Origin of the sequence: Gluconacetobacter liquefaciens (genome assembly GCF_003350405.1) — a bacterium.
In the GTDB taxonomy this organism is placed as follows: domain Bacteria; phylum Pseudomonadota; class Alphaproteobacteria; order Acetobacterales; family Acetobacteraceae; genus Gluconacetobacter; species Gluconacetobacter liquefaciens.
Map to the genome: position 1 here is coordinate 170,747 of NZ_QQAW01000003.1, position 230,686 is coordinate 401,432.

202 protein-coding genes, 1 tRNA gene and 5 pseudogenes (2 of these 208 cut by a window edge) are annotated in these 230,686 nt (G+C 64.9%); 127 read left to right on the plus strand and 81 right to left on the minus strand.

Annotated elements, in window-relative coordinates; genetic code table 11:
- Positions 1-1,038: the 3' portion of a GGDEF domain-containing protein gene (locus C7453_RS07030; protein ID WP_220791189.1), read on the plus strand. 687 nt of this gene lie to the left of the window's left edge; only the last 1,038 of its 1,725 coding nucleotides appear in the window; its start codon lies off the left edge, out of view; the stop codon is at positions 1,036-1,038.
- Positions 1,039-1,069: 31 nt separating this feature from the next.
- Here C7453_RS07030 and purN read toward each other — a convergent pair whose 3' ends face one another.
- Both purN and purM read right to left on the minus strand, forming a co-directional pair.
- On the minus strand, positions 1,070-1,708 hold the full coding sequence (purN, locus tag C7453_RS07035; protein WP_255318172.1) for a phosphoribosylglycinamide formyltransferase: 639 nt from the start codon (positions 1,706-1,708) through the stop codon (positions 1,070-1,072).
- Between the two features lie 6 nt (positions 1,709-1,714).
- Positions 1,715-2,803, minus strand: a complete 1,089-nt coding sequence (purM, locus tag C7453_RS07040; RefSeq protein ID WP_114726837.1) for a phosphoribosylformylglycinamidine cyclo-ligase — start codon at positions 2,801-2,803, stop codon at positions 1,715-1,717.
- Between the two features lie 98 nt (positions 2,804-2,901).
- Here purM and C7453_RS07045 point away from each other — a divergent pair, with 98 nt between their 5' ends.
- From C7453_RS07045 to C7453_RS07060, 4 genes are all read left to right on the plus strand, one after another.
- Positions 2,902-3,675, plus strand: a complete 774-nt coding sequence (locus C7453_RS07045; RefSeq protein WP_114726838.1) for a DnaA/Hda family protein — start codon at positions 2,902-2,904, stop codon at positions 3,673-3,675.
- Positions 3,676-3,761: 86 nt separating this feature from the next.
- Positions 3,762-6,038 carry an RNA degradosome polyphosphate kinase gene (locus tag C7453_RS07050; protein ID WP_114727056.1) on the plus strand — a complete coding sequence of 759 codons (2,277 nt, stop codon included), beginning with the start codon at positions 3,762-3,764 and terminating at the stop codon, positions 6,036-6,038.
- 66 nt (positions 6,039-6,104) lie between these two features.
- Positions 6,105-7,595, plus strand: coding sequence for a Ppx/GppA family phosphatase (locus C7453_RS07055; RefSeq protein ID WP_114727057.1), 1,491 nt, complete (start codon positions 6,105-6,107; stop codon positions 7,593-7,595).
- On the plus strand, positions 7,592-8,407 hold the full coding sequence (locus tag C7453_RS07060) for a CDP-diacylglycerol diphosphatase (protein ID WP_114726839.1): 816 nt from the start codon (positions 7,592-7,594) through the stop codon (positions 8,405-8,407). Before C7453_RS07055 ends, C7453_RS07060 begins: the two co-directional genes overlap by 4 nt.
- A 25-nt stretch (positions 8,408-8,432) precedes the next feature.
- On the opposite strand, the gene C7453_RS07065 is transcribed toward C7453_RS07060, so the two are convergent.
- From C7453_RS07065 to C7453_RS07080, 4 genes are all read right to left on the minus strand, one after another.
- Complete coding sequence (locus tag C7453_RS07065; RefSeq protein WP_114726840.1) at positions 8,433-9,881, minus strand: NCS1 family nucleobase:cation symporter-1; 1,449 nt, start codon at positions 9,879-9,881, stop codon at positions 8,433-8,435.
- Positions 9,882-9,895: 14 nt separating this feature from the next.
- Positions 9,896-11,209 (minus strand): aspartate aminotransferase family protein, encoded by a 1,314-nt coding sequence (locus C7453_RS07070; protein ID WP_114726841.1) that lies wholly within the window; start codon positions 11,207-11,209, stop codon positions 9,896-9,898.
- 139 nt (positions 11,210-11,348) lie between these two features.
- A complete protein-coding gene (locus C7453_RS07075) occupies positions 11,349-12,617 on the minus strand; it encodes a M20 family metallo-hydrolase (RefSeq protein ID WP_114726842.1) in 1,269 nt (422 codons plus the stop codon).
- A gap of 136 nt (positions 12,618-12,753) precedes the next feature.
- Positions 12,754-13,422, minus strand: coding sequence for a TetR family transcriptional regulator C-terminal domain-containing protein (locus tag C7453_RS07080; protein WP_114726843.1), 669 nt, complete (start codon positions 13,420-13,422; stop codon positions 12,754-12,756).
- A 138-nt stretch (positions 13,423-13,560) separates the two neighbouring features.
- Here C7453_RS07080 and hydA point away from each other — a divergent pair, with 138 nt between their 5' ends.
- From hydA to uraH, 14 genes are all read left to right on the plus strand, one after another.
- On the plus strand, positions 13,561-15,009 hold the full coding sequence (gene hydA / locus C7453_RS07085) for a dihydropyrimidinase (protein ID WP_114726844.1): 1,449 nt from the start codon (positions 13,561-13,563) through the stop codon (positions 15,007-15,009).
- A gap of 165 nt (positions 15,010-15,174) precedes the next feature.
- Positions 15,175-16,653 carry a xanthine dehydrogenase small subunit gene (gene xdhA / locus C7453_RS07090; protein ID WP_114727058.1) on the plus strand — a complete coding sequence of 493 codons (1,479 nt, stop codon included), beginning with the start codon at positions 15,175-15,177 and terminating at the stop codon, positions 16,651-16,653.
- Positions 16,646-19,024 (plus strand): xanthine dehydrogenase molybdopterin binding subunit, encoded by a 2,379-nt coding sequence (xdhB, locus tag C7453_RS07095; protein ID WP_114726845.1) that lies wholly within the window; start codon positions 16,646-16,648, stop codon positions 19,022-19,024. Before xdhA ends, xdhB begins: the two co-directional genes overlap by 8 nt.
- 14 nt (positions 19,025-19,038) lie before the next feature.
- Positions 19,039-19,866, plus strand: coding sequence for a xanthine dehydrogenase accessory protein XdhC (gene xdhC / locus C7453_RS07100; RefSeq protein WP_114726846.1), 828 nt, complete (start codon positions 19,039-19,041; stop codon positions 19,864-19,866).
- A gap of 16 nt (positions 19,867-19,882) precedes the next feature.
- A complete protein-coding gene (locus tag C7453_RS07105; protein ID WP_114726847.1) occupies positions 19,883-20,854 on the plus strand; it encodes a LysR family transcriptional regulator in 972 nt (323 codons plus the stop codon).
- Between the two features lie 236 nt (positions 20,855-21,090).
- The gene (locus tag C7453_RS07110; RefSeq protein ID WP_114726848.1) at positions 21,091-22,557 is read left to right on the plus strand and encodes a SidA/IucD/PvdA family monooxygenase; all 1,467 of its coding nucleotides are present in this window, start codon (positions 21,091-21,093) and stop codon (positions 22,555-22,557) included.
- 56 nt (positions 22,558-22,613) lie between these two features.
- Positions 22,614-22,814, plus strand: coding sequence for a DUF4089 domain-containing protein (locus tag C7453_RS07115; RefSeq protein WP_114727059.1), 201 nt, complete (start codon positions 22,614-22,616; stop codon positions 22,812-22,814).
- Entirely contained in the window at positions 22,811-24,181 is a 1,371-nt protein-coding gene (locus tag C7453_RS07120) for an AtzE family amidohydrolase (protein ID WP_114726849.1), read from the plus strand. The genes C7453_RS07115 and C7453_RS07120 overlap by 4 nt, the downstream gene beginning before the upstream one ends.
- A 3-nt stretch (positions 24,182-24,184) precedes the next feature.
- Positions 24,185-25,777: a gamma-glutamyltransferase family protein gene (locus C7453_RS07125; RefSeq protein WP_114726850.1), complete on the plus strand. Its 1,593-nt coding sequence runs from the start codon at positions 24,185-24,187 to the stop codon at positions 25,775-25,777.
- Positions 25,771-27,069, plus strand: coding sequence for an allantoate amidohydrolase (locus tag C7453_RS07130; protein WP_114726851.1), 1,299 nt, complete (start codon positions 25,771-25,773; stop codon positions 27,067-27,069). The genes C7453_RS07125 and C7453_RS07130 overlap by 7 nt, the downstream gene beginning before the upstream one ends.
- 37 nt (positions 27,070-27,106) lie before the next feature.
- A complete protein-coding gene (locus tag C7453_RS07135) occupies positions 27,107-28,294 on the plus strand; it encodes a pyridoxal-phosphate-dependent aminotransferase family protein (RefSeq protein WP_170143163.1) in 1,188 nt (395 codons plus the stop codon).
- The gene (gene puuE / locus C7453_RS07140; protein WP_114726853.1) at positions 28,291-29,196 is read left to right on the plus strand and encodes an allantoinase PuuE; all 906 of its coding nucleotides are present in this window, start codon (positions 28,291-28,293) and stop codon (positions 29,194-29,196) included. The genes C7453_RS07135 and puuE overlap by 4 nt, the downstream gene beginning before the upstream one ends.
- Positions 29,193-29,720 carry a 2-oxo-4-hydroxy-4-carboxy-5-ureidoimidazoline decarboxylase gene (gene uraD, locus C7453_RS07145; RefSeq protein ID WP_245948900.1) on the plus strand — a complete coding sequence of 176 codons (528 nt, stop codon included), beginning with the start codon at positions 29,193-29,195 and terminating at the stop codon, positions 29,718-29,720. The genes puuE and uraD overlap by 4 nt, the downstream gene beginning before the upstream one ends.
- Positions 29,717-30,070: a hydroxyisourate hydrolase gene (gene uraH / locus C7453_RS07150; protein WP_114726854.1), complete on the plus strand. Its 354-nt coding sequence runs from the start codon at positions 29,717-29,719 to the stop codon at positions 30,068-30,070. Before uraD ends, uraH begins: the two co-directional genes overlap by 4 nt.
- A 92-nt stretch (positions 30,071-30,162) precedes the next feature.
- Here the strand turns inward: uraH and C7453_RS07155 are convergent, their stop codons facing one another.
- The 5 genes from C7453_RS07155 to C7453_RS07175 all read right to left on the minus strand — a co-directional run bounded on the left by C7453_RS07155 (position 30,163) and on the right by C7453_RS07175 (position 37,129).
- Positions 30,163-30,744 (minus strand): hypothetical protein, encoded by a 582-nt coding sequence (locus C7453_RS07155; RefSeq protein ID WP_114726855.1) that lies wholly within the window; start codon positions 30,742-30,744, stop codon positions 30,163-30,165.
- Positions 30,745-30,896: 152 nt separating this feature from the next.
- Positions 30,897-31,925, minus strand: coding sequence for an isocitrate/isopropylmalate dehydrogenase family protein (locus C7453_RS07160; protein ID WP_114726856.1), 1,029 nt, complete (start codon positions 31,923-31,925; stop codon positions 30,897-30,899).
- Between the two features lie 184 nt (positions 31,926-32,109).
- Positions 32,110-33,885: an aminopeptidase P family protein gene (locus C7453_RS07165; protein WP_114726857.1), complete on the minus strand. Its 1,776-nt coding sequence runs from the start codon at positions 33,883-33,885 to the stop codon at positions 32,110-32,112.
- Between the two features lie 65 nt (positions 33,886-33,950).
- The gene (locus C7453_RS07170) at positions 33,951-34,865 is read right to left on the minus strand and encodes a 50S ribosomal protein L11 methyltransferase (protein ID WP_114726858.1); all 915 of its coding nucleotides are present in this window, start codon (positions 34,863-34,865) and stop codon (positions 33,951-33,953) included.
- The gene (locus tag C7453_RS07175) at positions 34,862-37,129 is read right to left on the minus strand and encodes an ATP-dependent helicase (RefSeq protein WP_114726859.1); all 2,268 of its coding nucleotides are present in this window, start codon (positions 37,127-37,129) and stop codon (positions 34,862-34,864) included. Before C7453_RS07175 ends, C7453_RS07170 begins: the two co-directional genes overlap by 4 nt.
- Positions 37,130-37,189: 60 nt before the next feature.
- On the opposite strand from C7453_RS07175, the gene C7453_RS07180 reads away from it, so the two are divergent.
- Positions 37,190-37,921 carry a JAB domain-containing protein gene (locus tag C7453_RS07180; protein ID WP_114726860.1) on the plus strand — a complete coding sequence of 244 codons (732 nt, stop codon included), beginning with the start codon at positions 37,190-37,192 and terminating at the stop codon, positions 37,919-37,921.
- Between the two features lie 62 nt (positions 37,922-37,983).
- Here C7453_RS07180 and C7453_RS07185 read toward each other — a convergent pair whose 3' ends face one another.
- A complete protein-coding gene (locus C7453_RS07185) occupies positions 37,984-38,691 on the minus strand; it encodes an HAD hydrolase-like protein (RefSeq protein WP_114726861.1) in 708 nt (235 codons plus the stop codon).
- A 104-nt stretch (positions 38,692-38,795) separates the two neighbouring features.
- Between C7453_RS07185 and C7453_RS07190 the strand changes: the two genes are divergently transcribed.
- Positions 38,796-39,431, plus strand: coding sequence for a JAB domain-containing protein (locus tag C7453_RS07190; protein ID WP_114726862.1), 636 nt, complete (start codon positions 38,796-38,798; stop codon positions 39,429-39,431).
- A gap of 28 nt (positions 39,432-39,459) precedes the next feature.
- On the opposite strand, the gene C7453_RS07195 is transcribed toward C7453_RS07190, so the two are convergent.
- The 7 genes from C7453_RS07195 to C7453_RS07225 all read right to left on the minus strand — a co-directional run bounded on the left by C7453_RS07195 (position 39,460) and on the right by C7453_RS07225 (position 47,208).
- Positions 39,460-41,268, minus strand: coding sequence for a sensor domain-containing diguanylate cyclase (locus C7453_RS07195; protein ID WP_114726863.1), 1,809 nt, complete (start codon positions 41,266-41,268; stop codon positions 39,460-39,462).
- 210 nt (positions 41,269-41,478) lie between these two features.
- Complete coding sequence (locus C7453_RS07200) at positions 41,479-42,027, minus strand: helix-turn-helix domain-containing protein (protein WP_245948902.1); 549 nt, start codon at positions 42,025-42,027, stop codon at positions 41,479-41,481.
- 117 nt (positions 42,028-42,144) lie between these two features.
- Complete coding sequence (locus tag C7453_RS07205) at positions 42,145-44,028, minus strand: Hint domain-containing protein (RefSeq protein WP_114726864.1); 1,884 nt, start codon at positions 44,026-44,028, stop codon at positions 42,145-42,147.
- A 203-nt stretch (positions 44,029-44,231) separates the two neighbouring features.
- Positions 44,232-44,306: transfer RNA gene (locus tag C7453_RS07210), tRNA-Thr, on the minus strand.
- A gap of 145 nt (positions 44,307-44,451) precedes the next feature.
- Positions 44,452-45,717 carry a phosphoglycerate dehydrogenase gene (gene serA, locus C7453_RS07215; protein WP_114726865.1) on the minus strand — a complete coding sequence of 422 codons (1,266 nt, stop codon included), beginning with the start codon at positions 45,715-45,717 and terminating at the stop codon, positions 44,452-44,454.
- A gap of 112 nt (positions 45,718-45,829) precedes the next feature.
- Positions 45,830-46,663 carry an inositol monophosphatase family protein gene (locus C7453_RS07220; RefSeq protein WP_114726866.1) on the minus strand — a complete coding sequence of 278 codons (834 nt, stop codon included), beginning with the start codon at positions 46,661-46,663 and terminating at the stop codon, positions 45,830-45,832.
- Positions 46,660-47,208, minus strand: coding sequence for a c-type cytochrome (locus tag C7453_RS07225; protein ID WP_245948904.1), 549 nt, complete (start codon positions 47,206-47,208; stop codon positions 46,660-46,662). The genes C7453_RS07220 and C7453_RS07225 overlap by 4 nt, the downstream gene beginning before the upstream one ends.
- Before the next feature lie 147 nt (positions 47,209-47,355).
- Between C7453_RS07225 and C7453_RS07230 the strand changes: the two genes are divergently transcribed.
- The 4 genes from C7453_RS07230 to smpB all read left to right on the plus strand — a co-directional run bounded on the left by C7453_RS07230 (position 47,356) and on the right by smpB (position 50,471).
- Positions 47,356-48,099, plus strand: coding sequence for a 3-deoxy-manno-octulosonate cytidylyltransferase (locus C7453_RS07230; RefSeq protein WP_114727062.1), 744 nt, complete (start codon positions 47,356-47,358; stop codon positions 48,097-48,099).
- On the plus strand, positions 48,096-48,971 hold the full coding sequence (locus C7453_RS07235; RefSeq protein WP_245948906.1) for a prephenate dehydratase: 876 nt from the start codon (positions 48,096-48,098) through the stop codon (positions 48,969-48,971). Before C7453_RS07230 ends, C7453_RS07235 begins: the two co-directional genes overlap by 4 nt.
- Positions 48,972-49,098: 127 nt before the next feature.
- The gene (dapA, locus tag C7453_RS07240) at positions 49,099-49,980 is read left to right on the plus strand and encodes a 4-hydroxy-tetrahydrodipicolinate synthase (RefSeq protein WP_114726868.1); all 882 of its coding nucleotides are present in this window, start codon (positions 49,099-49,101) and stop codon (positions 49,978-49,980) included.
- A 2-nt stretch (positions 49,981-49,982) separates the two neighbouring features.
- Positions 49,983-50,471, plus strand: a complete 489-nt coding sequence (smpB, locus tag C7453_RS07245) for an SsrA-binding protein SmpB (RefSeq protein WP_114726869.1) — start codon at positions 49,983-49,985, stop codon at positions 50,469-50,471.
- A 186-nt stretch (positions 50,472-50,657) separates the two neighbouring features.
- Here smpB and C7453_RS19620 read toward each other — a convergent pair whose 3' ends face one another.
- Positions 50,658-51,353, minus strand: a complete 696-nt coding sequence (locus C7453_RS19620; protein WP_114726870.1) for a cold-shock protein — start codon at positions 51,351-51,353, stop codon at positions 50,658-50,660.
- Between the two features lie 440 nt (positions 51,354-51,793).
- On the opposite strand from C7453_RS19620, the gene C7453_RS07255 reads away from it, so the two are divergent.
- On the plus strand, positions 51,794-52,795 hold the full coding sequence (locus C7453_RS07255; protein ID WP_114726871.1) for a lipid A deacylase LpxR family protein: 1,002 nt from the start codon (positions 51,794-51,796) through the stop codon (positions 52,793-52,795).
- Positions 52,796-52,860: 65 nt separating this feature from the next.
- Here the strand turns inward: C7453_RS07255 and recG are convergent, their stop codons facing one another.
- Positions 52,861-54,978, minus strand: a complete 2,118-nt coding sequence (gene recG / locus C7453_RS07260) for an ATP-dependent DNA helicase RecG (protein ID WP_114727064.1) — start codon at positions 54,976-54,978, stop codon at positions 52,861-52,863.
- Positions 54,979-55,116: 138 nt separating this feature from the next.
- Between recG and C7453_RS07265 the strand changes: the two genes are divergently transcribed.
- From C7453_RS07265 to C7453_RS18900, 4 genes are all read left to right on the plus strand, one after another.
- Positions 55,117-55,428: an FAD assembly factor SdhE gene (locus C7453_RS07265; protein ID WP_114726872.1), complete on the plus strand. Its 312-nt coding sequence runs from the start codon at positions 55,117-55,119 to the stop codon at positions 55,426-55,428.
- A complete protein-coding gene (gene mfd, locus C7453_RS07270; RefSeq protein WP_114726873.1) occupies positions 55,425-58,907 on the plus strand; it encodes a transcription-repair coupling factor in 3,483 nt (1,160 codons plus the stop codon). The genes C7453_RS07265 and mfd overlap by 4 nt, the downstream gene beginning before the upstream one ends.
- Before the next feature lie 47 nt (positions 58,908-58,954).
- Complete coding sequence (locus tag C7453_RS07275) at positions 58,955-59,749, plus strand: SDR family NAD(P)-dependent oxidoreductase (protein ID WP_114726874.1); 795 nt, start codon at positions 58,955-58,957, stop codon at positions 59,747-59,749.
- A gap of 161 nt (positions 59,750-59,910) precedes the next feature.
- Entirely contained in the window at positions 59,911-60,048 is a 138-nt protein-coding gene (locus C7453_RS18900; protein ID WP_170143153.1) for a hypothetical protein, read from the plus strand.
- A 57-nt stretch (positions 60,049-60,105) separates the two neighbouring features.
- Here C7453_RS18900 and C7453_RS07280 read toward each other — a convergent pair whose 3' ends face one another.
- From C7453_RS07280 to alaS, 4 genes are all read right to left on the minus strand, one after another.
- Complete coding sequence (locus C7453_RS07280) at positions 60,106-61,065, minus strand: aldo/keto reductase (RefSeq protein WP_114726875.1); 960 nt, start codon at positions 61,063-61,065, stop codon at positions 60,106-60,108.
- 20 nt (positions 61,066-61,085) lie between these two features.
- Positions 61,086-61,928: an endonuclease/exonuclease/phosphatase family protein gene (locus tag C7453_RS07285; protein WP_114727065.1), complete on the minus strand. Its 843-nt coding sequence runs from the start codon at positions 61,926-61,928 to the stop codon at positions 61,086-61,088.
- Positions 61,929-61,974: 46 nt separating this feature from the next.
- The gene (locus C7453_RS07290; RefSeq protein ID WP_114726876.1) at positions 61,975-62,673 is read right to left on the minus strand and encodes a carbonic anhydrase; all 699 of its coding nucleotides are present in this window, start codon (positions 62,671-62,673) and stop codon (positions 61,975-61,977) included.
- Between the two features lie 261 nt (positions 62,674-62,934).
- Positions 62,935-65,571 (minus strand): alanine--tRNA ligase, encoded by a 2,637-nt coding sequence (gene alaS / locus C7453_RS07295; RefSeq protein WP_114726877.1) that lies wholly within the window; start codon positions 65,569-65,571, stop codon positions 62,935-62,937.
- 146 nt (positions 65,572-65,717) lie between these two features.
- On the opposite strand from alaS, the gene tenA reads away from it, so the two are divergent.
- Positions 65,718-66,422, plus strand: a complete 705-nt coding sequence (gene tenA, locus C7453_RS07300; RefSeq protein ID WP_114726878.1) for a thiaminase II — start codon at positions 65,718-65,720, stop codon at positions 66,420-66,422.
- A gap of 10 nt (positions 66,423-66,432) precedes the next feature.
- On the opposite strand, the gene C7453_RS07305 is transcribed toward tenA, so the two are convergent.
- From C7453_RS07305 to aroB, 3 genes are all read right to left on the minus strand, one after another.
- Positions 66,433-66,897, minus strand: coding sequence for a GtrA family protein (locus tag C7453_RS07305; protein WP_245948908.1), 465 nt, complete (start codon positions 66,895-66,897; stop codon positions 66,433-66,435).
- 104 nt (positions 66,898-67,001) lie between these two features.
- A complete protein-coding gene (locus tag C7453_RS07310; protein ID WP_114726879.1) occupies positions 67,002-68,129 on the minus strand; it encodes an OmpA family protein in 1,128 nt (375 codons plus the stop codon).
- 302 nt (positions 68,130-68,431) lie between these two features.
- The gene (gene aroB / locus C7453_RS07315; RefSeq protein ID WP_114727066.1) at positions 68,432-70,192 is read right to left on the minus strand and encodes a 3-dehydroquinate synthase; all 1,761 of its coding nucleotides are present in this window, start codon (positions 70,190-70,192) and stop codon (positions 68,432-68,434) included.
- 98 nt (positions 70,193-70,290) lie between these two features.
- Here aroB and C7453_RS18905 point away from each other — a divergent pair, with 98 nt between their 5' ends.
- The 3 genes from C7453_RS18905 to C7453_RS07325 all read left to right on the plus strand — a co-directional run bounded on the left by C7453_RS18905 (position 70,291) and on the right by C7453_RS07325 (position 72,423).
- Positions 70,291-70,434, plus strand: a complete 144-nt coding sequence (locus tag C7453_RS18905; RefSeq protein ID WP_170143154.1) for a hypothetical protein — start codon at positions 70,291-70,293, stop codon at positions 70,432-70,434.
- Positions 70,431-71,363: a site-specific tyrosine recombinase XerD gene (locus C7453_RS07320; protein ID WP_114726880.1), complete on the plus strand. Its 933-nt coding sequence runs from the start codon at positions 70,431-70,433 to the stop codon at positions 71,361-71,363. The genes C7453_RS18905 and C7453_RS07320 overlap by 4 nt, the downstream gene beginning before the upstream one ends.
- 103 nt (positions 71,364-71,466) lie before the next feature.
- Positions 71,467-72,423, plus strand: a complete 957-nt coding sequence (locus C7453_RS07325) for an acetyl-CoA carboxylase carboxyltransferase subunit alpha (RefSeq protein ID WP_114726881.1) — start codon at positions 71,467-71,469, stop codon at positions 72,421-72,423.
- 126 nt (positions 72,424-72,549) lie between these two features.
- On the opposite strand, the gene C7453_RS07330 is transcribed toward C7453_RS07325, so the two are convergent.
- From C7453_RS07330 to C7453_RS07355, 6 genes are all read right to left on the minus strand, one after another.
- Positions 72,550-73,779 carry a lytic transglycosylase domain-containing protein gene (locus C7453_RS07330; protein WP_174787916.1) on the minus strand — a complete coding sequence of 410 codons (1,230 nt, stop codon included), beginning with the start codon at positions 73,777-73,779 and terminating at the stop codon, positions 72,550-72,552.
- Positions 73,767-74,213, minus strand: a complete 447-nt coding sequence (locus tag C7453_RS07335; protein WP_114726883.1) for a DUF1489 family protein — start codon at positions 74,211-74,213, stop codon at positions 73,767-73,769. The genes C7453_RS07330 and C7453_RS07335 overlap by 13 nt, the downstream gene beginning before the upstream one ends.
- A 3-nt stretch (positions 74,214-74,216) precedes the next feature.
- Positions 74,217-75,362, minus strand: coding sequence for a nucleoside hydrolase (locus C7453_RS07340; RefSeq protein ID WP_114726884.1), 1,146 nt, complete (start codon positions 75,360-75,362; stop codon positions 74,217-74,219).
- Positions 75,363-75,547: 185 nt separating this feature from the next.
- Positions 75,548-76,750, minus strand: a complete 1,203-nt coding sequence (gene hemW, locus C7453_RS07345; protein ID WP_114726885.1) for a radical SAM family heme chaperone HemW — start codon at positions 76,748-76,750, stop codon at positions 75,548-75,550.
- Positions 76,740-78,680 carry a potassium transporter Kup gene (locus tag C7453_RS07350; protein WP_114726886.1) on the minus strand — a complete coding sequence of 647 codons (1,941 nt, stop codon included), beginning with the start codon at positions 78,678-78,680 and terminating at the stop codon, positions 76,740-76,742. Before C7453_RS07350 ends, hemW begins: the two co-directional genes overlap by 11 nt.
- A 127-nt stretch (positions 78,681-78,807) precedes the next feature.
- A complete protein-coding gene (locus C7453_RS07355; RefSeq protein ID WP_114726887.1) occupies positions 78,808-79,560 on the minus strand; it encodes a YggS family pyridoxal phosphate-dependent enzyme in 753 nt (250 codons plus the stop codon).
- A gap of 139 nt (positions 79,561-79,699) precedes the next feature.
- Between C7453_RS07355 and C7453_RS07360 the strand changes: the two genes are divergently transcribed.
- The 17 genes from C7453_RS07360 (at position 79,700) to C7453_RS07445 (ending at position 96,054) form a co-directional block, all read left to right on the plus strand.
- Positions 79,700-81,001, plus strand: a complete 1,302-nt coding sequence (locus tag C7453_RS07360) for an RsmB/NOP family class I SAM-dependent RNA methyltransferase (protein ID WP_174787918.1) — start codon at positions 79,700-79,702, stop codon at positions 80,999-81,001.
- 90 nt (positions 81,002-81,091) lie between these two features.
- The gene (gene rpe / locus C7453_RS07365) at positions 81,092-81,769 is read left to right on the plus strand and encodes a ribulose-phosphate 3-epimerase (protein WP_114726888.1); all 678 of its coding nucleotides are present in this window, start codon (positions 81,092-81,094) and stop codon (positions 81,767-81,769) included.
- Between the two features lie 61 nt (positions 81,770-81,830).
- Positions 81,831-83,594, plus strand: a complete 1,764-nt coding sequence (locus C7453_RS07370) for a heparinase II/III family protein (protein ID WP_114726889.1) — start codon at positions 81,831-81,833, stop codon at positions 83,592-83,594.
- Positions 83,595-83,845: 251 nt separating this feature from the next.
- Positions 83,846-85,003 carry a glycosyltransferase family 4 protein gene (locus C7453_RS07380; protein WP_114726891.1) on the plus strand — a complete coding sequence of 386 codons (1,158 nt, stop codon included), beginning with the start codon at positions 83,846-83,848 and terminating at the stop codon, positions 85,001-85,003.
- A gap of 221 nt (positions 85,004-85,224) precedes the next feature.
- Positions 85,225-85,449 carry a Flp family type IVb pilin gene (locus C7453_RS07385; protein ID WP_114726892.1) on the plus strand — a complete coding sequence of 75 codons (225 nt, stop codon included), beginning with the start codon at positions 85,225-85,227 and terminating at the stop codon, positions 85,447-85,449.
- A 37-nt stretch (positions 85,450-85,486) separates the two neighbouring features.
- On the plus strand, positions 85,487-86,011 hold the full coding sequence (locus C7453_RS07390) for an A24 family peptidase (RefSeq protein ID WP_141288719.1): 525 nt from the start codon (positions 85,487-85,489) through the stop codon (positions 86,009-86,011).
- A 39-nt stretch (positions 86,012-86,050) separates the two neighbouring features.
- Complete coding sequence (cpaB, locus tag C7453_RS07395) at positions 86,051-86,845, plus strand: Flp pilus assembly protein CpaB (protein ID WP_255318158.1); 795 nt, start codon at positions 86,051-86,053, stop codon at positions 86,843-86,845.
- Positions 86,845-88,230 (plus strand): type II and III secretion system protein family protein, encoded by a 1,386-nt coding sequence (locus C7453_RS07400; RefSeq protein WP_114726895.1) that lies wholly within the window; start codon positions 86,845-86,847, stop codon positions 88,228-88,230. Before cpaB ends, C7453_RS07400 begins: the two co-directional genes overlap by 1 nt.
- A 32-nt stretch (positions 88,231-88,262) precedes the next feature.
- Positions 88,263-88,583, plus strand: a complete 321-nt coding sequence (locus C7453_RS07405; RefSeq protein WP_170143156.1) for a CpaD family pilus assembly lipoprotein — start codon at positions 88,263-88,265, stop codon at positions 88,581-88,583.
- Positions 88,584-88,586: 3 nt separating this feature from the next.
- Positions 88,587-89,810: an AAA family ATPase gene (locus tag C7453_RS07410; protein WP_114726897.1), complete on the plus strand. Its 1,224-nt coding sequence runs from the start codon at positions 88,587-88,589 to the stop codon at positions 89,808-89,810.
- 32 nt (positions 89,811-89,842) lie between these two features.
- Positions 89,843-91,210 carry a CpaF family protein gene (locus C7453_RS07415; protein ID WP_114727068.1) on the plus strand — a complete coding sequence of 456 codons (1,368 nt, stop codon included), beginning with the start codon at positions 89,843-89,845 and terminating at the stop codon, positions 91,208-91,210.
- Positions 91,204-92,172, plus strand: a complete 969-nt coding sequence (locus tag C7453_RS07420) for a type II secretion system F family protein (protein ID WP_114726898.1) — start codon at positions 91,204-91,206, stop codon at positions 92,170-92,172. The genes C7453_RS07415 and C7453_RS07420 overlap by 7 nt, the downstream gene beginning before the upstream one ends.
- Complete coding sequence (locus C7453_RS07425) at positions 92,169-93,119, plus strand: type II secretion system F family protein (protein WP_114726899.1); 951 nt, start codon at positions 92,169-92,171, stop codon at positions 93,117-93,119. The genes C7453_RS07420 and C7453_RS07425 overlap by 4 nt, the downstream gene beginning before the upstream one ends.
- A gap of 34 nt (positions 93,120-93,153) precedes the next feature.
- Positions 93,154-93,909: a tetratricopeptide repeat protein gene (locus C7453_RS07430; protein ID WP_114726900.1), complete on the plus strand. Its 756-nt coding sequence runs from the start codon at positions 93,154-93,156 to the stop codon at positions 93,907-93,909.
- 2 nt (positions 93,910-93,911) lie between these two features.
- A complete protein-coding gene (locus tag C7453_RS07435) occupies positions 93,912-95,165 on the plus strand; it encodes a pilus assembly protein TadG-related protein (protein ID WP_114726901.1) in 1,254 nt (417 codons plus the stop codon).
- The gene (locus C7453_RS07440) at positions 95,162-95,644 is read left to right on the plus strand and encodes a TadE/TadG family type IV pilus assembly protein (protein WP_114726902.1); all 483 of its coding nucleotides are present in this window, start codon (positions 95,162-95,164) and stop codon (positions 95,642-95,644) included. The genes C7453_RS07435 and C7453_RS07440 overlap by 4 nt, the downstream gene beginning before the upstream one ends.
- Positions 95,641-96,054, plus strand: coding sequence for a TadE/TadG family type IV pilus assembly protein (locus tag C7453_RS07445; protein ID WP_114726903.1), 414 nt, complete (start codon positions 95,641-95,643; stop codon positions 96,052-96,054). Before C7453_RS07440 ends, C7453_RS07445 begins: the two co-directional genes overlap by 4 nt.
- A gap of 55 nt (positions 96,055-96,109) precedes the next feature.
- Here C7453_RS07445 and C7453_RS07450 read toward each other — a convergent pair.
- The 3 genes and pseudogenes from C7453_RS07450 to C7453_RS07460 form a co-directional block, all read right to left on the minus strand.
- A pseudogene (locus C7453_RS07450) lies at positions 96,110-97,232 on the minus strand (acetoin dehydrogenase dihydrolipoyllysine-residue acetyltransferase subunit).
- A 2-nt stretch (positions 97,233-97,234) separates the two neighbouring features.
- Positions 97,235-98,264, minus strand: a pseudogene (locus C7453_RS07455) (alpha-ketoacid dehydrogenase subunit beta).
- Positions 98,265-98,306: 42 nt separating this feature from the next.
- Positions 98,307-99,272 carry a thiamine pyrophosphate-dependent dehydrogenase E1 component subunit alpha gene (locus C7453_RS07460; protein ID WP_114726904.1) on the minus strand — a complete coding sequence of 322 codons (966 nt, stop codon included), beginning with the start codon at positions 99,270-99,272 and terminating at the stop codon, positions 98,307-98,309.
- A gap of 197 nt (positions 99,273-99,469) precedes the next feature.
- On the opposite strand from C7453_RS07460, the gene C7453_RS07465 reads away from it, so the two are divergent.
- Positions 99,470-100,417, plus strand: coding sequence for a helix-turn-helix domain-containing protein (locus tag C7453_RS07465; protein WP_114726905.1), 948 nt, complete (start codon positions 99,470-99,472; stop codon positions 100,415-100,417).
- A gap of 42 nt (positions 100,418-100,459) precedes the next feature.
- Here the strand turns inward: C7453_RS07465 and C7453_RS07470 are convergent, their stop codons facing one another.
- From C7453_RS07470 to C7453_RS07480, 3 genes are read right to left on the minus strand one after another with little or no spacing between them, the layout of a single operon-like run.
- Positions 100,460-101,635 carry a 5-(carboxyamino)imidazole ribonucleotide synthase gene (locus C7453_RS07470; protein ID WP_114726906.1) on the minus strand — a complete coding sequence of 392 codons (1,176 nt, stop codon included), beginning with the start codon at positions 101,633-101,635 and terminating at the stop codon, positions 100,460-100,462.
- Positions 101,632-102,162: a 5-(carboxyamino)imidazole ribonucleotide mutase gene (gene purE, locus C7453_RS07475; RefSeq protein ID WP_371858457.1), complete on the minus strand. Its 531-nt coding sequence runs from the start codon at positions 102,160-102,162 to the stop codon at positions 101,632-101,634. Before purE ends, C7453_RS07470 begins: the two co-directional genes overlap by 4 nt.
- A 43-nt stretch (positions 102,163-102,205) precedes the next feature.
- The gene (locus C7453_RS07480; protein ID WP_114726908.1) at positions 102,206-102,406 is read right to left on the minus strand and encodes a DUF465 domain-containing protein; all 201 of its coding nucleotides are present in this window, start codon (positions 102,404-102,406) and stop codon (positions 102,206-102,208) included.
- Between the two features lie 173 nt (positions 102,407-102,579).
- Here C7453_RS07480 and C7453_RS07485 point away from each other — a divergent pair, with 173 nt between their 5' ends.
- Positions 102,580-102,750 (plus strand): YdcH family protein, encoded by a 171-nt coding sequence (locus tag C7453_RS07485; protein ID WP_114726909.1) that lies wholly within the window; start codon positions 102,580-102,582, stop codon positions 102,748-102,750.
- Positions 102,751-102,803: 53 nt separating this feature from the next.
- On the opposite strand, the gene C7453_RS07490 is transcribed toward C7453_RS07485, so the two are convergent.
- From C7453_RS07490 to rpmE, 3 genes are all read right to left on the minus strand, one after another.
- Positions 102,804-103,382, minus strand: coding sequence for a DUF1013 domain-containing protein (locus C7453_RS07490; protein ID WP_114726910.1), 579 nt, complete (start codon positions 103,380-103,382; stop codon positions 102,804-102,806).
- Positions 103,383-103,619: 237 nt separating this feature from the next.
- Entirely contained in the window at positions 103,620-104,117 is a 498-nt protein-coding gene (locus C7453_RS07495) for an Hsp20 family protein (protein ID WP_114726911.1), read from the minus strand.
- Between the two features lie 194 nt (positions 104,118-104,311).
- Positions 104,312-104,542: a 50S ribosomal protein L31 gene (gene rpmE, locus C7453_RS07500; protein ID WP_114726912.1), complete on the minus strand. Its 231-nt coding sequence runs from the start codon at positions 104,540-104,542 to the stop codon at positions 104,312-104,314.
- Between the two features lie 228 nt (positions 104,543-104,770).
- On the opposite strand from rpmE, the gene mscL reads away from it, so the two are divergent.
- Positions 104,771-105,235 (plus strand): large conductance mechanosensitive channel protein MscL, encoded by a 465-nt coding sequence (gene mscL / locus C7453_RS07505; RefSeq protein WP_114727069.1) that lies wholly within the window; start codon positions 104,771-104,773, stop codon positions 105,233-105,235.
- A 43-nt stretch (positions 105,236-105,278) separates the two neighbouring features.
- Here mscL and C7453_RS07510 read toward each other — a convergent pair whose 3' ends face one another.
- On the minus strand, positions 105,279-106,010 hold the full coding sequence (locus C7453_RS07510) for an SDR family oxidoreductase (protein WP_114726913.1): 732 nt from the start codon (positions 106,008-106,010) through the stop codon (positions 105,279-105,281).
- Between the two features lie 324 nt (positions 106,011-106,334).
- Here C7453_RS07510 and C7453_RS07515 point away from each other — a divergent pair, with 324 nt between their 5' ends.
- Complete coding sequence (locus C7453_RS07515) at positions 106,335-106,787, plus strand: hypothetical protein (RefSeq protein WP_114726914.1); 453 nt, start codon at positions 106,335-106,337, stop codon at positions 106,785-106,787.
- Here C7453_RS07515 and secF read toward each other — a convergent pair.
- The 4 genes from secF to C7453_RS07530 form a co-directional block, all read right to left on the minus strand.
- Positions 106,717-107,658, minus strand: coding sequence for a protein translocase subunit SecF (secF, locus tag C7453_RS07520; protein WP_114726915.1), 942 nt, complete (start codon positions 107,656-107,658; stop codon positions 106,717-106,719). The two genes, C7453_RS07515 and secF, sit on opposite strands and share 71 nt — an antisense overlap.
- Before the next feature lie 11 nt (positions 107,659-107,669).
- Positions 107,670-109,229: a protein translocase subunit SecD gene (gene secD / locus C7453_RS07525; protein WP_114726916.1), complete on the minus strand. Its 1,560-nt coding sequence runs from the start codon at positions 109,227-109,229 to the stop codon at positions 107,670-107,672.
- A gap of 163 nt (positions 109,230-109,392) precedes the next feature.
- Positions 109,393-109,527: a hypothetical protein gene (locus C7453_RS19780; RefSeq protein WP_375285428.1), complete on the minus strand. Its 135-nt coding sequence runs from the start codon at positions 109,525-109,527 to the stop codon at positions 109,393-109,395.
- 38 nt (positions 109,528-109,565) lie between these two features.
- On the minus strand, positions 109,566-110,540 hold the full coding sequence (locus tag C7453_RS07530; RefSeq protein WP_375285429.1) for a PA0069 family radical SAM protein: 975 nt from the start codon (positions 110,538-110,540) through the stop codon (positions 109,566-109,568).
- A 214-nt stretch (positions 110,541-110,754) separates the two neighbouring features.
- Between C7453_RS07530 and C7453_RS07535 the strand changes: the two genes are divergently transcribed.
- Positions 110,755-111,735 (plus strand): Gfo/Idh/MocA family protein, encoded by a 981-nt coding sequence (locus C7453_RS07535; protein ID WP_174787923.1) that lies wholly within the window; start codon positions 110,755-110,757, stop codon positions 111,733-111,735.
- A gap of 7 nt (positions 111,736-111,742) precedes the next feature.
- On the opposite strand, the gene C7453_RS07540 is transcribed toward C7453_RS07535, so the two are convergent.
- From C7453_RS07540 to C7453_RS07550, 3 genes are all read right to left on the minus strand, one after another.
- On the minus strand, positions 111,743-112,090 hold the full coding sequence (locus C7453_RS07540) for a 4a-hydroxytetrahydrobiopterin dehydratase (protein WP_114726918.1): 348 nt from the start codon (positions 112,088-112,090) through the stop codon (positions 111,743-111,745).
- 65 nt (positions 112,091-112,155) lie between these two features.
- Positions 112,156-113,964, minus strand: coding sequence for an ABC-F family ATP-binding cassette domain-containing protein (locus C7453_RS07545; protein WP_114726919.1), 1,809 nt, complete (start codon positions 113,962-113,964; stop codon positions 112,156-112,158).
- Positions 113,965-114,059: 95 nt separating this feature from the next.
- On the minus strand, positions 114,060-114,794 hold the full coding sequence (locus C7453_RS07550; protein ID WP_114726920.1) for a response regulator: 735 nt from the start codon (positions 114,792-114,794) through the stop codon (positions 114,060-114,062).
- Between the two features lie 359 nt (positions 114,795-115,153).
- Here C7453_RS07550 and C7453_RS07555 point away from each other — a divergent pair, with 359 nt between their 5' ends.
- The 11 genes from C7453_RS07555 (at position 115,154) to glpK (ending at position 129,208) form a co-directional block, all read left to right on the plus strand.
- Complete coding sequence (locus C7453_RS07555) at positions 115,154-115,729, plus strand: sigma-70 family RNA polymerase sigma factor (RefSeq protein WP_114726921.1); 576 nt, start codon at positions 115,154-115,156, stop codon at positions 115,727-115,729.
- Positions 115,730-115,889: 160 nt separating this feature from the next.
- Complete coding sequence (locus C7453_RS07560) at positions 115,890-116,075, plus strand: hypothetical protein (protein ID WP_114726922.1); 186 nt, start codon at positions 115,890-115,892, stop codon at positions 116,073-116,075.
- Positions 116,076-116,165: 90 nt separating this feature from the next.
- Positions 116,166-117,878, plus strand: coding sequence for a sensor histidine kinase (locus tag C7453_RS07565; RefSeq protein ID WP_245948911.1), 1,713 nt, complete (start codon positions 116,166-116,168; stop codon positions 117,876-117,878).
- Positions 117,879-117,966: 88 nt separating this feature from the next.
- Entirely contained in the window at positions 117,967-119,721 is a 1,755-nt protein-coding gene (cydD, locus tag C7453_RS07570; RefSeq protein ID WP_114726924.1) for a thiol reductant ABC exporter subunit CydD, read from the plus strand.
- A complete protein-coding gene (cydC, locus tag C7453_RS07575; RefSeq protein WP_114726925.1) occupies positions 119,714-121,405 on the plus strand; it encodes a thiol reductant ABC exporter subunit CydC in 1,692 nt (563 codons plus the stop codon). The genes cydD and cydC overlap by 8 nt, the downstream gene beginning before the upstream one ends.
- Positions 121,406-121,900: 495 nt before the next feature.
- The gene (locus C7453_RS07580; protein ID WP_114726926.1) at positions 121,901-122,275 is read left to right on the plus strand and encodes an OmpA family protein; all 375 of its coding nucleotides are present in this window, start codon (positions 121,901-121,903) and stop codon (positions 122,273-122,275) included.
- Positions 122,276-122,297: 22 nt separating this feature from the next.
- A complete protein-coding gene (recQ, locus tag C7453_RS07585; RefSeq protein ID WP_371858460.1) occupies positions 122,298-124,163 on the plus strand; it encodes a DNA helicase RecQ in 1,866 nt (621 codons plus the stop codon).
- A gap of 4 nt (positions 124,164-124,167) precedes the next feature.
- Positions 124,168-124,947 carry a DeoR/GlpR family DNA-binding transcription regulator gene (locus C7453_RS07590; protein WP_114726927.1) on the plus strand — a complete coding sequence of 260 codons (780 nt, stop codon included), beginning with the start codon at positions 124,168-124,170 and terminating at the stop codon, positions 124,945-124,947.
- A gap of 203 nt (positions 124,948-125,150) precedes the next feature.
- Positions 125,151-126,713 carry a glycerol-3-phosphate dehydrogenase gene (glpD, locus tag C7453_RS07595; RefSeq protein ID WP_114726928.1) on the plus strand — a complete coding sequence of 521 codons (1,563 nt, stop codon included), beginning with the start codon at positions 125,151-125,153 and terminating at the stop codon, positions 126,711-126,713.
- A 102-nt stretch (positions 126,714-126,815) separates the two neighbouring features.
- Positions 126,816-127,682, plus strand: a complete 867-nt coding sequence (locus tag C7453_RS07600; protein ID WP_114726929.1) for an MIP/aquaporin family protein — start codon at positions 126,816-126,818, stop codon at positions 127,680-127,682.
- A gap of 29 nt (positions 127,683-127,711) precedes the next feature.
- Positions 127,712-129,208: a glycerol kinase GlpK gene (gene glpK / locus C7453_RS07605; RefSeq protein ID WP_114726930.1), complete on the plus strand. Its 1,497-nt coding sequence runs from the start codon at positions 127,712-127,714 to the stop codon at positions 129,206-129,208.
- Positions 129,209-129,342: 134 nt separating this feature from the next.
- Here the strand turns inward: glpK and C7453_RS07610 are convergent, their stop codons facing one another.
- The gene (locus tag C7453_RS07610) at positions 129,343-129,840 is read right to left on the minus strand and encodes a copper chaperone PCu(A)C (protein WP_114726931.1); all 498 of its coding nucleotides are present in this window, start codon (positions 129,838-129,840) and stop codon (positions 129,343-129,345) included.
- 144 nt (positions 129,841-129,984) lie between these two features.
- Here C7453_RS07610 and nrdR point away from each other — a divergent pair, with 144 nt between their 5' ends.
- From nrdR to thiL, 3 genes are all read left to right on the plus strand, one after another.
- Positions 129,985-130,485, plus strand: coding sequence for a transcriptional regulator NrdR (gene nrdR, locus C7453_RS07615; RefSeq protein WP_114726932.1), 501 nt, complete (start codon positions 129,985-129,987; stop codon positions 130,483-130,485).
- Positions 130,486-130,563: 78 nt separating this feature from the next.
- Positions 130,564-131,130, plus strand: coding sequence for a transcription antitermination factor NusB (nusB, locus tag C7453_RS07620; RefSeq protein WP_114726933.1), 567 nt, complete (start codon positions 130,564-130,566; stop codon positions 131,128-131,130).
- Positions 131,131-131,149: 19 nt separating this feature from the next.
- Positions 131,150-132,121 carry a thiamine-phosphate kinase gene (gene thiL, locus C7453_RS07625; RefSeq protein ID WP_114727071.1) on the plus strand — a complete coding sequence of 324 codons (972 nt, stop codon included), beginning with the start codon at positions 131,150-131,152 and terminating at the stop codon, positions 132,119-132,121.
- 9 nt (positions 132,122-132,130) lie between these two features.
- Here the strand turns inward: thiL and C7453_RS07630 are convergent, their stop codons facing one another.
- Positions 132,131-133,300, minus strand: coding sequence for a GNAT family N-acetyltransferase (locus tag C7453_RS07630; RefSeq protein WP_114726934.1), 1,170 nt, complete (start codon positions 133,298-133,300; stop codon positions 132,131-132,133).
- A gap of 155 nt (positions 133,301-133,455) precedes the next feature.
- On the opposite strand from C7453_RS07630, the gene C7453_RS07635 reads away from it, so the two are divergent.
- From C7453_RS07635 to C7453_RS07690, 12 genes are all read left to right on the plus strand, one after another.
- Positions 133,456-134,271 carry an SDR family NAD(P)-dependent oxidoreductase gene (locus tag C7453_RS07635; protein WP_170143158.1) on the plus strand — a complete coding sequence of 272 codons (816 nt, stop codon included), beginning with the start codon at positions 133,456-133,458 and terminating at the stop codon, positions 134,269-134,271.
- Between the two features lie 52 nt (positions 134,272-134,323).
- Positions 134,324-135,292, plus strand: a complete 969-nt coding sequence (glk, locus tag C7453_RS07640; protein ID WP_114726936.1) for a glucokinase — start codon at positions 134,324-134,326, stop codon at positions 135,290-135,292.
- Between the two features lie 190 nt (positions 135,293-135,482).
- Positions 135,483-136,847 carry an NCS2 family permease gene (locus tag C7453_RS07645; protein ID WP_114726937.1) on the plus strand — a complete coding sequence of 455 codons (1,365 nt, stop codon included), beginning with the start codon at positions 135,483-135,485 and terminating at the stop codon, positions 136,845-136,847.
- The gene (locus C7453_RS07650; RefSeq protein ID WP_114726938.1) at positions 136,844-137,518 is read left to right on the plus strand and encodes a hypothetical protein; all 675 of its coding nucleotides are present in this window, start codon (positions 136,844-136,846) and stop codon (positions 137,516-137,518) included. Before C7453_RS07645 ends, C7453_RS07650 begins: the two co-directional genes overlap by 4 nt.
- Positions 137,519-137,526: 8 nt before the next feature.
- On the plus strand, positions 137,527-137,991 hold the full coding sequence (locus tag C7453_RS07655) for a cupin domain-containing protein (protein WP_114726939.1): 465 nt from the start codon (positions 137,527-137,529) through the stop codon (positions 137,989-137,991).
- On the plus strand, positions 137,988-138,620 hold the full coding sequence (locus C7453_RS07660) for an NUDIX hydrolase (RefSeq protein ID WP_114726940.1): 633 nt from the start codon (positions 137,988-137,990) through the stop codon (positions 138,618-138,620). The genes C7453_RS07655 and C7453_RS07660 overlap by 4 nt, the downstream gene beginning before the upstream one ends.
- A 94-nt stretch (positions 138,621-138,714) precedes the next feature.
- Entirely contained in the window at positions 138,715-140,598 is a 1,884-nt protein-coding gene (gene htpG / locus C7453_RS07665; RefSeq protein ID WP_114726941.1) for a molecular chaperone HtpG, read from the plus strand.
- A gap of 150 nt (positions 140,599-140,748) precedes the next feature.
- Positions 140,749-141,852, plus strand: a complete 1,104-nt coding sequence (gene mtnA / locus C7453_RS07670; RefSeq protein ID WP_114726942.1) for an S-methyl-5-thioribose-1-phosphate isomerase — start codon at positions 140,749-140,751, stop codon at positions 141,850-141,852.
- A gap of 129 nt (positions 141,853-141,981) precedes the next feature.
- Positions 141,982-143,793 (plus strand): aspartate--tRNA ligase, encoded by a 1,812-nt coding sequence (gene aspS, locus C7453_RS07675; RefSeq protein ID WP_114726943.1) that lies wholly within the window; start codon positions 141,982-141,984, stop codon positions 143,791-143,793.
- Positions 143,794-143,800: 7 nt separating this feature from the next.
- Positions 143,801-144,697, plus strand: a complete 897-nt coding sequence (locus C7453_RS07680) for a cell envelope integrity EipB family protein (protein ID WP_245948914.1) — start codon at positions 143,801-143,803, stop codon at positions 144,695-144,697.
- Positions 144,691-146,094 carry an amino acid permease gene (locus tag C7453_RS07685; protein WP_114726944.1) on the plus strand — a complete coding sequence of 468 codons (1,404 nt, stop codon included), beginning with the start codon at positions 144,691-144,693 and terminating at the stop codon, positions 146,092-146,094. Before C7453_RS07680 ends, C7453_RS07685 begins: the two co-directional genes overlap by 7 nt.
- A gap of 112 nt (positions 146,095-146,206) precedes the next feature.
- A complete protein-coding gene (locus C7453_RS07690; protein WP_114726945.1) occupies positions 146,207-146,548 on the plus strand; it encodes a YXWGXW repeat-containing protein in 342 nt (113 codons plus the stop codon).
- Positions 146,549-146,601: 53 nt separating this feature from the next.
- On the opposite strand, the gene C7453_RS07695 is transcribed toward C7453_RS07690, so the two are convergent.
- Entirely contained in the window at positions 146,602-147,384 is a 783-nt protein-coding gene (locus tag C7453_RS07695; protein ID WP_114726946.1) for an exodeoxyribonuclease III, read from the minus strand.
- A gap of 18 nt (positions 147,385-147,402) precedes the next feature.
- A complete protein-coding gene (locus C7453_RS07700; protein WP_114727073.1) occupies positions 147,403-147,771 on the minus strand; it encodes a HesB/IscA family protein in 369 nt (122 codons plus the stop codon).
- 151 nt (positions 147,772-147,922) lie between these two features.
- On the opposite strand from C7453_RS07700, the gene C7453_RS07705 reads away from it, so the two are divergent.
- From C7453_RS07705 to serS, 8 genes are all read left to right on the plus strand, one after another.
- Complete coding sequence (locus tag C7453_RS07705; RefSeq protein ID WP_114727074.1) at positions 147,923-149,104, plus strand: deoxyguanosinetriphosphate triphosphohydrolase; 1,182 nt, start codon at positions 147,923-147,925, stop codon at positions 149,102-149,104.
- A 78-nt stretch (positions 149,105-149,182) separates the two neighbouring features.
- Entirely contained in the window at positions 149,183-150,976 is a 1,794-nt protein-coding gene (gene argS, locus C7453_RS07710; RefSeq protein ID WP_114726947.1) for an arginine--tRNA ligase, read from the plus strand.
- Positions 150,973-151,914: an SPOR domain-containing protein gene (locus C7453_RS07715; RefSeq protein ID WP_114726948.1), complete on the plus strand. Its 942-nt coding sequence runs from the start codon at positions 150,973-150,975 to the stop codon at positions 151,912-151,914. The genes argS and C7453_RS07715 overlap by 4 nt, the downstream gene beginning before the upstream one ends.
- Before the next feature lie 81 nt (positions 151,915-151,995).
- The gene (locus C7453_RS07720; protein ID WP_114727075.1) at positions 151,996-152,841 is read left to right on the plus strand and encodes a segregation and condensation protein A; all 846 of its coding nucleotides are present in this window, start codon (positions 151,996-151,998) and stop codon (positions 152,839-152,841) included.
- Between the two features lie 113 nt (positions 152,842-152,954).
- Entirely contained in the window at positions 152,955-153,569 is a 615-nt protein-coding gene (gene scpB, locus C7453_RS07725) for an SMC-Scp complex subunit ScpB (protein ID WP_114727076.1), read from the plus strand.
- 93 nt (positions 153,570-153,662) lie between these two features.
- Positions 153,663-154,262 carry a Sec-independent protein translocase protein TatB gene (tatB, locus tag C7453_RS07730; RefSeq protein WP_114726949.1) on the plus strand — a complete coding sequence of 200 codons (600 nt, stop codon included), beginning with the start codon at positions 153,663-153,665 and terminating at the stop codon, positions 154,260-154,262.
- Positions 154,262-155,104 carry a twin-arginine translocase subunit TatC gene (tatC, locus tag C7453_RS07735; protein WP_174787924.1) on the plus strand — a complete coding sequence of 281 codons (843 nt, stop codon included), beginning with the start codon at positions 154,262-154,264 and terminating at the stop codon, positions 155,102-155,104. The genes tatB and tatC overlap by 1 nt, the downstream gene beginning before the upstream one ends.
- Positions 155,097-156,371: a serine--tRNA ligase gene (serS, locus tag C7453_RS07740; RefSeq protein WP_114726950.1), complete on the plus strand. Its 1,275-nt coding sequence runs from the start codon at positions 155,097-155,099 to the stop codon at positions 156,369-156,371. Before tatC ends, serS begins: the two co-directional genes overlap by 8 nt.
- 52 nt (positions 156,372-156,423) lie before the next feature.
- Here serS and C7453_RS07745 read toward each other — a convergent pair whose 3' ends face one another.
- Positions 156,424-158,856, minus strand: a complete 2,433-nt coding sequence (locus C7453_RS07745) for a helicase-related protein (RefSeq protein WP_114727078.1) — start codon at positions 158,854-158,856, stop codon at positions 156,424-156,426.
- Positions 158,857-159,057: 201 nt separating this feature from the next.
- Here C7453_RS07745 and C7453_RS07750 point away from each other — a divergent pair, with 201 nt between their 5' ends.
- Positions 159,058-159,948: a ferredoxin--NADP reductase gene (locus tag C7453_RS07750; protein WP_114726951.1), complete on the plus strand. Its 891-nt coding sequence runs from the start codon at positions 159,058-159,060 to the stop codon at positions 159,946-159,948.
- 13 nt (positions 159,949-159,961) lie between these two features.
- A complete protein-coding gene (gene gorA, locus C7453_RS07755; RefSeq protein ID WP_114726952.1) occupies positions 159,962-161,359 on the plus strand; it encodes a glutathione-disulfide reductase in 1,398 nt (465 codons plus the stop codon).
- A gap of 67 nt (positions 161,360-161,426) precedes the next feature.
- On the opposite strand, the gene C7453_RS07760 is transcribed toward gorA, so the two are convergent.
- The gene (locus C7453_RS07760) at positions 161,427-161,789 is read right to left on the minus strand and encodes a hypothetical protein (protein ID WP_114726953.1); all 363 of its coding nucleotides are present in this window, start codon (positions 161,787-161,789) and stop codon (positions 161,427-161,429) included.
- A gap of 407 nt (positions 161,790-162,196) precedes the next feature.
- Between C7453_RS07760 and C7453_RS07765 the strand changes: the two genes are divergently transcribed.
- The 4 genes from C7453_RS07765 to gltX all read left to right on the plus strand — a co-directional run bounded on the left by C7453_RS07765 (position 162,197) and on the right by gltX (position 166,661).
- Complete coding sequence (locus C7453_RS07765) at positions 162,197-163,612, plus strand: class II 3-deoxy-7-phosphoheptulonate synthase (protein ID WP_114726954.1); 1,416 nt, start codon at positions 162,197-162,199, stop codon at positions 163,610-163,612.
- 21 nt (positions 163,613-163,633) lie between these two features.
- Positions 163,634-164,815 (plus strand): beta/alpha barrel domain-containing protein, encoded by a 1,182-nt coding sequence (locus tag C7453_RS07770; protein ID WP_114726955.1) that lies wholly within the window; start codon positions 163,634-163,636, stop codon positions 164,813-164,815.
- Between the two features lie 121 nt (positions 164,816-164,936).
- On the plus strand, positions 164,937-165,266 hold the full coding sequence (locus C7453_RS07775) for a hypothetical protein (RefSeq protein WP_220791199.1): 330 nt from the start codon (positions 164,937-164,939) through the stop codon (positions 165,264-165,266).
- A gap of 60 nt (positions 165,267-165,326) precedes the next feature.
- A complete protein-coding gene (gltX, locus tag C7453_RS07780) occupies positions 165,327-166,661 on the plus strand; it encodes a glutamate--tRNA ligase (protein WP_114726956.1) in 1,335 nt (444 codons plus the stop codon).
- A 139-nt stretch (positions 166,662-166,800) separates the two neighbouring features.
- Here the strand turns inward: gltX and C7453_RS07785 are convergent, their stop codons facing one another.
- Positions 166,801-167,595: an RNA methyltransferase gene (locus tag C7453_RS07785; protein WP_174787920.1), complete on the minus strand. Its 795-nt coding sequence runs from the start codon at positions 167,593-167,595 to the stop codon at positions 166,801-166,803.
- On the minus strand, positions 167,592-168,953 hold the full coding sequence (gene cysS, locus C7453_RS07790) for a cysteine--tRNA ligase (RefSeq protein ID WP_114726957.1): 1,362 nt from the start codon (positions 168,951-168,953) through the stop codon (positions 167,592-167,594). Before cysS ends, C7453_RS07785 begins: the two co-directional genes overlap by 4 nt.
- A 125-nt stretch (positions 168,954-169,078) precedes the next feature.
- Here cysS and C7453_RS07795 point away from each other — a divergent pair, with 125 nt between their 5' ends.
- Positions 169,079-170,482: an MATE family efflux transporter gene (locus C7453_RS07795; protein WP_114726958.1), complete on the plus strand. Its 1,404-nt coding sequence runs from the start codon at positions 169,079-169,081 to the stop codon at positions 170,480-170,482.
- On the opposite strand, the gene C7453_RS07800 is transcribed toward C7453_RS07795, so the two are convergent.
- The 3 genes from C7453_RS07800 to C7453_RS07810 form a co-directional block, all read right to left on the minus strand.
- The gene (locus tag C7453_RS07800; RefSeq protein ID WP_114726959.1) at positions 170,454-172,025 is read right to left on the minus strand and encodes a peptide chain release factor 3; all 1,572 of its coding nucleotides are present in this window, start codon (positions 172,023-172,025) and stop codon (positions 170,454-170,456) included. The two genes, C7453_RS07795 and C7453_RS07800, sit on opposite strands and share 29 nt — an antisense overlap.
- A 100-nt stretch (positions 172,026-172,125) precedes the next feature.
- Positions 172,126-172,743: a 30S ribosomal protein S4 gene (gene rpsD, locus C7453_RS07805; protein ID WP_114726960.1), complete on the minus strand. Its 618-nt coding sequence runs from the start codon at positions 172,741-172,743 to the stop codon at positions 172,126-172,128.
- Positions 172,744-172,990: 247 nt separating this feature from the next.
- A complete protein-coding gene (locus C7453_RS07810; RefSeq protein ID WP_114727081.1) occupies positions 172,991-173,530 on the minus strand; it encodes a P-loop NTPase family protein in 540 nt (179 codons plus the stop codon).
- Between the two features lie 127 nt (positions 173,531-173,657).
- On the opposite strand from C7453_RS07810, the gene C7453_RS07815 reads away from it, so the two are divergent.
- Positions 173,658-174,203, plus strand: a complete 546-nt coding sequence (locus C7453_RS07815) for an HdeD family acid-resistance protein (RefSeq protein WP_114726961.1) — start codon at positions 173,658-173,660, stop codon at positions 174,201-174,203.
- A gap of 49 nt (positions 174,204-174,252) precedes the next feature.
- Here the strand turns inward: C7453_RS07815 and C7453_RS07820 are convergent, their stop codons facing one another.
- The 3 genes from C7453_RS07820 to C7453_RS07830 all read right to left on the minus strand — a co-directional run bounded on the left by C7453_RS07820 (position 174,253) and on the right by C7453_RS07830 (position 176,812).
- A complete protein-coding gene (locus C7453_RS07820) occupies positions 174,253-174,966 on the minus strand; it encodes an NADPH-dependent F420 reductase (protein WP_114726962.1) in 714 nt (237 codons plus the stop codon).
- On the minus strand, positions 174,963-175,559 hold the full coding sequence (locus C7453_RS07825) for a cupin domain-containing protein (RefSeq protein WP_114726963.1): 597 nt from the start codon (positions 175,557-175,559) through the stop codon (positions 174,963-174,965). Before C7453_RS07825 ends, C7453_RS07820 begins: the two co-directional genes overlap by 4 nt.
- Positions 175,560-175,879: 320 nt before the next feature.
- A complete protein-coding gene (locus C7453_RS07830; protein WP_114726964.1) occupies positions 175,880-176,812 on the minus strand; it encodes a DUF1634 domain-containing protein in 933 nt (310 codons plus the stop codon).
- 168 nt (positions 176,813-176,980) lie between these two features.
- Here C7453_RS07830 and C7453_RS07835 point away from each other — a divergent pair, with 168 nt between their 5' ends.
- Positions 176,981-177,967 (plus strand): bile acid:sodium symporter family protein, encoded by a 987-nt coding sequence (locus C7453_RS07835; protein WP_114726965.1) that lies wholly within the window; start codon positions 176,981-176,983, stop codon positions 177,965-177,967.
- A 171-nt stretch (positions 177,968-178,138) separates the two neighbouring features.
- On the opposite strand, the gene C7453_RS07840 is transcribed toward C7453_RS07835, so the two are convergent.
- The gene (locus tag C7453_RS07840) at positions 178,139-178,936 is read right to left on the minus strand and encodes an alpha/beta fold hydrolase (RefSeq protein ID WP_114726966.1); all 798 of its coding nucleotides are present in this window, start codon (positions 178,934-178,936) and stop codon (positions 178,139-178,141) included.
- A gap of 124 nt (positions 178,937-179,060) precedes the next feature.
- Here C7453_RS07840 and C7453_RS07845 point away from each other — a divergent pair, with 124 nt between their 5' ends.
- Positions 179,061-180,500, plus strand: a complete 1,440-nt coding sequence (locus tag C7453_RS07845) for a pyridoxal phosphate-dependent decarboxylase family protein (protein WP_114726967.1) — start codon at positions 179,061-179,063, stop codon at positions 180,498-180,500.
- A gap of 58 nt (positions 180,501-180,558) precedes the next feature.
- Here the strand turns inward: C7453_RS07845 and C7453_RS07850 are convergent, their stop codons facing one another.
- The 3 genes from C7453_RS07850 to C7453_RS07860 form a co-directional block, all read right to left on the minus strand.
- A complete protein-coding gene (locus tag C7453_RS07850; protein WP_114726968.1) occupies positions 180,559-182,097 on the minus strand; it encodes an APC family permease in 1,539 nt (512 codons plus the stop codon).
- A gap of 175 nt (positions 182,098-182,272) precedes the next feature.
- Positions 182,273-183,064 carry a GDSL-type esterase/lipase family protein gene (locus C7453_RS07855; protein WP_114726969.1) on the minus strand — a complete coding sequence of 264 codons (792 nt, stop codon included), beginning with the start codon at positions 183,062-183,064 and terminating at the stop codon, positions 182,273-182,275.
- A gap of 99 nt (positions 183,065-183,163) precedes the next feature.
- Positions 183,164-184,006: an undecaprenyl-diphosphate phosphatase gene (locus C7453_RS07860; RefSeq protein WP_114726970.1), complete on the minus strand. Its 843-nt coding sequence runs from the start codon at positions 184,004-184,006 to the stop codon at positions 183,164-183,166.
- Positions 184,007-184,122: 116 nt separating this feature from the next.
- Here C7453_RS07860 and C7453_RS07865 point away from each other — a divergent pair, with 116 nt between their 5' ends.
- The gene (locus tag C7453_RS07865; RefSeq protein WP_114726971.1) at positions 184,123-184,590 is read left to right on the plus strand and encodes an MlaD family protein; all 468 of its coding nucleotides are present in this window, start codon (positions 184,123-184,125) and stop codon (positions 184,588-184,590) included.
- A gap of 38 nt (positions 184,591-184,628) precedes the next feature.
- Here the strand turns inward: C7453_RS07865 and C7453_RS07870 are convergent, their stop codons facing one another.
- Both C7453_RS07870 and C7453_RS07875 read right to left on the minus strand, forming a co-directional pair.
- The gene (locus tag C7453_RS07870; protein WP_114726972.1) at positions 184,629-185,726 is read right to left on the minus strand and encodes a D-alanine--D-alanine ligase; all 1,098 of its coding nucleotides are present in this window, start codon (positions 185,724-185,726) and stop codon (positions 184,629-184,631) included.
- Positions 185,723-186,298, minus strand: coding sequence for a DedA family protein (locus C7453_RS07875; RefSeq protein WP_114726973.1), 576 nt, complete (start codon positions 186,296-186,298; stop codon positions 185,723-185,725). The genes C7453_RS07870 and C7453_RS07875 overlap by 4 nt, the downstream gene beginning before the upstream one ends.
- Before the next feature lie 228 nt (positions 186,299-186,526).
- On the opposite strand from C7453_RS07875, the gene C7453_RS07880 reads away from it, so the two are divergent.
- The 15 genes and pseudogenes from C7453_RS07880 (at position 186,527) to C7453_RS07950 (ending at position 202,965) form a co-directional block, all read left to right on the plus strand.
- Entirely contained in the window at positions 186,527-187,495 is a 969-nt protein-coding gene (locus C7453_RS07880) for a lytic murein transglycosylase (RefSeq protein ID WP_114726974.1), read from the plus strand.
- Positions 187,492-188,364, plus strand: coding sequence for an SPOR domain-containing protein (locus C7453_RS07885; protein WP_245948915.1), 873 nt, complete (start codon positions 187,492-187,494; stop codon positions 188,362-188,364). The genes C7453_RS07880 and C7453_RS07885 overlap by 4 nt, the downstream gene beginning before the upstream one ends.
- Before the next feature lie 2 nt (positions 188,365-188,366).
- Positions 188,367-189,623: a D-alanyl-D-alanine carboxypeptidase family protein gene (locus C7453_RS07890; RefSeq protein WP_114726975.1), complete on the plus strand. Its 1,257-nt coding sequence runs from the start codon at positions 188,367-188,369 to the stop codon at positions 189,621-189,623.
- Positions 189,624-189,628: 5 nt separating this feature from the next.
- Positions 189,629-190,264 carry a dTMP kinase gene (gene tmk / locus C7453_RS07895; protein ID WP_114726976.1) on the plus strand — a complete coding sequence of 212 codons (636 nt, stop codon included), beginning with the start codon at positions 189,629-189,631 and terminating at the stop codon, positions 190,262-190,264.
- Positions 190,265-191,242 carry a DNA polymerase III subunit delta' gene (locus C7453_RS07900; RefSeq protein ID WP_114726977.1) on the plus strand — a complete coding sequence of 326 codons (978 nt, stop codon included), beginning with the start codon at positions 190,265-190,267 and terminating at the stop codon, positions 191,240-191,242. It abuts the gene before it with no gap.
- Positions 191,239-192,777, plus strand: a complete 1,539-nt coding sequence (gene metG / locus C7453_RS07905; protein ID WP_114726978.1) for a methionine--tRNA ligase — start codon at positions 191,239-191,241, stop codon at positions 192,775-192,777. Before C7453_RS07900 ends, metG begins: the two co-directional genes overlap by 4 nt.
- Positions 192,774-193,577 carry a TatD family hydrolase gene (locus C7453_RS07910; RefSeq protein ID WP_114726979.1) on the plus strand — a complete coding sequence of 268 codons (804 nt, stop codon included), beginning with the start codon at positions 192,774-192,776 and terminating at the stop codon, positions 193,575-193,577. The genes metG and C7453_RS07910 overlap by 4 nt, the downstream gene beginning before the upstream one ends.
- A 3-nt stretch (positions 193,578-193,580) precedes the next feature.
- Positions 193,581-194,384, plus strand: coding sequence for an MBL fold metallo-hydrolase (locus tag C7453_RS07915; protein ID WP_114726980.1), 804 nt, complete (start codon positions 193,581-193,583; stop codon positions 194,382-194,384).
- Between the two features lie 373 nt (positions 194,385-194,757).
- Positions 194,758-196,704: pseudogene (locus tag C7453_RS07920) on the plus strand (PrkA family serine protein kinase).
- A 190-nt stretch (positions 196,705-196,894) separates the two neighbouring features.
- Positions 196,895-198,202 (plus strand): YeaH/YhbH family protein, encoded by a 1,308-nt coding sequence (locus tag C7453_RS07925; RefSeq protein WP_114726981.1) that lies wholly within the window; start codon positions 196,895-196,897, stop codon positions 198,200-198,202.
- Positions 198,202-199,761 (plus strand): SpoVR family protein, encoded by a 1,560-nt coding sequence (locus C7453_RS07930; RefSeq protein ID WP_114726982.1) that lies wholly within the window; start codon positions 198,202-198,204, stop codon positions 199,759-199,761. Before C7453_RS07925 ends, C7453_RS07930 begins: the two co-directional genes overlap by 1 nt.
- 315 nt (positions 199,762-200,076) lie before the next feature.
- On the plus strand, positions 200,077-201,288 hold the full coding sequence (locus tag C7453_RS07935; protein ID WP_114726983.1) for an amine dehydrogenase large subunit: 1,212 nt from the start codon (positions 200,077-200,079) through the stop codon (positions 201,286-201,288).
- Positions 201,289-201,370: 82 nt separating this feature from the next.
- On the plus strand, positions 201,371-201,886 hold the full coding sequence (locus C7453_RS07940; protein ID WP_114727083.1) for a methylamine dehydrogenase light chain: 516 nt from the start codon (positions 201,371-201,373) through the stop codon (positions 201,884-201,886).
- The gene (locus C7453_RS07945) at positions 201,883-202,338 is read left to right on the plus strand and encodes a c-type cytochrome (protein WP_114726984.1); all 456 of its coding nucleotides are present in this window, start codon (positions 201,883-201,885) and stop codon (positions 202,336-202,338) included. The genes C7453_RS07940 and C7453_RS07945 overlap by 4 nt, the downstream gene beginning before the upstream one ends.
- 90 nt (positions 202,339-202,428) lie before the next feature.
- On the plus strand, positions 202,429-202,965 hold the full coding sequence (locus C7453_RS07950) for a cystathionine beta-lyase (RefSeq protein ID WP_245948916.1): 537 nt from the start codon (positions 202,429-202,431) through the stop codon (positions 202,963-202,965).
- An 18-nt stretch (positions 202,966-202,983) separates the two neighbouring features.
- Here the strand turns inward: C7453_RS07950 and C7453_RS07955 are convergent, their stop codons facing one another.
- Positions 202,984-203,580, minus strand: coding sequence for a nucleoside 2-deoxyribosyltransferase (locus tag C7453_RS07955; protein ID WP_114726985.1), 597 nt, complete (start codon positions 203,578-203,580; stop codon positions 202,984-202,986).
- A 117-nt stretch (positions 203,581-203,697) separates the two neighbouring features.
- Here C7453_RS07955 and guaB point away from each other — a divergent pair, with 117 nt between their 5' ends.
- From guaB to C7453_RS07970, 3 genes are all read left to right on the plus strand, one after another.
- Positions 203,698-205,200, plus strand: a complete 1,503-nt coding sequence (gene guaB / locus C7453_RS07960; protein WP_114726986.1) for an IMP dehydrogenase — start codon at positions 203,698-203,700, stop codon at positions 205,198-205,200.
- A 39-nt stretch (positions 205,201-205,239) separates the two neighbouring features.
- Positions 205,240-206,532, plus strand: coding sequence for an RsmB/NOP family class I SAM-dependent RNA methyltransferase (locus tag C7453_RS07965; RefSeq protein ID WP_114726987.1), 1,293 nt, complete (start codon positions 205,240-205,242; stop codon positions 206,530-206,532).
- Between the two features lie 99 nt (positions 206,533-206,631).
- Entirely contained in the window at positions 206,632-208,470 is a 1,839-nt protein-coding gene (locus tag C7453_RS07970; protein ID WP_114726988.1) for a cation:proton antiporter, read from the plus strand.
- Between the two features lie 37 nt (positions 208,471-208,507).
- Here the strand turns inward: C7453_RS07970 and C7453_RS07975 are convergent, their stop codons facing one another.
- The gene (locus tag C7453_RS07975) at positions 208,508-208,966 is read right to left on the minus strand and encodes a L,D-transpeptidase family protein (RefSeq protein WP_114726989.1); all 459 of its coding nucleotides are present in this window, start codon (positions 208,964-208,966) and stop codon (positions 208,508-208,510) included.
- Positions 208,967-209,223: 257 nt separating this feature from the next.
- On the opposite strand from C7453_RS07975, the gene C7453_RS07980 reads away from it, so the two are divergent.
- The 3 genes from C7453_RS07980 to C7453_RS07990 all read left to right on the plus strand — a co-directional run bounded on the left by C7453_RS07980 (position 209,224) and on the right by C7453_RS07990 (position 216,748).
- Positions 209,224-209,940 carry a response regulator transcription factor gene (locus C7453_RS07980; RefSeq protein WP_114726990.1) on the plus strand — a complete coding sequence of 239 codons (717 nt, stop codon included), beginning with the start codon at positions 209,224-209,226 and terminating at the stop codon, positions 209,938-209,940.
- A 512-nt stretch (positions 209,941-210,452) separates the two neighbouring features.
- Positions 210,453-211,403 (plus strand): tetratricopeptide repeat protein, encoded by a 951-nt coding sequence (locus C7453_RS07985; protein ID WP_141288758.1) that lies wholly within the window; start codon positions 210,453-210,455, stop codon positions 211,401-211,403.
- A 14-nt stretch (positions 211,404-211,417) separates the two neighbouring features.
- Positions 211,418-216,748, plus strand: a complete 5,331-nt coding sequence (locus C7453_RS07990; protein WP_170222012.1) for a glycosyltransferase — start codon at positions 211,418-211,420, stop codon at positions 216,746-216,748.
- A gap of 200 nt (positions 216,749-216,948) precedes the next feature.
- Here the strand turns inward: C7453_RS07990 and C7453_RS07995 are convergent, their stop codons facing one another.
- On the minus strand, positions 216,949-218,295 hold the full coding sequence (locus C7453_RS07995) for a hypothetical protein (protein ID WP_141288760.1): 1,347 nt from the start codon (positions 218,293-218,295) through the stop codon (positions 216,949-216,951).
- A 561-nt stretch (positions 218,296-218,856) separates the two neighbouring features.
- Here C7453_RS07995 and rfaE1 point away from each other — a divergent pair.
- From rfaE1 to C7453_RS19625, 3 genes are all read left to right on the plus strand, one after another.
- On the plus strand, positions 218,857-220,317 hold the full coding sequence (gene rfaE1, locus C7453_RS08000) for a D-glycero-beta-D-manno-heptose-7-phosphate kinase (RefSeq protein WP_114726994.1): 1,461 nt from the start codon (positions 218,857-218,859) through the stop codon (positions 220,315-220,317).
- Positions 220,318-220,422: 105 nt separating this feature from the next.
- Positions 220,423-221,508, plus strand: coding sequence for an AGE family epimerase/isomerase (locus C7453_RS08005; RefSeq protein ID WP_245948917.1), 1,086 nt, complete (start codon positions 220,423-220,425; stop codon positions 221,506-221,508).
- Positions 221,509-221,644: 136 nt separating this feature from the next.
- A complete protein-coding gene (locus C7453_RS19625; RefSeq protein ID WP_281271502.1) occupies positions 221,645-222,421 on the plus strand; it encodes a CatB-related O-acetyltransferase in 777 nt (258 codons plus the stop codon).
- A 279-nt stretch (positions 222,422-222,700) separates the two neighbouring features.
- Here C7453_RS19625 and C7453_RS19120 read toward each other — a convergent pair whose 3' ends face one another.
- The 3 genes and pseudogenes from C7453_RS19120 to C7453_RS08020 all read right to left on the minus strand — a co-directional run.
- Positions 222,701-223,597 (minus strand): hypothetical protein, encoded by an 897-nt coding sequence (locus tag C7453_RS19120; RefSeq protein ID WP_211311033.1) that lies wholly within the window; start codon positions 223,595-223,597, stop codon positions 222,701-222,703.
- A gap of 24 nt (positions 223,598-223,621) precedes the next feature.
- Complete coding sequence (locus C7453_RS19125) at positions 223,622-225,109, minus strand: DUF6492 family protein (protein ID WP_211311034.1); 1,488 nt, start codon at positions 225,107-225,109, stop codon at positions 223,622-223,624.
- 84 nt (positions 225,110-225,193) lie between these two features.
- Positions 225,194-225,580, minus strand: a pseudogene (locus C7453_RS08020) (transposase); the annotation flags it as partial.
- Positions 225,581-225,893: 313 nt separating this feature from the next.
- Here C7453_RS08020 and C7453_RS08030 point away from each other — a divergent pair.
- On the plus strand, positions 225,894-227,303 hold the full coding sequence (locus tag C7453_RS08030) for a hypothetical protein (protein WP_114726997.1): 1,410 nt from the start codon (positions 225,894-225,896) through the stop codon (positions 227,301-227,303).
- 10 nt (positions 227,304-227,313) lie between these two features.
- Positions 227,314-227,595, plus strand: coding sequence for a hypothetical protein (locus C7453_RS08035; protein WP_114726998.1), 282 nt, complete (start codon positions 227,314-227,316; stop codon positions 227,593-227,595).
- Between the two features lie 105 nt (positions 227,596-227,700).
- Here C7453_RS08035 and C7453_RS19350 read toward each other — a convergent pair.
- The 4 genes and pseudogenes from C7453_RS19350 to C7453_RS08060 all read right to left on the minus strand — a co-directional run.
- Positions 227,701-227,903 (minus strand): annotated as a pseudogene (locus C7453_RS19350) (transposase); the annotation flags it as partial.
- Positions 227,904-228,156: 253 nt separating this feature from the next.
- Positions 228,157-229,653, minus strand: coding sequence for a WavE lipopolysaccharide synthesis family protein (locus C7453_RS08050; RefSeq protein ID WP_170143160.1), 1,497 nt, complete (start codon positions 229,651-229,653; stop codon positions 228,157-228,159).
- A gap of 142 nt (positions 229,654-229,795) precedes the next feature.
- A complete protein-coding gene (locus C7453_RS08055; protein WP_114727001.1) occupies positions 229,796-230,524 on the minus strand; it encodes a glycosyltransferase family 2 protein in 729 nt (242 codons plus the stop codon).
- On the minus strand, positions 230,521-230,686 hold the 3' portion of the coding sequence (locus C7453_RS08060; protein WP_114727002.1) for a capsular biosynthesis protein. 1,463 nt of this gene lie beyond the right edge of the window; the window shows 166 of its 1,629 coding nt (coding positions 1,464-1,629); its start codon lies beyond the right edge, outside the window; the stop codon is at positions 230,521-230,523. The genes C7453_RS08055 and C7453_RS08060 overlap by 4 nt, the downstream gene beginning before the upstream one ends.

Below are 230,686 nucleotides of genomic sequence, written 5' to 3' on the forward strand. Positions count from 1 at the left end.
CTTGATCTGGGCGCCAATCTGACGGATCGCGGATCTGGCCTTTTTGCCCTGCGGGCCAACGCGGAGGCGGCATTCTTTGGCGACGGACAGCCGTTGGTGGCGCGCGTGATCGAGGAGGGAACGCACGCCGAGCGGTATACGGAGACCATCGAGACGTTGAACGACCGGTATATCCGGACTCTGGCGCCGCTGGAAATCTGGCGGAATAGCTTTCTGGACGGCCTGCTTTCCCATTACCGGCAACGTGAGCGACACGCATTCGAACTGCTTTGGGTTGTGAGCGCCGTGATGCTGGCGGTTATCGGGCTGATTGCCGGCATGGTGCTGCTGGTCCACATGCGTGTGCTGCGTCCCCTGCTGCAAGCCAGCGAAGCCGTTGTGCGGCTGGTGCATGATCGGCCTGTCACCCTGCCGTTCCGCCACCACGGCGGCAGGGAGTTGCAGCCGCTGTTCGAGGCGCTCGGGATTCTGCGCGACAAGTTGCAGGAACGCGCCATACAGACCCGGCACCTGAAGCATCTGGCCGAAACCGACGAACTGACCCAACTGCTCAACCGGCGGGCCCTTGAGATGCTTGCAGAACCGGTGATGGAAGCTGAGACGCCCGAAGAACAGGTCTTTCTCATTCTGTCGGACATCGATCATTTCAAAGCCATCAACGATCGCTACGGCCATGGTGAGGGGGACCGGGTGCTGGTGGCGGTTGCCGGGGCATTGCGTGCGCAGGTTCGACCCGGCGATCTGGTGGCGAGGGTGGGTGGGGAGGAGTTCGCCGTTCTCACGCGGACCCGGCATCTGATGGACGCCTTGTCTCTGGCGCATCGCCTGCATCAGGCGGTCCGGGATCTGGATGTCAGGAATGCCGACGCAGGACGGATTGTCGTTACCGCGAGTTTTGGTGTTGCCGCGGGAAAGGGTCTGACCTGGCGCCAGTTCATGGCGAAGGCGGACGTTGCCCTTTATGCCGCCAAGAGGGCCGGCCGTAATACCGTTCGTGTGGCCGAGGCGGACAGCGCCGGGCCGGAGCATGCCGCCTGACGCGATTTCCGGGCGGCTGATCCGGTGCTGGTCAGACGACCAGCAGCGCGGCGTCGCGATGTCCGGATGATGCCGTTTCCGGCCGCAGGAGGCTGAGAAGGGCGGCTGGATACAGGCGATGTTCCTGAGTCAGCACGCGCGCAGCGAGGGCGTCGGGCGTGTCGCCCGGGTGGACCGGCACCGCCGCCTGGCCCAGGATCGGGCCGTCATCCATCACCTCCGTGACCAGATGGACCGTGCAGCCATGCAGTTTTACGCCGGCTTCCAGCGCGCGCTCATGCGTGTGCAGGCCGGGGAAGGCGGGGAGCAGGCTGGGGTGGATGTTGAGCATCCGTCCGGCCCAGGCTTCGGTCAGGAACGGTGTGAGCAGGCGCATGTAGCCGGCGAGGCACACCAGTTCCACCCCGGCTTCGCGCAGCATGGCGTCTACCGCGCGCTCATGCGCCGCGCGGTCCTTGCCGAAGGGGCGGTGATCGATGGATTCGGCGCGCAGGCCGGCCGCCCGGGCGACATCCAGGCCCGGCGCGTCCGGCCTGTTGCTGAGGACCATGACGATGCGGGCCGGAAAATCCGGTGCGGCGCAGGCGTCGATCAGCGCGCGCATGTTGCTGCCGCGCCCGCTGATCAGGATGGCGATCGGGCAGCGATCGTCCGACGGAAATGCACTCACGGACGGTTAGCCGGTGAAGTCGGGGTGGGTGGTGAAGCGCAGGCCGGCGGGGGTGTCGGGAGTCGAAGCTTCGAGCTTGCCGATTACGACCGGGGATTCGCCCGCCGTGCGCAGGGCGGCCAGAGCGGCGTCGGCGTCGCGGGCGATCAGCACCATGCCGATGCCGCAATTGAATACTTTGAGCATCTCGTCGGCATCGACCTGGCCGGTCTGGGCCAGCCAACGGAAGACCGGGGGGATCTGCCAGGACGCACCGTCGATCGCCGCCGTCAGGCCGGCCGGCAGCACGCGCGGCAGGTTGCCGGGCAGGCCGCCGCCGGTGATGTGCGCGGCGCCTTGGATCAGGCCCTGCCGATGCAGGTCCAGCACCTGCTTCACGTAGAGGCGCGTGGGCGTCATCAGCGCCTCGGCCAGGGTCTGGCCCTCGGCGAAGGGGCAGGGGGCGTTCCACGCCAGGCCGCTGCGGGCGACGATGGCGCGGACCAGCGAAAAGCCGTTGGAATGCACGCCGCTGGCCGAAAGCCCGATCAGTGTGTCGCCGGCGGCGATGGCGTTGGGCAGCAGTGCCGCGCGTTCAGCGGCGCCGACGGAGAAGCCGGCGAGGTCATAATGGCCGGCGGCATACATGCCCGGCATCTCGGCGGTTTCGCCGCCGACCAGCGCGCAGCCCGATTCGGCGCAGCCCTGGGCGATGCCGCGCACCACCTTGGCCGCGTCTTCGACGGCCAGGCGGCCGGTGGCGAAATAATCCAGGAAAAACAGCGGCTCCGCGCCCTGCACCACCAGGTCGTTTACGCACATCGCCACGAGATCAATGCCGACTGTTTCGTGCAGGCCGCTTTCGATGGCAATCATCAGCTTGGTGCCGACGCCGTCGGTGCAGGAAACGAGGACCGGATCGGCGAAGCCGGCTGCCTTGAGGTCGAACAGGGCGCCGAATCCGCCCAGGCCGCCCATGGTGCCGGGGCGGTCCGTTGCCTTTGCCGCCGGCTTGATGGCGTCGACCAGCGCGTCGCCGGCTTCGATGTCCACGCCTGCGTCGCGGTAGGTGGCGCCGGCAGGCGGGGTCGAAGAGGGGGGAGGAGCGGAGGTCATGGGCGGGGCCTTCGTAAACGGCGGGGGTCGAAGAATGGGGCGAGGTAGGGTAAACGCTCTGGGTTCCTTTACGGCAGGCGAAGGCGGCACGCAAAGCAGTGGTTGAACAGGCGGTGCAGAATCCGGGCGAACAGGTGCTGGCGGGCGGCGTGGACCAGCTTGCCTTGCCCTTTGGGCATCGCAGCCGCTTCGCCCGCGCCGATTTCGTCGCCGCGGGGTCGAACAACGCGGCGCGGGCCTGGCTGCTGGGGGTGAATCCGTGGCCCGAGCACAGGCTGGCGCTGTGGGGCGCGGCCGGTGCCGGCAAGACGCACCTGCTGGAGATCTGGGCGCGGGAGCAGGGGGCCGTGCTGCTGCGCGGCCCGGATGTGACGCGCGCGATGCTGGGGGAGCTGCTCGACGGGCCGGCGGAGACCTTTCGGGCCGTGGCGGTGGATGATGCGGACCATGCGGAGGACCAGCAGGCGATCCTGCACCTGCTGAATGCGGCGCGTGAGCAGAGGATTGCGCTGGTGATGGCGGCCCGCCTGCCGCCAGCGCGCTGGCCGGTGGTGTTGCCGGACCTGGCCAGCAGGCTGCGTGCGACGATGGCGATCGAACTGCGTCAGCCCGAGGATGCGCTGCTGCGGATACTTCTGCTGCGCCATCTGGCGGACAGGCAGATCGTGGTCAGCCAGCCGGTGACGGAGTGGCTGCTGCGCCGTCTGCCGCGTACCGCCTCGGCCATTCGCGATGCTGCGATCCGGCTGGACCAGGCCGGGCTGGCGGCGGGGCGGCGTGTGACCCGCGCATTGGCGGTGTCGGCGCTGCATGACCTGCTGGACCATGGCGAGGTGCCGGCCGAGCGGCTGGCGGATCTGCCTGTCCGCTAGGAAAACTTCATACACCACCGCGTTGGCATGACAGGTGGTTCCGCCTAGTTTGACGGATGAAGGCGGATTTGTGGCAGGAGAGTGGATTGACCAGACCGACGGGGAAAACGCCCGCGCGCCGGACATCCGGACGGACAACCGGCAAGCGTGTGGCCGCGCCGGCGACGCGGCGGCGGTTGGCGCCGCCCGTGCAGACACCGCCGCCACCGCCGATCGACCTGCATTCCCCGGCCCGGTTCATCAATCGCGAACTGTCCTGGCTCGATTTCAACCAGCGGGTGGTCGACGAGGCGGATAATCCGCGTAATCCGCTGCTGGAGCGGCTGCGTTTCCTGTCGATCAGCGCGGGAAACCTGGATGAATTCTACTCGGTTCGCGTTGCCGGCCTGGTGGGGCAGGTGCGCGAAGGGCTGCTGAGCATGTCGCCCGACGGGTTGACCCCGGCGCAGCAGCTTGCGGCCGTGCGCACCCGCACCGCGCGGCTGCTGCGCGAGCAGCAGCGGATCTGGAAGGATCTGCGGGGCCTGCTGGCCGACGCCGGAATCGTGGTCTGCGGGCTGGACCACATTACCGAGGCCGACCGCGAATGGCTGGATGGCTGCTTCATGGACCGGGTCTTTCCCGTCCTGACGCCGCTGGCGATCGATCCCGCGCATCCTCTGCCGTTCATTCCGCATATGGGGCTGGCGCTCTCGCTGCGGCTGATGAGCAAGGAGAGCGGGCGCTTCGTCATGAGCGCGATGATTCTGCTGCCGGCCCAGATCGACCGCTTCATCCGCCTGCCGGCCAGCCTGTCGCCGCCCGGCGTGGCCCGGTTCATCATGCTGGAAAACATGATCGCGCTATGCATCGACCGGCTGTTCCCCGGCATGGTGGCGGGCGACTGGGGCGTGCTGCGGGTGATCCGCGATACCGACGTGGAATTCGAGGACGAGGCCGAGGATCTGGTCCGTTCCTATGAAACCGCGCTGAAACGCCGGCGCCGGGGCGTGGTGATCCATCTGGACATCGATTCCCGCATGCCGCCCGATCTGGGGCAGGCGGTGGCCACCGACCTGAACGTGCCGTCCGATGAGATCGAGATCCAGCCGGGGCTGATCGGGGTGGTGGACCTGAAACAGCTGATCGTGGACGATCGGCCCGAACTGCTGTTTCCGCCCTATACGCCGCGCTTTCCCGAGCGGGTGATCGATTTCGGGGGGGACTGTTTCGCCGCTATCCGCGCGAAGGACATGATCGTCCATCATCCGTTCGAGAGTTTCGACGTGGTGGTGCAGTTCCTGCGGCAGGCGGCCCAGGACCCGGCGGTGGTGGCGATCAAGCAGACGCTGTATCGGACCTCGCGCGACAGCCCGATCGTCAAGGCGTTGATCGAGGCGGCCGAGGCCGGGAAATCGGTCACCGCGATGGTGGAACTGCGCGCCCGTTTCGACGAGGAAGCCAATATTCGCCTTGCCCGCGCGCTGGAGGCGGCCGGGGCGCAGGTGGTGTTCGGCTTTGCGGACCTGAAGACCCATGCCAAGCTCAGCCTGGTCGTGCGGCGCGAGGGCGGGACGCTGCGGTCCTATGCCCATTTCGGTACCGGGAATTATCATCCGATCACGGCGCGGATTTATACCGACCTTTCGTTCTTTACCTGTGACCCAGAACTGGCGCGGGATTCGGCGCGGCTGTTCAACTACATGACCGGCTATGCCATGCCGGCGCGGATGGAGGCCATCGCCTTCTCGCCGGTGACGATCCGCCGCACGCTGGAAGAGCTGATCCAGGCCGAGATCGAGCATGTGCGGGCCGGACGGCCGGGGCAGATCTGGCTGAAGATGAATTCGCTGGTCGATCCGGACCTGATCGACCGCCTGTATCGTGCCTCCTGCGCCGGGGTGCGGATCATGGCCGTGGTGCGCGGCATCTGCTGCCTGCGGCCGGGGGTGGCGGGACTTTCGGAGAATATCCGCGTCAAGTCGATCGTGGGGCGCTTTTTGGAACATTCCCGGATCTTCGCCTTCGGCGACGGGCATCGGCTGCCGTCGCGTTCTGCGAAAGTCTATATTTCCTCCGCCGACTGGATGGTGCGGAACATGGACTGGCGGGTGGAAAGCATGGTACCGATGCGCGACCCCACGGTGCATGCACAGGTCCTGGACCAGATCATGGTCACGGACCTGAAAGACAATCTGCAATCCTGGGTGTTGCAGCAGAACGGCGTGTGGCGGCGGCTCGAACCCGGTGCCCGGCCGTTTTCGGCCCATGATTATTTCATGACCAATCCTTCGCTGTCCGGGCGGGGGACTGCCGCGCAGGACAGTGCCGTCCGGGTCAGCACGCCGTTGCCGCGGCATCAGGACCGGATACTCGATGATTGAGGGTTTCAGTGAAGGTTTCAGCATGACGCAGTTTCCGTCGGTCGTCGTTTGCATGTGCCGGGCCCGATGATCCGGGTTCCGCATCGCCGTTCGGCTGTTGTCGATCTGGGCTCGAACTCCGTCCGGCTGGTCGTCTTTGACGGCATTTCGCGGAATCCGATTCCCATCTTCAACGAAAAGGCGGTGCTGCGTCTGGGACGGGGGCTGAACGCTACCGGGCGGCTGAACGAGGAGGGCGTGGGCCTGGCGATGCAGGTCATGGACCGTTTCCATGCCATCGCGCGGGGCATGGATGCCGACCCGTTCGAGATCCTGGCCACCGCCGCCGTGCGCGATGCGACCAATGGCCCGGAATTCGTCGATGCTCTGCGCACGCGGATGCCCGGCGTGCCGATTCGTGTCCTTTCCGGTGAAGAGGAGGCCGATTACTCGGCGACCGGCGTGCTGTGTGGCCTGCCCGAGGCCGATGGGCTGGTGGCCGATATCGGTGGCGGGTCGCTGGAGTTGATCCGCCTTTCCGCCGGGCGGAAGCTGGATGCCTGCACCCTGCGTCTGGGGGTGATCCGGCTGAATGACCGTGCCGAGGGTGATTTGCAGAAGGCGCGGAATATTGCCGATGCCGACATCGCGCAGGTCGGCTGGCTGGACGATGTGGTGGGGCGGCCGCTCTACCTGGTGGGAGGCGCCTTCCGCGCGCTGGCGCGGTTGCAGATCGCCCGGACCAATTATCCGCTGAACATCGTGCATCTCTTCACCCTGTCGGGCGACGGGGCGCGGGACATGACCGAGTGGGTCATCAACACGCCGCGACGTGCGCTGGAACGGGTGCCCGGCGCGCCGCGCAAGCGGCTGGAGGATGTGCCCTTCGCCGCTATCGTGCTGCGCCGCCTGCTGCGTCGGTTGCAGCCATCCAGCGTGGTTTTCTGCGTCGATGGCCTGCGCGAGGGGTGGTACATGCGCCGGGTCGCGGCTTCGGTCGCGGCGCTGGACCCGCAGGAGGCCGTGGCACGGGAGATGTGCCGTCGGCTGGGGCGCAGCGAGACCCTGCCGGACCAGTTGATGAACTGGACGGCTCCGCTCTTTCCCGATGAGAGCACGCCGCAGCGCCGGCTGCGCCGGGCGGCGTGTCTGCTGTCGGATATCGGGTCGTACGACCATCCTGAATACCGGGCCGAGCAGACCTATCTGCGGGTGCTGCGGATGCAGGGCGTCGGGTTCGATCATCAGGCCCGCGCCTTCGTCGCCCTGACGCTGGCGGTGCGCTACGAGGCCGAGCTGGGCCATGATTTTCTGCAACCGTCGCGCCTGCTGCTGACGGCCGAGGATTTCCAGCGGGCGCTCGTGCTGGGGCTGGTGCTGCGGCTGGCCTACACGGTGTGCGGCGGGACCGAGGAACTGCTCGACGGGACGTGGATCAAGCTCTCGGCCGGGGAAGTAACGCTGCATCTGGCACGCGGGCGCGGCGTGGTGCGCGGGGAAAGCGTGCGGCGCCGACTGGACCGGCTGGCCGAAGCATTCGCGCTGCCCGCGCGGATCGAGGAGGCCGGCACGGCATGAGGCCTCGGGTACTGGGGTGGTGTCTTCCCGCACTTATGGCGGCGGGGGTGTTGCTGGCGACCGCGCGGGCCAATGGTCCGCCCAAACCGGACCATGATCCGGATGTGTTGTGGAAGATCGTGCATGGGCGGTGCATGCCCAACGAACTGGGCGAGAATACCCCCGCGCCGTGTGCCGCCGTCGATCCCGCCCATGGCTATGCGGTCTTGAAGGACCGTGATGGCGTTGCGCAGTATCTGCTGATTCCGACCGACCGGGTTACCGGGATGGAAGATCCTGCAATCCTGAGCCCGAACGCGCCGGATTATTTCGGTGCGGCGTGGCATCAGGTCGATCGCGTGCTGGCGGGGCTGGGCCATACCATGCCGCGCGAGACGGTGGCGCTCGCGATCAATTCGCAACATGGTCGTTCGCAGAACCAGTTGCATATCCACGTCGATTGTCTGGCGCCTGAAATCCGCGTGGCGCTGCATTGGGCACGGCCGCAGATCGGCGCCGGCTGGACGCCGCTGACCCTGGCGGGGCATCGCTACCGCGCCACGCGGATCGACGGGCAGGAACTGGATGGCGCCTATCCGTTCCGGCGGCTGGCGGCCTCGCTGGCCGATCCGGCGCGGGAGATGGGCGGGCATACGCTGGTGGTGGTGGGCACGGTGTGGCCCGGAGGGCGGCCCGGCTTTATCCTGCTGGACGATATGGTCAAGCCGGTGTCGGGAGACCGCGCGTCGGGCGAGGAATTGCAGGACCATGCCTGCAAGATCGCGCATTTCGAGCCTGGGCGCGTGCTCCAGACTTCAGCCTATCCGCAGTGAGGGTCGTTCGGCCTGTCAAGCGGGATCAGGCGCCCGATGGTGATACGCTCTCGTTCACCCGCTCGGGCAACTGGCGCGGGGAGAGTGCCAGATAGATCCCGGCGCCGGTCGCGACGCCGACGAACCATGAGAGGGCGCTGATCCCGGACAGGGCCGGCAGGAACTGGCCGGCGGAGGCCAGCACGCCGCCGGCCGCGAAGGCCACAAGCGCGGGGGGATTCCAGCCGCCGCGTCCATCATAATGGTCACCCCGGCGATAGAGGGCCGGTATGTCCAGCATCTGGCGCCGCACCAGATAGAAATCGGCCAGCATGATCCCGGTGACCGGACCAAGCAGGCCGCCGACCACGTTCAGCACCTGATAGATGCTCGCCGCGTCGTCGAACCACATCCAGGGTACGAAGAAGACGCCCAGCACCAGCACCAGGGAGGATGCACGGTCGAAATTCAGCCGGCGTGGCATCAGGTTCATCAGGTCGTAGGCGGCGGGCATGATGTTGGCCACGACATTGACCGACAGGGTGGCCAGCACCAGCGTGGCCCCGCCCAGCACCGTGATCACGGGGTGATTCAGCGTCAGCAGCAATTCGACCGGGTTCCAGATCGGCCGGCCGAACAGGATCATGGTGGCTGACGTGGTGATGATCCCCATCGGGGTGAAGACCAGGGCCGTGACGGGCAGGCCGATCGCCTGGCCGATCACCTGGTCGCGCTCGGACCGCACGAAGCGCGAGAGGTCGGGAATGTTGACGGCGAAGGTTGCCCAGATGCCGATCATGCCGGTGACGCCCAGCGCGAAGGCGGACCAGAATGCGCCGCCATGCAGACGCGACGGCTGCGCGAACAGCGGGCCTGGCCCGTGGCCGACCCTGAGCGCCCAGATGGTGGCCAGTAGACCGATGGCAATGACCAGCGGGCCGGCGACCAGTTCGAAATTGCGGATGCGATGCACGCCGTGACCGGCGATCCAGGCATGCAGGGCCCAGATCAGCGCCATGGCCAGCCACATATGCGCCCGCATGCCGAGGAACGATATGTCGAGCGAGCCCCAGCCGCTGATCAGGGTCGAGAGGATGGCATCGACGGCCTGGGTGGCGGCATAGGATTGCACCGAGAACCAGAAGATGGCGCAGAAACCGCGCAGCAGGACCGGAACCTGCGCGCCCGACGGGCCGAAGGCGGAGCGGATCAGCACGCAGAACGGAATGCCGTAGCGCGTGCCCGCGCGGGCGTTGAACCACATGGCCAGGAACAGGACGATATAGGCGACTGCGACAACTTCGAGGCATTCCCACGCCGAGAAGCCCAGGGCCATCAGCCCCGCGGCTGCCTCGTAGACCACGATATTATGGACCATGCCCATCCAGACCGTGGCCATGTTCAGCCACGTCCAGTCCCGCCGCGCGGGTGGGACCGGTGCAAGGTCGGCATTATACAGGCCCGGATCGTATCCGGCGGGCGTGGTGTCCGCCATGCGTGTCCCGTCTCCTACTCGACTGTGCGGAGGATGTCGGCCAGCGTGCCGAACAGTTGGTCGATCTCGGATTTCTGGATGATCAGTGGGGGCGAGACGGCGATGACGTCGCCGGTGTAGCGGACCAGCACGCCCTTGTGGAACGCGCGGTCGAAGATCTCGTACGCCCGTGCGCCCGGCGCGCCGGGGCGGGGGGTGAGTTCGATACCCGCGACCAGGCCGACATTGCGGATGTCGATAACGTGGGGCAGACCGCGCAGGGCGTGGGCCGCTTCCTCGAAATAAGGGGCGATGTCGCCCGCGCGTTCGAACAGGTTTTCCTCGGCGTAGGTGTCGAGGGTCGCGAGCGAGGCTGCGCAGGCGACCGGATGGCCGGAATAGGTGTAGCCGTGCGGCAGTTCGATCCCGGTTTCGGGGCCGTTCATGAAGGCTTCGTACACGTGGTCGCGCGCGATCGCGGCGCCCATCGGGATGGTGCCGTTGGTGACGCCCTTCGCGCAGGTGAGGATATCGGGCAGCACGTCGAATTTTTCGGACGCGAAGGGCGTGCCGCCCATGCGGCCGAAACCGGTGATGACCTCATCGAAGATCAGCAGGATGCCGTATTTGTCGCAGATCTCGCGCAGGCGTTTCAGGTAGCCGACGGGGGGCGGCAGCACGCCGGTCGACCCCGCCATGGGTTCCACCATGACGGCGGCGATGGTCGACGGGTCGTGCAGGGCGACGATGCGTTCCAGATTGTCGGCCAGTTCCGCGCCGTAGGCTGGGAGGCCCTTGGTGAAGGCGTTGCGTTCCAGGTCCAGCGTGTGCGGCAGGTGATCGACGCCGGTCAGCAGTGCGCCGTACAGCTTGCGATTGCCGGAGATGCCGCCGACGGAAATGCCGCCGAAGCCCACGCCGTGATAGCCGCGCTCGCGCCCGATCAGGCGGGTGCGGGCGCCGTCGCCGCGCACGCGGTGATAGGCGATGGCGATCTTCAGCGCGGTATCGGCGGCTTCGGACCCGGAATTGCAGAAGAAGACGTGATTCAGGTCGCCCGGTGCCAGGGCGGCGATCCGGTCGGCCGCCTGGAAGGCCAGTGGATGGCCCATCTGGAAGGTTGGCGCGAAATCCAGCGTTGCGATGGTCTTCTGGACGGCTTCGGTGATGCGGGGGCGGTTATGGCCCGCATTCACGCACCACAGGCCGGCGCATCCGTCGAGCACCTTCCGCCCGTCCTCGGACGTGTAATACATGCCATCGGCCGCAACCAGCATGCGCGGCGTCCGGCGGAATTGCCGGTTGGCCGTGAACGGCATCCAGAACGCATCGTGATTGGTCGGCGGCATCGCGGAGGGCTCCTGAAATCGAACATGCGAGTCCGTCCGGCCGGGAAATAACCGTCACGGCCCCGCAACTATTGCAGAATGGAACACGTGGCGTCACCGGGCTAGATGATTTTTTGCCCGGTGGCCGCTCACTATATGGTCAGGGATTCAGTCTTGCGTCGGCATCCAGCACTGCGCGCAGCAGCACGTTGGCGCCGGCGGCGACATCGCCCGGCTCGGCGCTTTCCGCCTCGTTATGGCTCAGACCGCCCGCGCAGGGGACGAAGATCATGGTCGTGGGGGCGACGCGGGCCATGTAGGCGGCGTCGTGCCCGGCGCCAGAGACAATGTCGCGCGCCGGATAGCCGAAGGATTCGGTGGCCGCGCGCACCGAGGCGATGCAGGTGGGGTCGAAATGCACTGCGGGCGAGTCCCACACCCGCTCCATCGCCAGTGCAATGCCCGCATCGGTGACGATCTGCTCGATCCGCCCACGCAGGTCGGTTTCCATTGCCACGACCACCGCGTCGTTGGGGTGGCGCAGGTCGATGGTGAAGAAGACCTCGCCGGGGACGACGTTGCGGCTGTTGGGTCGGTTTTCCAGCAGTCCGACCGTGCCGACCGCATCCGGCCCATGCGCCAGAGCGACCGCACTGACGGCCTCGATGATCCGTGCTGCCGCCAGCAGGGCGTCGGCGCGCATGGGCATGGGAGTGGTGCCGGCGTGCGAATCGCGCCCGGTCAGCGTGACTTCGTACCAGCGCATACCCTGCACGCCGGTGACGACGCCGATGGTTTTCTCCTCGGCTTCCAGGATCGGGCCCTGCTCGATATGCAGTTCGAAATAGGCAGCGACCGGGTGCTGACCGCAGGGTGGCTCGCCGCGATAGCCGATCGCTGCGAGCGCGTCGCCGAAGCGGATGCCGTCGCGGTCGGTCTTGTCCAGGGCTTCCTGCTCGGTGAAGACGCCGGCGAAGACGCCGGATGAGAGCATCGCGGGGGCGAAGCGCGAGCCTTCCTCGTTCGTCCAGTTGATCAGTTCGATCGGGTGGCGGGTCTCGTGCCCCGAGGCGTGCAGGGCGCGCAGCACGGCCAGACCGCCTAGCACGCCCACGATACCGTCGAACTTGCCGCCGGTCGGCTGGGTGTCGAGATGACTGCCCATCGTGATCGGCGGCAGGCCGGCGTCGCGGCCGGGACGGCGGGCGAACTGGTTGCCCATCGAATCGTGGGTGACGGTGCAGCCCAGGGACGTGCAGGCGGCGGTAAACCAGGCGCGCACCTGGCGGTCTTCTTCCGTCAGGGTCAGGCGCCGGACGCCGCCCTTGGGGGTGCCGCCGATCTGCGCGGTTTCCAGAATGTCGGCCCACAGCGCCGTGCCGTCCACCGTGATGTTTCCGCCGGCCTGAAGGACACCCGAACTGCTCATGTCTGCTCTCCTGCCATGCGATCCGCGCCGCGTTGCCGGCGGGGCTGGCCTGGCCCACGCTGGCCGGTGCGATACCGTGAATGAGGGTGTGGGAAGATATGGATAGTCAAAACATGATGTCAGCGTAGGACGGATATCAGATCATTTCTATCCCGTTTAGAATCAGCGTGATGATCGTGTTGGCGGCGTCGTCGTAATCCTGTTCGGCGAGAACGGGCTTGCGCAGCACCGTGCAGACCTGGGCGCTCATGTCGGCATAGGTCTGGGTCATTGCCCAGATGCAGAACAGGAAATGCGCGCCGTTTATGGGTCGCATCTGCCCGGTTCGCTGCCAGATGCTGAAGACGTCCTCCAGCGTCTGGGCGTATTCGCGCAGCGAGGTATTGAAATAATTCTGGATGTTCGGCGCGCCCTGGAGAACCTCATGCGCGAAGATGCGCGAGGCGTCGGGCCGGTCGCGCGAGAAGGCGATTTTCGAGCGGATATAGCCCTCCAGCGCCGCGCGGGGTGTTGCGTCGGCGTGGATCCAGACGGTTGCGTCGCCCAGCCAGTTGTCCAGGATATTTTCCAGCACCGCGCGATACAGGTCCTCCTTGGTGCCGAAATAATAATGGATGTTGGCCTTGGGCAGGCCTGCTGCGGCGGCGATGCCGGCCATGCTTGCCCCCTTGTAACCGTCGCGGCCGAATTCCCGTTCGGCGGCCCGCAGGATCTGCCCGGTGCTGGCACGACGGGGCGCCCCGACCGGCCGGTCCTGGGTGGGGGCGAGGGTCAGGGACGGGGCGAGGGGGCTGGGGCGGGACATGGCACAAGATTTTAGGCTTTGCGCGCGCCGCGCAAGCAGGAAAACGTTACCTTGATTGTTACAAGATTGCACCATTCCCGATCCGGTCCCCGGATGGCATGCTCTCGGGGTGCGATAGCGTTGGGAGGAAAGGCAGCAATGCTTCTGGTGCAGGGCGGAACGGTGGTGACTGCCGAGGACACGCGGCGGGCCGATGTGCTGTGTGACGATTCGGGGCGGATTGCTGCCGTGGGGCCGGCGCTGGAGGTGCCGACGGGCTGCATGGTCGTGGATGCGGGCGGGTTGCTGGTGATGCCCGGCGGCATCGACCCGCATACGCATATGGAAATGCCTTTCATGGGCTCGGTGGCCAGCGACGATTTCCAGACCGGGACCGAGGCCGGGGTGGCGGGCGGGACGACCACCATCATTGATTTCGTCATTCCCGAACGTGGCGGCTCGCTGTTGGGGGCTTGGAAGGACTGGCGGGCCAAGGCGGAAAAGGCGGTGGCCGATTATTCGTTCCACGTCGCCGTGACCCATTGGGATGAGCAGGTCCATGCCGACATGGGCACGCTGGCGCGGGAATGCGGCGTTAATTCCTTCAAGCATTTCATGGCCTACAAGGGCGCCCTGATGGTCGATGACGGCGTGCTGCTGCGTTCGATCGGCCGGGCGCTGGAACTGGGCGCCCTGTGCAATGTGCATGCCGAGAATGGTGATGCCGTGGCCTTTCTTCAGCAGGACCTGCTACGGCGCGGGCTGACCGGCCCGTCCGCGCATCCGCTTTCGCGGCCGCCCACAGTCGAGGGCGAGGCGGCGCAGCGGGTGATCGCCATTGCCGGGCTGCTGGGGGCGCCGGTTTATATCGTCCATGTCTCGACCGAGGAGGCGACGGCCGCCATCGCCGCCGCGCGGGCGCGGGGGCAGCGCGTGTATGGCGAGGTGCTGGCCCAGCACCTGGTGATCGACGACAGTGTTTATGCCGATCCGGACTGGCTGGGGGCGGCGCGGCATGTCATGAGCCCGCCTTTTCGGCCGAAGCACCACCAGAAGGCGCTGTGGGCGGGCCTGGCCTCGGGCCAGTTGCAGACGACGGCGACCGATCATTGCTGTTTCTGCGCAGGGCAGAAGGAGCAGGGACGCGACGATTTCACGAAGATCCCCAACGGCACGCCGGGAATCGAGGATCGGATGAGCGTGCTGTGGCACCATGGCGTGCGGACCGGGCGCCTGACGCCGCAGGAATTCGTGGCCGTGACCTCGGCCAATACGGCGAAGATCTTCAACATCCATCCGCGCAAGGGCGCGATCGTGCCGGGGGCCGATGCCGACCTGGTGCTGTGGGATGGCGAGGCCAGTCGTACCGTCTCGGCCGCCACTCATCACCAGAACGTGGATTATAACCTCTACGAGGGCATGAGCCTGACCGGGCTGGCGCGGCATACGATCAGTGCCGGGCGCGTAGTGTGGTCGGACGGCGATCTGCGCGCTGTGCGGGGGGCTGGACGGTATGTGGAGCGGCCGTGCTTCGGACCCGAGATGGCCGCCCAGATCCGGCGCAACGAGACGGTGGGCACCGGGGTGGTGAACGGGCTTGCGTCGTGATGCGCGACCGTTTCTTTCACCGGCTGTAGGTCATAGACTGGTCGGGACCGGATGGCCTCGGGGGAGGTGATCCGGACCCGCGTTCCGGTTGTCTGTCCTGCGGGGGGTGGGCAGCCAGGACATTCGCCCTTCGGGGCATGTCACTTGCTCGACGGAACCGAAACGATGCGCGACCATATCCGCTTCTATCTGGGCGATACGCTGTGTGAACTGGCGTCTGTGCCACCGACCCTGACTGTCCTGGACTGGCTGCGGGAGCACCGGGGGCGAACCGGCACCAAGGAGGGATGCAACGAGGGCGATTGCGGTGCCTGCACCGTGCTGGTCGTCCGGGTCGAGGGGGGCTCGTTGGTCTGGCGGGCGGTGAATGCGTGCATCCAGTTCGTGGCGATGCTGGATGGTGCCCAGTTGTTCACGGTTGAGGATCTGCGGGCGGCGGACGGTTCGTTGCACCCGGTCCAGCAGGCGATGGTGGATTTGCATGGCTCGCAATGCGGCTTCTGCACGCCTGGATTCGTGATGTCGATGGTCGCCTATCGCAAGGCGCCGGGGGCGGTGGCAGAGGACGGGCCGATCGACGACGCGCTGGCGGGCAATCTGTGCCGCTGTACGGGATATGCGCCGATCGTGCGGGCGATGAAGCAGGCCATGACGGCCGGGCCCGACCGGTTCGACGGGGAGGCGGATGCGATCTTGGCCCGTCTGGTGGCGCTGCGCGATGGGCGGACGGTTCGCATGACGGCTGCTGATGGGCGGTTGACGATTCCGGCCGATGCCGATGCGCTGGCGGCGGCTTTGATCGAGGACCCGGAGGCCACGATCGTGGCGGGCGGTACCGACGTGGGGCTGTGGGTCACCAAGGGGCAGCGGGTGTTGCCGCATGTCGTTCTGATTGGTGGGATCGCCGACCTGAAAGGGCTGGACCGGACGGCGGAGGGGCTGCGGATCGGTGCGGCGGTGACTTATGGCGAGGCTCGTGCCGCGCTGGCGGAGTTGCTGCCGGATGCGGGCGAGATCGTGCGGCGCCTGGGATCGACGCAGGTGCGCAATGCCGGCACGGTCTGCGGCAATATCGCCAATGGCTCGCCGATCGGCGATGGGCCGCCGGTGCTGATCGCCGCCGAGGCCACGCTGCATCTGCGGCGGGGCGATGTGCGGCGGGTGGTGAAGCTGGAAGATTATTTTCTGGCGTATGGGCGGCAGGACCGTAAGCCGGGTGAGTTCGTCGAGGCCGTGACCGTGCCGGTGCCACCGGCCGGGATTCTGTTCCGCGCCTACAAGGTTTCCAAACGATTCGATCAGGATATCTCGGCGCTTCTGGGGGCTTTTGCCCTGGTGCTGGATGGGGAGGGGCGGATCGGCGAGGTGCGGATTGCCTTTGGCGGCATGGCCGCGACCCCGTGCCGTGCCCGCGCGACCGAGGATGCGCTGCGGGGGCGGATATGGAACGAGGCCGCCCTGGAGGCGGCGCGGGCGGCGATTGCAACCGATTTCGCGCCGATTTCCGACATGCGGGCCAGCGACTGGTATCGTCGCACGGTGGCCGCCAACCTGCTGACACGGCTGTTCGCCGAGACGGCGCCGGGGGGTGCGCGCGCTGAAACGCGGCTGGCCGGGCGGGGGCGGGAGGTGGCCCATGTCTGATCTGGTGATCGGTCTTGCGGCTGATGCGCGTGCGGCGGTGGTGGCCGGTGGCGCGTCGCAGAGCCTGCGGCATGAGAGTGCCGCGATGCATGTCTCGGGTTCCGCCGCCTATATCGACGACATGCCGGAGCCCAAGGGGCTGGTGCATGTGGTGCCGGGCCTGAGTACGCGGGCGCATGCGCGAATTGTTTCGATGAATCTGGATGACGTCCGTGCCGCGCCGGGCGTGGTGCGGGTGCTGACGGCGGCGGATATTCCCGGCCACAACCAGATCAGCCCGGTGGGGAAGCATGACGAGCCGCTGCTGGCCTCGGACATCGTGTCGTTCCACGGGCAGCCGATCTTTGCCGTTGTCGCCGAAACGCGCGGCCAGGGGCGCCGGGCGGCGCGTCTGGCACGGATCGTCTATGAAGACCTGCCGGCCGTGCTGGATATCGATCAGGCACGGGCTGCCGGCGGTGCGCTGGTATGGCGCGCGCTGACCATGCGGCGCGGCGACGTGGAGCAGGGGCTGGCGGCAGCGCCCCGCCGTCTGTCTGGCCGGATCGTGATGGGCGGGCAGGAGCATTTCTACCTCGAAGGGCAGGCGGCGCTGGCGCAGCCGGGCGAGGAGGGGGAGATGCGGGTCTGGTCCTCCACCCAGCATCCGACCGAGACCCAGCATATGGTGGCGCATGTGCTCGATCGGCCGAGCAATCTGGTGACGACCGAGATCCGCCGCATGGGTGGTGGGTTCGGTGGCAAGGAGACTCAGGCCAACGGGCCGGCCTGCCTGGCGGCGCTGGCGGCCGAACTGACCGGACGCGCGGCCAAGATGCGCCTCGATCGCGACGACGACATGATGATGACGGGCAAGCGTCATGATTTCGCGGTCGATTACACGGTGGGGTTCGATGATGACGGGCGCATCTGCGCCGTGGACATGGTGCTGGCGGCGCGGTGCGGGTGGTCGGCCGACCTGTCGGGGCCGGTGACGGATCGCGCGCTGTTTCATGCCGACAATGCCTATTATTATCCCGATGTGCGGCTGCGCTCGGAACCGCTGAAGACCAATACGCAGTCCAACACCGCCTATCGCGGGTTCGGTGGGCCGCAGGGGATCGTGGCGGCGGAACGGGTGATCGAGGAGATTGCCTTTGCCACCGGGCTGGACCCGCTGGATGTGCGGCTGCGCAATGTCTACGGCACCGGGACGCGCGACCTGACGCCGTACCATATGACGGTCGAGGATTCGATTGCGGCGGAGATCATGACGGAACTGGCCGAGGGGTGCGCCTATCGCACGCGCCGTGCCGCGATCCGGGCCGCCAATGAAGACAGTCCGCATATCAGGCGCGGCATTGCGTTGACGCCGGTGAAATTCGGCATTTCCTTTACCGCCACCCACTACAATCAGGCGGGTGCGCTGGTGCATGTGTACACCGATGGCTCGGTGCAGGTGAACCATGGCGGTACCGAGATGGGGCAGGGACTGCACACCAAGATGGTGCAGATTGCGATGCGGGAATTCGGCCTGCCGGCCGACCGGGTCCGCATTACCGCCACCACCACCGGCAAGGTGCCCAATACGTCGGCCACCGCTGCCTCCAGCGGTGCGGACCTGAACGGCATGGCGGTGCTGGATGCCGTGCGCCGGATCAGGGATCGGCTGGTTGGGTTCGCCGCCGGACATTGGGGCGTGCCGGAGGATGCGGTGCGCTTTCTGCCGGACGGGGTGCATGTCGGCGAGACGGTCGTGCCGTTCCCGGAACTGACGAAGGCTGCCTATTTCGCGCGCGTGTCGATGTCGTCGAACGGTTTTTACAAGACGCCGAAGATCTCGTGGAATCCCGACACCGGGCGTGGGCGGCCGTTCTTCTATTTTGCCTATGGCGCCGCGTGTGCGGAGGTTGCGATCGACCTGCTGACCGGGGAGATGCGGATCGAACGGGTCGATATTCTGCATGATGCCGGGCAATCGCTGAATCCGGCGATTGATATCGGGCAGGTCGAAGGGGCCTTCGTGCAGGGAGCCGGTTGGCTGACCACCGAGGAACTGGTCTGGGACGAAAGCGGTCGCCTGCGCACCCATGCCCCCAGTACCTACAAGATCCCGGCTTGTTCAGACCGACCGGGCATCTTCAACGTGGCCTTGCTGGAGCGGGCGCCCAATCGGGAGGAGACGATCTTTCGCTCCAAGGCGGTGGGAGAGCCGCCCTTCGTGCATGGTGTGGCGGTGTTGCATGCGATTTCGGACGCGCTGGCCAGCCTGGATGGGTACCGCTCCTGCCCCGGTCTGGATGCGCCCGCGACGCCCGAGGCGATCCTGCGCGCGGCCGAGCGGATGCGTGCCCGCGCCGCCGCGCGGGTGGATACCGGAGCCGGGGACTGACGGCCGTTCGGGCCATGGACGACATCATCACGGCGCTGGCCGGCTGGCGCCAAGTCGGGTTGCCTGTTGCGCGCGTCAGTATTTGCGCGGCCCAGGGATCGACCCCGCGCGAGGCCGGGTCGTTCATGCTGGTGGTGCCGGGCGCGTTGGCCGGTACGATCGGCGGGGGACGGCTGGAGTGGGAGTGCGTGGCGCGGGCGCGAGCCTTGCTGGCCGGCACCGTCGCGGCGGAGGAACTGGAGATCCCGCTCGGGCCGGAACTGGGGCAGTGCTGCGGTGGCCGGGTGCGCGTGCGCATCGAGCGCGCGGATGACGTGATGCTGGATGCGATTGTGCGCGATGCCGAAATCGCGCGGGCGGCGCTGCCGCATCTGCTGCTGTTCGGGGCCGGGCATGTGGGGCGGGCGCTGGCCCGGGCGTTGGCGCCGTTGCCTTTGCATCTGATCTGGGTTGATCCGCGTGACGAAGAGTTCGGGTTGGTGCCCGAAGGGGTCGTGGTGCGGATGACCGAGAACTGGGAAGATGTGCTGGCGGCCGCGCCGGCTGGGGCTGGCATTCTGGTGCTGACGCCCAGCCACCGGCTGGATGCGCTGATCGTCGGCGCGGCACTGGAACGGGATGATTTCCGCTATGTCGGGTTGATCGGGTCCAGGACGAAACGGCGGGGGTTCGAGGCCGGGTTTCGCGCCGTGGGTCTGGGGCCGGAACGGATCGCGCGGCTGGTGTGTCCGATCGGGGACCGGGGCATCCGCGACAAGCGGCCGGAAATTATCGCGGCGCTGGTGGCGGCGGAAATTGTCGAACGCCTGCTGCATGGTGATGATGCAGGATCGGAGCAGTAGGCATGGGGAACAGGACATGAGGCGGTCGGCCCGAAGCCAGCACATGATGCGGCTGCATGCGCGGTGCATCTTGTATTTCAACGCGGTGCGCGACCATGGCTCGATCCGTGAGGCGGCGCGGCAGTTGAACGTGACGCCCTCTGCCCTGACGCGGCAGATCGCCCAGATGGAGGACGAGATCGGCGCGCCGCTGTTCGACCGCCTGCCGGGCGGCATGGTACTGACGGCGGTGGGGGAAATCGTGGCCCGGCACATCGTCACCGTCATGCAGGATGCCGTGCGGACCGACGAGCAGATTGCCGCACTGGCGGGGATGCGGGGTGGGCGCATCGGCGTGATGATGGTGGAAGGCATTGCCGGCGACCTGATGGCGCGGCTGCTGGCGCGCATGACCCGAGTCTGGCCGGATATCGACCTGCACGCGGAGACGGGATCGCCCGCGCAGATCGTGGCGGCGCTGAGCGGCGGCACGACGGACCTGGGCATTGCGTTCTCGTTGAACGAACCGGACGATCTGCGCCGCGTGGCGGTGGCGCGCTTTCCGGTGGGGGTGGTGATGCCGGCCGACCATCCGCTGGCCGGCCGGAGCAGCGTGCGGATGGAGGACTGTCTGGATTATCGGCTGATCCTGCCGAGCGAATCGCTGTCGCTTCATCAGGTGATGGAGCCGATGCTCCACCCGTGGCGCGACAGGCTGGATGTGGTGCTGGAAACCGGGTCGATCGAACTGACCAACCGGATGGTGGCGGCCGGGGCGGGCCTGGCCTTTCAGTCCCGGCTGGCGCTGGCGTTCGATATCGGGCGCGGCGCGCTGGCCCATGTGCCGCTGGACGACCCGAGGGCCATGACCGATCTGGGTGTGTATGTCCGCGAGGCGCGGTGGCTGCCTCCGGCGCTGGAGCGGCTGATTGTCGAGGTGCGGGAGGCCCTGCGGGAACAGGAAGAGGCCGCGCGCATTCATGGGGTCAAAGACCTTGTGGCAGAATAGATAATTTTTAAAAACAAAATATTATGACGTTTTGTGACGGTTTTGCCTTATCTGGAATTGTTGCCGAACGGGCAACGTATTGGTCAATTTATTCTACTGGACGGAACACCCCTCTGTCCGGTTAGTTTCGGTGCCGTGATGGTGTGGGTTGGGGAACCAGGGTCCGTGTCGGGGGACACGGACCCACGCCGTCGGTCCATGGACCTGTCCGACCAGGGAAGAGCAAGGAGGCGTGGATGGCTGCCGATCGCGATAATCGTTCAACGGGAGAAACGCCGGAAGAACGCCTTGCGGCGCTCGATTCCCAGGTCAGGCGGGATCTGGCCGTTATCGACTATCCGCGCCATGACTGGACGCCGCGCCTGACGCGCGATGGCGAGCCGGTGCTGGATGTCGCCATCATCGGTGCGGGGCAGGGTGGGCTGGCCGCTGCTTTTGCGTTGAAGCGCGGTAATATCAGCAATGTCCGGATTTTCGACCGGGCGTCGCGCGGCGGCGAGGGGCCGTGGATCACCTTCGCCCGCATGATCACGTTGCGGACGCCGAAATATGTCACCGGCCCGGATCTGGGGATTCCGGACCTGACGCCGCGCGCCTGGTATGAAGCGCGGTATGGCGCCGAGGCGTGGGAGAGGCTGGACAAGATCCCGCGTGGCGACTGGCAGGCCTATCTGGACTGGTATCGCGCCGTGCTGGACCTGCCGGTGGAAAATGACCGCACATTTACGCATGTGGCGTGGGAAGACGGACTGCTGCGCCTGACCTTTCTGGATGCTGAGGGACGAGAGTTTCGGCATCTGGCGCGCAAGCTGGTGCTGGCGACCGGGATCGACGGTGGCGGCCGGTGGCATGTGCCGGATTTTATCCGCGAGGCCCTGCCGCGCGAACGCTATGCGCATACGTCCGAGCCCATTGATTTCGCCGCCCTGCGCGGCAAGCGGATCGGCGTGCTGGGGGCGGGGGCGTCGGCCTTCGACAATGCCGCGACCGCGCTGGAGGAAGGGGCCGCCTCGGTCGCGCTGTGTCTGCGCCGGCGGGTCATTCCCTCGGTCAATCCCTATCGCTGGATGGAGAATGCCGGGTTCCTGGCCCATTTCTCAGCGCTGTCCGACACGCTGCGCTGGCGGTTCATGCGGCATATCTATGAACTGAACCAGCCGCCGCCGCAGGATACGTTCTGGCGCTGCCGTCGCCACCCGACCTTCAGCTACCATACCGGCTGTGGCTGGACCGGGGCGCGGATGGAGGGCGATGACATCGTCGTGCAGACGCCGGATGGCGAGATGCGATTCGATTTCGTGATCATCGGCACCGGCTTTGCCGTCGACATGGCATTGCGGCCGGAGACAGCGTCCTTCGCCGGGTCGGTGGCGCTGTGGCGCGATCGCTTTACCCCGCCGGAGGGCGAGGACAGTGCCGTGCTGGCGGCGCACCCTTATCTGGGCGAATCCTATCAGTTCCTGCCGCGCGACGCGGCCGATCCGCTGGCGCCGATGCTGGCGAATATTCACAATTTCACCTTCAGCGCGACGCCCAGCATGGGGCTGTCGGGGGCGTCGATCAGCGGGATGCGCTTTGGCGTGGAGCGGCTGGCGCGGGGGCTGGGGCGTGATCTGTTCGTGGCCGATGGGGCCTGGCACCTTGAGCAGTTGCTGAATTATGTCACGCCGGAACTGGTCAGCCTCGACCCTCCGGATGCATGATCCCGCGTGATTCTGCCGGCGTGGCGGCGCGGCAGGTAACGGGAGGGGACAAGCCCATGAGCGAACAAGATGGTGACAGCTTCGTGCCGGAGGAGGCGATCGTCATTGCCACCGCGCGGGATATCGGCCTGAGTGTCGATGGATCATGCCTGCCGGGCGTGGTGGCCAACCGGGCGCTGCTGCGGCGCTATGCCGATCTGGTCCATGGGTTCGCCCTGCCGGATACGTGTGAACCGGCATACGAATACCGTCCATGAGCGCGCCCGCCATGACTGATCCGTTCGACGTGCTGGCCATTGCCGCCGATATCCGCCAGGGGCGCCGCAGCGCCGTTTCCGTGATGACGGAAACGATCGCCGCGATGCAGGTCCGTGACACATCCATCAACAGCGTGACCCGTATTTTCGGGCCGCGTGCCGTGGGCGAGGCCGAGCAGATCGACCGCCGCCTTACCGCCGGCGATGATCCGGGGCCGCTGGCGGGCGTGCCGTTCGGGGTGAAGGACCTGTTCGACGTGGCCGGGGAGGTTACGACGGCAGGGTCGGTGGTGTTACGGGAATCGCCGCCGGCGGCGCATGATGCCACCGTGGTCGCGCGCCTGCGCGCGGCGGGCGCGATTCCGGTCGCCAGCCTGAACATGGACGAATTCGCCTATGGATTCGCGACCGACAATGCCCATTACGGCATAACCCGTAATCCCCACGATACGGCACGGCTGGCCGGTGGATCGTCGGGCGGTTCGGCGGCCGCCGTGGCGGCGGGGCTGCTGTCGCTGACCTTGGGGTCGGACACCAACGGTTCGATTCGTGTGCCGGCGTCGCTGTGCGGCGTGTGGGGGTTGAAACCCACGCTTGGCAGCGTGCCGCGCGAGGGGGCCTATCCTTTTTCCGCCAGCCTGGACGTGGTGGGGCCGTTTGCCGGAACCCTGGATGGCCTGCGCGTGGCGTACGAAGTCATGGCCGGCGGACCGATGCCCGAACTGCCGGCGGCATCCGACCTGCGGGTTGCGAAGCTGGGCGGCTGGTTCGGCAGCAACCTGTCGGACGCGCTGGCCGGCGCGATCGATGCGGTGGCGGCGCATCTGGGCGGGCTGGAGACGGTGGAGCTGCCCGAGGTGGCGCGGGCGCGCGCCGCTTCGTTCCTGATTACGGCGGCTGAGGGGGGGACGCTGCATCTGCCGCGCCTGCGCAGGCATGCGCTGCGCTATGATCCCGCGACCCGTGACCGGCTGATTGCCGGGGCGCTGCTGCCCTCGGCCACGCTGGTGCAGGCCCATCGGTTCCGTGGCTGGTTCCGCGAGCAGGTCCATGCGCTGTTCCGGTCGGCGGATGTGCTGATTGCTCCGGCGACGGTGGGCGAGGCGCCGCCGGTCGATCAGCCGACCATCGTGGTGGACGGGCAGGTCGTCTCGGCGCGGGCCAATCTGGGCCTTTATACGCAGCCGCTGAGTCTGGCGGGCGTGCCGATTCTCAGTGCGCCGCTGCTGGGCACCGGTGGCCTTCCGCTGGGTATGCAATTGATTGCGGCGCCGGGGCGGGAGGCTGCATTGTTCGCCCTGGCCGGCGCTCTGGCGCGGGCGGGACTGGTCGGCAGGGTGCCGCTTCCAGCAGTGAAGGGACGTTAGGCCATGCTGAATACTCCCCGTTCCCTGCGTGGGATGGTGACATCCCCGCATCATCTGGCCAGCCAGGCCGGCCTGGACGTGCTGCGCGACGGCGGCACGGCGATCGAGGCGGTGGTGGCGACGGCGGCGGCACTGGCCGTTGTCTATCCGCACATGACCGGCATCGGCGGCGATGCCTTCTGGCTGGTGATGTGGCCCGATGGCCGGACCGAGACGATCGATGCCTGCGGGGCCGCTGCGCGGCGTGCCGATCTGGAATTCTATCGGGCTGCCGGGTGCGACACGATTCCGTGGCGCGGGCCGCTGGCGGCCAATACGGTTGCCGGCACCGTGTCCGGTTGGGAGCTTGCCCTGGAGTGGAGCCACGCGATGCAACCCGGGCTGGGCCTGCATCGGTTGCTGCGGGATGCGATCTATTATGCCGAGCAGGGGGTGCCGATCACGGAGGGAGGCGCCGCGCTGACCGCCTCCAAGATGGGCGAACTGGCGGCCATTCCCGGTTTCCGGCAGCTTTTCCTGCCGGGCGGGCATGCGCCGCAGGCAGGCGATATCCTGCATAACCAGGCCCTGGCGCACACGTTGCGCCGGCTGGCGGGGGACGGGCTGGACTCCTTTTATCGCGGTGCGCTGGCGCGGGATCTGGCGGAGGATCTGCGCCAGTTGGGCAGCCCGCTGGATCTGGCGGACCTGAACACGCACCATGCGCAGGCGCGGCCGCCGCTGCATGTCGATATCGCGGGTGCGCGGTTGTTCAACATGGCGCCCCCGACCCAGGGTGTTGCGTCGTTGCTGATCCTGGCGTTGTTCGACCGGCTGCGGGCCGAAGAGGTCGACGGGTTCGATTATTTCCACGGGCTGGTCGAAGCGACGAAACAGGCCTTTCGGTATCGCGATACGCATGTGGGCGACCCGGCCTTCATGTCTGTGGTGGCGCAGGAAGTGCTGGATGACGCCATGGCGCTGGATCGCATGGCGCTGGAAATCGATCCTGAAATTGCGGCGCCGTGGCCCCATCCGCCGCAGATGGGCGATACGGTGTGGATGGGCGCGGTGGATGCCGATGGCGTCGCCGTCAGCATGATCCAGAGTGTGTATTTCGAATATGGATCGGGCGTGGTTCTGCCGCGCAGCGGGATCGTCTGGCAAAATCGCGGGGCCAGTTTCCAGCTGGCCGAGAAGGGCTGGAATGCGCTGCGTCCGGGCCGCAAGCCGTTCCATACGCTCAATCCGGCCGGTGCGCGCTTCGCCGATGGGCGTACCATGGTCTATGGCACCATGGGGGGCGAGGGGCAGCCCCAGACGCAGGCGGCACTCTTCACCCGCTATGCCCGCTATGGCGTGCCGTTGCAGCAGGCGGTGACGGCACCGCGCTGGCTGCTGGGGCGCACCTGGGGCGAGACCAGCACCAGCCTGAAATATGAGGACCGGTTCGCGCCCGAGGTGATCGCGCGGATGGCGGCGGCGGGGCATGTGCTGGAGCCCATGCCTGCCTTTACCTCGACGATGGGGCATGCCGGGGCACTGGTGCTGCATCCGTCAGGCCTGATCGAAGGGGCGACCGATCCGCGCAGCGACGGGATGGTAGCGGCATGGTGAAGATGCCTGTGCGCGAGACGGCGTCTGGCCCGCGGGCGGTCGTGCGGTGCGACGATCTGGGTGTCGCGCCCTATTCCGATTCCGACGATTATCTGTTCCGCCCCTATCTGGGGGCGGGGCATGCGGCGACGCTGGACCGGATCGCGGCCTGGATGACCGAAGCGGGGATGACCGCGCGGGTCGATGCCGCCGGCAATATCGTCGGTCGCTATGAAGGCCGGCACCCCGATGCGCCGGCGCTGGTGATCGGCTCGCATGTCGACAGTGTGCGCGACGGCGGGCGCTATGACGGCATGCTGGGCGTGATGCTGGGGATCGAGACGGTGGCGTGGTTTGCCGAGCGCGGACACCGCTTTGCTTTCGCGATCGAAGTGGTCGGCTTCGGGGACGAGGAGGGGTCGCGCTTTCCGGTTTCGATGCTGGCCACGCGTGCCGTGGCTGGGGTGCTGGGGGACCAGGACCTGGCACTGGTCGATGCTGCGGGTGTGGGGCTGGCCGAGGCGCTGGACGGTTTTGGCCTCGACGTGGCGCGCTTTGCCGATGCGGGACGGAAACGCGAAGACATTCTGGCCTATGTCGAGGCGCATATCGAACAGGGGCCGGTGCTGGAGGCCGAAGGCCATGCGCTGGGCGTCGTCAGCGCCATTGCCGCCCAATATCGCTTTCGCGCCGTGGTGACGGGCGTGGCGGGGCATGCCGGCACCATGGCGATGCGGCTGCGCCATGACGCGCTGGCCGCCGCTGCCGAGATGGTGCTGGCGGTGGAGCGGATCGGCGGTGCCGGGCCTGAGGATTTGGTGGCGACGGTCGGGCGGATGGAGGTTGGGCCGGGGGTGCCGAATGTGGTGCCGGGGGCCGTCACTTTCAGCATCGATATTCGGGCTGGCGTGGATGCGGTACGCGACCGTGCGGCTGAGGCCATTCAGGCGGCGCTGCCGGAGATTGCCGCGCGGCGGGGCGTGGGGCTGGACCTGACGCTTCAGCAGGATCTGCCGGCGACGCCGTGCGACAGCGGACTGAGCGCCCTGATGGCCGACGCGGTCAGCGAGGTCACGGGCGCCGCGCCGCGCGTGCTGGTGAGCGGCGCGGGACATGATGCGATGGTGATGGCGCGGCTGGCGCCGGTTTCGATGTTGTTTCTGCGCTGTCGCGGCGGGATCAGCCACAACCCTGCCGAGGCGGTCGAGGCTGAGGACGTGCAGGTGGCGCTGGAGGCGATGACGGCCTTCGTCATCCGGTTCGAACAGACGGGAGCGGGCGCCGGAGCGGCGCTGACGCAGGAGGAAAGATAGGGTGTTCGGACAGATTGACCCGCCGCATCGGCTTTTGATGGGGCCTGGCCCGGTGAATGTGCATCCGCGGGTGCTGCGTGCGATGTCGGCGGACATGCTGGGGCAGTTCGACCCGGAGATGACGGGGTACATGAACGAGACGATGGCGCTGTATCGCCGCGTGTTCATGACGGAGAACCGTTGGACGTTTCTGGTGGACGGCACGGCGCGGGCTGGGATCGAGGCGGCCCTGGTGTCGCTGGTCGAGCCGGGGGCGCGGCTGCTGGTGATCCATGCGGGACGGTTCGGGCTGCTGCTGTCGGAGATCGGGCAGCGGATCGGGGCGGAGATCCGCACGCTGGAAATTCCGTGGGGCGAGGTGGCGACGCTGGAGCAGATCGAGGCTGCGATCGTGGCGCATCGGCCGCAGGTGTTCGCGGCGATCCATGGCGATACCTCGACGACGATGGCCCAGCCGCTGGACGGTGTGGGCGCGCTGTGCCGGCGGCATGGTGTGCTGTCCTATGTCGATGCCACGGCGACGCTGGGCGGGATGGCGGTTGCGACGGATGCGTGGGGCGTGGATGTGGTGACGGGCGGCCTGCAGAAATGCATGGGCGGGCCGCCGGGGTCTTCGCCGATCACGATTTCCGACCGGGCGGCGGCGCATATCATGAAGCGGCGGCATGTCGAGGCGGGGATACGCGGCGCGGACCTGGACGAAGGGCCGGGGGCGCTGATCCGGTCGAATTACTTCGATCTGGCGATGATCATGGACTACTGGTCGGAGACGCGGCTGAACCACCATACCGAGGCGACCAGCATGCTGTATGCGGCGCGCGAGGCGGCGCGGGTGATGGTGGAAGAGGGGCTGGAGGCGCGTTTCGCGCGGCATCGGGCTGCTGGTGCGGCGATGAGTGCGGGGCTGCGGGCGATGGGGCTGACCCTGTATGGGCAGGATGCCTACCGCATGACCAACGTGACGGGGGTGTATATTCCCGATTGCGTGGATGGCGAGCGGGTGCGGGCGCGGATGCGCGGGGAGTTCGAGATCGAGATCGGCACCGCGTTCGGGCCGCTGGCGGGGAAGATCTGGCGGATCGGGGCGATGAGCTACAATGCGATGCGGCACAAGGTGCTGATCACGCTTGGCGCGCTGGACGCCGTGCTGCGTGCAGAGGGGTATGTGCCGCCGGCGGGGGCGGCGATCGAGGCTGCCCGCGCCGTTTATGAGGCTGTACCATGACGGCGCCCTATCCTCGCGACCTTGTCGGCTATGCCGGTAATCCGCCCGATCCGCGTTGGCCGGGTCAGGCGCGGGTCGCCGTGCAGTTCGTCATCAATTACGAGGAGGGGGCGGAAAATTCGGTCCTGCATGGCGATGCGGGGTCGGAAGCCTTTCTCTCCGAGATGGTCGGTGCCCGATCCGTGCCGGGTGCGCGGGCGATGGCGATGGAAAGCCTGTACGAATATGGCGCGCGTGCCGGGTTCTGGCGGTTGCGCCGGCTGTTTGTGGAGCGCGGGTTGCCCGTGACCGTGTTCGGGGTTGCCGCCGCGATGGCCCGCAACCCGGATGCGGTGGAGGCGATGCTGGATGCGGGATGGGAAATCGCCAGCCATGGCCTGCGCTGGATCGATTACCAGGATATTCCCGAGGCGCTGGAGCGTGCGCATATCCGCGATTGCATCATGCTGCATACGCATCTGACGGGCTCGCGGCCGCTGGGGTGGTATCAGGGCCGTACCAGTCCGAACACGGCCCGGTTGATCGTCGAGGAAGGGGGATTCGTCTACGATGCGGATTCCTATGCCGACGACCTGCCTTACTACGACTGCCATCATGGGCGGCCGCAACTGATCGTGCCCTATACGCTGGATGTGAACGACATGCGCTATGTGGCGCTGAACGGCTTTACCGAGGGCGAGCAGTTCTTCCGCTATCTGCGCGATACATTCGATACTTTGTATGAGGAAGGCGAGGTGGTGCCCAAGATGATGTCCATCGGGCTGCATTGCCGCATTGCCGGCCGCCCTGGGCGCGCCCGCGCCGTTGCCCGTTTCCTGGACCATGTGCTGGCCCATGAGCGGGTCTGGGTGGCGACGCGCCTTGATATCGCCCGTCATTGGCTGGAGGTTCATCCCGCATGAATTCGGTGATGCGGCGCGTAAACGAGATGGCGCCTGCGGTGTTCGTCGAACGGTTCGGTGCGCTGTACGAACATTCGCCCTGGGTGGCGGAACGCGCGGCGGTCCTGCGCCCGTTTGGGGATTCCGGCGCGATGCTGGCAGCCATGAATGGTGTGCTGGCGCGCGCGACGACGGAAGAGAAGCTGGCCCTGGTGCGCGCCCATCCCGAACTGGCGCGCCGGGCTGGGCTGGACCCCGACCTGACCCGTGCCTCGCAGGCCGAGCAGGCCTCGGCGGGACTGGATCGGCTGACGCCGGAGGAATATGCGCGGTTCAACAGCCTGAACGATGGCTATGCCGCGCGGTTCGGCATGCCGTTCGTGATCTGTGTCCGCCTGTCGGACAAGGCGCTGATCCTGTCGGAAATGGCACGCCGGCTGACCCACACACCGGAGCAGGAACTGGAAACGGCGATTGCCGAGATCGGCAAGATTGCCGGTCTTCGGCTGACCGATGCGCTGGCGCACGAGGAGCAGCGTTCATGAGCACTTTGTCCAGCCATGTTCTCGATCTGGTATCCGGCCGGCCGGCGGCGGGGATGGAGATCGTGCTGTGGGCCGGCGATGCGTGCCTGTTTCGTGGCCGGACGAACGAAGACGGACGGTGCCCGGATCTGGCGCGGGTGGGGGCATTGCCGCCGGGGGCTTATCGGCTGGAGTTTGCGGTTGCCGCTTATTTCCGCGGGCAGGGCGTGGCGCTGAGCGAGCCGCCGTTTCTGGACGTGGTGCCGATCGCATTCGGGATTGCGGCACCGGCGGCCGATGGCACTGGTGGCCATTACCATGTGCCGCTGCTGGTCTCGCCCTACGGGTTTTCGACCTACCGGGGGAGTTGAGGTCCCGACCTGGATATGACGAGGCAGGGGCTGGCGGCCGGGACCATCGGTCGGTCAAGCATTTTGCACCGCGTCGATGCCGGATTCGGATATTAGAATGGTTTCAGGGTTTTTCTCTTCAACTCCTGATCCGCTAGTGAAGGGACATTGAACGCTGCCCGGTTTTGGTCGGTCAGGAATTCCCTGTTATAAGGTGCCTGGGTTACGTCCTTTCCCGGTGCTGCTGTAAATTGCGTTCCGAATATCTGAGGACGACCTATTTCCTGAAGGTAACGATCGAGGGTTGCGGCTTCAAGCCAGCGTGCGTTTTCGTCACCAAGGGAAACGGCGGTCATCGCTAGGCAATGCGCGAGCAGATATCCGTCGGATGTCTCGGCGTGTTGGTAGACCATCGCTGCGTGCGTGTAGTCTGCCGCGCTGTGAAGGGCCCCATGCTTCATCAATGCACTCAATATTGTCCGGCGTTCCTCGTCCCGTTTCGCCAGTTTTGCCCAATCGGCTGCGGTGGTTTTGCCGTGTAGCAAGGTTGTGCGTTCATCCTGATCGGCTTGGAAAATATTTGTAACCTGTAGATTGTCTTGTATCGGGGAAGCAAAAGAAGTTTTTTTGCTGGTTGATAGCATTGTCATTGTAAAAATGACACAAAATAGACGACTTCCGTTTGTGAGCTTCATATTACGTTCCTGGTTTTGTAAATATTCAGCGTAGAATGGTCGCGTGAAGTATTTACAGAACCATAGCTTGTTACGAAGCAAATTCAACCGGATGTGCGTGGCGGTGTTGTGGTAACGAAACCGCCGGTCCCGAAGAACCGGCGGTGGTCGGATCAGACCAGGTGCTGCTTCAGCGCGGCGGTGAATTCGCGCGTGCCGGACTTGCCGCCCAGGTCGCGGGTCAGCAGTTCGGGCTTGGTGATCACGGCGCGGATGCCGCTTTCGATGCGGGTGGACAGATCGGCGCGGCCGATATGCTCCAGCATCATGTTCGCGGCCAGCAGCAGGGCCAGCGGGTTGGCGAGGTCCTTGCCGGCGATGTCGGGCGCGGAGCCGTGGACGGCCTCGAACACCGCGGCCTTCTCGCCGATATTCGCGCCGGGGGCCATGCCCAGGCCGCCGACGAGGCCGGCCGTCAGGTCGGACAGGATGTCGCCGAACAGGTTGGTGGTGACGATGACGTCATACTGCCAGGGGTCGATGACCAGCTGCATGGCGCACGCATCGACGATGCGCTCGTTGCATTCCACGCGGCCTTCATATTCCTTGGCGACCTTGCGGCCTTCTTCCAGGAACAGGCCGGTCAGCAGCTTCAGGATGTTGGCCTTGTGGACCAGCGTCACCTTCTTGCGGCCATGCTTGACGGCGTATTCGAATGCGAAGCGGACGATGCGGTTACATTCGGCGCGCGAGTTGTAGCCCGCACCGGTCGCGATCCCGTGCGGGTCGTCGCCCACCGGGATGTAGCTTTCCATCGCCGCGTAGTACCCTTCCAGGTTCTCGCGCACCAGGACCAGGTCGATCTTGTCGAAGCGGGCGCCGGGGACGAACGTGCGCGTCGGGCGCAGGTTGGCATAAAGCCCGAATTCCTGGCGCAGGGTCACGTTGATGGACTTGAAGCCGCCACCCACGGGGGTCGTCAGCGGGCTCTTCAGGGCCAGGCCGGTGCGGCGGATGCTGTCGATCGTCTGGGGGGGCAGCGGATTGCCGGTCGCGTCAACCGCCGCCATACCCGCGAGCTGCTTGTCCCAGGCGAACGGCGCGCCGACCGCGTCCAGGATTTCGGTCACGGCATCCATGATTTCCGGGCCGATCCCATCGCCGGGGATCAGGGTAGCCGGAATGGTCTTTTCAGCGGACATTGTCGAACGTCTCCCTCTGTGCTTTGCCAGGCCCGACCTGCCGACCGTGCGTTCGCGAGGCGGGGCAGCCGGGCCGGAACCCGTATGGTCCTAGGCCCGTGGCAGACGGGTGACAATCGCACCGGCCCCCGTCACGAGGGCTTTCGCGGTCACATTATCTGGCGCTGTCGAGGGAGGTTTCGCGCTAATCCGCCACGATCGGGGCACAGGCCGCTTCGAGCCATGCGCGGGCGTCGGAAGCCAGTTGCGGCGCGACGAGATCAAAAACCCGTGCATGGTACGTGTCCAGCCAGGCGGTCTCTTCGCGGGTCAGCAATGACGGATCGATCAGTCGCCGGTCGAAGGGTGCCAGTGTCAGGGTTTCGAAGGCCAGGAAGTTCCGTCCGGCCTCGGCCAGGGTCGGGTGGACCAGCAGCAGGTTTTCCAGCCGGATGCCGAAGGCGCCCGGACGGTAGTAACCGGGCTCATCCGACAGGATCATGCCCGTCGCGACCGCTACGGGCCGGTGAACGGGCGAGATCGAGCATGGCCCCTCATGCACCGAGAGATAGCTGCCGATTCCATGGCCGGTGCCGTGATCGTAATCCAGTCCGTCCTGCCACAGCGCATAGCGCGCCAGGGCGTCCAGCGCGTGCCCTGTCGTGCCGACCGGGAAGCGGGCCCGCGCCAGGGCGATATGGCCCTTCAGTACGCGGGTGAAGGGGCCGCGCACGCTGTCGGGCCCTCGTTCCTTGCCGGTCCAGAGGGTGCGGGTGACGTCGGTGGTGCCGAAAGGATACTGGCCGCCGCTGTCGATCAGATAGACCTCGTCGGTGCCGATCGTCCGGGCGGTGTCCGGTGTAACCCGGTAATGGATCACCGCACCGTTAGGACCGGCGCCCGAAATGGCGGGGAAGCTTTCCTCGCGATAATCGGGGCAGAGGGCGCGGAAGGCATTCAGTCGGGTCGCGGCCTCCAGTTCATTCTGTCCGACGCCCTGCGTATCGACCCAGTGCAGGAAACGGCATAGTGCGATGCCGTCGATCAGGTGTGCGCGGCGCGCGCCTTCCTGTTCTACCGGGTTCTTGCAGGCGCGTGGCAGCGCGCAGGGGTCGGTGGCGCGGGCGATGGTGGCGCCGGTGGCTTCCAGCGTCTGGATGAACCAGACCGCCGTGCCGACCGGATCGACCCGTACCGTCTGTCCGGCCAGAGCCGTCAGCGCGGCGTCGAGGCCGGACGGCGGCACGATCCGGACCTGCGGGCCCAGCCAGTGGGCGGTATCGGGCGGCACGCGGGCCGGGTCGATGAACAGGTCGACCTGGGCGTCGGCATGCAGGATGGCGAAGGCCAGGCAGGCCGGTGTGTAGGGAACGTCGCTGCCGCGAATGTTCAGCAGCCACGCGACGGATGTGGGGTCGCCCACGATGGCCGCGTCCTGACCCTCGGCGCGCAGGACGGCCGCCATGCGGGCCCGCTTGTCGGCGCTGTCCTCGCCCGCGAAGGAAAGGGGATGGGACAGGCAGGGGGTGCCGGGCGCGGCCGGCTGGTCGGTCCAGATCCGGTCCACCGGGTTGGCCGCTAGCGGCACCATGTCCAGCCCGCGTGTCAGGAACGGTTGCAGGCCGGCCTCGCCGACCAGACGGGGATCGTAGCCGATCCGCAGGCCGCGCCCGCCCTGTGCCGCCAGCCATTCGGCCGGGGGCGTGTCGCGCATATGCAGGCGGGCCCAGGCAGTGCCGTCCACCTGCTGGTCCATCTGCGTGATGTAGCGCCCGTCGGAGAAGACGGCCGCCGGGCCATCGCGCAGCACCACCGCCATGCCGGCGCTGCCGGTAAAGCCGCTCAGCCAGGCCAGACGCTCGGCGTAGGGGGCGACATATTCGCCCAGATGCTCGTCGCCGCGCAGGAGAAGGAAGCCGTCGACATCCATTTCCTCCAGCACGCGGCGCAGCGCGGGGAGACGGGCTGAAATCTCGGGCATTTCCCTTGTCCTTTTACTTTGGAAGTGATTGATTCCGCTGGTTTCCGCCTGCGTTGCCTGAACTATCAGGCGCCGGTTGCCCCATCGGGGCGGCGCAGCACGAGCGTGGACCAGTCGCCTTCGGTCAGGTGCCGTTCCAGGACCAGGCCCTGTCGCCGGTGGGCGGCCACCACCATGCGGGCCTGGCTGTTGAGCAGGCCGGCCAGGATGGCGGTGCCGCCGGGAGCGAGATGGGCCGCCAGATCCTTGGCCATCAGGCAGAGTGGCCGGGCGAGGATATTGGCGAAGATCAGGTCGAACGGGGCGTGGCGCTTCAGGCCCGGCGTGCGCCAGCCATTGCCCAGCCGGGCGGCGACCAGTGTGGAGAGGCCGTTCAGCGCGGCATTCTGCTGCGTCGTGCGGACCGACCATGGGTCGATATCCACCGCCAGGACCGGGCGATGCAGGAGGGCGGCCGCCGCCATGGCCAGGATGCCCGAGCCGCAGCCCATGTCCAGAATCCGGCGCGGGCGGCGATGGGCGACCTGTTCGAGAGCGCGCAGGCAACCACGGGTCGAGCCGTGTTCGCCCGAGCCGAAGGCCATGCCGGCATCGAGCGTGATCGCGATGCGCCGTGACTGGGTGGGGCCTTCCAGGTGGGTGCCGCGCACCACGAAACGCTGGCCGACATCCTGCTCGGGGAAGGATTCATAGGTGCGGGCGAGCCAGCCTTCGGCCTCGGTGCGTGTGCGTTCCAGTTCGGCCGCATGGCCGCTGACGGCGGCGGCGAGGGCCAGGGCGGCCGTCAGTTCGGCTTCGCCGTAACCGAGGTCACGCACGCCTTCGACCCGCCACAGGATCTGCGTATCGTCCACCTCGAAGATGCCGATGGTGGAGCAGACGACCGAAAGGGCATCCTCGTACGCCATGACGGCATCGGCGGGGACGGTGACGGCGATGGTTTCGAGTTCCGTCGCGTGGCGACGGGTCAGACTTGTCATGGTGCTTTCTCGACAAAACTGTCCAGGAGACGTTTCGGTCCGGCCTTGTCGAAGGCGACTTCCAGCCGGTTGCCCTCGACGGACGACACCGTTCCGTATCCGAATTTCTGATGAAAAACCCGCGTTCCCACCGCCATTGCGGCCTTGGCGGAGGAGGTGGTCGCATCGCCCGCCGCGTCGGCCGCGCGGGGGCGGCGTGCGGTGATGGGGAAGGCGCTGGAGAAGGCGGGGGCCTGGCCGAAGCTGCGGCTGCGCGCCTGGCTGGCGGCGCCGGTGGTGGTGACGTATTCGTCGGGCAGTTCCTCGATGAAGCGGCTGGGGATGGCCGATTGCCAGTTGCCGTATATGCGGCGGCTGGCGGCGTGGCTGATGATGGCCCGGTGCCGTGCCCGCGTGATGCCGACATAGGCGAGGCGCCGTTCTTCCTCCAGCCCTTTCAGGCCGCCTTCGTCGAGCGTGCGCTGCGAGGGGAAGACCCCTTCCTCCCAGCCCGGCAGGAAGACCGTGTCGAATTCCAGCCCCTTCGCGCCATGCAGGGTCATGATGCTGAGGCGTTCGGTGCCGGCGCTTTCCTCGTTTTCCATCACCAGGGCGACGTGTTCGAGGAAATGGCCCAGGCTTTCGAAATCGGCCAGAGCGCGCACCAGTTCCTTCAGGTTGTCCAGCCGGCCCGGCGCCTCGACCGAGGTGTCGGCCTTCCACATGTCGATATAGCCGCTTTCTTCCAGCAGCCTGTCGATGACCACCACATGGCCCTCGCGCGGCAGGTCTTCGCGGCCCTGTTGCAGGGTGTTCAGCAGGGCGGCCAGGCTGTCGCGGGCCTTTCCCTTGATCTCGCCGCGTTCGAGCATGCCGCCGATCGCCGCCGTCAGCGGCATGCCGCCGTCGCGGGCGGCCTGGTGGAATTTCTGCATCGCGACGGCACCGATGCCGCGCCGGGGGACGTTGACGATGCGTTCGAACGCGAGATCGTCCGCCGGCTGGTTCAGCACCCGCATATAGGCCAGCGCGTCGCGGATTTCCGCGCGTTCGTAGAAGCGCAGGCCACCGACGACACGGTAGGGCAGGCCGATTGCGATCAGCCGTTCCTCGAACGCGCGGGTCTGGAAGCCGGCGCGCACCAGGATGGCGATTTCGGACATGCGGTGGCCGCCGGCGCGCAGGCGTTCGACCTCCTCGCCGACCAGCCGGGCTTCGTCGTCCGAATCCCAGACCGAGGCTACGCGCACCTTGTCGCCTGATGCATCCTCGCGGCCGGGGCGCAGGGTCTTGCCCAGCCTGCCGTCATTATGCGCGATCAGGCCGGAGGCGGCGCCGAGGATCTGGGCGGTGGAGCGGTAGTTGCGCTCCAGCCGGACGATGGCGGCACCGGGGAAATCGCGCTCGAAACGTAGGATGTTTTCCACTTCCGCGCCGCGCCAGGAATAGATCGACTGGTCGTCGTCGCCGACGCAGCAGATATTGGCCTGCTGGCCCTCGCGCTGGGCCAGCAAGCGCAGCCACAGATACTGGATGGTGTTGGTGTCCTGGTATTCGTCGACCAGGATATAGCGGAACAGCCGATGATACTGGGCCAGCACGTCGGGCCTGGTGCGCAGGATTTCGGTGACGTGCAGCATCAGGTCGCCGAAATCGCAGGCGTTGAGCTGCACCAGCCGTGCCTGGTAGCTGGCGTAGATCGCCCGGCACTGGCCGTTGGCGAAATCGCAGTCCTCGGCCGGAGTGACGCGCTCGGGCGTCAGGCCACGATCCTTCCAGCGCTGGATCACGCCCAGGATGCCCTGTGGGGGCCAGCGCTTGCTGTCGATGCGCAGCGGCTCGATCACCTGTTTGAGCAGGCGGAGCTGGTCGTCGGTGTCGAGGATGGTGAAGCCGGAACCAAGCCCGACATATTCGGCATGGCGGCGCAGCATGCGCGCGCACAGGGCATGGAAGGTGCCCAGCCACAGCCCTTCGACCGGTTCGCCCAGCAGGGTGCCGATCCGCTCGCGCATTTCGCGCGCCGCCTTGTTGGTGAAGGTGACGGCCAGGATCTGGTAGGGCCGCGCCCGGCCGGAGAGCAGGATATGGGCGAAGCGCGTGGTCAGGACGCGCGTCTTGCCCGTTCCGGCGCCGGCAAGGACCAGAAGCGGGCCGTCGGTCGTCTCGATCGCCATCCGCTGTTCGGGATTGAGGCGCTGGAGATAATCCGGGGCATCGGGGGTGGGGGTTGGGGTCTGGTTCACGGTTTCGGTATAGGGCGTCGCGGGACTATGACCAAGCATTGCGGATTGATTCCCGTGCCGGCGGATGGCGTTCGGCGGTCGGGGGAGACGGGGAGCGTCATGAGGCAGGCGGGCAGGGATGGCGGAAAGGGCGCGGGGCAGGCGGTCCCTTTCAAGGAAACCGGGCCGGCCGGGCACCGGGGGCGGATGCGTGCCCGGGTTCTGACATCGGGCGCCGCGTCGCTGGCGGATTACGAGATCGTGGAGATGCTGCTGTTCATCGGCGTGCCCCGGCGGGATACCAAGCCGCTGGCCAAGGCCTTGCTGAACCGATTCGGCAGTCTGGGCGCGCTGCTGTCGGCCTCGCCGGACGGGCTGCGGGAAGCTGGACTGTCGGAGCGGGCGGCGGCGGCGCTGGGGTTGCCGGCCGCCGTGGCCGACTGTCTGTCACGCCCCGATCCGCTGACGCGCACTCCGATGCGGGACTGGGATGCGGTGCTGGCGTATTGCGACACCCGGTTGGCCGATGCGCCGCCCGGCCAGTTGCGGGTGCTCTTCCTCGACAGCATCAATCACATCATTGCCGATGAGGCGGTGGATGACGGCGGAGGCGGTGCGCCGGAACTGACCCAGCGCCATATTCTGCTGCGGGCGCTCGACCTGCACGCCACGGCGCTGGTCGGAATCCGGATGGCGCCCGGCTGGCCGCCGCCGGTCGCGATGATCGAGGGAGACGCGGTGCTGATGCAGGCGATTTCCTACCACGCGCAGAACCTGTCCCTGACGGTTCAGGACCATGTGTTCCTGCGGCGCGGCCAGTGGCTCAGTCTGCGTCAGCAGCGACGCCTGTAGGAGTCCGGCGGCCGATGCGCGTGCGGCGATCGGGGGCGCATCGGCCGCCAGGTGTCGGAAAGTTACTTCGCCGCGGGGTGGATATGCGCGGCCGCCAGTTGGCCCCGGATCGCCGCCATCAGTTCGCCGGGATCGGTGACCAGCGCGTCGGCACCGGCTTCGGTCAGTTCTTCCTCGCCGCCATAGCCCCACAGCACGCCAAGTCCCCTGATATGGTTGGCGTGGGCGCCGCTGATATCGAACCGGCGATCGCCGACCATGATGGCGCGGTTTCTGGCGATGTCGTGCTCTTCCAGCAGTTGGGCGATGAGTTCGGGTTTCTCCGCGCCGGTATCGTCGGGCCGGGCACCGTAGAGCGCCGTGAAATAGGGGGTCAGTTCCCGCAATTCCAGGATGGCGCGGGCCAGGTGAACCGGCTTGGAGGTTGCCAGGAACAGCCGGGCGCCGGAGGCCGTCACGGCCTCGATCACCTCGCGCATGCCTGGGAAGACCGGGCTGCGATGCATGCCGCGCCGCTCGTAATGATAGCGGTAGCGCCTTACGGCTTCCTCGGCCCTGTCGTCGCCGTAATGCGTGAGGACGCGGGCGACCAGATCGTGCAGGGGGGGGCCGACAACCCAGGTCAGGTCTTCCGCCGGATCGGGTTCATGGCCAAGATCGCGTATCGCGTCATGCAGGGAACTGATAATGCCGGCGCGGGAATCGATGATGGTACCGTCGAGATCGAGAAGAACCGCGTCGCGATGATTGAGAGACGACAGAACATTCATACCGGCGATGGTCCTTTTGGCTCCATGAAGCTTCCTTATACCCAAGCTGCCGCTTCGCGGCCATTGGCGGCTTCCCGTCCGGGTGGCCGGGGCCGCGGGATGGCATGACCGCGCCTTCCGCCGATGCCGATGCCGATGACGTCGGGCTGCTGTCCGCGATCCTGACGCTGATCCTGCCTTCGGGAGGCGACCCTGCCGGGCTGGCGCGTGCCATGCTGACGCGATTCGGCACTGCCGGCGCGGTCTTCGCCGCCGATGCCGACGAATTGTCGGCGGTGGTCGAGGGGCGGATTCAGGTGGTCGTCACGCTTCCTCTGCTGCGTGAGGCGGCGATCCGGTTGATGCGGACGCGTATCCGGCAGGGCAACCTGCTGGCGTCGCATGATGCGCTGATGGCTTATCTTCAGGCCGTCCTGGCGCGCGACACGCTGGAGCAGTTTCGCGTGCTGTTTCTGGACCGCAATGCCCGGCTGATCGCCGATGAAGTCCTGGCGCAGGGCACGATCGACCAGACGCCGGTCTATCCGCGCGAGGTCATGCGCCGCGCCATCCGCCTGAAGGCGAGCGAACTGATCCTGGTTCATAACCATCCCGGCTGGAACCCGATGCCGTCGCGCGAGGACATCGCGATGACCCGGCGGCTGGAGCAGATCGCCACCGTGCTGGGCCTGACGGTGCGCGACCATGTCATCGTGGGCAATGGGGGAGCGACCAGTTTCCGGCAGGCGGGCCTACTGTGAGAGGCAGCCTGCTGGCCGGGTGCGTGCTTCAGGTGCTGTTGGCGGTTTGCTCGGCGAGAGTATCTTCGGCGATCATCAGCCGGTTGCGGCCGCCCCTTTTGGCGACATAGAGCGCCTGGTCGGCGCGTTCGATCAGGGCCGCATGGTCCTCGTCGGGCTGGTGGCAGGCGATCCCCATGCTGATGGTGACGTGCAGGGTCGGGCCGGATGGGACCACGATGGAATCCGACGAGACGGCGCGGACCAGGCGGCGCGCGAGGCTGATGGCCTGTTCCGGGTTCTGGTCCGTGATCAGGACCGCGAATTCCTCGCCGCCGATCCGGGCGACCATGTCGCCGTCGCGCACGGCGGCCAGGACCGTGGAGGCCACCCGCCGGAGCACGACGTCGCCGATCGGGTGACCGTAGCGGTCATTGACCAGCTTGAAATGATCCAGGTCGAAAATCGCGACCGCGATCTTCGCACCATGCTGCGCCATGCAGGCATGGAGAGCCTGGAAGAAGGCGCGCCGGTTGGGCAGGCCGGTCAGTTCGTCCGTATTGGCCGCGTGCTCGTTGGCTTCGGCGATCCGGCGGTTCTGTTCGTCCTGTGTGAACTGTTCGGTGACGTCGCGGATCAGCCCGCCATAGCCCAGATCTTCATCCAGGCGATGGGCCAGGATCTCAACATGCCGGATCGTGCCGTCGCGGCGGCAGATGCTGACGACCTGGCGCAGATCTTCCCGGTTGCCCGATACGAGTTCGGACAGTGCCCGGCTGAGGGGAGGGCGGTCCTCGGGGATGACGCTCTCCAGCATGTGCTGGCCTAGCCGGTATTCGACCGGCACGCCGAACAACTGCTCGGACGCAGGATTGAGGTAGCTCCAGCGGCCGAAAGCATCGACCCGGAACAGCACGTCGCCCACGCGATCGGCCAGATGGCGGAAATCGCGTAGCCGCCGTTCGGCCAGCGCGGCCTTCTGGTCGCGTTGGGCCAGTACCGCTCCCAGCGGCAAGGCGCAGAAGAAGATCGTCGCGAGGTCGAGCTGGAAAATATAGACCCTCAGCGAGTCCGGCCCATGAAAGGGCATCCGGGGACCGACGTCGGTGAAGATGAAATAGCTGCCGATCATGGCGATGATTGCGACGGCCAGCGCGGCGCCCTTGTCATACAGGTGGTAGGTGGCCAGGAGCAGCGGCGGCAGAAGCAGGAACTGGAACGGATAGTGGGCCTGACCATAGACCACGATCGCCGCGCCGGCGACCAGCGCCATCAGGCCGCCGGCCACAAGCGATGACGGGGAATCGTGGTCCGGGTTGCCCTTGGTATCATAGGGGTTCAGGGCCAGCAGAACCGGAACCGTGATCAGTACGCCGGGCAGGTGGGCCATCGTCCAGGCCGTCGCACCACCCAGCCAGCCGCGCCCTTCGCTGAAATACAGGGCTTCTGCCGCGACGGCCGCCGAGCATATGACGGCCATTGCCGTCACAAGGGCGAACCGGAATGCCCATCCGGGATGTTCGAAAAAATCGGAGATCGGGCTGAAACGGCGGGCCAGAAAAACGGCGAGCAGGATTTCGACCAGATTGGCGCCTGCAAAGCCGACGCTGGTGACCCAGGGGCGGTGGTCACCCAGATTGACCAGCGTGGACAGGACCAGCAGTAGCGGCGGAAACAGCCGCCAGTCGAAATTGCGCATGCACAGGGCCGAAGCGACCAGGATCGCGTTGGCCGGCCAGATCATTGCGGAACTGCCGCCATGGCGGGTCCATCCCACGCTGGCAATGGCGACGAGGCACCATACCGCGCAGGTCAATATCGTCGACAGACTGTTCCGACCCGCCAGGATTGCTATCATACTGCGTGGCTCGTCCTTATTACCCGATGCCAATTATCATCAATTGCCGACTTCGGGACAGCGGGCTTGTTATATCAATTGCGACAGAACGCGGTCTGCATGGGTTCATTGCTGTGTGTTCCGGTTCTCGCGGCCCGATGGGCGCTGCATTGATCAGCCGCCGCATCCGCCCTTCCTGGAACAGGTGAAGATTCTCGTAAAAACAATAAACTAGAGCATTTCCACCGAGCCGGTTTTCGGTGGAAATGCTCTGGTCTGGCGTTCGACATATTTCTGGACGGTGATCTTCAGTTCGGTGGGCAGGCGGCGGTAGAGTTCGATCAGGTCGTGCTCGTCTGTCGAAAGCGTCATGGGGAATGCCTGTTCCACCATTCCGCTGAGGAAAAGTTCTTCCGGCACCTGAAACAGTTCCGCCAGTCGCGGGATGTGCCCGCGTGCGCTGCTGCGGCCGGTCTCCAGCGCCGCGATGGCGGAGCGACTGACATGGAGGGCGCGGGCGAGGTCGTTCTGGCTCATGCCTCCGGCCTTGCGCAGGGTTACGATCTTCTTGGCGAGTTCAGCGGCGGGAGATGCCTTTGTCGCGTCATTTCCGGCCAGCGTGGCATCGGTATCCCGGATCCACTTTCGAAACAGGGACTGCGGGATAATACCGTCGGGATTGGTGCCGGTCAGTTTTGGAGAACTCTTTGCCTGATAGGAAATCATGCCTTCGGGCAGGTCGATGATCCTGCGCGGTGGGATGGCGGGATTACCCGGCATCCATATCTGTCCCGGCTGGAGGAGAGTTCTTCGCGCCATGATGCTTTACGAAAGGAGGACCCCGCTCTCGCAAGGAGAGCGGGGTCTGTGGAGATGAACGGATCGGAGCCGTGATGCTCAGAGTGACCAGGTGAGGGCTCGGGTCGTTTCGTCGGAGGCGATGTATGGGCCGGCAGACCTGACGGTGATGGCGAGCATGGCGATGCTGTTGGGCTGACGCTCGCCGAGGGGAAGGGAGGCGTTTCCGCTGGTCCAGCGGCTGTATTCCCCTTCCACGGTGTGCCAGCCGGGCAGGTCGCCGTCGGTCAGGTGGTCGGTGATGGTTCGGGCGTGGTTGCCTTCAAAGAGCCTGATCTCGCCGACTTCGATGCCGAAAGGGCGGCGGTCGTCGACGAAGGGGCCGATCGTGTCGCTGGGGCGGCTTGCCCTGGACACAAGCCGGACGGCCCGAACGCCGGTCGGGACCATGAACAGGGTGCAGCCGTCGGCCTCACGGATCTTGCGGAGGATCTGTCCCTTGTCTGTGGTGAGGTGGAGGTCGGGCTCATCGATCAGGACGGGCGCGGGTGTCTGGCTTTCGAGATGCGCCTCTTCAGCACGGGATGCGAGCTGGCGGAACAGGGGTTCGACGAATGCACGGGCGACATTCAGGGGCGCGCCGGCATCTTCTTCCCAGGTACGGACAATGCCGCGCAGCGTGGCGATCTTGCCGTCCTGATGGAAGGAGCGGCGGTTGCCGGTGTCGAGATAGCTCTCGGTCAGCATGCCGTCGGCGCGGATCACCGCGTGCGGGTCTGTCTCGACATGGTAATAGGTGTAGCTGGTAATGGATTTGTCGTAGAAGATGGATGTGCCGTTGACGAGCATGCGGGCAGGGATGAAGCTGTTCGCGAAGAACAGGCAGTGCTCTGCGGTGATCAGCATGTCCTTGTAGGGAACGCCAGCGGCGACGGCGTCCTTGAGGATGCGAACGGGATAGCCTGCCTCGTCGTCCGGGTAATCATGACGGATCACGACTTTTCTGCTGCCGACCCAGACGACATCGCGTGTTGTTTCAATGTTGTTGCGCCAGTCGTAGACGCTGATTTCATCGCCAATCCGAATATCTTCGACTGCGCAATCACCATCCGGCGTCCGGATCATCGAGCCGGCGAGGAAGCAGGCACCGATATAGGTGTTGCCGTCCTTGTAGGTGATTTGCAGGGGGTTTGTTTTTACGTCTTCCGTCGCCAGGTTGTTATAGGTTCCTACCGGGAGGTTGGCACCTGCTGCGGGGGTTACAGTGTAGGTCGCAATCTGCGTGCCATCGCTTCCAAAAAGCGTAATCGTTTTGTTTGTGCCTGAGGTGGCTATGTTATAACCGGAAACAGTGGCGACTGTATTCTCGATTTCTATGGTATCGTATTGTGGATCGTAGCCGGTAATCGTTGTTCCCGACAGGTTCAGGAATACACCACCACCATTCAGAACAAGCGTGCCGCCGCCAGCTGTGAAATTGATGGTCGTTTCCTGGAGCAGGCTGATCAGTTGTGTGTTGCCGTTATATGTACCGCCATATCCTATATTGATGGTTGAGCCACTCAACGCACCAGCGACGAGGCCACCCGAAAAAGTCGCCGTTCCGCCATATATATTCATGGTAATGGCTGTTGCGGCGTTTATAACGAAATCAATATCTGTCGTTCCGCCGATTGTAAAAACGGGCGCCGACAAGGCAGACAGAACAATATCAATGGTACCACTGGAACCTGGTACAGAGACCCATTGACCACCGATTACAGAAAGAAGACTACCATTGGTTGCATTAGTCCCCGTCTGGATATGGGACAATATACTATCAGGAACGCCGGTTAGCGTTTCTATTGTATTTCCACTGGAATCCGTAATTTTTATGTTGGAACTTCCGATCCCGCCATTGAGAAGCGTTCCATCGGTAATTGTCCATATTGTTTCAATATTACCTTGTGCGTCATATGTATAATATGTACCAGCGCTCGACATACTGATATCCCCCCAAAGCTGGATGTGCCCCTGCGAAGATCGGGATCTCAGATTGTCATATGAAAGTTAACAAATGCCCCATATCACCGAGGCGACAGGCATGATGGCGATAAGCGCCATGCGTCCTGTCGCAGGGAATGGCCGGCCCTGAGGGAATGGAAGAGGACAGCCGACGATTGCGTCGGTCATTTTTGAAAGGAGATTGGTGCCGGGTGAGGGATTTGAACCCCCGACCTTCGGTTTACAAAACCGCTGCACTACCGCTGTGCTAACCCGGCGGCGATGGGACGTTGCACCATCGTTAGACTATCCAAGGCATCGTGGTTCGTTTTGAGGACCAGGGCCGGGACTGTGTGCTTTTGCCTCTGTCTTCCCGACGGGTCAAGAGGGCAGGGTGGCGGGGAGATTCCGCCACCCTTCTGATCAGGCCTGCTGGTAGAGCAGGCGGGCGCGGATTGTGCCTTTGAGGTCGCGCAGGCGGCGGAGGATACGGTTGTCCTTGTCGGTGTCGCGTCCCGTATCCGCCTCGACCACCACGTAGCCCAGTTCACCGTCGGTCTGGAGATACTGGGCCGTGATGTTGCTGTTCTCAGCCATGAAGATCTCGTTGATCTGCAGCATGATGCCGGGAACATTGCTGTGGACGTGCATGAAGCGGGTGCCGCGCGGGCTCTCCGGCAACTGCACGGTCGGGAAATTGACGGCGCCCAGGGTCGAACCCACGTCGGAATATTCGATCAGCTTGCGCGCGACTTCGACGCCGATCCGCTCCTGTGCCTCGGCGGTCGAGCCGCCGATATGCGGGCTGAGGATGACGTTCTCCAGCCCCTGGAGCGGCGAGGAGAAGGAGTCGCCCGCGCCCTTGGGTTCGGTCGGGAACACGTCGATCGCAGCCCCCAGCAGGTGGCCGTCACGCAGGGCATCGGCCAGCGCTTGCAGGTCCACCACGTTGCCGCGGGCGTTGTTGATCAGAAACGAGCCGGGCTTCATCGCGCGGATCTGTTCGGCGCCGATCAGGTTGGCGGTGCTGGGGAGCTGCGGCACATGCAGGCTGACCACGTCGCTCTGCGCCAGCAGGTCGTTCAATGTGTCGACCGGGGTGGCGTTGCCGTGCACCAGCTTGTCGATCACGTCGTAATAGATCACGCGCATGCCGAACGCCTCGGCCAGGACCGAAAGCTGAGAACCGATCGAGCCGTAGCCGACGATGCCCAGCGTCTTGCCGCGGACTTCCCAGCTATTGGCGGCGGATTTGTTCCAGCCGCCGGCATGACACTCCACCGAGCGGGGGAAGATCCGCCGCATTAGCATCACGACCTCGCCCATCACCAGTTCGGCGACCGAGCGGGTGTTGCTGAACGGGGCGTTGAAGACCGGGATGCCGTGGGCACGGGCCGCCGTCAAGTTGACCTGGTTGGTGCCGATGCAGAAGCAGCCCACGGCGATCAGCCGGTCGGCGGCGGCGATGACCTCGTCGGTCAACTGGGTGCGGGAGCGGATACCCACGATATGCACGCCTTCCAGAGCCTCGCGCAGGGCCGCCCCTTCCAGAGCGGTCTTGAGCCGTGTGACGTTCTCGTACCCGTTGGCCTTCAATAGCGACACGGCGCTGTCGTGGACGCCTTCGAGAAGCAGGATGCGGATCTTGTCCTTGGGGAGGGACAGGTGGGAGGTGGCTTCGCTGCTCATCTCGAATACTCGCGCTTATTCGGGGAAGATGGTTCTCCTATCCGATCGACGGATAAATGGATAGGGAGAGGACGGCATCGGTGCCATGTGCTGGCCGGACGGGTGAGGAGTCTCACCGCGCCGGCAGGCCCGTATTCAGCAGGGAGACGGCGTCGGCCAGCATGGCCGGGTCGCCGACCGCCAGCACGGTGCCATCGCTCTGCGCATGCAGCGTGCGGCCGTGCCAGTCCGTCACTCGGCCGCCAGCGCCTTCGATGATGGGGACGAGGGCGGCCCAGTCCCAGATCTTCATCGTGCATTCCGCGATCACATCGACCTGTCCCAATGCCAGCAGGCCGTAGGCATAGCAGTCACCGCCCCAGGTGACGCGGCGGGCGGCGCGGCGTAGCGCGTCCCAATGTGGCGTCGGTGCGTCCGCGATCATCTCGGGCGAGGTGCAGGAGAGTTCCGCCAGTTTCAACTCGGTGCAACGGCGGGTGCCGATGGTGCCGGGCAGGCGGGATTCGTAGTGCGTCGGCCGGCCGCGCACGCCGATCCAGCGTTCGCCGGTGATCGGTTGGTCGATGATGCCCAGCACCGGTACGCCGTCTTCCAGCAGGGCGATCAGGGTGCCGAAGGTGGGGCGACCGGTCACGAAGGCCCGGGTGCCGTCGATCGGGTCGATCACCCAGCAGTGGCGGGAGCCTACGCGCTCCAGCCCGAATTCCTCGCCCAGTACGGCATGGTCGGGCAGGCGTTCGGCCAGGATCGCCCGAATGGTGCGCTCGGCGGTGCGGTCGGCGACGGTGACCGGACTCTGGTCGCTCTTGTCGTCGACCGTGACCCCGGAGCGGAAGAACGGACGGATCACGCAGGCGGCGGCATCGGCGGCGGCTGTCGCGGCTTCCAGCAGACGGTCGGCATCGGGGAGGGGGATGTCGGCAAGGGGGGTGCCGGTCTGGGTCATGGCTGGTGTCCTCCGTCGGACAGGGTGTGCAGGTACGCGATGATCGCCGCGCGGTCGCGGATGTCGGACAGGCCGGGGAAGGCCATGCGGGTGCCCGGTGCGAAGCGGGCAGGGCTTTCCAGCCACGCCGAGAGGGCTTCGTCGGTCCAGAGTTCCGAGCGGTGTGCCGAGAGCGCGGGTGAAAAACTGTAGCCTGGGATGTCTGCGACCGGTGTGCCGGCTACGCCGAACAGGTTGGGGCCGACCGTGGGGGGCGCGCCCTTCGTGAAGCTGTGGCACGTCGTGCAGGATCGTGCCGCGAGGGCCTGTCCGGCTTTGGGATCGGCGTGGGCGAGGGCATCGGCGACCGAGAGGCTTGCCGATCCGTCGGGTGTTTGGGGCAGGGTGAAGGCCGGACGGAGCGGGATGGCTACGGGGATGGCCAGATGGCCGGCCCAGACGCTGCCGGCCATTGCCAGCGCGGTCAGCAGGAAAGCTGCACCGATGCGGTTGGCGTCGTGGCTGTCCATCCGGGTTACGATGCTCCATCGGTGTTTCGGTTGCATGCTGGGCGGTCCTTACCTAGACTGCCGCCCGCCTTGTGTGAAGCAGCGTGGGATCGTGCCGATGGGCCGGAGCGCGTGTCCGCAGCGGCGTTTCCCCGGCCGGACGTTTCCGCCGCTTTCGAGTGTCAGGGCCTGCTGCGTGTTCGCATGAATCCAATCGTCATCATTCCTGCCCGCATGGCCTCGACGCGCCTGCCGGGCAAGCCGCTGGCCATGATCGGCGACCGGCCCATGATCGTGCATGTGCTGGAGCGCGCGCGCGCCGCCGATATCGGGCCGGTCGTGGTCGCTGTGGCCGACCCCGAACTGGCGCGGGTGGTGGAGGCGGCGGGTGGTACCGCTGTGCTGACCGATCCGGCGCTGCCTTCGGGTTCCGACCGGGTGTGGCATGCGCTTGCGACCGTCGATCCTGACGGGCGGCATGACGTGGTGCTCAACCTCCAGGGTGATCTGCCGGGGTTGGTGCCGGAGACACTGGCCGCCGCCCTGCTGCCGCTGGCCGATCGGGCCGTCGATATCGGTACGCTGGTCGCCCCGGTCACGGAGCCCGGCGAGGCGCAGGCGGACTCGGTGGTGAAGGTTGCATGCGCCTTTCCCGAAGGTGCCCCGCGCGCCGTGGCGCGGGCGCTGTATTTTTCACGGGCTGCGGTGCCGTGGGGCGAGGGCGCGTTGTGGCATCATGTCGGGATTTATGCCTATCGCCGGGCGGCGCTGGCGCGGTTCGTGGCCCTGCCTGAAGCGGCTTTGGAAAGGCGAGAGAAACTGGAACAGCTCAGGGCCCTGGAGGCCGGAATGATCATTGGATGTGCCCGGATCGGGGTGGCGCCGTTCGGCGTGGATACGCCGGCGGACCTGGAACGCGCGCGCCGCATGCTGGCGGACGTGGCATGAGCGGCGCACCGTCGATTCCCGATATGGGGATCATCGCCTTTCAGGGGCGGCCGGGCGCCTATTCCGACCTGGCGTGCCGGCAGGCCTTTCCCGGCTGGACCACGCTGCCCTGCGAAACCTTCGCCGATGCGATCGCGGCGGTGCATGACGGGCGCGCCGACCTGGGCATGCTGGCCTGCGAGAACAGCCTGGCGGGGCGGGTGCCGGATATTCACGCCCTGTTGCCGCAGGCGGGGCTGAACATTGTCGGCGAACATTTCCAGCGGGTCGAACATTGTCTTCTGGGCGTGCCCGGCAGCACGATCGAGCAGGCACGGCGGGTCCATACCCATCCGGTCGCCATGGGGCAGATCCGGAGTATCGTCGACGCGCTGAACCTGACGCCGGTGGTGGAATTCGATACTGCGGGCGCGGCCGAACTGGTGGCCCGCTGGAACAACCCCGAGGATGTGGCCGTGGCGTCGGCGCTGGCGGCGGAACTGAACGGCCTCGTGGTGTTGCGGCATAATGTGGAGGACGCGGCGCATAATACGACCCGCTTCTATATCACGTCGCGCGAGGCGGTCCGGCCGCCGCCGGGGCAGGCGGGTACGCTGACCACCGTGCTGTTCCGCGTGCGCAATACGGCCGGGGCGCTCTACAAGGTGCTGGGCGGGTTTGCGACCAATGGCGTGAACATGACGCGGCTGGAGAGCTACATGCTGGACGGCTCGTTCGCCGCGACGCAGTTTCTGCTGGATGTCGAAGGGCATCCGAAGGATGCGCCGCTGGCGCAGGCTTTGGCGGAACTGGCCTTCTTCTCGGAAACTTCCACGATTCTGGGTGTTTATCCGGGGTCGCCGTTCCGTGGAAACGGGATGCCGGACCGATGAAGGTTGCCTAGCCACCATGCCCGGCATTAACACCGTGGATTAACAGAACAGGCGGGATCGCGATCCCGCCGGGGTGGCCCGAGGGGCGGCCCGTGTCACAGCCTGCGAGATTCGAGTGGAAACGACTATGTTCAAGGGTTCGATCACAGCCCTGATTACGCCGATGAACGATGACGGATCGCTGGATTTTCCGGCTCTGGGCCGATTCCTCGACTGGCAGGTTACCGAAGGGTCGTCGGGTGTCGTGCCGATGGGTACGACGGGGGAAAGCCCGACCCTGACGCATGACGAACATGCGCGCGTGGTCGAATACACGGTTCAGGTCGTGGCGGGACGGGTGCCGGTCATTGCCGGTGCGGGCTCCAACAGCACGGCCGAGGCCGTCAACATGGCCCGCCATGCCAAGGCGGCGGGTGCGGATGCCGTGCTGGTTGTCGCGCCCTATTACAACAAGCCGACACAGGAAGGGTTGTATCGTCATTTCATGGCGGTTGCCGATGCGACCGACCTGCCGCTGATCGTCTACAACATTCCTGGCCGCTCGGTGGTCGATATCTCGGTCGAGACCATGGCGCGGCTGGCGCGGCATGCGCGGATCGTCGGCGTGAAGGATGCCACCGCCAACCTGCTGCGGCCGATCCAGGTGCGCCGGGCGATCGGTCACAAGCCCTTCAACCAGCTTTCGGGCGAGGACGGTACCGTGGTCTCGTTCCTGGCTGCCGGAGGGGATGGCTGCATCAGCGTGACCTCGAATGTTGCGCCGCGCCTGTGCGCCGAACTGCATCGGGCCTGGCAGGATGGACGCGTGGCTGATGCGATGGCATTGCAGGACCGGCTGTCGCCGCTGCATGACGCGCTGTTCTGCGAGAGCAATCCGGCGCCGGTGAAATATGCCGCCAGCCTGCTGGGGCTGGGGGGCGAAACCTGCCGGCTGCCGCTGGCACCGCTGACCGAGCCTTCCCGCGCTCTCGTCCGCGAGGCGCTGGCTTCCGTGGGCCTGTTGAACTGACGATGGCCGAGAAAAACAAGAGTGGCATGATCTCGCACGGGATTGCGGCGCAGAATCGCAAGGGGCGGTTCGACTACAAGATCCTGGAGACGGTCGAGGCCGGGCTGGTGTTGAAAGGGCCGGAGGTCAAGAGCCTGCGCATGGGACGGGCCACGATCAACGAAGCCTATGCCGGCGATCGGAATGGTGAGATCTGGCTATTTAACAGCTATATCCCCGAATATCAGGGCGGCGTGCTGTCGCGCTTCGAACCGCGCGCGCCGCGCAAGCTGCTGCTGCACGGCAAGCAGGTGAACAAGCTGCTGGGAGCCGTGGCGCGCGAAGGCGTGACGCTGGTGCCGCTGGATATCCATTTCAATGCCCGCGGTCTGGCCAAGGTCACGCTGGGGATCGGCGAAGGGCGCAAGAAGGCTGACAAGCGCCATGCGATCGCCGAGCGCGACTGGCAGCGCGACAAGGCGCGGCTGATGCGCAACAAAGGCAAGGAATAGGCCGTTCGGCCGTCCTACCGTACGTTATTTCATTGTTGTAACGGATATCTGGACGTGGCTGGGTGCGTGTGCATCTGGCTGCGATCCGCTTTGGTTGGATGCGCGGCGCGCCTAGAAAAATACTGTCCAAACAAAAACAGGGCCGCCTGAGGGCGACCCTGCTTGTTGATCAGGCTTGGTGCCGGATCAGTCGACGCTGATCGACGCGGCCTCGGGGCCCTTCTGGCCCTGGACGACCTGTACGTTCGCCGTCTGGCCTTCGGTCAGGCCGGTCAGGCCCGAACGCTCCAGAGCCGAAGCGTGGACGAAAATGTCCTTGCCGCCGCTTTCCGGGGTGATGAAGCCGAAGCCCTTCGTGGCGTTGTACCACTTCACGATGCCGCGCATGTCCTGCGCATGCGACAGGTCGGGGGCCGGACGGGCCGGACGGGCGCCGAAGCCGCCGGGCGCGCGAGGGGCACCGGGGCCGGCACCGAAGCCGCGCGGACGCTCCGGCTGGGCCGTGCTCTCGTCGACCGACACCACACCGGCGACCTGGCGACCCTTCGGCCCCTGGCCGATGCGGACCACCAGCGTCGTGCCGGGGGAGACGGAGCTGTGGCCGGTCGTTGCCAGCGCGTTGGCGTGAAGGAAGACGTCGCCCGAACCGTCGGCCAGCTCGACGAAGCCGAAGCCCTTCTCGCTGTTGAACCATTTTACGGAGGCACTGATCTCCGGTCCCGAGGCGATCACCTGGGAGGGGGCGCCACCACCACCGCCCATGGGGCGACGGGGAGCACCGCTGCTGCCACGATCACCGAACGTCGGCGGCGACATGAAATCGTCGTCAAATCCGCCGCGGCGCGGGGAACGGGGGCTGCGGTCGGTCCTGTTACTTCTCAACGGTCGTAATCCCGAGGTCTAGTTGGCGGGTCCTGTCCCAGGAGCCACCGGATGAAGAAATTTTGCTGGATCAAGGCATTACACAACCGTTCTCCGAACCGCCTGAGCGGCCGTGGCGGACAGCATCCTTTCCCCGCGCGGACCCTAGCACGAATGCGTCGGTGTCCAATACAGATAAGCATAACTTCGACCCACGGTTCCATCATGTCGTCATCTTTAATATGACTAACGATTAATGTTTGCGTCATCGGCGGTGAGCGGCCGGGCAGCCGGTCATGACTGCCGGCTGGGGCGGGTCGTCTGATCACGAAAGTCGCCCATGGGCTTTCTCGAAACGCCGGGACGTTTTAGACAGTCGATGGGCGCGGTTCGGATGCGGCGTCGCGCAGGTGAAAGGGAAGCTGATGGGCCAGACAAAGACGGAAAAAACAGCCCTTTGGATGGCGCGCGTCGGTACGCTCGCCGGGATGGGGTGCCTCGCGGCAGCCGTTTGCGCCCCGGCCCATGCCACGCCGCTGCAGGACCCGTATGGAACATGGACGATCCAGGGGGAAAATGACGCGGTCACCACCCTGAAGGGGACGTCGGACCAGTATTATACCAGCGGCCTGCGCGTGAACTGGACCTCGGGCACCGACAACCAGCCAGCCCCGATCGAGACCATCAACCATGCCATCATGGGGGCAGGCGTCACCCGCATCAGCATGGGCTTGCAGCAGCTTATCTTTACCCCGCAGGATACGCAGATCAGCACGCCGTCGCCGCGTGACCGCCCTTATGCGAGCCTGCTGCTCGGCACCATCAACCTGATCAACGACACCGACTTCTCGCGGTCGGTATTCGGTATCCAGGTCGGCATGATGGGGCCCGCCGCGATGGGCGAGAAATTGCAGAACGGCTTCCACGGCGCGATCGGTGACACCCGGAACCTCGGGTGGCGCCACCAGTTGCAGAACCAGCCGATCTTCCAGGTGCAGGCAGGACGGACCTGGCGGTTTCCGCTGGCCGATGTCTATGGCATTTCGATGGACATGCTGCCCGCGGCCTCGGCTGCGATCGGCGATTACCGGATCTATGGCTCGGTGGCCGACACGTTCCGGATCGGCCAGGGGCTGAACAGCGATTTCGGCACGCCCACGATCGGGTCGGGTAATGATGGTACCGATGCCTATCGGCTGACGCGCCCGGTGTCGTGGTATGTCTTCGGCAACGTGACGGGTTCCGCCGTCGGTTATGATGCCACCCTGCAAGGCAATACGATGCGCAGCAATTCGCCGCATGTGCCGGTGAACTGGGATGTGGGCGAGATCCATGCCGGTGTCGCGATCATGTGGCACGGAATGCGCCTGTCCTACAGCCAGGTGTGGCAGACCCAGGAATTCAAGGGCGCGCGCAGCGGGCTGTTCAATTACGGGTCGCTGGCTCTGTCTGCAAAATTCTGAGAATCTGCCCGTGAATGCGGGGGCGGTCTTCGCGGCAATGAAGGGCTAGAGCAGGTGGAAATGCTCTAACCGGATCGTAGGGTTCGGGCGGCGTCGTGACGGTCGAACAGTTCTACGGCGAGTGCAACCGCGCCGCGCCTTGTCTCGGCGTTGCCTTCGACAATCCGTTGTGCGTCCTGCGCGGCGATCGTGACCAGCAGGTCCAGCCGCGCGCCCGTGGCCAGTCGCAGTTCCGGCAGGCCGGACTGGCGGCGGCCCGTCAGGTCGCCGCCGCCGCGCAGGCGGAAATCCTCGTCGGCGATCAGGAAGCCGTCCTCGGTGTCGCGCAGCAGGGACAGTCTGCGCCGCGCCGTCTTGCCCAGGGCGTCGTCATGCAGCAGCAGGCAGAAGGATTCGTCGCCGCCGCGACCGACGCGGCCGCGCAATTGGTGCAACTGCGCCAGGCCGAACCGTTCGGCGTGCTCGATGACCATGACCGTGGCGGCGGGGATATCGACCCCGACCTCGATCACCGTCGTCGCGACCAGGATGCGTGTACGGCCGGCGGCGAAATCGGCGATTGCGGCCTCGCGCACCGCGATGTCCTGCTGGCCGTGGGCCAGCCCCACGACCGGCCCGAACCGTTCGGCCAGAACCGCGAAGCGGGCTTCCGCCGCCGCGATGTCCAGTGCCTCGCTCTCGCTGACCAGCGGGCAGACCCAGAAGACGCGTGCGCCGCCCGCGATGGCGCGGCCGATGCCATCCAGCAGGTCGCCCAGCGACGCCATGGCGTGCAGCGAGGTGCGGATAGGCAGCCGGCCCGCCGGCTTTTCGTCCAGGCGGCTGACCTGCATTTCGCCCCACTGGGTCAGGAGCAGGGTGCGGGGAATCGGGGTGGCGGTCATGACCAGGATGTCGGTCAGGTGGCCTTTTTCACCCAGCAGAAGTCGCTGTTCGACGCCGAATCGGTGCTGTTCGTCGATCACCGCCAGCGCCAGATCTGCGAAGACCACCTTGTCCTGGAACAGGGCGTGCGTGCCGACCACCAGGGGGGCGCGGCCGGTGGCGATGTCTTCCAGCACGTCGCGCCGGGCCCTGCGTTTGACGCTGCCGCTGAGAAAGGCGACCGGGACGGGGGCCAGCCGAGTGAAGGTGGCCAGATGCTGGCGGGCCAGGATCTCGGTCGGCGCCATCAGGACCGCCTGGTGGCCGGCCTCTACTGCGCCCAGCATCGCTTGCAGGGCAACCAGCGTCTTGCCCGCGCCGACATCGCCCTGCACCAGGCGCAGCATCGGGCTGGGGGATGCGAGGTCGGCGTCGATCTCACGCAGGGCGCGCGTCTGGGCGCCGGTTGGGGAATGGCCGAAACGCTCCAGCGACGTGGTGCGCAGCACGCCTGTGGGCACGATCGACCGGCCGGGACGGTTGCGGTTGCGCCGTCTGGCTTCGGCCATCGCCACCTGTTCGGCCAGCAGTTCGTCGCAGGCCAGGCGCAGGCGCGCCCGTTCGGACGCGGCGGCGTAGGCCTCGTCCTTCAGCAGGTCGGGAAATTCATCGGGGCAATGCAACTGGCGGAGCGCGGTTTCGAAATCCGGCCAGTGCCGCCGTGCGACCAGCGTGAGGTCCAGCCATTCCGGCAGGGCGGGGAAGCGCAGGAAGGCCTGTCGCAGCGCGTTGCGGACATGGCGAGGGAAGAGGCCCGCTGTCAGCGGCCAGACCGGGTCCAGCATCGGAATGCGCCCGATGTCGCCGCCCGGCACGATGTGATCGGGGTTGGCGATCGAGAGACGGTCGCCGAACGCGTCCAGCATGCCCGAGATCGCGACCGCGCTGCCGGTTGCCATCTGTTTTGCCTGGTAGGGGGAGAAGAACGCCAGGTCGATCGCGCCGCTGCCGTCTGACAGGCGGACCCGCCAGGGTTGGCGCGAGCCGCGCGCGGGGGCGTCGATCCGCTGCACGGTGCCCGACAGGGTGCAGATCCGGCCTGGGACGGCATCGCGCATCGGAGGACGATAGCGCCGGTCGATCACGGATTCGGGGAGGTGGAACAGCAGGTCTGCCACGCGCGTGCCGCCGGTCGCGCGTGCCAGCAGCTTGGCGGTGGCAGCGCCGACCCCTGGCAGCGTGGCGAGTGGGGCCAGAAGCGGGCCGAGGAGGGCCGGTGAATCGTCCTGGGGGGTGGTATCGGACACGCTGGGCTCGATCGTCCTCAATTCCCCGGTTTCTTTCCGCGGGGGCCGTTTATGGGGGGCGGTGCGACTGCCGGGCTGACAGGACCCTGACGGAGGGCTATAGGACAGCAACGCCAAGGAACAAAACGAAACCATATCAGGGCAGGCACCATGTCCCTCGACATACCGGACTTTTCGAATCTCGATCCGCGCCGTCGCCGGATCTATTTCCGCGCCACGCATCGCGGCACGCATGAAGCCGACATTTTGATCGGCGGCTTCGTGGCGCCGCGTCTGGCGGGGATGTCGGATGCGGAGATGGATGCGCTGGAAGCGGTGATGGACCTGCCTGATGCCGATCTGGCGGACTGGCTGAGTGGCCGCAAGCCGGTGCCGGCGGAGGTTGACTGCCCGATGATGCGCGCGATCATCGCCGACGCCAACGATCCCGCCCGGCAGGCCGCGATCCGGGGAGAACGATGACAGCAGAGGGAAGGGACCAGCCCGCCGGGCATTCCGGCTGGATGAATGTCTGGGGCGTGCCGGACGGGTATGACGCCTTTCTCGTCGCCCGGCGCGCGCGCGCGCATGACGGGCCGGTGCTGCATGTGGCACGCGACGATGCGGGCATGGCGCGGATCGGCGACCTGCTCTCGTTCATCGCGCCGAATGCGGAGATCCTGCGCTTTCCGGCGTGGGATTGCCTTCCCTACGATCGGGTGTCGCCCAATCCGGCGATCGTTGCCGAACGGGTTGCGACCCTGACGCGCCTGCTGGAGCCCGCGAAGGGGCCGCGCATCGTGCTGACCACCGTGGGTGGGCTGGTGCAGCGGGTGACGCCGCGCGCGGCCTTTCGTGGCCAGTCGCTGACGGTCGCGACCGGCGACAATCTGGACCAGGAATTCCTGATCGAGTTGCTGGTGACCAACGGCTATAACCGCACCGATACGGTGATGGAGCCGGGCGAATTCGCGACCCGTGGCGGCATCTTCGACATATTCCCCTCCGGCGAGGCCGAGCCGGTGCGGCTGGATCTGTTTGGCGACGAGGTCGAGAATATCCGTCGGTTCGACCCGGCCACCCAGCGCTCCTCCGAGCGGCTGGACCGGTTCGTGATGCGTCCGGTGGCCGATTTCAGCCTTGATCAGGCCAGTATTTCGCGCTTTCGCACCGGTTGGCGCGATCTGTTCGGGCCGGCCGCCGCCGGCGATCCGCTCTACCAGCATGTCTCCGACGGGCGGCGCCATGCCGGGCTGGAGCACTGGTTGCCGCTGTTCTACGAGCATCTGGAAACGCTGGTCGATTATCTGCCGGGCGTGGCCGTGATCATGGCGCATCAGGCGGACGAGGTTCTGGTATCGCGGCTGGAGATGATCGCCGACCATTTCGAGGCGCGGCGTCAGCCGGTGCGCGAGGGCGAGGTTCCATACCGTCCGCTGCCGCCGCATCTGATGTATCTGGACCGCAAGGGGTGGGACGGCATGCTGGCCGGCCACCCGGTGGTGGTGTTCAATCCCTTTTCCCGCCCGGATGGGGCGGAGGGCATCGACGCGCTGGGGCGGCCGGGAATCCTGTTCGCCCGTTCGACGGTGGATGGATCGCGTGAGAACGTGTTCGCCATGCTCGATGCCCAGGTACGGCAATGGGCCGAGACCGGGCGGCGGGTCTATCTGTCGGCCTGGACCCGTGGATCGCGCGAGCGGATCACGACGCTGCTGCGCGAGCATGGCATGCGGGCCGAGACGTTCGAGACCTGGACCCAGGCGCAGGCTCTGCCGGCCGGCACCGTCGGGTTGCTGACGCTAGGGTTGGAGCGCGGCTTCATTGCCGACAATCTGGCCTTCGTGTCGGAACAGGATCTGCTGGGTGAGCGGATTGCGCGACCGCCGCGCCGCCGCAAGCGGGCCGACCAGTTTATCGCCGAGGCATCGGAGATCGCCGAGGGCGACCTGGTGGTGCATCAGGATTACGGCATCGGCCGCTATGACGGGCTGGAGACGGTGGCTGTCGGCAGCGCGCCGCATGACTGCCTGCGTCTGGTCTATGACGGCAGCGAGAAGCTGTTTCTGCCGGTCGAGAATATCGAACTGCTCAGTCGCTTCGGGTCGGACCAGGCCGGGGTGGCGCTGGACAAGCTGGGCGGTGCGTCGTGGCAGAACCGCAAGGCGCGGATGAAGCAGCGCATTCGCGACATGGCGGGCGAACTGATCCGGACCGCCGCGATGCGCGCCCTGCGCGAGGCGCCCAGCCTGACCCCGGCGGAAGGGCTGTGGGACGAATTCTGCAGTCGGTTCCCCTTTGCGGAGACCGAGGACCAGTCGCGCGCCATTGTCGATGTGCTGGAGGATATGGGATCCGGCCGGCCGATGGATCGTCTGGTGTGCGGCGATGTCGGGTTCGGCAAGACCGAGGTGGCGTTGCGTGCGGCTTTCGTGGCCGCGATGTCGGGCGCGCAGGTGGCGGTGGTGGTGCCGACCACGCTGCTGGCGCGGCAGCATTTCCGCACGTTCTCTGCCCGGTTCGCCGGGCTGCCCGTGACGGTGGCGCAGTTGTCGCGCATGGTGACGGCCAAGGAAGCGGCTGCCGTGCGCAAGGGGCTGGCCGATGGTACGATCAACATCATCATCGGCACCCACGCCCTGCTGGCCAAGGGCGTGCAGTTTGCCGATCTGGGTCTGCTGATCATCGACGAGGAGCAGCATTTCGGGGTCTCCCACAAGGAGAAGCTGAAGGCGCTGCGCGAGGACGTGCACGTCCTGACCCTGTCGGCCACGCCGCTGCCGCGCACGCTGCAACTGGCGCTGACCGGCGTGCGGGAGATGAGCCTGATCGCCACGCCCCCGACCGACCGGCTGGCGGTGCGCACCTTCATCATGCCCTTCGACAGCGTGGTGATCCGCGAGGCGATCCAGCGCGAGCGGTTCCGGGGCGGGCAGATCTTCTGCGTGGTGCCGCGGATCGAGGATCTGGACCGGATGGGCGCGCGATTGCAGGAAATCGTGCCCGACGCGCGGCTGGTGCAGGCCCATGGGCGCCTGACGCCCACCGAGCTGGAACGGGTGATGACCGAATTCAGCGACGGCAAATACGACATCCTGCTTTCCACCAATATCGTGGAAAGCGGGCTGGACATGCCGGCGGTGAATACGCTGATCATCCATCGGGCCGACATGTTCGGTCTGGGGCAGCTCTACCAGTTGCGCGGGCGCGTGGGGCGTGGCAAGCAGCGTGGGTATGCCTATCTGACCTGGCCGCAGACGCATGTGCTCTCCGCCGCCGCCGAAAAGCGGCTGGAGGTCATGCAGACGCTGGATACGCTGGGGGCGGGCTTTACCCTGGCCTCGCATGATCTGGATCTGCGCGGTGCGGGTAACCTGCTGGGCGACGAGCAGTCGGGTCATATCCGCGAGGTCGGGATCGAACTCTACCAGCAGATGCTGGAAGACGCGGTGGCGGAACTGCGTGCCGAGAAGGGGCGGCGCAAGGCCGCGGACCGGGACTGGACGCCGAATATCATCCTCGGCCTGCCGGTGCTGATTCCGGAAGAGTATGTGCCGGACCTGCCGGTGCGGCTGGGGCTGTATCGCCGCATCGCCGGGCTGGCGAACGATGCCGAGATCGAGGCGATGGAGGCCGAACTGGTCGACCGGTTCGGTTCGTTGCCTGATCCGGTGCGCAACCTGCTGGATGTCGTCGCGATCAAGCGTCTGTGCCGCGAGGCGGGTGTCGAGCGGCTGGAGGCGGGGCCGAAAGGAATGGTGATCCAGTTCCGGGGCAATCATTTCGCCAATCCCGCCGGGCTGGTAGCATGGATGGCGAAGCAGAAAGAGGGCAATGTCCGGTTACGTCCAGACCACAAGCTGGCGCTGGTACGTGAGATGACGAATGCGCAGCGCATCCGTCTGGCGAAGGACACGGTTCAGGCCCTGGGTCGCCTGGCGGAACAGGAGAAGGCGGCCTGACGACACACCCCGCTTGTGGTGACGGACACGCGGAAGGAGGAAGCGGAATGAAAATCGATCTGGCAGGAAAAACGGCGATCGTCAGTGGCTCGACCGCCGGGATCGGGCTGGCTGTCGCGTTGGCGCTGGCCGAAACCGGGGCGGATGTGATCGTCAACGGCCGCAGTCAGGCCCGTGTGGATGAGGCTATGGCCTATATCCGGACCCGCATGCCCACCGCGCGGCTGCGCGGCGTGCCGGGAGATCTGGGCACGAAAGAGGGGATCGACGGCTTTATCCGCCTCGTTCCCCAGGCCGATATTCTCGTCAATAATCTGGGCATTTTCGAGCAGAAGCCGTTTCTTGAAACGCCGGACGAGGATTGGCAGCGTTTCTTCGACGTTAATGTACTGAGTGGCGTGCGCCTGACCCGCCATTATCTGCCGGGCATGGTGGAACGGGCGTGGGGGCGTGTCGTCTTCGTCTCCAGCGAATCGGCATTGAATATTCCAGCGGACATGGTCGCCTACGGGTTCTCCAAGGCCGCGCAGGTCGCCATTGCCCGTGGGATCGCCGAGGGGGTTCCCGGAACGGGCGTGACCGTCAATTCGGTGCTGCCGGGGCCGACACGGACCGAAGGCGTGATGGAGATGTTCGCCAAGGCGGCGCGGGAGACCGGTCGGCCGGCCGAGGAGATCATGGCCGAGTTCGTGCCGCAGCACCGCCCGGCGTCATTGATTCGCCGTCTGGCGGAGCCTGATGAGATCGCCAGCATGGTTGCCTATGTCTGCTCGCCACAGGCCTCGGCCACGACCGGGGCGACCTTGCGGGTGGAAGGGGGCCTGCTGCGCCATCCCGGGTGAACGGCTGCTTTGTTCGCTCGGTCTGCCGGCATAATGCGACGCGCTTTTGCACCCCGCATGACGGTGCTTTCGTCACAAAACAAGTCATTGGGCGTGTGGCCCCTTTTCGTGCTGTCATCACGGATGTTAAGAACAGTGACAATACAGGAAGGGAGCCATGCATGCCTGAAATCGAGGATCGTGCGCCCCAGGCACCGCTGCGCGACGTATTTCAGTTGATGGGTGCGATCCTGTTTGTCATCGGCATGATCCTGATCGGTTGGCGGGCGGCTTTTTTCTCGGGAGTGTGGCCTGCCTGACCTCTCTTCGGGGCTGTTTCGCTTTGCATGGCGAGGGCGGTTGGGCCTGATGGGTGATCAATCATTACCGGATAGCGCGGTCGCGAGCGCAGTGCGTTCTTCGGCCGTCAGCGGGTGTGCGGCGGCGGCGACGTTGGCCTCGATCTGAGCGGGGCGGGTGGCGCCGGCAATGACCGATCCTATGACATCGTGTGACAGGAGCCAGCCGAAGGCCAGTTCGGTCAGGCTGCGCCCATGCGTGCGGGCAACGGTATCCAGCCGGTCGAGAAGGGTCCAGTTGGCGTCGGTCAGGTAGCGGTCGGCCAGATGGATCCACGCACTCAGCCGGCTGCCGGGGGGTGGCGGTGTGCCGCGATGGTATTTTCCGGTCAGGATACCGCTGGCCAGAGGGAAATAAGGGAGCAGCCCCAGGCCGTAATGACGGATTGCCGGCACCAGATCGCGCAATGCGTCCCGCGCCAGCAGGGACAGTTCGTCCTGGCATGAGATGAAGCCCGCCTGGCCGGCCGCGCGGGCGATGTGGCAGGCGTCGGCGACCTGCCAGGCCGGAAAATTGGAACAGCCGGCATAGAGGATCTTTCCCTCGCGGGTCAGGTCGTCCAGAGCGCGCAGAGTCTCCTCGAGCGGGGTGGCCGGGTCGGGGGTATGGACCTGGTACAGATCGATCCGGTCCGTGCGCAGGCGAGTCAGACTGGCTTCGACGGCCCGGCGGATATAGCGGCGCGAGGCGCCCTGAAGATGACCTTCCGCATCCATGGGCATGCCGAATTTGGTGGCCAGCACGATCGCGTTGCGGTGTGACCCGAGGATTGCGCCCAGCGCTTCCTCGGATGCGCCGTAATGGGCTTCGCGCCGGCCATAGACGTCCGCGACATCGAACAGGGTGATGCCGCTGTCCAGGGCCTGATGGACCACCGCCCGGGACTCTTCCAGCCCGATGCGGCCGCCCAGATTGTTGCAGCCCAGCCCGACGGCGGAGACGCGGAGGCCGGAACGGCCGAGGTGGCGATATTCCATAGGAAAACCTTCCTGCCCGGTCAGGGCATTTCCAGCCCGACCGAGACGGGGCAATGATCGGACAGGTCCGGCGCCTGGGCGGGGTCCTGCGCGTCGTATGTCAGGACCCGGAGGCTGTCGGGGCGGAGCCATGCGCGGGCCTGGTTGCCCAGCATGATGTGGTCGATGAAATAGGTGCCGCCCCAGCATGGGCTGGCGCGCCCTGCCGTGGTCAATGTCAGGGGACCGTCGGTTTCCAGTTGCCGGAAAAACGGGTCGGACGGGGTGAGGTTGCGGTTGAAGTCCCCCATGACCAGGAAGGCTACGCCTTCATCCTGTCGCTGGGCAATCCAGTCATCCAACACCGTCAGTTGCCGGGCGAGCGTGCGGCAGGCCGGTCGCCGGTCGGCCAGGGCCGCGTTGCGGCAGCCGGCCTTGAGATGCACGATGAGGATGCGCAGGCTGGCGGCTCCGTCGCCGATCGTGACATCCAGCCCTGTCCGCAGATGATGGGGGGCGTCGGGCGGATAGACGTCGAGTTCCGACAGGTCCGGATGGCGGGTGATGGTCAACCTGGCGGCGACCGCCAGCCCGACGCGCTGGACCACATGGTCGTCGCTCATGACGATCCGGTAACGGTCGGGCGGGAACAGGCGGGCGGCGAGGGTTGGGGAATCGACTTCCTGAAACCCGATGATGTCGGCGTTGAGCCGTGTGGCGTAGAGCGCCAATTGGCGCAGGCCGGCGTCGCTGCGATGATGAAGGTCGGGGGGCAGAGCGGGATCGCCCGATGGCCGTGCCGTGAGCCAGTCCAGGTTCCAGGTCGAGACCTTGATCGTGCGGGCGGCCGCGCCGTGGAGGGGCAGTGTGGTGAGGACGGCCATCAGCCACCCGGCGCAGGCCAGGAGGCGGATGACCGTCGATCGTGGATCAGGCCTGTACAGGCTTCGCATCCACCTCGCGGGTCAGGCGGGAGATGGCTTCATCGACGTGGATGCTGGAGCGCGTGGTCTCGTCCAGGATCACGACTTCGCCGCTGGCGATATCGTAGAACCAGCCCTGCAGGATCAGCGTGTTGCGGGCCAGGGCGGCGGCTACGGCCGGATGGGTGCGCAGATGGGCGATCTGTAGCAGCACATTCTGTTCCGCCAGACTCCGCACGGATTCCGGACCAGCGTCGGTTGCCTTCAGCGCGCCGGCGACGGCCCGCGCGGCTTCGGCATTGCGCAGCCAGGAGGCGACGGTGGGCATGTGGGCGAGTTTCGACGGATCGGGGTCCAGCAGCGCTTTCATCGCCCCGCAATCCGAGTGACCGCAGACGATGATATGCGATACGCCCAGTGCCAGGACCGCATATTCGATGGCTGACGACACGCCGCCCAGCATTTCGCCGTAGGCGGGGACGATGTTGCCGATATTGCGCAGCACGAACAGGTCGCCCGGCTGGGTCTGCGTGATCAGGCTGGGATTCACGCGGCTGTCGGCGCAGGCGATGAACAGCGTGTCCGGAGATTGCTGGCCAGCCAGTTCCGCGAACAGTTCGCGATTCTGCGGGAAGATCTCGGCATTGAATTTCTCGACCCCGTGCAGGAGCGAAATCAATGTTTTCTTGGCATCAGTGTCGGCCATCGAAGGTCCCTATGTTCTGAAGTCCGCCTGGAACTCCACAGTGGCGTTCGAACGGTCACCCTGACAACGGCCGTCCTGCAGGAGGCGTGCCGTTTTGGCATGTGGGCGCCGGGGCGCCGGCATGGCCGGGCCCATCGAAGATAGCATGGAAACGAGGACGGCACAGGTCCGGTTTCGCCTGTGGAGGCTCGGGACATACTATGTCAGGCGCCGGACACATCGCCGTGCCATCGGGACACGGCGATGGGGAGGCTATTAAGGTCAGGTCAGGGACTTGCGTACCGCGTCGAGCGCCGCGTCGGCCTGCGATACGTCCGGGCCGCCGGCCTGGGCCATGTCGCGCCGTCCGCCGCCGCCCTTGCCGCCCATGGCGGCACTGGCGGCCCGTACGAGTTCGACCGCGTCGAAACGTTCGGTGAGATCGGCGGTGACGCTGACGACGACGCTGCCCTTGCCGTCGGCGATGGAGACCAGGGCCACCACGCCCGAGCCGACCTGCTGGCGCAGGGAGTCGGCCAGAGGCTTGAGTTCGCGCGCCGGCAGATCGCCCACATTGCGGGCGATGAAGCCGATGCCGTTGATCGTCTCGGTGCTGGCGCCGCCGTCGCCGCCGCTGGCCAGCTTGCGTTGCAGGTCGGAGATCTGGCGTTCCATGACCTTGCGTTCTTCGAGGATCACCGCCAGCCGCTCGGGGGCTTCGGCGGCCGAGACGCGCAGCATCGCCGCCACCTGGGCCAGCCGCTGCTCGGTGGCGATCGAGGCCGTCTCGGCGGTCTTGCCGGTGACCGCCTCAATGCGACGGATGCCGGCCGAGACGCCGCTTTCCGACGTGATGCGGAACAGGCCGATATCGCCGGTGCGGTTGACATGCGTGCCACCGCACAGCTCGATCGACCAGGCCGGACGGTTTTCCTCGGCCGGGCCCATGAATACGACCCGGACTTCATCGCCGTATTTCTCGCCGAACAGGGCCATCGCGCCCTGTGCCACCGCTTCCTCCTGCGACATCGGGCGGGTGGTGACCGCGCTGTTTTCACGGATGCGGGCATTCACCTCGGCTTCGACCTCGGCGATCTCCTCCGGCGTCAGAGGGCGGGGCTGGCTGATGTCGAAGCGCAGGCGGTCGGGCGCGTTCAGGCTGCCTTTCTGCGTGACGTGCGCGCCCAGGCGCCGGCGCAGGGCCTCGTGCAGCAGGTGGGTGGCGGAATGATGCGCGCGGATCGCGCTGCGTCGCTCGTGATCGACGGTGGCGGTGACTGCCTGGCCGACGCGGACCGTGCCTTCGATCACCGTGCCCGAATGCACCAGCAGGTCGCCCAGCCGCTTCTGGGTGTCGGTGACGGCGATACGCAGGCCGGGCGCGGTGATCAGGCCGGTATCGCCGACCTGGCCGCCGCTTTCGCCGTAGAACGGGGTCTGGTTGAGCAGCAGGGCGACCTCGGTTCCGGCCGGGGCGTCGGTCACGGACTGGCCTTTGCTGACGATGGCCTGGATTTCGGCATCCGCCTGTTCGGTCGCATAGCCCAGGAACTCGGTGGCGCCGAACGTGTCGCGGGCCTCGAACCACACGGTTTCGGTCGCGCTGTCGCCCGAGCCGCTCCATGCGGCGCGGGCGCGCTCGCGCTGCACCTGCATCGCGGCGTCGAAGCCCGCGACATCGACCTCGTGGCTGCCGCCGCGCAGGGCGTCCTGCGTCAGGTCCAGCGGGAAGCCGAACGTGTCGTAGAGTTTGAACGCCACGTCGCCGGGCAGTTTCTGGCCGTCACCCAGCTTCGCCGTCTCGTCGGACAGCAGCGTCAGGCCGCGTTCCAGCATCGCCTTGAAGCGTTCTTCCTCGCCGCGCATGGTCTCGCGGATCAGGGCTTCGGCCTGGACTAGTTCGGGGTAGGCGGCGCCCATCTGGCGCACCAGGGCGGGAACCAGGCGGTGGAATACCGTCTCCTTGGTGCCCATCATGTGCAGGTGGCGCATCGCGCGGCGCATGATGCGGCGCAGGACGTAGCCGCGACCGTCCTTGGACGGCAGCACGCCGTCCGCGATCAGGAACGAGGTGGAGCGCAGGTGATCGGCCACCACGCGGTGGCTGGCGCGGAACGGGCCGTCCGGGTCCTGGCCCGTGACCTCGGCCGAGGCCAGGATCAGGGCGCGCATCGTGTCCGTGTCGTAATTGTCGCGCTTGCCCTGCATGATGGCGGCGAAGCGTTCCAGCCCCATGCCGGTGTCGATCGAGGGGCGCGGCAGCGGCGAGCGGACGCCCGGCGGGTCCTCGAAGAACTGCATGAACACGAGGTTCCAGATCTCGACGAACCGGTCGCCATCCTCGTCGGGCGAGCCGGGGGGGCCGCCGGGAACGTCAGGACCGTGGTCGTAGAAGATTTCCGAGCACGGGCCGCAGGGGCCGGTATCGCCCATGCGCCAGAAATTGTCGGAGGTGCCGATGCGGATGATCCGCTGGTCGGGCAGGCCGGCGATCTTGCGCCACAAGGCTGCTGCGTCCTCGTCTTCTGCGTAGACGGTGACCAGCAGTTTTTCGGCGGGCAGGCCGAAATTGCGGGTGATCAGGTTCCAGGCGAATTCGATCGCTTCGGGCTTGAAATAGTCGCCGAAGGAGAAATTCCCCATCATCTCGAAGAAGGTGTGATGGCGGGCGGTGTAACCGACATTATCCAGGTCGTTATGCTTGCCGCCGGCGCGGACCACCTTCTGCGCCGTGGTGGCGCGCGCGTAGGGGCGGGTTTCCTGCCCGGTGAAGACGTTCTTGAACTGGACCATGCCGGCATTCGTGAACAGCAGGGTCGGGTCGTTGCGCGGCACCAGCGACGAGGACGGCACGATCTGATGACCGTTGGCCGCGAAATAGTCGAGGAAGGTCGCGCGGATATCGTTTGTGGAGGTCATGGCGGAGGGCTGACGATCCTGAAATGGCGAAGGCTGGAAAGCTCGGATACCATCACCTAGCGCACGGCGTGCCCGGCAGGAAGAGCAAGGGCGCGTGGTGAGGCGAATCGGCGCCCCCATAAAAACACCGACGGAAGGACGAACGCATGAACTGGATCGCGGAACGGGACTGGCCCCGGCTGGAGCAGGGCCTGGCCGGCAGGCTGCGGCGCGATTGCGGCGCGGACTGGGAACGGTTCATTGACCATCCCTTCGTCCGTGGCATGGCGGACGGGACGCTGCCCGAGGCCGATTTCAGGCGCTTCCTGATCCAGGACTATCTGTACCTGATCCAGTATGCGCGGGCTTATGCGCTGGCGATCTACAAGGCCGATACGATGGAGGACATGCGCTCGGCCTCCGGCATCGTGTCCGGCCTGCTGGATACCGAACTGGCGCTGCATATTGCCTATTGCGCGGGATGGGGACTGTGCGTGGAGGATCTGCATGGCCAGCCCGAATCCCTGGAACTGCTGGCCTATACCCGTTTCATTCTCGACCGGGGGCAGACGGGCGACCTGCTGGACCTGATCGTGACGCTGGCGCCGTGCCTGATCGGCTACGGCGAAATCGGTGCCCGCCTGATGGCTGACCCGGCAACCCGGCGGGAGGGGAATCCCTACTGGGATTGGATTGCCCTTTATGGGGGCGAAAAGTTTATCGGGCTGGTGGATGCCGGGCTCATGACGCTGGAAAGGCTGGCTGAGCGCTATGGCGCGGAGGGGCGCTATCCTGCGCTGCTTGCCGAATTCCGGACCGCCGTGAAGCTGGAGGCTGCGTTCTGGCATGCCGGCCGGTCCGGTATGCTCTGATCCGTCGGATTTAGGGGCTCTGCTGCCGTTGGCGGAAGACCATCCGGTGGCTGAGCGTGAAATTGGCGGCCAGGCCGGCAAGGGCTCCGGCGGCCAGAGCCAGGACGGGAACGGCCCGGCACAGGGGAAACAGCAGGAACAGCGCGAAGACCATGCCGCGATTCATGATGAAACCCACTGAACTGGCCAGCAGGAAACGGGCCCACTGAATCAGGGGCCGGTCGGCATGTACGACGTGACGGAACGTCCAGAGCCGATTCATCAGCCAGTTCATGCTCGCTGCGATGAAATAGGCCAGCACGGTGGCGCCCACGAGGCCCAGCAGGGGGCGGAAACCGTAGACCGCCAGCGTATCCCAGATCAGCCCCGATGTTCCGACGATCCCGAATTTCAGGAATGACCAGATCCGGGCGCGCAGGTCGCCTTTCGCACCGGGAAGCGGGACATCGGCGGGAGAGGGGCGGGAATCCGGCACGGCGCGCGGTCTCGTCGGCTATGGATATGAAGGGCGCGCAATAAAAAAGGGATGCCCGAAGGCATCCCTCTTTACCCTGTCGAACCAGGCGGAAACCGCCAGGATCAGTGCAGGATGATTTCCACGCGACGGTTCTGCGGCTCGCGGGTGTTCGGACCCGTCGGAACCAGCGGATGCGCCTCGCCGTAACCATGGATGTCGATCGCGTTCGCGGGCACGCCGTCACGGATCAGTTCAGCCTTCACGCTCTGCGCGCGACGGTTGGACAGGCCGAGGTTGTACTTCTCGCCACGCGGACCCGGATGGGCCGCCGAGTTGTCGGTGTAGCCGTTGACTTCGATCCGCGTCGTCTGGATGTGGGTCGAGGCCTGGGCGGCTTCGGCCACGATCTCACGCGCGCGGCCCGTCAGGTCCGAACGATCCCAGTCGAAGAACACCAGGTAGGTGCGCGCCGGGGTCGGGGCGGGCGGCACAACGACCGGAGCCGGCGGCGGCGGCGGCGGCGCGGTGTCGAACGCATAGCGCAGACCCAGGATGAACTGGTGGTTGAAGCGATGGTCGAAGTTCGCGTGACCACGGCTCAGGCCCGACGGGCTGTACGAGGACATCGTGAATGAGCCGTTGTTGAAGGTCTGGCCGACCATGCGGTACTGCGCGGTGATCTGCAGGCCCGGGACGTTCGGGACGTCGAAAGCCGCACCGGCGATGCCCTGGTAGGCGAAACCACCCGTCGTGCCGCCCAGGCGGTCAACGCGGTTGGCCGAGCTGGCGTAGCTGGTCGTGGTCGGGTTGTAGTGCTGCCACAGATAGCCGGCACCGACACCGACGAACGGCGTCACCGGAACATCGATCCCGAACTGCTTCAGGTCGATATCATACAGCACGTTCACCAGGCCGCCATAGGACTGGTCGCTGCCGCTGGTCTTGGCCGGAGCGGTGCCGCTGCGGTGGTTGATCTCAGAGTAGTTATAGAGACCTTCAACCTCGACGCGCAGGCCGTTGCCGAGGCCCCAGCCGAAGGCGCCGAAGCCCGTGAAGCCGTCATGATGACGGTACTGCGACGAACTGGACACGCCAGCCGTCGGATTGTTGGCGAAATGGCCATGCTGGTTCTGGACCAGGTTATAACCACCGCCCAGATCGACATACGGACCGGTAATGATTGTCGCGTTGGCTGCAACAGGTGCAGCTGCCATCAGCGTGGTGGCGAGTAATGCCGTGCGGAGACGCATTTTTTCGTCCTCTTGATCATCCGTTCGAGTAACCGTCAAACCACAGACGGCCAACCTCAGCGTGATGCTTAACCCCCTATAGAACTTCCGGTTCCGGATTAGGAACCCGCATCGAGGGCAAAGCAGCCATTACCATTGAGCACCGTGTTGAAAAAGCAACAGTTTGTTTCGATAAGATTACGTGCGGATTGCAACTATTTCCCGGCGAGGGGAATTCAACGACACCTCCCGAGCGGGGCTATGGCAGGATTATGTGATATCCGCGCATCTGTGTTGCGATATCGCAACGCATGACGGAAGCGTCATGCGGCGCATCCTTCCGCCAGCAGGATTTCCCGCACCATGCTGTCGGGAACGTCGCGGCAGGTGAAAGCCTGCCCGATGCCGTGCACGAGGACGAAGGACAGGCGCCCGTCGCGCATCTTCTTGTCGCGCTGCATGTGGGCAAGCAGCCTTTCGGCCGAAAATGTCTGCTCCAGGTCGCGCAGCCGGGCCGGCATGCCCAGCCGTTCCAGGTGGGTCGTCACGCGCTCGACATCCGCGCTGCTGCACAGGCCCATCCGCTCGGAGGTGACGAAGGCCAGGCGCAGGCCGAGCGACACGGCTTCGCCATGTAGCAGGCGACCGTCATATCCCAGTTCGGCTTCCAGTGCGTGGCCGAACGTGTGCCCGAGATTGAGCAGGGCCCTTCCGTCCGATTTCCGCTCCTCGCGCTCATCGTCTCCCACGACGGCGGCCTTGAACGCGCAGGCGCGGCGCACGGCCTCGGCCTGGCTGTCGGCGTCGCCATCCAGCACCGCCTGGCCGTTGGCCTCGCACCATTCGAAGAGGGCGGAGTCGCCGATCAGGCCGGCTTTGACGATTTCGGCGTAGCCGGCGCGGATCTCGCGTGGCGGTAGCGTGGCGAGGGTCGCGGTATCGGCCAGCACCGCCAGCGGCTGGTGGAATGCTCCGAGAAGGTTCTTGCCGAAGGGGGTGTTGATGCCCGTCTTGCCGCCGACGGAGGAATCGACCTGCGCCAGCAGGGTGGTGGGAATCTGCACGAAGGGCAGGCCACGCATCGTGGTCGCTGCCGCGAAGCCTGCCAGGTCGCCGACGACGCCGCCGCCCAGCGCAATGACGGTGGTGCCGCGTTCGACCCCCATCTCCAGCAGGATGCCGGTGACGCGCTCGTATTCCGCCAGCGTCTTGGAGCCTTCTCCCGGCGGCACGACGATGGTTTCGGCCTGGATTCCGTCCTGTGCCAGCCCCTGGAGCAATTGCGGAAGATGCCGGGATTCGACGGTCGAGTCGGTCACGACCACGACACGCTTCTGGGGCAGGACCGGCGAGAGCAGCATGCCGGCGTGGCGCAGGAGGTCCTCGCCGATCGTCACGTCATACCGCCAGCGATCCAGTATGACGGGAACGAGCCGCGGTTGCCGGCCCAGTGCCAGGGCGTTGATGACGGTCGCGGCGCTCTGTTCCACGCTTTCTTCTCCACAATCCACGGTAATGTCTGCCTCGGCATAGGTCGGGTAACGGATGTCCATCAGTTGCGCCAGGACGTCGCGCGGGTTGCCGGCATTCAGGAGTGGTCGGTGGCCCCGCCCCTGGACCCGGCGCACCAGGACGGGCAGCGGGCACCGCAGCCATACCGACGTCGCGCGCTCGCGGACGATCGCCCGAGTCATCGGGTCCATGAAGGCGCCGCCGCCCGTCGCCAGCACCACGGGGGGACCGTCGAGGATGCGGCGGATAACCCTGTGTTCGCCCTTGCGGAACTCGGCTTCGCCATACTGGGTGAACAGGTCGGCGATCGAGCAGCCCGCCGCGCGCTCGATTTCCAGGTCGGCGTCGATGAATGGCATGCCCAGGCGCGTTGCGATCCGTCGGCCGATCGTCGTCTTTCCGGCCCCCATCAGCCCAACCAGAACGACGCTGTCTTCGCGCGGGCCGTGGCCTGGGAAGAGGGGGAGGGGCGTCCCGGTACCGTGAGCGGAAGAGGCGGACGGCATCGCCTGGTCCCCGGCGAAAGGTTGAGCTGTGGACTCGGACGGATCGGAGGCGTTCTGGCGTGACATGAAGGCCAACCTACCATAGAGCAAAGACAACTCGCCATGTCGCATCATGGCCGGATCTTCCGGCGAGGCGGCGGGCATCATTGCGTTGGGGTTCGGTTATGCTGCGCATCCTGCTGGCTCTTGCGGGTATTGGGGTTGTGGTCGGAATCGGTGGGTTCATGTCGCTGGGTGCGTTTCCGCCGCCGGCACCGACCGTGCCGGTACACAAGGATCTGCCGCCGGATCGATTCGTCCATTCATGAGCGCGGCCGTTCAGGCCGAATCGTTCCTGGAAATGCTGGCGGCCGAGCGTGGGGCGGCCGCGAATACGCTGGGGGCCTATGCCCGGGACCTGCGTGACCTCGAATCGTTTGTGGCGCAGGCCGGGTGCGCGATGGCGGATGCCGACGCGGGCGTGTTGCGTGACTACATGGCGGGACTCGCCCAGGCCGGCCTGTCGCCCCGGACGCAGGCGCGGCGGCTGTCCTGCCTGAAGCAGTTCTATCTGTTCCTGAGCCGTGAAGGGTTGCGGACCGACAATCCGGCTGCATTGCTCGACGCGCCCCGTTTGCCGGCCACATTGCCGCGCTTCCTGACCGAAGAGGAAGTCGATGCGCTGCTGGGCGCGTGCGACATGCCGCCTGATGACGGGCGGCGCTGGCTGGCCGCGCGTGCGGCGCTGGAAATTCTGTACGCGTCCGGGTTGCGGATTTCGGAACTACTGGCGTTGCCACGCCGTGCCCTGACGGGCGACGCGCGGATGCTGCTGGTGCGCGGCAAGGGGGGGCGGGAACGTCTGGTGCCCTTATCCGTCCAGGCACGTGCGGCGGCCGAGGCGCTGGCGACGCGGGATCAGGCACTGCGCAGCCCTTACCTGTTTCCCGGCCGGGATGGGCAGCGGCCGCTGACACGGCAGGGATTCGATCGGATCCTGCATGATGTGGCGCTTCGGGCAGGGCTGGACCCCGCGCGCCTGTCGCCGCATGTGCTGCGCCATTCCTTTGCCACGCACATGCTGGCGCGTGGGGCCGACCTGCGTGCTCTTCAGATGCTTCTGGGCCATGCCGACATCGCCACGACACAGATCTATACCCATGTGCTGGCCGAACGGTTGCGCGCGGTGGTCGAGGCACATCATCCGCTCGCAGGTGGGCGAAAGGGCGCGGGTGGGCAGGGGAATACGTCGTCATAAGGCGCGCGGCGAGTGGCGCCGGGCGGTCGTGCCACCCGATGGATTTAGTGGCGGACCGGGTGGGGGGACTTGGCAGGATTCGTGGCTGTGCTATCCGCACGGGATGCGCCAGTTTTTAGATTTTGAAAAGTCGGTCGCCGAGCTTGAGAACAAGATCGACGAACTCCGTCACATGTCCGGCCCCGACGGCATCAATATCGCCGAGGAGATCGCCCGTCTGACCGAAAAGTCGGACAAGCAGCTTCGGGCCGCCTATGCCAAGCTGACACCTGGGCAGAAGGTCCAGGTCGCCCGGCATGCGCAGCGACCGCACACGGCCGAATATATCGGCACTCTGATCCAGGATTTCACGCCGCTGGCCGGCGACCGCCTGTTCGGCGAGGACAAGGCTGTCATCGGTGGAATCGGCCGTTTCCAGGATATTCCGGTGGTGGTGATCGGAACCGAGCGCGGGTCGGAGCTGGAGAGCCGGCTGGAGCATAATTTTGGCATGGCGCGCCCCGAGGGCTATCGCAAGGCGCAGCGCCTGATGAAACTTGCGGGCCGTTTCGGCATGCCGATCCTGACCTTTATCGACACGGCGGGCGCGTGGCCCGGCATCGACGCCGAGGCACGCGGCCAGGCGGAGGCGATCGCACGATCCATCGATACCTGCCTCTCGGCCCCGGTGCCGGTGATCGCCACCGTGATCGGCGAAGGCGGGTCGGGCGGGGCCATCGCCCTGGGGGCGGGCGACCGGGTGATGATGCTGGAGCATGCGATCTATTCGGTTATTTCGCCTGAAGCCTGTGCGTCGATTCTGTGGCGTGACCCCAAGCTGGCGACCAGCGCGGCCGAGGCGTTGAAGCTGACGGCCCAGGATCTGCTGCAACTGCACCTGGTCGACCGCATCATTCCCGAGCCGCTGGGGGGCGCGCAGCGCGATCCGGAGGTTGCGATTCGCGCGGTTGGCGATGCCATCGCTGCCGAACTGCCGGACTTGATGTCGCTCAGCGGAGCGATGCTCGTGGCCCAGCGCCGCGAGAAATTCCTCGCCATGGGACGCGACGGCCTGACCTGACCACCTGAATGGTTGTGTGACTGCGGCCAAATCGGACGAACGGCTTTTGGGGGCCGTCACCGTAGGTTGGTGAGCGAGCGTGCCGCGCGAGCGGTGCGCCACCATCGCGCGGTGGCGGCCCCGAATTTATTGGTCGGGGCGCACGATTATGCAGTCCAGCCCTTGCTGGTGCAGGGATGAGCATGCGGTGGCGGCGCTGCCGCGTGCCAAGCCGGCCAGCCGCGCGCGATAGAGTGGATGCCCGTTGAACGAGGGGACGGGTTGAACGACGCTGCGTGCGCCGTTCAGGGCGTTGAATGCCGCCTGGCGGGCCATGGTGGTGGCGAATCGGGCCTGCCCTTCCGAGGCGAACGCGCCGACCTGAATCGACCACTGGCCGTAATTCACGCCGGCCGGGGCCGCGGCAGCCATGGGTGCGCGGGCGGCGACCGGTGTTGCGACGAATGGTGCGGCGGCCATGGGCTGGGCGACGGTCGGCGTAGGTGGTGGGAGTGCCGACGGCATGGGCGGCGCCAATGGCTGGCAAGGGGCATCGGGATCGTAGGCGGCGTCGGGATCTTGGGCACATTGCCGGGCGGGTGTGGAGCGCGGCACGTAGGCCGCGTACTGGACGGGTTGGCCGCCGGTGGGGTTGGCGATGGTGGGGGTGACGACGATGGGCGGTGCGGCTCGGGATGCCGCCGCCATGGCGACGGGTAGCCTGGTCGGCGTGGCCGACACCATCTGGGTGCCGCTGCCATAGGCGGCCAGCGGGCCGCTGAGTGCCACCTGCGTGCCCAGGTTTGGTGTGACCGAGGCGAGGTAGTTGACTGTCTCGTTCGGTAGTTGCCGTCCGGTCTGGAGATAGTCGTCCAGGCGTTGCGGGCCGGCATTGTAGGCGGCGAGAAAGCCCGGTGCACCGTAGCGGTCGTACATCTGCCGGATATAGGCGGTGCCGGCGAGGATATTGTCGTGCGGTTCGTAAGGGTCCGGTCCCAGCCCGTTCTGCGCCTGCATGTCGGCGTAGGTCTGGGGCATGAGCTGCATCAGGCCCATGGCGCCGGCGGATGAAGTGATCGGCTGCCCGTGCAGATATTCATGGCCGCCCGATTCCTGTTGCATCACGGCGCGTACCCATTCTTGGGGGACCGAGAAGCGGGTCGAGGCGTCGGAAATATAGGGCCCCCACGGATCCTGGGGCGAGCCAGGAGCCCGATAGGCACCATTGCGGGGGTAATAGCGGGAATAGCGCGAACCGGGCGTGCTGCTGCACGCCGCCAGCATGGCGGGGACGATCAGGGCCAGCCCGATCATGGCGGCGTGGCGGCCGCGCCTCCGGCGGGAGCCGGCGGTAGGGAGGGGGGCTAGATCAGGCATAGTCCGGCGAGATCCCGCCGTAATGATTCTGGAAGCATGTCGCCAGTGCCGCCGCTGGCGGTCAGGTCGGGTGGCGCGTCGGCGGGGGAGAGGTAGCGCCAGCCCTGGAACGGGCGCATCGGGCGTGGCGCGACCGGGACGATCTCCGGTGCCAGCACCATCAGCGCGCAGGCCACGCCGTCCTCGCGCGTATCGGGGCAGATCTCGACGACGCGCTGGCGGCACAGGATCAGGCCGCCGATGACCCGGTAGAGCGAGCCGCCATCGAGGATTTCCGATGCCCGGCGGGGAAACATGCGTGTACGCAGCCACGGGTGGCCGGACGGCCGGGTGCCGTCCAGCCCGTCTCCGGCCCCTTCGGCCATGGTACGCTGCCGGTGCGCCAGTTCCTCAACCGAAGCGATGCCGACCGCGAGCTTGACCAGGTGCAGCATGGATCAGGGATGGGCGGCTGGATGCACGTCGCTCTGCGCCTCGCGCAGGAACGTATCCAGGAAGCGCTGGGCGTTGATCGACTGCACAATTCGTACCTTGCGGATGCCTGTTTCCTTCGGTGCCGTCGCGTCGGGCCAGACGACGACGTGGCCGTAATGGGGCCCATTGGCGATGTCGATGTCCATATAGGCGTCGAGCGAAGTACTGATCAGCGTGGGGTCGGCTGCGATGGCCGTCGCCATTTCATCCCACATCGGCAGCGGGTCGTAATAGGTGCCGATATAGTCGGTCATCGGTGTGCGTTTCTGCTGGATGCGCTTGAGATAGTCGCGCGTCATCATCAGGTCGTTGGACACGTTGCCGACGACGGTGATCGACGGCCAGGGGGCGGTGAGGGTGATGTGTGCGGCCTCGGGATCGAAGATCATATTGAAGTCCGAAGCGAAATCGACGTTGCCGGTCAGGGCGCGCATGCTGGTGTCCAGCAGGCCGCCCATGAAGATCAGTTCCTTCGCGGTGGCGGCGAAGGTGGGGTCGATACGGATCGCCAGTGCCAGGTTGGTCATTGGTCCGGCTTCGACGATCGTGACCTGATGCGGGTGTGCGTGGACCTGCCGGATCAGGAACAGGGCGGCGCTTTCCGCCGTGGGTTTCAGGCTCGGGGCACCGTCTTTCATCGCCGGTAGTGGCGGCTGTTCGGAGGGGACCTTGTCCATCGAACCCAGTGCGCCCCATGCACCCTTCCAGGGAATGGTGCCGAACTGCTTCTCGCGCATGCGCATTCGGGGCACGCTGTTGATCAGCGGATAGACGGCACCGTCGGCGACCGGAACGTCGGTTCGGCCGATGATCTCCAGAAAGCGCCGGAGATGGGCGGATTCCTGATTCTCCCAGCCATCACCAGTGGCGACGGTAAAGCCCAGCACTTTGACGGCGGGGTTGAACAGCAGGGGGATGATCGATTGCTGGTCGGAACCGCCGGGGCCGAGAAAATCATTGTCCTCGATCACCAGTCGCGGCTCGGCCGCATGAGCGGTCGGCTGGGTGGCGGCCAGGAGGCCCGCGCCCAGGACGAGCGCACGCAATGCGGTGGGCAGGAGGCGGTGGGAGGCAGTGTGCGTCCGGCGCCGGGAAGGGGAAAATGGCATGCTGCGTCCTGTGTACGAGAGCCCGGCTGTCCGGTCGCCCTGAGACTGTTTTAAAAAGGCTGCATCTGGCAATCCGGCGCGTGTTTTCTCCGCCGCGTCGCGATTGGCGATTACGTTGCGGTGCTGGGCGAAAACGTGATCCTTGGCCGTTTCTGGCTCAGTATTTATCAAGTTGGAACAGTGTTTTAAAGAACCATGGCGCCGAGCAGGGCCTCTAGGCGGAGACGGCCCGCATTCGTGGCACGCAGGACGGCCCCCTGGATGGTTTCGTCACGCACGAGGTAGCCCTCTCCCAGCGCTGCCGCCAGAATCGTCGGATCGAGCGCATCTTTCATCGCCATGCCCGTGCGCTGTGCGAATCGTGCCTCCGGCACGCCTTCGGTGAGGCGCAGGCCCATCAGCAGCATTTCTCGGGCGCGGTCGCGCGATGTCAGGATGTCATCCTGCATCAGGCCGCTGCCCGTTCGTTCCACCCGTTCGGTCCAGGGTTCCGGGGCGCGGTGGCGGCGGGTGGCGTGCAGGCCATCCGCCAGGGTCGTTCGGCCATGGGCGCCGGGACCAATTCCAAGATAATCGTCATAGCGCCAGTAGGTCAGGTTATGGCGGCTTTCCGCTCCCGGCCTGGCGTAGTTCGAGACTTCGTAGGCGGCCAGTCCGTGGCCGGCGGCGACCGTGGCGGTTTCTTCGTACATCAAGGCCCCTGAATCCTCGTCGGGCAGGGTCAGCAGCCCCTGGCGATGCAGCCCTTCGAAGCGGGTGCCGGGCTCGATGGTCAGTTGGTAGAGCGACAAATGGTCCGATACCAGGGCGAGGGCTTGATTCAGTTCGGCCCGCCAGGCGGCCGGCGACTGGTTCGGCCGGGCATAGATCAGGTCGAAGGAGATCCGCCCGAACAGGTCGCGCGCCGTCTCCAGTGCCGCGATGGCCTGGCCGGCGGAATGCTGGCGCCCCAGCAGGTGCAGCGCGTCGTCGTCGAGGCTCTGGATGCCCAGCGACACCCGATTGATTCCGGCGTTGCGAAAAGCGCGCAGCCGCTCGATTTCGACGCTGGTGGGGTTGGCCTCAAGCGTGATTTCCAGATCGGGAGCTGTGGCGAACAGGGATCGGGCGTCGGCGATCAGGGCCGCGACCGTCTCGGGCGCCATCAGCGACGGTGTGCCGCCGCCGAAGAAGATCGACCCTAGCCGGCGCGGGCCGTCTTCGGTCAGGCGGGCGGCTTCATGGGCCAGTTCGCGCCGCAGGGCCGCGGAGAAGCGGGCCTGGGGAATGGTGTCGCGGACGTGGCTGTTGAAATCGCAGTACGGGCATTTGGCCAGGCAGAACGGCCAATGGACGTAGAGTGCCAGGGGCGCCCCTTCATTGGCCGGCGCCTGTGCGTCAGATGGCAAGCCGCACGCCCAGTTCCACCACACGATCGGGCGGAATGCGGAAGAACTCGGTGGCGGGGACGGCGTTGCGCGCCATCAGCAGGAACAGGGACATCCGCCAGCGCGACATCTTGGGCACCGAGGAGCGGACCAGCAGTTCGCGACTGGTGAAATAGGAGGCCTGCATGGCGTCGAACTCCACGCCGTTGGCCTTCAGGTCTTCCAGCGCGCGGGGCAGGTTCGGTGTTTCCATGAAGCCGTAACGCAGGATGACCCGGTAGATATTCGGTGCGAGCTGCTGCAGGGCGACACGGTGGCCGCGCGTGGCCTCCGGCTGGTCGAGGGTCTGGACGGTGACGAACAGCACATGCTCGTGCAGCACTTTGTTGTGCTTCAGATTGTGCAGCAGGCAGGTCGGCACGAATTCCGGTGTCGCGGTCATGAAGACGGCCATGCCGGGCACGCGGATGGTGCGCGATTGCGGCAGGCGGGCCAGGAACGAATTGACGGGCAGGCTGTCCAGCTTCTGCCGGGCCATGATCAGGCTGCGGCCGCGTTTCCAGGTCGTCATCATCAGGGTCAACGCGGTGCCCAGCAGGACCGGCACCCAGCCGCCCTGCGGGATCTTGAGCGCATTCGACGCGAAGAAGACGCTGTCCATGACGAAGAAGCCGCCGAACGTTGCGGCCGCCGCCGCCCGCGACCAGTGATACTGGCGGCGGAACACCACCATTGCCAGCACGCAGGTGCACATGAAGGTGCCGGTGACGGCGATGCCGTAGGCCGAGGCCAGGGCATCCGAACTGCGGAAGGACACCACCAGGAGCAGGGCGCCGACCATCAGGAAGCGGTTGAATTCGGGCAGGAAGATCTGCCCTTCCTCATCCTTGTTGGTGTGGGTGATGCGCATGCGCGGCAGGTAGCCGAGCTGGATGAGCTGGCGGCAGAGCGAAAAGCCGCCCGAGATGCCGGCCTGGCTGGCGATGACGGTCGCCATCGTCGACAGGACGATCATCGGGATCTGTAGCCAGTGCGGCCCGAGCAGGAAGAACGGATTGCTGATCGCGGACGGGTCGGAAATGATCAGCGCGCCCTGGCCCATATAGTTCAGCGCCAGGCAGGGCAGGACGCAGAACAGCCACGCATAGCGGATGGGTTGGCGGCCAAAATGGCCCATATCGGCATACAGTGCTTCCGCACCGGTCACGGACAGGACGACCGAGCCGAGGGCGATGAAGGACAGCCAGCCATGGTAGATGATGAACTTCACGGCGTAGATCGGCGAAATGGCCATCAGGATATGCGGATGGCGGATGATCGCCAGCAGGCCCAGGACGCCGAGCATGCTGAACCAGACCACCATGATCGGGCCGAAGATGGTGCCGACCTTGCCCGTGCCGTAGGACTGCACGCTGAACAGGCCGATCAGCACCACGATCGCGATCGGTATGATCAGTTCGCGCGCGGCGGGAAAGCTGACCTCCAGCCCTTCGACGGCCGAGAGGACCGAAATCGCCGGCGTGATCAGTCCGTCGCCGAAGAACAGGCAGGCGCCCGCGATTCCGGCCATACCCAGAAGCAGCTTCAGCCGGCTGTCGGTGGATACTTTCTGCGCCAGCGCCATCAGCGAGATGATGCCGCCTTCGCCATTATGATCGGCGCGCATGATCAGGATCACATATTTGACCGTGACGATCAGGATCAGCGACCAGAGGATCAGGCTTTCGACCCCCATGACTTCCCAGGCATCGATCTGGTGATGCTGCGAGACGACGAGGATGGTGGAACGCAGGGCGTAGAGCGGGCTGGTGCCGATGTCGCCGAAGACCACGCCCAGGACGGCCAGGAGGGCGGCGAAACCGACCGGATTGGCAGCATGTTCGTGCTGGTCGGCACCAAATTCGGTGATCTTGGAAGACGTGTCCGAATGTCCTCCCGTTTCCGCAGCCATTGCGGCTGTCTGGGCGGGCGGTATGGATCCGGCAGTTTGGTCGACCGGGTCTGGCGTCATGTCGGGACGGCTCCGAGGACTGTTGGCAGGCAACGGCGCGCCGGCCGCGTTATCACCCGGCATAGCGTCATGATTCGGGGGCAGCAAGGCGAGCCGGCGGGATAGCGCTATTCGGTGCGCTGACGGGTCGATGACCGAAGATCGCGCTGCCGACGCGGACATGGGTGGCGCCAGCCGCGATCGCAGCCTCGAAATCCGCCGACATGCCCATCGACAGCAGGGCCACGCCGTGGGTTCGTGCCAGATCTGCCAGGTAGCGGAAATGCGGCGTCGGGTCCTCGTCGGCTGGGGGGATGCACATCAGGCCGCGCACGGCGTGGCCGAAACGCTGGCGACACGCGGTGATGAAACTGTCGGCCTGCGCACGCGGGATGCCGGATTTCTGGGATTCGTCGCCGGTGTTCACCTGGACCAGCAGATCCGGCAGCCGCCCCGTACGGTCGGCGGCGCGGGCCAGCGCGTCGGCCAGCGCGGGGCGGTCGAGGCTTTCGATCATGTCGGCGATCCGCACTGCCTCCAGGGCCTTGTTGGTTTGCAGGCCGCCGATGATATGCAGGCGCATGGCGGGCCAGTCCTGGCGCAGGGCGGGAAACTTCTCCGCCGCTTCCTGCACACGGTTTTCGCCGAATACGGTCTGGCCGGCGTGCAGGGCCTCCACCACGCTGGATTGCGGGTGGAATTTCGAGACCGCAACCAGTGTGACGGCATCGGGTGCGCGGCCTGCGCGGCGCGCTGAAGCCACGATCCGCTCCCGGATACCGGCCAGGGCGGTGGCGATCGTGGATGGGCAGGACGGGTGGGCGGCGGGATGGGTCGTCATGGCTTTACGGTTGGACGGGGCTGGTCGCCGGTCAAGGGGGATATGACGCAGATTCCGGGGGTGGAGGGGTGGCGGTGGGAAGATGGGCATGCCATCAGCACGCGGCATCATGAAACGGGACGGGAGGAGCATACGCACCATGAACCAGGGCGCACCAGACGGACGGGGGCAGCGCGGACCGCGCGGGGCCGGGGCGGACCCGACGCGGGATATCGCCTTCGATATCGTGCAGGGCGTTCTGGAACATCGCCGTATGCTGGAGACCAGCCTGGACCAGTCGCCCGCGGCGCGTGGCGCGGATGCGCGCGACCGGGCCGCCGCGCACCGGCTGGCGGCGACTGTGCTGCGCCATCTGGGCACGGCCGGCATGGTGCTGGAACCGTTCCTGAAGAAGGAGCCACCGCTGCCGGTGCGCTCGGTACTGCTGATCGGCGTGGCGCAGATCCTGTTTCTGGACACGCCCGCTCATGCGGCGGTTGGCACGGCGGTCTCGCTGGCGCGTCGGCGGGGGCTGACGCCGTTCGCGGGTTTGGTGAATGCCGTGCTGCGCCGCGTGGCACAGGCCGGCGCGGGCGCGCTGGACGGGCTGGACCAGGACCGGCTGGATGTGCCGCCCTGGTTGTGGGGCGCGTGGGGCGGATTGGCACGACCGATCGCTGAAGCGCTGGGCCGTGAGGCCCCGCTGGACCTGACCCTGCGCCCCGGTGCGGAGTGCCCGTCAGGCGCGGAGCTGTTGCCCACCGGTACGGCGCGCCTGCCGGCCGGGACGCGGGTAGCGGAACTGCCGGGGTACGCCGAGGGGGCGTTCTGGGTGCAGGATGCGGCGGCGTCGCTGCCCGCGCGCCTGCTGGCGGCGCAGCCGGGTGAGCGGATTGCCGATCTGTGCGCGGCGCCGGGGGGCAAGACGGCGCAACTGGCCTTTGCCGGGGCCGAGGTGACGGCCATCGAACGTGAGCCCGGTCGCATGGCGCGGCTGCATGAGAATCTGGCGCGTCTCGGCCTGACGGAGCGGGTGGCAACCGTGCTGGGCGATGCGACAACCTGGCGGCCCGATGCGCTACTGGACGGTGTGCTGCTGGATGCGCCGTGTTCGGCGACCGGCACCGCGCGGCGCCACCCCGATGTGTTGTGGATCAAGCGTCCGCGCGATTTGCAGGCCCTGACCGAGGGGCAGGACCGGCTGCTGGCGGCGGCGCGCGACATGCTGCGCCCCGGTGGGCGCCTGGTTTATGCCGTCTGTTCGCTTCAGCCCGAGGAGGGGCCTGAGCGCGCCCGCGCCGCAGCGGCGATGGGGCTGGTGCCCGACCCGTTCTCGGCGGAGGAACTGGCGATGCTGCCCGAGGCCCTGACCCCGGAAGGCTGGCTGCGGACCCATCCGGCGCTCTGGGCGGGAATCGGGGGGATGGACGGGTTTTTCGCGGCGCGTTTCCGCCGCCTCTGACATCTCCTGCGATCGTGAGGGCAGGGGTTATGGCTGGGTGGCATGCAACTGCTTGCATGCCGCCCGTGATTTCCTGTTACAGTGTCCGTCATGGCCATTCATTTTCCCCCTCTTATCGCGCCCAGTGTCCTTTCGGCTGATTTTTCGCGCATGGCGGACGAAGTCGCCGCCGTTGAGCGGGCTGGGGCCGACTGGCTGCATCTGGATGTGATGGACGGCCATTTCGTGCCGAATCTGTCTTTCGGTGCGCAACTGATCAAGGCGCTGCGCCCGCAATCGGGCCTGGTGTTCGACGTGCATCTGATGATGGCGCCGGTCGACCCGTATCTGGAGATGTTCGCCGAGGCGGGGGCCGACCACATTCATGTGCATGTCGAGGCGGGACCGCATACGCACCGGACCTTGCAGCAGATCCGCACGCTGGGCGTGAAGCCGGGTGTGGCCATCTGTCCGGCGACGCCGGCGCAGGCGGTGGAGGAAGTGCTGGATCTGGTGGACGTGATCCTGGTCATGACCGTCAACCCGGGATTTGGCGGCCAGAAATTCCTGACCAGCCAGTTGGAGAAGATCCGCACGCTGCGCCGGATGGCGGAAGCGACAGGTCGTGATATCCGGATCGGTGTCGATGGCGGCGTGGATATCAGGACCGCGGCTCTGGCGACCGAGGCCGGGGCCGACATGCTGGTGGCCGGCACCGCAGTCTACGGCCAGCCGGATTATGAGCGGGCCATTGCCGATCTGCGCGGGGCGGCCAGAAGGGCCTCATGATCCAGGGCGGGCTGTCAGGCGTGGGGTGGACGGAACTGTCTTGTGAAAAGAGAGGGGCCTGATGGTCCTGCGACGTTGGAGCCAGGATGCACGTCTTTCGCTGGCTCGTCTGCCGTCGCTGGCGGGGTTGGGGCGTGTTCCTGCAGCACCGGTCCATGTTGTACGCGACCTGTGGCCCGGTGATCCGACATCCGGGGCGCAACTGGCGCTTGGCAGCCTGACCCATGGCGGCGTCACGCGCCGGATCGGCCCTGGCCGGTGGGAAGATCCGTCTTATCCCGATTCGTTTCGAGCCTATCTGCATGGCTTCACCTGGCTGCGGGACCTGCGCGCTGTTGGAACGGATTCGGCGCGGCTTCAGGCCCGCGCATTGGTCAATGACTGGCTGGCCCATCCGCCGACCGACCCGATGGTGCGTGATTGCGCCGTGACCGGCGCCCGGCTGGCCTCGTGGCTGGGGCATTACGACTTTTTCGCCGCATCGGCCGACGACGGATTCCGCCATCGCCTGATGCAGCGTCTGCTGGCCGAAGGACGGACGATCGCGGCCCTGTTGCCGCCCGAGACGCATGACTGGCGGGCGCTGGTCGCCTTCAAGGGCCTGCTGGCGGCGGCGATCGCAATGCCGGAGCATAGCGGTTTCCTTTCCCGCTTCATGCGCTATCTCGATGCCGAACTGGCGCGGCAGATCATGCAGGATGGGTGTCATATCCAGCGCAGCCCCGAAATCCAGTTTCTCGCCCTGCGCGAACTGGCCGAGATGCGGGCGATGATTCAGGCGGCCCAGTTGCCGTTGCCTGATTCGCTGGCGCTGGCGCTCGACCGGATGAGCCCAGTGCTGCGGGCCCTGCGGCATGGGGATGGGGGGCTGGCGCTGTTCAACGGCAGCCATGTCGGCAATGTCGCGATGATCGAGATGGTCCTGGCGCAATCGACCCGGTCGCGGGTGGTGGCGACCGCCATGCCCGACGGGGGCTTTATCCGCCTGCAGGTTGGGCGTTCGTTGCTGCTGGTCGACGCGGCGGCGCCTCCGCCGGCTGGTTTTGATGGCCTGGCCCATGCGGGGACATTGTCCTTCGAGTTTTCGGTGGCGCGGCAGCGCGTGATCGTCAATTGCGGCACCGGGCAGACGCCGGAATGGCGGCGCGCGCTGCGTGAAAGCGCCGCGCATTCGCTGCTGGTGCTGGAGGGCTGCTCGTCCTCCGACATCGGGCCCGATGGCGGTATCCAGCGGCGCCCGCCCCATGTGACGGCGGAACAGATGGGCCAGGACGGGGCGCACTGGCTGGATCTGTCACACGACGGCTACCACGCGCCCTTCGGTGCCTCCTGGCGCCGTCGGCTCTATCTGGGGGACGGGGGCGAGGACCTGCGGGGCGAGGAAATCGTCGAGGGCGAACGGGCGCAGTCCTTCGATCTGCGGTTTCATCTTCATCCTGCGGTCGGGGCCGAATGGGACGCCGAGGGGCAGATCGTCATTCTGGACGTTGGGGGACGGATCTGGAAATTCCGCGCCGACGGCGGGACGCTGGCGGTCGAGGAGAGCATCTATTGCGGGGCAGGGAAGCCTGAGCGGACGCGCCAGATCGTTATTCACGTGCGACCGGGCGATACTGGTGTGACGGGTGAGGCGACAGCCGAGGTAGTGGAGGCGGTGGAATCGCTCCCCGTCGAAGGCGCGGCGGCCGACCTGGGTGGCGAACTCGAGGCCGACGGGACGAAGGCAGCCGCTATCCCGGAAGCGCATGCCCGCGTTCAGCGTTCGGGAAGTGAGGAGCGGACGCGCCAGATCGTTCGCTGGGGACTGATGCGGGTGGAAGGTTAGATCACCTCTGCGTCCCGCCGGTGCGAAGGATGGTCGGTGGGTTTGTCCGCAGATCCGTGGTCGCGCGCCCGGATCGTGCCCATGGTTTCCGCGATGACCGGGCGTGGTGCTATGAGAGCCTGTCTGGAATGCACGCCTGTGGCGTGTCCTCGGCGCATTTCGAGACAGACTCAGAGACGGCCGGGGTGCTGAGACGAATGGACGGGGTGCTCTGCATGCGGATGGTCGGTACGGATAGCATGTAAACAACGATGAAGATTCTTGAAGTTACCAACGTCGATTTTTCCCTTCGGCATTTTCTTCTGCCTCTGATGCGCGGTTTGCGGGCCGAGGGACATGAGGTTATCGGCGTCTGTGCGGATGGGCCGTTACTTGCCGAGGTGCGTGACGAGGGTTTCCGCGTCGAGACGGTTCCGATGGCGCGGTCCTTTTCGCCACTGGCGCAGATCGAGGCATTCACGGCGCTGATGACCCTGATCCGGCAGGAGCAGCCGGACATCGTGCATGCGCACATGCCGATCAGTGGGCTGCTGGCGCGGCTGGCGGCGAAGCTCTGCGGTGTTCAGTGCGTGGCCTATACGTGTCATGGGTTTCTGTTCAATCAGCCGGGGTCGATGCCCCGTCGGGGCCTGTCGCTGGCGCTGGAATGGATGGCCGGCCGGATCACCGACCAGTATTTCACCGTCTCCACGCAGGAGGCAGAGGACGCGCAGCGCCTGCATATCCACCCGAAGCCGCTTGCGCTGGGCAATGGCCGCGATCCGGCCAGCTTTCATCCCGATCCTGAAGCGCGGCAGCGGATTCGTGCCGAACTGGGCGTGTCGCCCAACGCGGTCGTGATCGTCGCCGTTTCACGGCTGGTACGTCACAAGGGTTATCCGGAGTTGCTGGAGGCCATGGAACAAGTGCCCGGAGCGGAACTCTGGGTGGTGGGCGAACGCCTGGCATCGGACCATGGATCGTCGCTGGACGAGAATTTCGCGCGTGCGGAGCGCGAGCTTGGCGGACGGCTGCGCCGGCTGGGCTATCGGAGGGACATTCCGGCCCTGCTGGCGGCCGCGGATATCTTTGTGTTGCCCAGCCATTTCGAGGGGCTGCCGATGTCGGTGATCGAAGCGATGCTGTGCGGCCTGCCCGTCGTGGCCACCGATATCCGTGGCCCGCGCGAGCAGGTGGTGAACGGCCGCACCGGGCTGCTGGTGCCCTTTGGAGAGGTTGCACCGCTGGCCCGGGCGCTGTTGCGCCTGGTACGGGATTCGGACCTTCGATATCGGATGGGCAATTCCGGGCGGATACGTGCCCAGAGCCGGTACGATGAAGCGACTGTCACCGCTCACGCCGTCGCGGCGCTGCTGGACAACGCAAAGGACAAAAAGCCGGTGCCGGACCCTCAGGCTGCGCCTCATTGAGGGCTGCCTCGCCAGGCGGCGCAGGTGGCACGAGATTATCATATGGTTTTCCGTGAGCACCGTATGGACAGTCATGGTTTCGGTAGGTAACGTATTAATATTGACTTTATAAATTCGAGTGAAAACCGCCCCGTTTGGTTCCGATTTCCTGAATGCAATCGGTGTGAAGTGTGTTCGGCGGATTTATAGGCTCTCAAGAATATTAGAGAGAGGCGAGTGCGATGCGGTTCCTGCGGGAAGTTGTTGCTCTAAAGCGCGACTGTCGAGGCGTGACAATGCTGGAATATGGGTTGATCGCGGCGCTGGTCGCTATCGTGGCCATTACTGCGCTGACGACAATGGGTAAAAATCTGGGCAACACGTTCAATAATGTGGCCAGCCAACTTCCGACGAGCGATTCATCGGATGGTAATCAATCGGGTACCGGGAAAGTCGGCGGCGATTAGTCATGTCCGAAATTCTCAGATTTGATTGATATTGTTCGTGAAGGTTGGCGCCATTGCGGGAATGGCCGGGTGGCCACTGGCGGAGGTGTGTCTGGGCGGCGTGGCGGCGCTTCTGTTCTGGGCTGCCCTCTATGATATCGCGACCCGACGGGTCTCGGATCGTCTGGTTCTCTGTGTCGCCATGTTGGATTTTCTGCTTGCCTGCCTAGGGGGTTATCCGTGGCGTGGGGTGCTGTCCGGCTTTTGCCTCTTCATATTGGGGGTAATTTGCTGGTCGCGCGGGTGGATGGGGGGCGGAGACGCCAAATTGCTGGGGGCTGTGGGCCTTGCGCTCCGGCCCGGCCAGGTGCCGGCGCTGGTTCTGGATATCGCGTTGGTCGGGGGTGTATTGGCCCTGTGTTATCTGCTGGGTCGGGCGGCGCTGCCGCTGCGCCATGGCAGGGCGGCGCCTCGAAACGGGGTTCAACGTGTTCTGCGGATCGAGCGCTGGCGACTGCATCGTGGATGCCCCCTGCCATATGTCTGTGCCATAACGGGAGGAAGCCTCATCGTTTTCCTGTAGCCGGGGCATATGATGTTTCGCTTTGTTTTCTTTGTTCTTATGGCAATCGGATTGGGGGGATTTGGGACCGTGGCGTGGATCGCGACCCATCGGCCGGCCGCGAGAACTGAGGTGCGGCAGGCTGCCATGGTCAAGGTCCTGGCTGCGTCGCGGTCACTGGATGGAGGGCATTTGCTGAAACCGGAGGATGTAACCACGATCGACATCCCCCATGGGCGGGAAAGCCCCGATATGACGATCGCTTCGCCCGAAGCGCGTGAGGCGCTCATAGGGGCCATGCTGCTTCACGCCGTTGGAGGGCGCATGATCCTGCGGTCGGGAGATTTGCTGCGTCCGGGCGACCGGGGGTTTCTGGCGGCTGCGCTGCATGGGGGGATGCGGGCCGTGACGGTCGGTGTCGATGCGATTACGGGCACTGCCGGGCTGATCTGGCCCGGTGACCATGTGGACCTGATCCTGACACAGACCTTTCCGAACGAACCGCAGGCCGAACGGCGAGTGGTGGCCGAGATTGTCCTGTCGAACGTGCGGGTGATCGCCATTGATCGCCGCCTGGTGCAGGGCAGGGATGCCGGCAAGGAACCCCAGGCGCGGACGGTGACGCTGGAAGTGACTGCGATCCAGGCCGAACAGGTTTCGGTGGTGACCCGCATGGGGCGCCTGTCGCTGGCGGTGCGCTCGGCACAGCCCGGAACCGAACCCGAGCCGGTGCCGCGCGCGGCCTGGGCCGGCGATGTTTCGCGGAGCGTGCGTGATGACGTGGTGCCGGCCCCGGCCGCCCGTTCGGTTCTGCTTTACGAAGGGGGAGCGGACGGGAAGGAGGTGCGGTTCTGATGGCGGGTAGCGGGAGAGTGGCGTGGCTCGTCATGGCGGCCACCCTGTCGGCCCTGCCGGCGCTCAATGTCCATGCGCAGGAGCCCGGTTCGGGGGAACAGGCCGAGGGGATGCAGGCCCTCAGCCTGGAAGCCGGCAGCGGGCATATGGAATACCTCCCCGAACCCGCCGCCCGGATCTTCGTCGTCGACCCCAGGATCGTGCAGGTTCGGCCGGCCAGTGGCACGAGCATGGTCCTCTATGGCGTGGCGGCCGGACGGACGACGGTGATGGCAAGTAATGCCGCTGGCCGGACGATCGCGCGCTTCACCGTCGATGTGATGCCGTCGCGCTATGGAGCGTCGCAGGCCGAGGCCGAGATCGCGCGGCAGATGCCGGGTAGCCAGGTCAGGGTTCAGGCCGATCTGCGCAATCTGGTGCTGACCGGTTCGGTCGAGTCCCCCGAGGACGCGTCACGGGCTGAGGAGATCGCGAAGGGGTTCGTGGCCAGTAACCAGGGGGTGACCGATCGGATCGCTATCCGCTCTGCTACGCAGGTCACGCTCGTCGTGCGGATTGCCGAGATGGACCGGAATGTGGTCCGCCAGTTGGGAATCGACTGGCAGGCGGTCGGCAATATGGGAAAGTTCGGCAGCTTTCCGGCGCTGACGCTGAACATGAACGCCAGCACGGCCGCCTGTGTGGCGACCCGCAATCCGTTCTGCCTGGGCAGCAACGTCAATGGGGTGGTCGATGCGCTGGCCCAGGACAATCTGGTGCGGCTGCTCGCCGAGCCGAACCTGACGGTCATGAGCGGGCAAAGCGCCAGTTTTCAGGTAGGCGGCCAATATCCCATTCCGCTCGCACAGCAGGCTGGGGCGATCTCGGTTGCCTTCAAGAGTTACGGCGTCAGCCTGACGTTTCTGCCGACGGTTTTCAGTAACGGGCGAATCAATCTGCATGTGGTGCCGGAGGTGAGCCAGTTGAGCAACCAGAACAGCGTCTCGGTCACCACCTCGGGCGCTACCTCCGTCATTCCCGCCCTGACGGTCAGGCGGGCGGAGACGACGGTGGAACTGGGCAGCGGTGAGACCTTCGCCATCGCCGGTCTGCTGGAGGATTCGCTAACAGATTCGACCAAGGCCATTCCCGGTGCCGGCGATATTCCGGTATTGGGGACGCTGTTCCGGTCGGGGAGTTTCAATCGGCAGGAGACCGAACTGGTCATTCTCGTCACGCCGTATCTCGTTCGGCCGGTGGTCGATCGCGCCCGTATGACCGCACCGACCGACATGGCGGGGGTGCCGGGTGAGTTGGACCGCCTGCTGCTGTTGCGGCAGGCGATGCCGACTCAGCCCGCCCGGCCCGTTGCCGTGCCGGGGAGCGCCGGATTCTTTGTCGAATGATGGTGGTGGGCGCGCGACATGTCAGGTCGGGCATGCTGTGTTGTGCTCTGGTTCTGCTGGCGGGTTGCGCGTCGCTGGAGCCTTATCGCAAGCCCTACGCCTGGCACCCCGTGGGGGCCAATCAGGCCAATCTGGCGGCAATGGTTGCCGATCCGCATGACCTGGTGCGTGGGCAGTCTGAACAGGAGACGGATGCGCAGGCGCCGGTGCTGGCGATCGAGCGTGTGCGCGAGGACAAGCCGAAGCGATTGCCTTCCACCAGCGGGATTTTCGGTGGCGCCATAGGATCCGGGTCGGGATTGGCGGCTGGTGCCAATAATGGCGGGTCGCCCGTATCCGCATACGGGTACTGAACGATGACGGAGATGGACACGGCGGGCCGGCACGACAGACCGTTCCTGATAGGGTTTATCCACGATGCCGGAACCGAGGCGATCATTCGTGATGGTCTGGGATCATCCGTCGGCTTCACCCTCGATCTGCGCCGTGGGTCCGTCCGGACTGCCATCGCTGCCCTGCGCCGGCAGGCAACCCCGAAAATATTGATCGTCGATATCGGCGAAGAAAAGCAGCCGATCAGCGCCCTGCGCGAACTGGCCAATGTGGTCGAGCCGGATGTGTCGGTTCTACTGGTCGGCACCCTGGATAGCGCGGATTTCTATCGCGAGGTCACGCGCGGACTCGGCGTGCTGGAATATCTGCCGCGTCCGCTGACGCGGGAAAAGATCGCGCGCGAATTCGGCCCGGTGCTGATGGGGCAGATCCCTGAGCGCGATAATGGCGGTCGGTGCGTGACGGTTACAGGTGTCCGGGGCGGGGTGGGAGCCTCTACCATCGCGACCAACCTGGCCTGGCTGTTCGGGGTGGGGATGCACCGCCATACGGTATTGCTGGATGCCGACCTGTATCGGGGCATGGCTGCCCTGCTGCTCGACGTGACGATGGGAACAGGGTTGTGCCAGGCGCTGGAAATGCCGGAACGGATTGACGTGCTGTTGCTCGAACGCGCGGCTGTTCCGGTGGCCGAACGGCTGCATGTGCTGGCGGACCGGCTCGATTTCATGACCGAACTGAATTGCGCACCGGTTGCGACGCGCGCCCTGCTGGGCGTGTTGCGGCATCGATATAATTTTATCGTGGCGGATGTGCCGTTTGTGCCGAACAGGTTCAGTCGCGATCTGCTGATGGAAGTGCATCAGCGCATTCTGGTTCTGGAGCCGACCCTGGCATCGGTGCGCGAGACACTGCGTCTGCTGGGGGTTCCGCCCGGCCCCTTGCAGAAACAGCGGCCGGTTCTGGTCCTGAACCGTATGGGCCGGCCCGGCACACTGAATCGTCGGCAGGTGGAGGATGCCCTGAAAAGCCATGTCGACTTGATTATTCCCGATCTGCCGCGTCAGGTCGGAAATGCGGAAACATTGGGGGAGGCAGCCGTGGCCACGCGCGGCGTGTTTCGCAACGCGATGTTCGAACTGGCGCGGCAGGTCGATGCGGTGGGCATGCTGGATGTCGGGTCAGGATTGTCGGGGGTGCCGATAGCCGGGATCGGGCGACGCTGGCTGTCGTTCGGTCGGCGATGACGGGGTTTCGTCCTCCGGCCTTTGGCCGTCGCATGGTCAAGGGGTCCCCGCTGTCCGCGCCCGACAAGGTTGCGCCGACAGTGCTGCTACAGCACCCTATGGCCAGGGTTGAGCCCGCTGGCGCCAGCCTGCCGTTTGAGATTCTTGCCGATCTGCGTGCGCTCTGTCTGGATCGGCTGGATCCGGCAGCGATCGCCGCCATGGCTCCGGAGCGGCTGCGTGCGGATATGGAGCGGCTGATCTCCGAGATCGCGACCGAGCGGCGCATCCAGTTGAACAGTCGTGAGCAGAGGATTCTGGCTGAGGAACTCGTCTTCGACATGCTCGGGCTGGGGCCTCTGGAACCGTTGCTGGATGACGACCGCATCAGCGAAATCATGGTGAACGGGCCTGACAAAGTCTTCGTTGAGTGTAAAGGCAGGCTGGTCGCCTCGGGCGTACGGTTCCGCGATACGGCCCATCTGGTGGCGATCTGTCAGCGGATTGCCTCAGCCGTCGGGCGGAGGATCGATGAGGCCAGCCCCATGGCCGATGCACGGCTACGGGACGGATCGCGTGTCAATATCGTCTTTCCGCCGCTGGCTCTTGACGGTCCTTATCTGACGATCCGGAAGTTTGGACGCCAGATCATTGATCTGGAGCGGCTGGTTGCCTTCGGGTCGCTGACCGCGCCGGTTGCTCGCGTGTTGCGGATTGCCGCCCAGGTGCGGCTGAACATCATCGTCTCCGGCGGCACGGGGGCAGGCAAGACGACATTGCTGAACGCCTTGTCGCGGCTGATCGATGCCAGCGAACGGGTGATCACCATCGAGGACGCGGCCGAGTTGCAGTTGCAGAAGCCGCATGTGGTGCGCCTGGAAACCCGGCCGGCGAACCTGGAGGGCGCTGGAGAGATCGCGCAGCGTGAACTGATGCGCAATGCGCTCCGCATGCGCCCCGACCGCATCATCATTGGAGAGTGCCGGGGGCAGGAGGCCTTCGACATGCTCCAGGCGATGAATACCGGCCATGACGGCAGCATGTCGACGGTGCATGCCAATACTACCCGCGACGCGCTGACACGCATCGAGAACATGGTGCAGATGGGCAATATGGGTCTGCCCTCGCACGCGATCCGCAATCAGATCCTGGGCGCCGTCGACCTGATCATCCAGGTGGAGCGTCAGCGTGATGGCGGGCGGCGTATCGTCCAGGTGACCGAAATCTGCGGTATGGACGGCGATGTCTTTACCCTGAACGATATCTTTCGCCTCGAGGTCCAGGGCGAAGGTCCCGACGGGCGCCTGACAGGGCACTATACGGTTAGCCGCGTGCCGCCTTCCTTCATGCGGCGTCTGGCCTGTTACGGCCTGGAGCGGGAATGGCATGCGGCCGTTGAACAGGCTGCCGGCGAATGTTGAGCGGCGCGGCCTCGCCGACGATGTTGCTGAGCCTGTCCGGCCTGTGGCTGGTGGCGGTGGCCGCGAGTGGCCTGCTGGCCTTGCGGGCGCATGAGCGTAACCGTCGTCGGGATGCGCGGATGGCGGCGGTGGTGCGGGCTTATCGTCCGGAGCCGGCAGTCGAACTGTCGGCATTCAAGCCGTTGCATCGGGCCCGGCGCCCGCTGGCCGTGCGTGCGGTCGGGCTTTTGGGCGTCGACGTGGCAGGGACGGATCTTTATCCCCTGCCGTGGTGGATCGTGCCGATCGGGGCTTTCGTCGCGGTGGGTATCTTGATGTTCATGATGAACGATCTTGTCGGCGTTTATACGATTCCGATCATGGTCGTGGTCGGAATCGGCCTTTGCCGAGCCGGCTTCGGCTGGATGACGGATAGGCGCCGGGAGCGGCAGCTTAGGCAGTTTCCCGACGTGTTGTCGACCATCGTGCGGTCGGTCAGTGTTGGTATTCCGATGCTGGAGGCGATGCGGGGCGTGGCCCGGGAAGTGCCGGAACCGACAGGGCCGGAATTTTCCCGTATGCTGGAGCAGATTTCCATCGGCGTTCCGCTGGAGGATGGGCTTCGCGACATGGCGGCGCGGTCGGGCTTGCCGGAATATCGGTTCTTCGCCACCTCGCTGGCGCTCCAGACGCAGACTGGCGGCTCGCCGCGCGCCACGCTGGAAGGGCTGGCCGATGTGATCCGCAAGCGGTTGGCCCTGAAGGCCCGTGGCTATGCCCTGGCGTCGGAGGCGCGGGCCAGCGCCGCCGTGCTGGCCGTGTTGCCCCTGGTACTGGGCGTGTTGCTGTGGCTGACGAACCGGACTTATATCCGCCTGCTGTTCACCGATCCGGCGGGGCACGTGATTCTGGCGCTTGCTATCGGGTCCCTGGCGATGGGTATTCTGATGATGCGCGCAATCATCCGTCGGACTTTGACATGATCGGGCTGATGCCGGCGCTCTGGGTGGCGACGATTGCGACGCTGCTGGTGATGGTGATGCTGACGGCCGCGATCATACGCCGGCAGCGCATCGGGCGACGATTGCGCGACCTGCAGGCGCCACCATCGGGGCGTGCGGCAAATGTGGTCGCGGTCAGGAGAGTGGGCACCTCGTCACTTCATCTGATTGCCGCGCTGGGGCACTGGATCGTCAGGCGGGGACTTTTATCAACCGGCACGTTGGACGAGTTGCGCACATCCCTGGCTGTGACCGGCGTACGCGGAGCCAGTGCGGTCGGCCTGTTTATCGGGGTCAAGATCCTGCTGGCAACGCTGCTGCCTCTATCGGCGATCGTTCTCCTTTCCCGGTTGGAGAGTGATATGTCGGCATTGTCGTATCGCGCCCTGATCGCCCCCGCCGCCATCGGCGGCCTGCTGCTGCCGGATTGGATCGTGCGGGCGCGGCGCAACCGCTATCTGCGAGAAGTCGAACGCGGCCTGCCGGATGCGCTGGATGTGATGGTGATCTGTACCCAGGCGGGCATCGGGCTGGGGCAGGCGATCGTCATGGTCGGCGTCGAACTGCAGGACGTCTGTCCCGCGATCGCCAGCGAGTTTGCCCGAACGGCCAGCGAGCTGAGCGTGATTGCCGATACCAGGCAGGTGCTGGTCAACCTCGGAGCGCGTACCGGTGTCGATGGGCTGAGGCGCCTGACGGCGACACTGTTGCAGACTCTGCAATATGGAACGCCGATTACCGATGCGTTGCGCGGGCTGGCGGGCGAACTGCGGCAGGAGACACTGACGCGCTATGAGGCCGGGGCCGGGCGGCTGTCCGTCCTGCTGACATTGCCGACGCTGCTGTTCATCATGCCTTGCGTGTTCTTGATCGCCGGAGGGCCTGCCGGCATTCAGGTCATGCATATTCTTCATAACCACAAACCCTGATGCAGTGGACGGGATATCATTTGTGAAATCAGCCATGATTACGAAATGGGCGTTCGTCGTGCTGATTGCGGGGAGTCTGTGCGCCTGCGCAGGCAGCCGGGGGAAGGACTATGGGGAGAGTGGGCGTCTGGACGTCGCGCGGGCGGCGTTGCGCGGTGGAGCGCCGCAGATCGCATTGCGTGCCGCCACGGCACGCCTGACCGACGATCCGATGGATGCGGAGGCCGCTCTGATCCAGGGTGACGCACTGACGGCGCTTGGGCGGCCGGAACAGGCGGAATGGAGCTATCGGGCTGTCCTGCGTCATCGCCCGGATCTGGCTGGTGCTCATATGGGGCTGGGTCGGTGCCTGCTGGCGACGGACACGGCGGAAGCCGAGCGGCAATTCCTGTCGGTTGTCGGGCGGGAACCGGGCAATGCCGCCGCGTGGAATGACCTTGGCGTGGCACGGGATCTCCTGCGTCGGCATGATGATGCGCAGATGGCGTATCGCCGGGCATTGGCAGTCAACCCGCAGATGATCGGTGCGCAGGTCAATCTGGCCCTGTCACTGGCGATGGGGGGCGATGCCAGCGCGGCAGAGCGCATGGTGCGTCCGTTTGCGGACGATGCCGGTGCGAATGCCAAACTGCGTCACGACCTGGCGGCAGTGCTGGCGATGGGCGGCCAACGTGGCGAGGCCGCGCGCATTCTCTCCGCCGATCTGTCGCCGCAACAGGTCGGCCAGGCGCTGTCGGCCTACATTGAGGCGCGCGATGGGGTAGGGGCGCCCCGGATTGCCGTGCCGTAGACATGCCGGACGCGACGGGCACGGGTTGGCGGCGATTGCGGAGAGAGTTCGATCGGCGCGGTGCGGTCGCGTTGCTTGTCGCCTTGGCCCTGCCGGTGCTGATGGGGGTGTTGGGCCTCGCGATCGACGTCAGCTACTGGGCGATGACGCGCCTGGAATTGCAGCGCGTGGCGGATCTCGCGGCCGTGGCGGGTGTTGCGCGCTATGGGGCCAGCGGGCAGGTCTCTGATGCGTTGGATACGGCTGCGGCTGTTGCCGAACTGAATGGCCTGCCGGCCGGGAGGCGGGACGGGGACGGAATTGTGACCCGGATCGACATGGCCGGGGCTTACAAGACCACGATCACCTTCGCCGCGCCCGCTACGCTCACAGTGACGATCGTGAAGGCAGCCCCGCGCCTGTTCAGTGCCTTGTTCCTGACCTCCGGCACCCAGCCGGTTTCGGCCCGCGCCGTGGCGCGACTGACAGTACGCTCTCGTGGTGGCGCCGCCTGCGTCCTCGCCCTTTCGGGCGCGGGTGAGACGGTTCTTGAGGATGGTGCCCGCCTGAGCATGCCGGGGTGCGATCTGCGCACCAATGGTGCTCTGGCGCTCGGAGCGGAGGCTGCGATCGATGTTGCGAACCTGGTGGCCGGCGGGACCATCGGGCCGGGCGACAGCGATATATGTTCGGCGCTGACCTGCGTGCAGTATGCGGCGCAAATGGCTGATCCCTATGCGGCGCCATACGGAAGCCTGCTGGCCGTGCCGTTGCATGCTGTGAGCCTGCCGAAAGGGCAGACGACGCTCTCGCCACCGTCCGTGGGGACGGCCTATGCGTGGCAGGTGGGTGGCGGAGACTATACGTTGATGCCGGGGGTTTATTACATCAGCGGGGATTTCAGCGTGAACGCGGGTACGACGCTGACCGGGGTGGGGGTGACGATCGTTGCTAGCGGCAATGTCACCATCGACGGCAATGCCTCGCTCCATCTCGTGGCACCGGCTACGGGACCTTCGGCCGGATTGCTGTTCGCCTCGGCTGGCGGCCTGTTCCAGTTCACTGGCGGGACGGCCACCACCCTGACCGGCGCGATCTACGCGCCGCATGCCAGCCTGGTCATTGACGGTGACAATGGGGCGGCGGCTGATTGTCTTTATGCCGTCGCCGCATCCGTGACGTTTAAGGGCGGTGCCAGATTCGCCGATGGCGACTGCCGGGCGGCGGGCATGAGGCCGATTTATGACCTGCCGGGTGTTGCGAGACTGGTGGAATGACGGGTGCCCGCCAAGATGGTCTCGGCCGGGCCGGGGTGGCCGCATTGGAATTCGCGCTGATGACGCCGTTCCTGCTGGCGGTCCTGGCCGGGCTGGGGGATTTTCCGCTCGCCTTCTGGGATCGGATGACGCTGATTTCAGCGGTGGAGAGCGGCGCGAACTATGCCTTTGCCTTGGAGCAGAATGCCTCTGGCACGCACAATGCGCTCCTGCCTGGCGATGTGAGGAATGCGGTGCTGGCCGCCGGCGGATTGTCGGGCATGATTGTCACGGTCGGTTCGGCCACGACCAATTGCATTCAGCCGGGAACGGTCAGCACCCTGATCGCGGTGCCGACGGATGGGATCTGTCCGGACGGGACTATGCCTGGCACTTACATGAGCATCGCAGCATCCTATCGCTATGTGCCGCTTATGCCGTTCTACGCGATGGTGGCCTCGACGACCCTGACGGACACGGCCATTGTCAGGCTGCAATGAGACGTGGGCGGGATCTGTTACGCGACAGGCGCGCGGCGGCGGTGATCGAATTTGCCATCATGGCCGGCATTTTTCTGACGATGCTGGTGGGTGCGATCGAAATAGGACTGCAATGGTGGACGCGCGACTGCCTGCAGATGACGGCGGACCTGACGGCGCGATGCATTGCCGTGGGTACATGCCGCGACGATCCGCTGGGGTTTGCGACAACGGAGGCTGCCGACTGGGCGTTGCCTGGGGCGGTATCGGCATTGTCGGTCGATGACCGTGCCACATCCTGCCATGGGGTGGCCGTGTCGGGCACGCGCTTCGTCACCGTCCGGATCCGTTCGGATTTATGGTCGGGCGTGTCGTTTCCGTTTGTCGCGCCGTCGCTCTCGGTCTCGGCCTGCTATCCGCAGGTATTGTGAGGGCGGGGCGCCCCTCCCGCCTTGGCGGCGGAAGGGGCGCCCGTCTTCCTGAGGGTCAGCGTGTCAGGAAGGTTCTGATCTTGCTGTTGACCTCTTCCGACCGTTCCATCTGCGGCATATGGCCGGTTTCGGGCAGGATCTCGACCGTGATCGCGTCCGGCAGGTCTGCCGCGTGGCTGGAGGGCAGGATTTCGTCGTCCTTGCCCCAGATGACCAGGGTGGGGGGGAACGCTCTCCAGTACCGGGCGCAGATTGTCGGTCTGGCGGCCATCGGCGAAGTTTGCCGCCGCGACCTGGCGCAAGGCATCGACCGCGCCGTCCAGACGCTTGTAGCGGAGGACGTCGTCCGCCATCTTGCGGCCGATCAACCCCTTGTCATGGACCAGATAGGACAGGACCGGGATCAGGGTCTTCTGGCGGTCGGCGGTGATGAAGCCGTCGATGAAGGCCATGTTGATGTCCGGACCGAGGCCGGCCGGGGCCAGCAGGGCCAGCGAGGCCACGCGCGACGGGGCGTTTTTGACGGTGGTCAGTGCCACGCCGCCGCCTAGCGAATGCGCCACAAGATGGGCGCGTTCGATGCCCAGCGTGTCCAGCAGGTCCACGACCACCGAGGAGAAGAATTCCAGCGATCCTGCTCCGACATCCTTGCCCGATCCGCCATGGCCGGGGAGGTCGAAGGCGATGACGCGTCGGTCGGATGCCAGGGCGGCATGGTTGAACAGCCAGTTGCCGATATCGCCGCCGAAACCGTGGATGAGCACGATGGGGTCGCCATCGCCATGGCCGATATCCAGAACGCGCAGCGAGCGCCCCTTGACGTCGATCACGCTCGGTTCGGGCGGGGTATCGTCGGCGTTCTCCGCTGTGCCGGCGGAAAATTCGGCGTTGAACTGTGCGATGAAGGCGTCGATATCGGCGTCGGACGTATCCGCGTCGGCCAGCACGCCGATCAGCGCGCCGACGGCCAGCATTTCGCCTTCCTGCGCGATCTGACGGCGCAGCACGCCGGCGGCCGGGCTTTCATAGGCGTTGGTGATCTTACTGGTTTCGATATCTGCCAGGTCGTCACCCGCCTTGACGGTCGCGCCGGGGCGGACCATCCAGCCGGCCAGTTTGCCCTCGGTCATCGCCAGACCGAATTTGGGCATGGTGATGGGGGTGATGGAAACGTTCATGATCAGGCTGCCTCGGTGACTTTGTGGTTCATGACGGCCTTGACGGCGGCCTCGATCTTCGCAGCGTCGGGCAGGTAGAGGGCTTCCAGCACTGAGGCGAAGGGGACCGGGGTGTGGGGGGGGAATTACCCGCCGGATCGGTGCCTTCAGGGCATCGAACGCCTCTTCCGCCACCAGGGCCGAGATATCGGCGGCCATGTTGCAGCGCGGGCTGGATTCATCGACGATCACCAGCCGGCCGGTATCAGCCACGCAATCCAGGATGGTGTCGCGATCGAGCGGTGAGGTCGTGCGCGGATCGATCACGGTACAGCTGATGCCCTGGCGTTCCAGCTTGTCGGCGGCTTCGTTCGCCAGTTTCACCATCCGGCCGAAGGCTACGATGGTGACGTCGTCGCCCTCGCGCGTCAGGTTCGCCTCGCCGAAGGGGATGGTGTAGGCCTCGTCGGGCACCTCCTCCTCGTCGTCGTACATCACCTTGTGTTCGAGGAAGATCACCGGATCGTCGTCGCGGATCGCTTCGATCAGCAGGCCCTTGGCCTCGTAGGGCGAGGAGGGGATGACGACCTTCAGGCCCGGAATGTGGGTGAACAGCGGATAGAGCGCCTGGCTGTGCTGGGCGGCGGCGTTGAAGCCGGCGCCGAACATGGCGCGGATGACCAGCGGCGTGCGGGCCTTGCCGCCGAACATGTAGCGGAACTTGGCGGTCTGGTTCATGATCTGGTCGAGGCAACTGCCGACGAAATCGACGAACATCAGTTCGGCCACCGGGCGCAGGCCCGTGGCGGCGGCCCCGGCGGCGGCGCCGATATAGGAGGCCTCGGTGATCGGGGTATCGAGCACGCGCTCGGGGCCGAATTCGGTGTAAAGACCCTTGGTGACGCCCAGCACGCCGCCCCAGGCATCGACGACGCCGGAGGAGCCGCCCTGGCCGCCGGCCACGTCCTCACCCATGATGATCACGCGCGGATCGCGGCGCATTTCCAGTCGCATGGCCTCGTTGATGGCCTGCCGGAAGCTCTTTTTGCTCATGATTGTCTCTTTTCTGGCTCGCGGGAGGATGAGGCGGGGCGCTCAGTACCGGACATAGACATCGGCCAGCAGGTCGGCGGGCTCGGGCAGCGGGGCGGCCTTGGCGGCGATGACCGAGCTTTCGATCTCGTCGCGCACGGATTCGTCGATCGCGTCTAGTTCCGCGTGCTCCAGCAGGCCGGCCTCGGTCACCTTCTTGCGGAACAGTTCCAGGCAGTCATGGTCGCGCTTGGCCTCGGCGACCTCGCCGGCGGCGCGGTACGTCATGGCGTCGCCTTCGAAATGGCCGTACCAGCGCTGGAGATGCACATGCAGCATGATCGGCCCTTTGCCGGCGCGTGCATGGGCGATGGCTTCGCCGGCCGTCTGGTAGACCGCGAAGAAGTCTGACCCGTCGCATTCCAGGTAGGGCATGCCGAATCCGGCTGCGCGGTCCTTCTGCGTGCCTGCCACCGCGAAGGACGAGCCTGTGGCTTCGCCGTAGCCGTTATCTTCGACCACGAAGACCACCGGCAGTTTCCATACCGTGGCGAGGTTGAGGCTTTCCAGCGTGGTGCCCTCGTTTGACGCGCCGTCGCCGAAGAAGGCGACCGCGACGCCGCCATCTTTCAGCGTCTTGTGTGACAGGGCCGCGCCGCACATCAGCGGCGGGCCGCCGCCAACGATGCCGTTGGCGCCCAGCATGCCCCGCGAGAGATCGGCGATGTGCATCGAGCCGCCCTTGCCCCGGCAGACGCCGGTGCTCTTGCCGTAAATCTCGGCCATCATGCCCGAGACTTCGACGCCCTTGGCGATGCAATGGCCGTGGCCGCGATGCGTGCTGGAGATGGTGTCGTTATCCGTCAGGTTGGCGCAGACGCCGACGCCCGACGCTTCCTCGCCACAATAGAGGTGGACGAAGCCGGGGATCTCACCTGTGGCGAACTCGACGTGCAGACGCTCCTCGAAATCGCGGATCGTGCGCATGGCCCGATAGGAGCGAAGCAATGTTTCCCGTGCGATCTGCATTGGAAATCTTCCCTGTTATTCCGGGGATATCGAATCCCGATATCCGTCGCCTCAGGGGAACGCCGATTGACGTCGGAGGCAAGAAAGACTGTTATTTGAATAACGAATATGTGACGCCGTCTGTCCGCTCTGTCGCGTTCCTGCGACAGGCGGGACGGGTTAAATGAAGAGAGGCCATAACCGTTCGAAAGAGACGGATGATGTTGCAGATACCATCACCTTGGGTGGCCGGTCCTGTGCCGGCCACCGCTGTTGCCCGGATGCAGCTTGCCGCGTCCTGGCAGCGCTGCGAGGGCGATTATGCCCTGGACCCGGCACAATCCGGGCTTACGGACCTGCTGTCGTGCTTCGAGCTGCGTCAGTCCTGCGACGAGGCCGGCCCGCTGCTGCGGTTTGCCGATGCCGAACTGGACCGGTTGCATGTGATCGTGCGCGATATGGAATACGCGGTTCTGCTGGCCGACCGGGCCGGCACCGTGCTGACCCGCCGGACCGTGCGGGACAGCGAGCGCGGCTGCCGGCGCTGGCATCTGTGGCCCGGCGCGCGGTGGAACGAGCGCGAGGAAGGAACCAACGGCATCGGGACCTGCCTGGCGGAGCGGCGGCCTGTCACGGTGCATATGAACCAGCACTGGCGGATGAATCTGCGCTATTTGACCTGTACCGCCGTGCCGGTCTATGACGCGCTTGGGCGCTTGGCGGGAGCGCTGGATGCCAGTTCGTATCATCCCGACCCGGATGCTCGCGATGTTGCGCTGATCCGCAATACGATCACGGAGGCTGCGCGGCGAATCGAGGCGCGCTGCTTCAGCGACCTCTATCGTGGGCACATGATCGTGACCATGGGGGCGGATGACGGAACGTCGGCCCCGCTGCTGGCGCTGGATGCCGATCGCCGGGTGGTTGGTGCCACCCATGCCGCGCGCCGGGAAATGGGGCTGGAGGACGGCGACGAGCTGGAATTCTGCCTGATGGACGAACGGGGGCCGGGGCGGGACGGCTTTCGCGTGGCGGAGAAGGCGGTGGTCGAAGCGGCCCTGGCCTCCGCGCGGGGGAATGTCAGCGCGGCGGCGCGGCAATTGGGGATCAGCCGGTCGACCCTGCACCGGAAGATAAAAACCCTGGCTATCGACGCCGAATCGTAGGGGATTTCCAGGGGGAGGCTCCCCCCCCCTGGAAGCAAGGCCTTAATCGGTGGGGTCGTCCTGCTGGCCGTAGCCTTCGGCCAGCGGCCCCAAGGCGGCGTCGACTCCGAATTCGCCGGGCAATGCGCCGGCGGGGAACAGGACGTTGACGTGGCCCATCTTGCGGCCGGGCCGCGCTTCGGTCTTGCCGTAATGATGCGGCAGCAGGCCCGGCGTCGCGAGGATTGCCGGCCAGAGCGCCATATCGTCGGGGCCGACGAGGTTCTTCATCGCCGCGTCGGAATGCCGGGCGGCCGGTGGCAGCGGCAGGCCTGTGACAGCGCGGACATGCATGGCGAACTGGTCGACCGGGCAGGCATCCATGGTCCAGTGGCCGGAATTGTGCGGACGGGGCGCAATTTCGTTGACCAGGACCTGTCCGTCCCGATCGACGAACATCTCGACACCCAACAGCCCGACCAGATCCAGCGCATCGGCGATCCGCAGGGCGATCTTGCGTGCATCGTCCCGGATCGTCTCGGGCACACGGGCGGGAGCGAGGCTGAGGTCGAGGATGCCGTTCCGGTGGCGGTTTTCCGTCACGTCGAAGGTGACCGCTATTCCGTCCAGCCCCCTTGCAACCATCACGCTGATTTCGCAGGCGAAATCCACCATGCCTTCCGCCACCAGAGGATGGGGAACCAGTGTGTCGAAGGCGGGTTGCATGTCTTCGTCGCGGCGGATGCGGCTCTGGCCCTTGCCGTCATAGCCCAGGCGGGTGGTCTTGAGGATGAAGGGCAGGCCGAGATCGGTGCGGGCGACAGAGAGATCTTGTGGTGTGCTGACTTCACGCCAGGGGGCGACGGGGATGCCGGCTTCGGTCAGGAAGCGCTTTTCGGCCACGCGGTCCTGGCTGATGCGCAGGATGTGGCCGGACGGGCGTACCGGACGGAGGCTTGCCAGCAGTTCCAGCCCGTCGGCGCTGATATTCTCGAATTCAAAGGTGACGACATCGACGGCTGTGGCGAAGCGGCGCAGGGCGTCGGGGTCGTCATAGGCGCCGATGGTAACGGCGTGGGCGACCTGCGCCGCAGGGCCCTCCGGTTCGTCCGTCAAAATATGGGTTCGATAGCCCAGTTGGGCAGCGGCGACCGCTGACATTCGACCAAGCTGGCCGCCGCCGACGATGCCCAGCACCGCACCAGGAGGAAGGGCGGCGGGAGAGGAAGGCGTGCTCATCGTGACGGGCTATTCGCGACCGCGTCTGTCTGGGCCTGGCGCCAGGCCGACAGCCGGCTGGAGAGGCCGGTATTATCGTTCAGGGCCAGGATCGAGGCGGCCATCAGGGCGGCGTTGATCGCGCCTGCCTTGCCGATGGCCAGCGTGCCGACGGGCACGCCGCCGGGCATCTGGACGATCGACAGAAGGCTGTCCATGCCCTTCAGGGCGTGGGATTCCACCGGCACGCCCAGAACCGGCAGGATGGTCCAGGCCGCGCACATGCCCGGCAGGTGGGCTGCGCCGCCTGCACCGGCGATGATGACCGAAAGGCCGCGTGCGGCGGCGGTCCGGGCATATTCGGCCAGGCGGTCGGGCGTGCGGTGCGCGGAGACGATCCGGACCTCGTGCGCGACGTCCAGGGCCTCCAGCACCGCTACGGCGTGCCGCATGGTTTCCCAGTCGGACTGGCTGCCCATGATCATTCCGACCTGAGGGGTGGCCTGGGAGGCGGAATGGGGGGAAGGGGGAGGAGGCGTATCGGTCACGCTGGTCGGCTTTCGGGACTGCGGAGAGGGAAAAGAGAGGGCTTCAGGCGATGTTGTCGGGGATCAGGCGGCTTTCCAGCCACGAGATTTCGTCCTTCAGCAGCAGCTTGCGCTTTTTTAGCCGCTGGAGCTGGAGCTGATCCATCTGATGCAGCGCCAGGCGACTGATGACGGTATCAAGGTCGCGGTGTTCGCTGCGCAGTTCGTGCAGCTTACGGAGCACGGTATCCCGGTCAGTCAGCATTGTACCCCGTCTCGCATATGGTCGGTCATCTATTCTACCGACTCTTGCCGGGATGGCGAGATCCCGATAGCGCGCATGGCCACCCTGGCGAGGCCTGCAATTTTAGCATGCACTGCATCGGCATGGCTGGCCTAGGCTGTCTGCTGTCGGAAACGCAACTCGCTGGAGGCATCATGTCCCACGAACCCAGAATCCGTAGCCTGCGCCTGCGTCATGCGCGCCTCGATGACAGAATTTTCGATGAGGACCACCGACCGTCGCCGGATCATAGCGTTCTGCGACGGCTGAAGGTGGAGAAGCTGCGGATCAAGGAAGAGATCGAGCGGCTTTCTCATCCGGCCTGAGCCGACACTGCCGGACAGAAGGGGCGGGCGCCTTGCCCGCCCCGCGTGCGGGTTCAGTTGGTCTCTTCGCTGATTTCCAGCGGCATCGGTACGGCCTGTCCCTCGCGGGTCAGACGATCGTTCGCGGCCTGGACCATCGCATTGAGGTCGGTCTGGCTGCACAGGCCCAGAATCACCGGATCGCGCGGCTTGATGTTCGCGCTGTTCCAATGCTGGCGGTCACGCACCTTGGCGATCGTGTCCTTGGTGGTTCCGAGCAGCTTGACGATCTGGGGTTCGGAAAGCTGCGGGAAATTGCGCAGGATGAACGCGATCGCATCAGGACGGTCATTGCGCTTGGCGACGGGGGTGTAGCGCGCGCCCTTGGCCCGGCGATGGATCGGGTTGGGGGTGGAGAGCACCTTCAGCCGCAGATCAGGGTTGGCTTCGCAGCGCGCGATGTCTTCCGGACGGACCTGGTGATTGGCGACCGGGTCATAGCCCACGATGCCCTGCGCAACTTCGCCATCGGCGATGGCCTGGACCTCCAGCGGGTGCATGCCGCAGAATTCCGCGATCTGGGTGAAGGTCAGTGCCGTCTTTTCGATCAGCCACACAGCGGTGGCCTTCGGCATCAGGGGCAGTGCATTCATGATAACGGGTCCTAACTGCGCAATGGGTGGCGCCGCGCAGGCACCCGGTCCATGTCAGCGTCCCGGAACCCGGTCCACCGCTGCGTGCCTGCAGACGCGCAATGACTTGATTACCGATATGGGGCCGTTCGGGGGAATGGGTCAAGGGCGGGCGGGCTGTCCTGACTATGAAAAAAGGGCCGGACTTGTGCCCGGCCCCCTGGTCTGTGGACTGCATTGCCCGAACCGTGCGGACGATCAGGCGGCGTGTTCGGCTGGAGCCGCGTTTGTGCCGTCATTGGCTACTGCCGGTGCAGGTTGGGCTGAAACGGCGGGTGCGCCGGTACCGACGGGAATGCGGCGGGGCTTGAGGGCTTCGGGCACGAAGTGCCGGACGGCGACGCGCAGCAGGCCGTTCGTCAGGTCCGCATTGTCGACCACGATATGGTCGGCAAGGACGAAGCGGCGTTCGAAGGCCCGGGTGGCGATGCCGCGATGCAGCACTTCGCCCGCCGGGGCGGCATTCGCCAGACGGCCGGCCACGACCAGTGTGTTGTCCTGGACCGTGAGTTCGATATCCTCGGGGCCGAAACCGGCCACCGCCATGGTCAGGACGTAACTGTCCTCGCCCAGCTTTTCGATGTTGTAGGGGGGATAGGACGGGCCCGCCGGGTTCTGGGCGGCATTGTCCACGAGACGCGCCAGACGGTCGAAGCCGATGGCGGTACGGAACAGCGGTGCGAAATCATAGGTCATGTCAACCTCCTCGACAGCAAGGTCAATTCAGCCGGCTGGATTTGGCCCCTCGACGAGCGGGCCGGTGCCTGACTGGCGGAAACCCGAATGGCGTTTCCGTATCCCTGATGTGAGAAACCCCGCCCCCCGGTTCAAGGGGCAGGGTTCTGCAAACATGACAATGTGGCGGGCGGGGGAGGTGGCCCCCGCAGTCTTTACGCCTTGGCGCGGCGGCCCAGACCACCGAACTTCTTGTTGAACTTCGCCACCTGGCCCCCGGTGTCGAGCATGCGCTGCACGCCGGTCCACGCGGGATGCGACTTGGGGTCGATGTCCAGGCGCAGCGTCGCGCCGGGCTGCCCGTAGCAGGAACGGGTCTTGTATTCGGTGCCATCGGTCATGATGACATTGATTTCGTGATAGTCGGGGTGAATGCCGGATTTCATCGTCAAACCTTCATGCTGGGCCCGCCGATGCCGACCGGGGGCGTTTGCATGGGCGTATAGATGAGGCGCGGCGCGGGATCAACGCCTATCTGCCGGCGTTTGGGAGAGCAGGTCTACAGCGATCCGGAGACGATTGTCGCATGCAACGTGGCAGGCTGCGTTTTCCTGTTCATGTGGTATCAACCGGATTGCTATCAACTCTCTGTCGGCAATGCACAAGGAGGCTTCATGTCCGTCAAGGCCCCGTCCATCCATGCTCCGGGATGGGTTTCGGAATTCCGCGCCTTTCTCATGCGCGGAAACGTCGTCGACCTTGCGGTCGGTGTCATTATCGGTGCGGCGTTCACCGCGATCGTCAACAGTCTGGTCAAGGACATCTTTACGCCGTTCATCGGGTTGCTGATCGGCGGTATCGACTTCACCAACGTCTTCGTGACGCTGCGCGGGCCGCATCTGGCGACCCTGGCGGAGGCGCAGAAGGCCGGTGCGGTGACGATCAATATCGGGCTGTTTCTGAACGCGCTGATCCAGTTCATCATCATCGGCTTCGTCATCTTCTGGGTGGTCAAGGCCGTGAACAGGCTGACCGTGAAGCATGAGGCCGCTCCGGCCGCGCCGCCGCCGCCGCCGCGCAGCGAAGTGCTGCTGGAAGATATTCGCGACCTGCTGGCCGCGAAGAAGACCACGCCCTGAAACGGGTGCGCCGCCATCCGCGCAGGCGGATGGCGGCAGGTCGTCAGGCCGTCAGGCCGCCATCGACGGCGAGGCATGTGCCGGTGATGTAGCCGGCGCGGGGGCTGGCCAGAAACGACACCATATCCGCGATATCGGAGACCTTGCCGTAGCTGTCGGTGGCGGTGAAGCTGCGGATGGTGGCCGCGCCGTCGCCGTGCGCCGGGTTGAGGTCGGTGTCGATCGGGCCGGGTTCCACCACGTTGACGGTGATGCCCCGCCCGCCCAGGTCGCGCGCCACGCCGCGGGCGAAGCCGCCCAGCGCCGCCTTGGTGGCGGAGTAAAGCGAGATGCCGGGGAAGGGCGCGCGTTCGCCGAACGCCGAGCCGATATAGATCAGCCGGCCGCCAGCGCCCATATGTTTGACGGCTTCCATGGTTTCCACCATCACCGCGCGCACGTTCAGGTGCAGGGTGCGGTCGATCTGCTCCACTGTCATTTCGCCGATCGGGCCGTAGGGATAGATCCCTGCATTGCATACCAGGGTGTCCAGCCGACCCAGGGCCGCCACGGTCTGGGTGATGGCGGCGATGTTGCCGTGGGTGGTGGCGCCGTCGGCCTGGATGGCAACGGCCCGGCGCCCGAGGGCCTCGATCGTCGCCACGACCTGGGCGGCGGCGGCGGCGTTGCTGGCGTAGGTCACGGCGATGTCGAAGCCGTCTTCAGCCAGTTTCGCGGCGATCGCGGCGCCGATTCCACGGCTTCCGCCGGTCACGAGGGCGACACGTTGGGTCATGGATCTCATCCTTGGATTCTGGTGCGGGCACTGAGGTGCCGATTTGCCTTGGTCGGTGGACATCTCTGTTGCCGACCCGGCAAGGTGGCCCTGCATTCTCTATGCAGCGGGTTCCGCCGGGCCACAAGGAAGAGGGCCGCAGGGGAAGTGCGGGCGCGGTATGCCCTGCCGGGAATTGACATTGAAATCGGCCCGACGGTGCGGCATCGGGGGGGCCCGATCACGAAATGCGCGATCGGTCCGTGTGGCGAACATCGACGCCACGAGGCGTTTTGAACGGGGTCGATTCTGCTCTAGGTTTCGGCGATGACGAAAAGCTGGAACATGATCGGGCGACAGAGGCTGGCGGCATCGCTGCTGATGACGGCCTTTGTCGGGCTGACGGGATGCCGGGGCGGGGGACCCGCCGAGAGCATTCAGCCGGTCAGCAGGCTGCCGCTGCCGTTGCAGGCGTATCTGAGCCTGGATACGTATTTTATTGCCCAGGGGATGGTGAAGGGGCGGCTGTCGGATGGACGGCTGATGCATGACCAGGCGCGCGACCTGGTGGCGGCGACCCTCTATGCCCGCCAGTTGGCGGCGCGGAACATGATGCATCCGACGGTGGATGGCCAGAAGCGCGTGCAACTGGCCATCGAGATGGTACTGGACTGCGTGCAGCAGGCAAACAGCGGGTCGACCGCTGCCTGTCTGGCGCCGCCCCCGGTCAGCGGGGCGGCCGGGAGTCCCGCCGCAGACGCTTCTCGCCCAGCAACAGCAGAATCGGCGCCGCGATAAAGATCGAGGACGAGGTTCCGACCACGATCCCGAACAGCATCACCCACGCGAAGCTGGACAGGCTGGCCCCGAACAGGGCCAGCGGCAGGGCCGCCAGGAACACGGTGGTGGATGTGCCCAGCGTGCGGCTGAGGGTCTCGTTGATCGACAGGTCGATCAGTTCGGCCAGCGGCATGGTGCGGTATTTGCGCAGGTTCTCGCGCACCCGGTCATAGACCACCACCTTGTCGTTGGTGGAGTAGCCCAGGATCGTGAGGATGGCCGCGACCATCACCAGGTCGAACTCGAAATGGGTGATGACCAGGAAGCCGACGGTCTTGGTCAGGTCGAGGATCAGGGTGATGACGGCGCTGACCGCGAACTCCCACTCGAAGCGGAACCAGATATAGCCCAGGATCATCAGCAGGCTGATGCCCAGCGCCAGCATGCCGTCGCGGAACAGTTCGGCCGAGACCGAGGCGCCGACCGCATCGGCGCGCAGGACCTGCGCGCCCGGCAGGGTGGCGACCGCGTGGCGGACCGAATCGACCAGTGCCTGGGTGCGGGCTTCGTGATCGGCGCTGCTGGCCGGGGGGGCGTCGAGGCGGATCAGCACGTCGTCGGGGGCGCCGAAGGACTGCACGCCGGCGGCCTCGACATGCTGGGTGGCCAGCGCCGCGCGGACCTGTCCGAAATCGGCCGGACCCTGGGTGCGGACCTCGACGACGATGCCGCCGCGGAAATCCAGCCCGAGTGTCAGGCCGGGATGGAGGAACAGGATCACGGACGCGATCGACAGCACCGCCGAGGTGGCGAGGCCCATGAAGCGGCCGCGCATGAAGTTGATTTTTGTGCCGTTGGGCACGAAGCGCAGGAGGGGGCGAGAGAACATGGTGATGCGCCTCAGACCGGCAGGACAGTGGGACGGGTGCGGGCGTACCAGCGTACCATCAGCATCCGCGACAGCAGCAGCGTGGTGAACAGCGTCGTGACGATGCCGATCATGATCGTCAGGGCGAAGTTCTGCACCGGGCCGGTACCGAAGGCGAACAGCATGATATGCGCCAGCAGGGCGGTCGCGTTGCTGTCCAGGATGGTGGAGGTCGCGCGCTCGAAGCCGGCCTGCATCGCTGCCAGTGGCGTGCGGCCGCGCGCGATTTCCTCGCGGATGCGTTCGTTGATCAGGATGTTCGCATCCACCGCCATGCCAAGGGTCAGCAGCATGCCGGCCATGCCGGGCAGGGTCAGCGTGGCTTGGAACAGCGACAGGATGGCGACCATCAGCACCAGGTTGGCCAGCAGGGCGACATTCGCGTACCAGCCGAAGCGGCCATAGAACAGCGCCATGAAGACGATCACGAGGGCGAAGCCGACGCCCAGGCTGATCATGCCCGCGCGGATCGAGTCCGCACCCAGCGACGGGCCGATGGTGCGCTGTTCGATGACCGAGAGGGGGGCGGGCAGGGCGCCGGCGCGCAGCAGCAGGGCGAGGTCGGTGGCGGACTGGGCGGTGAACCCGCCGCTGATCTGGCCGTTGCCGCCGGTGATGGCGCTGCGGATGACCGGGGCCTGCACCACCTTGTTGTCGAGCACGATGGCGAAGCGGCGGCCGACATTGGCCTGCGTGGTGGCGGCGAAGGCGCGTGCGCCGATGGAGTCGAAGGTGAAATCGACGGCCCATTCGCCGGTCTGCTGGTCGATGGCGGCGGAGGCGTTGGTCAGGTCCGAGCCATCGACATCGACATGATCGGCGACCGGCAGTTTCTGGTCGGGCGCGTTCATCATCGGCAGCAGGCTGACGCCGGGACCGGGTGCCGCGGAGCCGAGCGCGCTGTCCTGCACCATGTGGAAAGTCATCTTGGCGGTGGTGCCGAGCAGGTGCTTGACGCGCTCCGGATCGCTGATGCCGGGCAGTTCGACCACGATACGGTCGTCGCCCTGGCGGGTGATCTCGGGATCGACGGCGCCGGTCGCGTCGATGCGACGGCGCACGATTTCGATCGACTGGGTGACGGCGTCGGTCGCGCGCAGGCGCATGGCCTCGGGCGACAGGGTGACGGCGATGCTGCCGTCGGGCCGCTGGGCGACCGCGAACTCATTGGGCACCGCCATGGGCATGGCGCGCAGGGCCTTGAGGTCCGCTTCGGTCTCGGAAGGGCTGCGCGGGGTGAAGGTCACGGTGCCGGCGTGCGCGTCGGTTGCGACGTCGCGATAGCCCAGGCCGGCACCGAGCAGCGCCTGGCGGGTGCCGTCGGCCAGCGTGCGCAGGCGGTCGGCGGTGACGCTGTTCATGTCCACCTGCATCAGCAGGTAGGAACCGCCTCGCAGGTCGAGCCCCAGGTGGATCTGGCGCCACGGCACCGTCGGCGCGGGCTGGCGCAGGGCATTGGGGAGGCAGAGCAGCACCCCCAGGAAGCAAACGGCGAGGACCGAGGCCAATTTGAGCCGGCTGTAATACATCATGACTGAAAAGGGTGCTCCTTACGCTCGGCCCGGCCGGCTCCCTGTTCGCGTGTCGATGCCGGCGCATGGCCGGCGACGCGGGAACATGCCGGGCCGGCGCGCCGGATGCAACCGCCCGAACGGCCTCCGCCGCACGAATCCTTCTGTTTCGTAGGCGTATTCGTCAGAACAGGGAGAGTTGCGGCTCAGGAGGCGGTGGGGGTGGAGCGAAGCGCGTGCAGTCCAGCGGCTGCCCGCGTGTGAGCCCCAGTGCCCGGCGGGCGCGGGCGAAACGCTGGGCCAGCAGGTCGGCATGCACCCCCTGGCCCCGGCCGCGCCGGCCGAAGGTCGAATCGTTCAGCTTGCCGCCCCGTACCGCGCGGATGCGGTGCAGGACGTGGCGTGCGCGGTCGGGGTAGTGCTGTGCCAGCCAGTCCTCGAACAGGGGCGCGACCTCAGCGGCAGGCGCAGCAGCGCGTAGCCGGCATCGCAGGCGCCGGCCCTGGCGGCGGCGGCGAGAATCGCTTCCAGTTCGTGGTCGTTCAAGGCCGGGATCATCGGTGCGGCCAGGACGCCGGCGGGGATGCCGGCGGCAGCCAGGGCCGATATGGCGTCGAGCCGCCGGGCCGGGGTCGAGGCCCGGGGCTCCATCCTGCGGGCCAGTTCGGTATCAAGCGTCGTGACCGACAGGCTGACGCGCACCAGGTTGCGTGTGGCCAGCGTGGCGAGAAGGTCGAGGTCGCGCAGGATGCCGGCCGATTTGGTGACGATGGTGACCGGATGGGAAAATCGGTCCAGCACTTCCAGGATGGCCCGGGTCAGGCCCATCTGCCGTTCGACCGGCTGGTAAGGGTCGGTGTTGGTGCCGAGCGCGATCGGGCGGACCCGGTAGGCATGATGGCGGAGTTCCCGCTCCAGCAGGCGGGCGGCATCCGGCTTGCAGGTAAGGCGGGTTTCGAAATCCAGCCCCGGCGACAGGCCGATCCAGGCGTGGGTGGGACGGGCGAAGCAATAGATGCAGCCATGTTCGCACCCGCGATAGGCATTGATGGAGCGGTCGAAGCCCAGATCCGGGCTGTCGTTGCGGGTGATGATGGTGCGTGCCGGCTCGAATGTCAGTTCGGTGCGGGATGTGGCGTTGTCTTCGGCAAGGCTGTCCCAGCCGTCATCGACCGGTGACGAGTGATGGCGGGCGAAACGGTCGGGTGGCGAGAGGGTGGCCCCACGTCCATGGCGGATACCGGCCAGGCTGGACGACTCGCCGGACAGCGTGCGCGAGGCGGCGCGGGTCGGCTGTCCGGAGCCGATGCGGATGGGGGATGGGTTGGACATGGCGGGCTCCCGGGGCGCCCGTTGTGGGCGAACTGCATGATCGCAGACCGTCCTGCTGCCATCAAGAACAAAAAGAGAACAAACGATCCGGCATCGGGTGCTTGCGGCCGCTGCCTATGGCCGAGCGGGCGTGCGTGCTCTAACCCTTCGTCATCCTGGATGCGGAGAGGACACGATGGCGGGGCTGTTCGGTGGCGGAGCGAAGCGGGGTGAGATGGCGCGGCAATTGCGCGTGGGTGTCATCGGCGCCGGTCATTTCGGACGGTTTCATGCGCTGAAGGTCGCCGCATCGCCGCGCGAATCCCTGGTGGGCATTCATGACCCGGACCTGGCGCGGGCCGCCGCCGTGGGGGCCGAGGCGGGCGGGGCGCCGGCACTGGCCCTGGACGACCTGCTGGCGCGGTGCGAGGCGGTGGTGATCGCGGCGCCGGCCGAACATCATTTCGCACTGGCCGACCGCGCGTTGCGGGCCGGCCGGCATGTGCTGGTGGAAAAGCCGATTGCCTCGACGCTGGAGCAGGCCGACCGGCTGGCGGCGCTGGCCGTGGAGACGGGACTGGTGCTTCAGGTGGGGCATCTGCTGCGCTATTCGGCCGAGCATCACGCCATTACCGGGCGGATTACGCGCCCGCTCTATATCGAGGCGACGCGCATCGCCCCCTTCAAGCCGCGCGGCACCGATGTCTCGGTGATTCTGGACCTGATGATCCATGATCTGGATCTGGTGCTGGCGATCGTGGACAGCGAGATCGTGGATGTCGATGCGCTGGGCGCGGCGGTGAGTTCGCAGCACGAGGATATCGCCAACGCCCGTGTCCGTTTTGCCAACGGGTGTGTGGCGACCATCACCGCCAGCCGGATTTCGCTGAAGACCGAGAGGCGGATGCGGCTCTTCTCCGAGGAAGGTTATCTTTCGGCCGATTTCGTGAAGCGCGAACTGACGATGATCGGGCGGGAGAAGGGGTTGCCGTTGCCGGGCACCGGCGGCTTCCGGCGGGAGGTCGTGAGTTGGGACGACCATGACACGCTGGCGGCCGAGCATGTGGCCTTTGCCGCCGCGTGCCTGGATGGCGCGCCCGTTCTGGTGGATGCCCAGGCGGGCCGGCGTGCGCTGGCGGCCGCGCTGGCGGTAACGGACAGTATCACGGCGGTGCGTGCGCTGTGGGAGGCGTCCGGGCTGGTCAGCCCCGGCTGACGGACGGTCAGTGGGGCAGGGTCTCGATCCTTGCCGCCATGATGAAATCGTTGCGGTGCAGGCCGCCGATACTGTGGGTTTGCAGCTTCAGGCGCACATAGCCCCAGCCGAAGGCGATGTCCGGATGGTGGTCGGCGGCTTCGGCCAGGGCGGCGATCCGTTCGACCAGCGCGTAGGCACCTGCGAAATCGGGCAGGACGCAGGAGCGCAGCAGCGTCGTTCCGTCAGGGGACAGGGTCCATTTGGGGATCTGGGTCAGCAGGTTTTCGGATTCGGCGCGCGTCAGGGCCGGCGTGTTGCGGGGGCACGGAACGATGACTTCGCGGGCGAGGGCTGTGGTGGCGGAGAGGGGCATGGCTTGGTTCCTTCAGCCGGTCGTCTCTTCCATGCGGCCGGGGCGCGCGCCACGCGCGGCGCGGGTCAGGATGAACCCAGCGATTCGCGCAGCATTTCCAGTTCCAGCCAACGTTCTTCTGCCGCCGTCAGTTCGGCTTCGGCGTGGTCCAGTTTTTCCGTCGTTGCGGTGAAGGCCGCCGGATCGCGGGCGTAGAGGCCGCCATCCGACAGGATCGTCCGCAACTGGCCGATCTTTTCCTCCAGGGTCGCGATCTGGCCGGGCAGGCGGTCCAGTGCGTGCTGGTCCTTGTAGGAGAGTTTGCGGGCCGGGCCTTTTTCCGACCGTTTCTGCGCCGCGGGCGGTGCGCCTGCCTCGGGGCGCCGGTCGCGGCCCGCCGGGGCCATGCCGCCGCGCTGGGCCAGCATGTCGCTGTAGCCGCCCGCATATTCAACCCATCGTCCGGCGCCTTCCGCCAGCAGCACCGAGGTGGCCACCCTGTCGAGGAAGTCGCGATCGTGGCTGACCAGCAGCACGGTGCCGGCGTAGGCGTCCAGCATCTCCTGCAACAGGTCGAGAGTTTCCAGGTCCAGGTCGTTGGTCGGTTCGTCCAGCACCAGCAGGTTGGAGGGGCGGGCGAGGGCGCAGGCCAGCATCAGCCGGCCGCGTTCGCCGCCCGACAGCGCGCTGACGGGGGTGCGCGCCTGTTCCGGGCGGAACAGGAAATCCTTCATGTAGCCGATGACGTGGCGCTTCTCGCTGCCGACCTGGACCATGTCGCCGCCGCCACCGGTGAGGGTATCGGCCAGGGTGGTGGCAGGGTTGAGCGTGCGGCGCTGCTGGTCGAGGGTGACGACCGACAAGGCGGTGCCGACGCGGATTTCGCCGGAATCGGGCTGGTCCAGGCCCGTCAGCAGCCGCAGCAGGGTGCTCTTGCCCGCGCCGTTGGCGCCGACGATGCCCAGCCGGTCGCCGCGCAGCACCCGCAGGTCCAGCCCGTCGATGACCGTGCGGGAGCCGTAGGCCTTGTGGATGCCCTCGGCCACCGCGACCAGCTTGCCGGACAGGCCGTCTTCGCTGGCTTGCATCCTGATGCCGACGGGCGCGCGCACGGCTTCGCGCCGGGCCTGGCGCAGGGCCGCGAGTTCACCGACCCGGCGGACGTTGCGCTTGCGCCGGGCGGTGACGCCGTAGCGCATCCAGTCTTCTTCGCGTGCGATCTGGCGGTCCAGCTTGTGGGCGTCGCGCTCTTCCTGTTCCAGGACCTCTTCGCGCCAGGATTCGAAGCGGCCGAACCCCTGGTCGAGGCGCCGCGTGACGCCGCGATCGAGCCAGACGACGCTGCGGGAGAGGGTTTCCAGCAGGCGGCGGTCATGGCTGATGATGATCATGGCCGATGACAGGGACAGCAATTCGCGTTCCAGCCACTCGATGGTCGGCATGTCGAGATGGTTGGTGGGCTCGTCCAGCAGCAGCAGGTCGGGTTCGGGCGCCAGCGCCCAGGCGAGGGCGCAGCGCCGGGCCTCGCCCCCCGACAGGGTTGCCGGATTTTCCTCGCCCGTCAGGCCCAGTTCGCCCAGCAGCAGGGCCGCGCGATAGTCCGGCCCATCGGGCGGGATGCCGGAACGGACGTATTCCAGCGTGGTGGCGAACCCCGACAGGTCGGGTTCCTGCGGCAGGTAGCGCACGGTGGTGCCGGGCTGGAGGAAACGCGTGCCGCCGTCGGACGCCAGTTCGCCGGCCGCGATGCGCAGCAGGGTGGATTTTCCGCTGCCGTTGCGCCCGACGAGGCAGATCCGTTCGCCGGCCGAGACGCCGAAGCCGGCGCCGTTGAGCAGCGGAGCGCCGCCGAGCGTCAGGGTGATATCCTGAAGAAGAAGGAGAGGAGGCGACATGAGCGGGGTTCTGGACCATGGCAAGGGCCATGCGCAAGGGCCAGCGTAAGGGGAGCCCGCATCGTGCTACCCTCTGGGACCTTTCGAGGCGGGTTTCAGGTGATCCTGGGGCCGCCGGTAACGGCTTGGTAGGTCGCGATGGCCAGCGTCATCGGTTCGAAGGGCTTGGTGATGACGAAGGCGGGTTCGATCGCTTCGCCCGTCAGCAGCCGTTCCGGGTAGGCGGTGACGAAGATGACCGGGGCCATATGGTGACGGAGGATGCTGGCGACCGCGTTCGCGCCGTCGCCGCCCGCGCCGAGATTGATGTCCGCGAGGATCAGGCCGGGTTTCGTCTGGCGCGCGAGTTCCACCGCATCGGCTTCGGTGGCCGCCACGCCGGCGACCTGATGGCCGCACCAGCGGACCAGATCCTCGATATCCATCGCGATGATCGGTTCGTCTTCGATGATCAGGATGGAGGTTTGGGCGACCTTGCGCAGTCCGGCGTGGGCGTGGGCGAGGATTTCGGTGGCCTCGGCCTCCTCGATATCCACGACCCGGGCCGCTTCGGCGGTGGTCAGTTCTTCCAGCGATGTCAGCAGCAGGAGCTTGCGTTCCAGCACGCTCAGGGTTTCGGCATCGGAGGCCGGATTCTGCCGGAACTGGCGCGAGATCCATTGATAGAGACACTGCCGTGCCGGCATCGGTCCGGCTTCCGCAACAGCCAGTCCGCGCAGGCTTTCGGCCACCAGAAGATCGCCGCGTGGCTGACTGCCGGTCAGCGCCCGGGCGTATCGCCTGGCATAGGGAAGGGCCCGGATCAGATCCTGCCGCCGCGAGAGGGGCATTGAACGGTCAACTCCGTGTGGAACAAGAAACATGTTACATTATGGATCATGACAGCGTTAGATTTGTCCGCAAGAGGAACTAGGGGTTAAGGTCGCCATTCGTTCATTGATCGTGTCGTCGTCGTGACATCAGGACGGCGGACGAATGCTTCATCGAATCGCGGTGGGCAGGGATCGGCGTGGACGGGTGGGGGTTCGGGTGGGCAGCAGATGCCGCTCATGGAGCCGCCGCGGGGGTTCATGACGAGATTTTAACGGTGGATTAGGGTTTTCTAAACGCTTCTCACGCCTTCGTCATGATTAAAACACAACCCAGACATTACACTGGTGCGAGTTTTGGCAAGAGAGGACACAGAGCAATGGCCCATAATTTCCATGACCAGGTGATCGCGATCCTCCCGCGCCTGCGTGTTCAGGCGCTGGCTCTGACGCGAAATCGAACGATGGCCGAAGATCTGGTGCAGGATGCCGTCTGCAACGCGCTGGCCGCCCAGGACAGTTTCATCCCCGGCACCAATTTTTCGGCGTGGATGCATCGCATCCTGCGCAATCGCTTCATTTCCGACCTGCGCAAGCGTCGGGAAACCACGGATATCGAGGATATCCCCGCATCGGTGCTGGCCACGACGGCGCCGCATGAGGACCGGCTGGCGCTGAAGGATCTGGCGATGGCGCTGGACCGCCTGCCCGAAGACCAGCGCGAGGCGCTGATCATGGTGGTGCTGCATGGCATGAGCTACGAGCATCTGGCCGAGGCGACCGGATGCGCGGTCGGCACGGCCAAGAGCCGGGTCTTCCGTGCCCGCCGCCAGTTGGAAAGCTGGATGATCGGCGAAGAGCATGATTCGCCGCAGATCAAGGCGCGGGTGGCGCGTATGCGCAGCCTGCTGGCGGCGAAGACGGGAACGCGCAAGGACGAAGTGGCACGTTCCTGACCCATCCCCGGCAACCCTTCGCTTCCCAGGCGGTTATTTCCTGAGTCGGACGGCTGGACGGTAGGTCACGGGCTGTTTTACTGTCCGCCGACATCGACATGTTCGGGATGCGGGTTTCAGTAGGGTGGGCGGGGTATTTCGTGGATCTCAGGGATCATCAATGACGTCCCGCAAGGATTCCCGTCCGAGGCGGCCGTCGAAAAGCAGCGAGACCACCCAGCGAGATGATCCGTTCGAGCTATGGCTCAAGCGCGGGCTTCATGAGCTGTTCGATGGAGTCGCATCGGAGCCACTTCCCGAGGAGCTGCTGCGTCTGATCGAGGAAGACCGCAAGACCAGGGGCTAGATGGGCAAGGGTGGCGGCCGGAACAGGCCGAGGCGTGGCGCGCCATATGGTGGGTGGCTTTTTCGGCTGTTCGGGACCGTCAGCGCACGGATGATCGTGATCATCCTGTGCGCGGCCGGCCCTATGGCCATGATCGCGAGCCTTCAGGCATGGAACAGCTATCGCCATACGCTGGAGGCGCCGGCGTTCCGGGCGGATATGGCGGTCAGCCGGATCGATCTGGAAGTGCGGCACGATGTCGATCATATCGGCGCCCTGTTGTCTTCGATCAGCCGCATGTCGCTGGACGAAGACGGGTTTGTGCGGACCTTCCAGATGGCCCGGTCGCTGACCGGTGAGTTCTATCGCCTGGCGTTGCTGGATGATCACGGGCGGGTACTGGTCGGGGTCAACGGGAACAGGGTGCCGCATCTTCCGACCCAGGTGCCTTACGACGACCTGCCACGTTTCAGCGGTGACGTGCGGGTGGTGCCGCTCGATATCCCGGCGCAGAATGCAGGCCGGCACTCCTATATTCGTGTGACGCTGTCCACGCCGATTTCCGATTCTTCGGGCACGGTACGATCCGGCTTTCTGACCGCTGTCATGCCTGTGGTCTGGAGCCGCCATCACCTTCAGATCGGTGATCCCCGGCTGGATTTCATGCAGAAAAACGGGGCGATCGACGCCTGGATCGTCGGTCGTGATCTGACGCTTTCGCCTTTATGCGATGATTGTGCCTCTCCGGGGCCGCCGCCTGCCGAGGTGCAGCGCTGGATCGGGGCCATGACGTCCGTTCAGCGTGAGGTCCGGCAGACCATGAGTGTGGGAGATGCCGCCTTCGCATTCGGCCCGATCGAGGGCGGGGTGGCGGCATTGACGATGACCCGGCGCAATCCGGCTGAAACCCATGCGCTGGTGATGTTCGTGATCTGGCTCTTTGTCATCGTGGGGCTGCTGGGATGCTGCCTGACGATCGTGACCCAGGGTGCGAATGCGCTGCTGATCGCGCCCGTGCGCCAACTGACCGGTTCGGTCGAGCGGTGGCAGGCGGATGGCGGCGTATTCGATGCGCAGGCGAGCTGGGTGATGCCGATCGAGATCCGGCAACTGGCGCGGGCCTTCACGCAGGCGACCCGCAGCCTGGCCCGCGACGAGCGACGGCTGGCGCGGGCGGCGGTCAGGCAGGAATTGCTGCTGAAAGAGATGCATCATCGGGTCAAGAACAACCTGCAGATCGTCGCCTCGCTTCTGAACCTCCAGGCCAACCGTATCCGGCAGGCCGAAGCGCGCCAGGAGTTCGCGCAGGCGCGCGACCGGGTACGGGCATTGGCGACCCTGCATCGCTATCTGTATGCCGAAGGCGAATTGTTCAGCATGAACATGGAGCATTTCGTCACCGAACTGTGTGAACAGATCATGCAGGCGGCGGGGTATGCGGGGGGCGGGCGGTTGGCCCTGTCGGTTCAGGCGGCGACGCTGGAACTGGAGCCCGACCAGGCGGTGCCGCTGGCGCTGATCATTACCGAGATCGTTAGTAATGCCATCAAGCATGCCTTTGCCGACGGGCGGAGCGGCACCATTTCCGTCACGCTGGAGCGGGTGGAACCAAGGCAGGCGCGGCTGGATATCGCCGATGACGGGATCGGGCTGGCCGGTGGATACCAGCAGGCCAAGGAGGAGCGAAGCGGGATCGGCATGCAATTGATCCGCGGTTTTGCGCGGCAGTTGGGTGGCAAGCTGGAGATTATCGAGGAGGAGGGGACGCGCTATATCCTTCTGTTCCCTCTGAAAGAGGACGAATCGGGCGATCTTGCCCGCTGAATCCGCATGGCGGGTGGCCGGATGGCGGGGCGATTCACGATCGGGAATGGGTGTCCCTGGCGGGGCGCTTCGATTATAGGTCGCGGTCATGAGCGGTGACAAAATGGTGATGCGCGCCTGGACACGGGCGCAATCGCGCCTGGGGCGCCGGCAGGCGATGCCCGTCATGGCCTGCGGCTTGCTGGCGGGGCTGGTGGCCGTCGGCCAGGCATGGTGCGTGGCGGCGGTTCTGGCGCGGGGACTGATCGGGTCTGGCACGGCCGCGTGGCCGGGCGCCGGGCTGCTGCTGGCCGCGTTGGCCGGCCTGGCCGTGCTGCGTGCCCTGATCATGGCCGGAGGTGACATCTCTGCCGCCCGGGCCGGGCGGGGGGGGCGGCGACGGCTGCGCGATGAGGTGCTGGGCGCTATCCTGCGCGGCGGGCCGGCCCTGCTGCGGCGGCGGCACAGCGCGGAACTGACGGCGCTGGCAGTCGACAGGATCGAGGCGTTGGACGGGTTCTTCGCGCGCTGGATTCCGGCGTCGGTGCTCTGGATCGCGGTTCCGGGGTTGATCGCGACCCTGGCCGCGCTGGTGCAGCCGGGTGCGGCGGTGATCATGATCGTGTGCGGACTGGCCGTGCCGGTGGGGCAGGCCGTCTTCGGCATCGGCGCGGCCGTGGCGTCGCGTAACCAGTTTCTGGCCATGACCCGGTTGCAGGCCCGGTTTCTCGACCGGGTGCGTGGTATTGCCACCATCGTCCTGCTGAACCGTACCGACGACGAGGCCGGACGACTGGCCACCGCCGCCGACGAACTGCGCCGCCGGACCATGAAGATCCTGCGGGTGGCGTTTCTGTCCTCGGCCTCGATCGACTGCGCGATGGTGGTGGCGCTGGTGCTGATCGTGGTGCGGGATGGCACCACGCTTGAGGTGCTGCGGCATGGGGGCGCATCGGCCCCGCTTGCCGACGCGGCGGCGCGCAGCCTGTTCGTGCTGCTGCTGGTGCCGGAATTCTTCGCGCCCCTGCGTGCGCTGGCCCTGGCCTACCAGGATCGTGCCCATGCGGCCGGTGCGGCGTCCGCCATGGGCGACCTGCCGGAGGGCGTGGCTGCGGCGGTGCCGGCGGGGGGTGTTGTGCCGCAATGCTCCGAAGGCGGGGTGTCGGTGGCGTTCGAGCATGTGACCTTTGCCTGGGATGCCGCGCGCGGGTCGGTGCTGACGGACCTGAGCTTTGCCGTCCGGGCGGGGGAAATCCTGACGCTGGTCGGGCCTTCCGGCGCCGGGAAATCGACGATCATCGAAATGCTGCTGGGGTTTATCGTGCCGGGTAGTGGTCGCGTGCTGGTGGGAGGCGCTGATCTGACTGCCATGGCGCCCGCGACCCAGTCCGGGCTGATGTCGTGGATCGGGCAGAAGCCGGTGTTATTTGCCGGGACGCTGCGCGAGAATATTCTCTTCGCGCGCCCCGATGCTGATGAGGATGCGTTGGGCGCCGCGCTGCGCGCGGCGTCGGTCGATCGGTTTGTCGCGGATCTGCCCCAGGGACTGGACACGCCGATCGGTGAGGGCGGGTTCGGCCTGTCGGGCGGGCAGGCACAGCGCGTGGCGATTGCGCGGGCTTATCTGAAGGATGCGCCGCTGCTGCTGCTGGACGAGCCGACGGCGCATCTGGACCCGGAGACCGAAAGCGAGATCTTTGCCAGCCTGCGTATTCTGGCGCAGGGCCGGACCGTGATCCTGTCCAGCCATGCGGCTGGCGTGCGGGCGTTTGCCGGACCGTGTCTCGACCTGGGGACGCCGCGTTGCCTGGAGCGGGGCGCGGGACGGATGGCGCCCATCGAGGAAGGGCATGTTCATGTCTGATCGCTCCCTTTCCGGTTCGCGGGTCCAGGATCGTGACGGCCTGGCTCCGATTCTGCGGGTTCTGGGCTTGTGGAAGGATCGCGCGCCGCGCCTTGTGGTGGGCGGGTTGCTGTCGCTTCTGGCGTTGGTGGCCGCGCTGGTGCTGATGCGTGGGGCGGGTGCGCGGATGGCCGGGCTGGCTTTCGGCGGCGCGGTGGCCGGGCTGGTGCTGTTGCGTGTAGCAGGTGTGGCGCGCGTGGTGCTGCGGTATGTCGAGCGCCTGGTGACCCATGATGCGATGTTCCGGGCTCTGGCCGATATTCGCGTGTGGTTTTTCCGCCGCCTTGCCGGTGGCGCGGCTGCCGGGCTGGGGTTCCGCCGGGCGGGTGACCTGCTGTCGCGCCTGGTGTCGGATGTCGAGGCGCTGGACGGACTGTATCTGCGGATCATGGTTCCGCTGGCCGGGGCGTGTGTGGTTCTGCCTTTTCTGGTGATGGCGGTTCTGCCGGTCGATCCGGTGCTGGCTGTGATCGTCGGCGGGTTGTTCATGATCGGTGCATTCGTGCTGCCGCTGTTGGCGGCCCTGATGGGACGGCGCGAGGCCGCGATCCTGACGCATCGGCTGGCCGACCTGCGGATTGGTGTGCTGGATCTGGTGACCGGGTTGCGTGAAATCCGCGCCTTTGGGGCCGAAGGGCGCATGTTGGCGCATGCGCAGGCGCGTGATGCCGCGTTGCTGCGGGGGCAGGCGCGGCAGGCGCGACTGCTCGCGATGATGGGCGGGGGGTCCTATCTTTGCGGGCAGGCGGCGGTGCTGGCGGTGCTGGCAGCGATCCTCGGTGTCGGGTTGGGGCCGATCCCGGCGGCGCGTGGGGTGGGGCTGCTGTTCCTTGTGATTGCCGGTTTCGAGAGTGCCGGCGGCCTGACGCGCGCTGGGGCGCTGGCCGGCGGCATCAGTCGCGCGGCGGCGCGGGTGGTCGCGGTCGGCGAGACGGATGGGCCGGTCGTGCCGGTGGGGACCCGGCCGGCGCCTACGGGCACCGATATTCGCTTTGAACAGGTATCGTTCCGCTGGCAGGCGGATCGGGCTGCCGTGTTCGACGGGTTGACGCTGGACATCAGGCAGGGGGCGCGGGTTGCCATCCTGGGGCCTTCCGGGATCGGGAAATCCAGCCTCGCGGCGCTGCTGCTGAAGGTGGCGGCGCCGACAGCGGGGCGGATCATGCTGGGGGGCGAGGATCTGGCGACGCTGGAGAACGGCTCCGTGCGTCAGCGGATGGCGTGGCTGTCGCAGGCGACGCATCTGTTTGCCGATACCATCCGCGCCAACCTTCTGCTGGGCCGGCCGGATGCGACCGAGGCCGATCTGTGGACGGCGCTGGATCGCGCGCAGGTGGGCGATGTGGTGCGTGCGCTGCCTGAGGGGCTGGATGCGTGGCTGGGTGAGGGCGGGGCATCGCTTTCGGGTGGCCAGGGGCGGCGGATCGCGCTGGCGCGCACGCTGCTGTCTGACGCACCGATCCTGATTCTGGACGAGCCGGCGACCGGTCTGGATGCCGAGACCGAGCGTGAATTTCTGACGACGCTTTACGATGTGACGGCCGGTCGCACCGTGATCCTGATCGCGCATCGTCTGGTCGGTGTGGAAAGGCTGGACCGTGTATGGCGTCTGTCGGACGGCAGGGCAGTCGCCGCCGCGGTTTGAAGCGGGGCGCTTTTTCCAGGAACGGGGTTCTGTCCGGAGAGCCGTGCTGGGGAGCGAGAGCGGACCGTGAGGGGCGCGCCCGTCGCGTGTTTTCGAGCATCGCAGCGGAGCGGCCTGATGGCCGCCCGCTGCGAAGCGCGGAAACGCGGATGTGGCACTTGTCGGACGGCTGGGCAGTCGTCGCCGTTTGAAGCAGATCGCTTTTTCAAGGAATGGTGTTTCTGGCCGGAGAGCCGTGCTGGTGAGCGAGAGCGGCCCGTGAGGGCCGCGTCCGTCGTGTGTTTTCGAGCATCGCAGCGGAGCGGCCTTGATGGCCGTGAGCAGCGAAGCGCAGAAAACGCGCGTCGGATCGCCGCCAGCACGGCTCTCCGGCCAGAAACTGTTGACGTGGGGGTGGGGAGGGGGCACCAAGGATTCGTTATCCATATGTCGCTGACTTTCCCGCATTGTTGGCGGCGGATTGATCCGTAAGCCGGTTAAGCAAGGGAACTGCCGATGCGTCGCCTCTCTCTCGTTCTGGGGTTGTGTCTGCTGGCCGGGTGCGCCGATGGACCGTCGCGGAAATATGTCGTGTTCTTCACCCGTGATTCCACGGCGCTGGAAGACCCGGCCCTGTGGGTGGTGCAGCATGCGGCGGAGCAGGCGGCGCATTATCCGCAATCGGTGGTGACGGTTGAAGGCTATGCCTCGGCGCATGGCGACCTGTCGGCTGATGCCCTGCTGGCCATCGACCGGGTGAAGAAGGTTTCGAGCCAGTTGGTGGTTGACGGGGTGCGGGCCGACCGGATTCGGCAGAAGCCGCGTGCGCCTTCGAATGAAGACGGCGCCGTGGGGTCGCGCCGGGTCGAGATCGAGATTGCAGCACCCTGACGCGCCTGTTGCGGACCATATGATGGTGTCGCCCGCTGCCGGCATGACGGCCCCCGAGACGGAGGACTCCCCCCGCGCGATCCTGTCGCGGGTGTTCGGCTTCCCCGATTTCCGCGGCCTCCAGGAAGAGGCGGTGGACGCGGTGATGGCCGGGCGGGATTGCTTGGTGCTGATGCCGACCGGCGGGGGCAAGAGCATCTGCTACCAGGTGCCGGCGCTGGCGCGTCCGGGCACCGGGCTGGTGATCTCGCCGCTGATCGCGCTGATGGACGATCAGGTGGCCGCCCTGCGGCAGGTCGGCGTGAATGCCGGGGCGCTGCATTCGGAACTGGAACCCGACGATGCCGCGCGGGTGCGCGCCGATCTGGCGGCCGGCCGGCTGGATATCCTGTATGTTTCGCCTGAGCGGCTGCTGTCGCCCGGCACGCTGGAGCGGCTGTCGCGGCTGACGATCTCGGTCATTGCGATCGACGAGGCGCATTGCATCTCGGCCTGGGGGCATGAATTCCGGCCGGAATACCGGGCGCTGGCTACGCTGCCCGAGCATTTTCCCGGTGTGCCGCGCATTGCGCTGACGGCGACTGCGGACCCGCGTACGCAGACCGATATCCTCGGTGCGCTGGCGATGCCGGAGGCGCTGGTCCTGCGCGCCAGTTTTCATCGGCCCAACCTGGACATCGCGGTACGGCCGAAGACGTCGGAACTGCGCCAGTTGCTGGAGGTGCTGGGGCGGCATGAGGGTGAGGCCGCGATCGTCTATTGCGGTAGCCGTAACAAGACCGAGCGGGTGGCGCGGTCGCTGGTCGAGCGCGACTGGCCGGCGCTGCCGTTCCATGCCGGGTTGTCGCCGATCGAGAAGCGGGCCGCGTTGGCCCGGTTCCGCTCGGGCGAGCCGGTGGTGATCGTTGCGACCGTTGCCTTCGGGATGGGGATCGACCGGCCCGATGTGCGGACGGTGGTGCATCTGGACATGCCTTCGTCGCCCGAAGCCTATTATCAGCAGATCGGCCGTGCGGGTCGTGATGGCGAGAAATCGGAGACCGTCCTGCTCTATGGCGGGGACGATATCGCGCGGGCCCGGCACTGGCTGGAGCAGTCTGCGGCGCCCGAGGCCCAGAAGCGGATCATGAGCGCCCGGCTGGAGGCGATGATTACCCTGACCGAGACCACGGGGTGCCGCACGCAGGCGCTGCTGGGCTGTTTCGGCGAGACGCTGGCCACGCCGTGCGGGCATTGTGACAATTGCCGCAACCCGGTCGCCTCGTTCGATGGCACGGTCGAGGCGCAGAAGGTTCTGTCGACGATCTATCGCATCGGCCAGAAATTCGGTGCGGTGCATGTGGCGGCGGTGCTGCGGGGCAAAGAGAATGAGATGGGGGCGCGCTACAGCCATGACCGGCTGAGCGTGTTCGGGATCGGCAAGGACAGGCCCGAGCAGTTCTGGCGCGGGGTGATCCGGCAGTTGATCGCGCGCGGGGCCATTCGCGTCACCGGCGATTATAATGCGCTGGCGCTGAACGAAGCGGTGGCGCGTCCGATCCTGCGCGGCGAGGACAAGGTGTTGCTGCGCGACGACCCGGTGGAGGAATTGAAGACGGCGCGTGGTGCGCGGGCCGGGGGCGCCGCGCGGTCGGCCACGGCGCGGCCGGTGGTCAGTCTGCCGCCGGAGGCCGAGGGGCCGTTCGCGGCGCTGCGTGCCTGGCGGCTGGGCGAGGCGCGTGAGCAGGAAATTCCGCCTTATGTGATCTTCCACGACGCGGTGCTGCATGACATCGCGATCGAACGCCCGGAGACGCTGGACGAACTGGGGCGGATCAAGGGCGTGGGTGCGTCGAAGCTGGACCGCTATGGCGACGCCGTCTTGCAGGTTCTGGCCGAGGCGGGCTGACCCGATGGCCGGGGTGCCCTCCGAGGAACGGTATCGCGAGATTCTGTCGCTGGTGCGCGCGCGTGGCTATGTGGCCAATGAGGAACTGGCGCAGCGCCTGCGTGTGGCGGTGCAGACGATCCGCCGCGATGTGAACCATCTGGCCGGGATCGGGCAATTGGCCCGGCATCATGGCGGGGCGGGGCTGGTCTCGTCGATCGAGAACATTGCTTATGCGGAGCGGCAGATTCTCAACCGGCGGGAGAAGGAGGCGATCGGGCAGATCGCGGCCAGGGAAATTCCCGACCATTCGTCGCTGTTCATCAATATCGGCACGACGACTGAAGCCTTCGCGCGGGCGCTGCGGCATCGCCAGGGGTTGCGGGTGATTACCAATAACCTGCATGTGGCCTCGACCCTGGCGCCGGAATCCAGTTTTCGCGTCGTGGTGGCGGGCGGCACGGTGCGCTCGCATGACGGGGGGATTACCGGCCCGACCGCGACCGCGATGATCGACCAGTATCGCGCGGATTTCGGGGTGATCGGCATCAGCGGGATCGAGGAAGACGGCACGCTGCTGGATTTCGACCTCGACGAAATCGACCTTGCGCGGGCGATCATGCGGAATGCGCGCACGGTGTTCCTTCTGGCTGACCATACCAAGTTCGGGCGTCGGCCGATGGGGCGGGTGGGGCATCTGTCGGACGTGCATGCATTGTTCACCGATCGGCCGCCGCCGCCATCGGTGCGGGCTGTGCTGGAGCAGCATCAGATCGCCCTGCATATCGCCGGTGTGGGCCCGTAAACCCGCTGCGGCGCTGACGGGGCTTTTCGGGTCCGCGCGGTCTGTCTGCTTTTTGCAGGCGGCATGTTCCAAAACGAACATCCCTTTGGGTTTCATGGCAAAATAATCGGGTTTCTTGGGTTCGGAATCGCGCTCCATCGCTTCGTTTTGCGTTGATTTTTGCTTTTATGTTCGTTTACGAACATCGGCAGGAGGAACGAGTCATGCTGTCCGATCCATCGCGCGGGGTGAATGCCGCGCAGCAACCCTATGACCTGCTGATTGTCGGGGGTGGTATCAATGGAGTCGGCATCGCGCGGGATGCCGCGGGGCGCGGGGCGTCTGTGCTGCTGGTGGAACAGCACGATCTGGCGTCCCATACCTCGTCCGCCAGTACCAAGCTGATTCATGGCGGGTTGCGGTATCTGGAATATTACGAATTCCGCCTGGTGCGTGAGGCGCTGATCGAGCGCGAGCGGCTGCTGGCGATCGCGCCGCATATCATCTGGCCGCTTTCTTTCGTGCTGCCGCATTCCAAGCTGGTGCGGCCGGCCTGGATGCTGCGGATGGGGCTGTTCCTGTACGACCATCTGGGTGGTCGGATGACGCTGCCGCGCTCGCGCGGGGTGCGGCTGGACCGCGACCCGGTGGGTACGCCGCTGCGGTCGGATTATCGGCGGGCGTTCATCTATTCCGACGGGCGGGTGCTGGATAGCCGCCTGGTGGTTCTGAACGCCATGGATGCGCGGGAAAAGGGAGCCGATATCCGGACCCGCACCCGGCTGGTTGCGGCGCGTCGGGTCGATGGGGTGTGGGAAGCGACGATCGAGGACGCGAGTGGCCAGCAGGTGGTGCGGGCGCGCGGGCTGGTGAATGCCGCCGGACCGTGGGTGGAGCGCATTCTGCGCGATACGCTGGCGATCAAGACGTCCAAGCAGGTGCGGCTGGTCAAGGGCAGCCACATCGTGGTGCCGCGCTGCTTCGAGGGCGAACAGGCTTATATCTTCCAGAATCCTGACCGGCGGATCGTGTTCGCCATTCCCTATGAGCGGGATTTCACGTTGATCGGCACCACCGATATTCCGTGGGCCGCCGATCCGGGCGAGGTGCGGATTGCCGACGACGAGGTGCGCTATCTGTGCGAGAGCGTGAACCGGTATTTCCGCAAGGCGGTCACGCCCGAGGATGTCGTGTGGACCTATGCCGGGGTTCGGCCGCTCTATGACGACGCGGCGCAGAATGCCTCGGCGGTGACGCGCGATTATGTGCTGGATGTGGATGCGCCGGCGGGCGAGGGGGTTCTGCTGTCGATCTTCGGTGGCAAGATCACGACCTATCGGCGCCTTGCGGAACATGCGCTGGAGAAGCTGGCGCCGAGCCTGCCGGTTCTTGGCGGGGCCGGATGGACCGCCAGCCGGCCGCTGCCGGGGGGCGATCTGGGGCCGGGCGGGTTCGATTCCGCCGTCGTGCGCCTGCGTGCCCATGCCCCCTTCCTTTCGGCGGACGATGCCTGGAGGCTGGTTCGCAACTACGGCACGCTGGCGTGGGAGATCGTGGGGACAGCGCAGCGCCACGCCGATCTGGGCGAGGATTTCGGTGGCGGGCTGACGGCGCGTGAGGTCGATTATCTGATCGCGCGGGAATGGGCCGTGACCGCCGAGGATATCCTGTGGCGGCGCTCGCGCCGGGGCCTGCATATCGATGGCGCGGGCCAGGCGCGGCTGGAACGCTATCTCGACGCCCGGCGCGAGGCCGTGCGCGACAGCCGGTCCGCCATGGCCGGCTAGGGCTGACGGCGTCCGGGCGGGCTGTCTGCCCGGATGCCCTCCCCCGAATGAGAAACATCAAGAGCAATAACCCGAAAATCAATAAAGAGAAGAAACGGGACCATGTTCAGGAACAGGCAGTTTGTCGGCGAGTTGATCGCCGAATTCATCGCGGTCTTCATCATCATCCTGGTCGGTGATTCCGTGGCCGCGATGTATTCGCTGTATGATCCCAGCCCTTACCGCAATGCCTATTGGGGCGTGTGCATCGTCTGGGGGCTGGGGGTCACCATCGCCATCTATGTGACCGGTGCGGTCTCGGGCACCCATGCCAATCCGGCGGTGACGCTGGCGCTTGCGCTGTTTCGCGGTTTTTCATGGCGCAAGGTGCTGCCTTATGTCGCCGTTCAGGTGTTGGGCGGCGTGGCGGGGGCGGCCATTGTGTACGTGCTCTATGCGCCGGTGATCGATCATTTCAATCTGGCGCATCATCTGGACCGCCTGCATGACGGTGGGGCGGCCGGGGTGTTCTTTACCCATCCCGGCGATTTCGTGACGCCGCTTCATGCCCTGGTGGATGAGATCATCCTGACGGCGTTGCTGCTGTTCGGGATATTCGCCGTGACGTGCGAATATAATACCCAGGCGCCGCAGGCCAATTCGGGCGCGCTGATCATCGGGTTGCTGGTCGCGGCGATCGGCGGATGCGCGGGGTATCTGGAAGCTTGGGCCATTAATCCGGCGCGTGATTTCGGGCCGCGCCTGTTCTGTTATTTCGCGGGCTGGGGGCCATCGGCCCTGCCGGCGCCGGGCAATTACTGGTGGGTGCCGATCGTGGGGCCGCTGGCGGGCGGTGTGATCGGTGCCGGCGCCTATGAGGGCTTGGTCCGCCCCTATATGCCGCGGCTGCGCGACCGGGCGGCATCATCGGAGGTCGGCCCGCTGGCTGAAGCACCGGTGGCCGATACCGGTCTTTCCAGCCAGCCATGACATCGAGCGCAGACTCGGGAGGAACGAACATGAGCAACAAGACCACCATCCTGGCGATCGATCAGGGCACGACTTCGACCCGCAGCATCGTCTTCGATCGCGACGCGCGGCCCCTGGCGACGGCGCGCGCCGAATTCGCGCAGCATTATCCCGGCCAGGGCTGGGTGGAGCATGACGCCGAGGAGATCTGGCGCGACGTGCTGTCGACCGCGCGCGACGCGCTGGAACAGAGCGGCGGCGTGGAGAGCGTGGCGGCGATCGGCATCACCAACCAGCGCGAGACGATCGTGGTGTGGGATCGGGCGACCGGCAAGCCGGTCCATCGTGCCATCGTCTGGCAGGATCGGCGCACCGCGCCGCTCTGTGCCCGCATGCGGCAGGAGGGCTGCGAGGACCTGGTGCGCGCGCGGACGGGCCTGTTGCTGGACCCGTATTTTTCCGCCAGCAAGCTGGCCTGGATCCTGGACAATGTGCCGGGCGCCCGGCGGGATGCCGAGGCCGGGCGGCTGGCCTTCGGCACGATCGACAGCTTTCTGCTCTGGCGCCTGACGGGCGGGCGGGTGCATGCGACGGACGTGACCAATGCCGCGCGCACGCTGCTGTTCGACATCCATCGTCAGTGCTGGGATGACGATCTGCTGCGGCTGTTCAATATCCCTGCCTCCCTGCTGCCCGAGGTGCGGGGGAACAGCGAGATTTATGGCGAGACCGATCCGGCGCTTCTGGGGCGTGCGATCCCGGTGGCGGGCATGGCGGGAGACCAGCAGGCGGCCCTGGTCGGGCAGGCCTGCTTTACGCCCGGCATGGCCAAGGCGACCTATGGCACGGGCTGTTTCGTGCTGCTCAATACCGGCGAGGCGCCCGTGACCTCGGCGAACCGGATGCTGACTACGATCGGCTACCGGATCGGCGGCAGGACGACTTACGCGCTTGAAGGTGCGATCTTCGTGGCCGGTGCCGCGATCAAGTGGTTGCGCGACGGGCTGCACCTGATTACCCATGCCTCGCAGACCGACGACATGGCGACGCGCATTCCGCATAGCCATGGCGTGTATATGGTGCCGGGCTTCGTGGGGCTGGGGGCGCCGCATTGGGACCCGGAGGCGCGCGGCCTGATCTGCGGCCTGACGCTGGATGCCACGGCGGCGCATATCGCCCGCGCCGCGCTGGAATCGGTGGCCTATCAGACCTATGACCTGATGGAGGCGATGACGCAGGATGGCGGCGGGCTGGTGACGACCCTGCGCGTCGATGGCGGCATGGCGGTCAATGACTGGTTCTGCCAGTTCCTGGCGGACATCCTTCAGGCCGGTGTGGAGCGGCCGACCCATCTGGAGACGACGGCCACGGGTGCGGCGTTCCTGGCCGGACTGGCTTGCGGCGTATGGACCGATCTGGACGATGTGGCGGCGCGCTGGTCGCGGGGCCGCGTGTTCGAGGCCAGCATGGAGGATGCCCAGCGCCGGACAATGCTGGATGGCTGGCGGCAGGCGGTGCGCCGGACCCTGACCCCGAAAGCGGCCTGATCGTCGGACGGAAGGCGTGAGCCGGGGAGACTAGAGCAGATCCTGTTTGAATGCGTGCATTCAAACAGGTGAAGATGCTCGTAAAAGCAATAAACTAGAGCATTTCCACCGAACCGGTTTTCGGTGGAAATGCTCTAGGGTGTTGTCTCCTCGGTATCGGCCGATGGGTGGACGATAAAGGGGACGCTGCGTGTGGCGCCTCCCATGAAATGGAAGGTGATGGTGATCTGCTGGCCGGGGTGCAGGCTGTCGTCGTAGCCGGTGCAGATCAGGTGATAGCCGCCGGGCGGGAACACCAGGGTGGTTTCGGCCGGCAGCGCCAGATGCGTGAACAGTGTCGCGGTGTCGCTGGTGCTTTCCTGTTCCGTATGATGGGCGAACAGATTGTGGCAGGTGGGCGACGAGACGCCGGCCAGCAGATGAACCGATTTGCCGCGATTCTCGATCGTGAAATATCCTGCCGCGATCCGGCGGTCGGGGCGGAGGATCTGTATCGAGGTATCGCGGATATCGATATCCTGCCCTGTCGCAGCCTGGTCGTCATCGGGCGCGAGGGGAGCGGCGCGGGCGGCCGAGAGGCCCGCCTGGCTCATGAGGACCAGTAATCCGATCAGCAGCGCGTGTCGCGTCATGGGCTCCTCGGCTTCATTGCGGGAAGAGTATCAGGGTGCCGGACAGGGGCAAAGCGGGCCCGGCATGGACACATGGGCTTGCGTCCGGTTGATTTCGTGCGCATTTCCCACCTCGGAAACACGCTGCTCAGGACTGATACCCGCATGAGATGCCCTTTTTGTGGTCATGACGATACCCAGGTCAAGGACAGTCGCCCGCATGAGGATGGGGCGGCAATCCGTCGTCGGCGGATCTGTGCATCGTGCGGCCAGCGTTTCACGACCATCGAGCGGGTGCAGCTTCGGGACCTGCATGTCATCAAGACGGATGGGCGGCGTGTGGCGTTCGAGCGTGACAAGCTGGCGCGGTCGGTTCGCATCGCGCTGCGCAAGCGCCCGGTGGATGACGAGCGGATCGAACGAATCGTCAATGGCCTGGTGCGCAAGCTGGAGGCGTCGGGGGAGACCGATATTCTGTCGGGCGATATCGGCAAGCTGGTGATGGACACGCTGCGCGAGGTCGATATCGTGGCCTATATTCGTTTTGCCAGCGTGCATTGGGATTTTCGTGAAACCAAGGATTTCGCGGCGATCCTGGAGTCGATTCCCGGAACGGCCGAGGCCCGGGCTGCCGCGGCCGGTGGGCGGCAGGACGAAGCGCCGTGAGATGGGACTATGGACCTGGCGACGTAAAGAGGCGATGAAGCCGCCTTTCGCGGAATCGTGGCAGCAGGAGACAGGTGCATGAACGGATCGCACGACGAAGACAGCACCCATGTGCGGACCCGCTCGCGGACCGCATCGCGCGTGGCGGTGGTGCAGGCCCTTTTCCAGATCGAGCAGGGGGGCGACACGCCGGAGGCCGTGATCCAGCAGTTTCTGCGTCATCGGCTGATGGTGACGCCGGCAAGCGATCAGGGTGCCGAGTATGAAGACGGGCGCGTGCCCGAGGCCGATATCCGCCTGTTCGAGCAGGTGGCGCGGTCGGCGGTGGCGCGGCGCGAGCAGATCGATGCGCTGATCGTGGATGTGCTGCCGGCCTCGTGGCCGGTCGGGCGCCTTGATCCGGTGCTGCGGGCCCTGCTGCGTGCCGCCGGTGGCGAACTGGCCGTGGTCGGCGGGGTGCCGACGCGGGTGATCATCAACGAATATCTCGATATCGCCCATGGCTTCTTCTCAGGGGATGAGCCGAAGATGGTCAATGGCGTGCTCGACACGATGGCGCGCCGGCTGCGTGCAACGGATAATACGCAGGACAGCGCGCCCGACGAGGCGCCCCAGGAAGCACATGGGGCCGAAGAAGGCGCCTGAGCCGGCAGGGCACGCCGCCATGTCGCCGCCTGCATCGGGTGCTGGTCTGCCGTCGGAATTCAGGTTCATCCGGCGGCATTTCCGTGCCCTGGCGGGCGAAGGGGCGTTGGGGCTGACCGATGATGCGGCGCTGGTGCATCCGCCGGAAGGCCGCGAACTGGTGATCGCGGTCGATACGATGGTCGAATCCGTGCATTTCCTGCCGGACGATCCGCCCGATACGGTGGGGCGCAAGCTATTGCGCTGCAATCTGTCCGATCTGGCGGCGATGGACGCGACGCCGCTGGGCTATCTGCTGTCGCTCACCCGGCCGCAATCGCGCGACGAGGACTGGTTCGCCGCTTTCGCCGCGGGTTTGCATGATGATCAGGCGCGCTATGGCCTGACCCTGCTGGGCGGCGATACGACCGCGACGCACGGGCCGCTGGTTCTGTCACTGACCATTCTCGGCCATGTGCGCCCCGGCGGAGCCCTGCGGCGCAGCGGGGCGCGCGACGGGGACGATGTCTGGGTGACGGGGACGATCGGCGACGGGGCGCTCGGGCTGCGGGTGCTGCGTGGCGAACTGACGGACGCTTCCGGTTTTCTGGCCCGGCGCTATCGCCTGCCCGAGCCCCGGCTGGGGCTGGAACTGGGGGGCATTGCCTCGGCGGCGATGGATGTGTCGGACGGGCTGGTGCAGGATCTGGGCCATCTGGCGCGCGAGAGTGGCCTGGGTGCGTGGCTCGATGCGTCGTGTGTGCCTTTGTCAGACGCTGCGCGGCAGGCGGGGCCTGCGTGGCTGGCGACCTGCCTGACCGGTGGCGACGATTACGAATTGCTGCTGGCCGTGCCGCCGGAGCGCGAAGAGGCCCTGCGTCATGCGGCGGCGCGAGGGGGGGTGCCGGTGACGCGGATCGGGCGTTTCGGTCGCGCGCTGCAAGGTGTCGAAGTTCGGGACGGGGCAGGCGGCGTTCTGGCGCTGGACCGCACTGGCTGGAGCCACCTGTAGCCCCGGTTTTCAGTCCGCCGGGGCGGTCAGCGCACGATCATATACGCGGTAGCGCTTGCAGGGCTCGGGGGCCAGGCGCTCGATCAGGCGGCGCATGGGCATGTTGTTCTCGACGACCCAGCCCATTTCGACCATCCGGTAGGGCAGGGACTTGCCGCGCCGCATCAGTTCGGTGATCGCCAGGGCGGGCAGAATAGCGCCCAGGGCCGTGCCCTCCAGCTTTGAACTCACGCCCAGCAGGATGACGCGCGCGGAGTGGAATTTGTGGCGGAGCAGGCGCGCGGCCAGTTTGACCCAGCCGAGCGGGGACGGCCCGCCGCCAAGATCGCCGGCGATGTCGAACAGATTGGGTACGACCAGCGCGACGGCCACCGGGTCGCCGTTCTGCTCGATCAGCACGAAATGCTCGGGCTTCAGGATCGGCTTCATCTGCGCGACCATTGCCGTCATTTCCTCCGGGGTCAGCGGAAGTGAGCCCCAGTTGTTGCGCCATGCATCGTTGTAGAGCCCGCGGAGGATCTCGCCGTCTTCGGCCATGCTGTCCTTGCGCATGACGCGGGTGGTCACGCTGCCCAGCCGGCCTTCGCCCAGGCGCAGGCTGGAGGGTACAAGATGCTTTTCCTCCGCCTGCGGCCCGATTTCCATCTGATAGGCGAGGAAATCCATGGCCTTGGCGAAGCCGGCGGCTTCGACCAGCGGGGGGAGCCAGCTTGGGTGCCAGGGCATGGCGATCATCGGGGGGGCATCGTGTCCCTCGATCATCATGCCTGTTTCGCCGTTGGAGTTCAGCGTGAACGGCCCGCGGGCGGTGACCATGCCCTGGGCGCGCAGCCAGGCGCAGGCCGCGTCGAGCAGGGCGGAGACCACGGCGGCGTCGTCGATAGCGTCCAGCGCCCCGAAAAAGCCAATATTTTCGCCGAGTCTTTCGATGGCCAGATCGTCGATCTGTGCGGAAATCCGGCCTACGGGTCGGCCGCCGCGCATGGCCAGGAAATATTGTGCCCGCCCATGGCTGAAGAAGGCACTCTTGCGCGGGTGGAGCAGATCTTTCTGCTCCATGTCCAGCGGCGGCACATAGCCGGGCAGCCCGGCATAGAGCCGGCGCGGAAGGCGGATGAACTGTGACAACTGACGAAGCCCGGATACGGGAATGATGACAAGTTGATCCGCTTCGTTCATGACCGTTCCGTTTTTTGGCTGCGATAGGGCCGGAACCGGGTGCCCGCTATGGTGGGGCCGGCCGAGCCATGCAGTAGGCAAGGGGCTGAGTAGAGTGGCCGCGAAGGCCAGCCAGTGCTGATGACATGGAAATGGTAGTCAAAGAAAGGGGCCCGATGACCAAGATCCATCAGGGTGGTGAAATCCGTTTTGATCCGGCGACCGTCCTGATTACCGGGGCTTCCAGCGGCATCGGGGCGGAACTTGCCCGCTTTTATGCGCGCTCGGGCCGCCGGCTGGTTCTGTGGGGGCGCGATCCGGCCCGGCTGGAGCAGGTGGCGCGTGACTGCCGGACCATGGGGGCGACGGTCGCGACGCGGGAACTGAACCTGGCCGATGGGGCTGCCGCGATCGTGGCCTTTCGCGAGGATGACGACGCGCATCCGGTCGATCTGCTGATTCTTGCCGCCGGCTTGGGCGACATGCGCCAGAAGGCGGCGCTGACCGAGCGCGCGGAGACGGTGCTGGAACTCGGGCTGGTGAATTTTGCGACACCGGCGGCGCTGGCTACCGCCGGAGCCGAGCGGATGGTGCCGCGGCGGCGGGGGCATATCGTGCTGCTGGGCTCGGTCGCGGCTTTCCATGCCCTGCCGTTTGCGGCCGGCTATTCGGGATCGAAAGCTGGGTTGCTGCGTTTTGCCGAGGCGTTGCGCAATGGCCTGCTGGACCATGGCGTGGGCGTGACGCTGGTCTCGCCGGGCTTTGTCGATACGCCGATGAGCCGGCGGGTGCGCAGCACCAAGCCGTTCCTGCAAAGCGCGCCGCAGGCGGCGCGGCTGATCGCGCGGGCGGTGGAGGAGGAGCGGCCGCACCTGATCTTCCCCCGGATCTTCGCGGGTCTGCGCGTGCTGGACATCGTGCTACCGCGTCGGATACGGGATTTTGTGCTGAGACGCCTGAAGGCCGAACAGGCACCGCGCCCGACGATCTGACATTCGGCGCCGTTTGCGCCGGCATATCTTCCGCAGGGAGGCAGGACTGGACATGAAAGAAATCGTCGCCGTGGATATCGGCGGTACCCATGCCCGCTTCGCGATTGCCGTGGTGGAAGGGGGGCGCGTTGCCTCGCTGGGGGACGCGCTGACGTTGAAATGCGCCGAACATGCCAGCCTGCTGCTGGCCTGGGAGGCCTTCGGCCGGCAGATCGGGCGCACGCTGCCGCGCGCCGCGGGCATTGCCGTTGCCTGCCCGATCCAGGGCGACATCCTGAAACTGACGAACAACCCCTGGATGATCCGCCCCGCGCAGCTTGGCGCCCAGCTGGGGGTGGATGAACACGTACTGGTCAATGATTTCGGTGCCGTGGGCTATGCGGTGGCACAGGTCGATGCCACCCATCTGCGCCATTTGTGCGGGCCGGATCGCGACCTGCCGGCCGAGGGCGTGACCACGATCGTCGGCCCTGGCACCGGGCTGGGCTCGGCTTATGTCGTCCGCCGTGACGGGCGCTGTCTGGTGTGCGAGACCGAAGGTGGGCATGTCGATTTCGCGCCGCTGGATAGCGTGGACGACCGGATTCTCCAGCGGTTGCGGCAGCGTTACCGCCGTGTTTCGGCCGAACGGATCGTTTCGGGGCCGGGGCTGGTGAATCTTTACGAAACGATCGCCGAGCTTGAGGGGCAGCCCTCCCGCATTCATGACGACAAGGAACTCTGGACGCTGGGGCTGGAGGGGCGAGACCCGATGGCATCGGCGGCGGTGGAGCGATTCTGTCTGGCGCTGGGGGGGGTCGCGGGGGATCTGGCGCTGGCCCAGGGGGCCAATGGCGTGGTGATTGCCGGTGGGGTGGGCCAGCGGCTGGCGGATCATCTGCCGCGATCGGGGTTCGCCGAGCGATTCGTGGCCAAGGGACGATTCGAATCGATGATGGCGGGGCTGCCGGTGAAGCTGATCACCCATCCGCAGCCGGGGTTGCTTGGAGCGGCGGCAGCCTTCGCCGAACGCTTCGCCTAAGGGGGGGAAGGGCGTCGCCCGTGCTTCGTGGCGACGGGCCATCAGGGCCGCTCCTGCTCACCGGCCCATATTTCCGGCCACGCTCTCAAGAGGCGTTTTTGAAATGCTCTCCAAAGGGTTGCCAGGTCTCTTGCATCATATCGGAAGCGGTAGGACATTCCCTTGACCTTGTTGAGGGAAGAGACTGGCAGTGACGCATGACGGCGCCGGAGCAACCGGCTGGATCGACCGTTTTTTCCATGTGACGCGCCGGGGTTCGACCCTCTCGCGGGAACTGATTGCCGGGCTGACCACGTTCGGGGCCATGGCGTATATCATGATCGTCAATCCGGCGATTCTGGCCCTGGCGGGGCTGGACCGGCACGACATGATCATGACGACCATCGCAGCCTCGGTCGTCGGGTCGCTGCTGATGGCACTGCTGGCCAATCTGCCGATCGCCCTGGCGCCGGCCATGAGCAGCAACCTGATCTTCGCGCAGGTGGTGGTGGTGCAGATGGGAATCGCACCGCCGGTTGCCTTCACCATGGTCTTTATCGGCGGGCTGGCCTTCGTTGCGCTGTCGCTGACGCAATGGCGGCAGAAGATCGTGATGGGGTTTCCCGTTTCGGTCCGCACCGGCATCCATTGCGCGATCGGGGCCTTTATCGCCCATATCGGCATGGTCAGCGGCGGATTGGCGGTAAAGGGCGCCGAGGGGTTTGCCTTCGGGTCGCTGCGCGATCCGGCGGTGCTGCTGGCGATCGGCGGCCTGTTTCTGGCCGGGGCGTTGCGGATGCTGCGGGTGCCGGCGGGGATGCTGCTGAGCATTGTGGCGGTGACGCTGGCGGGGTGTTTCGTCCACCATCCCGATGGTCATCCGGTCACGTCGCGGCCTTCCGCCTGGCTGGAATGGCCGCATTATCCGGTCCACATGCTGTTTCCCTTCGATTTCCACGGGTTCGTCACACATTTCGGCCTGGTGCTGCCGGTGACGCTGTATTTCTTCCTCGGCGATTTCTTCGATGCGACGGGCACCATGATGGCGGTGACGCGCAAGGCCGGGCTGTCGGTCGAGGATGGGCAGCCCCTGCTTGGCCGGGCCGCCTTCGTGGCCGACGGTACGGCCAGCGTGATGGGCTCGATTCTCGGGACTTCTACCGTGTCGGCCTATCTGGAATCGCTGGTCGGGGCGGAGGCCGGGGGACGGACCGGGCTGGTGGGGGTGACGGTGGCGGCGCTGTTCGCGCTGTCGTCCGTGCTGTGGCCTGTCATTACCGCCGTTCCGGCAGTGGCGACCGCGCCGGTGCTGATCCTGGTCGGGTTGGGCATGCTGTCCGATATGGGGCGGGTAGAGCAGGATGATGCGGGCGGGGTTCTCGTGCCGCTGCTGATGGTGCTGGTGACGGTCATGACCGGCAATTTTATGGTCAGCCTGGCGCTGGGGCTGCTGCTCTATACCGTGCTGGCGGTCGTGGGGCGGCGCTGGCGTGAGATGACGCCGATCCTGCTGCTGCTGGACGGGGTGTTCATTTTCTATCTGGTGCTGGCCAGCGGCATCGGGGGAGGGACATGAAGACGCTTGGCGCGTTGCTGCTGCTGTCGGGCCTGTTCTTCGCGGTGCCCGCCGCCGCGACGGAAGGGGGGAGTATGTGGCCCGATACGCCGGATGCGCGGCTGGAACTGGAAGCGCTGGTCGCGACGCTGGATGTGCGCCTGCTCTCCCACCCCAGCGCGACCCTGACGCTGGAAGGCTGGTGCCGCGATCACGGTCTGGCGCCGGTGGCCCGTGTGGTGGCGCGCCGTGTGCCTGGCGCGATGCGGGCGCCGAGTGCCGGACAGCGGCGGGAACTGGCCGTTGGTGCTGAGGACGAGGTGGCCTATCGCCGGGTGGAACTGGCGTGCGGGGGGCGCGTGCTGTCGGTGGCGGATAATTGGTATGTGCCCGCGCGCCTGACCCCGGCGATGAACGACCTTCTGGCACGAACCGATACCGCGTTCGGCCATGTGGTGGCGGACCTGCATTTTACCCGCCGGACGTTAGAGAGCACCCGCCTGTTCACGCCGCTGCCCGATGGATGGGAGCGGGATGGCCTGCCGCCGCCGGGGGCGGGGACGATTACCATTCCGGCCGCGATCCTGCGCCATCGTGCGTTGCTGTATCGTCAGGACGGGGTGCCGTTCAGCGAGGTGGTGGAAACCTATACCGGTGCGATGCTGGATTTTCCGCCGCCGCCATTGAAGTGAGAGAGGCCATGACCCGACCCGCAATCGACCTGCGTAATCCCGACCTGCCGGCTGAGGCGGTACGGGAGGCGCTGGCGCTGGCGCCGCATCCGGAGGGTGGGTGGTATCGCGAAGTGTGGCGTGATGCCCCGCCCGATGGCGGACGGGGGGTGGCGACGACCATCCAATTTCTGCTGGCACGGGGTGAGCGGTCGCATTGGCATCGGGTCGATGGCGCCGAAATCTGGTGCTGGCAGGGGGGTGCGCCCTTGCGGTTGCGCATGGCCCGGGACGGGGTGGAAGAGAACGTGGTTCTGGGGCCATGCCCTGCCGAGGGGCACGTTCAGCAGGCGGTGGTGCCGGTGATGGACTGGCAGGCGGCCGAATCGCTGGGGGCGTGGAGCGTGGTGGGCTGTATCGTTGCCCCGGCCTTTCAGTTCTCGGGCTTCGAACTGGCCCCGCCCGGATGGTCGCCGGAGGGGGCTGGGGCATGAGCGGCGAGCCTGACTGGCTGGTCTGGGGGCGCGAAATCCAGGCTATTGCCCAGACCGGCCTGACCTTTGCCCGCGATCCGTTCGACCGGGAGCGATATGAGGCGCTGCGGACCATCGCGGCGCAGATGATGGCGGTGGGCTGCGACGAGCCTGTCGCGCGGATCGAGGCCCTGTTTGCCGGGCAGGAAGGATATGCGACGCCGAAGGTCGAGGTGCGCGCCGCGGTGTTTGACGATTCGGGCCGAATCCTGATGGTGCGTGAGGTGCTGGACGAGGGGCGCTGGACGCTGCCGGGTGGCTGGGCGGATGTGAACCTGACCCCGGCGGAGAACGCGGTGAAGGAAGTGCGCGAGGAGAGCGGTTATATCGTGACGGTGCGCAGGCTGGCGGCGGTGTGGGACCGTACCCGGCAGGGGCATGGAAGCAAGGCGTTTTCCTGTGCCAAGCTCTTCTTCCTGTGTGATCTGGCGGGTGGGGAAGCGGCCACCAGTGTCGAGACATCGGAGATCGCGTGGTTCGGCGCGGACGAGATTCCCGAGGATCTGTCGCTGGGCCGGGTGTTGCCGGGACAGATTCGGCGCATGTTCGACCATTACCGCGAACCGGGCCTGCCGGCCGATTTCGAGTGATGGGCGATCGACGCGGCGCAGGCCGTTGAAATCATGGTATTCGTGACCCATATGCTGGGTCTGTGTGATTTGACGTAACAGAGAGATTTCCAACATGGTCGATCAGGCTACCGGCTCCGACGCGAGCCGCCCCGCTGCGACGGGTGGTGAGGAACATGCTTTCAGCGCGGAGGTCGGGCGGCTGCTCGATCTGGTGGTGCATGCGCTGTATTCGGAGCGCGAGATTTTTCTGCGCGAACTGGTGGCCAATGCCGCCGACGCCACCGACCGGCGGCGTTTCGAGGCCCTGACCGATGCGGCGCAGGCGCTGCCCGAGGGCGCGAAGGTGCGCATCGACCCCGACAAGGACGCACGGCGCCTGACCATCAGCGACGATGGCGCGGGCATGAGCAAGGAAGAGCTGGCGCGCAATCTGGGCACCATCGCGCGCTCGGGCACCCGTGCGTTCGGTGAGGAGCTGGCCAAGCACAAGCCCGAGGAACGCTCCGGCCTGATCGGGCAGTTCGGTGTGGGCTTCTATGCCGCCTTCATGGTGGCGGACCATGTCGATGTGGTGTCGCGTCGGGCCGGGACGGACGAGGCGTGGCGCTGGTCTTCGGACGGCAAGGGCAGCTTTACCCTCAGCCCCGCGACGCGCGAGCAGCCGGGTACCGACATCATCCTCTACATGAAGGACGATGCGGACGAGTTTCTGGACGCCTGGCGCCTGGAAGCGATCGTGCGCAAATGGGCCGATCACATCGCCTGGCCGATCACGATCCAGAGCGATGGCGAGGACAAGCCGGCCAATGCGGGCACCGCATTGTGGCGCAAGCCGCGCAGCGAGGTGACGGAAGAGCAACTCACCGAGTTCTACCGCCATGTCAGCCATAATTTCGATACGCCGTGGGCCACGCTGCACTGGCATGCCGAAGGCACGATCGAGTTTACCGCGCTGCTGTTCATCCCCGGCAGCCGCCCGTTCGAATTCGGCGAGCAGGTGCGCGAGAGCAAGGTGCGGCTGCATGTCCGCCGCATGTTCATCACCGATGATGCGGCGCTGCTGCCGCCGTGGCTGCGCTTTGTGCAGGGAGTGGTCGATACTGAAGACCTGCCGCTGAACGTCTCGCGCGAGATGTTGCAGGCGACGCCGGTGTTGCAGCGCATCCGCAAGGCGGTGACCAACCGGGTGCTGAACGAACTGCGCACCCGTGCCAAGGATGCCGAATCCTACGCTGCCTTCTGGGACAATTTCGGCCCGGTGGTGAAGGAAGGGATCTGGGACGACGCGGAATACCGCACCGACCTGGCGGGGCTGGCCCGGTTCCGTTCCAGCACCGAAGAGGGCTGGACGACGTTGGCCGACTACGTGTCGCGGATGAAGGACGGGCAGGAGGCGATCTATTACCTGACCGGCGACAATGCCGACACGCTGCCGGCCTCGCCGCAACTGGAAGGGTTCAAGGCGCGCGGGATCGAAGTGCTGCTGCTGACCGATCCGGTCGATTCCTTCTGGCCCGATCGTCTGGGCACGTTCGAAGGGAAAGCACTGCGCAGCGTCAGCCAGAGCCATGCCGACCTTGAGAAGTTCGAGGCGCCGCTGTCCGAAGGGGACAAGGCGGAACTGGACACGCTGCTGCCGGCGCTGAAGGAGGCGCTGGGTGAGGCGGTGTCCGACGTGCGCGGCAGCACGCGGCTGGTGAGCAGCGCGGTGGTGCTGGCGGCGGCCGGGCAGGGGCCGGACCTGCAATTGCAGCGCATGATGCGGCGCAGCGGTCAGGCGGTGCCGGACCTGGCGCCGGTGCTGGAGGTCAATCCGGCGCACCCGCTGATCCGCGACATGGCGACGCGGGTGGCGCGGGGTGAGGCGGTGACTGACACCGCGCTGATCCTGCTGGATATCGCGCGGATTCAGGAAGGCGAGAGCCTGAAGGACCCGACCGCGTTCGCCAGCCGGCTGACGGCGACGCTGACCCATCTGCAGGGCGGCGCCGCTTAAGAAACTGCCATGACAGGTTCACGCAGGTTTTGTGCGTGGACCTGCTAAAATGCCGCGTGAAGCCCGCAGCCTGACGGTTGCGGGCTTGATGCCGTGCCATTTGGGTGCTTCCCTGCGCGGCCTTTTTCCCAGCCATTGGAACCGTGCGACATGAAGATCGGTAATGTCCCTTATCGCAGCGTATGGGTGGACCAGGATGATGGCTGGTCGGTCCATATCTTCGACCAGACCCGTCTGCCGTGGGCGCTGGATGTTCTGCGCCTGATCGAACGGGACCAGGTGGCGCAGGCGATCCGCACCATGCAGGTGCGCGGCGCGCCGCTGATCGGCGCGGTGGCGGCCTATGGGCTGGCGCTGGCCTTGCGCGTCGATGCGTCCGATGCGGCCATGGAGCATGATGCCGCCCTGCTGGCGGAGACGCGCCCGACGGCAATCAATCTGCGCTGGGCGATCGACCGCATGCTGGCGCGCCTGCGCCCGCTGCCGGCCGAGGCGCGCGTTGCCGCCGCCTATGACGAGGCCGGGCGGATCTGCGACGAGGATGCGGCGCAGAACGAGGCGATCGGGCGCCATGGCCTGAGCCTGATTCAGGAGATTGCGGCGCGGCGGGGTGAGGGGGCGACGGTCAATATCCTCACCCACTGCAATGCCGGGTGGATCGCTACCGTGGATTGGGGCACCGCGCTGGCGCCGATCTATATGGCGCATGACAGCGGGTTGAAGGTGCATGTCTGGGTGGACGAAACCCGGCCGCGCAACCAGGGCGCCGCGCTGACGGCATGGGAACTGGGCAGCCATGGCGTGCCGCATACCGTGGTGGTGGATAATGCCGGCGGCCATCTGATGCAGCACGGCTTGGTGGATCTGGTGATCGTGGGCACCGACCGGGTGACGCGCGGTGGCGACGTCGCCAACAAGATCGGCACCTACCTGAAGGCGCTGGCGGCGCATGACAATGGCGTGCCGTTCTGGGTCGCGCTGCCCTCGACCACCATCGACTGGCGCGTGACGGACGGGCTGGTCGAGATCCCGATCGAGGAGCGCGCGGGCGCCGAGGTGACGAGTGTGACCGGGCAGACCGCCGATGGCCGGATCGAGACCGTGCAGGTGACGCCGCCGGGCAGCGGGGCGGCCAATCCGGCCTTCGACGTGACGCCGGCGCGGCTGGTGACGGGCCTGATTACCGAACGCGGGTTGTGTGCGGCTTCGCAGGCGGGGCTGGCCGAACTGTTTCCGGACCACGCCGAGGCGTGATCGCGGCGCGGAGGCTGGTGGGCGAAGGCAACCCTTGACAGGGGAGGCCCGGCCCGGCTTCCTCCGCCTTCGACCGAACGGGGCGCGTCGCGCTCCGTCCCTTGTTTTTTGGTGACACAGGACCGGACCATGCATCCCTACCGTACCCATAGCTGCGCCGCGCTTCGGGCCAGCGACGCCGGGCAGACCGCCCGCCTCTCCGGCTGGGTGCACAGCAAGCGCGATCATGGCGGTCTGCTGTTCATCGACCTGCGCGATCATTTCGGCATGACCCAGATCGTGATTCCCGCCGGTTCGCCGGTGCTGGAGGCGGTCGAGCGCGTGCGCGTGGAAAGCGTGCTGACGGTGACGGGCGAGGTGGTGCTGCGCGACGATGCGACGCGCAACCCGAACCTGCCGACCGGCGATATCGAACTGCGCGCGCAGACGGTGGACGTGCAGTCGTCGGCCGATGTGCTGCCGTTCCAGGTCGCGGGGCATGAGAACTATCCCGAAGATCTGCGCCTGACCTATCGCTATATCGACCTGCGGCGCGACAAGGTGCACCGGAACATCCTGCTGCGTTCGCAGGTGATCGCCAGCCTGCGCCGCCGCATGACCGATCAGGGCTTCATCGAATTCCAGACGCCGATCCTGACGGCGTCTTCGCCCGAGGGGGCGCGCGACTTCCTGGTGCCGGCGCGCATGCATCCGGGCAAGTTCTATGCCCTGCCGCAGGCGCCGCAGCAGTTTAAGCAGCTTGCGATGGTTGCAGGGTTCGACCGGTATTTCCAGATCGCGCCGTGTTTCCGCGACGAGGCGGCGCGTGCCGACCGGTCGCCGGGCGAGTTCTATCAGCTCGATTTCGAGATGGCCTTCGCCACCCAGGAAGACGTGTTCGCGACCCTGGAGCCGGTGATGGAAGGCGTGTTCCGCGAGTTCGGCGGTGGGCGCACGGTCAGCGCCGCGCCGTTCGAGCGGATTCCCTATGCCAAGGCGATGAAGCTGTATGGCAGCGACAAGCCGGACCTGCGCAACCCGCTGCTGATCAGCGATGTGACCGAATCGTTCGCCGATTCGGGATTTGGCCTGTTTGCCCGCATCGTTGCCGCCGGGGGCGAGGTGCGCGCGATTCCCGCGCCGGGGGCGGGTGACCGTCCGCGCACCTTCTTCGACAAGCTGAATGCCTGGGCGCGCGAGGCCGGGGGCGGCGGGCTGGGTTACATCATCTTCGATGAGGAAGGTGGCAAGGGCCCGATCGCCAAGAACCTTGAACCCGAGCGGGTGGAGGCGATCCGCGCCACGACCGGGCTGAAGGCGGGCGATGCCGTGTTCTTCGCGGCGGGCAAGGGCGACGAGGTGGTGAAGTTCTCGGGCCAGGTGCGCACGCGCATTGCCACCGAACTGGACCTGATCGAGCCGAATGCCTTCCGCTTCTGCTGGATCACCGACTTCCCGATGTATGAGCGCAATGAGGAAACGGGGCAGATCGATTTCTCGCACAACCCGTTCTCGATGCCGCAGGGCGGTCTGGAGGCGTTGAACAGCCAGGACCCGCTGACGATCACGGCGTACCAGTACGATATCGTGTGTAACGGCATCGAGCTGTCTTCGGGCGCGATCCGCAACCATCGTCCGGATGTGATGATCCGGGCGTTCGAACTGGCGGGTTATCCGGCCAGCGAGGTCGAGGCGCGTTTCGGCGGCATGCTGAATGCTTTCCGCTATGGCGCGCCGCCGCATGGCGGTTCGGCGCCGGGCGTGGACCGTATGGTCATGCTGCTGGCGGACGAGCCGAACATCCGCGAGGTGATCCTGTTCCCGCTGAACCAGCAGGGCGAGGACCTGATGATGGGTGCCCCGGCACCGGTTCCGCCGGAGCGGCTGAAGGAACTGTCGCTGGCACTCGACCTGCCGCGCCGCAAGCCGTCGGCGGGGAAAGACGCCAAGCCGGCGGAATAGGCCGGATATGACATGTGACCGGTGGAGCATCATTGCGCGCGATGGCGCGATGGGCTCTGCTGTGATCATGACATCGAATATCCTATGCGCCGCCACGGTGCGGCCGGCCAGGGGATTGCTGGCCGCCGTTCTGATGACCCTTGGGTGGGGCGCGGGAAGCCCTGCCCAGGCGGAGACGCCGATCACGCTGGCGCCGCATCGTGCGGTCTATGACCTGACGCTGGCCGCCGTGACCGGCGGCGATACGATTTCCGCCAGTGGGACCATGACCTATGCGGTCAGCGATGCCTGTTCGGCCTGGTCGACCCAGCAGCAATTGCGTCTGCAGACGGTGTCGCGTTCGGGCGGCGTGACCGAGATGGTGTCGGATTATGCGACGCTGGAGGCCAAGGACGGTCATAGCCTGGTGTTTCGTACCGTGCAGACCGCGAATGGCCACGAGGCCAGCCGCGTGATGGGCGAGGCGACGATGACGCCGACTGGCGGCGAGATCCGCTATACCCAGCCCAGCGCGCATACCGTCCATCTGCCGGCCGGCGTGATGTTTCCGATGGCCCATACCAGAGCGATTGTCGCTGCCGGGGAGCAGGGGCAGACTTCCCTGGCTCCGATGCTGTTCGATGGAACCGGCGAAGATGGGGCGCAGGATACCTATGTCATGATCCTGGGGTGGAACCATCCGCCCTCCGCCAGCCAGTATCCCGCACTGGCGCGCCTGCCGTCGGGGCGGGTGCATGTGGCGTTCTACACTGCGTCCACCCACGATATGCGTGCCGATTACGAGATCGGGATGCGGTATTTCGCCAATGGCGTCTCCGATGACCTGGATATGGATTTCGGAGATTTTCGCATGCACGGCACGCTGCATGAATTTACCCCAGCCCCGGAAGGTCACCGATGCTGAACCCCGCGCCGATTGAAGACAGCCCGCAGGATGCAGCCCCTGCCAACGGGAGCGGCTTGGCTCATTCGTTGCGCACCCGCCACGTTTCGATGATTGCGATCGGGGGGATGGTCGGGGCCGGGCTGTTCGTGAACACCTCGGTGATGATCGAGGGGGCGGGGCCGCTGGTGCTGCTGTCCTACCTGATGGCCGGGCTGATCGTCTTTCTGGTCATGCGCATGCTGGGCGAGATGGCGATCGACTGCCCGGAGGCGGGGTCGTTCGTGGGGCATGTGCGGCGGGGGCTGGGGCATCGGGCCGCCTTTGTCACCGGCTGGTCGTACTGGCTGTTCTGGGTGGTGGTGGCCTCGGTGGAGGCCAAGGCGGCGGCGCTGATCGTGGCACCGATGCTGGGCGTGGCCCAGTTGACGGTGGCGCTGGGGCTGATCGCGCTGATGACGGCCGTCAACATGGGGTCCGTACGGGGGTATGGCGAGTTCGAATTCTGGTTCTCGCTGATGAAGATTACCGCGATCGGGGTGTTCACGCTTATTGCCGGGCTGGCGCTGTTCGGGGTTATCGGGTCGTCGCTGCATGGAGGGGTGGCGCATCTGTGGGATCAGGGCGGGTTCATGCCCCATGGGTTCGCAGCCTCGCTGTCGCTGCTGCCGGCGATCCTGTTCACCTTCGCGGGGGCCGAGATTGCGACCGTGGCGGCGGCGGAAACCGACAATCCCGGCTATAATATCGTCCAGGCGATCCGGACCGTCGTGGTGCGCGTGATGCTGTTCTACATGGGGTCGCTGGCCGTGATCCTGTGCCTGATTCCGTGGAACCAGATCCGGGCCGGCCACTCGCCGTTCCTTGATGTGCTGCATCGGATCGGCATTCCGGGCGCCGAAACCGCGATGACGGTGGTGGTGCTGGTGGCCATCGCGTCGTGCCTGAATTCGACGCTGTATGTCACGTCGCGCATCCTGTTCGAGATGGCGGCGCATGGCGACGCGCCGGCGGTGCTGGTGCGTACCGGGGCCAGCGGGGCGCCGCGCCGTGCGATTGCCATCGGCAGTCTGGTGGCCTGTGTGCTGACCGTGGTTGCCGCGACCTTTCCGGGCGAGGTTTTCGGCTTTCTGCTCAATGCTTCCGGGGCGATCATCCTGTTCGATTATCTGATGGTGGTCTTCGCCCAGATCGCCCTGCGCCGGAAGATGCATGGCGAGGGGCGGCAGCCGGCCTTTCCGATGCTGCTGTTTCCCTACCTCTCATGGCTGACGGTCGGTGCCATCCTGCTGGTGATGGTGACGATGATGCTGACGCCGGATACGCGGGTGCAGATCGAACTGGGCAGCCTGACGCTGATTCTGATCGTGGCGCTGGGAGCAGTGACGCCGCGTCGGCGCGACCGTGCGCCTTCATGATGGATCGAGGTTTCGCACGGTTATTTTTTCGCCATTTCAACGCCATGATGATCGGACCATAGTGCCGTTGACGGGACGCCAAGATCCCGTGTGCAAACAGGAGTTGGTTCGCATGAACAGGCAGATTGTCAGGGGCGCCCTGCTGGCGCTGGGCGTTATCGCCGGGGGAACCATGGCGGTGGGAGATGCGGCCCCGGCGCAGGCACAGGCCTACCGCTACGGGCCGGTGACGCCGGGCTGGGCGCCGCCGCCGATGCCGCCGCCGCGCGCCGAAATGGCGCCGCGTCCACGCCCCGGCTGGGTCTGGGTCGGTGGCGGTTGGGACTGGGTCAATGGCGGATATGTCTGGGTTCCGGGGCGCTATGTGCGCGCGGGCCGGCGTGGTGGCTGGGGACCGGGGCGCTGGATGCAGCGCGGCCCGCGCTGGGTCTGGGTACGGCCCGGCTGGCGCTGACGGAACGATGGGAAAGTCTCCCGTCAGCACCGTGGCTGACGGGGGATGGCCTCTCAGGTCCGGGTGTCGTCCAGCGTGATGACCAGGGGAACGTGGTCGGAGGGCTGATTGCGGCCGCGTTCGTCCCGGTCGGGTCGGGCATCGCGCAGGCGCTCCGCCAGGCGGGGGGAGAGCAGGGCGTGGTCGATGCGCAGGCCGCAATCGCGTGGCCAGGCGCCGGCCTGATAGTCCCAGAACGTGTAATGGCGGCCGTGCGGATGCAGGGCACGCAGCGCGTCGGTCAGGCCCAGCCAGATCAGGCGGCGGAAGGCGGCGCGGGTTTCCGGACGGACCAGGGCGTCGGTGGGTGGCAGGGCGCCGGGTGCGCAATCCTCGTCGGTCGGGCAGACATTATAATCGCCGGCCAGCACGAAATCGCGGCCTGCATCGAGCAGGGCGCGGGCGTGCAGGGCCAGTGCCTCCATGAAGGCCAGCTTGGCCTCGTATCCCGCGCTGCCACCTGAATTGCCGTTGGGAAGATAGAGATTGCCGAAGATCAGGCCGTCTGTTTCGATTTCCACGTAGCGGGCCTGCGGGGCATCGTCGTTCAGCAGGGGCAGGGAGCGGGTCGTGACGGTGAAGGGCACGCGCGAGAGGATGGCGACGCCGTTATAGCTTTTCTGTCCGACCACGACCGATTCGTAGCCAGCGGCGCGGAAGGCTTCGGCCGGGAAGACGGAATCCTCGCATTTGATTTCCTGGAGGCCCAGCAGGTCGGGTTTCTCGCGCTCCAGCCAGTCCAGTACATGCGTCTGGCGCTGGCGGATGGAATTGACGTTCCAGCTTGCGATTTTCATCTTGGACGGGCGGCCTGCTCAGTCGATCGAGAAACTGGTGCCGCACCCGCAGGACGAGGTGGCGTTGGGATTGCGCACCGTGAAATGCGCGCCCATCAGCGAATCGTTGAAATGCAGTTCGGCGCCGGAAAGCAGGTCCATGCTGGCGGGGTCGACCCGGACGCGGGCGCTGCCGGCGGGTACCACGATGTCGTCGGGGCGGGCCTCGCCATCCAGGGCGAAGCTGTACTGGAAGCCGTTGCAGCCGCCGGCCAGAACGCTGACGCGCAGCGCGGTGGAGGCGGCGTCGATGCCCGGCTGGGCGGCGATGATATCCTGAAGCCGGGTCGCGGCCTCGGGCGAGACGCGGAAGGCCGTGTCGGGCGAGGGGGAAGTGGGAAGGGGCATGTCCATCGGGATCACCATCGTCGCGCGGCCCAGGGCGGCATGCTGAGCCAGCATGCTGGCCTTGCGGCGCCGGGCGGGTTATCGACTGGGGGCGGAGGTCCGGTTCGTCCGAGGCCGGGATTACGCCACCCATCCGGGATTGGGGTTATATATGAGCGTCGCACCCTATGCTGTCCAGACCGCCACCGCCCGGGGGCGCCTGCATGCCGAGGCGGAATCGCCCAGTCGTTCGCCATGGCAGCGCGACCGTGACCGGGTGCTGCATTCGGCGGGCTTCCGGACGCTGCAATATAAGACGCAGGTCTTCGTCAACCATCAGGGCGATTTCTTCCGTACCCGGCTGACCCACTCGCTGGAAGTGGCGCAGATCGCGCGGTCCATCGCCCGCAGCCTGTCGGTGGACGAGGACCTGACCGAGACGCTCGCGCTGGCCCATGATCTGGGCCACACGCCGTTCGGCCATGCCGGTGAGGACGCGCTGGCCGCGGCCATGCGGGACTGGGGGGGCTTCGACCACAATACCCAGACCCTGCGTCAGGTGACCAAGCTGGAACGCCGCTATTTCGATTTCGACGGGCTGAACCTGACCTGGGAGACGCTGGAAGGGCTGATCAAGCATAACGGCCCGGTGGACCATCCGACCGGCTATGTCGCCCGGTATGCGGACGGGCTGGGACTGGATCTGTCCAGCTATGCCTCGGTCGAGGCGCAGATTGCCGCCATGGCCGACGATATCGCCTATCACGCCCACGACCTGGATGACGGGATGCGTGCCGGGCTGCTGGACCTGGCGGATCTGGCGGACCTGCCGGTGGTCGGCGCGGCGCTGGCGCTGGTGCGGGAACGGGCGGGCGGGGTGGCCATGTCGGGCGACGTGGCCGAGGAGACGCACCTGCAGGACCGGATGCGGCATGAGACCATCCGCCGGGTGATCAATGCGCTGGCGGTGGATTTGACGGAGCAGACACGGCGCAATCTGGCGGAACTGGCCCCGCGATCGGCCGATGATGTGCGCGCGGCCGCGATGCCGGTGGTGGCTTACAGCCCGGCCATGGCGCGCGATAACGGGGCGATCCGCACCTTTCTGTATGCGCGGATGTACCGGCACTGGCGGGTCAACCGGATGACGCGCAAGGCGCGGATCGCGGTCGAATCGATCTTCTCGATTCTGGCCGACGATATTTCGCTGTTGCCGGACGGCTGGCGCCAGGAGGCGCGGGCGACCGACGCGATGGGTGCGCGGCGGATCGTGGCCGATTATATAGCCGGGATGACGGATCGATTCGCGATGGAAGAACATCGACGGTTGACGGATCTGTCCGTGGCGGGCTGAAACGCCCGACCAGTAACGTTCATACGCGCCGGGCGGGCGATCCGTCCGCGCCGGTGTTTCAGTGGGAAGCCGCATCGCATGTCCGACAGCCTGTTCGTTCGCTATCTCTCGCATGTGCGCGATGCCCTGCGACGGATCGTTCCGGACCTGCCGGAGGAGGTTGCGGCGCGGGTGGAACTGACCCCGACGCGCGATCCGGCCCATGGCGACATGGCGACCAATGCCGCCCTGCTGGCCGCCAAGCCGGCGCGTCGCCGCCCGGCCGAGATCGCGGCCGAACTGGCGGCGGCGCTGGTGGAGGTGCCGGGCATCGCGAAGGCGGAACCGGCCGGGCCCGGTTTCGTCAACCTGACGCTGGACGAATCGGTGTTGCGCGCGGTGGTGGGCGATGTGCTGCGCGCCGGCGAATCCTATGGCGATGCCACGCTGGGGCAGGGCGTGCGGGCGAATGTGGAATATGTCTCGGCCAACCCGACCGGGCCGATGCATGTGGGGCATTGCCGGGGCGCGGTGGTCGGTGATGCGCTGGCCAATCTGCTGGCCAAGGCCGGCTATGCGGTCACCAAGGAATATTACATCAACGATGCCGGCGCCCAGGTGATCGCCCTGGCCTGGGCCGCCTACTGGCGGTACCTGGAGGCCATCGGCACGACCATGGACCGCGAGGCGTTCGCCGCGCTGGTGCCCGGCGGCATCCAGTATGGCGGCGATTATCTGGTGCCGGTTGGGCAGGCGCTGGCCGAGTTGCATGGCACCGGGCTGGCCGGGCCGGATGGCCAGCCGGCGGCGGCCGAACTCTGGATGGACACGGTGAAGCCCTTCGTGGTCGACGCGATGATGGCGATGATCCGCGAGGATCTCGACGCGCTGGGCGTGCGGCATGACGTCTTTACCAGCGAGGCCGCGATCCTGGCTGGTGGCGTGACCGATGGGGCCATCGCGCGGCTGGATGCGCAGGGCCTGCTTTATGAAGGCGTGCTGGAGCCGCCGAAGGGCAAGCTGCCGGACGATTGGGAGGCCCGGCCGCAGACGCTGTTCCGGTCTACCGCGTTCGGCGACGACGTGGATCGGCCGTTGCGCAAGTCGGACGGGTCGAACACCTATTTCGCCAACGATATCGGCTATCACGACGATAAGGTGCGTCGTGGCGCGGACCAGTTGATCGATGTCTGGGGCGCCGACCATGGCGGCTACGTTACCCGGATGAAGGCCGCGGTGCAGGCGCTGGCCGTTGGGGGCAAGGCGGTCGGGTTCGATGTGCTGCTGTGCCAGATCGTGCGGATCGTGCGTGATGGGCAGCCAGTGCGGATGTCCAAGCGGGCGGGCACCTTCGTCACGTTGCGCGACCTGATCGACGAGGTGGGGCGCGATGCCGTGCGCTTTACCATGCTGACGCGCAAGGCCGACGCCCAGATGGAGTTCGATCTGGACCAGGTGGTGGCGCAGACCCGCGACAACCCGGTCTTCTACGTGCAGTACGCCCATGCGCGCTGCCGCTCCGTGCTGCGGGCCGCCCAGGAGATGCTGGGTGAGGCCGCGATTGCCCCGGTGGCGCTGGTCGAGGCTGACCTTGATGGAATCGGGTCGGATGCCGAACTGGCGCTGCTGCGGCGGATTGCCCAGTGGCCGCGCACGGTGGAAGGGGCCGCCCAGGCGCATGAGCCGCACCGGATTGCCTTCTATCTTGGCGAGTTGGCGGGAGATTTCCATACATTGTGGAATCGTGGCCGTGATGATGCGACACTGCGCTTTCTGCAGGAAGATGATCCGGTTGCCACCCGTGCGAAGCTGGCGATGGTCGAGGCTACGGCCACGGTCATCCGTTCGGGTCTGGCGGTTCTGGGTGTTGAGCCGGTTGAGGAAATGCGATGAGCGATACCGATCCCTCCGGCCGCGACCCTTATGAGGACCGTCTGAACCGCGTGCGCGAGCGTATGAGCGCCGATTACGGTGATGAGGAAGCGCCGCCGCCGCGCAAGCGCCCGATCCGTCGGGCGGGTGGCATGCTGGACGGATTGCTGGGCGCCGACCCTACGACGCGGCGCCTGGCCTATGGTGCTGCGGGGCTGGGCGGCCTGCTGGTGATTGGTATCGGCGGTTGGGCTCTGGTGGGACATCACCAGACGGGCATTCCCGTTTTTGGGCCGCCGCCCGGCCCGGTAAGGGTACGGCCGGTCGATCCGGGCGGCATGCAGGTTCTGGGGGCCGAGGCGCCCAGTGGCGATGATGGCGCGGTGGCGCGTCTGGCTCCGGGGCCGGAACAGCCACGCCCCGACCGTCTGGCCCAGCAATACGGCCAGCCGCCGGCCACGGATGCGGCAACGGCACCGGCCGCGACGCCGCCTGCTGCGGCATCCGTGCCGGCACCGGCCAGTCCGTCTGTGTCCGAGGCGCCGCTTGCGTCGCCAGCCGCCAACTCCGGGCCGGCTGCCGCCGTTCCGGGCTCTGTTGCCGCGTTGCCGCCGCCGTCGGCGTCGCTGCCCGCCAAGCCTGCTGCATCCTCGCCGGTGGCCGCCAGTGCCGCGCCTGCGGTGGCACCCGCCGCGCCGGCTCCGGTGGCGGGAGGGCGTTATGGCGTGCAGCTTGCGGCGCTGGATTCGCAGCAGGCGGCCGAGAAGGAGTGGGCGCGCCTGACGCAGCATTATCCGGAGCTGTTCGGGAGCCATACGCCGGTCATCGAGCGGACCGAACGCAATGGCGCCGTGTTCTTCCGGCTGCGCACGCGCGGGTTTGCCAGCATCGCGCAGGCTACGTCGTTCTGCGAGCATGTGCGGCTGAACGGTCTGGCCTGCACCCTGGCCGGGTTCTAGGCCGGGCCGTTGGCGCGCGAGGCCGTCGACAGTCTGCATGGGCCAGGGCATGAGGGCCTGCCTGATGGGCTGACCGCGCCCATGCTGCATCTGGACGGGTTCGAGGGGCCGCTGGACCTGCTGCTGGAACTGGCGCGGGCGCAGAAGGTCGATCTGGCGCGGATTTCGATCCTGCAACTGGTCGAGCAATATCTGGCGATCGTTGAATCCGCTCACCGTATCCGGCTGGAGCTGGCGGCCGACTGGCTGGTGATGGCCGCATGGCTGGCCTGGCTGAAATCGCGCCTGCTGCTGCCGGCCGAGGACGGCGAGGACATTGACGCCGAGGAGGCGGCCGAACTGCTCCAGGCGCGGCTGGTCGAACTGGCGCGGATCGGGCAGGCGGCGGCGTGGCTGGGTGCGCGGCCCCAGTTGGGCCGCGACGTATTCGCCCGTGGCGAGCGCGAGGACCTGACGGAAATCGACCGTTCCGGGCTGGCGCTGGACCTGTCGCAATTGATGGGCGCCTATATGGCGGCCATGCGGCGGGGCGCGCGCAAGCGGGTCTATCAGCCTCGGCGGATGCATTTCTGGACGGTGCAGGACGCGCTGGCCCGATTGCACCGCCTGCTGGGTGCCGACATCATCCCCGGTGGCGGGGCGTGGTGCGAGCTTGGGGCTTTCCTGCCCGAAGGGGGGCTGGCGATGGAGGGCGAGGATGACGAGGAACGCATGCGGCAGCGCCGGGCGGCGATGGCCGGCACGCTGATTGCAGGGCTGGAACTGGCGCGCAACGGGACGATCGAACTGCGGCAGGATGAACAATTCGGTCGGATCATGCTCCGCCCCAATGCGGGGGGGCAGGCGGCCAACGATCCGGACATCGGGCCGGAGATGGGGCCGGACATGGAGTCGGACATGGACAGCAGGATGGACGCGGCGGAATGACCGACGACAGTCAGCAGGCACCGTCCGCGTCGGTTGTCGGCGAGGAACCGGCTATTGCCGAGGCGGTAGGCAGCAAGGTTTCGGGCAGTCCTGATGAGGCGGGGAAGCCGGCCATGCCGATGGCGATCCGGCTGATCGAGGCCATGATCTTTGCCAGTCCGGAACCGGTATCCGAACGTGCGATCGCCGAATTGCTGGAGGGGCAGGGTCTGGTGCCGCCCGAGGCCGAGGATCTGGCGGCCTATGTGCGTGCCGTGATCGAGGGCGTCGTGGCGCAATATGAGGGGCGGGGCGTGGCGCCGGTCCAGGTGGCTGGTGGGTGGCAGTTCAGGACCGTGGCCGATTTGGCGCCCCGGCTGACCCGCGTGTTGCAGCGCCCGCGCCGGTTGCCCCGTGCCACGCTGGAGAGCCTGGCGATCATCGCCTATCACCAGCCCTGCACCCGCGCGGAAATCGAGGAAATTCGCGGCGTGTCGTTGAGCCAGCAGGTGCTGGATAATCTTCTGGAAGCCTCGCTGATCGTGCCGCGTGGCCGCAAGGAGGTTCCAGGGCGGCCGATCCTGTGGGGGACGTCGGCCGATTTCCTACGGCATTTCGGCCTGCGCGACCTGCGCGACCTGCCTCGGCGCGAGGAATTGCTGGTGGATGTGCCGGATAATCCCGTCCTGCGGGCAGCGGCTCCGGATGAGGCGAAGACGGAAGCGGTTTCCGCTCCGCCGGTGGCGTGATAGGTGTCCTTGCTTTCCGCGCCTGTTTCGACGCGGTTCGCGCCCTGTCATGTCTGAGTTGGTCAATGTCCATATCTGAGCCACGGATCGGTCATGTTTGATTTCGCATGGTCCGAGATGGCGCTGATCGGTGTCGTCGCCCTGTTGCTGATCGGGCCCAAGGACATGCCGGTGGCGATCCGCACCGTCACCGGTCTGATCAAGAAGGCCCGCAAGATGGCCTCGGAATTCCAGACCCATGTCGATGAGATGGTGCGCGAGGCCGACCTGACCGAGGCGCGGGATACGCTGAGTGGCATCCGGCGCTTCAATGTCCGCAACCAGATTATGCGGGCGATCGACGATGACGGAGCGCTTCAGCGCACCTTCAACGAATCGCCCCTGGATACGCGGCCTGCGGCACCGCTGGTCCCGCCGTTGAGCGCAGCGCCCGATTACGATCCGGACGGGCAGCACCGTTATGGCTATATGCCGCCGGCGCAGCCTCGGGACGATTCAGCCTTTCCTGCGGTCGTCGATGCCGGCCCTGCACCTGCCCTGTTGCCGCCTGCCGTGGCGCGGCGTTTGGCGGCCGATAGGGCGCGGCTGCGTCCGCCCGCTTTCCTGCCGCCGGTGCGGGTGATCCATGGGGCGCGGCGCGTGCCGGTGGATGCGCCCGATGCGCGGACGGTGCCTGCGGGAGAGCCGACGTGATGGACGAGTCCAAGCCGGGAGAGACGAACCTGAACGACGACAATCGGAGCCAGAACGATCCGATTCACGACCAGCCGATGCCGCTGCTGGAGCATCTGGTCGAGTTGCGGCGCCGCCTGATCTGGTCGGCGGTGGCGTTCAGCCTGTGTTTCCTGCTGTGCTACCATTTCTCGGCGCGGATCTATCTGTTTCTCGCCCAGCCGCTGGGCGACGTGATGCGTGCGCAGGGCGAGCAGCCGCATCTGATCTACACGGCGCTGTACGAAGCCTTCTTTACCTACATCAAGGTGGCGATCTTCGGCGCGGGGTTCCTGTCCTTTCCGATGGTGGCCATGCAGGCGTGGATGTTCGTGGCGCCGGGGCTGTATCGCAGCGAGAAGCGGGCCTTTCTGCCGTTTCTGGTCGCGACCCCGATCATGTTCCTGATGGGGGCCGCGCTGGCGTATTATTTCGTCTTTCCCTTCGCCTGGAAGTTCTTCCTCTCGTTCCAGACCGCCGATGGGCAGGACGGGTTGCAGATCCAGCTTCAGGCCAAGGTGTCGGAATATCTGGCACTGGTCATGAAGCTGATCATGGCTTTCGGCGTGGCGTTCGAACTGCCGGTGGCGCTGACGCTGCTGGCGCGGGTGGGCATCGTCACCGCCGCCACGCTGAAACGCTTCCGGCGCTATGCTTATGTGGGGGCTTTCGTGATCGCGGCGATCCTGACGCCGCCGGACATCATCACCCAGACCGGTCTGGCGGTGCCGCTGATCGGGTTGTACGAAATTTCCATCATCTGCGCGCGCATGGTTCAACCCAAGCGCCCCGAGGACCCGGACCAGGAGAATTCCGATGCATGACCTTCGCGCGCTCCGCGCCGATCCGGCTGCTTTTGACGCATCCCTGACGCGCCGGGGTGATGCCCCCGTTGCCGATCATGTGGTGCGGCTGGACGAAGACCGGCGGGCTGCCGTGACCGCGTTGCAGGATCGGCAGGCCCGGCGCAAGACGCTGTCGAAGGAGATTGGAACCCTGCGGCGGACGGGAGCCGACAGCGCGGCGCTGGAGGCTGAGGCCGTCGCGCTGCGCGAGGAGATCGAGCGGCTTGAGGCCGTGGTCCGGGATTGCGATGCCGAAATCCGCGATCTGCTGGTGACGCTGCCCAACCGGCTGGACGAGGCCGTGCCCGATGGGGCCGACGAGGCCGCGAATGTGGTCGTGCATCAGGTTGGCGAGCGGCGGAACTTCGCCTTTGCCCCGCGCGAGCATTTCGCGCTGGGCGAGGCGCTGGGCATGATGGATTTCGAAACCGCGTCCAAATTGTCCGGTGCGCGCTTCGTGGTGCTGCGGGGGGCGCTGGCGCGGATGGAACGCGCGCTGGGGCAGTTCATGCTCGACCTGCATGTGCAGGAGCATGGCTATACCGAGACGGCGGTGCCGGTGCTGGTCAATGAGGCCGCGATGTTTGGCACCGACAAACTGCCGAAATTCGCCGACCAGTCCTTCCGCACCGAGGATGGGCGCTGGCTGGTGCCGACCGCGGAGGTGCCGCTGACGGCCAGCGTGGCGGGGGACATTCTGCCGGGGGCGGCCCTGCCGCGCCGGATGGTGGCCCTGTCCTCCTGCTTTCGCAGCGAGGCCGGGGCATCCGGCCGCGATACGCGGGGCATGCTGCGGCAGCACCAGTTCCAGAAGGTGGAGATGGTGTCGGTCACCCGGCCGGAAGACAGCGACGCGGAACTGGAGCGCATGACAAGATGCGCCGAGACGGTGCTGGAGCGGCTGGGCATCCCCTATCGCCGGATGCTGCTGTGCGCCGGCGATACCGGATTCGGCGCGGCGAAGACGTTCGACCTGGAGGCGTGGTTGCCGGGGCAGGATGCGTGGCGGGAGATTTCCTCCTGCTCCACCACGCGCGATTTCCAGGCGCGGCGGATGAATGCCCGTTTCCGGCCGGCCGAGGGGGCCGCGCCGGAGTTTGTCCATACGCTTAACGGTTCGGGCCTCGCGGTGGGGCGCACGCTGATTGCGGTGATGGAGAACTACCAGAACGAGGATGGCGGCATCACCGTGCCGGAGGTGCTGCGGCCTTATATGAGCGGTCTCGCCGTCATCAACGCGGACTGAAATATCCGCGAGGGAAGGCGCGCCGGTGGTAATTCGGCGCGCCTCTCCAGCCTTAGGTGCGGGCGGATGAGCGGGGTTTGCGTCCGTTGCCGGCCGGGCCTTTGCCGAAGCTCCTGCCTGGTTTGTGGGGGCCGGGGCGCTTGTGGGCCGGCTGCTCGGCGTTGTCTGCGCGGGCGCGGCTGCTCTGCTGGCGCAGGACGTCTTCGATCCAGTCGTTGAGGCGGGCGGTAGCGTCCTCGGCGTCTTCGCTCGCGCGGTAGGCGTCGGGGAAGCGCAGGGCCAGCCAGCGCCAGGCGACCAGGCGCTTGTGGCGCTTTTCCGCGCGTTCCAACTCGACGCGATCGGCGCGTTCGGCGGGGGGGAGGCGGCCGGTGCCGGGCGGGATGACCGGACGGTCGGCGGCGTGATCGGCGGCCCACTGGATCAGGCGCTGGATGCCGTTGTCGCGGTCGTCCACCGGACACATCGCATAGACCCAACGCTGGGCCAGCGTCAGGCCCGTCACGCCTTCCAATGCGGTGGCGATGGCGAAGGCCTGTTCCATGTTGGCGAGGCGGTAGTTCGGGTCGTCATGGCGCAGCACGGCGCGGCGGATGCGCGACAGCACGCCGAACAGGCTCTCCGACCCGATTTCGGCCGCGACCGCCTGGATGATGTCGGAATCGGGCTGGACCTGCGGGCGCAGGTCGGTGGGTTCGGCCGGTGGCGCGGCGAGCATGGTGCGTACGAAGGAGACGCTGCCGGCGCCGGCCAGCACCGCCACGATTCCCTGTTCGTGCTTGCCGTAGCGGCCGGCGCGGCCGCCGATCTGCTTGACTTCCTGTGCGTTCAGGTCGCGGGTCTGGGTGCCGTCGAACTTGCGCAGGGCGGTGAAGATCACGCGCCGGATCGTCAGGTTCAGGCCCATGCCGATGGCGTCGGTGGCGATCAGGATATCGGCCGCGCCATCATTGAATCGCTGGGCTTCGGCCCGACGGACCTCGGGGCTGAGCGCGCCGTAGACCACGGCGACCTTGCGGCCGCGCGCCACCAGCAACGCGCGCAGGTCCAGCACCTCGCGCCGTGAGAAGGCGATCAGCGCGTCGTGCGGTTTCAGGTCCTTGATCTGGACGGCCTCGCTGGCGGTGACCAGCGGGCCTTTGCGTTCCAGTCGGACTTCATCCAGCGGGTCGCCGCAGAGTTCGGCGATGCGGCGGACCATCGGCACGCAGTCAGGCGCGCCCAGCACGTAGAGATGCCGTGCGGGGGCGCCCATGATCGCTGCCGTCCAGGCCGCGCCGCGATCGGGATCGGACAGCATCTGGGCTTCGTCGATGATCGCGACGTCGACGGGGTTGTGCAGCGGGCACATCTCGACCGTGGCGGCGAGGTGGCGGCTGCCGGGGACGTCGATCCGCTCTTCACCCGTTGCCAGCGAGGTGGGGACGCCGCGCGCGGTCAGGGCCTCGCGGAATTCGTGGGCCAGCAGGCGCAGGGGGGCCAGGGCCATGCCGCTTTCGGCCCGCGCCAGGGCTTCCAGCGCCGTGTGGGACTTGCCGCTGTTGGTGGGGCCGGTGACCAGGGTGATCCGGCGCTTCAATGCGCGTGCGGTCTTGAAATGTGCGGCGTAGCGATCGAGTGCCGCGACGCGGGCGATGACGGCGTTGCCCACCTTGCGGGTGCCGGCGTCGGGAACCAGGGCGGGGGTGGAGGGGGCGCCGCCGCGCCATTCCGGCAGGTGCTTGCGCAGGGCCACCAGTTCCCTGGGGTCGAATTCCCAGTGCTCCGTGCCGTCCGGCTGCGGCACGCGGCGGGCGACGGGCAGGCGGTTTTCGGCGATCCAGCGCAGGGCCTCCTTGCCCGAGCAGCGTAGCAGGCGCGGGACTTCGGAGAAGCCGACCAGGCTGGCTTCCCATTCTTGCAGCCGGCGTTCTTCCTCGGTGCGGCGGGTGCGGGCGGCCTGTTCGATGGCCTCCTGTTCCTGCCGCCTGATGTCGGCGTCGCGCCGCATGCCCTCGACGAAGCCCGAGCGCGGGTCCAGCGCGAAAGCTTCGGCCACCGCACGGGACAGGGTTTCGGTCTCGGCGGGTGTCAGGATGCGGCCGGTGCCGTCGAACAGGTCGGCGCGGATGGTTTCGACCGCTGCCTCGGGCGTGGGGGCGCTGGCACGCAGGCGCGCGCGGATGACGACCGAGAGCGCATCCAGCAGCCGGGCGTCATCGGGTTCCGGGTCGTCGATCGTGGCGGCGGCGGCTTCGGTATCCGCGCGGGTGACCCACACCTGACCTGCCCGGCGGGTGAGGTCCATCAGGCGCGAGCCCCACGGCTTGCGGCGTACGGTACACAGCGCCGCGCGGAAAGTTGCATCGTCGACGCGATCCTGCCCCGGTGTCAGGGCGCGGGCGATCGTGCGTTCCAGTTTGGGTAGTTCGCGGGTTTCGACGGTCAGGCCGGTTTCGGCAATGGCGGCGGCGACGGCGCTGACGGCGGGGGAATTGGATGTCATATCCGGTTTGTGCGCCATTGCGCGTCATCTCACAACGGTTGTGCGTGGGGCAGATCTGCCCGTGTCTCAACCCTCCGATCGCGGTTTTGTGCTGGCATCGGGGGCGCGGGGTGCTTAAACATCTCTCCCTCCTGCACGAACGGGGCGCATGCCGCGGGTCGTGGCCTATGAGTTCCTGTCATGACGGAGAGTTCTGATCTCATGTCCGATACGTTGACCAAGCCTGTTGGGACCCTGCCTGCGGAGGCCGTGCCGAGCGGTCTGGAACCCGTTCCGGGTGAGGCTGGCGTGTATCATCTGGCCGAGCCGACCAAGACCTACGGCCACCTGAACGCCGAGACGGTCCTGACCGTTCATCACTGGACCGATCGTCTGTTCAGCTTCACCACCACCCGCGATGCCGCGCTGCGGTTCGAGAACGGGCAGTTCGCGATGATCGGCATCGAGGTCGAGGGCAAGCCGCTGCTGCGCGCCTATTCGATCGCGAGCGCGAATTATGAGGAACAGCTTGAATTCCTCTCCATCGCCGTGCCCGACGGCCCGCTGACCTCGCGCCTGCGGCACGTCAAGCCGGGTGACAAGGTGCTGATCGGTCGCAAGCCCACCGGCACGTTGCTGCTGGATAATCTGCGCCCCGGCCGCAACCTGTATTTCCTCTCGACGGGCACCGGGCTGGCGCCGTTCATGAGCCTGATCAAGGACCCGGCGGTCTATGAGCGGTTCGACAAGGTGATCCTGAGCCATACGGTGCGGATCTCGGGCGAGCTGGCCTATGCCAACCATATCCGCCACGAACTGCCGCAGCATGAGTTCCTGGGCGAGGATGTGTCGGGCAAGCTGCTGTACTATCCGGCGGTGACGCGCGAGGAATTCGCCGTGACCGACCGCATCACCAAGCTGATCGAGTCCGGCAAGATCTTCACCGACCTGGATATTCCGGAACTGGACCCCGAGCATGACCGCGTGATGATCTGCGGTTCGCCCGAAATGCTGGCCGATACCGAAGCGCTGCTGGAATCCCGCGGCTTCGACGAGGGCAACAATTCGAAGCCCGGTGCCTATGTGGTCGAAAAGGCGTTCGCCGAACGCTGATCGGGAATCCGACATGACGTATGATTTCGACCTGTTCGTCATCGGTGCGGGATCGGGTGGTGTGCGTTGCGCGCGCATCGCCGCCGCGCACGGTGCCCGCGTGGCCGTCGCCGAAAACCGGCATTGGGGCGGCACCTGCGTCAATCTGGGGTGTGTGCCCAAGAAACTGATGGTTCAGGCCGCCGAATATGGCGACCTGGCCCGTGACAGCCATGGTTTCGGCTGGGAGTTCGCCCCCGGCCATCATGACTGGGCGGCGCTGATCGCCGCCAAGGACCATGAGATCGCGCGCCTGAACGGCATCTATGTCTCGATGCTGGAAAAATCCGGGGTAAGGCTGTTTACCGGCACCGCCCGGTTCGAGGATGCGCATACCGTCGTGATCGGGCCCGGCGAGTTGGCGCCCGATGCGCCGGTGCAGCGCGTTACGGCGGCGCGGATCGTGATCGCGACCGGTTCGCGGCCGGATCTGCCCGATATTCCGGGGATCGAGCATGCGATCTCTTCGGATCAGGCGTTTCATCTCGAAGCGCGGCCGAAGCGGGTGTGCATGGTCGGCGGCGGCTATATCGGCGTGGAATTCGCCGGGATATTCCAGGGGCTGGGGTCGGACGTCGATCTGGTCTATCGCCAGCATCTGCCGCTACGCGGGTTCGACCATGATCTGCGCACGGCGCTGCACGAGGCCATTGAGGGCAGGGGTATCCGGCAGCATGCGGGGCGGTCGCCGGTCGCGATCCGTGCCCATGGCCGCCACTACACGGTCGAACTGGATGATGGTGCGAAGATCGAGACCGATTGCGTGTTCTTCGCCACCGGGCGCAACCCGAACGTGGGTGCGCTGGGCCTGAACCATGCCGGTGTGTCGGTGACGGCCGGTGGGCGGATCGTCGTCGATGCCGTGGGCGAGACCAACGTGCCGGGCATCTTCGCCATCGGTGACGTGACGAACCGGATGAACCTGACGCCGGTTGCCATTGCCGAGGGCCACAGCCTGGCCGATCGTCTGTTCGGTCACGGACATCCGCGCGAATGGTCGTTGGAGACGACGCCCAAGGCCGTGTTCTTCTCGCCGCCGCTGGCCAGTGTCGGCCTGACCGAAAGCGAAGCCGCCCGCGAGGGCAATGTCGATATCTATCTGGCGCGCTTTACCCCGATGCGCCACACGCTCAGTGGCCGCACGCGCAAGACGGTGATGAAGCTGGTGGTGGATCAGGCGAGCCAGAAGGTCGTCGGCGCGCACATGCTGGGTGACGATGCGCCGGAGATGATGCAGGGGCTGGCAATTGCCGTGACGGCAGGGCTGACCAAGCAGGATTTCGACCGCACGGTCGGCATTCATCCGACCTCGGCCGAGGAATTCGTGACCATGCGGACGCGCACGCGGGTCACGGAGCGGTCCAGCGACTGAAATATGCGATGTTGCCCGCTTCGGACGCGCGCCGGATCAGGCGGCGCGCGTTTTCCTGAGAGGTGACTTAGCGCGGCGTGACCCAGCCATTGCCTGTGGCGTCGCCGAGTTGGCCCTGACCGTAGGGGCTGCTGCTCTGATAGGCACTGCCGAAGCGTGACAGGTCGGTGCCAGTGACGGAATCACGATGCACGTTGGCTTCGTGATCCGGGTCTGGCCCATGCGTCATGTCCATCGACGGTGCGTCCTGATAGCCGGGCGGCAGGCTGCGACGGCCTTTGACGGTCAGGTCTTCGCCGCGCTGGGCTTCGACCCCGTCCTGGCTCTGCGATTGCTGCTGCGTGTCGCCGGGCGCGGCGAGCGCGGGGACGGCAAGCAGGCAGAAGCCGGCCAGAAGCGGAAGCAGGCTGGTGCGGAATGTGGCCGGCATGGGGAATCCTTCCATTTTTATATGGGACACAACATGTCATGTGTGCCGTGGGCCGTTAAGACCCTTCCGTACCGCAGGTGGGCGGGGTGGGGGCCGTGCGGGGCGATCCGTGGCATATGATATCGACCTGTCCCCGTATCAGCTGGGTCTAGCCGATTGCGGCGGATCGTTGCACGCCCGAAAAACATGGCAGGCAGGCGAGGAAAGCGGTGCATCGGCCATGCGGGCGTACGAATATGTCGCCCGGCGCCTGCGAGACGACGATCCTCTTTGCGTTGAGAGGCGATTTTCGACATAAAGGCTCCCCCTTTGCAAGGCCGGCCATCGGGGCGCGGGCTGGGGAAGATGGCGGCGCGCATCGCTGGGATGTCGCGACCGGACGATCAGAGGAATTTTAGGAACCGACCATGAGTGCGACGCACAGCCACGACAAATCTTCCCGGCAGGCCTGGACCCCGGAAAGCTGGCGGTCGTTTCCCATCCGTCAGGTTCCGACCTATCCCGACGCGACCGTGCTGCAGGCGGTCGAGGACCGGCTGCGCCGATATCCGCCGCTGGTCTTTGCGGGCGAGGCGCGGCGCCTGAAGGCCAGCCTGGCCGCCGCATCGCAGGGCAAGGCCTTTGTGCTGCAGGGCGGCGCGTGTGCCGAAAGCTTCAGCGAGTTTACCGCCGATATCGTCCGCGACACGTTCCGCGTGCTGTTGCAGATGGCGGTGGTGCTGACCTTCGGTGCCAAGGTGCCGGTGGTGAAGATCGGCCGCATGGCCGGCCAGTACGCCAAGCCCCGTTCGTCGGATAGCGAGACGGTGGATGGCGTCAGCCTGCCGTCCTATCGCGGTGACATCATCAACGGTGCGGCGTTCACGCCCGAAGCGCGGATTCCTGACCCTGTGCGGATGGAAACCGGCTATTTCCAGTCGGCCGGGGTGATGAACCTGCTGCGGGCGTTTGCCGGCGGCGGTTATGCGAACCTGCATGAGGTGCATCGCTGGAACCTGGGTTTCGTCGAGCGTTCGCCGCTGGCCCAGCGCTATGGTGTGCTGGCCGAGCGGATCGACGAGACGCTGGCCTTCATGGCCGCTTGTGGCGTGAGCGGCACCACCAGCCGCCAGTTGGACGAGACCGAGTTCTACACCTCGCACGAGGCGCTGCTGCTGCCATATGAGCAGGCTTTGACGCGCATCGATTCCACCACCGGGGAATGGTACGACTGCTCGGCTCATTTCGTCTGGATCGGTGATCGGACCCGCCAGCCGGATGGCGCGCATGTCGAGTTCCTGCGTGGCGTGCGCAACCCGATCGGCATCAAGGTCGGGCCGACGACGACGATCGAGGATCTGGAGCGTCTGTTGGAGATCCTGAATCCGAAGGACGAGCCGGGTCGGATCTCGCTGATCTCGCGCATGGGGGCCGAGGGCGTGGCGCGGCATCTGCCGGCGCTGCTGCGCAAGGTCGTGGCCTCGGGGCGCACGGTCACGTGGTTGTGCGATCCGATGCATGGCAACACGATCTCGACCGTCAACAAGATCAAGACCCGGTCGTTCGAAGCGATTTTGAGCGAGATTCGCGGGTTTTTTGACGTGTTCCAGGCTGAAAACGCGCACCCTGGCGGGGTGCATGTGGAGATGACCGGGCAGAACGTGACGGAGTGCGTGGGCGGTGCCCACCGCTTGACGGAAGCCGATCTTGGTGAGCGGTATGAGACCTTCTGCGACCCGAGGCTGAATGCCGAGCAGTCGCTGGAGATGGCATTCCTGCTGGCCGAGGAATTGACGGCGCGTCTGCGTGGCGGGTTGGGCAAGAAGGGCACGGAGGCCGCGTAACGGAAAAACATCGGAGGAACGATGTCGGCAGTCCAGTCTCCTACGGCATTCGGTCCATCTCAGGCGCTGGATGATGCGACCATCCGGGCGCGGACCGATGCGTATTTCAACCGGACGCGCGACATCGTCACCCGCTTTGGCGACCGGCGGGTAACCTATGCCCTGTTCGTCCGCCGGCCGGTCCTCTCCGCGACACGGCTGATGACCGAATGGCTGGACAATGTGGCCTGCGCCAGGGGGATATCCCTGACGCATGAGGTGATGTTTCCCGAAGGGGCCTGGGTCGGGGCGGGGGAGCCGCTGGTTTACATCACCGGCTCGTTCGCGGCGCTGGCCGACCTGGAGACGCTGCTGTTGCAGAAACTCGGGCCGCCCTGCGTGGCGGCGCTGAATGCCTACCAGATGGCGATGGCGCTGCCGAAAGTGCGCTTTCTGGCCATGGAGGCGCGGCATTGCGCCGGCTTCGAGATGCAGGAACAGATGGCCTATGCGGCCTCGATCGGTAGTCTCGCGGCCCGGAGCGAGGGAGCGATGGGCTTTGTTGGTGGTGCGAACGATGCCACGGCGGGCTTTTTCGGCCAGCCGGCCGGGCTGGGCACCATGCCGCATGCCCTGATCGGCTATGCCGGCTCGACGCTGCGTGCCGCCGAGATGTTCCATGAGGCATTTCCCGAATCGGACCTGGTGGTGCTGACCGATTATTTCGGGCGCGAGGTCACGGACGGGCTGGCGGTCTGCCGTGCCTTTCCGGAACTGGCGGCGGCGGGGCGGCTGGCGGTGCGGCTGGACACCCATGGCGGACGGTTTCTGGAGGGGCTGGACCCCCAGAAATCCTATGCCGCGCTGGAGCGGAATACCCCCGGCACCATCCGGCGCTACCGGTCCGAGACTGAATTGCGGAATCTGGTCGGGACCGGTGTTTCGGCCGCCGCGATCTGGCGCATGCGCGAGGTATTGGACGAGGCCGGGTTCCCCAAGGTGCGGATTATCGTCTCGTCGGGGTTCAACGTCGAGAAATGCCTGGCGATGGCCGATGCGCATGCGCCGATCGACGTGGTGGGAACCGGCTCGTTCATTCCCGATCGCTGGTCGGAAACCTATGCGACCGCCGACATCGTGTCGTATGACGGCGAACCCCGCGTGAAGGTCGGCCGTGAGTTTCTGCTGCGTCGCGCGGGCGATCGGGCTGCCGCCGGCACTTGATCCCATTCTCCCGTCGGGGCATGCGCCCCTGCGGGCATCATCACAGGGAATTGCGCATTTGACCGATACTCCTCCCATTTCCGATTCCACGGCGGACGAGTCGGGCTGGCGCGTCCGGATCATGGATCTGTCGGGCGGCGCCGAAGAGGGAATCGTCGAGGAAATCGGCGGTTTCGTCGATCTGTCCCATGCCAATGCGTTTGCGCGGGCCTATGTGCGCGACAGCATCGAGCGCTGCCGCGTGCCCGGTGCTTCGCCGCGCGAGGTGCTGCAATCGTGGCTGACATTCGGCGAGGATGCCGAAATCCAGGATGCGGGTGACGAGGCCTGGCGTTCGGCGAACGAACTGGACGATTTCACGGCCAATCCCGCCACGTCGATGGAGCGGGACTGGCGGGCGCTGGACCCGCGCCGGCTGGTCGAGGACGACGAAGACGATATCGACGAATAACGGCCGGGCTGGCGGGCGTTCCGGCTGGTCTTTCCGGCGTGTCCGACGCATATAGGCGGCATGAAACTCCGCTTTGCGCCCAGCCCGACGGGCCTGATCCATGTCGGCAACGCCCGCCAGGCGATTGCCAACGCCCTGTATGCGCGCCGCCATGGCGCCACGTTCCAGCTCCGCATCGACGATACCGACCGCGAGCGTTCGCGCGAGGAGTATGCCGATGCGCTGCGCACCGACCTGACATGGCTCGGGATCGGGTGGGACGAGACGTTCCGCCAGTCGGATCGTCTGGACCGCTATGCGGCGGCGATCGAGACGCTGAAGGATAGCGGCCGCCTGTATCCGTGCTTCGAGAGCGAGCAGGAACTGGCCGCCAAGCGCGAGGCGCGCATCCGCATGCGCAAGCCGCCGGTCTATGACCGCGCCATGCTGCGCATGACGGCCGAGCAGCGTGCCCAGGCCGAGGCGAACGGCAAGGTGCCTTACTGGCGCTTCCGGCTGTCCGACGGGATCGTGGCGTGGGATGACCTGGTCATGGGGCGCTCGCGGGTCAAGCTGCCGTCCATTTCCGACCCCGTTCTGGTGCGGGCCGACGGCACGGTGCTGTATACGCTGGCATCGGTGGTGGACGACCTGGAAACCGGCGTTACGCATGTGCTGCGTGGCGAGGACCATCTGACCAATACCGGCGTGCAGATCGATATTGCCGAGGCGCTGGGTGCGCGACCGGGACGCTTTACCTTCGCGCATCTGCCGCTTCTGCTGGACGAGGCGGGTGGAAAGCTGTCCAAGCGCTTCGACGGGCTGTCGCTGCGTGCCCTGCGGCAGGATGGGATCGATCCGGGGGCCGTCGTCTCGTATCTGGCGCGGCTGGGCAGTTCGGACGATCCGGCGCCGCTGTCCTTTTCGGAACTGGCGACCACCTATGATGTCCGCCGTGTCTCGCGTTCGGCCGCACGGTTCGACATGCGGCAGTTGATGGCGCTGAATCGCAAGGTGATGCATCAGAAGCCGTTTGCCGACATGCGCGACCTGCTGCCGGAAGGCGCGACCGAGGCATTCTGGCTGGCCGTGCGCGGCAATGTCGACCTGCTGTCGGAACTGCGGCACTGGTGGGATGTGGTCGGCGGCACGATCGTGCCGCCGGTGCAGGACGAGGAGGAGGGCGGCTATCTGCTTCAGGCGCTGTCGCTTCTGCCGGATGATCCGTGGGATTCCGAGACCTGGAAGAGCTGGACCGATGCGATCCGTGCCGCGACGGGGCGCAGCGGCAAGGCGCTGTTCCATCCGTTGAGGGTGGCCCTGACAGGCGAGGAGAAGGGGCCGGAAATGCGCGATCTGCTGCCGTTGATGGGCCATGCGCGCGTGGCGGAACGGCTGCGTATTGCCGCACGATAATGGTATCGGGGGCTTCGTGCCCCCGAACCTTTGATGCGAGGCGCTGCCGGATGAGCGATGCGGCTGCATCGGCATGAAAAGCGTTCCGGATGGTCTCGGGGTGATGGATGGTTTGCCCCCGAGAAAGAAACCGGCGTTCTTACCCTTTGGAATTTCCATCTGTTGCCCGCGCCTTGCGGCCACGGGCCAGTTCGGTCACCACGCCGTGCAGGGTGCGGAGTTCCTGTTCCGTGACTTCGCCGCGGGTGAAGAAGTGGCGCAGGTTGCGGACCATGCCGGGGCGCTTCTGCTCGTTGCGCAGGAAGCCGCATTCATCGAGCTGGCCCACCAGATTGCGCATGAAATTATCCAGTTCGCCCTTGGTGGCGACGTGGGTTTCATTGGTCATCAACGTGCGCGGCGGGGTGGCGTCTTCGGCCATCCACCATTCATAGGCCATGATCATGACCGCCTGCGCCAGGTTCAGTGACATGAAGGCCGGGTTCAGCGGGTAGCGGATCAGCGCGTCGGCGCGGGCCATGTCCTCGTTGTCCAGCCCGGCGCGCTCGGGGCCGAACATCAGGCCGGTGCGCAGGCCACGGCTGCTCATCTGCCGCAGTTCGGCGGCGCCGCCTCGGGCGGTCAGCACCGTTTTGACGATGTGGCGCGGGCGGGGGCAGGTCGCGAAGACGTGGTGCAGGTCGGCCACCGCGTCATCGACGGTTTCATGCACCGTGGCGGCGTCGAGAATCCGGTCGGCGCCGGAGGCCGCGCGCCAGGCGCGTTCCAGCGGCCAGCCGTCGCGCGGGGCGACCAGCCGCAGGTGGAATAAGCCGCCATTGGCCATGGCGCGCGCCGTGGTGCCGATATTTTCGGCCATCTGCGGGCGTACCAGGATCACGACCGGGCTGTTGCCGATCGGGCCGATATCGGCCCCGCCATCACGGCCGGTCATGAGCGCCTCCAGGTGGTGCCGGAGGGTCCGTCTTCCAGCAGGATGCCGCGTGCCGCGAGATCGTCGCGGATGGCGTCGGCCCGCGCGAAGTCGCGGGATTTGCGGGCGGCGAGACGCTCGGCAATCAGGGTTTCGATTTCGGCCTCGTCGACGCTGGCACCGGCGCGGAACCACGCATCGGCCGACTGGCCAAGCAGGCCCAGCAGGCGGCCGGACGCGCGCAGGCCGCGTGCGGCGTCGCGGTCGCCGGCCAGGGCGCGATCGGCGAGGGCATGCATCTCGGCTAGGGCGCGCGGCGTGTTGAGATCGTCGCACATCGCGACCAGGACCTCATCCGGCACCGGATCGGTTTCGTCGGGCGTGAGATCGCCGATGGCGCGATAGAAGCGGTTCAGCGTCTGTTTCGCCTCGTCCAGCCCGGTGCGGGTGAAGTTCAGCACCGAGCGGTACTGGGCATGCAGCAGCAGGAGGCGCAGCGCCTCGGCGGGGGTGTCGGACAGCACGTCGCGGATGGTTAGGAAGTTGCCCAGCGATTTGGACATCTTCTCGCCATTCACCAGCAGCATCGCGTTATGCACCCAGTGGTTCGCGAAGCGGCTGTGCGGAAAGCAGCACTGGCTTTGTGCCCGTTCGTTTTCGTGATGCGGGAACAGCAGGTCGCTGCCGCCGCCGTGGATGTCGAAGCTTTCGCCCAGATAGCGGTGCGACATGGCCGAGCATTCGATATGCCAGCCCGGCCGGCCCCGGCCCCATGGGCTTTCCCAGCCCGGCAGGCCGGGTTCGGAGGGCTTCCACAGCACGAAATCGCCGGCGTCGCGCTTGTAGGGCGCGACCTCGACCCTGGCGCCGGCCAGCAGGTCATCGGGCGAGCGGCCGGAGAGCGCGCCATAACCGGGGAAGTGGGCGACGGCGAACAGGACGTGGCCCTGGGCCTCGTAGGCATGGCCGCTGGCGATCAGGCGCTCGATCAGCACGATCATTTCGGCGATGTGATGGGTGGCGCGCGGCTCCACGTCCGGCGGCAGTACGCCGACGGCGGCCAGATCGTCGTGGAAATCGCGGATCGTGCGGGCGGTCAGGGCGTCGATCGTCTCGCCGTTGGCGTGGGCGCGGGCGTTGATCTTGTCGTCGACGTCGGTGATGTTGCGGACGTAGGTGACGCGCGGATACAGGTGGCGCAGCAGGCGCACCAGGATATCGGCGGTGATCATGGCTCGCAGATTGCCGATATGCGCCAGGTCATAGACCGTGGGGCCACAATAATAGACCCGCACATTCCCCGGATCGAGGGGCGCGAAGGGAACCGTCGTGCGGCTGCTGCTGTCGTGCAGGGTCAGTTGCGGCATGGTATCGGACATGATGGCGCCTAGATGCGACAGGGACGGGGCGGACGCAACACCCTTAGTGTATGGCGGCGGCGGAATAGAACGATACGACGTGCGGCATCTGGTCTTTCGGGGGCCGATCTGCTCTGGATGCGCCCATGTCGGACCCAGCCTTGCCCCAATCGGAACTTCGTCTTCTGCTGCGTGTCGCGGCCCCCATCGCCCTGGCGCAGATCGCGCAGATGGCCATGGGCGTGACCGACAGCGTGCTGCTGGGCGGACTGGGAGCGGATGCCCTGGCCATCGGCGGGCTGTCCACCACGCTGTTCTTTACCGTTCTCGCGGTCTTGCAGGCGATGCTGGGGGCGGGCGGGGTGCTGATTGCCCAGGCACGCGGGCGGGGGGACAGCGACAGGATCGCCCCGATCCATGCCATGCTGCTGGTGATGGCGCTGCTGCTGTGCCTGCCGTGTCTGGCGATTCTGGACCAGGCGGGCACGCTGCTGCGGTTGATGCATCAGCCCGAATCCTTTGTCGGTCCGGTATCGTCCTTTACCCATATCCTGATGTGGGGTGTGCCGCCTGCGCTGATCGGGACCGGGGTAGTGGAAGTGGTGCTGCCGGCGCTGGATGCGCAGGGCCTGCTGCTGCGGGTGATGCCGGTGGTGGCGGTGGTGAACGGCGTGCTGAATGCGGCGCTGATCCACGGGCTGTTCGGCCTGCCGGCGCTGGGGTTGCAGGGATCGGCCCTGGCGACCGCATTGACCATGTGGGGGAGCGCGCTGGTGCTGCTGGCGATGGTGCATTCCCGGCCGCATCTGCGCCTGCTGCTGTGGCCGCTGCGGCCGTTTGCGGCCGACATGCTGGTGCTGCTGCGGCTGGGGCTGCCGATGTTCGCGGCGGCTGGAGCCGAGATCATGCTGTTCGAGGTCACGGGGTTGCAGGCGGCGACATTGGGGCCGCGCGCGCTGGCGGCGTTTCAGATCGTGTTGAGCGTGACCGCGACCACTTACATGGTGACCATGGCGCTGGGGCAGGCGGCGAATGTGCGGGCGGCCTACTGGACCGGAGCGGGGCAGCCCGAGCGGGTGCGCCGTGCCGCGCGGGTGGCGGTGGGCACCGCGATTACCGGTATGGGGGTGGTGGGGTGCCTGATCTACCTGTTGCGGGCTCGGATCGTGGCCTTCTATCTGGACCCGTCGGTGCCGGCCAATGCGGAGAGCATGCGGATCGCCACGGCGGCGCTGCTGGTGGCGGCGATCTTTCAGATGGCCGACGGCACGCAGGCGGTGCTGGTGGGCGTGCTGCGCGGGCGTGGGGATGCCATGGTGCCGATGGTGCTGGCTGTCGCCGGTTACTGGGGCGTGGGCTTTCCGCTGGCCAACTGGCTGGCCTTTCGGTGCGGGTTTGGCGTGGTGGGGCTATGGGGCGGCGTGGCGACGGCGCTGGTGGTCGTGGCGCTGATGCTGGGAGCGCGGGTTGTCTATACGCTGGGCAGGGAACGGGCGGCCGTGACGCCGCCCGAGGCCGATATCAGCGGGATTCCACGCCGATCTGCTTGATGTCGTGGAAGGTCAGGTCGGGGTTCATTTCGGCCGTGCGGCGCATCATGAAGGCCGAGCCGGCGAGGAAGACCGGGTCGCCGTCCAGATCGTCGGCCATCGCCGACCGGTTGGCCATGGCGAACAGTTCCAGCTTGGCCTTGTCGCCCACCACCCAGCGCGCGAGGTTGTAGGGGGTGGATTCGAAGCCGATGCTCACCCCGTATTCGCCGCCCAGGCGGGCCTGAAGCACGTCGAGCTGCAGCGTGCCGACCACGCCGACGATGGGGGGGGCGCCGTCCTGCGGGCGGAAAAGCTGGACCACGCCTTCCTCGGCCAGTTCGGTGAGAGCCTGGCGCAGCTTCTTGGCCTTCATCGCGTCGTCCAGGCGGACGCGGCGGAGGATTTCCGGCGCGAAATGCGGGACGCCGGTGAAGCGCAGGTCCTCGCCCGCGGTGAGCGTGTCGCCGATGCGCAGCGTGCCGTGGTTGGGGATGCCCACCACGTCGCCGGCGAAGGCTTCCTCGGCCAGTTGGCGGTCGCGGGCGAAGAAGAACTGGGGCGTGTGCAGGGCGAACTGCTTGCCGGTGCGGGTGTGCTTGAGCCGCATGCCGCGCTCCAGCCGACCCGAGCAGATCCGCGCGAAGGCCATGCGGTCGCGGTGGTTGGGATCCATGTTGGCCTGGATCTTGAAGACCAGGGCGGTCAGGCCGGTTTCGTCCGCGCGGACGGTGCGGGTTTCGGTTGCCTGGTCGCGCGGCGGCGGGCCGAAGGCGACCAGCGCGTCCAGCAGGTCGGTCACGCCGATTTCCTTCATCGCGCTGCCGAAGAAGACGGGCGTGAGGTGGCCGGCATTGAAGCTTTCGCGGTCGAAGGTCGGCAGCGCGGCCTCGGCCAGTTCCAACTCCTCGGCCAGTTGCACCATGCGCGGGTCTGACTGTTCCAGCGGGGGCGAGACATGAAGCTGGCGCTCGCGGAGATCGTAGGTGCCGGCGAATTGCGCGGCGCGGCCGACCGGCCAGGTGGCCGGTGCGGTGTCCAGCGCCAGGGCGGAGGAGATTTCGTCCAGCAGCGTGAACGGGTCCTGCGCCTCGCGGTCCATCTTGTTGATGAAGGTGACGATGGGGATATCGCGCAGGCGGCAGATCTCGAACAGTTTGCGCGTGCGGTCTTCGATGCCCTTGGCGGCGTCGATCACCATCACCGCGGAGTCCACGGCCGTCAGCGTGCGGTAGGTATCTTCCGAGAAGTCTTCGTGGCCCGGCGTGTCGAGCAGGTTGAAGATGCAGCCGCCATATTCGAACGTCATGACCGAGGTGACGACCGAGATGCCGCGATCGCGCTCGATTCCCATCCAGTCCGACCGCGTGCGGCGGCGTTCGCCCTTGGCCCGCACGTTGCCCGCCATCTGGATCGCGCCGCCGGCCCGCAGGATGCGTTCGGTCAGCGTGGTCTTGCCCGCGTCGGGGTGCGAGATGATGGCGAAGGTGCGCCGCCGGGCGATTTCACGGGCGATGGTCGGGGCGAGGTCGGTGGAGGGCTCGGCGTTCACGGCAAAATCCATGCGGGCTTGTGGTTCGGGCGGCTGGTCCCAGAAACACAGACGCCGGGCGCAGGGGTTTCCCCCGCGCCCGGCGCTGCGGTCGTTGGTCTGGAAGACCGGATCAGCGCGAGTAGAACTCGATGACCAGGTTCGGTTCCATCTGCACCGGGTAGGGAACGTCCGACAGCTTCGGCGCGCGCACGAAGCGGCCCTTCATCTGGCGGTGATCGACTTCCACATATTCCGGCACGTCACGCTCGCCGCTCTGCGCCGCGTCGAGGACGATGGCGAGCTGCTTGGACTTCTCGCGGACCTCGATCACGTCGCCATCGCGCACCAGGAAGGACGGGATGTTGACCTTGCGGCCGTTGACCGTGATGTGGCCGTGGCTGACGAACTGGCGGGCGGCGAACGGCGTCATCGCGAACTTCAGGCGATAGACGACCGCGTCCAGCCGGCGCTCCAGCAGGTCGATCAGGTTCTCGGAGGTGTCGCCCTTGCGGCGCACGGCCTCGTCGTAATACTTGCGGAACTGCTTCTCGCTGATGTTGCCGTAATAGCCCTTCAGCTTCTGCTTCGCCATCAGCTGGACCGAGAAGTCCGACGGCTTCTGCTTGCGGCGCTGGCCGTGCTGGCCGGGGCCGTATTCCCGCTTGTTGACCGGCGACTTCGCGCGGCCCCACAGGTTGACGCCGAGGCGGCGATTGATTTTGTACTTGCTCTCGAGGCGCTTGCTCATCGCGCGGTCTTTCATAGTCGATGGACGGCATCGTGACCCGAAGGCCGGCTGCCGCCCTGTATTGCACCGGTAGGCCCTGTTCCGCATGAACAGGGCGGGCGCGAACCGCATTACCGGTGCCGGGGAGCAATCACCCGATCAGGCACCGGCCGGTCCGTCCACGTTCCCGGCAGTGGAGGCGGCCTATAGGCGGTTCGGCCCCGGCCTGTCAACCGGATGGGATGGTGGCGGTGGGCAGGGGATCGGGTCAGGATGTGGGACGGACAAGATTTTCCGAGCGGTAGAAGCGCGCGACCTCGCCCGTCGTGGGCAGGCTGATCTTCGGCAGGCTGATCCTGTTGAAGAGTGCCCTGTAATTCCGGCGGTTCTTTCGGGTGGCGACCGCGATGTGATGGATCATCTCCCATTTGACGCTGTCCTGCGCCCCGTCCAGTCCGCCATGGCGCTCGTGCTCGAACCATGAACGACGGAAATATCGCAGGAGGCTGGTCGCGGTAGAGGTGTCGAGCAGGATGAAGCCCGTTGCGCGTGCCAGCCTTTGCGGCAGGTACCGGGAATAATTGCCCTCCATGACCCAATGCCGGCCCGAAATGGCGGCATCGTGGAGGGTCATGAAGTCTTCATCCGCTCTTGGTACCCAATCCGTTCCGGGCAGGTGGGACAACTGATCCAGATGAATGGGCGGCAGGCCGCGTGCGCGCCCGATCGTGCTGGCCAGGGTGGATTTTCCGCTATTCGATGGGCCCATGATGCAGATGCGCGGGCCAAGCTCGGCAAGGGTCGTCATCGGGGATCGCAGGATGAGGGCGGTCACGTGCCGCATGGCGGGAGGTATCAAAAAAGCCGGTGTAGTCAGCCGTAAAGTCCGTATAATCCACAATATCGACTGTTCCAGATATTATTGAGGAGAAGCCATGGCCACCCCGTTTACGCAGCGCTGGCAACTATTCGTCCTGCTGGGTCTGCTGTCCGTCGCGCTGGGCATTGTCGCCTGGATCGATGCGATTTCCGTTACCCTCGCCAGCACCGTCATCATCGGCATCGTGCTGGTGATCGCGGGTGGGGCGCAGTTGTTCCATGCTTTCGCGGTGCGCGACTGGGGTGGCTTCATGCTGTCGCTGCTGGGCGGCGCGCTCTACGTCGCCGGTGGTATTTCGCTGATGTATGAGCCGGTCACGGGGTCGATCGTGCTGACGCTGTTCATCGCCGCGTGCCTGATCGTGTCGGGAACCATGCGCATGCTGATCGCGGCGCGGCATCGTGAGCTAAACGGCTGGTGGATCATTCTGGGCGCCGGGCTGATCAGCCTGCTGGTCGGCGTGTGCCTGTATATGACGCTGCCCTGGTCCGGGCTGTGGCTGATCGGCACTTTCATCGCGGTGGAACTGATTGCCGCCGGCGTGGGCTGGGTGCAGTTCGGCCTCGCGCTGCGTCAGGCGAACACTCTGACCGGTCCCTGAAGCAGAGAACCATCCAGAAGACGGATGCGGGGGGCATGGCCCCCCGTTTTCATGTCCGGGGCAGACCCAGGCGGGTGCGCAGGTCCGGGGCCGTCAGGTTGGCCTCGAACCCGTCGGAGCCGGGTTGGAACAGGCGGGCTGCCTCCAGCGGGCCGACCGCGACCGGGTCGAACCCGGCCTCGGCAATCAGGGTGCCGACCGTGCGCATGGCCGCCGGGTCGTCGCCGGCATAGGGAATGCCCAGCAATGGCGGTGGGCGGTGGGTCTCGGCGCGGATGGTCGACATATCTTCGGAATTGAAGGCGCGGACGATGTGGGCGCCGGGGAAGAAGGACTGGGTGGTGATGCCCGCACCCTGCTTGCGCGCCGTGCGGGCAATTTCGCCGTCGCGCCACGGATAGGGATTGCAGGCGTCGATCACGATCTTCCCGGCCAGCAGGCCGTGCAGGCTGGCGCCCACGCTGGGAAGCGCGCCGTAGGGAACGGCCAGCAGGACGACATCACCGAACCGGGCGGCATCCTGCGGTGTGCCGGCCTGCGCGTTCTGGCCCAGCGCCTCGGCTGCCGAGCGGGCCGAGGCGATATCGTTGGCCGAGAGCATGACGGGATGACCGGCGCGCAACCACAGGCCGGCCAGCGTGCTGCCGACATGCCCGGCCCCGATGGTGCCGATGCGCAGGGATTGTGCCGCCAGGGCAAGGCGGGCGGGTAGCAGGGCGCATAGTCCGGCCAGGAGCGTGCGGCGGTGCATGGCGTGTGTCATGCCTGGTGCCACAGGGCGGTCAGCGGGCCGCCGGCACCTTTTGCCGGGTCGCTGGCGGGGAAGGGGACGTGGTTCATGTGTGCGATCTCCTCGGCTGAGAGCGCGTTGCGGCGCAGGTCGAAATGCTGGTCGGGCGGATAGGCGCCGACGACCAGGAAATCGTCATCCGAGCCCAGGTTGCGGTGGCCGGTGCCGGCGGGCAGCAGCACGACGTCACCCGCCCGGACATCGACGACCCGGCCGCCGGGGCCGCCGAGCATCAGCCGGGCCGAGCCGGACGCGACCCCCAGCACCTCGTGCGCCGTGGAATGGAAATGGTGGAAATCATAGACCCCCCAGCGCCATTGGGGTGGCCAGCCATTGGCGGTGAACAGGTCCTCGAACGCCGAAGCCGGGTCGTGGCCCGGAAGGGCCAGCACGTTGCGGTAATAGAGGACCGGCAGGTGGTCGTTGTTGGGCACCCAGTCGTTGCGCGGCAGCATGAAGGACTCGACATCATGGTCGAGCGCGCCGGCGGCATGCACTTCCGCGCCGGCCAGCGAGAGGCCGAGACCGGCGAGGAAAGTCTGGAAAGCGCGTCGCGAGACGGTCATGTCCGGTGTCCTCCAGCGGTGGGTGGAGGCTTTACTATGTCTCGTTCGTGAAACGGGCGACCAGTGAAAAGCAGTTTAAGAGACGGTGCGCGGAGCCGTTCTGGAAACGTGCGTCGGGTCGCCGCCGGCGTGTATGTCCAGACAGGCTTGTCTCTCGGAGCCTGATCGAAAATGCGGGCTGGTGAGCGAGAGCGGCTCGTCAGGGCCGCGTCCGGCGTGTGTTTCTGAGCATCGGAGCGGAGCGGCCTTGATGGCCGTGAGCACCGAAGCGCTGGAAACGTGCGTCGGATCGCCACCAGCGCGCATTTTCGGTCAGGCTCTCAGCGCAGGGGGAGCGGGATGTGATTGACGGTAAGAATGCCGCCGGACCATTCGACATCCCAGGCCGTATCGGTGGCATCGGTATGATGCCCGACCAGATTGGCGATGATCAGGGCGGCGGCGGGCCGGGTCTGGCCGGCGGCGCGCAGGGTTTCGATCAGTTCGGACAGGTTGCGCATGCTCATATGGCCGCGGGCGGAGGCCGCGTCGGGGCTGCCGGTCAGTTCTGCCGAGCCGCTGCCCTCAAGCTGCATGTCGCCACGCCGCGCCTGCAACGTTCGGATCGTGACCGGCACGGCGACGCTCTGGGCCGGGCGGCCGGCGGTCGCGGCCAGCAGGGGGCCGAGCGCCTGGGCCGGCACCGCGAAATCCGATCGGGCGTCCTGCGGCAGCAGGGATGCCAGTACGGTGTCGCCGTTCATGCCGGCGCCGTGCAGGTCCAGCGAAACGGCGATGGGCTGCGTGCCGCTGCCGCCGGACAGATGCAGGTGCATGGCGGCGAAGCGGATCTGTTTCGTGCCGGTATGGGCGACCGGTGCGGACCAGGAAATATCATACGCCCTGCCGGCCGCCAGTCCGGACAGGATCGGCTGGAGGGTCGAGAGGAAATAATCCGCCGTGCAGCCGGAACTATGATGGTTCACCAGTGCCCCCAGCAGCACGACCGACGCGGCGTCGAGGATATCGTGCATGTCGTCTGCGCTGCTGCCGGCTCCGGTGACCGTGACCGATGCGGCGTGCAGCGAAGGGGCGCCCGCGCCGGATGAGAAATGCAGCCCGTAATTGTGGGCGGTGGCCCCGGCCGGCGAGGTCGACAGGCTTCCGGCCGTGCCGATGGCGCAGGTGGGCGGCAATGGGGCGGCGCGTAAGGTGCCGGCCATGGCGAGAACGATGCCGACGAGAAGCGGCAGAACGGGAATGCGCGTGATCATCGACTTGCCCCGGCAATTACGATCCTATACCGCCCTTCCTTGGCACGGGATCGTGACCGAGGCGAGGCACGCTGCGATATTCCGGCGGAGATCGCGCCGGTCCATGGTGCGGACCGCCGACTCGACTTCTTCAAACCCAGTGTATCCATCGCCAGCGGACTATTTCCGATGCTCAAGCCCGATCCGTTCCTGATCAGCCTCGTCTGCACCGTGATCCTCGCCACGGTCCTGCCCTGTCATGGCGCTGCCGTGCCGGTCTTTCAGGATCTGGCGATCGCGGTCATTGCCGTGATGTTCTTCATGCAGGGCGCGCGTCTGTCGCGTGAGGCCGTGGTCGGGGGCATCGTGAACTGGCGGCTGCATCTGGCCATCCTGCTGTGTACCTTCGCGCTGTTTCCGCTGCTGGGGCTGGGCCTGCACGCGCTGTTTCCGAACATGCTGCATCCGTCGGTCTGGCTGGGCATCCTGTTCCTGTGCTGCCTGCCTTCCACGGTGCAGTCCTCGATCGCGTTTACCTCGATCGCGCGGGGCAATGTGCCGGCTGCCGTCTGTGCCGCGACCACATCCAACATCCTGGGCATTTTCATCACCCCGATCCTGACCGGGCTGGTGCTGGCGCGTCACGGTACGGCTTCGGGGCAGGGGGGCGTTGTCGCCATCATGCTGCAATTGCTGCTGCCCTTCGTGCTGGGGCAGGTGCTGCAACCCTGGCTGGGTAAATGGGCGCATCGCAACAAGCGCCTGTTGTCCATGACCGATCGCGGATCGATCCTGATCGTGGTTTATACCGCGTTCAGCGAGGCCGTGGTGCAGGGATTGTGGCACCAGATGCCGCTCTCGCAGATCGGGCTGATCATGCTGGCGGACAGTATCCTGCTGGCTCTTGTGCTGCTGATCACCACGTTGGGCAGCCGGGTCCTGGGCTTTCCGCGGGAAGACGAGATCGCGATCGTGTTCTGCGGGTCGAAGAAGACCCTGGCATCGGGCGTGCCGATGGCGAACGTGCTGTTTCCAGCCGCGACCGTGGGGCTGGTGGTGCTGCCGCTAATGATCTTTCACCAGATCCAGCTTTTTGTCTGCGCGGTGCTGGCCCGCCGCTATGCCGGCGCCTGGGAACGTCGGCAGGAATCCGAGGCGCTACAGAAAGCGTCCTGACGCCTTGGAGCGTGTCCCCAAGCCGCGTTGGTGGCGGGACTGACCGCGATTGCCTGTGCATCGGTGCCCATGGCCATGAAGGCGGCTCCGATGCTTGAAAAGCACTGCCGGATGCGCGGCTGACGCCGCGCATCCGCTTATCATCGGGCGCGTGTGGAACGCGCGCGACTCTCAGGGCGTCAGGAAGGCCGATAGCGCATCCAGCAGTTCCTTGGGCGCTTCCTCGGGGATGTAGTAGCCGGATGCGATTTCGGCCTCGTTGAGTGGGCCGGTTGCGTAGGGGCGCCATAGGTCGGCTGGATTGTACCATCCGCCCAGTCGGCCTTCGCGCGACCAGGCTACCAGCAGCGGGCAGGCGATGCGCAGGTCGCCCGGGTAGGGCGGAATGCGGTTATGGCCGTTCGCCCCCGGGGTTTCGCCCGCCGGCATGGTTTGCAGGTAGTCGGCCACCGCCGGGCGGCTGAACGGTGCCGTGGAATGCGGGGCGGGGCGGGTCCATTCCTCTGGGACCGCCATCGTCGCCGATTCGGGCTTCGGGTGAAGCTGGGCGAACCAGCAACTGCTGTAGCGCGACAGTTCGAAGGCTAGGTCGGCACGCCCGTAATGGCCGGGCGAGGGGATGCATTCGACCTCGGCCACATGGGTGACCCGCTCCGGCGCCAGCCAGGCGGCATAGGCGGCGACATGACCGCCCGTGCCGTGCCCGGCTATGGCCAGGTGCTCATGCCCCAGATCTTGCGCCAGCCTTAGCAGTTCCTCCGCCTGACGCCGGAAATCCAGGTCGCGCGGCAGATCAGGGCACAGCACGGTGTGGGTGTCGGCCAGGTCTGGCGCGATGGCGTGCCAGGCCGCGTGGCTTTGCATCTGGCCATGCAGCAGGACCAGCAGCTTGCCTTGCCCCCCAAGCCTGGCCCGGCGCGGGCTGTTGCCCCACGCCACTTCCGTCAATTCGAGTTTGCCGAAGAACATGCAGGTTCCATTGAAGACTTGATGCGCCCGATGGCGCACATATAGGCACGCATTGAATTATTGGACAGAACCGCGCGACTGGCCAGCCCGCCGGTCGCCGGCAGATAAGGAAACGGATGCGCCCATGACCGGCCTGGACCCCGACAATTGGGACGATCTGCGTCGTCTCGGCCATCGGATGATCGACGATATGGTCGATCGGCTGGCGACCCTGCGCGACGGACCGGTCTGGCGCCCGATGCCCGATGCGGTGCGCGCGGCCCTGCATGAGCCCCTGCCGACCGGCCCGACCACGCCCGAGAGGCTGTATGAGCATTTTCGCGAGCGAATCGTGCCCTATGCCACAGGCAATACGCATCCGGGCTTCATGGGGTGGGTGCATGGGGGCGGCACGGGCGTAGGCATGCTGGCCGAGCTGCTGGCGGGCGGGTTGAACGCCAATTGCGGCGGGCGTGACCATGCGCCGGTTGAAGTCGAGCGGGCGGTGATCGGCTGGGCGGCCCGGATCATGGGCTTTCCCGACGAGACCACCGGATTGCTGGTTACCGGGTCGTCGATGGCGAACATGATCGCGGTCGTGACCGCCAGCCGGGCGGTGCCTGATGGATTGGCGCTGCGCCGGGAGGGGGTGGGCGGGCGCAGGCTGGTCGGCTATGCCGCCGCCACCGCCCATGGTTGCATCGCCCGCGCGTTCGACCTGACGGGGCTGGGCACCGACGCGCTGCGTGTATTGCCGGTGGATGCCGATCACCGCATGGATCTGGCGGCGTTGCGGGCCGCGATTGCCGCTGATCGCGCGGCGGGGCTGGAGCCGTTTATCGTGATCGGCACCGCCGGTACGGTCGATACCGGCGCAATCGACGATCTGGGCGGGATTGCGGATATCGCGGCGCGGGAGGGGCTGTGGTTCCATGTGGATGGGGCATTCGGTGCGCTGGCCATGCTCTCGCCCGCCCTTCGTTCGTCCTTGCAGGGGCTGGAGCGGGCCGACAGTCTGGCGTTCGATTTCCATAAATGGGCGCAGGTTCCCTATGACGCCGGCTGCATCCTGGTCCGCACGCCGGGCCGGCAGGCGGCCGCGTTCGCGCAGTCGCTGGCCTATCTGTCGCGCGAGGATCGGGGGCTGGCGGGTAATGCGCCCTGGTTCTGTGATCTGGGGCCGGACCTGTCACGCGGTTTTCGCGCGCTCAAGGTATGGATGACGCTGGGCACCTACGGCACCGACCGGATGGGGCTGATGGTCGATGAATGCTGCGCGGTGGCCCGGCATCTGGCGCGGCGGGTGGACGAGGAACCGCTGCTGGAGCGTCTGGCCCCGGTCGGGCTGAATATCGTCTGTTTCCGCGTGCGCGTGCCCGGTGTGGATCTGGACTGGTTGAATGGCGAACTGGTGAAGGACCTGCACGAATCGGGTGTCGCCGCGCCATCGACGACGACGGTGGCGGGCGTGCGGGCGATTCGGGCGGCCATCGTCAATCATCGCACGGTGGCGGCGGATGCCGATGCCATGGTCGATGCGTTGCTGCGGCTGCTGGCTGATCGGCTTGAGAGCGCCGCCGAATAGGAGGTGGAGCCGCCTGCGCGCGCTGGGCCGTTGCCAGCGCGCATGTCCCGTCACTCTCTCAGATGATGGCCTTGCCGTCTTCCCGCCCGAGGCGCGAGTGGGAATGGCCGTAGAATGCATAGCTGAGGATGCCCAGCGCCACATAGGTGCCCAGCAGGATCATCGGTAGCGGATTACCGTTGAACAGGGCGCGGACCATGTCGATGAACAGGGGGCCGGCCATGATCAGGCAGAACACGATGCCCAGCGCCGGTGCCACGCCGATCCAGACGCCGGCGATCCGGATGCCGCCCAGCGGCACGCTGAAGGGGCGCGGCAGGTCGGGCCGGGCGTTGCGCTGCCAGATGACCGTGAAGCAGACGATGCCGAAGGCGGCCGCCGTGCCCAGGCTGACCAGGTCGCTGATGATGTCGATCGGCAGGGTTGCCGTGGCGACGGCGACGATCGCGCCCAGCACGATGGTGCCGACCCACGGTGTGCGGAAGGTGGGATGCAGGCGGCAGAAGATCGGCGGCAGCAGCCCGTCTCGGGCGATGGTGAAGAAGACGCGGGTCTGGCCGTACAGCAGGCCGAGGATGACCGAGCAGAGGCCGACCACGGCGCCGACCTTGATCAGCAGTGCCAGCCAGGGCTGGTCGATCGCGTCGACCGCGATCGCCAGCGGGTCGGCTACGCCCAGTTGGCGGAAGGGAACCACCCCGATCAGCACCGTGGCGACGCACATATAGACCAGCGTGCAGAACACCAGCGAACCGATGATGCCCAGTGGCACGTCGCGCCGCGGGTTGCGGGCCTCGGCCGAGGCGGTCGATACGGTCTCGAACCCCACATAGGCGAAGAAGATGACCGAGGCGGCGCGAAAGATGCCGGGCACCCCGAAATGAAAGCCGCCCTCGCTGGGCGGGATGAAGGGCAGAAGGTTCTGCGGATGGATGTAGCGGATGCCGAAGACGAGAAAGAGCATCAGCACGCCGACTTTGATGAACACGATCAGCGTGTTGATCCGGGCCGATTCCTCGATGCCGAGAACCAGCAGGCCCGTGACCACCGCCACCGACAGGGCGCCGACCAGATCGATCCGGGGGGCGACCAGAAGGCTGGCGCCATGGGCCGTGGGCAGCGTCTGGACCAGGGTGGTGCTCAGGAAGCTGGGCACCTGGACGCCCAGATCGTGCAGCAGGCTGGTGGCGTATCCGGAAAACCCGGCCGCCACGCCGGCGCAGGACACGCCATATTCCAGCAGCAGCAGCCACCCGACCGCCCAGGCAGCCCCTTCGCCCATCGAGACATAGGCATAGCTGTAGGCCGAGCCGGAGACGGGCATCGTGGAGGCCAGTTCGCCGTAGGACAGGGCGGTGAACAGGCAGGCCAGGCCGGCGACCAGAAAGGACAGCAGGATGGCCGGTCCCGCGTAACTGGCGGCGGCGGTACCGGTCATGACGTAAATGCCGGCGCCGATGGTGGAGCCGATCCCCAGCATCATCAACTGGATCGGGCCGAGCGTGCGCCGTAATCCGTGGTTCTGGCTCTCGGATTCGATCTGCTGGATGGTTTTTCGAAGCCGTAGGCGACTGGTAGAAGCTGGAGGGAGAGACATAAATTTCACAATATCATAACGGGGAATGCCTGTATCGTTGCAAAAGGGGTTTGTGCGCAAGGCCGCAGGCGGCACGGCGCGCCGCGGCCTGATGGGATGTGAACAGGCGCATTCGACGCTGTTTGAAAAGCCGGTCTTTCGGGCGTTGTTCGCGCGCGCTGTCCGCCTGATGTGTTCAGTGGCGATGGTCGCCGAGGATGGCTGCCACGGTCGGCTCGATCATCCGCGCGATATCCTGTTGTGCGGCCGCGGTCGGGTGAAGCGGCGGGTCGGGCGGGGTCAGATGCGGGTCCAGGAAACGTGACCGGTCGGGCGCGCCGTTGGCCTCCACGGCACTGCCGACATCGAGCAGGTGCAGCCACGGTCTGCTTTGGCGGATGTCGGTCTCCAGCATGCCGTTCAACTGTCGCGTGTTTGCGCTGATCCAGGGCGAGCGGATCGAGGGTAGGACTTTCAGCACAAGGACCTGCGTGGTGGGGAAGCGGGCGTGGATCGTATCGACGATGCGCGTGATGCCCGGATAGGTGTGGGCGGCGTCGATATGGACATGGCCGAAATTATTGGCGCCGATCATGAGGATGAACAGGCGGGGGGGCTTGCGGAAATCCAGTTCGCCATGCGCCAGACGCCACAGGACGTGGCAGGTGCTGTCGCCCTTGAAGCCCAGATTGATGGCGTGTCGGTCACCGTAATAATGCTGCCAGACCGGAGCGAAGTCGCGCCAGGGTTCCGGGCCGTTGCGCTCCCAGTTCTGGGTAATCGAATCGCCCAGCCAGACGACATCGAACTGACCGTTGGCGATTTCGGCCTGTTTGTCGGCGAAGCGGTGGTGCCACCATGGCGTATCCATGCGCGAGACCTGCTCGACGGCCAGATTGGCGGTCGCGGCGGGTGCGATGGTGGGGGCGGAGAGGGCGAGCAGGGTGGTGATCGCCAGAAGGGGGCGAATGCGGGTGGAACGGGTCATGGTCTCCGGGATTCCTGGTGGCTCTTCGACTCTGTTTGAAAAGTCGGCCTGCCGAGTGAGCGTGTCGGATCGTCGGCAGGTGGCTTTGCAGGCAGTGCTTTAGTGGCCGAGGACGATATAGGCGACGGCGCCGGCGATGATGCAGTAATAGCCGAACGGGCGGAGCGCCCATTGCTCGTGCTTGCGGAAATAGCGCATCAGGAAGGCGGTGCTGGCCAGCGCGGTGATGGCCGCCACCACGGCCGCAACCGTGGCCAGTTGCATCTGCCCGGGGGCGAGGGTGACGTGGCGCATATGCGCGGCCTCGCGGACCGCTGCACCGATGATGACCGGCTGGGCCATCAGGAAGGAGAAATGCGCGGCGCCCTCGTGATTGAGCTTGCGGAACAGGCCGCCGACCATCGTGGCCCCCGAGCGCGAGATGCCGGGGAAGAAGGCGAGGCACTGCCACAGGCCGATGATCAGGGCGTCGGCATAGGTGAGCGAGGCGATGGGGCGGCCGGGCTGGACGGCGCGGTTGCCACGCAGGCGGTCGGCGAACAGCAGCAGGAAGCCATTGATGACGAGGAAGACTGAGGCATAGCGCGCGCTGCCGAACAAGGCGCGCAACCAGTGTTCCAGCAGCCCGCCGATCAGGACCGCGGGAATGGTGGCCACCACCAGCAAGGCCAGGATGTGGATGCTCTCCGCCTGTCGCTGACTGCCGTGGCGGCCGGAGAGGCCGCGGAAGATGGCGATCCAGTCGCTCCGGAAGAAATACAGCAGCGCGACCGCCGTCCCCAGATGGAGCATGACCAGGAAGGGGAGGAAGATCTCGCCATGGGGATCGAACACCCAGCCGAGCAGGGCCGGGACAATGACGGCGTGGCCCAGGCTGCTGACCGGGAAGAGTTCGGTCGCGCCCTGGAGGATCGCGATCATGATGGCTTGGAAAACTGTCATTGTCCGGCTGTCCATGGCGATTTAGACTGGCGTGGTGCCCATTTTTTACCAGCTCGGCAAGCACTTGCCTGAGAGTATGGCGAATTGCGGGCCGTAGGGAATGAGGAGAGAGGCATTTGGTGCGTGAAAAAGGAAGCGCGGTTGTCTTCAGCAGCCTGGTCCTGCTGGTGGCGGTCGTATTCTACGTCTACGCCCGCGCCTCGCAGACCGATCTGAGCGGTGACCGCTACTCGCTGACGGCCCGGTTCATTTCCGCCAACGGCCTGCATGTGGGGGCGGATGTCCAACTGGCTGGCGTGCCGGTGGGGCGCGTGACCGATATCGTGCTGGACCCGGTGATGGCGGTGGCGAATGTGCGCTTCACGGTGGATCGGGCGTTGTCTCTGCCGAACGACAGCGCGGTGGTGATCGGCAGCGCGACGATGACCAGCGATAATTCGCTGATGATCCAGCCGGGGAAGGCAAAGGATCGGCTGACAGCCGGCGCGGTGATTACCAACGCGCAGGAGGCCGTCAGCCTGGAGCAGCAGGTCAGTAATTATATCTTCGGGAATGGTGGCCTGCCCTCCGATTCGGCGCCGTAGCCCGCGCCGGATTGCCGGGGGGCGCCACGGAACGACTCTCAGTCGTTAAGCGGATAGGAAGCCAGAAGTTTCTTCTGGAGGCGCCAGTAACGCAGCATCGTGAAGGCGCCGGATGACCGCCAGCCGGCCTTCTTCTTCTTGGCGCCGATGCGGAACGTTTCGCGGTAATGCATGAACTGTGCGGCATAGGCCTCACGCAGGGTGGTGCGGGAGTCCCAGATATGGGTGGCTTCCGACCCCACGCCGTTGATTTCGATGATCTCGAACCTACGGCCTAGTCGAAGGGCGGCGATCGATTCGAATTTTAGGTCGATTCGGCCGAAATGAAAATCAGGGATGTCGCGCATGATGCGGTCGATCTGCTCCGTCAGGGCCGGCGTGATGTCGTCGGCGCCGTTGCGGAAGATCGAGCCCTTGCAGTGGTTGCCGGCGAAGACCAGGCGCATCGTTTCGCCCGCCGGCAGGATGTCGTGAACCCGCGCGCCGAGACGGGGCAGATAGAGATGCGGCACCAGGCGGGTGCGGGCGTCGGCGTCGATCAGTTCGCGGACGGTCGAGCGGCCGTCACCGACCAGGAGCGGGGCTTCCTTGTAGGTGAGCGATGTGATCCGGCCCCGTTCTTCGTCGGGATGACGAATGTAGAAGATTCCGGCCTCGTGCTCGAAGGGGATGAGGCGCTGCATGACCAGCCGGATGTCCGGGGGAAACAGCGCCACCGTCGCGGCCAGTTCCGCAGGCGTGGTGACCAGCTTTACGCCTGTGCCGTTGCAGCCGATATCAGGCTTCACGACGACCGGGAGCGCCAGTCCGGCGCGGGCCAGGGCTGCCGTCGCGGCGGCTGCGTCGTCGGCCGATCCGGTGGTGACGGTGGTGTAGGGCGCGATCCACTGGCGTGCGACATCGCCGGCCATATCCAGGATATCGGTCTTGCTTTCTCCGCACAGGCCGCCAGTTTCGATCCGTGGGTTGGCGGCGGTGGGCAGGCTGAGGTCGCCGTGGCGCAAGCCCATCAGGATCCAGTACAGCACGATGGGTGTGTAGAAGGCCCAGCCCGGCCAGAATTCGAACATCGACAGCGGGGACGGCGGCCGGGATGCGTCTGCCTGGGAGGGGGCGGTGGCGGAGGCATGGGTCATCGGGACGGACTCCGCACATTGGCCACGATCCGGCCGACGAGAAGAATGGTCAGGGCGAATCCTCCCATTCCGGCCCATTTCCATGCACCCAGATGGGTGATCAGGAAATGGCCGACCTGTAGCGATACCGCGAAGAGCAGCGTTGTCCAGATCAGGGTTGCCAGGATTGCCGCCAGCGCGAAGCGCCGCACCGATGCGTTGAAGAACCCGCAGGCGGTATAGAGCGGCAGGCGGGCGCCGGGGATGAAGCGGCTGATGAACACGATGCGGAACACATTGCGACCGAACCAGTTTCCGCCGTTTTCGTCCTGCGGGACCTTGACCCAGCGCCGGGCCGCCGGCCACAGGGCCGCCAGCCTGCCCAGGCCGTACAGGCCCAGGTCGCCAGCCACGATCCCGACATAAAGTGCGAGTAAGGCAACAGGCAGGGCGACTTGGCCGGTCTGGACCTCCATCGCCGTCAGGATGGTCGCTGCGTCTTCGAGGATGAAGGTGCCGATGATGATGACCAGTGCCTGGACGACAGGTGCTGCCCCGGCTTTGGCGAACAGGGCGGAGAGTGAGGGAAACATGACCGGGTTGCCGCCATTCAGTCCTGGGACGGCAGAAAAAAACGGGTCGGAATCCTCACGTCGTGAACCTCTTGCCCATGGAATCCGTTCCATGCGGCGACCGGACGACCCGGCCGGGGCAATGCCCGGATTGCGGTCCTTGTCGCATGCTTCGCGATCACAGCCAAATCGCCTGCCGTCAGCGGCGAGGATTGAAAGCTACCGGCCGATTGTGGCACAGCTTCCGTCATGATCGGACGCCGTGATTTCCTGCTGTCGGCCTCGGCCGCTTTCGCCGCCGTGCCTGCCGCACGCGCGGCGACGCAATCCTATGCCGCGTTCCTGGCCGGTGTGCGGGCCGAGGCGGTGGGGCATGGCCTGTCGGCCACGATCATCGACCGCGCGCTGGCGCTGCATGCGCCGAATGCACGGGTGCTGGAACTGGATCGCCACCAGCCCGAATTTACCCTGACCTGGGCGCAATATCGCCAGAAGGTGCTGACACAGAAGAAGCTTGCCGATGGGCGCGCGGCGGCGGCCAGCCGCGCCACGTTGCTGGCGGATGTCAGCGGGCATTTCAAAGTCGACCGCCAGCCTCTGGTGGGGATCTGGGGGCTGGAATCGGCCTATGGCACGCGGATGGGGTCGTTCCATGTCGCGGATGCGCTGGCCACGCTGGCCTATGACGGGCGGCGGGCGTCGTTCTTCCGGGGCGAACTGATGAACGCGCTGCGGATTCTCGACCATGGGGATGTCGCACCCGATTCGATGCTGGGCAGCTATGCCGGCGCGATGGGGCAGCCCCAGTTCATGCCCAGCGCCTATCTGCGGTATGCCGTCGATTTTACCGGTAGTGGCCGCCGGGACATCTGGAATAGCGAACCCGACGTGATGGCCTCGATCGCCAACTATCTGGCCCGGTGCGGCTGGGTGGCCGGCGAGCCCTGGGGGCAGGAGGTCACGGTGCCGGCGACGCTGGCGCAAGCCGAACTGGGACGCGGCAATGTCCGTACCCTGGAGGACTGGATGGGGCAGGGCGTGCGCCGGGCGGATGGGCGGGCGTTTTCGCGCGTCGATATTCGCGGGGCGGTGATCCGCCCGGATGGGCCGGGGGGGGAGGCCTTCATGGTCTATCGCAACTTCTCCGTCATCCGGCGCTATAATCCTTCGGATTTCTACGCGCTGGCCGTTGGTCTGCTGGGTCGCGACGTCACGTGACGCGCGCGTGCCGCACCCTGCCCGCGACGTTGGCCGTGCTGGGGCTGGCGGGCTGTCATCGGGCTGAACCGCCGTTGCCGCCCGCGCACCCGCATTACGTGGTGGGCGCACCCTATGAGATGAGCGGGGTGTGGCAATATCCGCGCGAGGATTTCGGCTATCGGCAAACCGGGTTGGCGGTGGCCGACCCCGACCAGACGCCCTACATCACCGCCGATGGCGAGCAGTACGATCCGCAATCCCTGACTGGCCGCCATGCGACCCTGCAACTGCCGGCGATCGTGACGGTGCGTAACATGGAGAACGGGCGGGAAGTGACCATCCGCCTGAACGATCGTGGCCCGGAGGAGCGCGGACGCCTGGTCGGCCTGACGCCCCGCGTCGCGGCCCTGCTGGGGATTGGTGCCAATCCGGTGCAGGTCGAGATCATCGGGCACGAGGCCGAGAACGAGCAATTGGCCGAGGCGTTGCCGGGCGGTCAGCATCTGGATGTCTCGGCCGCGCCGGTTGACCAGATTCGCGCGGAATCGCTCGATCGTCCGGGAAGTGGCGGGACGGTTGTCGCGGCGCCCGCTGGTTCGGTCGGGACCACCGATGTCTCGGCCCTGATGCGCGACCTGCCACCTGACGTGCGGCAGGGATATGTTCAGGGTGGCATGTTGTGGGTGGATGCGGGAACATTTTCCACCCTGCGTTACGCTCAGGTCGCCGCTGCGCGAACCGGTGGGCGGGTGATCCCGGTGCGGGAGCGCGGGCGGGCACTCTGGAGGGTCCATGTGGGGCCATTCACGAATGTCGCCGGGGCGGACAGGGCGCTGGACCAGCTTTTGGGCGACGGAATGACCGGCGCCCGGATCGTCGTCGAATAAGGATGAACGTGCAAACCCGAAGGTTTCTTCTGGCCGGGACGGCCTCGCTGGCCGCTACCGGTTCTCTGGCGGCTGCAGCACCGCGCCGGCATCATCCGCATGGCGCCGCCGGTGCCCCGTCCGCCGAGCAATCGGACGATCAATCCGGCCCGGATCAGGCCACGGCCTCCGCCGGGCCGCCGGCTGCCAGCCTGATCGGGCCGGTCGATACCCTCGCCCGCTGGGCCTGCATCGTCGATGTCACGACCAGCACGGTGCTGCTGGAGAAAGCGGCCGACGAACGCATGCCGCCGTCGTCGCTGACCAAGATGATGACGGCCTATATCGTCTTCGGCATGCTGAAATCGGGCCGGCTGAAGCTGGACCAGGCGCTCCCGGTCAGCGAGAAGGCCTGGCGCATGCAGGGTTCGAAGATGTTCGTGCCCCTTGGTGAGAGCATTCCGGTGCAGGATCTGATCCAGGGCATGGTCATCCAGTCCGGCAACGATGCGTGCATCGTGCTGGCGGAAGGTATTTCCGGCTCGGAGGAGCAGTTTGTCGCCCTGATGAACGAAACAGGGGGCAAGATCGGGCTGACCAATTCGCACTTCATGAATGCGACCGGCTGGCCGGGTGACAACCACTATATGTGCGCCCGCGACGTGGCGACGGTGGCGGTGCGTCTGATCCGCGATTTTCCGGAATATTATCACTTCTTCTCGGAGAAGGATTTCCGCTTCAACAAGATATCGCAGGGCAATCGCAACGTATTGGTGGACAAGGGACTGGCCGACGGGCTGAAGACCGGACACACCGATGCCGGCGGGTTCGGGCTGTGTGCCAGCGCCGATCGGGGTGGCAACCGCGTGGTGCTGGCGCTGAACGGCATGCCGACGAGCAATGCGCGCGCCCATGAGGGCGAGCGGTTGCTGGAATGGACGTTCGCGAATTTCGAGAATGCGACGCTGTTCCGTCGGGGTGACGTGGTGGAGCAGGCAGCCGTCTGGCTGGGCACTCAGCCGACCGTGCCGCTGGTCGCGACCCGCGATGTGGTGATGACGCTGCCGCATGGGTGGCGCACCCGGGTGCATATCGGGGTGGATTATCAGGCGCCCGTCGCGGCGCCGGTGGCGGCGGGGCAGGTGCTGGGTGACCTGGTGCTGACGAATCCCGGCCTGCCGGACATCAGGATGCAACTCGTGGCGGGGCAGGCCGTGCCGAGGCTGGGTCTGCTGGCGCGTGCCTCGACGGTGCTGGGCCAGAAACTGGGCCGGCACTGAGAGCGGTGCCGGGCCTGTTCATTACGTTCGAAGGTGGCGAGGGAGCTGGGAAATCCACCCAGGTCGGGCTGCTGGAGGCCCATCTGCGGGCCGGTGGTCATGATGTGGTGCGCACGCGCGAGCCGGGTGGAACGCCCGGGGCCGAGGCGTTGCGCGACTTCCTGCTGTTCGGCGGCCATGACCTGTCGCTGCGCGCCGAGATTTTGGCCCATTTCGCGGCGCGATGCGATCACGTGGACCGGCTGATCCGGCCGGCGTTGGCGCGTGGTGCGGTGGTGATCTGCGACCGGTTCGCGGATTCGACCATGGCTTATCAGGGATACGGGATCGGGCAGGGTGACCCCGCGACGATCCGGCTGATCGAGGTGCTGACCGGGCAGGTCGGGCTGACGCCGGACCTGACGCTGGTTTTGACCCTGGAGCGTGCGCGGGCGCTGCAACGCCTGCATGCGCGGGGTGGCCGGTCCGACCGCTATGAAGCGGCGGATGAGGCGTTCCATGCCCGCGTGGCCGAGGGGTTTGTCGCGATCGCAGAGGTGCAGCCGGGGCGTTGCGTGTCCCTGGCGGCCGACCGGCCGGTTGAGGCAATCGCGCATGAGGTCGCCCGACTGGTCGATGCGCGGCTGACGGGAGCCGCCTGAATGGCGGGGACTGCGCCACGCGATGGCCCGGAGCCGGTGGGGCATGACGATGCCCGCCGCGCGTTCGAGGAAGCTTGGGGCGCCGGGCGGCTGCATCATGCCTGGCTGCTGACCGGTCCTGAGGGGATCGGCAAGGCGAGTTTCGCCTTCTGGATGGCGCGGGTATTGTTGAAGGCGACGGCGGCGGACAGCACCGCCGCGCGGCGGATCGCGGCTGGCAGCCATGCCGACCTGCTCTATATCGCCCGTGGCATGGACGAGAAGCGCCAGCGGATGCGCGCCGAGATCGTGGCGGACGACGTGCGGCCGATCGGCCAGTTCCTGCACCGCACGGCGGCCGAGGACGGATGGCGCGTGGTGATCGTGGACGGCGCGGATTTCATGAATCGCAGCGCGGCCAATGCGATACTGAAAATTCTCGAAGAGCCGCCGCCCCGCGCGATCCTGATCCTGACCTGTGCGGCGCCCGGCCGCCTGTTGCCGACCATCCGCAGCCGGTGCCGCACGCTGCGGCTGGAACCGTTGCAGCCGGGACAGATGCAAGAGGTTCTGGCCCGTGTGGCGGCGGAGAGTGCGCCCGAAGAGATCGCGCGGGTGGCGCCGCTGGCCCATGGATCGCCCGGTCGTGCTCTGGCGCTGCTGGCGGGAGACGGTGCCGTGCTGGGCGGGCTGGTGGCGCGCGTGCTTGAAACGCCGCCGGATGAAGGGGCGATGTACGAGATCGCCGAGAGTGTACTGAAGCGGGAAAATGGCTTTCCGGTCTTCTTCGATCTGTTGTGTGATGCCATATCGAAGCATGCGCGTGCCCTTGCCTTGCGCGATGGGCGCGGCGGAGAGAGCGCGGACGGATCGCTGTCGGCGCACCGCCTGGCGGAACTGTGGCGTCGGCTGACTGACCTTCGGGTCGAGACGGAACGGTTCAATCTGGATAAACAACAGGCCCTGCTGAGTGGCCTGACTTTGGTGAGTGGAAGATGACAGGGCGCTATTACGTCACGACACCGATCTATTATGTGAACGGGGCGCCGCATATCGGTCATGCCTATACCTCCGTCGCCGCCGATATCATGGCGCGCTTCAAGAGGCTGGCGGGCGATGAGGTCTTTTTCCTGACCGGTACCGATGAGCATGGGCAGAAGGTGGAACAGGCGGCGCAGGCCGCCGGCGTGGCGCCGATTGCTTTTGCCGATCAGGTTTCGGCCGACTTCCGCGCGATGTACGACGTGATGAATGTCTCGTACGACGATTTTATCCGCACGACGGAGCCCCGGCATATCGCCGGAGCCCAGGCCTTGTGGGAACGGATCGCGGCGAACGGGCATATCTATCTGGGCGCTTACGAGGGCTGGTACGCGCTGCGCGACGAGAGCTTCTACAACGAGGACGAACTGGTCACCCGCCCGGACGGCACGAAGGTGGCGCCGACGGGGGCGCCGGTCGAATGGGTGCGCGAGCCGTCCTACTTCTTCAAACTCTCGGAATTCGCCGATCGGCTGCTCGAACTGTACGAGACCCGGCCCGCCTTCATCGAGCCCGCGTCGCGGCGCAATGAGGTGGCCAGTTTCGTGCGGCAGGGGCTGCGTGACCTGTCCATCAGCCGCACCAGCTTCCGCTGGGGCATTCCGGTGCCCGGCGATCCGGAGCATGTGATGTATGTATGGGTGGATGCGCTGGCCAACTATCTGTCGGCCATCGGCTTCCCCGATGCCGACAATCCCCGCGCCGGGTTCTGGCCCGCCAACCTGCATCTGGTCGGCAAGGATATCGTCCGCTTCCACGCGGTCTACTGGCCGGCGCTGCTGATGGCCGCCGGACTGGACCTGCCGGATTGCGTGTTCTCGCATGGTTGGTGGACCATCGAGGGCGAGAAGATGAGCAAGTCGCTGGGCAACGTCGTCGATCCGCGCGACCTGGTGGCGCAGTTCGGCGTTGACCCGGTGCGCTTCTTCCTGATGCGCGAAATGCCGTTCGGCGGCGATAGCGATCTCAGTCGGCGGGCCATCATCAACCGGCTGAATGTCGAACTGGCGAACGATCTGGGCAATCTGGCTCAACGGACCCTGACGCAGGTGGCGCGCAATTGCGGCGGCGTGCTGCCCGCGCAGGGCGTGCCGACCGAGGCCGATGATGCGTTGCTGGCGCAGGCGGCGCTGCTGCCCACGCTGATGCATGGCCATATCGACCGCCACGCGCTGACCGATGGGTTGGAAGATGTTTGGCGGGTGATCCGGGCCTGCAACGCCTATATCGACCATCAGGCCCCCTGGGCGCTGCGCAAGACCGACCCGGAGCGGATGGCGGTCGTGCTGCGCGTGCTGGTGGATGCGCTGCGCGTGGTCGGCACCATGCTCCAGCCCTACATGCCCGGTAGCATGGGCGCGATGCTGACCCAGTTGGGCGTGGCGGAGGACGAGCGCGATTTTGCGTCGCTGGATCGGCCGCTGCCTGAGGGGCGTGTCCTTCCGGCGCCGCAGGGGGTCTTCCCGCGTTATGTGGAGGACGCGGCGCAATGAGTGGAGCCGCGACCGGGCTGATCGATTCGCACTGTCATCTCGACCATTTCACCGATGACGAAATTCCGGACCTGCTGGACCGGGCGCGTGCGGCCGGGGTGGCAGGGATGGTGACGATCGGCACCCGCCTGTCGCGGGCGCAGCAGCAGAAGGACCTGATCCGCTTCGACCGGCCGGACGTGCGGGTTTGGTGCACGGTCGGCACCCATCCCGATCATGTCGAGGAATGCGATGTGACCGACGCCGACGGCATCATCGCGCTGGCCGATGATTCGCGCGTCGTCGGGATCGGGGAGAGCGGTCTGGATTATTTCCATGGCGCCGAAGCTGTGCGTCCGTTGCAGCAGGCGCGCTTCCGCGCGCATATCGCGGCGGCGCGGCGGATGGACCTGCCGCTGGTGATCCATGCGCGCGAGGCGGATGCGGACGTTGCGGCGATCCTGCGTGAGGAGGTGGAAGCGCACGGGCGGTTCCGTTTCCTGCTGCATTGCTTCTCTTCCGGCCCCGATCTGGCGCGGGTGGCGCTGGAACTGGGCGGGTATATCAGCTTCTCGGGAATCCTGACCTTTCCGCGCTCCGACGCGCTGCGGGCGATTGCGCGCGATATTCCCAAGGACCGGCTGCTGGTCGAAACCGACTCGCCTTACCTGGCGCCGGTGCCGCGTCGCGGCAAGCGCAACGAACCGGCTCTGGTCGCCCATACCGCGTTGCGCCTGGCGGAAGAACATGGCCTGGCGCCCGAGCAACTGGCGGATGTGACCACGGAAAATTTCCACCGCCTGTTCAGCCGGGCGGCCTGAGCGATGGAACTGGTCGTCTTGGGATGCGGCGGGTCTGCCGGCGTGCCGATGATCGGTGGGCCGGATGGCCGGGGCGACTGGGGGCTATGCGATCCTGCGGAACCGCGCAATGTACGCAGTCGGGCGTCGGTCCTGCTGCGGGGTAATGACGGGCAGGCAGTGCTGATCGATACTGGCCCCGACCTGCGTGCGCAGTTGCTGGCGCAGGGCATCGACCGGTTCGATGCGATTCTCTACACCCACGCCCATTCCGACCATATCGCGGGACTGGACGAGGTCCGGGCGATCAACCGGGCGATCGACCGTCCTCTGCCGGTCCTGGCTACGCCGCCCGTGCTGGCGGAGTTGGAAACGCGGTTTGCGTATGCTTTCCGTCCCTGGGTGCCGCCCGGTTTCTATCGGCCGGTCGTGGTGTCGGAGGAGGTGCATGCCGGTCAGACATACGACGTTGCGGGGCTGAGTCTGACATTGTTCGAGCAGATTCATGGCCGCACGCTCTCGTTGGGTGTGCGGTGCGGGACGATCGCCTATTCCACCGACGTGGTGGACCTGTCCGAAGAGGCGTTTGCCGTTCTGGAGGGGGTCGAGACCTGGCTGGTGGATTGTTTCCAGCGATCGGGCCCGCACAACGCCCATGCCTGGCTGGACCAGGTGCTGGCGTGGCGCGAGCGTGTGGCGCCGCGCCGGATGATCCTGACGCATATGGGTACCGACATGGATTGGGCCTGGATGCGCGACAACCTGCCGGAGGGGGTGGAAGCGGCCTTCGACGGTCTGCGGGTGCCTTTTTCGCTGAGTCGTACGTAGCCGCGGCGCGGCGGATCGTTTCGAAAAACTCTTGCTGTCCGGAAGCGTGTTTACGCAGCGCACGCGATTTAGGTTGAATCCCGAACGCGGGGAGCGATAGCCTCGGCGATGACGGCCCGGGATTTCGCAGCGCGATACATGACTGCGATTCCACCATTGCCAGTCGCCCTTGTCTGGGGCGGCAGCGTGCCTATCTGCCTGTAAATGGGCAAGACAGCAAGGGGGATTGTGTATTGACCACCCGATTGCAGACCGAACGGAACTGACGGTTCTTCCCGCTCCGGGGACCGCTCCCCGGAGGCAATGCCTATCCATGGTGCATGGCGTCCAGACGCAATGACGGGTTCTGGCGCCGGTTCGGAGACTCCCCAGGATGGTTTCTGATTTCAACGTGTTTTCTCTGGCGACTGCGATGCGCGATCAGCGTCGCGAAATCGAGATGAGCCTGTCTGACTATCTTGAAGCCTGCCGCACCGATCCGTCCTGCTACGCAACCGCGGCGGAGCGGATGCTGAAGGCGATCGGCGAACCCAGGAGCGTCGATACCTCCCGCGATCCACGCCTGTCGCGCATCTTCATGAACCGTACCCTGCGGATCTATCCGGCCTTCTCCGATTTCTATGGCATGGAGGAGACGATCGAGCAGATCGTGGGCTTCTTCCGCCATGCGGCGCAGGGATTGGAGGAGCGCAAGCAGATCCTGTATCTGCTCGGCCCCGTTGGAGGTGGCAAATCGTCTCTGGGCGAGCGGCTGAAGGCCCTGATGGAGAAGGAGCCGATCTATGTGCTGAAGGCCGGGCGGCATGTCAGCCCCGTCTTTGAAAGCCCGCTCGGCCTGTTCGACCCCGACCGCATGGGCGCGGCGCTGGAGGAACAATATGGCATTCCCCGCCGGCTGCTGGGCGGTGTCGCCAGCCCGTGGGCGCTGAAGCGACTGGAAGAGTTTGACGGCGACCTGTCGCGCTTTTCAGTCGTCAAGGTCCATCCATCCCGGCTGCGCCAGATTGCGATCGCGAAGACCGAACCCGGCGACGACAACAACCAGGACGTGTCGGCGCTCGTGGGCAAGGTCGATATCCGGCAACTCGAACATTTCAGCCAGAACGACCCCGATGCCTACAGCTTCTCGGGAGGCCTGAATCGCGCGAACCAGGGGTTGCTGGAATTCGTCGAGATGTTCAAGGCGCCGATCAAGATGCTGCATCCGCTGCTGACGGCGACGCAGGAGGGCAATTACGTCGGCACCGAGAATATCGGTAGCATTCCCTTTACCGGCGTGATCCTGGCCCATTCCAACGAAGCGGAGTGGCAGACCTTCCGCAACAACCGCACCAACGAGGCCTTCCTGGACCGCGTCTGCGTCATCAAGGTGCCTTATTGCCTGCGGGTGGCGGAGGAGACGAAGATTTACGAGAAGCTGGTGCAGTCTTCCAGCCTGGCGAATGCGCCCTGTGCGCCCAACACGTTGGAAATGCTGGCGCGTTTCGCGGTTCTGTCACGCCTGAAGCCCCATCCGAACTCCACCCAGTTCGCCAAGATGCGGGTCTATGACGGCGAGAACATTCGCGAGACCGATCCCAAGGCGCGCACGATGCAGGAATATCGCGATGCCGCCGGGGTGGATGAGGGAATGGACGGCGTGTCCACGCGTTTTGCCTACAAGGTGCTGTCCGCGACCTTCAACCATGATTCGGCCGAGATTTCCGCCGATCCGGTGCATCTGATGTATGTGCTGGAACAGGCGGTGCGGCGCGAGCAGTTTCCGGCGGATATCGAGGCGCACTATCTGGCGACCCTGAAATCGGAACTGGCGGGGCGGTACGCTGAGTTCCTGGGCCACGAGATCCAGAAAGCCTATCTGGAGAGCTATAACGATTACGGCCAGAACCTGTTCGACCGCTATCTGGATTACGCCGATGCCTGGATCGAGGATTAGGATTTCAAGGACCCCGACACCGGACAAATGCTCAATCGCGAGTTGCTGAACGCGGAACTGACCAAGATCGAGAAACCCGCGGGGATCGCGAACCCCAAGGATTTCCGGAACGAGGTGGTGAAGTTCTCGCTGCGCGCGCGGGCCGGCAATGGCGGGCGCAACCCGTCCTGGACCTCCTACGAGAAGATCCGCGACGTGATCGAGAAACGGATGTTCAGCCAGGTGGAGGATCTGCTGCCGGTGATCAGTTTCGGCTCCAAGAAGGACGGCGAGACCGAGCGCAAGCATGACGAGTTCGTCGAGCGGATGGTCTCGCGCGGCTATACGGAACGTCAGGTCCGCCGGCTCGTTGAATGGTACATGCGGGTGAAGCAATCCGCCTGAGGCGCTGTTGCCAAGGTGCCGCTGACGGCTGGTCCTGCGGGCGGTTTCCATGTCTCGCGGCGACGGGGCGGCAAGGCCGCTCCGCTGCGAGGCGCAAATGCCCGCACGGGGTCGACCGCTGGTGGCCCGCTATCGACGCAGCATCAGCATTATTTTCGAAACAGCCTCTGAACGGGAATGGTGCCGGCCAGTGGATATCATTGACAGACGTCCCAATCCCCATGGGAAAAATCTCGAGAACCGGCGGCGGGTGCTGCAAAGGGCCCGCTCGGCCGTGCAGACGGCCGTGCGGGATGCGGTGGCGCGCGGCAAGATCCGGGAAGTGGGGCAGGGCAACGCGATTTCGGTCCGGGCGGATGCGCTGCACGAACCCTCGCTGCATCGTGTCTTCTCCGAGGGCATGCGCGAGATCGTGCTGACCGGAAACCGCGAATTTTCCCGCGGCGACCGGCTGCAACGCCCCCCGGGCGGCGGTGGTGGCCAGGGATCGGGGGCCGGGCAGGCTGGCGAGCAGGGGGGCGGTGAGGACAGCTTCCGCTTCGTGCTGAGCAGGGACGAGTTCCTCGACCTGTTTTTCGATGACCTGGAATTGCCCGACCTGCTCAAGCGCGAGATCTCGACCACCGAAAACGGCGTACCTGCCCGTTCGGGCCTCAGCAATGAAGGGGCGCCGTCGCATCTGGACCTGGGGCGTACGATGCGGCGTTCGATCGCGCGGCGCCTGGGGCTGGGGCGGCCCAAGCCGGCCGAGTTGCTGGAGGTGGAGGAGCGGATCGTCGCGTTGGAAGCGCTGCGTCCGGCTTCGGCCGAGGAGTTGGAGGAACTTGAGGACCTGCGAGAGCGACGCGGCATGCTGCGCCAGCGACTGGCGCGGATTCCGTGGGTCGATCCGGTCGATCTGCGGTTCCGGCGCTACACCATCATGCCGCAGCCGGCGACGCGGGCGGTGATGTTCTGCATCATGGATGTTTCGGGCTCGATGACCGAACGGATGAAGGATCTGGCGAAGCAGTTCTTCCTGCTGCTGCATGTGTTTCTGGAGCGGCGGTACAAGAAGGTCGAAATCGTTTTCATCCGCCATGCCGAGAGTGCCGAGGAGGTGGATGAGGATACGTTCTTCCATGATCCGCGCACCGGCGGCACCATCGTCTCGTCGGCGCTGGAACTGATGCGCACCATCCAGCGGGAGCGTTTCCCGTCAGCGAACTGGAACATCTATGTCGCCCAGGCGTCCGATGGCGACAATGCGTCGTCCGATACCTCTCGGACGGCCAGCCTGCTGCGGGACGATATCCTGCCGGCGGTGCAGTATTATGCCTATATCGAAATCACGGGTTCGGGGGCGGTGATCCGTGGCGAGACCGACCTGTGGCGCAGCTATCGCGCCATCGCCGATGAGAACGATCATCTCGCTATCCGCCAGGTAGGCGACCGCAAGGAAATCTTCCCGGTTTTCCGTGACCTGTTTTCTCGTCAGCGCGACACGGCGGAGGCTTGATGGACCAGATCATATCAGGAGGCGGTACGCCGGCCCGGTTCGGGGGGCTGCTCTATTCCGGCAATGACTGGAATTTCCAGACCATCCGCGACTGCTACGACGCGATCGAGGAAATCGCACATGGCGAGCTGGGTCTGGAAACCTATGCCAATCGCGTGGAGATCATCACGTCCGAGCAGATGCTGGATGTCTACACCGCGCACGGCATGCCGGTGGGTTACAAGCACTGGTCGTTCGGCAAGCGCTTCATAGGGCACGAGAATGCCTATCGGCGCGGGCTGATGGGGCTGGCTTATGAAGTCGTCATCAATTCCGATCCCTGCATCAGCTACCTGATGGAGGAGAATTCGGCGACGATGCAGGCGCTGGTGATCGCGCATGCGGCGTTCGGCCATAATCATTTCTTTCGCAATAACAGGCTGTTCCGGGAGTGGACGGACCCGTCCGACATCCTGGACTATCTGGAATTCGCGCGGGGCTACATCGCCCGGTGCGAGGAGCGGCATGGCCAGCGCGCGGTGGAGCGGGTGCTGGATGCCGCCCATGCCTTGCAGAATCAGGGGGTCAACCGCCATTCCGGCGCCCGTAAGCTGGATCTGAAGGCTGAACAGCAGCGTGCGAAAGAACGACGGGCCTATGAGGACAGTATCTTCAACGATCTCTGGCGGACGCTTCCCGCCGAGGCCGGTGGCGCCGACGGGGCGGCAGAAGCAGGCCATGCGCGTCGTCTACTGGGGCTGCCCGAGGAAAACCTGCTCTATTTCCTGGAAAAAAATGCGCCGCGCCTGGCTCCTTGGGGGCGGGAGATCATCCGTATCGTGCGGATGATCGCGCAATATTTCTATCCGCAGCCTCAGGTGAAGATGATGAACGAGGGCTGCGCGACCTGGGTGCATGTCTACATCATGCGGCGATTGCACGAACTGGGGCGGATCGACGATGCGGCCTATCTGGAGGTTATCCATTCAACGTCGAACGTGATCAACCAGCCCGGTTTCGACATGGGGGGAGGGGCGTCTTTCAACCCCTACGCGCTCGGTTATGCGATGATGACCGATATCGTGCGTATCTGCACCGAGCCGACCGCCGAGGACCGGGCATGGTTCCCCGACATCGCAGGCAATGGGGATGCGATCGGTACGCTACGGCATGCCTGGGCTGAATATCGGGATGAGAGCTTCATCCAGCAATTTCTCTCGCCCAGAGTGATCCGCGATTTCCGCATGTTCCGCCTCAGCGATGACACCGCCCAGCCTTATCTGCTGGTCGATGCCATTCATGACGAGGCCGGGTATCGGGAAATCCGCCGCAGTCTGGCGCGCGTCTACGACCCCGGCACGTTCTATACCGAGATCGAGATCGTCGACGTGGATCTGCTGGGCGACCGCACCCTGAAGCTGGAGCATCGCACCCGGGCCGGCCAGTTGCTTCAGGCCCGCGACGCGCGCCAGACGCTCGATTACCTCGCTGCCCTGTGGGGGTATGGCGTTGTGCTGAATGAGGTGGATGACCAGACGGGTGCGGTTCTTGCGACCCACACCGCCGGGCCGGTCCAATAAGGGGGCTGACAGGAAAACGCGTGCCGATAATTGCGGGCACGCGGTTTTCTGTTCGGAAACATGCAAAATATGCCTGTTTTCCCGCGAAGCGCATATGAATGTTTCATTGTCGTCATGAAAACTGCAATGCACTTGCGATTTTTCGAAAGTGGAAGGCTGGCCCTCCGGACGAAAAATTTGTATCGATAGGATATCAAACTAGGCGGCGAGCGCGCTCCGCTTCCATGCTTCCGAATCACGATTCGGAGGATGGTGTGACGAATAACAGGGTTGACGGGATGACGATGACATTTCTTGCGTGGGTCCGACGGTCGCATGTTGGCTGACCGGCGGTCTCGCGCTGCGCGGCGGATTGCGCGTTCCCTGCTGGCTGCCACCGTTCTGACGGCGATCTCGACCTATAAGCCGGCGCTTGCCGCCGAACCGATCCTGCAGACCGAGGAAAGTGACGTCGTCACCCTGCCTGCTGGCGGCCCGCATCGGGTCCTGGTCGAGGACGGAGTCTATCGCCACAGCAAGGACGGACGGGTCTATGTCGTGGACCTCGATACCGGCCGGCTGCTGGGAATGGTGCAGGCGGCCTATAACGCCAACGTGGTGGCCGACCCGGCGGGCAAGGCGTTCTATGTTGCCGAGACGACGTGGGAACGTGGCAATCGCGGCAAGCGCCACGACATCCTGGCGGCCTATGATCCGCGTACGCTGGAAATGGTCGCGGATATCGACCTGCCGGGGCGCGCCCTGATCACGCCGAAGAAGCCGGACATGGCGATCGGTGCGGATGGGCATTATGTCTATGTCTACGATTCCAGCCCGACGAATGCGGTCCATGTCTATGACACCGCCCTGAAATCGGTCGTGCGGACGGTGGACGTGCCGGGTTGCGGGCTGATCTACCCATGGGGCAATGCGGGATTCTCGTCGATCTGCGGCGACGGGTCTCTGGCGAACGTGCAGATGGACGCGAAGGGCAAGCCGACCCTGACGCGGACCCCGCCGTTTTTCGTGCCCGATCGCGATCCGGTCTTCGAACATAGTCCGGACGTCCGGGCCAATGGCCATGTCTGGTTCATTTCCTACAGCGGTCTGATCTATGAGACGACTTTGGGTACGCAATCCAGCGTTGCCAAACCCTGGTCGATTCAGGAAGCCGCTGGCTTGAAGCGGGCATCGGATGCCCGTGCCCCGTTCGAGGTGACGTGGCGGCCGGGCGGATGGCAGCTTGCGGCGTTGCGGGCGCGCGATTCGCATCTGTTCGTGCTGATGCACAAGGGGACTTTCTGGACGCACAAGGAAGCCGGGTCCGAATTGTGGGAACTGGATCTGAAGACGCATCGGTTGGTTCGGCGTGTCCCGCTGGCAGCCCCCAGCATGATGGTCGGCGTGACCCAGGATGCGCAGTCGCGCATCATGCTGACGGACGAGGCCGGCGACCTGGTGGTGCTGGACGGTGCCGACGGCAAGCCCGTGCGTAAGATCGGGGCATTGGGCGACGCGCTGATCTTTACGGCTGCCCCCGGAGAATGAGCCCCCGCGTGACGGAGAAACGATATGCCCAATCCTGAAGACAGGGGGGGCCGTCGGCGTGGCGCGGAACGGCCTCGACACGATGGCCGAACGGCTTGCCCGCTATCTTGCCGGCCGGTCCTCCCGCCGGAGCGCGCTTGCCCGGCTGGGTGGGTGGGCCGCCGCGATTCCGGCTTTTCCACTGCTGCCGGTCTGGCGGCGTGATGCCCGTGCGGCTGCTCCCGCCGTGCCGTCGCCCTTCGCGGCGAAGGCGCAGGTGAAGGACGATACGAAGTGCGACTACTGGCGTTATTGCGCTATCGACGGCAACCTGTGCACAACCTGCGGTGGCGGGGTTCATAGCTGCCCGCCGGGAACGCATCCGTCGCCGACCTCGTGGATCGGGACGTGTTTCAATCCGCAGGACCGCCGCTCGTATCTGATCGCCTATCGCGATTGCTGCGGGCAGGATGCCTGCAACGAACAGAACTGCCTGGGCATGGATGGTGATCTGCCGACTTATCGTCCGCAGGCCAATAATGACATCATCTGGTGTTTCGGTACCGGTTCGTTGCTCTATAATTGTTCGACTGCCGTAATTGTAGGAACTGCCGAATGAAGAAAATTCTGACCCTGGCCCTGTTGCTGGGTGCCGTGACCCCGGCTTTCGCCGCGCCGGATAGCCAGGCGCTTTACGGTGCCAATTGCGGCATCTGCCACCAGGGCGGCGGCGTCGGCGCGCCGGGCCAGTTTCCGCCGCTCGCGAACCGGATCGACAAGATTATCTCGACTCCCGAAGGCAAGAAATACGTTACCGAAGTGCTGATGAACGGCCTAGCCGGTTCGATCGACGCCGCTGGTGCGACCTATGTCGGTTTCATGCCCAGCTTCAAAAGCCTGTCCGATGACGATGTTGCCGCGATTCTGACCTATCTGTCGTCGCTGGGCAACACCAAGCCTGCGCCGGTTGTCTCCGCAGCCGATGTGGCGGCTGCGCGTGCGGCGCCGATGCCGTCGTCCGCCGTGGCGGCGGCCCGCAAGGACCTGAACGCGGCGCATCCGCTGCCTTAAGACGCTGACTGGACATGCGCGCTGGCAACGATTCGGCGCGCATGTCTCCCGCGCCGCGGTGTGGGCGGCGATGAGGGCTTTACGACTCCGATGCCTGAAATTACATGCCGGGCTTATCGCTGCGAGGCAGGCTTGCCTGGCAGGCTGACGCTTCAGATCTCCGGGTCACGCGGGCGTCTTGCTCGCCTTACGGGGGCGATCCTGATGATTGCCGCCCTGGTTGGCCCTTTGCTGTCGGGCCGATCCGCGCTGGCGCTGGACCAGGTGCGCACCACCTATCTGGAAAAATGCGGCGGCTGCCACGGGATCGAAGGGCTGTCGGGGCAGACCTATATTCCGACCTTACGCGACCGGATCGGCACGTTGAGCTGCACACCGGAGGGGCGGACTTATCTGCTCACGGTGCCCGGCGTTTCGATGTCGCTGATCCGCGATGATGCGCTGATGGCGCAGGTGATGAATTTCGTCCTGTTCGACCTCGGTGGCCGCAGTACGCCGGCTGGCACGCGGCCTTTCACGGCGGAAGAAGTTCACACCCAGCGCGGCCACCCGTTGAGCACCACCGATCTGCCGGCGGTGCGGGCCGGGGTGTGGGCGCGGGCGATCGCCTGCGCGAACCACCGGTAACGGGCGGCTTCCTGCCCGTCAGGGCAGGCGACGCGCCAGATCGGCGGCGGCGATGGCGAAAGCCTGGTAGAAATCATCATGCACGGCGACCATGCCGCCGGAGAGGCGGATGAAGCCCTCGGTCATGCCGTTCTGCACCATACCGTCCGAATGGGCGAGAATGCCGTCCGCGTCTTCCATCGCCCCAGATCCGACCGGCGCATCCGGCGTGATGCGCGGGCGCAGAGTGTCGTTCCATGCAGCATTTCGGTAGGCGGCGACTTTCTCGGGATAAGGGCGGCCGTCGGTGGTGTAGCCGGCGAGGGGCTTTCCCTGTGCCATCATGTAGCCGATTTCCACCGCTGTGCCCGGGTCCATGTCCGCGGATCGGCGGAAGGGGTCGAGGCAGAAGATGCCGCCGGCGCAGCGATCCATCAGGTCACGGTCGGCTATTACGATCTTCAGGATCGTGTCCAGCCCCGGCGGTAGCGATTCGATGCCGGCCTGGCCGTCGAAGGGGGCGAGGCCTTCCAGCCCAGCCTGCCGGCACAGCGCGCGCAATCGGTCGAAAATGGCGACTGCGCCGGGGCGAAAGACCAGATCGCCGGCCAGATAGACGGTTCTGTTCGCTGTCATGCCGCTTCTGCACTCCTTTTTCTTGCCACGATCCGATTCGCATCTTATGTGGAAGCGCCAACGGTCGGGTACCCGAGGCACTGGGACCCCTGCAACGGTAGATGAGGTTCCAGCACGATGTCTTCCCCCAGCCATCCGCTTTCCGTGTCTCGTGTCGAAGAGCGCATTCGCGAGGCCCTGGCGTTCGACGATGTTCTGGTTGTTCCCGCGGAATCGCGGGTGCTGCCCGGACAGACATCCACCAGCAGTCGCCTGACGCGCCGCATCGGCCTGAACATTCCGCTGATCTCCGCGGCCATGGATACGGTGACCGAGGATGCGATGGCCATCGCCATGGCCCAGCAGGGCGGCATGGGCGTAATCCACAAGAACCTCACGATCGATGAACAAGCCGAGCATGTGCGCCGCGTGAAGCGCTACGAATCGGGCATGGTCGTCAATCCCGTGACCGTGTGGCCGGACCAGACCCTGGCTGACGTCAACGCCATCATGTACCGCCATGGCATCAGTGGCCTGCCGGTGATCGAGCGTGACACCAAGCGGCTGGTGGGCGTGCTGACCAATCGCGACGTGCGCTTTGCCACCGATCCGAACCAGCGGGTCGACGAACTGATGACGCGCGACAACCTCGTGACCGTTCGCGCCGATGTGGGCCGGGACGAGGCGCGCCAGCTTCTGCATCGCCGCAGGATCGAAAAGCTGCTGGTGGTCGATGACGAGAATCGCTGCATCGGGCTGATCACCGTCAAGGACATGGAAAAGGCGGTGCTCTATCCGCTGGCCAACAAGGACGAGATGGGGCGTCTGCGTTGCGCGGCCGCGACCGGTGTGGGTGAGGATGGCTTCAACCGCGCTCGTGCGCTGATCGAGGCCGGCGTGGATGTCGTCGTGGTCGACACCGCGCATGGTCATTCGGCCGGCGTGATGGAGGCCGTGGCGCGGGTCAAGGCGTTTGATGACCGCATCCAGGTGGTCGCCGGCAATGTCGCGACGCCCGAGGCTGCCATCGCCCTGATCGAGGCGGGCGCCGATTGCGTGAAGGTCGGTATCGGTCCGGGGTCGATCTGCACCACCCGTGTCGTGGCCGGCGTTGGTGTGCCGCAGTTTACCGCCGTGATGGAGACGGCGGTGGCGTGCCATGAACGCGATATTCCGGTGATCGCCGATGGTGGCATCCGCACCTCGGGCGATATCGTCAAGGCGATCGGCGCCGGGGCCGATGTGGTGATGGTCGGCTCGCTGCTGGCCGGCACTGCCGAAGCGCCGGGCGAGGTGTTCCTGTATGAGGGGCGGTCGTATAAATCCTATCGCGGCATGGGGAGCCTCGGCGCCATGGCGCGCGGTTCGGCCGACCGCTATTTCCAGCAGGAAATCAAGGAAACCCACAAGATGGTCCCCGAGGGGATTGAAGGGCGCGTGGCCTTCAAGGGCGGGATGGATGCCGTGGTGCATCAGCTCGTCGGCGGGCTGCGAGCCGGCATGGGCTATACCGGCTCGGCAACGGTCGCCGATCTTCAGGTGCGTGCGCGCTTCCGCCGGATTACCGGGGCTGGTCTGCGCGAGAGCCATGTCCATGATGTGGCAATCACGCGCGAGGCGCCGAATTATCGGCGCGACTGACCCCAACCCTGATCGCCATCTCCGACTGACAGGACGACTATGACGCCCAGCGCGCGGCTTGCTGCCGCCATTGATCTGCTGTCGGAGATGGAGGCGACGCCGCGTCGTCCCGCCGACGCCGTTGCCAACGCCTTCTTTCGCGAGCGCCGCTATATTGGCGGTGGGGACCGACGCGCGGTGTCCGAGCGGGTCTGGGCCGTGCTGCGGCACTGGCGCCATCTCGGCTGGTGGTTGGAGCAGGCGGGCGTGCCGGCCACAGCGCGCACGCGCCTGATCGCCGCGATGCAATTGATGCCTCGGCCGGGTGAGGCGCCGGGGGTTCTGTTTTCGGGCGACCGGTACGGACCCGCGCCGCTGACAGCGGGCGAGCAGGAATTGGCGGCGCGACTGCGCGGTCAGGCTCTGGCCGACCCCGCAATGCCGCAGGCGGTTCGGCTGGAAGTGCCGGACTGGCTGCTGCCGCGGCTGGCCGAAACCTTCGGTGCCGCGTTAGAGGCCGAGGTTTCTGTTCTGGCGGGTGAGGCAACGCTGGACCTGAGGGTCAATCTGCTGAAGACGACGCGCCAGGAAGCGGCGCGCCTGCTGGCGGAAGGGGGTATCCACGCTGAGGAGACGACCCTTTCTCCGTGGGGGTTGCGCGTACCGGGGCGGCAGCCGGTGACGGCGACGGCGGCCTTCAAGGCGGGCCTGGTGGAAATTCAGGACGAAGGTAGCCAGATCGTCGTGGCGGCGGCCGATGCGCGGCCAGGCATGCGGGTGCTGGATTACTGCGCGGGTGCCGCCGGCAAAACGCTGGGCATGGCCATGACCATGGAGAATCGCGGCCATATCGTGGCGTGCGATGTTTCCGAGCCCAGGCTGGAGGGTGCGGTGCGTCGGTTGCGCAGGGCGGGGGTGCATAACGCGGAACGGCATCTGCTGGTGCCGGGCGATCGCTGGGCACGGCGGCGGGCCGGCAGTTTCGATCGGGTGTTAGTCGATGCGCCCTGCACCGGAACCGGCACCTGGCGCCGTAATCCGGATGCGCGGCTGCGCCTGACGGAACGGGATCTGGAAGAACTGACGGCCAAGCAGGCCGAGATTCTCTCGACCGCCGCCACGCTGGTCCGGCCGGGCGGGAGGCTGATCTACGCCACCTGTTCGGTGCTGCGCGAGGAAAATCAGGACCGGATCGCGTCGTTTCTGGCGTCATCGCCGCAGTTTCGGCGTGCCGGGCCGGAGCCCGGCTGTGGCCTGCCCCCCGATCTAGCGCAGGACGGGATGATCGCACTGTCGCCCCTGCGCCACGGCACTGACGGCTTTTTCGCGGCCATTCTGGAACGGGTCGCCTGAATTCCGGCGCCGCGTCCATGCGGCGTTCTATCCTGCTCACGCAGCACGACATATTCTGGTACCTTGCGGTTCTTCGAACCAATAGTCCGGGATAGGTGTATGCAGGAAAATCTGGCCATCGGGATCTTGTGCGTTCTGGGCGGTGGTATCGGTGCCCAGTGGATTGCGTGGCGGTTTCGCCTGCCTGCTATCGTCCTGCTGTTCACTCTGGGGCTGATTTATGGTCCCGGACTGAACCTGCTGCATCCGTCGGAGACGATCGGGCGCTATTTCCATCCGATGGTCTCCCTGGCCGTTGCCTTCATCGTGTTCGAGGGCGGGCTGGGGCTGGATTTCCGCCAGTGGCGCGCTGCGGGCGAGGGGGTGCTTCGCCTGACGGTGGTGGCGCTGCCGATCAATCTGGTCCTGGGGAGCCTGGCGGCCCATTTTGTCGGGCATCTGCATTGGGGCGCATCCTGGCTGTTCGGCGCCATCATCGTGGTTACCGGGCCCACCGTGGTCCTGCCGCTGCTGCGTCACACCAAGCTGCGTCCCCGCGTGGCGGCCTTCCTGCGGTGGGAGGCGATCCTGAACGACCCGGTCGGGGCCATCCTGGCGACGTTTGTGCTGGAATTCCTGATGATTCAGGGCAACCGGCATTCTGGGATGTTCGTTGCGGAAATCATACCGCACCTGCTGTTCGCCACCATGATGGGGCTGTGTTGCGGCGTCTTTCCGGCGGTGTTGGTGCGCTTTCTGTCCCGGCGTGACCTGATCCCGGAAATTCTGCGGATTCCCATCATTCTGACCCTGGCGATGAGCGTGTTCGCCATCTGCAATTTCTTCATGGAAGGTGCGGGGCTGATGGCGGCTACCGTCTTCGGCATGGCGCTGGCGAACCTGCATGTGCTGGGCATGAGCGAGTTGCGGCGCATCAAGGAATCGCTGGGCGTACTGGTCGTATCCTGCCTGTTCGTCATGCTGACGGCCGACCTGCATCGCGAGGTGCTGGCCCGCCTGTCGCTGCCGATCGTGGCTATGACCCTGACGGTGTTGTTCGTGGTGCGGCCAGTCGGTATCCTGCTGTCCACTATGCGTTCCGGCCTGACGTGGCAGGAGAGGCTGTTCGTCGGCTGGATTGCGCCGCGCGGCATCGTCGCCGCCGCTGTGGCGGGAGCCGCCGGCCTGCAACTGCGCGATGCCGGTTATCCCAGTGCGGACCTGGTGATGCCTGGTGTGTTCGCCCTGATCGCAACGACCATGATCCTGCATGGTTTTTCCCTGCGCCCGATTGCTCGTGCCCTGGGCCTGACCCTGTCGAACGATCCCGCGCTGGCGATCGTAGGCGCGAGTGCCTGGTCCACCGACCTGGCGGGGGTGGTGCATCGTCTGGGCTGTCCGGTTGTGCTGGTGGATACCTACGCCGGCGCGCTGGCGGCGGCGGCGCGGGCGGGCATTCCGACCCTGCGGGCGGAGTTGCTGTCCGACGAAGGGATGGAGAGCCTGGAGGAACGTCCGGCCGACTATCTGATCGCCGCCACGCCGGATGCGATCTATAACGGGCTGGTCTGCGCCCGGCTGGCCCCCGATTTCGGGCGCCAGCGCGTGTTTCAGGTCAGTCCCGGCGTGGCCCGGCTGGATCTGTATCGGGGGCTGAGCCGCGATTCGCGCGGGCGGGTGCTGGGAGAGTCGGCATGGAATTTCACGCTGTTCGAAACCCTGTTCGAACGTGGGTGGCGCTTTCGCGCCATGCCGCCCATTCCGATGCCCGTGGGGGGCCAGCCTGCGGCACCGTCGGGTTCCGCTGACGGCAACCGTCTGGTGATCCTGACCATACGCAAGGGGGCGGCGATTCTGGTCTGTTCGGCCGAGGATGCGGCGCCGGTGGAGCCGATGGCTGGCGACATCGATGTGGTCATGGAACCCCCGACGCCGCCGGAACAGACGGGTGTGGCTTGAGCGCAGGCCCCGGATATGCGCTCAAGCGGCGCGGCCCTCAGGCGGGCGGAAGGACCTCGATTTCAGAGAGACCGGCCGCCAGCAGGCGGCGGAGATCCGTCTCGCTCAGGGCGATGCAGCCTTCGGTCGGTCGCCGGTCGGGCGATTGCAGATGCAGGAAAATTGCCGATCCGCGGTCGGCGACCGGGGGAGAATCATTGTAACCGAGGACGATCACGATATTGTAAACATCATCGTCGCGCCACATGCGCTCATGGCGGGCCGGGTGTGGCAGCGTGATGGGGCGGTTATAATCGGCATGGGCGGGATCGTCGCACCAGCCGTCATTCGGTGCCAGTGGTTCGACGGGAAGATGGCTGGCGGGTGCAGGCACCCGGTCCGCGCGATATAGCACCCGTCGCAGCGTCAGCGCGCCGGCCGGCGTGGCATGGTCGCCTTCCTGCTTGTGAACGCGGACCCCTGCGGCACCGATGATGGCCGGGATTTCCTCGCCCATGCAATGCAGGCGTGCGTCGGACCCCGTATTTGTTTTTAACAACGCGCGTATCATGAATCGCTCCAACTGGATCGCTTTTTGCCCGGAAACGGTTTTACACTGTTGGGCCTGAGGTCTGGATAGGGCGATGTGACCGGGATGGTGAGCGAGGTGTCATGTCGGCTGGTCCGGATGCTGCCGTTTCCATCCTGGGAATGATATAGGATATAAACGCCGACCCCGCTTGAATGGGGCCTGGTCAAAATAAAGAGGGTTCGATGGCAGGTGCGCGTCCCATTCTGATAGTGGATGACGATCAGACGTTACGTCATATGCTCGTCGAACAATTGCAGCTGGAGGGAGAATTCCAGGCGATCGAGGCCGAATCGGTGGCTGATGCCTGGGACAAGCTGAATGCGCCGGGGGCCCGGTTCGACGCCATCATCCTCGATGTGACGCTGCCCGACGGCGACGGTCGCGATTTCTGCGCCGAGCTGCGGCGGCAGGGAAAGCGGATACCGATCATCATCCTGACTGGTTCGGATGAGGAAACGGATGTGGTGCGCGGGCTGGACGCAGGGGCGAACGACTACGTCGCCAAGCCGTTCCGCATTGCCGAACTGCTGGCGCGGCTGCGCGCCCAGATGCGCATTTTCGAGAACAGCGAGGATGCGGTGTTTTCGATCGGGCCCTATGTCTTCCGTCCATCGGCCAAGCTGCTGCAGGAGCCCGCGCGTAACCGCCGTATCCGTCTGACGGAGAAGGAAGCGGCGATCCTGAAATTCCTCTATCGGGCCGGGACTCGGCCGGTGCCGCGCCAGGTGCTGCTGAACGAGGTGTGGGGCTATAACGCGGCAGTCACGACGCATACGCTGGAAACCCATATCTACCGTCTGCGGCAGAAGATCGAGCCTGATCCGACCAATGCGTCGCTGCTGGTGACCGAGGGCGGGGGGTATCGCCTTGATCCGGAAGGGGGGCTTCGCGCCTCCTGACACTCCGCCTTTCTCCGTCGGTCGCTTTCCGGTCGATCCCGGAGACGATGACTGGATGAGGCCTGGCGAAAGAAAAGACAGTGCCTCTTACCTGCGCCGGCCTCGCTCTGCGATGGTCGGTTGCCCGGGGCCGCGACGGGTCCCCAGCGCGTTTCCTGACCGTGGATACACCCTGCTCAAATTCCTCAGGCGCTCTGTGGAACAAGGGATGTCCGGTCCAAACAAATGAATCTCGACTTCATCGGATTCCGCGCTCGAAACCGTTTTCTACTGAATTGAAAATGAAGGAAAACGGCGCCCTGCGCGCGTATAAAACACAATCTGCATACGTAGTGTCATTATTTTGACCAATTGTGGGCTTCCGATCAAGGGCACATTGTTCGTGGGATGGAGTGTGCAGGTATTAATTTGGCACAGTACGAAACTGCGCAATCAGTAAACCATTAAATGCATGATGATTTCTTGAGGCTGGCCTTTTGTCGAAGAGCGGGAAGAGGAAACAGGGGCAGGGGATGCTTCAGCAGCATATGCAGCGTGCAAAGGCACGCAACGCCGCCAGGGAAGGTCAATGGGATCTTGCGATAAAACATTACAGGAAGCTCTCGGCAGGGCGTAAGGCAACGGTTCGGGACAAGATCCAGTTGGCGCACGCATATAAAGAGAACGGTGAAATCGAGCCGGCTCTGGATACATATTTGTCAGCCGCTCAGGCGTATCCCTTCGACATTGATGCCCAGCGTCAGGCCGGTCATTTTCTCAAACGACTGGGCAAGACGGATGACGCGGCGGCTTATTTCACCCGTGCCCTGGTGTCAGACCCATCCCTTGAAGATATCGCTCGCGAATTGTCCGCCCTGAAGGCTGATGACGTTGAGGCGTTTGATCGTACATATTTGCGGGGTGCTCTGGCTGGACGAGATCTGTCGGTCAAGTCTTCTAATGCTCTTTCGTCGATCCTGTCCGTGAAGCAGCGTTCCCGCGCCCGGCAGGCCGCGCGAAAAAGGGAATGGAAGGACGCTGAACGGGCCTATCGGATGGCTTTGCGGTATACGCCCGATCAGCCTGCCCTGCTTGTTCAGTTGGCCCATTGCGTTCGTGAACAGATGAGGCCGGAAGAGGCCCTTGCGATCTATCGCCAGGCCCTTCTGCTGACGCCGCGCGACTCCGACATTCATCTTCATGTTGCCCGCACGCTGCGGGAAATGGGGCGGTTGCGTGCCGCCTGGGATGCCTATGACGTAGCTGTGGAGTTTCGGCCGGGATCCAGGATACTCGAAGAGGAAATCGAGGCATTTCAGGAACAGTCGGGCATTGATAGTGCACTGAATGGCACCCCGACTCAGTTCTCCTCCAGGAAGGCCACGCCGCAACGGATAGAGCAGCTTGCCGAGGAAGCGTGGCTGACTCATCGGCAGAAAGTAACATTTAAATTTTTATCCGGAGCACTTGCTTACAAGGACTGATTTTTATGCGGATTATGATCGACCTGCAGTCATGTCAGAATGGTGGCCGATATCGCGGTATTGGTCGCTATAGTATGAGTGTGGCGAAGGAGATGATCAGGTCTGGAAAAAAACATGAGTTTTTTATTATTGTAACTGATCGGTTTCCTGGTTCGATTTCATATATTCGTAATGCATTCGAGGGGATTATTTCTCAAGATAATATTCTCGTTCTCAGCCTTTTTGATGAGACGACTTCGGCGAATCCCGAGGATGCTTGGCGTAATCGCGCGGCGGAAATCCTGCGTTCATCATTTATCGCCCGATTTGATCCCGACATTGTGTTTATCCCGAGCCTTTTCGAGGGATTTTGGGACAATACGGTCGTTTCCACAGATCCATCGGCCTATCGGTCCGTCGTGACGTTGCACGATTTCATTCCCCTGGAGGAGCCCGAGCGGTATCTGCCGGATCAGAAGGATCGAGATGCTTATGCGCGACGCCTGGCAGATGCCATGCAGGCCGATCTGCTTGTGCCGATCTCTTCTTATGTTGCCAATGAAGCAAGACGACAATTGGCCGCTGATCCTGCGCGGCTCGTTGTTGCGCTCAATGGTATTGATGCCCGTTTCGTTCCTCCCGCTCCGGGCAGTATCGAACGGGCGGATCTGATGAAGCGAATGGGAATCGCGCGGCCTTTCGTTTTTAATACCAGTCCGCTCGAGTACCGGAAGAATCTCGAAGGCCTCATTGCCGCGTTCGCGAGCATGTCTCTGGAAACGCGCAAGCGCTACCAAATTGTCGTGGCCGGAAAGATGGACGACTATGCGCGGAATTACCTGAATCAGCTTGTTTGTGCTGAAGGTCTTGCTGACGATACGCTTGTTCTGCCGGGCTATATATCGGACGATGACCTTATTGCGCTCTATGCCGAATGTTCTCTTTTCGTCTTTCCCTCATGGAGTGAGGGATTCGGGTTGCCTCCGCTGGAGGCCATGGCATGTGGCGCACCGGTGATCGCGGCCAATACGACGTCTCTGCCTGAAGTGATGGGCAGGGCGGATCTTCTCGTGGATCCCGCGGTCCCTCCGCTGATGGGGGCCGCGATGGAAAGAGTGTTGACCGATGGGGCTATACAGCAGGAACTGCGTCAATACGGTATTGGTCATGCCCGCAAATTCAGTTGGGAACTGACCGCTCGAACGGTGCTCAATGCAATCGAGGCTCTCCCGTCGGAGAAACCGGCGCGTTCTGTCGTTCGAAGCGGCAGGCAGCGCATGCGGTTGGCCGTCATCGTCGTTCAGACCGAGGAAAACAGCCACATTCTGGGCCGCGTTTGCGGTCTGGTCTCTTCTCTTTCTCGTTATTGCGATGTGATGTTCTTCACGCCTAGCGGAAAGGCGGATCAATGGTTGGATGCCGAGATTGAGCAGCGGGATCTTGGCTGGCTCGACTGGAATGAATCTCGTTTCGACTGCCTCGTTTATGTAGGAGACTATTTCGCCGATCGTCTGATGGTTCGGATCATGACCGAACATCCGGGGCTCTATGTCAAAATACGTCCTCTTTCCTCTCCATGTGAAGAACTGGGAGAGGCAGAGAAGCTATCATCCGACATTCATTATGATGTCATGGAGACCGAGGGGCTCTCGGGCCTGATCAACATGGTCAGGAATCCCCCCGATGAGCTGCAGCGGCGTATGGTGTATGGGGCCAGTTTCTCCTCTGCGGCGCTCACTGTCCTATCCGAAGGCGAGAATGGTCTGCCTTTCCTGCATCTGGCTGCGGACGGAAAAGCCGCTGCCCGTTATCGTGACATGATGGGCGTGGCTCAGAAAGAACCTTTGGTGATCGCGATCGCCGGGCAGGGCACCACAGCCAACCAGATCATGATCCGGTACAGGAAGGTTGCCGGCAGCCTGCCGGATACGCATCTTGTGGTACATGTCGTCAATGACGGGAACGAAATAAACACACCTGGCCATGTGTCTCAGCTTCGGAACAGAATATGCCACGTGTCCGGACGGATCGATCACTACTACAGGGGCATTCTGTCTTCTGCCGACCTCATTTTGCTGGGATCCGATATTCCGCCGGAACTTGCTGCACGCTGCTTGCCGGACGCGGGCGATCTGTCCGTTCCGGTTCTGACAGAGGCTGAAACCAGAGATAGTCTCGGCGAGGACATTATCCATGCGGCGTCAGTCGCGAAAACGCGGACGCAGCGGCCCCATGGGTTTCTGACGCCCGCCGACCAGAAGCCAATCGATCGGTGGGTCGATGTCATTCTGGATGCTGCCACACAATCCTCCTCCCGCAACCTCTCCCTGGTGCGGCGAGTGGAAGCGAGCCTGCCGGGAAGCGTGCGCGGAAAGCGGGCGACATCTCTGGATCTGGCACGATTGTCCGTCGCGCTTGAGCAGAATGCGGCCTTTGAGCGAGACCCTTTGATATGTTTCGATATTTCGGTTTTTGCCTCGCCGGGGGCAATACGTCGTCTCGATGAACTGGTCAGCGCACACCTTCTAGCTCTGATTGGTGCCGGAGGCAGGACTGCCTGTGCGGTTTTCGAAGATGGTGGCCACTTCGTCATCGCCAATCAGTTTGTTACCAAGCTGCTCGGCATCCGTTCTTTTCATCGGGCGGATGAAGTGCTCGTGCCGCGTTCGGGAGACCGCATCGTCGGTCTGGATTGTCTTTCTTCATTTGGTTCCTCTTCTTTTCCCGCGTTGCGGGCCGCGCAGGAAAAAGGGGCGGCCGTTCTGTATTGTGCGCTTGGGCGCGCTGCTGGGTATTATTCCAGTTGTGCTGCCGACACCGCCGATCTGGTAATGGCCTGGGCGTCCGGTCGCAGCCTGCGGATGCGGCGTTCTGTTTCCTGTCCAGCACGCCACGAGAGCCTTGCGGAGGCAGATACTTCTTTCGTGCGCGTGCTGGAACAATGTGCAGCCGCCAGCATGCCCATCGACGTTCTGGCTGTAGATGGTTTTGATCATGCGATGGCCGCAGATCTCAGGATGGACATCCAGGTCCGGGCACTTGCACCGCAACTCGAAAATCTCCTGATGAATGTGCAGGCAAAAATTGCGGATGCGCGAAAAGAAGAGTCTTCGTTGCATTATACAGTGATGGGTCACCTTCTCGGTAGCTACAGCCTGGCGATTATCAATCGTGCCGTGGCGACGAGTTTGGAGCGTGCTTTTCCGGACCGCACCCATTTTCTGCCTTTCGAAACAGACCCCATCACGCATACCGAAGGCGTTCCTGCGTCCGAACAGTCGTTGATGATCGAACTGTGCGAAAGACCACGGCCAGCGCGGGCTTATGAGGTCATGATCAGCCAGCATTGGCCGATCCTGCCGCCCAAGGACCGCTCCCGACTCGCGTTGTCGCTGTTCCCATGGGAGGAAACCCATGTGCCTGCCGGTATCATCAATACTCTTGTCAAAGGGTTTGATGCGCTTATTTCGCCGGCACGTTACGTTACGAATGCGCTGATCATTTCAGGATGCAGTGCCCCGATCGCCACCATTGGGCAGCCAGTGGATCTGGCTCCGTTCACGCACGTTGCCAGGGCACGTGATGCCTCTCGGCCCATTCGGCAGTTCGTCCATATTTCGTCCTGCTTCCCGAGAAAGGGGGTGGACGTTCTGCTGAAGGCCTGGGTGAAGGCCTTTACGAAGCGAGACGGTGTGCGCCTGCTTATCAAGACCTTCCCGAACCCTCATAACGATGTGGAGCAGCAACTCGCCGTATTGCAGCAGTGCCATCGGGACATGGCGCCGGTCGAGATCATCAACCGTGATGCGGAACGTGAGGAGATGGCGGCTTTTTACGCCGACTATGACGTCATGGTTCTTCCTTCGCGCGGCGAGGGATATAATCTTCCGGCCCTCGAAGCGATGGCGTCAGGCCTGCCGCTGATCGTTACGGGTGAGGGAGGGCACCGCGATTTCTGCGGATCGCGACAGGCGCGAATGGTCCGCTATCGCTTCGCGCGTGCGAACAGCCATGTCGCAGCGAGTTTCTCCATGTGGCTTGAGCCTGATTGTGATGATCTTGTCGCTGCGTTGCGGGAATATGCTGAGCCTGCGAACAGGGATGTCATTGAGCGACGGCGCGAGGCGGCGCTTGAGGCGGCATCGATCGAAGGAGATGCTGCGGCATGGACGCGTCGCCTGCATGGCGTCGTACATGAGCTGTTAAAGGGGTATGACAAGAGACCGCCCCGGGTCGCGTGGGTCAGCACCTGGGGGATTCAGTGCGGTATCGCACAATATTCCAGTTATCTTCTTGAGCGGTTCAGCGAGGCACAGAGGCGGAATACCATGGTATTCTGCGATTTCCGCTCGCCGGCCGGCGAAGGCCCGATAGCCTATCGGCCGGTATGGCATTTCATTGGAGACAAGGCATCCGAGATTGTCGATGCGACGCTGGAGCATAAGGCCGAAGCTCTCGTAATCCAGCATCAGGATGGACTGATTTCATGGGAGCAGCTCGGCCGGATAGGCAATGACCCCGCTCTTGCAAAGGTCGTCACCGTTGTTGTTCTGCATAATGCCCGTAATCTCAGGCGGGCAAGTCGTGAAGAGATGGAGGCGGTCGTTGAAGGACTGTCGAAAATGAGCCGTGTGCTGGTCCATAATATCGACGATATGAATTTCCTGCACGAACTGGGCCTTAGCCATAATCTCGGCCTGTTCCCGCATGGGGCTTTTGCCCCACGGCAAGTACCGTGGCCGCGTGTGCTGGGACCGAATGACGCGCCGCTTATCGGATGCCACGGGTTCTTCTTCCGGCACAAAGGCATCGATAAACTGATCAGGGCTGCAGCAAAATTGCGGCGCGAGTGGCCGGGCCTAAGGCTCAGGCTGGTAAACGCCCGCTTCCCCGGAGCGGAGCATGACCGGACTATTGATGAGTGTCGCGCAATCGCTGCCGAAGTAGGCATGGACGATGCGATCGAATGGTATTTCGACTTCCTGCCGGTAGAGAAGATTGAGGCTTTGCTTTCCGAGTGTGATTTGATTGCGCTCCCCTATGACGAGAGTGACGATTCCGCGAGTGGTGCTGTTCGCACCGCCCTGGCGAGCATGGTTCCGCTCGTTGCGACACGTGTGCAGATTTTTGCCGAGTTGGGTAATGCTGCCGCGTGGGCGTCTGACAACGATCCGGACGAACTGGTTCGGGTGATGTCGGCATTGCTCAAGAGTCCGGAGAGGCGTCGGGAGGTGCAGGCCGGCATTCATGACTGGCTCAGCGCGCATGATTGGAATCGTGTTTCGGGCTTGCTTGAAGACATGCTTGCCGGCCTTGTCCGTCAGACACGCCTTGGTTGGGATAAACCGCGCAATATTATCTCCTGAATAACCTCTGTTAAGTCGAAGCCTTGTCACGTGATGAATATTCTCCCATTTCGGATACTCGCGGGGAGGGAGGGCCGTTCTGTGAGCCGGCACACAGGGAGAACTCGGTAGCGGAAGCGGTCGTTACTGTTCTCGATGAACGTTGTCCTGTATGGTAATCGAACGATACCGATCGTATCTATGTAAACAGGGCTCTTTTTTCAATCGCCCTGATTATTCGCCATGCTGATATTGCTCATGTTGGCCGGCTTATTGAACTGCCCGAATTTGTGGTTATACGTTTGCAGGCCGGTCAGCATGACATGAGCCGTGGCAGGAACATTGGCTAGGTCGACCGCATAGGTCGCCTGCCACTTGCCAGAATTCTGGTCATGCATGATTCCGCCCTGGCCGATAAAGGTATCCTGAATACGGATCCAGTCCAGTTTCCCAGCGGTACCGGAAATGTAGACGTCGCTGGCATCGGTTTTACTACCGAGCCTATTATTGTTCATTTCGATCGCGCCGCCTATCCATCCGATATTGCGTCCCGCCGAGATGTATAGACCATATCTGCTGTTGTTGATTGAGGTCGAATTCTGAAAATGAATCTGACTGACACGTGGATTTTCCACGACGATTCCGGAATCGGAATACGAACTGGATGCCCAGCATGCTGAACACATGAATTCGTACACACCGCCGCCGGAATTGGGGAAATACCAGTTTGCTCCATAGCTGGTGTCACCCAGAGCATTCACCATCTGCACTCCGTTAACGCTCTCCTTGGGGCCCGGAGTGAATAAATATGCTGATCTGGTACCCACGATATCTATATTGCTGGCATAGACGCCAGATGTGTAGAGATATTGAATTCCAGTTTCATACTGGGCGATATTTAGATCTTCCAGATATGTATCGATATTTATTTTTCCGGAGGTCAGGTCTCCATCCAGTGATATGAATGCTGCCCCTGCATATGCCGCGCCGTTCTGTGCATTCGGCGCGGTGTGGAAGGATGGAAAGGGGGGGCGCGCATAGATGTGATCGATATGGACATTATTGGATGCATAGACATAAATACCATTCCAGAAGGGCCCCGTTACAATCAGGTCGTGTACGCGTTCCTGACTCGCAGCTTTCAGGTAAATCATCGCGCCAGCACGCATCTGCCGGGTCGCGTTGATGGTCATGTCTGAGATAACCTGCCCATGGCCCGACAGGTGGAAGACATTTACAGAACCAGAAGTAATCGTGTAATTAACGTTGAGTATTACACATTGCATGTTGGCTCCGGACAGGCGAATGCCGTCAGCACTCCAATCCGGGAATGATTCATCGAGACGGTATGTCCCGCAAGGCAGAATAACGGCTCGTTCTGCGGCAATGAGGGCCTGGATCGCAGGGACCGCGTCGATTTTTCCCGTCTTTACGAGGTTGAATTGCCGTGCAGTCAGTCCTGCATCTGACGGGAATGCAGCCATTGATGACTGAGCCCGAGTGGGAATTGACAGGAGTAAGGATGCAACCATTACCATGGCATGAAGAAAAAAATAGAATCTGCTCATTGCATGTCCCTTCGAGGAGGAGGGAATGGGCTATTTAAAGAGGTTTGCAGGAACCTCGGCTGTAATCGGCAGGCATCGCTGCTTCGGCCAGCCGGGTGACGCCCTGTTGTGGAGACGTTCTCCTTTTGTGGCGGGTGAGGTGGTCTATTTCCATAGGAACGGTCTCCATATCGCGCTCAGGTCAGGAGATGCATGATCAGGCTTTTTGCCCCGCAACGGCGATTATCGCGGGAAAATGTGCCGGCGAGTTTATCTATGCCGGGATTGGCCTGCCCTAGGCGCAGGAACCTCCGCTGACCGAAGCGATCTCCAGAGCGTGAGACATGTGTCTATGTGGCTTTTTTTCGCTGAAGGGACTATCTACGGCAACGGGAGAGAACGGCGTGCGAGGTCTCGCAAGTGACATATTCATGATTGATCGGTTCTGCTGATGCTGACCGGCAATAAGAATGAAGCCGTCGATGCTGCGGCGAGTGACCGTATCAGCGGTCATCTTTTTGCCAATATGTGTTGATCTGTTTTTGCTTTTTGTCGTTGTCAATATCAGGTTCATACTGTGTCATGATAGAGGATTTCGAATTCGGCCGCGTTGTCATTATCGGTGACCTGATTCTTGACTGTTATATCAATGGTTCCGTGGCGCGCATTTCGCCGGAGGCACCGGTTCCGGTTCTGCTTCGCGCGCAACAGGTCGCGGTTCCCGGTGGAGCGGCGAATGTCGCCACGAATGCCGCAACGCTGGGGTGTGCGGTCACCCTGCTTGGGATTGTGGGCTGTGACCATTCTGCCCGAGTCTTGCAGGACGCGCTAACCGGCACGCCGGGCATCGATCTGTCCGGTATCGTCGCCGATCCGTCCTGGACGACTGTCACGAAGACGCGGGTCCTGAGCGGACGACAGCAGATCGTGCGGATTGACGAGGAGCGTATCTCACCTGTCCCTGAGGCAGCACGTGCGCGCTTGATAGAGGCGGCCCGCGACGCCATCGTGGGCGCCGATGTCGTAATCTGTTCCGATTATGCCAAGGGTGTGCTTTCGGATGATGTACTCGATGCCGTCATCTCTCATGCCAGTGAACGCAATATTCCTGTCATTGTCGACCCTAAACGCAGGGATTTTTCAGCCTATCGCGGTGCCTCACTCATTACGCCGAATCGGAGTGAGATGGGGCTGGCAACCGGGGGATTGCCGCTGGGTACCGATGAGGAAGTCGAGCGCGCCGCCCGCGCGGTTGTCGAGCAGTTTGGCGGCGATGTTCTGGTCACGCGCTCTGAGGAAGGCATGACCCTTGTGCGGCGTGAGGGTGGCGTGACGCATGCCAGTGCACGGCGGTCGGAGCTTTGCGACGTTTCCGGAGCGGGGGACACCGTGGTTGCGACGATTGCAAGCGTGCTGTCGGCCGGTCAGGATCTGGAAACGGCCATCGTGATCGCGACAAGCGCGGCTTCGATCGCGGTAAGCAAGTTGGGCACTGCGACGGTATCACGAAGTGAGCTCAGTGCCGCTCTGATGGCGGAAATCAGGGAAAGCGGCGTTACATTATCTACCCGGAATGCGCAGGCAATCGTTGAAAGCTGGCGTCATTACGGTGCGCGTGTCGTTTTTACCAATGGCTGTTTCGATCTGCTGCATCCGGGACACATTTCGCTCATTCGTGCGGCGGCGGCGCATGGAGACAAGCTGATTGTTGCTATCAACAGCGACGCGTCCGTCAGGCGATTAAAGGGGGCATCTCGGCCGCTGCAGGACGAGCAGGCGCGCGCTACGGTGATCGGCGCGCTGCGCGATGTCGATCTCGTCGTGATTTTCGATGAGGACACGCCCCTTGAAACCATTCAGGCCCTGAAGCCCGATGTGATCGTGAAAGGTGCGGATTATCAGGAGCATCAGGTCGTCGGTGGGGATTTTGTGAAATCTTATGGCGGGGCCGTTGTGCTCGTGGATCTTGTCTCGGGCCGCTCGACCACTTCGATCGTCAAAAAAATGCAACAAACGACCCTTGCCGCTCGAACGGCCCATTAATGTCTTCCCGAACGGATTGTCTTTATGCCGAGTAGTCCGGAGAGTCCCTCTCTTTTTTCCCTACAGAGAGGGTGGAGCGATTGGCTCTCCGGCCAGGCGTTGCCGTTGTGGAGCGATGCGGGCTTCGACGCGCGTCGAAGCCTCTACCATGAGCGTCTGGCTTGGGACGCAACGCCGGTTTCCATGGCACAGCTTCGTCTTATGGTTCAGGCGCGACAGGTGGCAACCTATTGTCGGGCGGCGCTCGATGGTCTCTACGATGCCTCGGCTCAGGCCATTCGTTGCCTTGATGAGGTAGAGCATCTCTACCGGCGCAGCGACGGCATGCCAGGATGGGTTTTCTCATTGGCGCCCGACGGTAAACCAGCGGACAGGATGCGTGATCTCTATGCCCACGCATTCATTCTTTTTGCCTATGCATGGGCATTTAATCTGACGGGAAATGAGCGTTATCGGCGTGTCGCCCGTGAGACGGTCGAGGAAATGCATATGATTTTCGCCGCGAAGAATGGAGGGTTCCGGGATACGGTGCCCGCCACAGATTCATGGCGACGGCAGAATCCTCATATGCACCTGCTGGAAGCGTATCTGGCGTTATTCGAGACGATGGGGGACGAATTTTATCTTGTTCATGCGAAGACGCTTGTGAACCTGGCCACCACGCGCTTCATTGATCCACGTACAGATATGCTATTTGAGTTTTTTGACGATGAATGGGTGCCCCGCGAGGCTTCCGGCTCGAATCGTATCGAGCCGGGACATCTTTTCGAGTGGGCGTGGTTGCTGCGCGAGTATAGTCGGCTCGCGGGCTGCACGGGTGACGAGGCCGTGCGCATTGCTGCTGTTGCGGATCGACTCTTTGTCGTGGGGACATCTGCCGGCTGCGATCCCGAAACGGGCATCGCATGTGACGCCATGACAGAAGAAGGTGTGATCTTCGAACATTCCACCCGCATTTGGCCACAGACTGAACTCATGCGTCTGCTGCACCAAAGGCGTGTGCTGAATTCCCAAGATGACGCTGCACTGCTGACCCGGATAAGTGGCGCATTTTTTGAACGTTACGCGCCCCGGCATTTGTCGGGTGGCTGGATCGATAGGCTTGATGCGGCGCTTGCACCTCTGGTGGATTATATGCCGGCTAGCTCGCTGTACCATATCTACGGAGCGGGTCGGGAACTGGCTTCATAGACCGTCGTTGCGTGCTTCGCTCGGGGCAATCGTCAGGACGGCAGGCTCGTCTCCGCTGCGTGGCCGAGATGAGTGGACTATGAGAATCATCTCGCGCTTCGCCCCAAAGACGCCGGCCCTTTAAAGGAGAAACAGATTGATTGTTCGAACGATAATTAATAATGCAAACGCATTCGAAGTAACGTTAACGAATAAAATCATTGATAAACTGAAAAAAAAGAAAGTTTTTTTTACGACATCTGGAGAAGAGAGGTTTCATCCCGGGGAAAAAATCTTCTTCGAAGAAAATGTATGTGCCAATCCTTATTCTGCTATTCTTTCTGGAAATACTATACCAGAAATTGGATGCTTTTCATACACATGGTCGTCATTGCCGATTGGAACGGTAGTCGGCAGGTATTGTTCTATCGCCCACGGATTGAAAATTCATGGACCAAGGCATCCAATAGAAGCTGTAACAACAAGTCCTGTTGGATACGATGATGATTTTATCATTGTTTCAGAGCCTTTAAGGAAGGCTGGAATAAAAAAAACTCAGAGTACGATGGGCATTCAGAAAAAGATGCCCGTTATTAAAAATGATGCTTGGATTGGTGCTAATGTTACGCTTTTACCTGGCATTACAATAGGAAATGGTGCGGTTGTTGCTGCAGAATCTGTCGTAACAAGATCCGTTCCTGACTATGCGATTGTTGGTGGCAATCCTGCTAAAATAATAAAATTCAGATTTGATGAGGTTGTTGTAGAAAAATTCTTAGAAATACAATGGTGGGATTATAATTTTGTCGATTTTAATTGTGTTGATTTGGGTGATGTCAACAAATTTTTGTATGAGTTTCCTGAAATTAGAAAAAATATAAAAAAATTTCGTAAAAATCGCAATAAAATTAGCCATTTAATAGAGGTATATTGATTGGAGCTCAGCTCTGAGTTTTGAACACCATCAAAAATTCACAACGTGAGGAGAGCGGCTACGCGACGGTAAGCGGGTCTCGGAAAACGACAACATCATCCTCAGATATGCCGAACGCCGGTATGTGGGACTTCGCTCACGCTTACGCTCATTTTACGTTTTCCCCCGATTGTTCAAGTCGGGTTTGACTACGCAGCCATATCGATGTTCTCCAGGTCTGCATAGAAAACGGGCGGAACCTCGCAGTCCCGCCATCAGTTTTAAACTTCATACGTAAAATTATTTATGTTTTATCGCGTCCATATAGAATTCACCAATTTTCTTTGAAATGGGGTTTTTAGCGTCTTCAAAGAACCGGATGGGATTTCTTTGGAGTTTTCTTTTCATCTTCTCGTCCAGAACGCTTGAAAGAAAAAAGAGAGACGCTTTCAAATGAAGAGGTAACTTCTTCAATTCTTGCTCTGTGAATAGCTTGTCAACATTACGCTTAATGATATGCCCTTGATTCTCAGATTCTTGAAGGGAGTCATAAATTCGCCAAGCATCAGTCATCTCGTTAAAGCTAAATGGGCTGCCTTGCATAACGTTGTTGGCGGGAAAACTCTTCTTAAAGTTGACAAAATTATTCCCAACGAATCTCCACTGAGAAAATATATAAAAATCACCTTCTTTGAAGACGAACGTGTGCTTTTGGAAATCTTTTTGAAATTCTACATAGTCATTGTTGATAACACAATGAGACGTATGGACGATATTATCGCTTTTAAAGTATGCGGCAATTGCTTTTGACGGATTGTTGTCGTCATTTTTGGCTTCAATCCAGACATCTCCCTCGGGATAATCTGAAATTTTAAATGGAAAAGAAAGAACTTGAGGAACATTGCCATTCAGGGCGTCCTCCATTGAACGTAATTTATCCTTAAAATATGAGGTTAAGTCAGACAAAGATGGCAGATGGTCGGTGCGTGACCACCAAATATGTTCCTGCTCGCGCATTACTCGGCTGACCTCGTGTATACGAAAGGGCAGTTGACGCATTAGAGCATACGGGAAATCTACAAGAGCAGGTTTAATCTTATGCTCCAATACATTTCTTAGTAGTATAGATTCTGGATTGAAGAATATATTTTCAATATGTTCTTCTGTATAATCAAATGTATGGAAATAAATCCCCATGGACTTTATATTTCCGACTGCGAATTAATCATTGATTCCTTTTGAGTGATAGCATTTGGGAAAATATATGGCATTATCGATGAAGTCACCTTCATCGCTAATTTTAACCAATATTTCTTTGAGGGAAAGGTCAGGATAAATGTCAGGACGGATCCGTACAACATAGTCATATTGGTCAGCATGATCTTTTAAAAGTTCAAAAGATTGCTGCATGCTATAGAACATCGATAGGCTACCATGATCACGACCTGGCTTCAGGCGTGGTTCGCGGAATTTAATCCTCCTCTCCAGTTGGCGTAGTGAAATAGGCTCTTCGAAGAGGTGATTTTTTGGCTTTAACTCATGTAAAATCAGAGCCTCAGAACTATTGCTCCAACCGTGAATATAAATATCGCAATCAACTCCCGACAGAAAAGATTTAATACAACGCACTTGTTGTTCGGGAGTTCTATGAATAATATGTCTAAATTCACCGCTAATGCATACAGCGATTTTCTTATCAAGCCATATATGATGATGAGAGGATATGGTGGCAATAAAATAGGGAAGCTTTTTAAGCTCAGGAAAGTAATCAGAACTGAAAACAGGAGGTTCGAGGCGAATAAAAGGGAGTTTAAACTTATCAAACAACGGAACTAAATGATGAACTTCATCCGGCGCCAAAATGTTCAATAAGTAATCATTGCCAAAAAGAGAGAATGGAAGTTCATCTAATTTAAATCGGGCGCTGATCTCTTTCGGAAGATGTTCAGACAGAACTTCTTTGAAATCATAGAATTTGTATTCATCGCTAAAATACTTTTCTATGTAATTATAGTAAAGAATATTTTCAAAAAAATCTACAAATCGCCCTTCGTATTTAAACTCGTTAAAGTCATAATTATTCCCTATTCCTCTAATATAATCGAGAAATAGATTCCCCAGATGGTTTTTTATTAGATCATTTGCTTTTTCTGTCTCATAAAACCAATGAAAATATTCCATATACCATCTTTTTGTGGCATCGTTCTGTAGAGTATCAGAAGTATTTTTATTGACTTGATGCCCAACAGACCGAGTCCATAACTCGTTCCTAGGTGAAGTTAATGTATAAAAAACGTATTTTTGTTCGGCGTAATTTTGTACGGCGTCTTTAATAGAGAAACTTTTGCAAAAAATCCCTTCGCTATCTAAGACGATAGAGTAGGGTGTCCTCACCTTTAATAATCCGCCAAATTTCTTAACAGTCTGGAAAGTAAATTTTCCAACACGTGAAATAAAATCCTTTGAACTCCCTGGAATTTTGAAATATTTTATCACGTCTTCTGTGGTAACTATATTGAAATGCTCAACATAATTTCTTGTAAAAATTTCCTTAAATAGGCTAACGTTGTGCTCTTCGCAAACAAGAATGAAGTCGATACTATCAAAGTCGGTGCAATATTTCTTTATGCTCTTCACCATACATTCATACTGATCTGCATGCTTCTCATAGCTCGGAGTTACTATAGAAACACGTTCTGCATTATTCATGGGTAGCCTATCTAAATGTTATTTGCGAATTGTCTTAAGATTCATCATTGACTTTATGTGTTTTGATGTCAAGTTTCGGTTGTCTTCACGATGGTCTCGCTCTTCGAAAGAGGCCCCTTTTTGGGACTCTCGCCGCTTTGTGGTGAGCTCTGATGTTCGTGCCAGAAAAGTCATGCCAAGCGCCGCTCCGCGTCGTTCCTAAACCTGTTCGAGCAGGCGTTCCCATACGCCGAGTTTCGTCCAGCGGATGAAAAGCTGCGCCGCCCGCCACCACGGGCCTGGTTCAGCGGGGATGCTCCACCATTTCGCGCCATTCTCATGGCACCAGAAAATCGCTGCTATCGTACGCCGCAGATCATGGGGCGGCGTCTTGTCTCTTGGGCGAACCACCTCAATCAGAGGTTCCCAGATCGCCCATGTCTCGTCCGTAAACCAGAATGCGATCCCGTCGACACAGCCGGAGACGATCATGGTTAAGGCCGTAGGTCCGGCGTAAGTGAGGAAAGCTCTCATGGCGACTGATCCGTCCCCTGTATCGTATATTCTCTACCGCACTGTGGCCTAGAGGTGGCAACCGTCATCCTACACGGGGCTGGACGGGAAAGCGGTGACGCCCGCGCCGGTGGTTATTTCGGCAGCGGGGACAGTTGTGGCGCGGATGCTGCTGATCGAAGCAGCTCAACCGTCGGTTCCAGCCGAATTTGCCTACGCGTCCGATCCGGGCGGTGAGTATTCTGTGGGGAGCGTCTACACCCCCTCCAAGGCCTGAGAAAGGGAATCCGTCATGCACTATCGCACCATCGCCATCGGTGTCTTGTGTCTGATCGCCACCACGACCATCGCCGCCCGGGCGCAAAATCTGATCGTCACCTTCCAAGACGGCCAGAAGCTGCCCGCGAAACAGCTTAATAGCGTGCAGAACGGCGTCGTCAGTGTTGAGAACGGCACATCACGGGGGCAGTTGCTGACGAATCCGACCCTGTCAGGTGCACGAATCACGACAGCCCCTAGCGACAAGCCGGGCGCGACGGGCGCGGCGGTGCCCAGCACAGCATGGGTAGATGCCTATTATACACCGCTTTCGTATGTGGTGGCCTCATCCGTCACAAAGACTATGTGCGCCACTAGCTGCGATTTCACGTCGATTCTGGATTTTGGCAGATGGGTCGGTAAGGTGGTCATCATCGGGGATGCCACGATCACCTTGGCCATCTCTACCGGGACCTATCCCGCGTCCGGGTCATATCCCAACGTGGTCGACATGAGCGGACCCAACTGGAGCCGTGTCCGGATTCTGGGGAACAGCGCTGCGAATACGGTGCTGAACTTCAACAATCTGGCGAACAACAATTACTCCGCGTTTTACGCTCATGACGGGGCAGCGCTGGCCTTCATCAACCACATCACGATCAACGGGATCGGCGCCCGCACAGGGACACACACATGGGCCGATCTATCCGCCGGCAGCGCGTTCCTCGCGCAAGGGAACTCCTCCATCCACGCAGGAGCGGATGTGATCGTCAACGACTACTATTACGACGTGACGGCGGATGTCGGCGGCGAATTCCTAGGAGATGCCGGATTTACGGGAAACCGGGCAGGCGATGCGAATTTTCTCGCCAGGCACGGCGGGAAAATCCATTGCGAAGGCTGCATCGCCAATGACGCGGGCGATGCGCCGAACGGTCTGGGGTTCAACTTCCTGGCGGAGAGCGACGGGGCCGTGTGGGCCGACGGCTCGACTGCGACCGCCGGGTTGGTCGGGGGCTTCTCAGCCTCGGCGGGAGGGTCCGCCTGGTATCATAGCGTAACGGTCTCGGGCTCTGGTGGTCCCGGCCTGTTCGCCTTCCTCGGCGGGATAATGTTTATCGATAAGGCCACTTCGACCGCCAACGCCATTGGGATGGAGGCTGCGACCGGTGGCCGGATTTCAGGCGGCACGGTCATGCTCAGCGGCAACGCCGGGGACGGTGTGCTGCTGGACCACGGATGGTTCGAGGGTAGTGCCGTAACGTCCAAGAACAACGGCGGCTACGGATTTCGCGTGATAGACGGCAGTTTCGGACGGTTCTTCTCATCCGCCTCGGCCTCCACCGGGAATACGAGCGGTCTGTCCTATGTCGATCCGGGGAGCGCCTGCACCAGCACGTCCGCCATGAACTGCGACGTCGGCTCAAGCATCGTCATCAATTGAATATCCTAGCATGAACCTGATCGAGCTATGGAAAGTCTACAGCACGCCCGCGGGCACGCTCCTCGGTGCGGCGGGCGGCATATATGGAACCTTGCTACAAGGACGCATGTCGGCGTGGCGGGGCCATTTGGAAGCCGGACGCCAAGCGCTGGAACTCGTCGCGAGAGCGGGCGAACGCGAGGCGCGAACAGATGCGCTGCTGACAGCGTGCATGGACCGTCTCGATGCCGCGCGACGTGGCCTATTCGATCAGCCGAGAGGGGAACGCGCGGCCGTCGAGGGGAGGTTCTGATCTCTAATCGAAGCGCTTAGAAGCCTCTAAACGGCCCTTCAGCCGCCCTCGAATAGGGTTCCAAACCTTGTGTCCCGCGCTTCCAAATCTGGTGTCGCGCTTCAACGGTAGCATCCGCCACGGCAGCCCGCCTCTCAGCAGATAGAACATCGCGTCGAGCAGCTTGCGCCATCCCCATTTACGCGGCCGCCCTCCCGGCTTCGCCGCCAGCATAACCGGCTCTAAACACTCCATTCCGCATCCGTCAAATCGCTTGGCAGCCGTAGTCCCTTGCGCGCATCCTGCGCGCGGATGGTATCGGTCCACATGAGATCCTCCGTCGATGTTTCGCAACCCCGACTGAATCACAAAAGACTGATATCACTTAATTTATTATCCACGCCCTTTTCGGGGCAGACACTAAAGAATGCCGAAAGGATTGCCATTCTTATGACATAGAATGGCTACAGATGATATTTCAGGGCATGTTGCTTACCTGTATCGAGAATTTTCACTGTACAGACAATAATTTTTGGTTTGAAATTTTCCGGATCTATATTAATTTCAATCCTGTTAAATACATTAACGAAAAAATTTACTTTTTACCCCTGTAAATTTACGTTGCAAAAAAGAGGGGAGAGTTGCCTCCTGTCTTGGAAAGTGATCATTGCGGAAATCAACATAATTAATTCGTAAGGTCTCAATTCGCTGTATTGAAAGAACGATTTCGATATTGTTCTGTTCAGGAGATGAAACTGCGAAAGGAATACTCAAGGTACGACTTCCGGTTCCGGCAGGTATTTCGATCGTGCGTTCGGCCAGCAGGTTCTGGCCCGAACTCGCGGTAATACGCAGAGTGACGGCACCTGGTCCGGTGATGAGAGCGCAATCCACGTGCGCTATATAATGTCCTCCGGGTAAGGTCACATAGGGACCATAGATTAGAGTGCCGTTAGGCCCATTAGCAACGATTTCACCGTCTTTGAGTGTGGCATCGCGCAGGCTCAGTTGCAGGGCGTCGTAGCGTTCCCAGAACTCATCTCGAACTACCTGTTTATTCGGCGGCGTAGCAAGAGGCTCTTTCACACTATTTAACGTAATCGTGCGGTAGTTTTCGCCCCGTGCATGGCATAGTGCGCGCCAGGTCTCCGCGGTGATGCATTGGGTGCGCTTGTTACGGTTATGGAATTCGTGACTGTATTTTTCAAATACGCATCCGGCGCGCAGAAGGTCGCATGGAATGAAATTATCGATCAGGATATCCATGCACAAATCCCTGGAACGCAGGTCATTGTGATAATCCAGATGAAGATCTGGAAACGCTGATTTGAATGTCGGATAAAGTAGATATTGCTCGACTGCCAGCCTTACCAGGAACAGTTTTTCTGCGCTGCTTGAGCCGGAGGCATAATCATGTACCCTGTAATATGTAGCATCTGCCAGCGGCATGGGGGGGATATCCCATAGCCGTGTCACGTCACGCGTCAGGCCCAGATGGAACCAGTCACTATAATGAAGAGGCAGGCGTTCGAGCGCGTAGGGGTTGAGCGTGTAAAGCCATGAGATCATGACGCGCTCTTCCAGCACGCTGGCATGCCCACGGGGAAGGGCGCGGTCAGCCTCGTAATGCGCCAGGAAACTGCGATCCGCAAAAATCAGGTCAGCCCGGACCCTCAGTACGTAAATGCTACTGACCAAGGCTAGCCCGGCCCGGGCGGCCGCAATCTGAAAATTGATATTATTACCGGCCTTGCTGTCTTTCTTGAACAGCGGGAGCGATAAGGCCGGGTCGGCAAGTGTGACGGCGGTGCAGGCCTGGCGGAGAAAAAACAGGGCATTGCGCAGTTTGCCATTGTGCTGATGCGCCGCCACCAGCGCAAGGTCATCCAGAACACCATTTTCGCGAGGCGTACCGGTCACGATATCCGTGACTGAAATGGCGAGGATAATGGGTGTATGGGGAAAAAGACGCCGCCAGTGAACACAGTGATTGGCAGTTTCAATCAGGTTGCTGCGAATGAGCGACCCTTGGACAACAATACTGAATGTCTCGGGATTGTCCCAGTCAGGATTTGTCATTGAGTATGCCCTGGCTGTTCCGCTTGGGTTACAGAAAAAGGGGCGGAACCTTGCGGTTCCACCACCATCTGATCCAAGGGGGCTTGTTGGTCTGACATAGGCAGGGCAGATTTTTGGTGCCCGAGGCTCAGCATATTGAAGGTCAGGGTTTTTCCCCGCCCAAAGCCTCATACTCCGCAGGCACGCCGCAGAATGTGATCAGCTCCGTCGGGATGAGGTCGTAGTGGATGCGCTGACCTGCTTTGATCAGATGATTATAAAGCGGTGCGATATAGAGTTCTGGCAAAGAGGGAGCCAGCCGTTCTCGCGCCAGCGCGTCGAGGAAGGATGAGGACTGCGCGAAATGATACAGCCCGTCGCAGCAGAGGTCGGAAATAGGCTGCTTTTCAGTCGTTCGCGCCGCCAGGGGTTCGTCACCGTCTTCCGTGGGGCCAACATAGGACCAGTTTGCACCTTCGCCCCGGAAAACTTCCAGATACCCATCGGAATGGTTGAACCAACTGGCTTCAGGAAAGTGGAAACCGGTGCGGAATGTATCAATGTTGAAGATTGTCAGGGGAGTCCGGTCGTCGAGCGCGGCTTCCTTAATGCCGATTTCGACCGTCTCTGCCTGTCCTGCCGTTTCCCGGTCCAGCACAACGATGCGGGCATCGCGGATACCGAGTTCGGTCGTTTCCTTGCGGATGAAGGCAGGCGTCTCTGCAACCGTCCGCGCAATGAAAATGAAGGGCAAATCATTGAAGTAGCGGGAGAAGCTTTCTACCGAATGCTTGAATACGCTCTTGCCGTGAAGAGGCAGCATGTATTTTGGCTTGGTGTATCCCGCTTTTGTAAAGCGGCTCGACAGTCCGGCCATGGGAATGATGATCATGCGGGCTTTCCTTCCAAGGCGGAAAAAAGTCTGAGTGCATTAGCAATGAAGGCGGCCTGCCGGTCCGGACGGTCGGCGTGGAGGGGAAGCATCGAGACAAACAGAGAAGTCGTAATGGCTCCAATTTCCTGGCTGGCGGTAGAAATACCCGCGATCGTCAGA

Coding starts and splice junctions, on each gene's coding strand:
- C7453_RS07950 (WP_245948916.1), top strand. CDS start 202,429: ATGCCTGAAATTACATGCCGGGCTTATCGCTGCGAGGCAGGCTTGCCT.
- C7453_RS07580 (WP_114726926.1), top strand. CDS start 121,901: ATGCGTCGCCTCTCTCTCGTTCTGGGGTTGTGTCTGCTGGCCGGGTGC.
- uraH (WP_114726854.1), top strand. CDS start 29,717: ATGAGCACTTTGTCCAGCCATGTTCTCGATCTGGTATCCGGCCGGCCG.
- C7453_RS07715 (WP_114726948.1), top strand. CDS start 150,973: ATGAGCGATACCGATCCCTCCGGCCGCGACCCTTATGAGGACCGTCTG.
- glpK (WP_114726930.1), top strand. CDS start 127,712: ATGAGCAACAAGACCACCATCCTGGCGATCGATCAGGGCACGACTTCG.
- smpB (WP_114726869.1), top strand. CDS start 49,983: ATGGCCGAGAAAAACAAGAGTGGCATGATCTCGCACGGGATTGCGGCG.
- C7453_RS19125 (WP_211311034.1), bottom strand. CDS start 225,109: ATGAATAATGCAGAACGTGTTTCTATAGTAACTCCGAGCTATGAGAAG.
- C7453_RS07445 (WP_114726903.1), top strand. CDS start 95,641: ATGAGACGTGGGCGGGATCTGTTACGCGACAGGCGCGCGGCGGCGGTG.
- C7453_RS07630 (WP_114726934.1), bottom strand. CDS start 133,300: ATGAACGAAGCGGATCAACTTGTCATCATTCCCGTATCCGGGCTTCGT.
- C7453_RS07330 (WP_174787916.1), bottom strand. CDS start 73,779: ATGCCTGATCTAGCCCCCCTCCCTACCGCCGGCTCCCGCCGGAGGCGC.
- C7453_RS07425 (WP_114726899.1), top strand. CDS start 92,169: ATGATCGGGCTGATGCCGGCGCTCTGGGTGGCGACGATTGCGACGCTG.
- C7453_RS07970 (WP_114726988.1), top strand. CDS start 206,632: ATGCAGGAAAATCTGGCCATCGGGATCTTGTGCGTTCTGGGCGGTGGT.
- C7453_RS07590 (WP_114726927.1), top strand. CDS start 124,168: ATGGCCGGGGTGCCCTCCGAGGAACGGTATCGCGAGATTCTGTCGCTG.
- C7453_RS07185 (WP_114726861.1), bottom strand. CDS start 38,691: ATGAATGTTCTGTCGTCTCTCAATCATCGCGACGCGGTTCTTCTCGAT.
- C7453_RS07530 (WP_375285429.1), bottom strand. CDS start 110,540: ATGTCCAACCCATCCCCCATCCGCATCGGCTCCGGACAGCCGACCCGC.
- C7453_RS07945 (WP_114726984.1), top strand. CDS start 201,883: ATGAAGAAAATTCTGACCCTGGCCCTGTTGCTGGGTGCCGTGACCCCG.
- C7453_RS07975 (WP_114726989.1), bottom strand. CDS start 208,966: ATGGGCGAGGAAATCCCGGCCATCATCGGTGCCGCAGGGGTCCGCGTT.
- C7453_RS07460 (WP_114726904.1), bottom strand. CDS start 99,272: ATGCAGATCGCACGGGAAACATTGCTTCGCTCCTATCGGGCCATGCGC.
- C7453_RS07610 (WP_114726931.1), bottom strand. CDS start 129,840: ATGACGCGACACGCGCTGCTGATCGGATTACTGGTCCTCATGAGCCAG.
- C7453_RS07120 (WP_114726849.1), top strand. CDS start 22,811: ATGAGCGCGCCCGCCATGACTGATCCGTTCGACGTGCTGGCCATTGCC.
- C7453_RS07685 (WP_114726944.1), top strand. CDS start 144,691: ATGCTGAACCCCGCGCCGATTGAAGACAGCCCGCAGGATGCAGCCCCT.
- mfd (WP_114726873.1), top strand. CDS start 55,425: ATGACAGCAGAGGGAAGGGACCAGCCCGCCGGGCATTCCGGCTGGATG.
- C7453_RS07235 (WP_245948906.1), top strand. CDS start 48,096: ATGAGCGGCGCACCGTCGATTCCCGATATGGGGATCATCGCCTTTCAG.
- C7453_RS07290 (WP_114726876.1), bottom strand. CDS start 62,673: ATGGCCGACACTGATGCCAAGAAAACATTGATTTCGCTCCTGCACGGG.
- C7453_RS08055 (WP_114727001.1), bottom strand. CDS start 230,524: ATGATCATCATTCCCATGGCCGGACTGTCGAGCCGCTTTACAAAAGCG.
- C7453_RS07280 (WP_114726875.1), bottom strand. CDS start 61,065: ATGGAATATCGCCACCTCGGCCGTTCCGGCCTCCGCGTCTCCGCCGTC.
- C7453_RS07155 (WP_114726855.1), bottom strand. CDS start 30,744: ATGAAGCTCACAAACGGAAGTCGTCTATTTTGTGTCATTTTTACAATG.
- C7453_RS07635 (WP_170143158.1), top strand. CDS start 133,456: ATGACCAAGATCCATCAGGGTGGTGAAATCCGTTTTGATCCGGCGACC.
- C7453_RS07220 (WP_114726866.1), bottom strand. CDS start 46,663: ATGACCCAGACCGGCACCCCCCTTGCCGACATCCCCCTCCCCGATGCC.
- thiL (WP_114727071.1), top strand. CDS start 131,150: ATGTCGCCGCCTGCATCGGGTGCTGGTCTGCCGTCGGAATTCAGGTTC.
- xdhA (WP_114727058.1), top strand. CDS start 15,175: ATGCGCGACCATATCCGCTTCTATCTGGGCGATACGCTGTGTGAACTG.
- C7453_RS07940 (WP_114727083.1), top strand. CDS start 201,371: ATGGCCGAACGGCTTGCCCGCTATCTTGCCGGCCGGTCCTCCCGCCGG.
- metG (WP_114726978.1), top strand. CDS start 191,239: ATGACAGGGCGCTATTACGTCACGACACCGATCTATTATGTGAACGGG.
- C7453_RS07845 (WP_114726967.1), top strand. CDS start 179,061: ATGACCGGCCTGGACCCCGACAATTGGGACGATCTGCGTCGTCTCGGC.
- C7453_RS07720 (WP_114727075.1), top strand. CDS start 151,996: ATGCTGCATCTGGACGGGTTCGAGGGGCCGCTGGACCTGCTGCTGGAA.
- C7453_RS07060 (WP_114726839.1), top strand. CDS start 7,592: ATGAGGCCTCGGGTACTGGGGTGGTGTCTTCCCGCACTTATGGCGGCG.
- C7453_RS07165 (WP_114726857.1), bottom strand. CDS start 33,885: ATGCCCGAGATTTCAGCCCGTCTCCCCGCGCTGCGCCGCGTGCTGGAG.
- C7453_RS07400 (WP_114726895.1), top strand. CDS start 86,845: ATGGCGGGTAGCGGGAGAGTGGCGTGGCTCGTCATGGCGGCCACCCTG.
- C7453_RS07205 (WP_114726864.1), bottom strand. CDS start 44,028: ATGTCGAGCGCTGGTACATATTATACATATGACGCACAAGGTAATATT.
- C7453_RS07115 (WP_114727059.1), top strand. CDS start 22,614: ATGAGCGAACAAGATGGTGACAGCTTCGTGCCGGAGGAGGCGATCGTC.
- C7453_RS07225 (WP_245948904.1), bottom strand. CDS start 47,208: ATGCAACCGAAACACCGATGGAGCATCGTAACCCGGATGGACAGCCAC.
- C7453_RS07130 (WP_114726851.1), top strand. CDS start 25,771: ATGGTGAAGATGCCTGTGCGCGAGACGGCGTCTGGCCCGCGGGCGGTC.
- mscL (WP_114727069.1), top strand. CDS start 104,771: ATGTCCGTCAAGGCCCCGTCCATCCATGCTCCGGGATGGGTTTCGGAA.
- C7453_RS07510 (WP_114726913.1), bottom strand. CDS start 106,010: ATGACCCAACGTGTCGCCCTCGTGACCGGCGGAAGCCGTGGAATCGGC.
- C7453_RS07075 (WP_114726842.1), bottom strand. CDS start 12,617: ATGAGCAGTTCGGGTGTCCTTCAGGCCGGCGGAAACATCACGGTGGAC.
- C7453_RS07355 (WP_114726887.1), bottom strand. CDS start 79,560: ATGACGACCCATCCCGCCGCCCACCCGTCCTGCCCATCCACGATCGCC.
- C7453_RS07380 (WP_114726891.1), top strand. CDS start 83,846: ATGAAGATTCTTGAAGTTACCAACGTCGATTTTTCCCTTCGGCATTTT.
- C7453_RS08030 (WP_114726997.1), top strand. CDS start 225,894: ATGCACTATCGCACCATCGCCATCGGTGTCTTGTGTCTGATCGCCACC.
- C7453_RS07815 (WP_114726961.1), top strand. CDS start 173,658: ATGGCCACCCCGTTTACGCAGCGCTGGCAACTATTCGTCCTGCTGGGT.
- C7453_RS07230 (WP_114727062.1), top strand. CDS start 47,356: ATGAATCCAATCGTCATCATTCCTGCCCGCATGGCCTCGACGCGCCTG.
- C7453_RS19120 (WP_211311033.1), bottom strand. CDS start 223,597: ATGGGGATTTATTTCCATACATTTGATTATACAGAAGAACATATTGAA.
- C7453_RS07310 (WP_114726879.1), bottom strand. CDS start 68,129: ATGCGTCTCCGCACGGCATTACTCGCCACCACGCTGATGGCAGCTGCA.
- C7453_RS07170 (WP_114726858.1), bottom strand. CDS start 34,865: ATGACAAGTCTGACCCGTCGCCACGCGACGGAACTCGAAACCATCGCC.
- C7453_RS07930 (WP_114726982.1), top strand. CDS start 198,202: ATGGACCAGATCATATCAGGAGGCGGTACGCCGGCCCGGTTCGGGGGG.
- C7453_RS07810 (WP_114727081.1), bottom strand. CDS start 173,530: ATGACGACCCTTGCCGAGCTTGGCCCGCGCATCTGCATCATGGGCCCA.
- C7453_RS07110 (WP_114726848.1), top strand. CDS start 21,091: ATGGCTGCCGATCGCGATAATCGTTCAACGGGAGAAACGCCGGAAGAA.
- C7453_RS07065 (WP_114726840.1), bottom strand. CDS start 9,881: ATGGCGGACACCACGCCCGCCGGATACGATCCGGGCCTGTATAATGCC.
- C7453_RS07915 (WP_114726980.1), top strand. CDS start 193,581: ATGGAACTGGTCGTCTTGGGATGCGGCGGGTCTGCCGGCGTGCCGATG.
- gltX (WP_114726956.1), top strand. CDS start 165,327: ATGAAACTCCGCTTTGCGCCCAGCCCGACGGGCCTGATCCATGTCGGC.
- secD (WP_114726916.1), bottom strand. CDS start 109,229: ATGATGTATTACAGCCGGCTCAAATTGGCCTCGGTCCTCGCCGTTTGC.
- recQ (WP_371858460.1), top strand. CDS start 122,298: ATGGTGTCGCCCGCTGCCGGCATGACGGCCCCCGAGACGGAGGACTCC.
- gorA (WP_114726952.1), top strand. CDS start 159,962: ATGACGTATGATTTCGACCTGTTCGTCATCGGTGCGGGATCGGGTGGT.
- C7453_RS07560 (WP_114726922.1), top strand. CDS start 115,890: ATGACGTCCCGCAAGGATTCCCGTCCGAGGCGGCCGTCGAAAAGCAGC.
- scpB (WP_114727076.1), top strand. CDS start 152,955: ATGCCGATGGCGATCCGGCTGATCGAGGCCATGATCTTTGCCAGTCCG.
- C7453_RS07750 (WP_114726951.1), top strand. CDS start 159,058: ATGTCCGATACGTTGACCAAGCCTGTTGGGACCCTGCCTGCGGAGGCC.
- C7453_RS07900 (WP_114726977.1), top strand. CDS start 190,265: ATGGCGGGGACTGCGCCACGCGATGGCCCGGAGCCGGTGGGGCATGAC.
- C7453_RS07320 (WP_114726880.1), top strand. CDS start 70,431: ATGAGCGCGGCCGTTCAGGCCGAATCGTTCCTGGAAATGCTGGCGGCC.
- tenA (WP_114726878.1), top strand. CDS start 65,718: ATGAACTGGATCGCGGAACGGGACTGGCCCCGGCTGGAGCAGGGCCTG.
- C7453_RS07770 (WP_114726955.1), top strand. CDS start 163,634: ATGTCGGCAGTCCAGTCTCCTACGGCATTCGGTCCATCTCAGGCGCTG.
- C7453_RS07955 (WP_114726985.1), bottom strand. CDS start 203,580: ATGACAGCGAACAGAACCGTCTATCTGGCCGGCGATCTGGTCTTTCGC.
- C7453_RS07535 (WP_174787923.1), top strand. CDS start 110,755: ATGGCGCGGCAATTGCGCGTGGGTGTCATCGGCGCCGGTCATTTCGGA.
- C7453_RS07980 (WP_114726990.1), top strand. CDS start 209,224: ATGGCAGGTGCGCGTCCCATTCTGATAGTGGATGACGATCAGACGTTA.
- puuE (WP_114726853.1), top strand. CDS start 28,291: ATGACGGCGCCCTATCCTCGCGACCTTGTCGGCTATGCCGGTAATCCG.
- C7453_RS07415 (WP_114727068.1), top strand. CDS start 89,843: ATGGTCAAGGGGTCCCCGCTGTCCGCGCCCGACAAGGTTGCGCCGACA.
- C7453_RS07555 (WP_114726921.1), top strand. CDS start 115,154: ATGGCCCATAATTTCCATGACCAGGTGATCGCGATCCTCCCGCGCCTG.
- C7453_RS07700 (WP_114727073.1), bottom strand. CDS start 147,771: ATGCCCCTTCCCACTTCCCCCTCGCCCGACACGGCCTTCCGCGTCTCG.
- C7453_RS07660 (WP_114726940.1), top strand. CDS start 137,988: ATGAGCGGCGAGCCTGACTGGCTGGTCTGGGGGCGCGAAATCCAGGCT.
- C7453_RS07180 (WP_114726860.1), top strand. CDS start 37,190: ATGAGGCAGGCGGGCAGGGATGGCGGAAAGGGCGCGGGGCAGGCGGTC.
- C7453_RS07440 (WP_114726902.1), top strand. CDS start 95,162: ATGACGGGTGCCCGCCAAGATGGTCTCGGCCGGGCCGGGGTGGCCGCA.
- C7453_RS07690 (WP_114726945.1), top strand. CDS start 146,207: ATGAACAGGCAGATTGTCAGGGGCGCCCTGCTGGCGCTGGGCGTTATC.
- alaS (WP_114726877.1), bottom strand. CDS start 65,571: ATGACCTCCACAAACGATATCCGCGCGACCTTCCTCGACTATTTCGCG.
- aroB (WP_114727066.1), bottom strand. CDS start 70,192: ATGTCACGCCAGAACGCCTCCGATCCGTCCGAGTCCACAGCTCAACCT.
- cysS (WP_114726957.1), bottom strand. CDS start 168,953: ATGTCCGATACCATGCCGCAACTGACCCTGCACGACAGCAGCAGCCGC.
- C7453_RS07655 (WP_114726939.1), top strand. CDS start 137,527: ATGACCCGACCCGCAATCGACCTGCGTAATCCCGACCTGCCGGCTGAG.
- rpe (WP_114726888.1), top strand. CDS start 81,092: ATGGCCATTCATTTTCCCCCTCTTATCGCGCCCAGTGTCCTTTCGGCT.
- mtnA (WP_114726942.1), top strand. CDS start 140,749: ATGAAGATCGGTAATGTCCCTTATCGCAGCGTATGGGTGGACCAGGAT.
- C7453_RS07160 (WP_114726856.1), bottom strand. CDS start 31,925: ATGTCCGCTGAAAAGACCATTCCGGCTACCCTGATCCCCGGCGATGGG.
- cpaB (WP_255318158.1), top strand. CDS start 86,051: ATGGCAATCGGATTGGGGGGATTTGGGACCGTGGCGTGGATCGCGACC.
- C7453_RS07190 (WP_114726862.1), top strand. CDS start 38,796: ATGACCGCGCCTTCCGCCGATGCCGATGCCGATGACGTCGGGCTGCTG.
- C7453_RS07600 (WP_114726929.1), top strand. CDS start 126,816: ATGTTCAGGAACAGGCAGTTTGTCGGCGAGTTGATCGCCGAATTCATC.
- dapA (WP_114726868.1), top strand. CDS start 49,099: ATGTTCAAGGGTTCGATCACAGCCCTGATTACGCCGATGAACGATGAC.
- C7453_RS07985 (WP_141288758.1), top strand. CDS start 210,453: ATGCTTCAGCAGCATATGCAGCGTGCAAAGGCACGCAACGCCGCCAGG.
- C7453_RS07070 (WP_114726841.1), bottom strand. CDS start 11,209: ATGCCGCCGACCAATCACGATGCGTTCTGGATGCCGTTCACGGCCAAC.
- cydC (WP_114726925.1), top strand. CDS start 119,714: ATGTCTGATCGCTCCCTTTCCGGTTCGCGGGTCCAGGATCGTGACGGC.
- C7453_RS07995 (WP_141288760.1), bottom strand. CDS start 218,295: ATGAGCAGATTCTATTTTTTTCTTCATGCCATGGTAATGGTTGCATCC.
- C7453_RS07495 (WP_114726911.1), bottom strand. CDS start 104,117: ATGACCTATGATTTCGCACCGCTGTTCCGTACCGCCATCGGCTTCGAC.
- rpmE (WP_114726912.1), bottom strand. CDS start 104,542: ATGAAATCCGGCATTCACCCCGACTATCACGAAATCAATGTCATCATG.
- C7453_RS07435 (WP_114726901.1), top strand. CDS start 93,912: ATGCCGGACGCGACGGGCACGGGTTGGCGGCGATTGCGGAGAGAGTTC.
- C7453_RS07275 (WP_114726874.1), top strand. CDS start 58,955: ATGAAAATCGATCTGGCAGGAAAAACGGCGATCGTCAGTGGCTCGACC.
- nrdR (WP_114726932.1), top strand. CDS start 129,985: ATGAGATGCCCTTTTTGTGGTCATGACGATACCCAGGTCAAGGACAGT.
- C7453_RS07480 (WP_114726908.1), bottom strand. CDS start 102,406: ATGCTGACTGACCGGGATACCGTGCTCCGTAAGCTGCACGAACTGCGC.
- C7453_RS07325 (WP_114726881.1), top strand. CDS start 71,467: ATGCGCCAGTTTTTAGATTTTGAAAAGTCGGTCGCCGAGCTTGAGAAC.
- C7453_RS07405 (WP_170143156.1), top strand. CDS start 88,263: ATGCTGTGTTGTGCTCTGGTTCTGCTGGCGGGTTGCGCGTCGCTGGAG.
- C7453_RS07990 (WP_170222012.1), top strand. CDS start 211,418: ATGATCGACCTGCAGTCATGTCAGAATGGTGGCCGATATCGCGGTATT.
- C7453_RS07195 (WP_114726863.1), bottom strand. CDS start 41,268: ATGATAGCAATCCTGGCGGGTCGGAACAGTCTGTCGACGATATTGACC.
- C7453_RS07265 (WP_114726872.1), top strand. CDS start 55,117: ATGTCCCTCGACATACCGGACTTTTCGAATCTCGATCCGCGCCGTCGC.
- C7453_RS07835 (WP_114726965.1), top strand. CDS start 176,981: ATGCTCAAGCCCGATCCGTTCCTGATCAGCCTCGTCTGCACCGTGATC.
- C7453_RS07550 (WP_114726920.1), bottom strand. CDS start 114,794: ATGCCCCTCTCGCGGCGGCAGGATCTGATCCGGGCCCTTCCCTATGCC.
- glk (WP_114726936.1), top strand. CDS start 134,324: ATGAAAGAAATCGTCGCCGTGGATATCGGCGGTACCCATGCCCGCTTC.
- C7453_RS07745 (WP_114727078.1), bottom strand. CDS start 158,856: ATGACATCCAATTCCCCCGCCGTCAGCGCCGTCGCCGCCGCCATTGCC.
- aspS (WP_114726943.1), top strand. CDS start 141,982: ATGCATCCCTACCGTACCCATAGCTGCGCCGCGCTTCGGGCCAGCGAC.
- hydA (WP_114726844.1), top strand. CDS start 13,561: ATGCTTCTGGTGCAGGGCGGAACGGTGGTGACTGCCGAGGACACGCGG.
- rfaE1 (WP_114726994.1), top strand. CDS start 218,857: ATGATAGAGGATTTCGAATTCGGCCGCGTTGTCATTATCGGTGACCTG.
- C7453_RS07880 (WP_114726974.1), top strand. CDS start 186,527: ATGATCGGACGCCGTGATTTCCTGCTGTCGGCCTCGGCCGCTTTCGCC.
- C7453_RS07705 (WP_114727074.1), top strand. CDS start 147,923: ATGAGCGTCGCACCCTATGCTGTCCAGACCGCCACCGCCCGGGGGCGC.
- C7453_RS07775 (WP_220791199.1), top strand. CDS start 164,937: ATGGATCTGTCGGGCGGCGCCGAAGAGGGAATCGTCGAGGAAATCGGC.
- C7453_RS07350 (WP_114726886.1), bottom strand. CDS start 78,680: ATGGCTGCGGAAACGGGAGGACATTCGGACACGTCTTCCAAGATCACC.
- C7453_RS07545 (WP_114726919.1), bottom strand. CDS start 113,964: ATGTCGCCTCCTCTCCTTCTTCTTCAGGATATCACCCTGACGCTCGGC.
- C7453_RS07540 (WP_114726918.1), bottom strand. CDS start 112,090: ATGCCCCTCTCCGCCACCACAGCCCTCGCCCGCGAAGTCATCGTTCCG.
- C7453_RS07410 (WP_114726897.1), top strand. CDS start 88,587: ATGACGGAGATGGACACGGCGGGCCGGCACGACAGACCGTTCCTGATA.
- serS (WP_114726950.1), top strand. CDS start 155,097: ATGCATGACCTTCGCGCGCTCCGCGCCGATCCGGCTGCTTTTGACGCA.
- C7453_RS07465 (WP_114726905.1), top strand. CDS start 99,470: ATGATGTTGCAGATACCATCACCTTGGGTGGCCGGTCCTGTGCCGGCC.
- uraD (WP_245948900.1), top strand. CDS start 29,193: ATGAATTCGGTGATGCGGCGCGTAAACGAGATGGCGCCTGCGGTGTTC.
- nusB (WP_114726933.1), top strand. CDS start 130,564: ATGAACGGATCGCACGACGAAGACAGCACCCATGTGCGGACCCGCTCG.
- glpD (WP_114726928.1), top strand. CDS start 125,151: ATGCTGTCCGATCCATCGCGCGGGGTGAATGCCGCGCAGCAACCCTAT.
- C7453_RS07105 (WP_114726847.1), top strand. CDS start 19,883: ATGAGGCGGTCGGCCCGAAGCCAGCACATGATGCGGCTGCATGCGCGG.
- C7453_RS07515 (WP_114726914.1), top strand. CDS start 106,335: ATGATCGGGCGACAGAGGCTGGCGGCATCGCTGCTGATGACGGCCTTT.
- C7453_RS07875 (WP_114726973.1), bottom strand. CDS start 186,298: ATGTTTCCCTCACTCTCCGCCCTGTTCGCCAAAGCCGGGGCAGCACCT.
- C7453_RS07485 (WP_114726909.1), top strand. CDS start 102,580: ATGTCCCACGAACCCAGAATCCGTAGCCTGCGCCTGCGTCATGCGCGC.
- C7453_RS07850 (WP_114726968.1), bottom strand. CDS start 182,097: ATGTCTCTCCCTCCAGCTTCTACCAGTCGCCTACGGCTTCGAAAAACC.
- C7453_RS07340 (WP_114726884.1), bottom strand. CDS start 75,362: ATGCCATTTTCCCCTTCCCGGCGCCGGACGCACACTGCCTCCCACCGC.
- C7453_RS07430 (WP_114726900.1), top strand. CDS start 93,154: ATGATTACGAAATGGGCGTTCGTCGTGCTGATTGCGGGGAGTCTGTGC.
- C7453_RS07335 (WP_114726883.1), bottom strand. CDS start 74,213: ATGCTGCACCTGGTCAAGCTCGCGGTCGGCATCGCTTCGGTTGAGGAA.
- C7453_RS07765 (WP_114726954.1), top strand. CDS start 162,197: ATGAGTGCGACGCACAGCCACGACAAATCTTCCCGGCAGGCCTGGACC.
- argS (WP_114726947.1), top strand. CDS start 149,183: ATGTCCGACAGCCTGTTCGTTCGCTATCTCTCGCATGTGCGCGATGCC.
- C7453_RS07175 (WP_114726859.1), bottom strand. CDS start 37,129: ATGCTTGGTCATAGTCCCGCGACGCCCTATACCGAAACCGTGAACCAG.
- C7453_RS07385 (WP_114726892.1), top strand. CDS start 85,225: ATGCGGTTCCTGCGGGAAGTTGTTGCTCTAAAGCGCGACTGTCGAGGC.
- C7453_RS07870 (WP_114726972.1), bottom strand. CDS start 185,726: ATGACCCATGCCTCCGCCACCGCCCCCTCCCAGGCAGACGCATCCCGG.
- C7453_RS07800 (WP_114726959.1), bottom strand. CDS start 172,025: ATGGATTTTGCCGTGAACGCCGAGCCCTCCACCGACCTCGCCCCGACC.
- C7453_RS07055 (WP_114727057.1), top strand. CDS start 6,105: ATGATCCGGGTTCCGCATCGCCGTTCGGCTGTTGTCGATCTGGGCTCG.
- C7453_RS07490 (WP_114726910.1), bottom strand. CDS start 103,382: ATGAATGCACTGCCCCTGATGCCGAAGGCCACCGCTGTGTGGCTGATC.
- C7453_RS07125 (WP_114726850.1), top strand. CDS start 24,185: ATGCTGAATACTCCCCGTTCCCTGCGTGGGATGGTGACATCCCCGCAT.
- guaB (WP_114726986.1), top strand. CDS start 203,698: ATGTCTTCCCCCAGCCATCCGCTTTCCGTGTCTCGTGTCGAAGAGCGC.
- tatB (WP_114726949.1), top strand. CDS start 153,663: ATGTTTGATTTCGCATGGTCCGAGATGGCGCTGATCGGTGTCGTCGCC.
- C7453_RS07825 (WP_114726963.1), bottom strand. CDS start 175,559: ATGACCGTCTCGCGACGCGCTTTCCAGACTTTCCTCGCCGGTCTCGGC.
- serA (WP_114726865.1), bottom strand. CDS start 45,717: ATGAGCAGCGAAGCCACCTCCCACCTGTCCCTCCCCAAGGACAAGATC.
- C7453_RS07200 (WP_245948902.1), bottom strand. CDS start 42,027: ATGCCGGGTAATCCCGCCATCCCACCGCGCAGGATCATCGACCTGCCC.
- C7453_RS07285 (WP_114727065.1), bottom strand. CDS start 61,928: ATGGCCGTCCTCACCACACTGCCCCTCCACGGCGCGGCCGCCCGCACG.
- xdhB (WP_114726845.1), top strand. CDS start 16,646: ATGTCTGATCTGGTGATCGGTCTTGCGGCTGATGCGCGTGCGGCGGTG.
- C7453_RS07420 (WP_114726898.1), top strand. CDS start 91,204: ATGTTGAGCGGCGCGGCCTCGCCGACGATGTTGCTGAGCCTGTCCGGC.
- C7453_RS18900 (WP_170143153.1), top strand. CDS start 59,911: ATGCCTGAAATCGAGGATCGTGCGCCCCAGGCACCGCTGCGCGACGTA.
- C7453_RS07370 (WP_114726889.1), top strand. CDS start 81,831: ATGGTCCTGCGACGTTGGAGCCAGGATGCACGTCTTTCGCTGGCTCGT.
- purM (WP_114726837.1), bottom strand. CDS start 2,803: ATGACCTCCGCTCCTCCCCCCTCTTCGACCCCGCCTGCCGGCGCCACC.
- C7453_RS07360 (WP_174787918.1), top strand. CDS start 79,700: ATGAACCAGGGCGCACCAGACGGACGGGGGCAGCGCGGACCGCGCGGG.
- C7453_RS07855 (WP_114726969.1), bottom strand. CDS start 183,064: ATGACCCGTTCCACCCGCATTCGCCCCCTTCTGGCGATCACCACCCTG.
- C7453_RS07135 (WP_170143163.1), top strand. CDS start 27,107: ATGGGGCCTGGCCCGGTGAATGTGCATCCGCGGGTGCTGCGTGCGATG.
- C7453_RS07890 (WP_114726975.1), top strand. CDS start 188,367: ATGAACGTGCAAACCCGAAGGTTTCTTCTGGCCGGGACGGCCTCGCTG.
- C7453_RS07935 (WP_114726983.1), top strand. CDS start 200,077: ATGTTGGCTGACCGGCGGTCTCGCGCTGCGCGGCGGATTGCGCGTTCC.
- C7453_RS07080 (WP_114726843.1), bottom strand. CDS start 13,422: ATGTCCCGCCCCAGCCCCCTCGCCCCGTCCCTGACCCTCGCCCCCACC.
- C7453_RS07470 (WP_114726906.1), bottom strand. CDS start 101,635: ATGAGCACGCCTTCCTCTCCCGCCGCCCTTCCTCCTGGTGCGGTGCTG.
- htpG (WP_114726941.1), top strand. CDS start 138,715: ATGGTCGATCAGGCTACCGGCTCCGACGCGAGCCGCCCCGCTGCGACG.
- C7453_RS07840 (WP_114726966.1), bottom strand. CDS start 178,936: ATGTTCTTCGGCAAACTCGAATTGACGGAAGTGGCGTGGGGCAACAGC.
- C7453_RS07760 (WP_114726953.1), bottom strand. CDS start 161,789: ATGCCGGCCACATTCCGCACCAGCCTGCTTCCGCTTCTGGCCGGCTTC.
- tatC (WP_174787924.1), top strand. CDS start 154,262: ATGGACGAGTCCAAGCCGGGAGAGACGAACCTGAACGACGACAATCGG.
- C7453_RS08035 (WP_114726998.1), top strand. CDS start 227,314: ATGAACCTGATCGAGCTATGGAAAGTCTACAGCACGCCCGCGGGCACG.
- C7453_RS07695 (WP_114726946.1), bottom strand. CDS start 147,384: ATGAAAATCGCAAGCTGGAACGTCAATTCCATCCGCCAGCGCCAGACG.
- secF (WP_114726915.1), bottom strand. CDS start 107,658: ATGTTCTCTCGCCCCCTCCTGCGCTTCGTGCCCAACGGCACAAAAATC.
- rpsD (WP_114726960.1), bottom strand. CDS start 172,743: ATGAGCAAGCGCCTCGAGAGCAAGTACAAAATCAATCGCCGCCTCGGC.
- cydD (WP_114726924.1), top strand. CDS start 117,967: ATGAGCGGTGACAAAATGGTGATGCGCGCCTGGACACGGGCGCAATCG.
- C7453_RS07820 (WP_114726962.1), bottom strand. CDS start 174,966: ATGACACACGCCATGCACCGCCGCACGCTCCTGGCCGGACTATGCGCC.
- C7453_RS18905 (WP_170143154.1), top strand. CDS start 70,291: ATGCTGCGCATCCTGCTGGCTCTTGCGGGTATTGGGGTTGTGGTCGGA.
- C7453_RS07910 (WP_114726979.1), top strand. CDS start 192,774: ATGAGTGGAGCCGCGACCGGGCTGATCGATTCGCACTGTCATCTCGAC.
- C7453_RS07680 (WP_245948914.1), top strand. CDS start 143,801: ATGACATGTGACCGGTGGAGCATCATTGCGCGCGATGGCGCGATGGGC.
- xdhC (WP_114726846.1), top strand. CDS start 19,039: ATGGACGACATCATCACGGCGCTGGCCGGCTGGCGCCAAGTCGGGTTG.
- C7453_RS07565 (WP_245948911.1), top strand. CDS start 116,166: ATGATCGTGATCATCCTGTGCGCGGCCGGCCCTATGGCCATGATCGCG.
- C7453_RS07830 (WP_114726964.1), bottom strand. CDS start 176,812: ATGATCACGCGCATTCCCGTTCTGCCGCTTCTCGTCGGCATCGTTCTC.
- C7453_RS07650 (WP_114726938.1), top strand. CDS start 136,844: ATGAAGACGCTTGGCGCGTTGCTGCTGCTGTCGGGCCTGTTCTTCGCG.
- C7453_RS07860 (WP_114726970.1), bottom strand. CDS start 184,006: ATGACAGTTTTCCAAGCCATCATGATCGCGATCCTCCAGGGCGCGACC.
- C7453_RS08050 (WP_170143160.1), bottom strand. CDS start 229,653: ATGACAAATCCTGACTGGGACAATCCCGAGACATTCAGTATTGTTGTC.
- C7453_RS07255 (WP_114726871.1), top strand. CDS start 51,794: ATGGCGCGCGTCGGTACGCTCGCCGGGATGGGGTGCCTCGCGGCAGCC.
- C7453_RS07965 (WP_114726987.1), top strand. CDS start 205,240: ATGACGCCCAGCGCGCGGCTTGCTGCCGCCATTGATCTGCTGTCGGAG.
- C7453_RS07785 (WP_174787920.1), bottom strand. CDS start 167,595: ATGACCGGCCGTGATGGCGGGGCCGATATCGGCCCGATCGGCAACAGC.
- C7453_RS07795 (WP_114726958.1), top strand. CDS start 169,079: ATGTCGGACCCAGCCTTGCCCCAATCGGAACTTCGTCTTCTGCTGCGT.